Below are 168639 nucleotides of genomic sequence, written 5' to 3' on the forward strand. Positions count from 1 at the left end.
CTCCGGAGGCCAGCGTCAGGATTACCCCTACCGAGCAGAGGAAGACCACCAATGGGATCATCCAGCGCCTGCCGCCAGGCGATTGCCACATGCCCCGCACCAGATCGGCGATCGTGCCGCCCGCTTGCCCCACGATGATGAGTTGACGCCGCAGGCGCCCCTTCCGCCGGATCATGCGACTTTCTCCACCAACGGTTGCTGCTGCGCCCGCTGCCGGCGGACCAGCACATTGTCGGCGACCAGCAAGTCCATGCCGGTACGGCGGAAGGTCGAATAGCCCTCCGCCGCGCTGGTGACGATCGGGTCGCCGGCCAGGTTGAACGAAGTGTTGAGGAGGATCGGAATGCCCGTCCGCCGGCCATAAGCCGCCAGCAATGCATGAAGTCGTGGCGCCATCCTTGCTTCCAGCACCTGGACGCGGGCAGTGCCATCCACATGGGTGACGGCGCGCAGCCGGTTTCGCCATTCGGAGCGAACCGGAAATACTCCGGACATGAACCGGCCGAGCCGGCTGCCGCCTTGCGGGAGGGCGAAATACGTGTCGGCATGCTCAGTCGGCACGACTGGGGCGAAGGGACGGAATGCTTCGCGAAACTTGATGTCGCGGTTGAGGCGATCGCGCATGGCCTCATCACCCGGATCAGCCAAGATGCTGCGATGGCCCAGCGCCCGTGGCCCGAACTCGGCCGCGCCCTCCATCCAGCCGACGATCGCGCCATTGGCGATCGCCTCAACCACATTGTCGATCAGTTCCGCTTCATCGATGCGGGCGACAGGCAAGTCGTCCTCCGTCGCGATCTGCGTTAGATTGTCGGGCTCGACCGCCGGACCCCAGAAGGGGTGATCGGGACAGTCCCTGTGTGGGCGGCCGAAGAGAATGCGATCGGCATAGAGCGCCGCGCCCAATGCACAGCCCGCATCCCCCGGCGCGGACGGCACGAACAGCTGCTCGAACCCGGCCTCGGTCAAGATGCGCGCATTGGCAACGCCGTTCAGCGCCACCCCGCCACCCAGGCACAGGTCGGCAAGGCCGGTCTCCTTGCGCAGCGATATGGCGATATCGACCATCACCTCCTCCAGCGCCAACTGCGCGCTGGCCGCCACATCGGCATAATGCTGACCTTGAGGGGTGCCGAGATCAATCGGCTCGAAGCGATCGCGAGGCGGCCCGAACATCTCTATGAAAGCCCGCGAATAAGCGGAATCGACCGCCCGGTGATAATCGAAATAGCCAAGGTCCAGGGCGAACGCGCCATCGGATGTTCGCCGCAAGATGCGCCGCACTTCCTCCGCAAAGCGGGGCGCGCCATAGGCGGCAAGGCCCATGACCTTATACTCCCCTTCATTGACCTTGAAGCCCAGATAGGCGGTAAAGGCCGAATAGAAGAGGCCGAGCGAATGAGGAAAGCGCACCTCGCGCAACAGGTCGATTTGCGTGCCACCGTCAGTGCCCTTGCTCCCACGGCCGACGGTCAGCGTCGCCCACTCGCCTACGCCGTCCGCCGTCAAAATGGCCGCGCGCTCTGTCGGCGCGGCGAGAAAAGCGGCGGCTGCGTGCGACAAGTGATGGTCGGTGAAATGGATGCGGCGCGTATCGACGCCCAGTTGCGCTGCGATAACGCCACGCACCCATAATTTCTCGCCCAGCATATTGTTCATCGCCTTGGGAAAGGCGCGCCAGCTATGCGGGAAGCTGCGCAGCAGGGTCATCAGCACGCGGTCGAACTTAAGCGCCGGCCGCTCATAAAAGATGACGGCGTCCAGTTCCTCAGGTTCGAGGCCGGCATGATCGAGGCACCATTCGATCGCCTGCATCGGAAACTCTGCGTCATTCTTGCGGCGCGACAGCCGCTCCTCCTGCACCGCGGCGACCGGCAAGCCATCGATCACCAGCGCGGCAGCTGAATCATGATAGAAGGCGGAGAGACCCAGTATCTTCATCAATATTGCCCTCCGCCGTCATCCCGCCTCGTTGCACAAGCATGCCAGCCCACCGCCTCCTGCCGCCCGGTGCGCTTGGCGACCAAGGCGAAGGGCGGCAGCAGAAGGAAATAGAGCAGCGTCAGGATGAGGCGCGACATCATGGCGGCCACGATCAGCGCAAAGCGCATATAGGCCCGCCAGAGCCGTCGCATCCGCGCCCTCCACAGCGCCTGATCGGCACGCTGAGGCGCCAGGCGGGTAAGTTCCGCATGCGAATAGCGCATATGCCCTTCCTCATCATGCGCGATCTGCTGGATCACCGCCCGGGTTTCCGGGTCATCGTCCAGCACTGCGCCATAGCCGTTGAACACTCGCGCTGCCGCGCTTTCAGACAGGTGGATGAAAGCCAGCAGCGCGGCGGTGTCCTCCTTCTCAACCTCTAGTCGGTCGAACCCCCGCTCGCCCGGGGTAAGCCCGTCGCCCAACACGCGATCCGGCCCCGGATCGGCGAGCGTCCGCCGCAGCGCCAGGCCGCGCGTTCGGAACAACCGGGCATGGCGCTGCTCGTCCTTCGCATGGGCAAAGAAGCGGCGGCGGAGCGTCGGGTCTTTCGCCACCTCTGCAGCACGGAACAGATCGCGCGCACCCTGCGCCTCGACCTCGGCGAACTGCAGCAGCTTGCGCGCGCGGCGACGCGGGTCGGCCCATACCAGCCGGTCGATCGGCATGCGCCAGCTGTGGCCATTCAGCGCTTTCACCGCACGATGACCTTCCCGGTCATGCCGAATGCGCTGTGCATGAAGTGGGTGCAGCGCACCTTGTAGGTGCCGGGTGACGACGGAGCGATCAGTTGTACGTCGACGCTCTCACCGCCTCCCACCTCCACGCGGCCGCCCCTGATCTTCCCCGCGTCCTCCGGCTTGATCCGGGCCGCGGCGAAGAACGTCTTTGCGGCGAAATCATGTCCGCCCGACGAGCCGTTCACGAAATGAAGCCGATAGGGCGCGTCATGTTCCAGCAAGATCTCCGATGGCTCGAACTTAAAGCTCGACAGGCTGAGCGTCAGTGGACGCGCATTGCTCCACATGTCGCTTTGGGCCGTCACGGATGAGGAGAGGACGAGCGCGGTCAGCGCCGCCAGCGATCGCCTATGAGACATGGCCTGCCTCCGTTTTCCCGGTGGACGGAGATAAGTGGCGCTTGCCGTCGCCTTGGTTCACCGGGTCTCCAAAAAATCTTGAACCGGACGCCGACAGGCGCACACTCATGGAAGCGGGTGCGAAGGAGTCGCCCTTGGAGACGGTTCAACCGGCTGGTTGCGGTAAATCCGACCGAGCGCGTTCAAGCGCCGAGGATGACCTTGCCCTCGCCGCCCGCATCCGCCGACGCGACCTCAAGGCATTTGAGAGTCTCTACCGCTCCTATCAGCCGCGCCTCGCCCGCTTTCTCATGAACATTTTGCGTCGCCCGCAACTGGTGGAGGAAGTGTTAGACGACACGCTGATGGTGTTGTGGGACCGGCCGGACAGCTTTTCGGGCCGCAGCAAGCTGTCCACCTGGCTGTTCTCGATCGCCTGGCGCAAGGCGATGAAGGCGCTCCGCAAGCAGGACGATCCGATTGAGGATTTTTGCGAAGAAGCCCGGATCAGCGGCGATCGATCGCCCGAACAGTCAGCGGGTGACGAACGGGCACGGCAAGCTCTGCTCGATGCGCTCGCCAGCCTCTCGCCCGAACAGCGGGCGGTGGTGGACCTCACCTATTTCCATGAGATCGGCTATCGCGAAATCGCGCAGATCATGGATTGCCCTGTGGACACCGTAAAGACGCGCATGTTTCACGCCCGGCGGCACCTGCGGCGCGAGCTCGCCGGCGAATTCAGCGATTGGGTGTGAGGTGGGAATGGCTGACATCCTCTCCTTCCGCGACGATCCGCACCTGACCACAGAGATGTTGATGCCCTGGTATGCGGCTGGCCAACTGGAGCCAGAGGACCTGACGAGGGTCGAAAGCCACCTCGGCGAGTGCAGCCAATGCCGCGCCGCGCTTGATCGTGAGCATCACCTGAAGCGGGAAGTCATCCGATTGCCTCTTCAACCCGCACTCGGTTGGCAGAAATTGCAGCGCCGACTGGCTCCCAGCCACCGCACCCGCCAACGGGAGGCGCAGCCGTCTAAACGACTCTGGATCGGGACAAGTTGGCCCGTCGCGCTCGCCGCCTGTGCGGGAGTCCAAATGGCGATGCTCACATGCCTCCTTCTGCTGACACAGCCTCATCCCTCGGCCGACTATCGCACTCTCAGCGCTCCGACCACGCGCGTGGGCGGCGATATCCTGGTCCTGTTCCGTCCTCAAATCAGCGAAGTGGAGCTGCGGGCTATTCTTGTGCGCGCAAGCGCAAGATTGGTCGATGGGCCAACAGCGACCGGCGCCTATGTGCTGGATGTCGAGCCGGGACGGCGCGAAGCGGCGATGGCGGCACTGCGGGCGCAGCCAGGCGTCATGCTGGCCCAGCCGCTCGATGCTGATCCAAGGCGATGATCCGCGTCGCCATCCTCATTCTTGTCGCGCTCACCGCCCTGTCCAAACCAGGTGAAGCCCAGGAGGCGGGCAGCAGCGACCGCATTCTCGTCATGTTGCGCCTTCCCGCTCCGCATTTCCGTTCAGGCGGCAGCTATGGCGGCGGTTACAGCGCTCGGCTCAGCCGAAGCCAGATAATGCGCGAGGCACGGCGCATTGCCCGCGCCCATCATCTGACGCTTGTTTCCGACTGGCCGATGCCCCTCATTAATCTCAACTGCGTGGTGATGCGCCTCCCTCCTGGCGCGTCGGCAGAAGGCATGGCGGCGGAGATTTCACGCGACCGATTGGTCCAATGGTCGCAGCCGATGCACGATTATCAGACGCTTGGGGGCCAGGCGGGGCATGACGATCCGCTTTATCCTGCCCAGCCCGCAAGGCCCCTCTGGCGGCTGGACGCAGTGCATCGGATCGCGACCGGCCGGGGCGTTACGGTCGCCGTCATCGACAGTGGGATCGACGCGCGCCATCCCGATCTTGCCGGGCAGATCAGCGCCAACGTCAATTTCGTCGCGGGCCGCCCGCTCACCGCCGAACGCCACGGCACCGAAGTTGCTGGCATTATCGCTGCAAAGGCGGACAATGGGATCGGCATCGCCGGGATCGCCCCGGGCGCCCGTGTGGCCGGACTGCGCGCGTGCTGGCAAACGAATGTCCGGGATGCCGCCGCCGTCTGCGATAGCCTGAGCATCGCCAAGGCGCTTCATCATGCGATCGACCGGCGCGCGCCCATCATCAATATGAGCCTCGGCGGCCCGCCTGATCGCCTGTTGGCAATGCTGCTGGACACTGGAATGGCACGCGGCGCGTCGGTGGTCGCCGCCTATGACCCAGGCCGCGCAAATGGCGGCTTTCCCGCCTCGCACCCCGGCGTCATCGCGGTTTCCGGCAACCCGGAAACAGTCAAGCGCCACCCCGTCTATGTCGCACCGGCCCGAGACATTCCGGCGACGGAGCCCGGCGGCGGCTGGGCGCTGGTCGATGGCACATCCTATGCCGCCGCCCATGTGAGTGGCCTCATCGCCTTGATCAAGCAGGCGCGCCGCAATAGGCAGGGACGACCGACACTGGTCACGTCAGGAGGGGTCATCGATGCGCTCGCCACGGTGCAGGGCAGGACGGCAGGATGTGACGGTCCATGCCCTGCATCCCTTGCGACGAAAGGCCGCGATTGAGCGCAGGCGCGCCGCACTCCTCCTCTGGGCTCTCGTTGGCGTCATGCTGCCCGCGGCCCCGGCCGCCGCGCAACTGGGTGGAAGCGTCAGCCTGTTCAGCCAGGCCCGGCTTCGCGGCCAGCCGATCAGCGATCGCCGCCCCGTGGCCGAAATGGAACTGGTCCATGACAGCGCCAGCGGCTTTTATCTAGGCGGCTCCGCCGCTCTCGTCGCTGACCGCACAAATGGCCTCCAACCCTTCGCCTTTAAACAATATGCAGGCTTCGCTCACCGCCTGTCGCCCGGCGCGACGCTAGACTTGGGCGTGGTGCACAATGGCTATACCGAATATTCCAGGATCATCGGCGGCGGCAGCTATACCGAAGCCTATATCGGCATCATCGGCCGCAACCTGTCAGGCCGTGTCTTCATTTCGCCCGGCTATTTCCGCAAAGACCAGGCGACGCTCTATATGGAGGTTGATGGCCAACTCGATCTCGCCCGCAACTGGGTGATCGTCAGCCATTTGGGGCGGCTGACCTATCTGAACGATGATCGTCCGGCAGGGAGTCCGGGCGGCGTGACGGATTGGCGTCTCGGCCTGCGCCGACACATGGGCTCCATCGATCTGGAAGTCGCCTGGACCGGATATGCAGAAGACAAGCGACCTTATGGTCCCGGCCATGATAACGGCGGAGCGCTGGTCATCGGCCTCACCCTGGTCTTTTGAACCGCAGGAAGCGTCAGCGGCACCAAAGCGGCATGTGGGCCTCCTCTCCTGCCAAGTTGCGCGACGACGCGACATATTTCCGGATGAGCCATTGGATTAGCTGGACGGCGCGGCTGCTGACGGGCGCCGTCGCCCTGCTGCTGCTGCGCTTCGCCGCTGGCATGGACGAGGAGTGGACCGAGCGCCATCTGCTGCCGGACATCCTGGTTCCCAGCGATTGGCTCGTGCGGATCGTCCAGATTGAGCGCTTCCTTCTACTGACGATAGCCCTAGCCTTGCTGTTGAGCGTCATTTTCCGCCGCCGCGCGGCGCGACCCGGCAAGATTTGGCGATGGGTTGGGGTCGCCGCCGCCATTTTGCTGGCGCTTCCCGCGAGCGAACTGGCGATGCAATGGAGGTCGGGTCGCGCGGGCCTGGCCTGGACCCCGACGGACGAACCCTTGCGTCAAGCCGACCCCTTGATTGGCTGGACCACCATCCCCGCGCGCCGGATCATCGATCCTGAATTTGCCTCGCGTCCGCTCTATGTCATCGAGGCTCATGGTTACCGCGTGGAAACTGGACCGCTGGACATGGCCCTTCCTTCGATATTGTTCGCTGGGGAGTCGATCATGTTCGGCAAAGGGCTGAACTGGCGCGACACCATCGCGGGCCGGGTCCAGAAGCTCAGCGGCATTCAGAGCGCCAATCTCGCAGTCAACGCCTATTCCGCGGGACAGGTTTACCTTCACCTGAAACGGGAACTTCCAAAATTTCGCCGCCCGGTAGCAGTCATCATCCTCTACGCGCCCACTTTGCTGGTGCGCGATCTCGACAGAAATCGTCCCTGGATCGATCGCGCCGGGCGGTGGCACGCCGCAGAACGAACTTGGTATTTGAGCCGCCTCGGCCGTGTTCTGTTTCCCTACCGGACCCCCTCGGCCATCGAAGAGGCAGTTGCAACCGATCGCCGCCTTTTGCGGGCTGATGTGGCCATGGCGCGCGCGCGTGGCGCGCAGCCGCTGGTTCTGGTTCCGGTTTATCAGCCCGAACGGCCACGCGAGCGGGCGCTTCGGTCAGCGATTTTCGATGGCGGTCGCATCCCCCATGTTATCGTTCCGCTCGACCGCCAATGGCGTCTCTCTTCGGACCCTCATCCCGACGCGCGGGCTCATGCAGCAATGGCGCGAGCGGCGTGGATGCGCCTCAACGAACTTGGCCTGTTGAATGACATGGCTGCGGTTCCGGACAGTTCAAGCCTTTAAACGCCCATATATTCGCCGTCCCGGAAATGTTCGGATCATCTTCGAACTGTCATCTGGATGAAACCTGGTCGTCATAGAGATTCCCACAATGGAATCATATCAGTGGATGGCCATTGTCAATGCAACTTCTCCTTGTCGAAGATGACCAGGATCTCGCCACGCAACTGGATGAGCAACTGCGGCTGTTCGGTCATGACACGACCGTTGCGCCGGACGGACGAACCGCGACCGAGCTGGTGGCCGCGCAGCAGTTCGACGCGATAATCCTGGACCGGGTCCTGCCCGGCGTGGACGGCGTTACGGTGCTCCGGAGCATGCGCGATCATAATCTTCTGACCCCCGTCATCATGATGACGGCGCTCGGCCAGTGGCGGCAAAAGGTCGAAGGGCTGGAGAGCGGCGCGGATGATTATGTCGTGAAGCCCGTCGAACCCGCGGAACTTAACGCGCGCCTGCACGCCCTCATGCGAGCGCGGGGGTGGAGCGAGAGAGGCTCGGACGAAACGCTGCGGGCCGGCGACCTCGTGATCAGCCCGGCGCGGCACAGCGCCTCGCGTAATGGCAGGACGCTCAATCTGCAAAAGACCGAGTTCAAGCTGCTGACCGAACTGGCGCGCCACGCCGACAGCGTCATGACGCGCGCGATGCTGCTGGAGCGTGTGTGGAACTATGATTTCGAACCGGCCACCAATCTGGTCGATGCCTCTATCCGCAGGCTGCGGATCAAGCTCACCGAATTTGACGATCCCGATCCCATCGTGACGGTTCGCGGTACAGGCTATATGCTGAGGGCGTGAAATCGCTACGGTCCTTGCGGGCACTGACGCTCGCATTCTTGTTCTTCTTCTTGTGCGCGACGCTGGCGACGGCGTTCGGTATCTATTTCGCGACGCTCGGGACGATCGATCATCTGGTGGTCCAGCGGATCACCGGCACGAGCATGATGATCGCGCCGCCCGGCGAATCGCAGTCGCCGCGCCGCATCGGCATCCGGATCATGATGGCCTCGCGCGATCGCGACACGGGTGACCTCGGCTTCATCCTGCTGGAAAAGGGGCAGCAGATCGCCGGTAACTTACGCGTCAGCCGTCCTTTGCCGCTTGGGCTGTCCCGCGTCGATGTGGCGGACCGGGTCAAGGGCCTGTCGCATGGCAGGGTGCTGGTGCGCGACCTGGGGCGCGGTTTGCGGCTGGCGGTGATCGCGGAAACCGAGCCGTTCCACAATTATAATCAGGTTCGCAAGCGCATCTACTTCATCGGCTTTGGATCGATCATCGGCATAGCTCTGGCGGCGGCGACCACCTTCACGCTGATCATCCGGCGGCGGATCATCGACATGCGGCGCACGGTGGACGCGATCCTGGCGGGCGACATGACCCGGCGTGTGCCGGTTGACGGTTCGGACACCGCATTTGATCAGCAGGCGCAGGCGTTCAACCAGATGCTGACCCGCATTAACGAGTTGATGGAGGAAGTGCGCAACGTGATCAATGGCGTCGCGCACGAACTGCGCACGCCGCTGGCGCGCCTGCGCAACCAGCTGAACCTGATCAGCCATGATCCGGAGGCTGCGGGCGTGAGCGACCGGATAGAAGCGGCCCAGGTCGAGGCCGATCAACTGCTCACGCTCTTTTCTGCTTTGCTGCGCATCGCCGAAGTGGACAGCGGCGCGCGGCGGCAAAATTTCCGCCCAGTCCAACTGGCCCAGTTGGCGGAGCAATGCGTCGAGGCGCTGGAGCCGGTGATCGAGGAGACGCACGTGATCACGCGCGCGGCCTTGGCTCACATCACCCTGTCGGGCGACGAGCAATTGCTGTCGCAGATGATCCTCAACCTGCTGGAGAACGCTGTCCGGCATAGCCCGGCCGGAACCCGCATCGCCATCGGCCTTGTACGGTGCGAGGAGGGCCGAGCGATGCTGACCGTCGCCGATGATGGCCCCGGCATCGCGCCGGACGACCGCGCGCGGGCGCTGGAGCGCTTCGGCCGTCTCTCGGGCGGCGGCGATGCCAGGGGGCATGGCTTCGGCCTGCCGCTGGTGGCTTCGATCGTGCGCCTGCACGGGGGAACGATCGAGCTGGGCGACGCGCAGCCGGGCCTTAAGGTAACGGTGCATCTGCCCTGCTCATGAAAAATGGCGCGCCGCCGGAGCGACGCGCCATCTGTCCTATCAAGCCGGTATCAGAACTTGATGCTGGCTTCCACGCCGTAGGTGCGCGGCGCATTGAAGTTGCCATAGTCGCCCAGCACGTTGGCGATGCTGCCGGTCGTCACGTTGCTCGTCGGGGCGGCAGGCAGGCTGTTCGACGGATCGCGGCGGAACACATATTGCTCGTTGAACAGGTTACGGCCCCAGATGCTGAGCGTCAGGTTGCGGCCATAACCCACATCGACATCGGCCAGCGACACGCGACCGTTGAAGATCAGCGAGCTGTCATTCTTCGTGACGAACTGATCGAAGGCTTGGGTGGCCTGCGAATAGTTGCCGTCGAAGTGGAACTTCAGCTTCGTGTCGCCGCCGCCGATCGGCAGGGCATAGTCGATCGACCCGCTCGCGGCGTTGCGCGGCGTGAAGACGATGTAGAACTGCTGATAGACGCTGGTCGAACGGCCCGCCGTGTCGGTCGCAGTGATCAGCACCGGCGGGATCTTGGTATAGGTATAGGCATAGGACGCGTTCAGCGTCAGCCCGTCGATCGGCTCCACCGTCAGGTCGGCCTCGATACCCCGGATCTTGGTGGTGCCGGGCGCATTGATGGTGACGAGGTTGTTGAAGCTGCTCGTGCCGACGAACTGGATCGAGCTGATATCGACCTGGCTGTCCTTGCGGTCCATGATGTAGCCGGCCAGGTTGAAGCGGCCACGGCCCCAGAAGTCGGACTTCAGGCCGACTTCATAGGACTTCACGTCTTCCGGATCGAACGCCTGATAGTTGGACGTGCGCGAACTGGCGCCCCCAGCGCGGTAGCCGGTCGCATATTTGGCATAGACGTGCAGGTCGTTGCTGACGTCATAGGCCACCGTCGCCATCGGATTGAAGCGGTTCCACGTCGCATCCAGCGGCTTGTAGCCGACGCTCGCGGCGGGCGGCGTGAGGTCATAATTCACATTGCGCGAATAATGCAGCACGCCCTTCTTCTTGTCGTGCGTGTAACGGCCGCCCACGGTGATATGCAGAGCGTCGGTGGCGTTCCAGGTCAGCTGGCCATAGGCGGCGTAGCTCTTCGACCAGACTTCCGAAGCGCGGTCGATCGAGCAGCCGTTGACCGCCGAGCCGACGAAAGCCGGCGTGGATGCGGTGCAGAAGGGGATGGTGACATAGGTCGGCGTGCCGCCAACCAGGGCCACGCCCATTGAGCTGGGGGTCGCGGCATCGTCGCTGACATGCTCATTGAAGTAGAACAGGCCCGCGACATAGTCGATCGAACCGACTGTGCCGACCGCCTGGACTTCCTGGCTGAACTGGCGCTGGCGCAGGTCGGCCAGGCTGTACCGGCTGAAGGCGCAGGGAGCCGCGAGGGTGCAGGCGGCGGTCAGGTTGACCAGCGGCGGACGGTGCGCACCGCCCGAATTGTCCCACTGGGTTGCATCGACGCCGCGCCATGCGGTGATCGAACGCAGTTCCAGCTCGTCGGACAAATGCCACTTCAGCGAGTTGGTGAAGCCGTGCGTCTTATCGACGCTGACCTGCTGTGGCACGCCGATGTCGGCATCCTTCATGCGGCTATCGCCATTGACGACCACGCCGGGCAGCAGCGGCTTCACCGGACCCCCGGTCAGGTTAGTGTAAGCGGTGCCGGGCAGGGTGCAGGCAGGCTGCGACGCCTGGGTGCCGTTGGCGCAGCTGTTGGGATTGTAGTTCAGCAACTGGCTGTAGAAGGGCGTATTCTCATCCTTCGCGACGTCATAGGCGAAGTCGTTCGTGATGGTGTCCGTCGGCTGCCAGCGTACGGCAGCGCGCAGGCCCTTGCGGTTGTAGTAGTTCCAGCCCGCCTGGCCCGCGAGCGGGTTCTCGGTCGTGGCGTCCTGATGCTGGATCACGCCGTCCAGCTTGACGGAAAAGCCCGCCACCTTTGGAAGGTCGAGGTGGAAGTCGGCGGTGCGGCCGCCATAATTGCCGATGCCCGCTTCCACGCGACCGCCGAACTCGCCGGTTGGCGCCTTGCTGACGATGCTGAGCGCGCCGCCTTCAGTGTTGCGGCCGAACAGCGTGCCCTGCGGACCCTTGAGCACCTCGACTCGCTCGACGTCGAACAGCGCAGCGTTTAGGCCATGCTGGCGGCCCATATAGACGCCATCGACATAGATGCCGACGCCCTGCTCACGCGCGGGCTGGTTGGCGTCGAGCGGCACGATGCCGCGAATGCCGATGGTGAGGGCCGACTGGCGCGCTTCGAAGGTCGCGATGCGCAGTGACGGAACAGCGCCGTCGGCGAGGTCGTAGAGGCTCGACACGTGACGATCCTTGAGCGCCTCAGTGCTCATCACCGCCATGGAAATCGGCGTTTCCTGCAAATTGGTTTCGCGCTTGGTTGCAGTGACGACGATTGCGGCAAGGCCGGCATCGTCGGCCGCCGCGGCTTCGAGGGGAGCCTGTTCTTCGGCCGTGGTGCTGGCCAGGGCGGGAGCGGAAACGGAAGCCAGCAGCGCGGTGCAGAGCGAGGCACGCAGCAGCGAGGTGGAAGAGCGAATCATTTTGAAAACCCCTTAAGACCCATTGAGTGGATGCTTTTGCGGGGCTGGCCACTAGGCTGTGATGACAACAGTTTTATTACATTGAATGTAACATGATCAGTATATCAGCTGTCATTTTCGTTTCATGTTGGCAGAAACGAACATAAACTTGAAGAGATCGCAAATATCTCTAACATTATATCTACGAGTTAGCCAACATAATTAGTCGAAACAAAATGTCTTACATGTATCAATGGAGGTATTTATGAATTAAATCTCTACTAATTTTGATGAACTGCGTATAATATTCTATAAAAAATTCAAATCAACATTGTGGCGGCTCGCATTTGCCCCGCTCTAGCGCTGGACGCACGCGAAAAAATTCCGCCGCAAAGGAGATAATCGACTCCAACCAGGTTGCGGAGACGGGTCTTTGCAGAGCCTTATGGAGAGGGGAGGAATGCCAACTCTTCCCTTCTCTGGTCCGTCGTCAACGCCGTCAGCCTTTCGCCCGCACCACACAGCGAAAGCCGATGTGGCTCGTCGATGACTCGATCGCTTGTGCATGCCTGGCCGCAGGGCGGTAGCGCTGGCAATAATTAGGCGCGCAAAGATGCGATCCGCCCTTCAGCACCTTTCGCGGGATGGCGTTAGGGGCGTCCAGGCTCTCGTGTCGGGTCGGCCCACGCGGGTTGGCGGGCACGCAGCAGCTGCCGCGCGCCTTCGCCTCGACCCGCGGCTGGGCGTACCAGTCGCTTGTCCACTCCCACACATTGCCGATCATGTCGTACAGGCCAAGGCCGTTCGCGGGATAGCTGCGCACAGGCGAGGTTCTTTCCCACCCGTCGTCCAATGTGTTGGCAAAGGGAAAGGCGCCCTGCCAATAATTGGCGAGCATCCGTCCTTCTGGAGCCAGCTCCTCGCCCCAGGCATAATCCTGCGCCTGCAGTCCGCCGCGCGCCGCATATTCCCATTCGGCTTCGGTCGGCAGCGATTTGCCAGCCCATTTCGCATAAGCCCGCGCATCTTCGAAAGTGACATGGACGACGGGATGATCCTCCAGCCCGTCCAGACTGCTCCCCGGCCCGTGCGGGTGCCGCCAGTCCACGCCCAGGGCGAAGGTCCACCACTGGCTATGGTCGTTCAGGTCCACCGGCCCGGCCGTGCGCTGGAACAGCAACGATCCGGGCTGCGCCAGTTCGATCGGCATGCCGGGATAATCCTTGGGATCAGGCGCGATTTCGGCAACCGTCCTGTGGTTCGTCGCCTGGACGAAGCGGGCAAATTCACGATTGGTGACGGGCGTCTCGTCGATCCAGAAGCCATCGACCCGCACCCGCCGCACCGGCGCTTCTTCAGGATAGAAATTCTCCGATCCCATGGCGAATGCGCCGCCCTCCACCCACCGCATGCCGCTGGTGTCCGGCTGCACCGGCCGCGATGACCGTATCGCCCTGGGCTTGGAAAACTGACGCATGGATGCTCCACATATGTTCTGCGACCGCTCAAGATAATAGGCTCGCTCACATCATAAAGGCGTGAGTGGCCGCCGCTGTCCAGATATTATGGCTTGGCCATCCTAACCCTTCCGCTTGTTACGCGCGTGCTTCGGCCTTCGGCTCACCGTTGGCGCCATACGTCCGAAAACCCCTTGTTCCCCGCGTCGTCATGCTGATAGAGGGCGCTGATCGGGGTCCTGTTTCGCGCAACTCGACAGAGAGACTTATGTGCTCCCGCGAACATGAAAGCCGCAGCAGCCAATGGACATGCCTCAATCGCCTAAACCGCTCGACCGGATACAGGAAAACTGGCTCGCTGCGAAGGAACGACGGCTGCTGAACTGGCTCTGCGCCCGCATGCCTGCCTGGGTCACGCCGGACAAGCTGACGATCCTGGGCATGATCGGCGCGTTCATGATCTTCATCGGCTATGTGGGCAGCAATCTTGCCTATCCCTGGCTGATCCTCGCCATCGCCGGCTATGTCGTCCAATGGTTCGGCGACTCCATGGACGGCAGCCTGGCGCGGCACCGGCGGATCGAGCGTCCCTCGTACGGCTATTTCATCGACCATAGCTGTGACGGGCTCGCTACGCTGCTGATCCTGGCGGGCATCGGCCTTAGCCCCTTCGTCACCATGGACGTCGCCTTGATCGCGCTGGCGGGCTATCTGCTGCTGTCGATCCACGCCTTTCTGTCCGCCCGCGTGCTGGGCGAATTCAAGCTCTCCTATTTGTCGGCGGGGCCGACCGAACTCAGGATCATGCTGATCGCGCTGACCGTCATGATGATGGTGCTGGGGGCAGGGCCGGGGCTGTTCGGGCGCTGGTCGGGCTTCGACATTTTTGTCGGCACGGTCGGCTCCATCCTGATCCTGCTTTTCGTCGGCCAGACGCTCGTCACTGGGCGAAGGCTGGCCCAGATCGACGGCGAAGCCCTGGAGCGCAGATTCGGCTGAACCTCGCGCAGCTCATCCAGTTTCATTATCTAACGTTTAGTGATGCTCAAAAACGCGTTTTTTTTTTCTCGCTTTTGCATTCATCAATTCACTCCGCGCGCGCCGTCTGCTGCGGAGGAACGACAAAAGCCCGCACTCCAAAAAAGTGATAGGCCGACGAAATAGCGGTATATTTACCCGTCTTCGGATCGCGATACCCATCGGCCAATCGGTCGATGGCCAGCCTTATGCCGGGACAAGTCAGGCGCGACAGATTGGCCCCATTTTGCGTCATCTGCTCGATCGAGGAATAATAGCTGTCCAAAGTATAATAGCCATAGAAGCCGCCCTCGATGCCCCCGTCCTTGGTCAGCGTCGCCCGAATACGAGCCCCTCGGATATGGCGAGGCGCATCGATAATCTGTTCCTTGTAATTCAGCACCATGTCGAATGAATCGGTCGTCAGCACGCCATTCTCAATCCGCCCATGCGTCGTCGCCTTTAGGCGGGGATCCGGATCGGCAATAAAGGTCGCTCGCGCCAGCACGCCGCCTTTGCCATCCTTGTTAAGGGCGGTCGTCGCGGCAAAAACCGTCACCGTCACATCCGGATCATTGCTGGCGTCATCCACCCCTCGCAACTCGATCAGCGTAGGCGCCAGCGAAGAGATCAATGTCTTGCGCGCAATATCAGGATTGCTGCCTTCCCGGAACGGCCAGGAACATCCCGCTACGCGCCATAGCTGGTTGTCGATCCCCTTCTCACCATCGGGTCCCGTGAAATCTTCTTTGCTGACCTTTCCATCCAGGTTCATTCCCGCCGCGACGGGGCCGTCATAGGTCCGGAAATTCTTGGCCAGCACCGGAAAGTCATAAGGGTCAGAGCAGGCGCTATAGACCACATCCCGCTTGCTGAAGGCGGGGCGTCCCTTGCCTTTAGGGAAGCCGTTCAGTGCTCCGATGGCGAGCGCCTGTTCGGGCGTTATCGCCGCGGTCCGGTCAACGCCGGGCGGCAGTTTGACCTTCCCCGTCCGATCATCGCGCAATATCAGGCGGCGGAAACCGAAATGCTCGTTCATCAATTTCTCGAGCTCTTGGTTTTTCGCCGGGTCCGCATATTTTTGCTGCTGCGCGGCGGGAAGCAACTTGCGGAAACGTTCCAGCGCCCCTTCATCCTCGGCGCGGCAGATATCTCCCGTTCCACCATTGGCGAGGTAGATATTGCCCAGCACGAAAGCGCGGACACCCGGCTCGCCGCCAGTCGGCGCATCCGCCGCGGTCAACATGGTCGCCGCGCCAACCAGCGCTCCCGTCGCCAGCAGCCGGCGGCCTTTCCCCAAGAAAAGGGCTGAATGCGCAGTCATCATGCATCCTCCATCGGCCGATATACGGGCCTTCCATGTGCATCATGCCCGTCGCGCCTGAGTGCGACCACCTGAAATTCAATCACGCATAACGGCAGTTTTTCACATGCAGCATTGGAGGCGGCTGGTTCGCTTGTTCTTTGCGCGGCCTGGGCGCGGTGCTACTCGTTCCAAAATCGGGGAGCTACTGAAGTCAACATGCCATGCAGATGATGACCGGCATCAGGATGTTCGTACTGGCGATGCAGCATGGTAGTCTGGCCGCGGCCGCTCGGCAGATGGGAACATCGACCGCCTCGATTTCGCGGCAAATTGCCGCGCTCGAAACGCAGTTGAAGGTGCGGCTGTTTAACCGGGGCAAGCGGACGCTCACACCTACTGAGGCGGGAGAGATGCTGCTTCGTCGCGCGCGGCCGATGTTGGCGGAACTTGACGAGATGATCGACAGCGTTTCGCTGCTGGAGGCAAAGCCCCGCGGCCGGCTCCGCGTCAACATTCGGGCGCTCACCGCCTCACGCCTGCTGGTCCCGGCACTGCCACGTTTCCTGACCGCCAATCCCGAAGTGGAAATCGACCTGTTCGTGTCGAACGACGAGGACGCGGACCTGATCGCAGACAATATCGATGTGGACATACGCTATACCCGACCCGACAGTACCGATCTGGTCGCAAAGCTGCTTGCCCCAAGCCAACTGGTGCTGATCGCATCTGCGGATTATGTATCTTCAAGGCTGCTGCCGGAAAATGCCGAGGCGCTCGGCGCCTATGAGGTCATTCTCTACGAACCTGAAATGGGCGCGATGCCGTGGCAGTTCGTCGGGACTGGCGGCGAGGTCCAAAGCCATGAGCCGCAGGGAAGAATGCGCGTGAATGACGGCACCGTGTTGCGCAGCGCGATCCTGGCGGGCCTTGGTATCGGCATGATGCCCTTGCATGAGGTGGATGAGGAGCTTGCCGCTGGAACGCTGGTGCAATTGCTTCCCCATCACCAGATCCTGCACCCCCGCATCGGCGCTGAGGGGATTTTCGCCGTCTATCAGAAATCGGCATATCAGCCTGGGAAGTTGCGCAGCTTCCTGTCCTTCCTGCCCGAAGTCTTCGCAAAGGGGGCCACCTAGATGGCATCGGCCCCTCAACTGGACGTTACGCGAGCTGCAACGCTCCCTTACAAAGAACATAGCTTATACAATCCTGACACCTGTAGCAGAATAGCGCGATCGACAACATCATCCGCGCGACCGCGGTAGGGAAGCGTCACGACCAACTTTATCCAATGAGGAGCTTGAACAGATGCGCGCCGCCATATTCAAGGGAGTCGGAAAGCCGCTTTCCATCGAAAACGTGCCCGATCCGACGCCCGACGCCGATCAGGTGATCCTGGCGGTCGAGAATGCGGGCATTTGCGGCTCCGACCTTCATGTAACCGAACATGCCCACACCCCATCGGGGCTAATCCTGGGTCATGAATTTGCAGGCGTGATCGCCGCAGTCGGCTCCAATGTCGCCGGATGGAAGGCGGGCGATCGCGTAACGGCTCTTCCACTCAACGCCTGCAACAGCTGCGATGCCTGTGACAGCGGCCTGCCTGCGCTGTGCAGCGCCAACCTTTTCACCGGCTGCTACCTGAACGCGCCGGGGGCCTATGCGCAATATGTGGCTGCGCGCGGTAACATGCTTCAACGCCTCCCAGACGGTGTGAACTTCGAAGAAGGCGCGCTGGTCGAGCCTCTGGCCGTGGGACATCATATCGTCAGCATGGCGGACATGCCCAAGGGCGCGTCCGTGCTGATTCTGGGCGGAGGGCCCATAGGCGCAGCGGCGGCGCTGTTCGCACGCCATGCAGGTGCGCGTCATGTGGTGGTCAGCGAAATGTCCAAAAATCGGCGCACTCGCGCGGCCGAGTTGGGCGCAACCGCGACGATCGATCCCAATGCCGAGGACGTGCTTGAGGCCTATCGCAAGGCCACGGGTGAAGCGCGGCCGCGCTTCGTCTTCGAATGTGTGGGCATACCGGGCATGCTGCGTCAGGCAGTAGAACTAGTCGGCGTGCGCGGCTGCGTCGTGGTGGCTGGCGTGGTCATACAGGAAGATGTGATCGCGCCGATCGTGGCGCTTGGCAAGGAAGTCACGATCCGGTTCAGCCAAGCCTATACCGAGCAGGACTTTGCCGCGGTGATCGACGCAATCGCCCGGCGCGACATCAACCCAAGCCCGATGCATAGCGCCACGGTGACGCTAGACGAGCTGCCCGACGCGTTCGAGGCGCTGCGCAAGCCCACAACGCAGTGTAAGATACTCATCAAGCCGTGATCCGGCGTTCATGAGCACGGCGGGATTATTGCTCACCTCATCGCATTGAAGATTCGCGCCGGAACGATGCAATGGCTGCATCGTTCGACCGGCCCAGGCCTTCATGCCTGTAGGAGAGTAGAATGACACAGATCGCATCCGCTATTTTCGATAGTCATGCCGAGGCCGAACGTGCCGTATCCGAACTGCGGGCTGCCGGTATTGGCGACGATTCCCTCTCCATCATCGCCCAGCACGACGGGAAAACAACAACGCGCACGGGCGATGGCGAAATCACTGATGATGATCATCGCAATCTGCTGAGGGGAATTTTGGGAGGCGGCGCACTCGGCGCAGGTCTCGGCATCGCCGCGTTGGCCATTCCTGGGGTGGGGCCACTGGCGGCCGTAGGCGCCATCGCCGCGTCAGCGGTGCCGGAAGCCGCGGCAATCGGCGCAGCAATCGGCGCTGCCGGCGGCACGCTCAATGAAACGCTCAAGAAGCACGGCGTCGATGACGAGGATGCTGCCTATTATGATGAGCGCATCAGGAGCGGGAACGTGTTTGTGTCAGTCGATTCCAGCGATTCCACGGTAAATGCCGCCGAAGCGCGTGAAATCCTCTACCGGAACGGCGGTCACAGTTCATCACGTGCGAAGACGGCGGCGCAAATCTGACGCTGACTGGAACATCGGCCCGGCCCGATGGTTTATAGGCTGCCGGACGACTTTTTATTGCTCCCCGCAATCGTCCGGATCATCGAGGCCCGCCACCCTAAGGGGCGGGCCTTCATAAAATGAAGGTACGGACATGGATCAGCCATCTGTTGAGTTTTGCAAAGCCCAGGCGGCCACCCATCTCGCCCGTGCCAATAGCAGTGATTTGCCGAATGTCCGCGCGATATGCCTGACGGCCGCAAAGTCCTGGATGAGAGAGGCAGAAAGTGCGCGCAGGATCGTAGAGCGGCGTGCTCGCCGTGCATCTGCCGACGTGGGATAGACCGCCCGGCATTTGAGCGCAGGCAGGAATGATTACGCTTAACGGATAAAAACGCTTGGCCGTTCGCTTGAGTTAGTGAGCGGGTGGGGTGGAGGCACCTATAGACATAACTATAAGAGCGATATGGCGCGTTATCACTTTCACCTCCATGATCGGTCGGGCATGCTGTCCGACGAAGAAGGAGTGGCGCTCGACAGTCCAGCAGAGGCGCTTCGTCTCGCCCTAACAAATGCGCGCGGGTTGATTAGCGACGATGTTGCCAGCGGCGTGCTCGACCTCAATGGAGCAATCCAGGTCACCGATGAACAGGGTCGGACCCTGTTGATTTTGCCATTTGAAGAGGCTGTAATCCAGATAAAGGCGAAGCCGGTCCTCCGCGAATAGCCTACAAGCCGTTTAAAGGATTGCCGATGATCACGCTTCACCATTTGGTCTATTCCCGATCGACCCGAGTCCTGTGGGCACTTGAAGAACTCGGTATTCCCTATGAACTGGTCGTCTATCAGCGCACGCCTTCCTTCCGGGCGCCACCGGAACTGGCGACCGTGCATCCGCTGGGCAAAGCCCCGGTTATAGTTGATGACGGGCTCGTCGTCGCGGAATCGGGCGCTATCCTCACCTATTTGAACGATCAGCATGGCGGCGGCCGTCTCGCGCCGCCGATCGGCAGCAAGGCTCGGGTCATTCACGACGAATGGCTGCATTATGTCGAAGGGTCTGCAGCAATGCCGGTCATGCTCACCTTAATCGGCGGCATGGTGGGCGGCTTGCAGGAGAATTTGACTGCTTTCGTACAGCCCGAACTGGTGAAGACCATGGCGTACATCGCCGATGGCGTGGGTGAGGGACCCTGGCTGATGGGTGAAGACTTCACCATCGCTGACATTCAACTCGCCTATCTGGTCGAACTGGCCGCCGGGGCGGGATTAGCTGCCGATCATCCGGGTCTGAAAACCTATCTTTCCCGCCTGCAGGCCCGGCCGGCCTATGAAAAGGCTATATCTTTGGGCGGCCGGGTGGTTCCGTCACGACCGGGCTAAGGCGGGCGAAGGCTTGTCCCCGCTTGGTCTCACTTTGCTACCCTCAAGGTTCATGAGGCCGGGTTGACCATATTCGATGCGGGACCGGCGCTCGAGGAGTCCTTCTTCCAACATAAGGCGCCCACCATTGCGCGCGGGCTGATAGGCGCCACGCTGCTCATTAACGGAGTGGGCGGCCGTATCGTCGAAACGGAAGCTTATGACATAAGCGATCCTGCATCTCACAGTTTTGGCGGGCAGAAGCGCCGCAACGCCGTTATGTTCGGCCCGCCTGGCCACGCCTATATCTACCGGATCTACGGCCTACACTGGTGCCTGAACGCGGTGGCAGGGGAAGCTGGAAGTGCGGTCCTCATCCGCGCGTTGGAACCGTTAGAGGGTATCGGGCAGATGGTCGTTCGCAGGGGCATCAGCGATCCGCGCCTGCTATGTTCAGGACCCGGCCGATTATGTCAGGCTTTGGGGATCGATGGATCGCTTAACGGAGCGCCGCTCGGCGATGCTCCGTTCCAGCTATTCGCACCCGGCGGGGAGTCGCCGATCACTGAGGGCCGACGGATCGGCATCCGCGTTGGAGTGGACACGCCTTGGCGCTTCGGCCTCAGCAACTCGCCATTCCTTAGCCGCCCCTTTGCCGCGGAAGGGTTTGCGGCCGGCTAGATTAGCGGTCAGCCGCCATCTTTGCCCATCATTGTCCGTTGAGCAGGGGAAGGGAACTGCATTGCCAGAATGAGGCTCTCGGCGATCCTCTCAGCCTTCGTCTGCAGGCCGGCGGCGACCTCCGCCGGAAGCATGAGGCTTGTCGTCTCGCGCCAAAGCTCAAGCCAGCGGTCGAACTTGGCTCGGTTAATCTGCGCCGCATGCGGGAGGTGCCGCGCCACCGGGTTCCCCTTGTATCTGCCGGTTCCCAGCAACACCGATGACCAGAAGTCGGCGATACGCTCCAGATGCTCATCCCAGTCATACACGGCACTGTTGAAAATCGGTCCAAGCTGATCGTCTTGCCGTACACGGGCATAAAAGGCCCGCAACACTTCGGGCAGGGCTAATTCAAGGTCCTGATAAGACATTTGGCGCCTCTTAGCCCCTGTCTATCCTATCGCCCGATCGAGCACCATAATTGCGCGCTCCAGCGCTGTTTGGGAATTTGGCGGAGACTGTAGCAGCCATCTGCCATTCCGAGCTTCTAAGCCAGCTTCAGACCAGTCGGCGCTATTGTGCGCATGTGGCGTAAGGGCCACGCCTGCCTGGCCGACATCGATGCGCACGATCTTCGCGTCTTTTGCGCTGGCCCGCAAACGCGCTTGGGCCAGCAGCCATTCCGCTGGGTCGGGAAGAGTGCCGAAGCGGTCGAGCAATTCTTCTTCGAAAACATCGATTTCGGATGCCTCCATGAGACGGGCTAGGCGGATGTAAAGACTGAGGCGAATCGACGGGTCGGGTATCCACTCTTCCGGAAAATACCCTTCCGCACCGGCATGAATGTCCGGCATCCATCGCTCATCCTCCTCGCCACGGGCCTGGCGCATCGCGGCGCTCAGCATATGTTGGTAAAGGTCCACCCCGATCAGCTTCATATGCCCTGCCTGCGCGTCCCCAAGCAGATCGCCCGCGCCCCGCATGTCCAGATCCCGCGCGCTGATCTCGAAACCGGCGCCCAGTCGGTCGAAGGCAGTGAGCGCGCGCAGGCGCTTCATCGTCCGCTCGGCAATGGGACTTTCCTTGTCGGTCAACAATAGCACCTGTCCCCTGCGATTTCCGCGTCCGACACGCCCTCGCAGCTGGTGCAGCTGCGCCAGGCCGAAACGATCAGCGCGCCACACGATCATCGTGTTGGCGCGGGGCACATCCAGTCCTGCTTCGATGATGTTGGTGGCCAACAGGATATCACCCTTGCCGTCGGCAAAATCGACCATTGTCTCGTCGATCTCAGCGGCCGGCATCTTACCATGGGCCATCGCGATCGAAAGGTCCGGCACCAGCCTCGCTAATCTTTCGCCCAGCGAGGTCATATCCTCAATGCGCGGCACGACGACAAAGCTCTGCCCGCGACGACCATGTTCACGCATGAGGGCCGTACGGACGCGGCTGTCATCGAAGCTGCCCAGGCTGGTGCGGATCGGCTGACGCCGTGCCGGCGGGGTCGCTATGACGGATATCTGCTGAAGTCCTACCAAGGCGGACTGCAGTGTCCGGGGGATCGGGGTCGCGCTTAGAGCGAGCAGATGCACCTCAGCAGAGCCGCGCAGCCGCTTCTTGTCGGCGGCACCGAATTTTTGCTCCTCATCGATTACGACCAGCCCTAGCTTTGCATAGCTGACGCCCTTGCCCACGACTGCGCCGGTGCCAATAACGATATCGATGGAGCCATCGGCCAGTCCCGCTTTGACCGCCCGCTTTTCGGCTGGCGATGAAAGGCGGGAAAGGCTGGCGACCTTTATACCCATCGGCTTAAAGCGGGCGCTAAAACCTTCCAGATGCTGGCGGACCAGCACGGTCGTCGGTGCGGCAACGATGGTCTGATAACCGCTGAGCGCCGCAATGGCTGCAGCGCGCAAAGCCACCTCCGTCTTGCCATAGCCAACATCGCCGACGACAAGCCTGTCCATCGGCCGCCCGCTCGCCAGATCGTCGCGGACGGCCAAGATGGCCCGCGCCTGATCCGCCGTTTCATTGTAGGGAAAGCCGCCCACGAACCGCTCATAGGCGGCGTCATCCGGAACCATTTCGGGCGCGCTTGCCTCCGCGCGCACCTTGGCCATTTCGGCGAGTCCCCGAGCAGTTTGGGCGACTGCGGCCTCTATCTCCCCGCTGCGTTTCTTCCATGAGGAACTGTCGAGTTTGTCCAGCGCCACAGCGTCCGGGTCCGAACCATAGCGCCAGATCCGATTGGCGTCGGCGATGCGTATCAGCCGCCGTGTTCCGCCGCCGTAGCCGAGCGCAATCATTTCAGTTTCTGCGCCGTCCTCCCCTGGCGCCATTTCCAGGCCAAGAGCGATGCCGACGCCATGATCTTCATGAATGACGACATCGCCCAACTGGATCTGCGTCGCTGCATCGGTCCAGGAGGGTAGTACGCTCGCTGCGATATCCTCGACCAGCGCCCGGCTGCCAAGCAGGTCTGCGGCCGCGACGAACAGGTGGCGATCATCGGCAAAGCCGATATCGACGGGTAAGCGCATGATCGCGGCGCTGGAGAGGGGGAGCGCCGCGACGTCCTGCCAACGGGACAGTTCGACCAAGTCCTTCCCCAATTTTGCCTGCACCTTGCTGCGCAGGAAGCGCAGGTCGCGCTCACCACCTGCGAGGATGAAGATGCGTCCAGAGTCCAGGTGGGGCTGGGCGAAGCGGGCGAAGGCAGTTAGCGGAGACCGCTGCTCAGCAAAGCGAGGGATCTCGGTCGGCGGGTCCAGTGCCACCACCTCCCATCGTCCCAGCGCTTCTTCCCACTCCTCCTGAGGCGCGCGATCATCCCGGCCCTTAACCTCAGCCGCCAAGGCAAGGAAGCGCTGCCGCCGCTTTTCCGCCTTGGCCGAGTAGCTTATCTTTCCGGGCTGGAGATGAGCAAGGATCGTGACGGGGCGTTCCGCCAGAGGTTCCGCCGCTCGGCCGACGGCGATGCAATCCAGTTCCTCGATGGTTCGCTGGCTGATGGGGTCATAGGCGCGAAGGCTGGCCACCTTGCCGTCCACAAGCTCCACGCGGACCGGCGTTCCGGCGTCGGCTGGGAAGATGTCGGAAACCTCGCCTCGGATAGCCATCTCGCCCGGCTCATCCACTCGGTCGTCCGGAAAATATCCGATCTGGGTCAGGCGTTCTGCCAACTCGTTAAGGGTCAGCAGGTCGCCTATGCGAAGCGTGGGTGGGGAGACATCAAAGGCGTCCGGCGGCGGATAGGCGCGCCCAGCAGCTTCGCCGCTCATGATCAGCGCGACAGGAGATGATGCCGCGCGCCGCAACGCGTGCAGCGCGGCAACCCGCTGTCCTACATTGGCAGGGGAGGCTGGGGCGCTGTCGCCCGGCAATGTGTCGCTGGAAGGCAAGAATATCACCCGGCTGTCCGGCATCAAGGCAGATAATGTAGCGGCTAGCCGCTCAGCCTGCTGATCGTCATCAGCTAAATAGAGGAGATTTTCGCGCCCCATAAAATCTGCCAACCGGGTCGCAACCCAGGCGATAGTCATTCACCGACCTCCAATGCTGCGTCCCCAGGAGCAAACCCTTGTGCATCGGCGGAGTTTCTTCACCTTTTAATAAATGACCGCGTCGCCGGTTCAGTATCCCGATCGTTCCGTCATTACCGCTTCGATTACAGTCACCTTCGCGTCATCATTTATGTCTACCGACACAAGGACCGGCGAGTTGAGCGGAGCGTCTCCTCGCGCCTCCTCTTTCTGCATAGCAGGTGCGTCTCCTCCGCTCACAACCTCGCCGACGCTGTTTTCCGGTCCATCTGCGGCGATGAAGATGTCGCTTCGGTCAACGCCATGTTCCTGGACCAGCAGTTCGACGGCGCTATCCGCCTCGGCCCGGGTTGCGAACCGTCGTTCAATCGTCTGGCTCATGTCAGTCCTTTCTTATGCGGTGGTAGTGACCGGGGGTAATCAGTCCTCCTGAATCTCCGCGCCCAACGCATCCTCCTCGTCGCTGTCCAATTGAGCATCGATCGCTTCGGCGATCAGGTCCAACTGCTCATAACTTGCCGTCAGCTCAATCGCGCTGCCGTCCTCCGTTTCAAACGTCAGCAGATATTCATCCTCGGCATCGTCAATCTGAAATCTTGAAATCTTCGTCGGCATGGCAACCTCCTGGACATGTTCGGCTCGCGAACTTCGACACAGGAAGGGTTACCAGTCGGGATGGTTCCCAACCCTTGTTGTGCCAACGACCAGCCGGTCAGGGAAAAGGTCAGACTTGTTGAAACGGGTAGGGCGTCGGCCCCCGTTGATATTGACTGACGGCGAGCGATCGGGTGATCGGCGGCAATGCGCGGTCGGGGCAGGCCACACGGGGGCAGATGTGGCACGCCGGGCCGATCAGGTTCGGCTGATCTGGCAGCATGTCGGCAGCGGCCATGCGCGCAGCATGCTTTACGTGACATCCAAGTGCGATGGCCTGGACCGACTTGGCCTGAGGATCGAGCGAATGAGGAACTGCGCGCGTGAAGGTCATATAGCGCTCGCCGTCGGGCATCTCGACAATTTCCGCCACGCTTCGTTCGGGCATGTGAAAGGCGCGCCACGCGTTCCAGCGTGGGCATCCCCCGCCAAATTGAGCGAGCGGCATCCCCTCGCCCGCGAAGCGTTTCGAGATGGTCCCTGCAATATCGACCTTTAGCAGGAAGAACGGCACCCCCCGCTCGCCACTGCGCGCCAGTGTCGTCAGCCGGTGCGCCGTCTGCTCATAGGATGCGCCGAAGCGGCGTTGCAGCAGGTCCATGTCATAGCGGCCTTCCTCCGCCGCGCTAAGAAAGCGGCTGTAGGGCATGATCAGCGCAGCGGCGGCGTAGTTGGTCAGCATGGTCCGCAGCAAGGGCCGCGTCTCACTGTCGGGCGCGCCTCGCTCGATAATTTCGGCGATCGGTTTTTCCATCTCCATCATGCTGATCTGGAATCCTGCGGCGAACAGGCGGCCTGACGCGGGCAGCCGGTCGGAGATCATCAGCCGCCGCCTATGAAAGTCGTAGAAGCGCCGCCCGCCAGCCATGGCCTTGTCGTTCATGATGCGGGTGGACACAGCATGATCCCGCTCCAACCGCTGCCGCAGGGCAACGAAAAGTTCGGCGGGCTCGTCGGGCAGAGTGCCAGCGATTCCTTCCGCTGCGGCATCAAGGGCGGGGAAGTGGTTGTTATTCTCATGCACAAAGTCGCGCAGCCAATCGAGCGCGGTGCTGGTTCGGGAATGCCCGCCCGCCTGATTGATTGCCTCGGGCAACCGCCGCAAATCCGTTATCGCGCGATAGAGGCGCGTGATCGCTTCGGTAGCGCCGGGATAATTTTCCGCGATCTCATTCACCTCATCACGTGGGACGCCGATGTCGCGGAGGAGCGCATCGGTGAAGATTTCCATGAGCCCGCCCGCCGCGTCGGGCAGTGTTCCTGAGACGAATTCGCGAATGTCCAGGTCATAGGTCTGGGCGAAGCGCAGAAGCATCTGCGCGGAGAGAGGCCGCTGGTTCCGCTCCAGATGATTGAGATAGCTGGGACTGACGCCCAACTCCTCCGCCATTTGCGATTGGTTGAGGCCCAGCTCGCGGCGAAGCAGCCGCAGCTTAGGACCGAGATAGAGCTTCCGTTCTGTGGCTGCCTTCATGAAGCCATTCTGTCAAAAATTCACAAGATGTACAATGTAAATTGTGACTTCGCGGCTTTCATAGCCATTCCGCCTGATGCGCAGATGCGTCACTACCTCCCCATGGGCTTCAGGAAATTGAAGCAAGCGAAAGGAACCAAGGGACATGAACAGCGAACAACAGCGCGCTCGGGCGGTTTTCTCGACAGAGGATTTCTCCCTGCTTCGTGAAGCGGTCGCCCATTATCTGAACGAGGTCAGGGACCAGCCGGCATCGATTAAGTTCGCCCATCTCTATCACCGGTTGGGCCGCGTCGCGCCAAGCGGCCGAAGCTGATCGCGGTTTACTCCAGAGGAATTGACGAATGACATATCAGGGTGACGTCGCGGCTGCGGCGGAGATGATTAAGGGCAACGGCGCGTCATGGAGCGCGATCGACGCGAACGCTGTTACGCGCATGCGGTTGCAGAACCGCTTCCGGAGCGGTCTCGACATCGCGCGCCATACGGCCAGGATCATGCGGCAGGACATGGCCGCCTATGATGCCGATCCGAGAGCATATACACAGTCGCTCGGCTGCTGGCACGGCTTCATCGGCCAGCAGAAGATGATCAGCATCAAGAAGCATTTCGGATCGACTAAGGGTAAATATCTTTATCTTTCGGGATGGATGGTCGCCGCGCTCCGCAGTGAGTTCGGCCCATTGCCGGACCAGTCGATGCACGAAAAGACGAGCGTGCCCGCCCTCATCAGTGAGCTTTACACCTTCCTGAAACAGGCCGACGCCCGCGAACTGAGCCTCATGTTCCGCGATCTCGACCATGCGCGGGACAGTGGCAACGAGGTTGAAGCCCAGCGCCTGTCCCATGCGATCGACAATTATGAAACGCATGTCGTCCCGATCATCGCCGACATCGACGCGGGTTTCGGCAATGCGGAGGCGACCTACCTTTTGGCCAAGAAGATGATCGAGGCGGGCGCGTGCGCGCTGCAGATCGAGAATCAGGTTTCCGATGAGAAGCAATGCGGACATCAGGATGGCAAGGTCACGGTGCCGCACGAAGACTTTCTCGCGAAAATCCGCGCCTGCCGTTACGCCTTCCTGGAATTGGGGATCGAGGATGGCATCATCGTCGCCCGCACGGACTCGCTGGGCGCGGGGCTCACCAAGCAGATCGCCTATGTCCGGGAAAAGGGCGACCTGGGCGACCAGTATAACAGCTTCCTCGATTGCGAACCCATAGAGACGCTGAGCGAAGGGGATGTGCTGATCGTCCGCGACGGGCAGATGATGCGTCCCAAGCGGCTGCCGTCAAACCTGTACCAGTTCCGCGAAGGGACGGGCGCGGATCGTTGCGTGCTCGACTGCATCACATCGTTGCAGAACGGCGCGGACCTGCTGTGGATCGAAACTGAAAAGCCGCATATCGATCAGATCGCATCCATGGTTGATCGTATTCGGGAAGTCGTTCCCGACGCGAAGCTGGTTTACAATAATTCGCCGTCCTTCAACTGGACGCTCAACTTCCGTCAGCAGGTTTATGACCGCTGGTTGGCGGAGGGGAGGGGCCTGGAGTCCTATGATCGCGCGAAGCTGATGAGCGCGGAATATGACCTGACCGAACTGGCCTTAGAAGCTGACGAGAAGATCCGCACCTTTCAGAAAGACGCGTCGGCGCGGGCCGGCATCTTCCACCACCTCATCACCTTGCCGACCTATCACACCGCAGCGCTCAGCACGGACAATCTCGCCAGGGACTATTTCGGCGAGGCTGGCATGCTGGGCTATGTCGCCGGGGTGCAGCGCAAGGAGATCCGCGAGGGCATCGCCTGCGTGAAACATCAGAATATGTCGGGCTCCGATATCGGCGATGATCATAAGGAATATTTTGCCGGTGAGGCGGCGCTCAAGGCGGGCGGCGCTCACAACACCATGAACCAGTTCGCAGCCTGACAGCCAAGCCAGCCATTTCCCCTTGCCGCGTCACGAAACCGCGGGCACAGATTAAATCACCGCCGCTAGAGCGGATGACGGACGGAGCGGGGAGGGGAAATGACCGCGGAGAAGGAGGGCGCTGAACCTGGAGCGCATGCCCCCTATGTAGGGGGTGCGAGCGTGGTTGCGTTGGCGCTCGGTATTCCCGTGCTCATCTCCATGCTCGCTCTGGCGATCGCGCCGGGGGTCCTGCAGATGGCGCAGGAATTCGGTGCGCTCACCGCGCAACTGGTGCTGACTGTGCCTGCGATGGTGATGATCGTCGGTGCTGCGATTTCTGGCTATCTGTCCGAACGCTGGGGACGGCGCGCAGTCATCTCCGCCTGTCTGCTGGTTTATGCGATTGCAGGCGTTAGCGGCGGAATGGCCCCTAGCTTGACCCTGCTTGTCACCGCGCGTGTTGTCAGCGGTTTTGTGGGTGGTGTCCTGCTGACCTCCGTTTATGCCGTGATCGGCGAATATTTCGAGGGCGGCAGGCGGGAGTCGCTCCTTGGCTTCATGTCCACCGCCGCATCGATCGCTTCTCTGGGCCTCCTCGTGGTCATGGGTTATGTTGTCGAGCGCTTTGGCTGGCGCGCTCCGTTCATGCTCTACGGCGTCAGTCTGCTGCTCATCCCCTGCGCGCTCAGAGGGTTACATCGCGGACTTTCGGCCGCCAGCGTTTCGCTCAGTTGGCGGCCCGTGCTTCGCGGATGGACGTTCTACCTGCTCCTGACCGGCTATACGGTCGGCATGTATATGATGGTCATTCAGGGGCCTTTCCTGATGGCCGCCAAGGGCTTCACCGCGCCTTCCACCATAGGGCAGTTCATCGGCTTGTCGTCACTCGTCGGCGCGATATGCAGCGCTTTCTACGGGCTGATGCGGCGCTGGCTGGGTTTCAGGCAGATGTTCGTCCTGATCTCGCTCGCAATCGGCCTCGGCCTGCCGCTCGCCGCCTGGGCGGCCAGCGGAGGCTGGGTACTGCTTTCGATGATCGTCGTGGGAGTGGGCATCGGCATCATCGAACCGACAGTGGCCTCGGAGTTGCTGCTGCGGACGCCAGAACCGCTGCACGACCGCGCGATGGGTGTGAACGTCGCGGCCATGTTCCTGGGCCAGTTCCTCAATCCGCTGCTGCTAGCTCCGGTCCGGGAAGCTTATGGCATTGCCTTTGCCTTCACCGCAGTGGGTTTGGCCTATTTGCTGGCGGCTGGCCTGTTCGCCGCCAGCATAGGTCACCGCTGGACCGTCAAGCCGCAGGTTCCTTAGACGCCGAAGCCGCCCGAAACGGATATGTGCTGCCCCGTCACATAGGCAGCTTCGTTGGACGCGAAGAACACGCACGCATGCCCGATTTCCTCCGCCGTGCCCCAGCGCTTCAGGCAGAGCAGCCGATGCGTATTATCCACCCATCTTTGGTCGATCTGGCCGAGGCGGCTGAGTTCATGAAGCTGTCCTGCATCGATGACGCCGACCAACACTGAATTAGCGCGAATACCGTAGCGACCTTCTTCCTTGGCGATGCCCTTCACCAGCTGTTCGTTCGATGCCTTGACGGCGACGGACATGCCGTCGCGGGAGGGCCACCAATCATGCCCGGCCGATCCAAGTGTAACGAAACTGCCGCCGCCCTGATCGCGCATATGCGGCACGACCGTTTGGACGACCGTCAAAAAGCCGTGAACTTCGACGTCGAAAGCGTGTCGCCACTCTTCCATGGGGGTGGAGGTCAGATAGCGCTGATTGACCAGCGGTCCTGCAGCCCAGATAACGGTGTGAATACGGCCATGCTCGGCGATCGCCTCATCGACTACTGCTCGAATGTCATTCGCGTCGGTTACGTCAGCGCGGTGGATGCTGACATGGCGGCCATGTTCCTGCGCCGCCGAGGCCACCTCTTCCGCACGCTTCTGATTGCCGCGATAGACGATCGCGATATCGGAGCCCTGCTGCGCGAATATGCGGGAAATGCCGCTGCCGATACCGCCGCTGCCGCCGAACAGCAGCGTGCAGCCCTTTTCAAATGTAGCCAAGAAACTCTCCCTCTATCTTGCCTTGCCGCGCCATTCGGACGTCAGCTCTCCAATGTCGAACGGCCGCACCATCATCAGCACGCCACTCCATTCGCGGCCTTCCAGCCGTGCGGCTTGTTCCTGCTCGCCGATCATATGAATATCGTCGCGCAGCGCCTCGAACAAAGCATGCACCCTGGCCCGCCCGGCCTCGCTCAACGACACCATGTCTGACATATAGAGCGCCTCGGGCGATCCGAAATTTAGCGACATGAACAGCGGCTTCACCGTCCGTTCGAACGCCATCGACAAGGGGCCGCCCCGCCGCCAGCGTACCGCGCGCCGCATCTTTGACCGGATGCGGCCACGCGAAGGTGCTTCGATCAGACTTAGCCGCTTCAGCCGCTCCAGATGGCTTTCCAGCCGGTCTGCTGGCAGGCCGAACTCCTGCTCCAGATCCTGCCGCTGCGCGCCATGGAGAATGGCGAAGAAAACCAGCGCCAAGCCCCGGTCTGCGGCCAGAACCCGCTCCTGCGCTAGCGTGAAGCTTTCCTGCTGATCGTCGCCGCGGCCCACCAGATCGCGCATGTCGAGATCGGCGATTGCGCAAATCTCGTCCAGCCGGTCGAGCGTCAGCCCCTCGCCACGAAGCCACCGCCATATGGTCGGTTCCGCCACCTCCATCTGTGTGGCGAGACTAGCCACCCGGATCCCCCTTGCCTTCAATTCCCGCCGCAGTTGGAGCAGAATGGTAGCGATACCGGGACGGCGCGTCTTGGGCATTTTTCGTGAACCTGTCTTTGATTGATCGAGGTCGATCATATTACGATAGTTCATTTCAGAAGCCGATTGCACTGCTTTCAACAGACAGGCACTTTCCGCCCATAGATTGGCTGAGCGACGCAGCCATTTCAGGAGAGGCATATGGCGACCACCGCTGAATATAACCTGGGCGAATTCACCTTTCCGCGCGGCTGGCTGATGGTCGCGCGAGCCGCCGACGTGACCGGCGCGCCTACCGCCCTGCGCATGCTGGGACGCGAACTGGTCATCTATCGCGGCGAATCCGGCCGGATCGTTCTGCTCGACGCCTATTGCCCGCACATGCAGGCGCATCTGGCCGCCGAACAGACCTCCGACGCGGCGGCTCAACGGATCGAAGGGGATTCGATCCGCTGCCCCTATCATAGCTGGCGCTTCGGGCCCGACGGTAAGTGCGACCATATCCCTTATTTCGATGGCAACATCCCGCCTGCCGCCAAGGTGCGCTCCTATCCGGTGGAAGAGCGGTTCGGTTGCGTCTTCGCCTGGCACGATCCGGAGGAAGGCGCGCCCGACTATGGGTTGTCCGACTTGCCCGAATGGGACGACCCGCAGTGGATGCGTGGCGAGTATGACGACCTCGGCACGCTGAACGTCCATCCGCAGGAGATACTCGACAATCTGGTCGATACCCGGCACTTCGGCCCGATCCACGGCCAGAAACTGGCCTATTTCGATTCCGTGTTCGAAGGGCCGATCGGTAAGCAGATTTCAGGCGGCGGTCACGAAACGATGACGAGCGAAAGCGGGGTGTTGGACGTCGATGCCTTCTACACCGGCCCTGGCATCCTCATCGCCCGCTACTCAGGCGAGACCGACGCCGTCCAGATCATCTGCCATACGCCCAAGGAAGATGGCGTGACGCAGGTATGGCACAGCATCGTGACGCGAGCGCTAAACACGCCGCCGACCGCCGCCGACGCCGAACTTCGCTCGCAATATCATGCTGCGGGTTTGGCTGCCTTCTCGCAGGATTTCGCGATCTGGCGGACCAAGGGACCGGCCTTCAACATTCTGCGCCTGCCCACCGATGGGCCATTTCATCGCAGCCGCGCCTGGTATCGCCAATTCTATAATCCGCGCGACAAAGCCGCGGAGTTTCAGGCGCGCGCCAATGGAGTGCATCATACCAGCGGCATGGCTCCCGCACCCAATTTGCAAGCCGCCGAATAAGCGGACGGATAACGTAAGAAAGGAAGAGAATGAGCAGGGCATTTCCTGAAGGCGCTGTGGCCGTGTTTGGCGGCAGCGGTGGGATCGGCAAGGGGGTCGCGCTGGAATTCGCCAAGGCGGGCACGGACGTCGCGATCTTCTACCGTTCCAAGAAGGACAGCGCAGAAGCGGCGGCTGAAGAAGTCCGCAAGCTGGGCCGCAAGGCGAGCATCCATCAGGCGGACGCGCGCAGCTATGAGGAGCTTGAAGCCGGCTTCGCAAGCGCTGTGGAGGCGCATGGCCGCGTTCACAGCATCGTCTGGGGCGCTGGCCCCATCGTGGCGCAGGTCAACATCGCAGACTGGTCGCTGGAGCAGTTCCGCGCGTCGATGGAGATTGAGGCGTTCGGCTTCTATTATGCCGTGCGCATCGCCATCCCGCATTTCCGGGCAAAGGGCGGCGGCTCCTTCGTTCACCTGGGATCGGCGGGCCATGATTGGTGGCCGCACCTCGACGGCCTGTCGGTCGCGCCCAAGGCGTGCAATGAATCGCTGATCAAGGGCATTGCGAAGGAAGAGGGCGTTCACGAAATCCGCGCCAATTCCGTGCTGGTGGGCGTGATCGACGCCGGCCAGTTCAAGGTTGGCCAGCAGGAAGGCTATTTCGACGCCGAATGGGAACGCAACGTCAAGGCGATGCTGCCCATCAAGCGTTGGGGCTTGGCCGAGGATATCGGCAAGGCCGCGGTATTCCTGGCGTCGGACGACGCCAATTATGTGACGGGCCAGACCATCTCGGTCGCCGGAGGCTTCGGTGTCTGACATTGCAACCGGGGATGGCGCGCTTCATCCCCATTGCCTCTCGATGGACGAGGTGCGGGACCGCGCGGCGCTCCAGCACCTCGTCACCGCCTATGGCCATGGCATCGACCGGCGTGACTATGGCCTGCTGCAGTCGCTCTACCATGAAGACGCGATCGACGATCACAGTCCCTATTATTGCGGTCCGGCGACGGGGTACATCGATTGGCTGCCGCAGATGCTGGCGACTTGGGCCGCCACATCCCACGCCATGTTGAACATGCTGTTCCTGCTGGACGGCGACTGCGCGGAAGGCGTCATCACCGCCCGTGCGTGGCATTTGACGGCAGATGGAACGCGCGAGTTCATCGCCTGGGGCCGCTATGCCGATAGTTATGAAAGGCGTGGAGGCGTCTGGCGTTTCGCCCACCGATTCTTCATCCTTGATGCCACCGAGGAACGCGCTGCTGAGCCGCAGGACAGTTTCGGCACCGAAGGAGTGGAAACTGGCCGGGCGGGGGCGGACGATCCCCTCTATCGGCGTCTCCCTATGTTCAGCGCCGATCGCCGGGCGCGTGACGGCCGGACGGATTGACTGCGGCCGCTCACGCGTGCCGATCAGCTTTGTGGCAAATGGGTGCCGATGCCGCTCAGAAATATGCCCGTTACAAGCGTCGCATGTTCGGCCATCTCGCCATCGGTCATGGGGGCCCCACCGAACAGCAGCCGGCGTTGCCATTCGCCAAAGGCCATGGCGACGAATTGCTTGGCAAGGCTGTGGCTAACGGTGGGAGACACGCCTTCTTCTTCCAGCAGCGCTGCAACTGGGCTGACCTGATGCCGTTCGAATTGTAAGCGGGCGATCTTCCGCAGTTCGTCGAAGTCGCTTCCTTCCCGGTAGATCAACCGCGCGATACGCATACTGCGCGGGGAGAATAGCTGTCGCTGCATCTCAGCGGCGTAGGTGGCCAGTTGCGTGTGAAGGTCGCCTTTTAGATCGGGTAATTCCGGCCGTATCTGCGCACCGGATTGTTCAAGGCAGGCTTCGAAGAGCGAAAGCTTGTCGGGAAAATGATTATAGAGCGTGCGGCTCGACACCTGCGCCTTTTCCGCAATGTCGCGCAGCGAAGCAGCATGAAAGCCCGTCCGCGCAAATTCGTCAAGCGCGACGAGGATGAGGTTGTTACGCTTCTGTTCGGCCACCTCTGGGGTAGGGCGGCCCGCGCGCCTTTTGATGCTTGGTTTATCCATCATGCGTCTCGTTGCGCAGTGAAGGCGAAATGGCAAGAGCGGGCTCTCGCCGCCGGGTAAAGCGCGCCTGAACCTATCCGCGAGAATGCCCGACTTCGGCATGCGGGTTGCCTTCATCATCCATTCCGAAGGGCACGTGAATCTCTCATGGATTGCTGGCGCGCGATGCCGCGTCAGTGGTCCAGCCGCCGCCCAACGCTCTGAACAGGTCGATCTGCGCGAAGGCTACGGCGCGGTCGGCGGCGGCAAGATCGCTCTCCGCCGCAGCCAGCGTGCGCTGCGCGTCCAGCACCGTCAGAAAGTCGATCCTGCCTTCGCGTTGCCGGGCTAGGCTGATGCGCGCGGCGCGATCGGCGGACACGCGTGCGGCCTTGAGCGTGTCGCGGCGGTCGAGGGCGTGCGCATAGACCGACAGGGCGGTCTCGGTCTCCTCCAGCGCGCGGAGCACCGTTCCGTCGAAGGTCGCGAGCGCGGCGCTGGCGTCAGCCTTTGCAGCGGCAATGCGGGCGCGATTGGCCTCCTGATTGGGAAACGCCCAGTTTATAAGCGGCCCCAGCAACCAGCGGAACGGCCCGCCGCCCAATATGTCGCCCCCGCCGATCGCCGTCGTGCCGATGGAGCCGCCCAGCGTAATACGCGGATAGAGGTCCGCAGTCGCTACTCCAATCCGCGCAGTGTCGGCGGCGAGCCGCTGCTCGGCGGCGCGCACATCCGGACGGCGGGCGAGCAAGACCCGGCCATCGCCAACCGGAATGGGCTGCGTAAGGTCCGGCGTCACCTTCTGATCGCGAACGATCGCGGGCAGCTCCTGCGGCGTACGCCCTGTTAGCGTGGCGAGCCGGAACAGAGCTGCGTCACGATCCGCAATCAGGCTGGGAATGAGAGCGGCTTGGCTGTCGCGCAGCGCCGTGGTGCGGATTACGTCCAGGCGATCGGATCGGCCGACTTCGAAACGGGCATTGGTGATGCGAATGCTCTTGTCGAGCAAGGCCACGATCTGCTCCGCTACCGCGATACGCTCGGCTGAACTGGTGGCATCGACATAGGCGCGCGCCGTGTCGGCGACGACAGCCACGCGGACCGCATCTGCCTCGCCCGCCGCGGCGCTGAGGTCACCCTTGGCCGCTTCGATGCTGCGCTTCACCCGGCCGAACAGATCGACCTCATATGCGACGTTCAGCCCCGCATCCACGGTCCAATTCTCGCGGTCAGCGCCCGGAAGGGTCTGCGCAGCGGAGGCGCGGCCATAGGTTGGTTGCGCGCTGACGCTGTTCTGGGGCAGCCTGTCCGATCGAGCGCCCCGCAGCCCGGCGCGCGCTTTTTCCAGGCGCGCGACCGCCACGCGTATGTCGGTGTTGGCCTTCAATGCGTCCTGCACCAGCCCGTCGAGCACCGGGTCGTTATAGAGCCGCCACCAATTATCGTCAGGTTGCGCCGCGCTGACCGCCGGGTTGGCCGCGCCGATAAACGCGCCCGCAGCCGTGCTTGGGGTAGCCGGAGCCTTATAGTCCGTCCCTGTCGCGCAGGCGGTGAGCGCCGACGCGCCAAGCAGGAGGGGGAGGAGTGTCTTTGTCATCATCTCTATCCTATTCGGCGGGTTGCAGCGCGGCGGCGGCGTCGCCCTCCCTTTTGCGGGAAAAGCGATCGCCCAGCGCGCGGCAGACGACATAGAAGGTGGGGGTGAAGAGCAGGCCGAACGCCGTCACGCCGGTCATGCCGAAGAAGACGGCGGTGCCCAACGCCTGCCGCAGCTCCGCCCCTGCGCCGCTCGCGATCACCAGCGGCACCGCGCCCAGGATGAAGGCGAAGCTGGTCATCAGGATCGGCCGCAGGCGGGTCTGCGCCGCCTGAACCGCCGCCTCGACCGGCGACAGCCCCTGTTCTTCCTCCGCCTGCTTGGCGAATTCCACCACCAGAATGGCGTTCTTTGCCGCCAGCGCGATCAGCACGACCAGGCCGATTTGCGTGAGGATGTTGTTATCCATCCCCCGCAGGTTCACTCCCAGCATGGCCGCGAACAGGCACATCGGCACGATCAGGATGATCGACAGCGGCAGCGTCAGGCTTTCATATTGCGCCGCCAGCACCAGGAAGACGAAGAAGACGGCCATGCCGAACACGATGCCGGCGGTGTTGCCCGCCATCACCTGCTGATAGGCGACGCCCGTCCACTCCTTGCTATAGCCAGCGGGCAAACTCTCCCCGGCGAGCTTCTCCATGGTCGTCAGCGACTGGCCGGTGCTGTAGCCGGGAGCTGTGTTGCCATCGACTTCCACCGCCGGCAGCATGTTGTAGCGCACCACGCGATAGGGGCCGGTCTTGTCCTCAAAGGTCGATACCGACCCAATCGGCACCATCTGGCCGCTGTTCGACCGCGTTTTCAGGTTCGCAATGTCGGCGACGGTCCCGCGATGGTTCGCATCGGCCTGCGCCGTCACGCGATAGGTGCGCCCCAACAGGTTGAAGTCGTTGACGAAGGCCGAACCCAGATAGACCTGCATCGCTTCGAACACGCGCTCGGGCGGCACGCCGAGCAGGTCGGCCTTGCGGCGATCCACATCGGCATAGACGCGCGGGGTCGCATTATCGAACAGCGTATAGACCATCGAGAGGCCAGGAGTCTGGTTCGCCTTGCCGATGAAGTCCTGCGCAACCTTGTTCAGCTCAGTATAGCCGCGTTCCTCCCGATCCTGCACCAGCATGCGGAAGCCACCGGGCGGAACAAGCCCCGAAATGGTCGGCGGCGGCAGCAGCAGAATGCGCGCCTTTTCATAGCCCGCGACCGCCTTGTGCGCCTGCTCCATGATGCCCGCATAGGTGACGCCTTCTTTCTGCCGCTCCGCAAAGCTGTTGAAGGGGAAATAGATGGCGGCGCTGTTGGGCGCCTGCGTCTGCGATGGGCCGTGGAAGCCCGCGAACATCACTGCGCCGCGCAGCCCCTTGATGGGCAGCAGCTTTTGCGCGACCTCCTTCGTCACCTTGTCCGTGCGTTCGAGCGACGCGCCGGAAGGAAGCTGCACGACGGCCAGGAAATAGCCCTGGTCCTGCGACGGCACGAACCCGCCCGGCGTCACCCAGAACAAGGTGATGGTCGCGGCGATCAGCCCCGCATAGGTAAGCAGCATCTTCTTGGGCCGCAGGACCAGGAAACGCGTCAGCCGAGCATAGCCAGCACTCATCCGGTCGAAGCCACGATTGAACCCGGCGGCGGCCTGCGCGCCGATCCTGTGCCAACGCGGCGCGCCGTCCAGATCATGATCACCATGTTTGGGCTTAAGCAACAACGCCGCCGCAGCCGGAGACAGGGTGAGCGAGAGGATCAGCGAGATCACCGTCGCGGTCGAGATGGTGACGGCGAACTGCTGATAGAATGCGCCTGAAATGCCGGTGATGAACAGCGTCGGCACGAACACCGCGCACAGGACGAGGACGATCGCGACCAGCGCTGCCGACACTTCGTCCATCGACGTGCGGGCGGCCTCCAACGGCGCCATGCCATGTTCGATGTTCCGCTCGACATTTTCGACAACGACGATCGCGTCATCGACCACAATGCCGATCGCAAGCACCAGGCCGAACAGCGACAGATTGTTCAGCGAATATCCCAGCGCCGCCAATATCGCCGCCGTGCCGATCAATGACACGGGAATGGCGATGATCGGAATGACCGCCGCGCGCCAATTCTGCAGGAATATCAGAATGACCAGGACGACCAGCACCACCGCTTCGAACAGCGTGTGATAGACCGCGTCGATCGACTGGCTGATGAACTCCGTCGGATTGTAGATGACGCTATATTCCAGACCCTTGGGGAAGCTCTTGGACAGTTCGTCCATCTCAGCCTTGACCTTCTCCGCAGCGTCGAGCGCGTTGGAGCCGGGGCGCTGCATCACTGCGATCACGACGGTGGGCGTACCGGACAGATAGGTGTTGATGCCATAATCCTGCGCGCCCAGCTCGACGCGGGCGACGTCGCCGACGCGAACCTGGCGGCCATCCGCATCAGTGCGGATGACGACATCGGAAAATTGCTTGGGCTCGGTCAGGCGGCCCTGCATTTCGACGCCCAGTTGGAAGGCTTCACCCCGGTCATAGGGCGGCTGGCCCAGCGCGCCCGTGGACACCTGGACATTCTGCGAACGCAACGCGGACACGATTTCGCCAGCGGTCAGGTCCAGCGCGGCGGCGCGATCCGGATCGATCCAGATGCGCATCGCATAATCGCGTGACCCGAACAGCCGCACATCGCCCACGCCATCCAGCCGCGCCAGCCGGTCGCGAACCTGCGTCAGCGCATAGTTGGACAGGTAATTTCGGTCGAAGGTCCCATCGGGCGACTGAAGATTGACGACCATCAGGAAGTCGGGCGTCGTCTTGCGCGTGACCACGCCCAAACGCTGCACTTCTTCGGGCAGGCGGGGGATCGCGACCGCGACCCGGTTCTGGACCAGCACCTGCGCCTCGTCCAGATCGGTGCCGACCTTGAAGGTGACGGTGATCGTGACTTTGCCGTCGCCCGTCGATTGGCTGCTCTGATAGAGCATGTCATCGACGCCGTTGATCTCTTGCTCGATCGGCGCGGCGACCGTTGATGCGACGGTCTCGGCCGATGCGCCCGGATATTGCGCCGACACAGTGACCGTGGGTGGCACGATGTTGGGATATTGGGAAACGGGTAGACCGATAAAGGCCAGCGCGCCGACCACGGTTATGACCACCGCGATGACCGCGGCGAAGATCGGCCGGTCGATGAAGAAGCGGGATAGGCGCATCGGTCTGTTCCTCGATGGCGTGAAGAAGGGCGCCCGCAATGGAGCGCGGAATGGGTTATTTTCTAGCCCCACCCCTTCAGGGGAGGGGAAGGGGGTGGGGGCTCGCCGGATAGTCCGGCGCTGGGGGGAGGCCCCCACCCCAACCCCTCTCTCGGGAGGGAGGGGCTATTCCAACTAAAAGGTCGCCTGCGAAGCAGCCGGAACGCTGCTCTCACTAGCCGCCATCGGCGCAGGCGAAGCCTTGATCGCCACAGCCCGCGTCGCGACCTTCGCACCTGGCATCGCCGACTGAAGGTTCGTCACGACCACCCGGTCACTAGGCGACAAGCCCGCCCGGATAATCCGCAAGCCATCCACCACTGGACCCAACTCGACAGGCTTGGCGGAAACGCTGTCATTCTTGCCGACAATCAATACGGTCTTGCGCGCCTGATCGGACTGAACCGCTTCGTCGGGGATCAGAAGGGCATTCACCTTCCCGCCATTAGCGAGGCGCATGTTGCCAAACATGCCGGGGGTCAGGAACATGTCGGGATTGGCGAACAGCGCGCGGACGCGGATCGTGCCGGATCGCGGATCAAGGCCATTGTCGGTAAAGTCCAGACGCCCCTTCCAGCGATAATCGGCTTCATCCTGCAACCGCACCTCGACCGCACCCGCGCCGTCCTTGTCGCGCTGCGACTTAAGATACAGCGCTTCGGAGGCGTCGAAATTGAAATAGATTGGGTCCAGCTTGTTGATGGTCGTCAGCAGCGTCGCGCCAGCGCCTTCCGCTCCGGAAACCAGATTGCCGATGTCGATGCGCCGGTCGGATACGCGCCCTGAGATAGGCGCGCGAACGTGCGTGAACTCCACCTCCAAAGCCCGCTGACGCTCGCGCGCCTGCGCAGCCGCCAGCTCCGCTTGCGCGGCTTGCAAGCGGGAACGCAGGGCATCGACTTCGCTGGCCGAAACGGCTTCGTCGCCCGTCAGACGCTGAACCCGCTTATAGTCGTTCTGCGCCAGAAGCAGCGCGCTGCGAGCGCTCGCGCTGTTGGCGCGGGCTTCGGCCAGCGCGGCGAGGAAGGGGCGCTGATCGATGGTGAACAGCAACTGCCCCGCTTTCACATAATCTCCGTCCCGGAAATGGATCGCCGTAATCGCACCCGAAACGCGCGGCCGAATATCGACCGTCTGGCTGGGAGCGAAGCGGCCAACATAATCATCCCATTGCGTGACGGAGCGGCTCAGCGGGGTGGCGATACCAACCACCGCCAAGGTCGCGGGCGCGGCTTGCGCCTCCGGGCGATCGATCAATTTCCACCCGACGCCGCCCAGGACTACAAGCGCGATCGCTGCGATTGCGGCATGGCGCTTGCGGCCCCGCAGGAGGGGGGAAGATACCGCATTGTGGCTGTCGGCATCGATGGGCTTGTGCATGTTCATGCGAAACTCCTGACCTTCGGGCTGCCACGCATGGCGGCGATGGCGGCGAGCAGCCGTTCGAGATGGGCTTCGGTGAACCCGGCGGACCGAAAGGCGGATATACGGCGGGAATGGACGTCATAGCTGCGATGCCAGGCTTCGACCGCGATCTGGCGCAGTGCTTCCAACCGCTTGTCCGCCAGCCGCGGGTCCGGCTTTTGCCCGAAGATCAGGCGTTGCAACCGCGTCCAGCGGCCGGGCTCCCGCAGCGTCGCAAGGCTATCCTGCCGGGCGAGGTGCACGACCTGCCATTCGAGCGGAGAGAAGCTGATGTTTCCGGCCGTGACCGCCGGGCTGCGAAAGGTGCCCCCTACGCCGCCTTCGGCCAGAAATGTTTCCGAACGATAGACCATGATCTCGTCCCCTGTTTTTTTGAAGGCAGCGGAGCAGGGCGCGACGGGTCGCGCCGCAAAATCACTGACTTCGCGGATGATAAATGGCCGCCGTGCGTCCACGCGCGATTACGTCGCGGATTACCGGCGTTGTTTCATGATGAATAGGAACGGCCTTCCTCTCCGAACGGCCGTGCCTATGCCGTCACTGACGGCAGTCCCTGTCCTGCATTCGACCTCCTGACGAAGAGTCTGTCGAATTAACTACCATATGGTATATAATGAGATGCAGCGGATGGTCAAGAAGCTTTGTGTACCGATCGGTCTTTTTTATTAAGTCACTAAAATTGCAGCAATGTTACGCACTGGGCCACATTGTTAGAGCGGTATCGACAAGCTGGGTCAAGCGGTCTTCCGGAACCCCCGAGCCTGCCTGGACCGCCAAGCCCTGAAGCATTGTGGTCAGGTAAAGAGCAAGCGCCTTCGGCTCGACGTCCGCTGGCAGATCACCTTCCTTCTGCGCCCGTTCGAACCGTTCGATCAGCGCCCGGTCGGAGGACGCGCGCCGCGCCAGAATTTCGTTGCGGATACATTCGGCATGCGCCGTATTGGCGACCGAACTGATGACGCCCATGCACCCCTTGGGATCCGTGTTGCCGCACTGCATGGCCAATGCGCCCTTCAGCAGCCGTTCTGCGACTTGCTTGGCCGTTGGTGCTTCAAGCGCCGACTTCACATAACAGAGCTTATCCCGCTCATAGAGGTCGAGCGCCTTGCGGAAGAGCGATTCCTTGTTGCCGAAGCAAGCGTAGAGGCTAGGCTTTGTGATGCCCATCGCCTCGGTAAGCTCCGCGAGCGACGCACCTTCATAGCCGCGGCGCCAGAATATCTCCAGGGCGGCGGCGAGCGCCTTCTCCGGATCAAACTCGCGCGGGCGACCTCTGACAGGGGTGGATGCGGTTTCCATACCGATCAGTATATAGATGCCCCGGCGAATAGCTCAAGGGCTTCGTTGCACAGATAAGACCAAGGCCGTTGCGCCCTCGGCCCGCAGCTGCGAAGAGGCGCGCCCTGTCTGTTCTGCCAAATCCCTTTCAATTAGATGGATCATTCATGACTTCGCCTCCTCGCTCGATCGGCATCGATTTCGGCACCACAAATTCGGTCGTAGCGATCGGCGACGCTGGTGGGCAGGCGGCAATGGTGAACTTCGCCGCGCCAGAAGGACCTGCATCCATCTTTCGATCTGCGCTATGCTTTTGGGAGGATGGGAACGTTCCAGGCGGCATCGCGCGGGAGGCGGGCCCTTGGGCGATTGCGGAATTTCTCGAATACCCCCAAGGCAGCCGCTTCCTGCAATCCTTCAAGTCGGTCGCCGCCAGCCGCGCCTTCGAACATGCCACGATCTTCGAGAAGCGGCTGCGCTTTGAGGAACTCGGCGTAATTTTCCTTGAGCGCCTACGCGCTCATGCCGGCGAATGGCTGAACACGCTACCGCCTCATGTCATTGTCGGACGCCCGGTCCGCTATGCTGGGCAGCGTCCGGACAGCGTCCTCGCCCGGCAGCGTTACGACTTGATGTTCGCCGCGCTCGAGCGGGAAGTGCACTATGTTTATGAGCCACTCGGCGCCGCGTTCAGCTTTGCCGCGCGCTTGAATGAGCCCGCCACTTTACTCGTCGCTGATTTCGGCGGCGGCACCAGTGACTTTTCGGTCGTCCGGATTGGGGAGCCTGGCGCGGCGCGACGCTGCACCCCACTCGGGTCGGCTGGCATCGGCATCGCTGGCGACCGCTTCGACTACCGGATCATGGACAAGCTGGTGCTGCCGATGCTCGGCAAGGGCGGGACCTACGCCTCCATGGGCAAACAGTTTGAAATCCCCGCCGGATATTTCGCCGACTTCGGTGACTGGTCACGGCTGGCATTGATGCATAACCGCCGAACCCTTGCCGAACTGCAGAAGCTCCAGCGCGCGGCGCATGATCCGGCGGCAAGCGGCAGGATGATCGCGGTGGTAGAGAATGAACTGGGCTACCCCCTTTACGACGCGGTCGCGCGGCTGAAGCGTGTGCTTTCCACAAAAGAGGAGGCTCATTTCCATTTCGACAGCCCTGGCATGCGCGTAGAAGCAGATGTCAGCCGCGCCGAGTTCGAGCAGTGGATCGCGCCCGACCTGGCGCGGATCGGGACGACCATTGACGTTGCGCTTGCCAATGCAGGCGTGGGAGCCGACGTGATCGATCATGTTTTCCTGACTGGCGGATCATCATTGATCCCTGCTGTACGCCGCCTGTTCGAAGAGCGCTTCCCGGCTGGCCGCATTGCGAGCGGCGACGAACTGACATCCATCGCGCATGGGCTCGCATTGATCGGCCAGGAAGCCGACATTAGCCAATGGGCGGTGACGGGCGAGGTGGAAACGGAGCAGGCGTAAATCGCCGCCTCAGCGATCCTTGTCCATCATATCCATGAAATCCCGCGCCGCGTCCCGATCGGCAGGATCGTCAAAGGCGTCGAGGTCTGGCGCGGCGCCCAGCAGGAACAGAAGTGACCAAAGCGCGAACCGTCGGCCCCGGTCCTTTTCCAGCCCAAAGTCAACCCGCATCCTTTCTACACCCGCCGCGATGGCGGCGGGGGGAACGGCGTCCAGATCGGCAGAACCGAAATAGCGGTGAAGCTGATCATCAAAATCCATATGCGCCCAACCTTCCGATCTTTCTGGCCGCAGCCTGCCGTTATGACAGTATGGCTGCGATCCCCGCGCGCGCAATTTGAGCATCCTGGTCAGATTTGACGCCCGAGACGCCGACCGCACCGACGAAATCGCCCTCCACGATGATGGGCACGCCGCCCTCCAGCATCGCCTGAAGCGCGGGTGCGGACAGCATCGACACGCGGCCATTGAGTACGAGGTCCTCATAAACCTTGGACTCCCGGCGGCCAAGGATCGACGTCACCGCCTTTGCGGGCGCCATATGGGCGGTGCTGGCAGCCGCGCCATCCAGCCGGAGCAGGCCGAGCAGATGGGCTCCATCATCGACCACCGCGATGGTCACGGCCCAGCCATTGGCGAGCGCTTCGGCCTCTGCGGCGGCGAGAATGGCCTTCACGTCTTGTGCTTCCAGGCTGTGCTTAGTCTTCATCGATCGGTCCGTTCATAAGGAGGCGCCAAGCAGGATGCTGGCCGCGTTTAGCGAAAGCCGCGCTGTAGCATCCGACGCGCATCTTGCCAGCGTTATAGAGCTGCCGCTGACGGAGTTTCATTTAGGGAAGCTTCCATTGTGAGGATGGTGGGCTTGTCCACACCAAAAGACTGGACAACGATCTTCACCTCACCGGGCGTCGGTAGATCGGACGAGGGAATTTCGATCGATATGACATTGTCCTCCTGAGCTTGCCAGGGGGCAGTCAGGCTTCGGCCGCCGGGCAACTGAACGGAGATATTCCTGACGCAAGTGAGGGATGCGCCCTTTACCGCCAGCCTGTTTTTCTGACCTGCGATCAGGCGTTGCCCCGGCACCACCTGCCAGCTTTCATCTTCTGGAAACTGGACAGCGAATTCGGGCCCTTCGAACGCGTCGAAGCCCCAGAAGCCGTGCACGCGTGCCGCGACGGAACCCTTGAAATCCCTCGCATTGAACGATGAGGCGAAAATATAGCCGCCCTTGTCAGCGCGTGCCACCACTGGCACATCCACAGCGCGCCCGGCCTTGTTCGGCAACCGCAGCATTATGTCATATGCATAGTCGGTGGCGAATATCAAAGGTGCCCCATCGACGCCGAATACCGCGCCGGGGCGCGTCGCGCATATCGGCGCATCGCTGCTCTTGCGCAGCGGCGGCGGGACATTCTTCTCTATGGCAGGGAGCGCGGCGACGAGTACGGATTTGGGCTTGCGGAAGGATGGTGCGCTGTTCAGCAGTAATGAGACCGAACCGCCGTTCTGGATGCCCAAGGCAGGCAGATAATTGAACTCAGGATTGTTGAACGCGCCAAATATCCGGGCAAGGTCGCGCACCACCCCGATATAGGGACTGTAGAAGCCATATCCCCCTTCCCGGGTAGCGCTTAGTTGCAGCGCCAGATCGGTGGGCGCACCGATGATCGTTTCAGTGAGCGAATTGCTGTGAATGTCGCCCAGCACCAGACTGTCCCTGTTTTCCACCAAACAGGCGGCCTGAAATTCCACTACCTTCGCCAGACAATCCGGGTTGAGCTTCACCGCAAGACTGGAAGAGAGGACGGGTGCGACATTCCTTAGAAATTCCGGATGCGTATTTTCCTGAGAGCGGATGCCGCGGATGAAGGCGTTGAGTCTGCTTCTGTCGAGAGACGCCTTGTTGATGTCTTGAGTGACGCGAACAAATTCACCCGGCCTGCCACGGATCGCATCAGAGATGGTGCCAAGATCGCCTCCTGTGTCAGGCACCATGAACAGCACCAGTTGACGGGCATGGTCTGGCACCGTCAACTTCAATATTCGCTTCTTCTCCTTCTGCTGCCATGTCTCTGCATTCGCGATCCAGCTCTTTGGCGGGGGGTTGGTTACGCCCCGCAGAAAGGCTGAGATCAGCCGATAGCGGATGGACTGGTCAGCAGGCAAATTAGCCTCGATCTTCACGACGTCGCCCGTTGCAAGCGCAGGCACCTTCCCAATCGGCAGCGTACGTCCCGCGCGGCTGACACTGACGGAGAGTTCAGGGCCGGGCAGATCGAAAGCCGCAGGTTCGGCCGCCGGTGCGCTGGCCGCGGCGGAGCATGCCGCGATGGCGGAGAGGCAAAGGCGCGTCGAAGGAATCCAGCGGACTGTCATGCTTTCTCCCTGCGCGGTGAAACGGCTTCGTCAAGACAAGCCGCTATCTTTTTAGATTTGCTGCTCCGCAAGAGAGGCGAAGTGCACGCGACAGCCTCCGCGCCGTGAGCGGGCGCTTCAATCCGTGACCGCTTTTTTTGGTAAAGGCGTCAATGCTGAGAACAGCTTGTCTGCCACCCTTTCGACGTGTTCAGCAGCAATTTGCCGGCTCGAAGCGTCTGCATCATCCGTCCGCTGCTCGCTCGCGTGATTGCAAGCGGCGACGGCTAGGCCAGCCGCCAAGATCGTAAAGGTGGTTCGGGACATCGGGAGCCTTCTAGCAAGGTTTCCCGGCGCAACGCCTTGTTGATGCTTCGCGTTCCACTCCAGCCGCTATGGCCGTCCAATCATATCCGGTCGATGATCTCTCGTACGCGCGCCGCAAGCGTTCGCAGCGTGAAGGGTTTCACCAATAGATCAACGCCTACATCAAGCCGCCCATCGCGCATGATCGCATCACGCGGATAGCCGGAGGTATAAAGGATGCGGAGGTCCGGCTGACGCGCCCGCGCTACGGCGGCGAGTTCGCTGCCCGACATCTTCGGCATCACGACATCGGTCATGAGCAATCTGATCGGATGTTCCTGTTTATCGAGCAAGGCGAGCGCGTATTCCCCATTATGCGCCTCAATGACCCGATAACCCAACTCGCGCAGGGTAGCGACCGTGTAGGCGCGGACATCGTCATCATCCTCGACCACCAATATCGTCTCGGAAGCGGTGCCAAACGGCTCACTCTCGCGAACCATGCTAACGGGGGCCTCCGCGCTCCCGGCGCTGCGGGCGAGCAGCAAGGTAACGACTGTTCCGGCGCCGGGCGTTGAGTCAATCACCACCGTGCCGCCCGATTGTTTGGCAAAGCCATATACCATCGAAAGGCCAAGACCGGTGCCCTTGCCGACTTCCTTGGTCGTGAAGAAGGGGTCGAAAACTTTCGTCAGGGTCTCGGGGTCCATGCCGACGCCGCTATCGGTTACAGTGATTGCGACATAGTCACCCGGTGGCGGGTTATTTCCCCCGCTTTCAATAATGCTGATCTGACGGTTGCGGGCCGCGATGGTCAGCGACCCGCCCGACGGCATGGCGTCTCGACCATTAACGGCGAGGTTGAGGATGGCATTTTCCAACTGATGCGGATCGGCTTCGATGGTCCAGACATCATCGGGCGCGTCGATCGCGATCGCCACCGCTTCGGTGATGGTGCGGGTTAGTAGGTCTGACATGCCTGCCAGCAGCCGCGGCACCTCTATCGCGCGCGGATCGAGCGGCTGGCGGCGGGAAAAGGCCAGCAGCCTCTGGGTGAGGGCAGCCGCTCGGTCAGCGCCTCGCATGGCGTTGCCGAGCGCACGTCCGACGCGAGGATCGGCCGAATTGTCGAGCCGCCGCAGCGCGATGTCCACGCTACCGGTAATGATCGTCAGAAGATTGTTGAAATCATGTGCGATGCCGCCTGTGAGCTGCCCGACGGCTTCCATCTTCTGCGCTTGGCGAAGCGCATCTTCGGCCCGCAGCCGTTCTTCGATCTCCTGCGCCACGCGCTGCTCGAGTGTGTCGTTAAGCTCACGCAGTCTTGTTTCCTGAAGCTTTGCCTCCGTGACATCATAGATGACGCCGAGCAGGCGATAGCCGCTACCTTCGCCTTCGCGCATCACTTCGCCGCGCCGTGCGATCCAGCGTTCCGCGCCATCGTCGCTCCGCCGGATGCGGAAAACGCCGTCCAACCCTGCGGGCATGACGCCATCCTCAGGGATGAGCGGTGCTTCGCCTTCGCAGGGGACGGCGTTGATTGTTCTAACGGGCAGGCGGTCGGCGGGGTGGAGGCCGAGCAGGCGGCAGAACTCACTTGATACGGAGACGGTCGCAAAACCGTCCTGATATTCGAATGTGCCGACGCCGCCAGCGCTTTGCGCCACGCGTAGCCGTTCTTCGGTGCGTTTGCGGTCCGTGACATCGATCAGCAAGCCAGTGAAACGAAGGGGGTTATCCTGGTCGTCTAGGTGGCTCTGCCCCCGTCCATGCATCCAGAGCACCGCCCCACTCGGGGAGATGACCCGGAACTCCTTCGAGAAGAGTTCTGCGCCGGCCAGCAGGCCTGCGACCGCGATGCGGATTCGGGGGCGGTCTTCGGGATGGATAGCGCTGAAGAAAGCGGCCGTCGGCATCGGCTCCCCGGCCGCGCCTTCGCCGAAATCATATAGCTGCGCGAAGCGGCTATCGACAATCAATTGGTCCTGGACAATGTCCCAGTCCCAGGCGCCGCTTGCGCCGGCCGCCGCAAGGACGCCGCGTAGCTGCTCGGCTTGGGCAAGCGCACTCTGGTCAGCCATCCTCACCCACGATGCGCAAGATGAACTCGTCTAACAATTCCTTTAGAGTGGCGAGCGAAGGGATATCCATCAGCATGGCGATATAGCCGCGAATGTCGCGCTGCCGCACCGCGAAGTCGATGTAGAGGAACAGCACCAGCCCTTCCGCCTTCGCATTTTCGTCGATCTCGAACAGCATTGCGCCGTCGCCCCGCAGCACTTCCGGGATGGTCATCGACAGCGACCGCTTCAGCATGTTGGCCATTGTGGCAAGGCAGCTGTTGAGAATGATGTTACCGGTTTCGGCAAGCGCCTCACGCTCCATTTCTATCACTTCTTCGGCCGAAAGCTCGCCGCCCGTGACTGCGCGAACCAATTCCAGACTGTTCGTCTCGGGAAAGATAAGGAGGGCGCGCCCTGAAAATGGACCCGAGAAATCCTGCCGCACTGCGACCAGTTCCACCACTTCCCGCTCGCTGATCAGGCGTGCGGCGCGACGCTGGTTTACGACTTCGATCGACGGCACGGATAGCAGGACCTGGTCGCCAATCATCTTTCGCAACGACGAGGCGGCGCGGCTCACGCCGATATTGACGATCTCAGTCAGCGCGTCCCGTTCGAGTTCACTGAGTGCGACCTGATCCGGCATCATCCCTGACTTGACCTAAGCTTGAGCGCGGCGCCGGATAGGAAGCCGGCGAGGCCCTCGCTGGTCACGGGCTTGGGGATGAAGGCCGCGCCGACCTCACGGGCCTGCGCGATAATTTCGTCCTGGATGTTGGCGGTGATGATGGCGATCGGCATGTCGGGCCTCAAAGCGCGTATCTCGCGGGCAAGTTCCAGCCCGTCCTGTTCGCTCATGTTGAAATCGATGAGCGCGATGTCGAGCGGCTCCTTGCCCATCAATGCGAGCGCCTGCTCTCCGCTGCTGGCCTCCAACTTCTGCCACTCTGGCTGAAGTTCGGCTACAGCCTTCCCCGCGACAATTCGGGCCAATTTGCTGTCGTCCACGATCAAAATTGTAACGGGCATTCACGACTCCGAAAATCACGCGCTTTGAATCAGCTATAGGCACGATCTTTGGGTGCCGGAATAAATTTGTTACGGATTCATCAGGAGCCCCAGCACCACCTCCCGCAGGAAGTTGTCTTGTGGCACTCCTGACAGCGGGCGCCCTGCGGCATGGAGCAATTGCACCACTGCTAAATGCGCACGCACGAGGCTGCTGACATCGATCACGTGCGTAGGATGATCGAGCAGCGCCGCAAGCAACCGCTCGGCATCCTCCACGGTTGCGGCGCCGGTAAGGATGATCCGGTCCTGCCCAATGGTCACGCTCACGCCATCAGCTCCGGCAAATCCAGCACCAACAGAATGCGACCGTCCGTCATCATGGCAGTGCCCGCGATGGCGGGCAGCGCGGTGAGCAGGCCATCAGCTCGGCGCACGACGCCGTCGAACCGCTCGTCCAAGCTGTCCACACGAAGCGCGGTGCGGCAGGGACCAATATCGGTGATGAGCAGCCTGGCAATGCCGCCACTTGCCGGCTCAAATCCGAGCAAGGAGGCAAGATCGAGTACGGGCACCGTTTCCTCGCGCAGCACGCAAGCTTGCGCCTTCTGGCCCAGAGGATGGATCGCACTGGCGCTGATCCGGGCGGTCTCTACGATCTGGTCCAGCCGAATGCCCAATTGCTGGCCTCCTGCGCCAACCACCACGAGTGGGGTCGTTAAGGCATTCGCGGGGAGTCGCAGGGCAATGTGAGTGCCTTGGCCCACTTCGCTTTCGACTGCGATGGTTCCTGCCAGCTTTTCGACGGCAGCCTTCACAGCATCCATGCCAACCCCCCGGCCCGACAAGCTGGTCGCCCTTTCTGCGGTCGAAAAGCCAGGAAGGAAGATGAGCTGGAGTGCTTCTGCATCAGAGAGAGCAGCGGCCGCATCGCTATTCATCAATCTTTTCGCGATCGCTGTCTCACGCAAGGCTCGGGCATCGATACCGCGCCCGTCATCCGCGATCATGATCTTGATGCCATTCCCCTCCGGCCGGACCGACAGGTGGATTTTTCCCTCAGGCGGTTTGCCATGGGCGGTGCGCTCGCTGGCGGGCTCGATGCCATGATCGACGGCGTTGCGCACGATGTGGAGCAATGGTTCGAACAGTTGGTCCGCCACCTCCTTGTCAACGCGCGCTGTTTCTCCTTCTAAAATGAAGCGGACCGGTTTCCCCAGGTTTGCTGCAGCTTCGCGAGCGAGGCGTGGCAAGCGGCGCAGCACGGGTTCAAGCGAAACCTGCCGCACTCGCGCGACAGATCGCTGTACCTCTGCTGCAACGCGGCCGATCTCATCGTCTGCGGCGCTGAGTTCTGCGGCCAGCAATGGGTCTAGCGCGCGCAGGCGGTCGGCGATAGGCCGCAAGGTCCGGATCGCGACGGTGAGTTCGCCGATTTGGCTCGCCAGACGATCGAGCCTGGATGCCTCGACCCGCAGCATGGACGAAGGGTCCTTGGGCTGAGGGCCGACATCGGGCAACGGAGCTTCAAGCACGCTGCCCAAAGGTGCGACCGCAGCTTGATCGGGCATCAGTCGGAATGCCGCCCGCACCGCCGCCTCATCGCCGCCGCTGATACCCTCGATCACGCTGATGCAGCGGAACGGTTCGCATGACGCAATGGCGGGCCATTCACCTGCTGCGGGCAGCACCGCCAGCGCGAGCAGATCCGGAACAGCCGCGCTTATCGCCAGCGGGTCTTCGCCGCGGAAGAAGCAGTCTGCATCGGGCGTGTACCGGAACGCCGTCTGCGCCTGTTGAAGACCGACTGGCGAGAATTCCGGCCTCGAACGTAGAGCAACGAGCCAATCCGCCTCTTGCGTCACGAGCGCAGCCATCGGGTGAGGGCGTCCGTCCGCTTCCGTGCCGCCGGCCCCATCATCGGCGAGCAACATGGCGATCAGCCGGTCAGCCTGCGCCTCCGCCCCTTCGCTCAGCGAACCGGTCATTTGCATGGCGTCGATCCATCGATCAGTCTGGTCGATCACGGCCAGCACAGCGTCGAGCGCTCGTTCGTCGAGTAACGCGTCTCTCCTGCGCGCCGCTTCCAGCCGGGTCTCCGCGGCGTGGAGCATCTCTTCGGCCGGGGCCATCTCGAAAAGGGCCACTGATCCCTTTAGGGTATGGACTGAACGAAAGAGACTATCGAGCGCCGTCCTGTTCTGCGGGTCGCGGCTCAGCGCGACCAAGACTGAATGCGCGTCCGCAACCAGATCCCGACCTTCCAGGATAAATTGTTCGAGAAGCTCGTCCATCAGCGCCTCCGATAAACGATTGCCCGGTCCAGGCGAACCAGATCGAAGCGTTCATCGATCCGCGCCATGGACTCACTATGGCCCAGGAGCAGATAGCCGCCCGGGAAGAGCGCTTCGTGAAGATTTTGCGCAGCTTCGGCTCTGGAAGCCTCATCGAAATAGATAAGCAAGTTGCGGCACAGGATGATATCGAAGCCGCCTTGGCTGGCTACAGACGCGCAATCGTTCAGATTGACCTGCGTAAACAGGACTGACTCACGTAAGTCCTGGACGATCCGACGCCGGTGATTATGCTCCTGCTCAAAATAGGCGGACAGCATCTCTTCGGGCAAGCGGCCTAGCGACCGCGCGCTGTAATAGCCTTCTCGCGCCGCATCGAGCGCATGGGTATCGATGTCCGATCCGATGATCTCCACATTATAGGCATCGACCAGTGGCCATCGTTCCAGCAGCCAGAGCGCAATGGAATAAGCTTCCTCACCCGTCGAGCAGGGCAGGGACCAGATGCGGATGAGGTCACCGGGCTGTTTCTTCGCAGCGATCGCTGGCAAGATGTCGTCGGCGAGGGCGGCGAGCTGATGGTCCTCGCGCAGGAAATAGGTTTCATTGATGGTGACGGCGTTGATCAGCAACTGCCGCTCGTGCGGGTCATGTTCGAGCAGGTAGAGATAGCGCACAATGTCCGTCGTGGCGGTGCGCTTCATTCGCTCCGTGACGCGCCGTTCAAGATAATAGCGCTTCTTTTCGCCGAACTTCATTCCAGTCAGGCGATAGAGCAGCGTTGTAAACTGTTCGAGCGAAGAGCCGGCCAGCAGGCTTTCTGTTGCGCTCTCCATCATGGCGTCGCCCAGGCAATTAGCTGCGCGGCGATGCTGTCGAGCGGCAGGACTATGTCAGCCCCATCGGCGGCGACGAGCGCGCCCGGCATGCCCCATATGACGGAACTCTCCTCGTCCTGCGCGATAACATGACCGCCGTGTTGGCGCAGAGCCGCCATGGCTTTGGCGCCATCATGTCCCATGCCCGTCATCAGGACGCCGATCAGAGCCTCAGGCGGGAACAGCCCTCGCGCGCTTTCGACCATTCGATCTGCGCTCGGGTGCCACAGCCGTTCCGCCTGAACCGGAGCGGCGAGCACATGAGGCACGCCGCCACGCCGGGAAAAGACGAGATCCGCGTCACCCCGGCCGATATAGGCCGTGCCGGGCTGAAGAGGGGTAGGTTGCTGCACTTCCACCACCTGTATCTCGCATGCACGATCAAGGCGCCGGGCGAGTGGCCCTGTAAAGCTCGCGGGCATATGTTGGGCGATGATAATCGGCCATGGAAAATCCGCTGGCAGTGGGCCGAGCAGCGCATCGAGGGCAGGCGGCCCGCCGGTCGAGACGCCGACCAGTACTGCTTCGATTCCCGAAAGCGAGACTGTTGCAGGAAGGTGAGGCGCCCTCACGCGTGAAAGGCGTGGTTTGACTGGGGGAGGGGATCGGCGGGCGGAGCCGAGAGCCGTGGGAGCCGGGAGGCGTCCCGTCGCCGCCCGCTGGCGAACCCGATCGGCGAGGCGCGTGCTGCGCGGGATATGGGCGCTCGCCGCAGTACGGACCTTTTCGATAAGGTCTGCGGCGATCCCTTCAATCTCTAACGAAAGAGGGCCACGCGGCTTCGCGATGAAATCGACCGCGCCGAGCGCCAGCGCCTCCAGCGTCTCGTCGGCGCCTGCCTCCGTGAGGGAGGATAGCATGACAACCGGCGTCGGCCGCTCGATCATTATGCGGTCGAGGCAGGCGAGGCCGTCCATGCCCGGCATGTGGACGTCGAGCGTAATCACGTCGGGATGAATGTTTTCGATTTTCTTCAGCGCTTCGTCTGCATTGCGCGCAACTTCGACCGTGAAATCTCCAGCTTCGGCAAAAAGCTGGATCAACAAATGCCGCATCAACGGGCTATCATCGACGATCAATAGCCGGATCATGATGCGGCCATTAACTGCTGGGCGGTCACTTCGGCGAGCAGCTCCTGTTCCGCAGAGGATATCAGGGCAGCCGGGTTGATCACCAGCATCGGCGGCCCGCCATCCTTCCCGCCGTGCTGAAGCGCATCACAGAAGATACCGTCTGCCAGAACGTCGGGTAGTGGGGCTGGGGCGAGGGCGCTTGATTTGACCACGACGATCGCGCGCGCGTCATCGACGAGGAAGCCAAGCCGCTGCCCCCCCGCTTGCACCCGCAGTAACCGCTGGCGCACGCCACTGGCCGGGGAGCCGGTCATCCGCAACACCTGATCGATGATAGCCAACGGCTCGCCATGGACGGGAGCCACGCCCAGAAGCCAGGGCGGCACACCTGCGATCTTGGTCAGGCGGGCGGGCCGAGTCGCGACCTGTGCGATGGCGGCAACTGGAAAGGCGATGAGATGCTCGCCGATCCTTACCGGCAGCAGTGAGATGCTGTCCTCGTCCCGATCCGTTTTTGCGGGTGTCGAAGTCTGATGCCTTGCGCTACCGGCGAGGAGGCGCCTCGTTCGGGCTTCGCTTAACAAATGATCAGCGGCCAGGATCGACACCAGCTTGCCTCCGCCTTCGGGGCGACAAATCGCGCGTATCCGAGCTTCGCCATCGTTGCGGAGCACGGTGGCGGGTAGGTCATCGACGCGCGACGAGGACAGTTGCAATATGCTCTCCACACGGTCCACGAGAAGGCCGAGCCTGTGACTGCCCAGCGCGACCACTATGATATGGCTGGCGCGGTTCGTGGCCGCTCGGCCACTCACATCCGATCCGGGCAGACCCAGCAGGGCAGCAAGCGATAGCAACCCGAGGGTGATGTCCTCCCAAGCCATGGTCCCTATCACGGCAGGGTCAGCTCCAGGTAAGCGCGCGATGCTGCCGGGGACGCGCAGCACTTGCGCAATCTCTTCAACCGGAAGGGCGAAGCTCTGATCGCCGATTGCGAACCGCAGCAAGGCTATGCGGTCCTGCTGATCAGCCAGATCAGCATTCCGGGCGGTAGCCGCAACCAATGCGCGGCGGGCGGTCTCACGCACGGGGAAACTGCGTGCGACCAAATCGTCTATGGCGAGATCGTCAACTTCGTCCGCTGCTGCTTGATCCGGGCTCAGACGATCGACCGAATCGACTGCGAGCGCGATGCGTTGCGCGCCCGACAATATCAAAATACGACGGGGCCTATCCTGCGCTTCGCGCTTGTCGGAAGTTCGGGGGCAGAGGACCGCCAGCGTCTCTCCACGCACGTTTCCAAGGCCGAGCAGGCAGGGCGGCGCCAGCGGCACCGGTGTCAGCTGAGGCAGGCGTGCTATTTCGCGCACCCGGCTCGCGGGCAGTGCGTAGCGCCGCTCTCCAGCGCGGAATACTAGCCGCTGCTCGGCTCTCATTCGGCGGCTATGTCGCTGCGGATATTGAGCGCTTGAGCGAGCGAGGCGATATCCTCGACGGCGGCGGCGAGCATCTCCGTGCCCTGCGCCTGCTGCTGGGCGGCTACTCCGGCTTCACGAGCGGCTTCCGCTGCCAACTCGGCCGCTTGAGCGATCTGCTCGCACCCGCTCTTAACCTCACGCGCGGCCTGCTGGATCGCTTCTGCGCCCGCCAGGATTACGCCATTGTCGGCGCGGGTTGCGTCAACCTCGGCCGCCATTTGTGCAAAGCGGTCGAGCAGCCCCTGGTTACGCGCGGCCTCGACCTCACCTGCCGCCGCAATCTGATCAAGGTCGCGGCGGGCCGAATGGATGCTGTCCTGAATTGCGCGCACCACATCCTTCCCGTCCTCGGCATTGGCCGCAAGGCTGCGCGCGAGTTTGCGGATGTCGGCGGTCACTGTCGCAAAACCCTGGCCCGCCTCACCCGCGCGGGTGGCTTCGACAGCGCCGCTAACGCCTAGCATATTGGTCTGCAATGCTCCGAGGGCCAAGGCGTCGGCGATTTTTTCGGCACGGCGCGCCGTCTCTCCAAGGGCACTCAGCAGTTCGAGGACAGCGCGAGTTTCCTCGACCGCTTCACCTACGCCACTGATCAACTTCGTCAGGGTTGCGCTGCCGTCTGCTACTGAGGCCACAATCATATCGAGACGTTCGACCGCGCTCGCCGCACGTTCCTTCGCGATGGTAGCGCTGGTTTCGATCTGGCCCATGGCCGAACTGGCCTCCAGCGTGGCAGCGCTTTGCAGTTGCGCCCCGCGAGCAATCTGCTCGATTGCGATCTGGATCTGGCTGGATGCGCCCGACAGCTCCTGCACGGTGGCGGACAATTGTTCGGCGGCCGCAGCAACTTGCTCTACCGCGCGCTCGTCAGCGTCCCCCGCTCCCAGTGCTGCGCTCAATTCGGCCAGCGCTTCGGCCGTCTGCTGGCTCTGCTCGAGAGAGGCGGCCTGCTGCTCTATGGCTTGCTGCGCTTCCGCTGCCGCTGCCGACTGTTCCTCCGCAGCGGTTGCGACCTGTTCCGCGCCAAGCTCGGACTCAGTAGCAGCGGCCTCGGCCTGAACCGCGGCGGCCGCGATCTCATGCGTGCCGTCCACCACCGCTGCCAATGTGGTCCGCGCTTCGCCTAGCGCAGTGCTGATCCCGCCGCCATGCAGGGCCTCTTCGCTCGCTCGCGCACTGGCCGCCTGCATCCTGCTCGCGACCGTGCGGACGCCCTCCATGATCTCCGTGGCGAGTTTGCGAATGTCGGTGGCGCTCGCTTCCGAAGCTTCTGAAAGCTCGCGCACCTCGTCGGCGACGATGCCAAAGCCCCTGCCGCCGTCGCCCGCGCGCGTGGCTTCGATCGACGCGTTCAAAGCCAGCATCCCGGTCTGCTCGGCGAGATCTTCGACCATACCCCCGACGATGCTGATGCGCGTCGCAGCCGCTTCCAGCTGCTCGATCGCGGCAACGGAATTCAGCTGGCGGCGCGCGTTAAGCTCGATCGCAGCAACGGACGCATCGATTTGGGCAGAGGTTTCGGCAAAGGCCGCCTGGAGCCGCTCGGTCTGATTGCGCGATGCGGCTGCCCGATTGGTCGCTTCCCGGAAGTGGGAGCGCAGATGCCCGATGAGGCCCAGCGATTCCTGCGCCGCGCTGGCGGCTTCATCAGCACCGCTCGCCATCTGCTCGACGCTGCGCTGCAGTTCGGCCGCTGCGGAGGCGGATTCTCCTAACCCGCTCGACAGTTCCTGTGTCGCTTGGTCGATCCGCTCGACCGCCGTCAGCGGCTTGCGCTTGGAACGCACTGAACGCGCGGGAGCGCTGCCGATTGAGATGGTTTTGCCGGACTGCGGCTCATCCGCTTGTGGCGCTGCAACCTGCTTCCCGCGCGTGCGCTTTCCCAGCGCAGCCTTTTTCACCAGGGCCATGAGCGTATCTTTCTTTGTATCGCCGCAATTTGTCACCGGCATAGGCGAGCGGAGGGGCGGGCGCTACAGCGACGTGAACAGATAATCGCAGGAGTTTCCGAAATGCTTCCCGCTCGAACATATAGCATCACGATCAACCAGGATTGGCAGACGGTCTATGAGAAGATCTGGCAGCCCGAATATTTTCCCCGATGGGCGTCCGGGCTCGCGGAGTCCGGCCTGCGGCCTGACGGGGAAGGCTGGCTCGCGGACGGTCCGGAGGGGCCAATCCGCATCCGCTTTACGCCATATAACGCCTATGGCGTGATGGACCATTATGTGGATTTGGGCACAGGTGAGGAAGTTCATGTGCCGCTTAGGGTGGTGCGCAATGGCGAGGGCGCGGAAGTTATGCTGACGCTGTTTCGTCAGCCGGACATGGATGACGAGCGGTTTGCGGCTGATATCAAATGGGTCAACCGCGATTTGAGAAACTTAAAGAATGAAATAGAGAATTAGACGCGTTTGGCAGCCTAGCCGGATGCTTCGCGCCATTCCCCCTGGGCGATGCCGTCGAGGGTCCAGTCGCCGATGCGCCACCGGATCAGGCGCAGCGTGGGAAGGCCAACCGCCGCGGTCATGCGGCGCACTTGCCGGTTGCGGCCTTCGCGGATCGTCAGGCGGAGCCAGCAATCGGGCACGCTCTTGCGGAACCGGACCGGAGGATCGCGCGGCCAAAGGGCGGGATCGTCTATCCGTTCGACCTGTGCGGGCAAGGTCGGTCCGTCCTTCAGTCGGACGCCGCGCCGCAATCCCTCCAAGGCGGCCTCGTCGGGATCGCCTTCGACCTGAACGAGATAGGTTTTCGGGGTCTTGAAGCGGGGATCGGCGATCCGGGCCTGCATTCGGCCATCGTCGGTCAACAGCAACAAGCCCTCGCTGTCGAGGTCCAGCCGACCAGCCGGATAGACGCCAGGCCGGTCGATATAGGCAGCCAGGGTGGGACGGGGAGGTCCGGTACTTTCGTCCGAGAACTGGCACAGCACGCCATAGGGCTTGTTGAAGAGGATGAGCGTCATGGCCTCAATCCTCATCCTCGAAGGCGAGGCTGCCCTGATCGATCAGCGCCTTGATGAGCGTGACCGCCGCTTGCGAGGCGGCAAGCGCCGGATCAGTCCGCACGATGGGCGTGGCAGCCAGTTCTTCCGCGAGCGCTGCTGTTTCGCCATTACATTCGAAACAATGGCCATCGACGAAAAGCAGGATACCGGGGCCCTGCCGGATGAAGCCGAAGCGGCTGGCGGGATTGCGCCGCAACGGCGTGCCTAATGCGAGGAGGGCTTTCGCCTCCTGTTCCTCGACCGGCTCCTCTGGCCGCCAATCGGCGTCGGCATATTTGGGCAGGCTGTTATGTAGCCCGAACCAGCGGGCGAAGGCGTCGCGGTCCGACAGGGCTTGCATAACCATCGCATGCAGGCGGTCGAGAGCAGGGGCGCTGATCTCACCTGCATTGACCTGGATCGCAAGGCCCGGATCGGCATAGCGATCCTCTTCGGTCAGTCCGTCCGCCTGATGCTCGCTCCAGCCTTCAATCAGTTCGGCGACGGAAGGGGCGCGGAAGCCGATCGAATAGGTCATGCAGTCATCGCCGACAGCAATGCCGTCATGCGCATAGCAAGGCGGGACATAGAGCATGTCGCCGGGCTCCAATATCCATTCATCCGTCGCATCGAAATCGGCAATCAGCCGCAGATCCTCATGCGGAACCAAGGGCGTTTGGGAATTGCACCGCGGCCCCACCCGCCAGCGCCGCCGGCCGAGGCCCTGGATCAGGAACACGTCATATTGATCATAATGCGGCCCAACGCCGCCGCCGTCCGTCGCATAGCTGACCATCACATCGTCGATGCGCCAATTGGGTATGAAGCGGAAGGCGTCGATCAGTTCAGCGACCTGCGGAGCATGATGATCCACGGCCTGCACCAGCAGCGTCCAGGCACTGTCGCCCAGTTCGCCGAAGCGAGCCTCGGGCAGAGGGCCGCTTTCCATTTTCAGCCCGTCAGGCGTCTGCGTGATCAGGCGGGATTCGACACCCTCCTCGCATGCGAGGCCCGCCAGTTCGTCAGGCTCCAGCGGATTGCGCCACGCCCGCCAGGGATTGCGGATCAGCAGAGGGCGTTGCTGCCAATAATCGCGCAGGAACATATCGACGTCGAAACTGGCCATTTGCATCCGCTGCCCATGCGCTGCCGAGCGGGCGCTGTCAAAGCCGCTGATCCTGGTGCATCGAAAGACGAACAAAACGCTATTGCGAAGCTGTAGCAATATATCTAGGTGCAGGTCCATGGATCGTAAGGGGGATTTCTGATGAAAACTGACGGCATCATGAAGATCGGTGTTGCATTGGCGGCTTTGGCCGTGGCGCACCCCGTTCTCGCCAATGAGGCGGCCGCTCCTGAGGATGCGGACACGAGCAGCGACAGCATCGTGGTGACGGCGCGAGCAGGCACCAAGACCGAAACGCCGCCGATCCAGGTGCCGCAGCCGGTTACCGTCATCAGTGACCAGACTTTTCTGTCGCAAGGCGCGATCAGCATCAGCGACACCGTCCGCTATGCCGCGGGGGTGACGGCAAATGCCTATGGCCGCGACACGCGCGTGGACAGCTTTGTCATTCGCGGGATCAGTGCGCAGCAGTTCCGCGACGGCATGCGCGATATCTTCAGCTATTATGCCAGCATCACCGCCGACCCCTATAATTTCTCACAGGTGGAAATCGTGCGTGGCCCGGCATCGGTGCTGTTTGGTCAGGGCTCGATCGGCGGTCTGGTCAATCTCGTTTCCAAGACGCCGACCTTCCAGACGGGCGGCGAAGTTTCGGTCGTCTATGGCAGCTACGACCGGAAAGAAGCGATGGGCGACGTCAATGTCGCGCTGTCCGACACATTGGCGGTCCGTGCGGTGGGCCGGGTCCGCGACGCCGACACCTATGTCGATCATGTCCGCGATGACCGCGTCTTTTTCTCGCCGTCCATTCGCTGGCAGCCGACGCCGGATACGGACATCACGCTGCTTGGCCTTTATCAGAAGGACAAGAGCGGATCGACGTCGCAGTTCCTGCCCATCGTGGGAACTTTCCGTCCCAATCCCAACAATAGCGAAACGCTCGACCCCTATCTGTTCGTCGGCAAGCCGGGCTGGGACCGCTATGACGGCCGCATGCTTCAGGGTGGCGGATCGCTGACCCAGCGCTTTGGCGATAATGTTCAGTTGAACGTGAAGGCGCGCTACATCGATAGCGATCTCACCTATTTTACGCATTATACCGACAGTTACACCAATCCGACCAATCCTTATCTGGACGCTGCCGGGCGCACGATCACCCTGTTGAACGAGGGTTCCTATGCCCGCATGAATGTCTTTTCGACCGACAACAATCTGCTGTTCAAATTTAACACCGGATCGCAGATCGAACATAAGCTGCTGGTCGGCGTCGATTATAGCTGGAACGAAGTGCGCAAGCGCGGCGGTTATGGGTCGGACATCATCGATCTCTATGACATCGACTATGACGCACTGACCATCCCCGCACTTGACCAATATTCAACGCGGGAATCCCAGAAACAGCTTGGCCTCTATGTGCAGGATCAGATCCGCATGTGGGACCGTGTATCGGTCGTGCTTGGCGCGCGGCGCGACCGCGTGGCCACCGCCGGGTCGCAGGTAAAGGACAAGGCGACGACATTCCGCGCGGGCATCATCGGCGAGATCGGCGCGGGCTTTTCACCCTTCTTCAGCTATACCGAGAGCTTCCTGCCGATCGCCATGACAATCGATGGCGGCGGTCAGGCGAAGCCCCAGCGGGGCACGCAATATGAGGCGGGCCTCAAATGGCAGCCGGAGCCAAACACGCTGCTCACCGTCACCGCATTCCACATCAAGGAAATCAATCGCATCATCTACGGCGCTGGCACTTCGGTCACCCAGTCGGGGGAAATCACCAGCAAGGGCATCGAAGTCGAAGCCAGCCACAGATTGCCGGAAGATTTCGAATTGGGGGTCAACTATGGTTACAACAAGCTGGTTTCGCACGAAACGGCGACCTTTGATTATCTGCCACGCCATGCGGCCTCGCTTTGGACGACCAAGACCTTCGGCCTTGAGGATGGAGCGCAACTGCGGCTTGGCGCGGGAGTCAACTATACCGGGAAACGCAGTTCGGTCGGCTCGGCCTGGACCATAGTGACGCCCAGCTACACGCTGGTCGATGCGCTGGCGGAGATCAACTGGAAGGATTGGCGCTTTGCGATCAATGCGACCAACCTGTTGAACAAGCGCTATTTCGCGTCCTGCCTGTCGCGTGGCGACTGCTTCGTAGGCGCGCCGCGCAACGTCATGGGCACGGCGACTTTCCGGTTCTAGCAAGCGACGGGCCTGGCGCAGGGGGCATCCCCTTGCTCCATGCTGCCTCGGCTTTTCCATGGATGCCGGTTTTGATGATCTAAGCCGATCGGCCGCGCCTTGGCGTGTTAGCTTCCTACTATCTTCTTGACTCGATATGGAACTCATAAGTACCCATTTCTTCAAGAAGCAAGAGAGAGGACGATGAGGCTATGGCGCGCTTGGAAGGAAAAGTGGCAATCGTCACGGGTGCAGGTCGTCCGGATAATATCGGTGCAGCAGTATGTGACGCCTTTTTGCGCGAAGGTGCGCGCGCGGTCATCGCTACCGACCTGCGGGTAGAATCCACCGCCGCGCTGACGGGCGAAATGGAGGGTAAGCATGGCGCGGGCCGGTTCAAGCTGGTGGTGCAGGATGCGACGCTGGAGGCGGATTGGGCGGCGCTGGTGGAAACGGTTCTTGCCGAGTTCGGCGCGATTGATGTCCTGGTGAATAATGCGGGCATATCGATCCACGGCGGCATTGAAACCACTTCTCTGGAAGACCTGCGCAAGGTAATGGCCGTCAATCATGACAGCGGTTTCCTGGGCATGAAGCATTGCGCGCCCGCGCTTAGCGAGACCATCAAACGCTTTCCCGGCGGCGGTTCGGTGATCAATACCGTGTCGATGGCGTCCTACATGCCCAATGCGAACAATCTGGGATATCATGTGTCCAAATCGGCGCAGCGCATGCTGACGCTGTGCGGCGCGATCGAATTCGGACCCAAGCGGATTCGCGTGAATTCGGTGCATCCGGGCCAGACCACCACGCCGCTTTTGAAAGAAGCCTATGAGGAATATGCGCGCCTGGGACTCTATGAATCGGGCCAGGCCGGGATCCAAAATTTGGTCGATATGTGCCCGCTCGGCATCGAAAGCTTTCCTGAAGATACAGCGCACGCCTTTGTCTATCTCGCTTCGGACGAGTCCCGCTTCGTGACCGGGGCATCCATCTATCATGATGGGGGGCTTGGCCGCCGTTACTGAGATTTAAGGAGGGGCGGGTGGAGGCGTCTGCCCCCCGCCGCCTTTCATCCTGCGACTGGGGTGAGGCCCTGGGCTATGAGCCTGGCGATGCGCCGGGCCTTTTCATCCGCCTCTTCATCGGAAAGCGGCTGGGCGGTGCCGGCGGAGACGGCCATGACCATGTCCTGCGATAGGACCCACAGGAAGATGGACGCTATTTCGTTGCAATCGACCGGGCGGATCAGGCCCCTGGCCTGAAGTCGTTCGAGATAGGATCGCAGAGGCGCCTGCTGGCGGAGCCTGCGGGTTTCCTCCATCGCTTTCCTGAATTCGGGGAAGCGGAGCCCTTCGCGCATGCTGATTGCCGTGATCGCATGGGCGGCAGGCGTACGCGTGCTGCGCGTGATCATGCGCGCCCATTCATAAAGGCCCTCGGCCGGATCGTTTCGGTCCAGTAAGCTCAGATCCGCCGCCATGTTGCGATCCGCTATCTGGTCCAGGACCGCGCGCAACAGCCCAGGCTTTCCGCCATATTTGGCGTATATGGTCTTTTTGGACACTTTCGCCTGCCGCGCGATGATCTGAAGCGTTGCCCGCTCATAGCCCAGCTCAATCAGAGCCTGCTCGGCGACTTCCAGCAGAGCTTGGGCGCGATTTTCGACCTCTGCCGACTTGGGCCGCCCCGCCCTGCTTCGCCTGTCATGCCCATGCATCGCGCATGCTTGGCGGCATCGGCGATCAAGTGCAAGGGGAGAGGATAGCGGCGCTCGTGCTAAAATCGTCCCGCCTTGCCCCAGAAGGCGGGACGGGACGCTCCTACGGTCGCAGGCCGCCCCCGAATAACCGTGCGCGGGCCGCGTCCATGGATAAAACCGGCTAAGTCATTGAAAGTTCCCGATCATGGGGCTGCGTCCTGCCGCTATACGGGCTCGGCGCAGCGCTTAAGTTCATGGTATCGCCCAGCTCTCACACAGGTATCGCAGTCGTATATTTCGTCATGGAAAGGGCGAAATGAGACGCCGCATTGGCCACCGCCGCTTGTCCGAGCAATGTGTGCATCAGGAAGAGATTATAGTCCGCCACATCGGCGACGACTATCCGGAGCAGATAGTCCCACTCGCCCGACATGGAAAAACATTCGACGATTTCAGGACGGCTATCCACAAAGTCCTCAAATGCCTGCCTCGCGTCACGAGCGTGGCTGCGCATGCGGATGTTGCAAAGCACGTTCACGCCGCGATCGATCTTCTCCGGGTTCACCAAGCGTACCGAGCCCGTGAGGATGCCGGCGGCTTCCAGCGCCTTGATACGGCGCCAGCAGGAGGCCGTTGACGCGCCGACCCTGTCCGCCAGTTCCGCATGGCTGACCGTCGCGTCGCTTTGAAGGGCTGATAGGATCCTACGGTCAATGGCGTCGATCTGATGAGAGTTTTTCATGTTCATCGTCTCTATGATGAAAAACTATCAGATGATGCGGCATTTCGCTGAATATTGAAACCTCTTTTCGGTGGCTTCATGCGATAAGGTGGCCATGGCGCAGCCTGCTACCGAGCGTCCCGCGCAAGCCGCCGAGGACTGGACGATCCCTCAGGATTGGGAAGCCTACACGCCGCAAGACCATGCGATGTGGGACAGGCTGTTCGCGCGTCAGGCGGCGATGCTCCCCGAGCGGGCAGTCAAGGAGTTTATGGACGGCCTGGACGTCCTTCGCTTGTCGAAGTCCGGTATTCCAGACTTTGCCGAACTGTCCGATCGACTGATGAAATTGACGGGCTGGCAAGTCGTGGCGGTGCCGGGGCTGGTGCCTGACCGGATATTCTTCGAACATCTGGCCAATCGCCGCTTTGTCGCGGGCCGCTTTATCCGCACGCCTGAGCAACTGGATTATCTTCAGGAACCGGATGTGTTCCACGATGTGTTCGGCCATGTCCCGCTGCTCGCCCACCCCGCATTTGCCGATTATATGCAGGCTTATGGCGAGGGCGGGCTGCGTGCCGACGGACTTGGCGCGATCGATCGCCTGGCGCGTCTATATTGGTACACGGTCGAGTTCGGGTTGATCCGGCAGGGCCAGGATTTGAAGCTTTATGGGGCTGGCATCCTGTCTTCCTATGGCGAGTCCGTCTTCGCCCTGGATGACCCCTCGCCAAATCGCATCGGCTTCAATCTCAAGCGGCTGATGCGGACCCATTACCGGATCGACGACTATCAGCAGACGTATTTCGTGATCGACAGCTTCGATGACCTGCTTCGCCAGACCGTCGAGATGGATTTCGCGCCGCTTTATGAAGAGTTGCAGCGCGAGAGCGACTTGGGAACTGCGGAGATCATTCCGCAGGACATAATCTTCAACCGGGGCACGCAAGCGTATGCGCGGTCCAAAACGGGAGCATGACTGGCATGACAGCCAATCCGCTTGGCCTTAATGGCTTTGAATTTGTCGAATTTACGTCTCCAGAACCGGATGCGATGTCGCAGCAGTTCCAGCAACTGGGCTTTGTGCCGACGCACCGGCATCCGGTGAAGAACATCACCCGTTACAAGCAGGGCCGCATCAACCTGATGCTGAACCGCGACGATGCCGGCCGGGTCGCCGCCTTTCGTGGCGAACATGGTCCATCGGCCAGCGCGATGGCCTTTCGCGTCGCTGATCCAGAAGCGGCGATGCGGTGGGCGCTTGATCATGGCGCCAAGCCGACCGAGGAAGACGATACGGTCATTCAGGGGATTGGCGGGTCCTATCTCTATTTCGTTCAGGATGGCGGCGATCTCTATGCAGATTGGGCGGAGTTCCCGGGCTGGCGCGAAGCGGAGGCTGTGAACAATGTCGGGCTCGACCTGCTTGACCACCTCACCCATAATGTCGAACGCGGACATATGCGCGTATGGAGCCAATTCTACCGGACGCTCTTCAATTTCGAGGAGCAGAAATATTTCGATATCAAAGGGAAGGTGACCGGCCTTTTCAGCCAGGCTATGATCGCTCCGGATCGAGCTATCCGCATTCCGCTTAACGAAAGCCAGGATGAGAATAGCCAGATCGAGGAGTTCATCCGGCAATATCATGGCGAGGGTATCCAGCATCTGGCCCTTACCACGGCCAATATCTACGAGACGGTGGAAAAGCTGCGGGCGCGCGGCGTGCGGCTTCAGGACACGATCGATACTTATTATGAGCTGGTCGACAAACGGGTGCCCGGTCATGGCGAGGATCTGGAACGGCTGAAGAAAAATCGCATCCTGATCGATGGGAATGCGCAGGAAGAGGGCATATTGCTACAGATCTTCACGGAAAATATGTTCGGCCCGATTTTCTTCGAGATCATCCAGCGCAAGGGCAATGAAGGTTTCGGCAACGGCAATTTTCAGGCATTGTTCGAAAGCATAGAACTCGACCAGATAAGGCGGGGCGTTATCACCGTTGACGAGTGAGGCTGATATGAATGCTTCCACCACTGGCGGTTCCTTCGCTCCAGTCGTTGAGGCATCCGGGCGTGTCGAGCCGACGATGCCGGGTTTCGGGAACCTGCATTCCACCGAAGCGCTGCCGGGCGCGCTGCCGGTGGGCCGTAATTCCCCCCAGCGTGCGCCTTATGGCCTCTACGCAGAGCAGCTTTCGGGCACCGCTTTCACCGCGCCCCGGCATCAGAACCATCGCAGTTGGCTCTATCGGATGCGGCCGTCAGCGGGCCATCAGCCTTTCCGCCCTTATGCCACTCCTAGCCTGTTGCGCTCCGGGCCGTTCACTGAACGGACGCCGTCGCCTAATCGCCTTCGTTGGAATCCGCTTGAACTGCCTAAGGAGCCGACTGACTTCATCGACGGGCTCATCAGCCATGTCGGCAATGGAGACGTTGCGGCAGGCATCGGATGCGGCATTCACATGTTCGCGGCCAACAATTCGATGGGCGATCGCGCATTCTTCAATGCCGATGGCGAGATGGTGATCCTGCCGCAAGAGGGCCGGTTGCGCATTGTGACCGAGTTTGGGATTCTGCGTGCCGGGCCGCTGGAAATGATCCTCATCCCCCGAGGCGTGCGTTTTCGCGTCGAATTGCTCGACGCTGGGGCTCGGGGCTATGTCTGCGAAAATTATGGAGCGCCCTTTCGCCTGCCGGAACTGGGACCGATCGGATCCAATGGGCTGGCCAATGCCCGCGATTTCGAAGCCCCGGTCGCGGCCTATGAGGATATTGAGCGCTCCTATGAAATCGTCCAGAAATTCATGGGCGCGCTGTGGACCACTATGGCGGATCATAGTCCGTTCGACGTGGTCGCCTGGCACGGCAATCTCGCGCCCGTCCGTTATGATCTGCGCCGTTTCAACACGATGGGCACAGTCAGCTATGATCATCCCGATCCGTCGATCTTCACTGTCCTCACATCGCCCAGCGACACGCCGGGCACCGCCAATGTCGATTTCGTGATCTTCCCCCCGCGCTGGATGGTGGCGGAAGACACGTTCCGCCCGCCCTGGTTCCACCGCAACGTGATGAGTGAGTATATGGGCCTGATCCGCGGCGAATATGATGCGAAATCCGGCGGCTTCGTCCCCGGCGGCGCATCGCTGCACAATTGCATGTCGGCCCATGGCCCGGATGTGGAAAGCCATGGCAAGGCGGTGTCGGCGGCTCTGGCCCCCACCAAGATCGACGAGATGATGGCGTTCATGTTCGAAAGCCGCTTTCCCTTCGCGCCGACCGCCTGGGCGATGGAAACGCCGTTGCTTCAGGCCGATTATGACGCCTGCTGGGCGGGATTTCCCAAGGCGCAGCTGGAGCCTCGCTCATGAGTTGGTGGCGCACGGACGAGACGCATGATCCGGCGCGGACCAGCTGGGCGGAGAGTGCGCAAGGGCACGGGGATTTTCCGATCCAGAACCTTCCCTTCGGCATTTTTGCGCCGCGAGGTGAGGGGCCGAGGATCGGCGTCGCGATAGGGGACATGATCCTCGACCTGCGCGCCTGCACGACAGCTAATCTGCTGAGCGGGGATTGGCAGGAGATATGCAGCGAAGCAACGCTCAATCGGCTGCTCGCCCTGCCGTCCGAAAGGCGTCGCGCGTTGCGGCGGCGTGTTAGCGACCTGCTGTCGGACGAGGCGAACCGCGCAGCCGTGGAGCCTCTGCTTCGTCAAGCCGCTGATGCCGTCATGCATTTGCCCGCGCGGATCGGCGATTATACCGATTTCTACGTCGGCATTCATCATGCCAACAATGTCGGGCGGCAGTTCCGGCCCGATAACCCGTTGCTGCCCAATTATAAATATGTGCCGATAGGCTATCATGGCCGGGCTTCGTCGATCCGCCAGTCCGGCGTGCCGGTTCGCCGTCCCAGCGGTCAGCGAAAGCCGCACGACGCTGAGCATCCGATCTTCGGCCCTTCAGTTCGGCTCGACTATGAACTGGAACTTGGCGTGTGGATCGGGCCGGGCAATCGGCTCGGCGAAGCTATTCCCATCGGGGAAGCCAATGAGCATGTGGCAGGTTTCTGCCTGCTCAACGACTGGTCGGCGCGCGACTTTCAGGCGTGGGAATATCAGCCGCTCGGCCCCTTCCTCGCCAAGAATTTCCAATCGACCATATCGCCCTGGATCGTGACGGCCGAGGCCATGGCTCCCTTCCACCTTCCGCAGCCTGCAAGGCCCGCGGGGGATCCGCAGCCGCTGCCCTATCTCTTGTCCGAAGCGGACCTGCAGCATGGTGCGTTGGCATTGACGCTGGAGGTGTTTCTGCAGACGCAGCGCATGCGGGAGGAAGGCGAGGCTCCAGTGCGTCTCAGCACAGGGCCGGCGACCAACATGTATTGGACGGTCAATCAGATCGTGACCCACCATGCGTCGAACGGGTGCAATCTCAATCCCGGTGACTTGCTCGGCACCGGCACTATTTCGGCAGCGACGCGGGAGGGTTTCGGCAGTATGTTAGAGCTGGCCTCAGGGGGGCAGGACCCGTTCCAACTGTCCAATGGCGAAACACGCGCCTTCGTCGAGGATGGCGATGAGGTCATATTGCGTGCAACTGCGGACGCGCCGGGCTTTGTTTCCATTGGCCTTGGCGAGTGCCGGGCCGTGGTGTTGCCCGCATGACGGCCGCGCTGACGCTGCACGGCTATTGGCGATCGTCGGCCGCCTATCGGGTACGCATCGCGCTCAACCTGAAGGGCGTGGATTATGCGCAGGTCAGCCACGATCTGACGACCGGCGCGCAGCGTCAGGGTGACTATCTCGCCATCGCGCCCCATGGGCTGGTCCCGGCGCTGGAGACGGGCGGCACGATCCTGATCGAAAGCTCTGCGATCCTGGAATGGATAGAGGCGACATGGCCGACGCCGCCACTGCTGCCGGAAAGCGCCGATGAGGCCGCCATCGTACGGTCGATGGCGGCGCTGATTGGATGCGACATCCACCCGCTCAACAATTTGCGCGTGCTCAATCGGCTGAGGGCAGATTTCAACGCAAGCGAGGAGCAGGTGCGGGCCTGGATTCACCATTGGATCGAGGCAGGCTTTGGCCCGCTTGAGCAAATGGTCGCGCAGCATGGCGGCGGCTTTGCCTTTGGCGATGCGCCCACGATGGCGGATTGTTACACCGTGCCGCAACTCTACAACGCCCGCCGTTTTGGCGTCGATCTTTCACCTTATCCTCGCCTGATCGCAGCGGGTGAAGCAGCGACGAGCCTGCCTGCCGTCGAGGCCGCCCATCCGGAGCGTCAGCCCGACGCCGCCTGATCAGTCCGCCTGTCCGGATTGCTTGAAAACCTCCAGTTGGTCGGCGAAAGCACGTTGATAAGCGGGTCGCGCTTCGCCGCGAGCAATATAGGCGACGAGGTTGGGATAGCGCTCCAACAGCCCCGATCCGATCAGCCTGCGCAGGACCGTCACCATCAGCAGGTCACCGGCGCTGAACGCGCCATCCAGCCATTCAACGTCACCCAGTCGGATGGAAAGCTCGCCCAGTCGGTGGTCCACCCGCTCATCGAGCAACGGCATGCGGGCTTCATACCAGCTTTTGTCGCGCTCCAGATATTCGGGGATCTCTCGTTCCACGATCGGCTGCTCGACCGTATTGAGCGCGGCGAACATCCACGCGATCGCGCGGGCGCGGGCGTTCGGGTCTTCCGGCAGCAAACCGCCATGCCGCTCCGCGATGTGCAAGATGATCGCTCCGGATTCGAACAGGACCAGGTCGCCCTCTTCATAAGCCGGGATTTGCCCGAAGGGCTGCAGCGCCTTGTAGCCAGGCTCTTTCAGCGCTTCGAACGACAGCAACCGGACCTGATAAGGCTGACCCGCTTCCTCAAGCGCCCATCGCACCCGCATGTCCCGCGCCATTCCCTGACCGCCGTCGGGAGATCGTTCGAACGCGCTGATGGTGATGGTCATGGTCAAGCTCCGGCTAGTTTCACGACTGATCGCGAAAAAACTAGCCTTTCCGCCCAAAGATGTCGAACGAACGGATGCTTTTAGAAATGCGCGCCGCCTTTGTTCAGGCGGCGATCTTGTCCAGTTCGCTGATCAACCGCAGGAACTCCACCTCATTTTCGTCATGGGGGGTGCCGTCTTCATGGAAGATGTCGTGGAACCAGCGTTCCTTCAGCCCTTCGATGTTCGGATTTTCCCATTTGTCCCAGGGCAGGTGCGTCTGCGTCTTCCCCTTGACCAGACCCCAGCAGAAGGTGCCGACCTCATGCTCCTTGGCCACGGGCAGGATCGCCTGGAAGGTGCTGCCCGCCGGACGGGCCATATATTCGGTGCACATGAGCGGGCGGCCCATGGTTTTCAGCCATTTGACGCGCTGCGCGAAATCTTCGGCAATGCCGTAATTGTGGAAGGAGATGATGTCCGAATGACCCGTCTGCGCGCGCTGAATGGGGCTCAGCAGATCGGGCGCCGACCAGTCGCCCAGCCAAATCCCACTGGTGAGCGGCTGCATCGGCTTCATGTCCCGCGCCCAGCCGAATGCGTCCACCAGCAGCGGCACTACCAGGTCCGCTTTCGCCTGAAGCGCGACGGGATCGCACAGCGCGACCTCCGGGCCGTTATCAGGCTCGTTCCAGATGTCCCAAGCCAGTACGCGCGGGTCCTGACCGAAGCGGCCTACGACGCCCCGGACATAATCTTCCAGGCGATGATGCTCGTCCGCATTTTGAAGCGTGGGCATGCCGGGCGACTGCACCCAGCCGCTATTGTGCACGCCTTTCCGCGGTTCCGGCTGTGGTCCGAGGGCGGGCTCAGGGTGCCAGCAGGAATCGAACAGCACCAACATGGTGCGGATGCGATGCCGATCCGCGACGTTCAGGAACGCGTCGATCCGGTCGAGAAAGCCGTGGCTGTCCTCCAGCCACAGCAGATCGTGCAGATAGACACGAACCGAGTTCATGCCCACGGAAGCAGCCAGCGCCAGTTCCCGATCGATAGTCGGCAGGTCGAACGTACTCGCTTGCCACATCTCCAGCTGATTTATCGCGTTTGACGGCGTAAAATTACAGCCGACCAGCCAAGGCTGAGCCTTGAACCAAGCATGCGCCGCTTCCGGCGTCCAACGTCCCGTCATCATGTTCCCGCTCACGACCCCCGTCCGATTCGACGGCTCCTCTGGCGCGCCCCTACGAACCGGCACAGTTTAGAACAAGAGGCTTAACGGGGTCTGAGTAAGTGGAATTTTCGATCGATTACGCACGTATATCACGCCGCATTTTCTAAGCGCTCCGCCCGGAAATGCTGGGCGAAATGTTCCAGCGCCGTAAGGAGCGAGGGAAGCTGCGGGCCTCGGCAAGTGCCGAGCGCGACATTGGCCGGGCGAGGGGCTGCCCAGCCCATTGTCTGGTGGGGCACGGCCTGTACCTGTGCCGGGTCATGTTCACAGTATGAAGCGATACGTTTGGCGAAATCGGCCCAGGTCAGCGCGTCGCCATTGGCAAGATGCCAAATGCCGGTTTCGCCATCGATCAGCAGGTCGAGTGATGCCGTGACCAGATGCGGGACATAGGTTGGGGTGACGATGAGGTCGTCGGGCGCAAGCACGGCTTCTGCGCGCTCGAGTGACCGAACGACCGCTGTGGCGAAGTTGAAATCGTCATGGGGTGAGAAGAAAGCGGCGGTGCGGATGACGAGATGATCGCCTGCAAGCTGCGCGATGCCCGTTTCCATCGCCGCCTTGCTTCGGCCGTAGCTGTTGCAGGGGGCGACGGCGTCAGTTTCGACATAGGGGTAACCTTTGAACCCGTCGAAGACGAGGTCGCTGGAGAAGGACAGGGTTTGGATGCCGCGCCTGTCGCATGCCTGTGCCAGCGCGATTGCGCCATGCGCATTGGCGAGCAGGCAGGCGTCTTCTTCGGCTTCCGCTTCATCGACGCGCACCCAGCCTGCTGTATTCACGACCGCCCAAGGGCTAAGCTTGTCCAGCGCCGCTTCGATGCTGCTGCGATCGGTGATGTCCAGTTGCTGGCGGCTGGTCAATATGAAGGGGATGTTGCGCATCGAGCAGGCCCGCGCCATGGCCTGCCCCAGCGTCCCCGTCGCGCCGCAGATCAACAGCGGTCGTGCGCTGCCGGGATCGTGAGGCGGCCCAATATGCTCTGCAATGGGTGCAGGGCGGGCAACGGGAGGATGGGCCATCCGGCCCTGCCGCTGCCACCAGCCTTCACCTGTCGCCATGATCGGGCGCTCGTCGCTGGCCGCCAGCGCCTTCAAAAGCGGCACCATGGCGGTGGGCCGTGGCGCGCCGCTGCTGACATCCCAGACGCCGGGCTCATAAAGCCCCGGCCGGGTGAGGAGCGTGTTCCAGCCGCTGCTGCCTAGCAATGACCAGATGGTCACGGCCTCGACCGGCACGTTTTGATCGTTCAGGCGGCTGGCAATATCCCATGCCTGCGCCGTCCAGCGGAGCTGTTCTTCGCGGGTACAGCCATTATGGACCTCCGTAACAGCCAGCGGCAGGCGATAGCGTTCCCATGCTTCGCGTAGCGCGCCTTCCAAGCCTTGCGAAGCAGGCGACAATACACGGACAGCCTCTACATCGGCGTAAAGCTGTATCTCACTGCCGCCGTGCAGATGTTGCGGGTAACGCTGTAGCCTGTGGTCCAGGAACCTATCGCTGGTGAGATAGTGGTTGATGCCGATGACGGCGGGCGGGCAGGGGTCGTCCAATATGGCTTCAAGCCGCTGCTCCAGCCCGAAGCCCGCAATACGTGCCCAGAAAGGGTGGTCGCGGTTGACTTTCCTGCACAAGAGGTCCCATCCGGCCCAGCGGCGCATATTGTCGAACGTCGCCTGTTCCCGCAGGGCAGCGGTGGCATAGGTCCTTCCCAGATCGTCCGTCTGGATCAACCGTGCGGCGGGGTTGATCCGGCTCACGGCGCGCATCGACAGCCTTGTCGCGTCAATCTGGTTCAGTAGCGCCCGCCAGAAATCTCCTTCCGAACGGAGGTGCGGATACCAATGGCCGTAAAGCGCGGAAAAGCGTGCGGTGGTCAGCGGTTCGTTGACCGGCGTCCAATCGGTGATCCAGGGATAGCGTTCCGCCACATTCTGCGCGTGCTTGGCGAGGCCTGGCGCGAAGCTGTCATCCACCAGGTTGGTATAGTGCGGGCCGCTGCCATGGTGAATGAGGCCAGCGATGACGCGAATGCCGAGTTCGCGCAGCCGGGCGAGCCGCCGATCCGTCCATTCCCAATCGCATTGGTCGGGTTGTTCCGGACTGATCCGTTCCCACAATAAGGGATAGCGGATGGCGCGGATGCCCAACTCCGCAAAACGCTCGAGATCTTCGGGCCTGTTCTCATGGCCACTCAAGCGGATCTGATCGCCATAGCGTTCGTAAACGCGATTAACGGTGCATTCCACGCCACCCCAAAGCTGCTGCTGCCCGGCCATTCGGATCCCCCGTGCCTGTTTTATAAAGAGGAAGCGGTGATGATCGTGCCTCTGAGTAAGTTGAAACAGATGAAGGCTTCAAGTGGGTACACCAAAATAGCGTCGATGTGCCAACCTATATCAGCGCGGCTGCAGGAACATGGTTGGCCGCCCGGGGTTTGTGCATCATTCATCAAGCAGAAAGGTACGCGTCTATGGTCCCGCCCCATTCGTCATCTTGGCATGGAACAGGACCAGGTCCGAAAGCCGGCGCTCACACCTTAATTTGTTTTAGCCATCTGCGTTGGAATTTCGTCTTTCAACGTCCTCAACATTTGATGAGCCGCTTCGCAAAACAGTCGCCTGTACTTTTTTGGGAAGAGCCCTGCTATGTCGCTGAACTCGACGCGCCGGACCTGCAGGTCGAACATTGCTCGCAAACAGGCGTAACCGTCATTACGCCCCAACTGCCCGCCGCTCTGTCTAGAGAGCGTGAGAGCGAGGTACTGAAGCAACTGCTGGACCTTTATCTGGCGGGCGAACCGGGACCGTTCATTCGTTGGTATTACACGCCGATGATGCTGCCCTTTTCGGAGCATGTCCTGGCCGACTGCATCATCTATGACTGCATGGACGAGCTTGCCAATTTCAAAGGCGCGCCGCCCGAACTTCTTCCGCTGGAGCAGCGTCTGCTGTCGCAATCCGATCTGGTTTTCACTGGCGGGTACAGCCTTTATGAGGCCAAGCGGGACAAGCATCCTGCCGTCTTTCCCTTTCCGTCCAGTGTCGATGCGGGGCATTTTGCCCAGGCGCGCTTCGGTGCGGCGGCGAGCAAGGGCAACAGACGGCCGCGGCTTGGCTTTTATGGCGTGGTCGATGAGCGGATGGATGTGGACCTGCTCGCCGCATTGGCCGACGCGCGCCCGAACTGGGTGCTGGAGATCATTGGTCCGGTCGTGAAGATCAGTGAGGATGATCTGCCGCGGCGCGGGAACCTCCACTTTCTGGGCGGCAGGCCCTACGAAGATTTGCCCGCCTGTATCGCCGGTTGGGATGTGGCTTTGATGCCATTTGCCATCAATGACGCGACCCGGTTCATCAGTCCGACCAAGACGCCTGAATATCTGGCGGCGGGAAAGCCGGTGGTATCGACCCCGATCGTCGATGTCGTGCGCCATTATGGCGAGATCGAAGCGGTCAAGATTGCGCCCGCTGGCGACGCCTTTATCGCTGCCTGCGACGAGGCGCTCGCGCTTGCACAGGGTGGCGGGCAGTGGCTGAAGGAAGCCGATCAGCTCCTGGCGGGCATGTCCTGGGACAAGAGCTTTCATCAGATGGACCGGCTGATCAAGGATGCTCTGTCACGCAGCGCGCATGCGCATCCGATTGTTTCGCCGACTTCCTGGAACAGCAGCCGCTCCCACCATTATGATGTCATGATTGTAGGCGCGGGGTTTGCGGGTGCGGTGATGGCCGAGCGCCTTGCCGTTGACGGCGGGAAGAGGGTGCTGGTCGTCGATCGCCGCCCCCATGTCGGCGGCAATGCATATGATGAATATGACGCGAACGGTGTCCTTATCCACCGTTATGGGCCGCACATCTTCCATACCAACAGCGAGGAAATCTTCACCTATCTTTCGCGCTTCACCAAATGGCGTCCCTATGAGCATCGGGTTCTGGCGGCGGTGGACGACCTGCTGGTGCCGATGCCGATCAACCGCACGACGATCAATTTGCTCTATAAACTGAACCTCGAGACAGAAGAGCATGCGGCCGAGTTTTTAGCCGCGCAGGCCGAACCAGTTTCCGTCGTTCGCACATCGGAAGATGTGGTTATTTCGGCAATTGGCCGTGAACTTTATGAGAAGTTCTTCCAAGGCTATACGCGCAAGCAGTGGGGCCTCGACCCGTCCGAGCTGGATAAGGCCGTCACTTCGCGCGTGCCGACCCGGACCAATGTCGATGACCGCTATTTCACCGACAAGTTCCAGGCGATGCCGCTTGAGGGCTATACCCGGATGTTCGAACGGATGCTCGACCATCCCAATATCGATGTCCTGTTAGGTGTCGATTATTGCGAAGCGCGCGACGCTTACCCCCACGACCATCTGGTGTTTACGGGACCGATCGACGAATATTTCGGCTATCGCTTTGGCAAGTTGCCTTATCGGTCGTTGCAATTTGATCATGCGCAACTGGATATGGAGCAATTTCAGCCTGTTGCGGTGGTCAATTATCCTTCGCCCGATGTGCCCTACACCCGGATCACCGAGTATAAGCATTTGACCGGGCAGCAATCGTCCCGGACCAGCATTACATATGAATATCCGACGGCCGAGGGTGATCCCTATTACCCGATCCCGCGTGCGGAAAACCAGGCGCTTTTCAAACGCTACGAGGCGCTTGCAATAGTGCAGCCGGACGTGAGCTTCGTCGGGCGGCTGGCGACCTATCGCTATTATAATATGGACCAGGTCATCGGACAGGCCCTCGCCACCTACCGCAAGATGGCCCAGCGGCGTGCGCGTGAGCAGGTTCCAGCGCCAGCGCAGCTTGCAGCACGGCCCTCACCCGGCGTGGCATAACCGCTCCTCGCTGCTGTTGCCGAGGACGCGGGCGGAGCGTGATCCGATTTCTCTCTGATCGGATCACGCTCCGCTTTTAATGAGTGCTGGTGTCCGCTCGGCTCCTTCCAGTTACGGTCGCGATATTCGGTAGGAACAAAAGGGCATCATACCGCTTCTTATTCTATGAGATGGAATTGAGGCGGCCTGTTGATGTTGTCCTTCATCCCCCTGGAATATGAGCTTGATCTGGGCGGTTGGCGGTTTGCGCCGGCCCGGCAGGCCGCGTCCTCTCATCTGAAAAGGAGATCATGAAAATGACGACGGGACGAGGATGGACTTTGGCGGGCGCCTGCATGCTCGCACTCACCGCGTGCACCACCGCGACGCCCTATCAGCCTATCGCGGAGGGCCGGTCGGTAAATGGCGGCTATTATGATGAGCAGATCGAAGCGAACCGCTTCCGCGTGACCTTTGCCGGGAACAGCATGACTTCGCGCGACACGGTCGAGCGCTACCTGCTGTACCGGGCGGCCGAACTGACGCGCTCGCGCGGCTACGACTGGTTCGTCATGGCTGACCGGGGCACGGAACGGCACAGCAGGACTTATATCGATCGGCCTTTCGGTCCGGGCGCTTATGGTTATTGGGGTCCGTCCTGGCGCTATTATGGACGCGGCTTTGGCTGGCGCAGCTGGGATCCTTTCTGGGGCGATCCTTTCTGGGACCGCGACATCGACGTGCGCACCGTCGATCGTTACGAAGCATCGGCGGAGATCGTCATGGGCCGTGGGCCGAAACCCGCGAACGAAGTCCGGGCTTTCCGAGCGGATGAGGTCCTGACAAATCTCGGGCCGAATATAATGCGCCCGACCTGACGGGCTCCGCACATTGGGAAGGGCTGACGATCGATCAGCCCCACATGTAAATTTGAGTTTTAGCCATGGGTCTCAAGAAGGCCCATGGCTAAACTCTGTAATCGGTTGGGACCTGCGGTTGTGTGGCGGCGTCAGGGAGTGGCAAGGTGATTGTGCCGGCCCACGATGTGCAGCAATATGGGGACGGACCTAAATAAGGAGAGGCACCGGTGGTGATCCGGGTGGGTATAGTGGGCGCGAACCCTGACTATGGCTGGGGATCGGGCGTCCATCGCCGGGTGGTCGAGCGGCTATCGGGATTCGCTTTGCAAGGCGTCTGTACCACGCGGGAGGAAAGCGCGCGCGAGGCGGCCGAGCAGTTCGGCGCGCCGCTGTGGTTCACCGATCATGAGGCGCTGACGCAGCATCCGGATATCGACCTGGTGGCGATCTGCGTGAAAGCGCCGCATCATCATGCAATCGCCAAGGCAGCGTTGAGCGCGGGCAAGCATGTCTATTGCGAATGGCCGCTCGCCACGACGGTCGAGGAGGCGCAGGAACTGGCGGCGCTGGCGAAGGCTAAGGGGGTCAAGGCGATGATCGGGCTGCATCTGCGCGGGTCTCCTGTCATGCGGCAGGCGGCGCGGCTGGTGGCGGACGGTTATGTCGGCAAGTTATATGGCGTGACGCTGCATGCCCGCATCTTCGGTCCGATCATGCGCGCGATGGCGACGCGGGCGGGCGGGACGACGCTGCTATCCATCTATGGCGGGCACCTGATCGATGCGCTGGATCATCATTTCGGGCCGATCGAGGAGATGACGATGCGGAGTGCCATCCACCTGCCGCCGGTGGATGAGAGCGGCGCGGCGGTCGAGCGCGACGCCTATGACCATTTGCTGTTCCAGGGAAATTTGCGCGGCGGCGCGCTGTTCCAGGTCGATCTGGCGGGCGTGTCGATGAGCGGCATGGGGTGCAGCTGGCGGATAGACGGGAGCGATGGCGCGCTGCTGCTGTCCACGCGGGACCCCGGCCTGCCCGCGGTGGAATCGCTGCTGTTGCAGGGCGCCAGGGGCAGTGGGCCGTTCGAGCCGATCGCCGTCGCGCCCGAGCTGGAATGCGCCGCGATACCGGACGAGCCCGATCGCTACAGCGCCTATCCCGGCAGCTTTGCGTCGCGTGAGGCGCTGTCGTCGATCGGCAACCTCTATGCGCAATTGGCCGAAGCGATCCGCAGCGGCGGGCCGGTCGATCCCGACTTCCGCCGCGCCGCCGATATCCAGCAGCGGCTCGCCGATCTGGACGCGGCGATTGTCCATTCTCCATCCGCTCTTACCGCCGGAGTTACAGCATGAAAGCCGAAGCCGAAAGCCTCATACAAGATGTGAACAGCGACGAAGTCACCTCGGGCAGTCCGATCTTCTACCTTAATGGACGGCGCAAGGTGCGGACCGAAAGCAGTGTGCTGGTGAGTTCGTCGCCCTGGCTGAACGATGCGCGGGTGCGCGAGTGGATCGCGACCGAAAATCTGCGGAAGAACGGCCATGATTATCCGCTGCTTTATGGCCTGCCGACATTGATGCAGGCGGTCGATGAGGTGCGCGACATCGACCAGGCCGAGCGGCTCGTTGCCGAGGAGCGGCGGCGCAATCCAGCCTTCGACCGATGGATGAGCGAAGGATTTGTGTCGAGCTATTCGAAGGAAGATCTGCGCGCCTATCCGGAAGGATCGGTGGGCCGCAAGCTGTTCGAATATATGGACGAGTTCGACCTGTCGCCCGAACTCAATTCACGCATTCTCGACAATCCGGACTGGAAGCCTGCCAATGCGTTGGATTATTGGAACCTGCGCATGGGGCAAACCCATGATCTCTATCATATATTGGGCGAGATCGGATTTGGGTCGGTCGCCGAATATTTCATCACCGGCGTGGTGACGGGCAATGTGTTCCGGCATCTGGGAACGGAACTGGCAGGCGCGTTGATGACGACCAACACGCTGATCATGTTCCCGTGGATGACACGGACGATGCTGCATTATCCGGGCGCCTGGCCCGCGCTGTGGCGGAACCTGTCCTATGGATATGAAGTGGGCGAGCAGTCCGACATGCTGTTTGCCGCGAAGTTCGAAACGATCATGCACCTGACGCCTGCCCAAGCGCGTGAGGCGCTGGGATGGCGCGGGCATCGGGATGGCGTCGATAGCGTGGAGGCTTCGCTGATCTTTGGGGAGGGGCGAGAGATTATTCCCTGATAGGCGGTCGTTCGACGGTGGTTGTGGGTGGCTGAAGCATTTTCTTGCCACCGAGGAATCGGCGTCGGTCGTAGTCCGCTTGGCGATGGTCGTCGGGAGATGCTTCGTGATCTATCCTAGATGGCGAGCTGCTGTTCGATAAGAGTGAGCTGAGTCATTTCGTTGAGCCATAGCAGCGCTGTTACCCGCATATGATAGTGGCGAGAATCCGGCGACGGAACGGCGCGCGCGATCGCTTCGTTGATTCCGTTGTTCGGTCGAGATGATGAGGATGCGATGAAGAGCGATGGCGAGGGTGGTGGTGGGCCTGCGGAAACGCTTTCCCCTGCGTTGCCCACGAGCACTGAAGAGGCCGCCGAAGCACTGCTGAAACTATGCTGCGACGCTGATCTGAAACTGGCGACGGCGGAAAGCTGCACTGGCGGCCTGCTGGCTTCGCTGCTGACGGATGTGGAGGGGGCGAGCCATGCGTTCGAGCGGGGGTTTGTGGTTTATAGCGAGGATGCGAAATGCGATCTGCTGGGGATCGCGCGTGAGAAGATCGATGGATGCGGTGCGGTGAGCCGGGACGTGGCGATCGCGATGGCGGAAGGCGCGATCGCCAACTCCGAAGCGGATATCGCTCTTGCAGTGACGGGCTATGCCGGGTCCGCGCCGCCGGGGGACGAGCCGGGCCTGGTTCATTTCGGCTGCGCCCGGCGGGGTGGGGCGACCCGGCACCGGGAGGAGCATTTCGGCGATATTGGACGCGGGCCGATCCGGTTGGAAGCAATAGCCGTGGCGCTGGACATGATGCGGGAGGCGGTGGATGCGGGTTGAACGCTTTGAATCCATTGAGACGCATGGTCTGGTGCGGCTGGCGGCGGCGACGCCCGAGGCGAGCGTTGCCGATGTGGGCGCGAATGCAGAGGCGATCCTGCGGCTGGCGCGGGAGGCGGCGGCGAAGGGAGCGGACATCGTCCTTTTCCCGGAACTTTGCCTTTCGTCCTACGCCATCGATGATCTGCACCTGCAGGATGCGCTGCTGGATCGGGTCGAGGCGGAGATCGGGCGGCTGATCGAAGCCAGCGCGGACTTGCCAGTGCTGCTGGTGGGCGCCCCGGTGCGGCGGAGCGGGCGGCTTTATAATGCGGCGCTGGTGATCGAGGGCGGCAGGCTGCTGGGCGTGGTGCCCAAAAGCTACCTGCCCAATTATCGCGAATATTATGAGAAGCGCTGGTTTGCTCCTGGTGCGGGACTTACGGGCCTCGACATCGAACTGGCGGGGCATCATGCGCCGTTCGGACCGGACCTCATCTTTGCCGCGGGAAACCGGGCGGATTTCAGCTTTCATGTGGAGATTTGCGAGGATTATTGGGCTGCGCTGCCGCCATCAACCTTTGGTGCGCTGGCCGGAGCGCTGATCCTGTGCAACCTGTCGGCGTCGAACATCATCGTGGGCAAGGCGCGGGACCGGGATTTGCTGTCGGCCGCGCAGTCAATCCGCTGCATCGCCGCCTATGCTTATTCGGCGGCGGGCTATGGCGAAAGCACGACCGACATGGCCTGGGACGGGCAGGCCATGGTGCATGAGATGGGCGACCTGCTGGCGCAATCTGCTCGCTTTGGCGACGCGCCGGAGATCATCTATGCCGATATCGATGCCCAGCGGCTGCGGCTGGAGCGGATGCGCAACGGCACCTTCAACGATACGGCCGAGGCGATGGGCCATCCCGAGCAGCGCTTTCGCCGGGTGACGTTCGATGCGATGGGGGCGGGTGAGCGGGGGAGGCTGTATCGGCCGGTGCGGCGTTTCCCCTTCGTGCCCGCCGACCCTTTGCAGTTGGACGCGGATTGCTATGAGGCGTTCAATATCCAGGTGGAGGGGCTCGTCACCCGCTTCCGCGCCACATCGGGCAAGCATTTCGTCATCGGCGTGTCGGGCGGGCTGGATTCCACTCACGCGCTGATTGTCGCGGCCAAGGCTTGCGACCGGCTGGGCCTGCCGCGATCGGCGATCCTTGGTTATACCATGCCGGGATTTGCTACGGGCGAGCATACCAAGGCCAATGCCTGGCGGCTGATGAAGGCGCTGGGCGTGACCGGTGAGGAAATCGACATTCGCCCTGCCGCACGCCAGATGCTGGCGGACATGCACCATCCCTTTGCGAAGGGCGAGGCGCTCTATGACGTCACTTTCGAAAATGTGCAGGCGGGGTTGCGGACCGATTATCTGTTCAGGCTCGCGAACCGGCATGGTGGCTTTGTCGTCGGCACCGGAGACCTATCGGAACTGGCGCTTGGCTGGTGCACCTATGGCGTGGGCGACCATATGAGCCATTATGCGGTGAACAGCGGCGTGCCCAAGACGCTGATCCAATATCTCATCCGCTGGTGCATTGCGACGAACCAGTTCGATGCGGAAACGGACAGCATATTGCAGGCGATCGTGGACCAGGAGATTTCGCCCGAACTGGTGCCCGCCGATGCGTCGGGCGCGATGCAGAGCACGGAGAGCCGAGTCGGACCCTATGCGCTGAACGACTTTTTCCTGCATCATATCGTGCGGTGGGGACAGCCGCCGTCAAAGGTGGCGTTCCTGGCATGGCACGCCTGGCGAGACGTCGATGCGGGCGCATGGCCGCCGGGATATCCGGATGATGCAAAGCAGTCCTACGACCTGCCGACCATCCGCCACTGGCTGGACAATTTCCTTTATCGCTTCTTCACGATCAGCCAGTTCAAGCGATCCGCCTTGCCCAATGGCCCGAAGGTTTCGGCAGGTGGAGCATTGTCGCCAAGGGGAGATTGGCGCGCCCCATCGGACGGTAGGGCTACGCTGTGGCTGGACGAACTGGCGGAAAAGATGGGGCGGGCCGCCGAGAATTGAGCGGGTGCAAATGGATCGGCGGCATAGCTGGCAAATTTCCGTGATTATCGCCTGCAAATGTTTGACGAACCGGGACAATTCAGTTAAACAAATCCTAAGGCAGAGAAGCGCGCCGCAGCGAGCGATCTGACCGAAAGGGCAAACTGTCGGTGACGGCAGGACGCAAAGCTTCCGGTCTCTTTCAGGAGACAGCGGGGTTACCGAAGCAGGAATGTGATGCGATGAAAGCGCTTAGCCTCTTTTCTTCAGATATGGATGCAGGGCCACCTGGCCACGCAAGCGGCAGTCAGGCGTGAAGCCGTTGCCATGACTTTTGCCGCATGGCGGAGCGGGTCAGGTTGCGCCCTTCGCCGTGCCCGGACAAGTTGTCAGTCTCGGGCCTCCTCGCTGGCCCGTCAGTCTTAGCTCCCTCGGGTCGCACTATGGGAGAGAAGCACAGCGTCCCAAAGACCCATCTCCCCACCCGGGGCGCTGTGCTTCATTCATTCAGTTGGAGGTGGGCTTTCCGGATGAGGTCGTCCGGGATTAAGACGATCCTTTTAGCCTCGAATAATCCATTCGGCTGTCTGAAACGAATGTTGCGGGAGGCTTTGACAAGCCCGGACTTGGGATCTCCGTCTATAATTGCGACGCTATCACTATTCAATCGGCGGCCTATTTTGACCGCGGGAACTCATTGCCGCGAAAAGTTCATGTTCCAGGCACTCTACCGCCGCACGCACCTTGGGAAGCAGATGCCTTCGTTGCGGATAGACCGCCCATATGGGTTCGTCCGGCGCGCGGAAATCCTCCAGGATCAGCTTCACCATGCCATGTTGAAGATAAGGCAGAATATAGAAATCGGGCAGCTGACAAATGCCCAATCCTGATATGCAGGCGTCGATGACCGCCTGCCCGCTGTTGCAGCGAAATCGTCCCTTGGGGCGGTGCAGCATTTCGCGGCCGTCATCGGCGAACTGCCATAGCGGGCTGGTGCCGATGATGCATTCATGCGCCGCGAGGTCATCGACGCTGGCGGGTTCGCCCGCCCGTGCGAGATAGCTGGGCGCGGCGCAGGCGTAGAGGGTGCGGGACGCGACGCGGGTAGCGATGAGGCGCGCGTCCGATGGCTTTCCTGTCCGAATGGCTAAGTCATAGCCTTCGGATACCAGATCGACCAAGCGGTTGGTAAGATCGACCGTCAAGTTGAGCCCGGGGTGGCGCATGGCGAAACGGCGAAGGATGGGCGCAACGAAGCGTTCACCCATGGCGGTCGAGCAGGTAACCTTCAGCTCTCCATGCGGTTCGCCTTGTTCCCCGATCATCGCCATGGCTTCATCGCGTTCTTGCGCGATCTGCTCGCAACGCTCCAGAAAGATGCGTCCGGTGTCGGTCAGCCGGACGATCCGCGTGGTGCGATGAAAGAGCTGCGCCTGAACGCGCCGCTCCAGTGCCATGATCGATCGGCTGACATGGGTGGAGGACATGCCGATTATCTTGGCTGCGCGGGTAAAGGAGCCGGTTGAAGCGACCGCGATGAACTCGTCAATCCCGTCCCAGGAAGACATGATTAAACCTCATATGGGATAGTCTATGTACCACAAACCATATTATCGCGTAATTGATGGAGTGCTATAGCGGTTTGCATCATCTCGATGAGGATAAGGATAGCTGCATGAAGACCCGCGCCGCCGTCGCTTTCGAAGCGAAGAAGCCCCTGGAAATCGTCGCAGTCGATCTGGAAGGGCCGAAGGTTGGCGAGGTGCTGATCGAGATCATGGCGACGGGGATTTGCCATACCGACGCCTACACGTTGGACGGGTTCGACAGCGAAGGAATCTTTCCCTCGATCCTGGGCCATGAGGGCGCGGGGGTGGTGCGTGAGGTTGGGCCGGGGGTGACATCGGTCAAGCCGGGCGACCATGTGATCCCGCTCTACACGCCCGAATGCCGCCAGTGCAAAAGCTGCCTGTCGGGGAAGACCAATCTGTGCACGGCGATCCGCGCGACGCAGGGGCAGGGCCTGATGCCGGATGGCACCAGCCGGTTCAGCTACAAGGGGCAGATGATCTTCCACTATATGGGATGTTCGACCTTCTCCAACTTCACGGTATTGCCCGAGATCGCGGTGGCGAAGATCCGGGAAGACGCGCCCTTTGACAAAAGCTGCTATGTCGGATGCGGTGTGACGACCGGCGTGGGAGCGGTGATCAACACGGCGAAGGTGACGCCGGGCAGCAATGTCATCGTGTTCGGACTGGGCGGGATCGGCCTCAACGTCCTGCAGGCCGCGCGCATGGTCGGGGCGGACCGGATTGTCGGCGTCGATCTCAATGAAGGCAAGGCGGAGTGGGGCAAGCGGTTCGGCATGACTCATTTCTATAATCCGGCGGGCAAGAGCACGGCCGAAGTGGTGGCCGATCTGGTCGCGCTGACCGATGGCGGGGCCGATTATACCTTTGACTGCACCGGCAACACCGAAGTCATGCGCCAGGCGCTGGAAGCCTGCCATCGCGGGTGGGGCGTTTCGACGGTGATCGGCGTCGCGGAAGCGGGCAAGGAAATTTCGACCCGGCCGTTCCAGCTGGTCACCGGCCGGGTGTGGAAGGGCAGCGCCTTTGGCGGCGCGAAGGGGCGTACCGATGTGCCGAAGATCGTCGATTGGTATATGAACGGGAAGATAGAGATCGATCCGATGATCACCCATGTGCTGACGTTGGAGGAGATCAACAAGGGGTTCGACCTGATGCATGCGGGGGAAAGCATCCGCAGCGTCGTGGTCTTTTGAGGCGCGGCATGGAACAGGTCAGCGCCAACAGGGCCTTTAACGGCGTGCAAGGCGTCTATAAACATGCGTCGGCGGAGACCCGGACGGAGATGACTTTCTCCGTCTTCGTGCCTCCCCATGCGGATGGGGAGACTCTGCCGGTCGTCTCGTATCTGTCGGGCCTGACCTGCACCCATGCCAATGTTACCGAGAAGGGCGAATATCGGGGGGCTTGTGCGGAATTGGGGCTGATCTTCGTTGCGCCCGACACGTCGCCGCGCGGCGAGGGCGTGCCGGACGACCCGGCGGGCGCTTATGACTTCGGCCTGGGTGCGGGCTTCTATTTGGATGCGACGCAGCCGCCGTTCGACCGCCATTATCGCATGTGGTCCTATGTTACGGAGGAGCTGCCTGCGCTGATCGCGGACAATTTTCCGGCGGATATGAGCCGTCAGTCCATCATGGGACATTCGATGGGCGGCCATGGGGCGCTGACCGTCGCGCTGAGGAATCCCGGACGCTTCAAAGCCGTATCCGCCTTCGCCCCGATCGTCGCGCCGTCCAGCGTGCCGTGGGGTGAGAAGGCGCTGGCGGGATATTTGGGTGAGGATCGCGCAGCCTGGCGCGGGCATGACGCCGTTGCCTTGATCGAGGATGGTGCGCGCGTCCCGGCATTGCTTGTGGATCAGGGCGCGGCCGATCCGTTCCTAGAACAGCAGTTACGGCCGGAACTCCTGCAGGCGGCGTGCGAGGCGGCCGGGATGCCGCTGACGCTGAACATGCGGGACGGCTATGACCATAGCTATTATTTCATCTCGACGTTCATGGCCGATCATTTGAAGTGGCACGCGCAGCGGTTGCGCTGATTGAAAAACGCCGGCTGAATGCCCGGAAAGGCGGTGGTCCTGAAACGCGGACTTCTTTAGCTCTTGCGATAAACGGGACCAGCAAGGTCTCGACTATGGGAGTGAAGATTTTGCGGATGAAGGCGGCTGTTTCCTTTTCCTGCGTGACGCTGGCGGTTGGGCTGAGCGCCCCGGCGCCTGCGAAAACCGCCGACATGCGGATTGAACAGCGTGGTCGTTGGTTCGTCGATCAGAGCGGCCGCGTGATCACCTTCCATGGCGGCAATGTGACCTTACCCGAATTCGACAAGCCGCAGCAGCCGCGCTGGACGGCCGAAACTTCGGTGCGCATGGCCGAACAGGGCTTCAATGGAGTGCGGCTGGTGATCTTCTTCAGCCGGGTCATGCCGCAGCCGGGGCAGATCGACCAAAGCTATCTGAACCGTATCGCCAAGGCAGTCGCCGCATATAAGGCGGCGGGCATTCATACGCTAATCGATTTTCATCAGGATCAATATAGCGAGAAGGTCGGCGTGAGAGGTATGCCCGACTGGGCCGTCTTTTCCGACGGATATTCGCGCATGCCGGGCGTCGAATTCCCCATCGGCTATTTCAAGGACCCCGCAGTGCAGCGGTCCTTCGACAATTTCTGGAAGAACCATCCGGTGCCGGGCATGGGCAAGGGGGTTCAGGACCTCTATGTCGAGGGGCTCGCCGCGGTAGCCCGGCGGTTCCGCGATGAGCCCGCCGTAATGGGCATCGACATCTTCAACGAACCAGCGACCGGCAGCCGCTGTGCTGAACCCGATCCGGCGAAGGCGAACTGTCCGGAGCTGGAGCAGCAACTGTTGAAGCCATTCTATGAAAAGGCGGCGCAGGCCATCAGCCGTGCGGCCCCGCGCATGATCATCTTCGTCGAACCCTTCATGCTGCAAGGGGCGCTGGGTACGCCCATCAACACGCCTATCGCGGGCCCTTCGGGACGGCGGGCGCTATCCTTCCACAATTACGGACCGGTCAAAGCGACGCGGGACCGGGTCAATGACGGAGCGCTGGCGCATGTGATCCGCAGCGACGCGGCCATTATCAATACGGAATGGGGCTTTTCCAACGATCCTGCCGAAATCGTGGGGCAAGCCGCCGATTTCGATGCGCGGCATATTTCCTGGCTCGCCTGGACGCGCGGGTCATTCGAGGCGCTGGTCGATCCCAAGCTGCCGAATGTGGGCAACGGCAATCGCGTGGCGCTGTTGCGCGCCTATGCACGACCCTTCGCGGAGGCCACGGCCGGGACGCCCGTCATGATGAGCTTCGATCCGGATAAGGCCGTGCTCACCTATCGCTATAGGACGCAACTCGGGAACGGGCGGCGCGCGGCGGGAGGGGAAACGGAGATCCGTATCCCAGCGATCCACTATCCCAATGGCTATAAGGTGGCTGTCGTTGGCGGAAAAGTGCGTTCCGCCGCTGGAGCGCCCCTCTTGCGGGTCCGCAACGATGCGAACGCGCAGAATGTCATCGTCACCGTGTCGCGCGTCGGCGTGCTGCCGCCGCTGCCGCCGAGTGAGGGTGAGCCGGACCGCAAGGATGCCGGGCTGCGGACGTTGCCGCCCATCCCGGCAGGGCCGCTGACGCGCAGGTCGCTGATCGGCCACATCGTCGTGACCCCGGGCGGGCGCGCGCTGCTCGATCGGGAGGTGCCCGGCATGTTGCAGGGGCTTAGCCACGTATCCGGCTGGGAGAGGATGACTTTTGCCGATATTCAGCGCTTTGCGAGCGGCACGCTGACCGAGGAGAAGTTGCGGCAGATCGAGGCGGATCTGGCGACGTTGCACGTGACGCCCGGCCCGGTCCAGCAGGCGGGGCGCCTTAGCATCGATTCCATGACGAGTGACCTGATCGCCGATCCCAGAGCCCGTGCGATCCTCGACCGCGAGGCTCCGGGCCTGACCGCTTCCGGCAAGCAAGGGCTGTTCCCGCAAACGCGGCTGCGCAACCTTCAGCCCGAACTGCCGGGAATATTGACCCCGTCAGTCCTGGCACGCATCGAACAGGCCCTTGCCGCGCTGAAGTGAGGGCCGGAGGCGCTTATCGCCGCGCCTCCGACACGCGGAGCCGTTTGGGCTGTTTCAATTCGACGAACGAGCCCAATTCGCGGCGGAGCATGGTGATCATCCAGCTGCGGTGCCGGGTCAGATAGTCCGAAAAGCCTTCCGGCTTTGCAGGATCGAAGGCAGGCGCCTGCCAGTCGGAGGGCTGTTCTTCATAGACGGCTTCGACCCGGCCGCCGCCATCGACCGGCGCATCGACGTGGCTGCCGAAATAGCTGTTGCCCTTGAAGCGGATGGATTCTGCGGGATCAAAGCCGGCCTTGATCAGATAATCGGGGCCGCTGCGACCGATCTCGCTGCCATAGCGCGCCTTGCCAGCAACCTTGAAGACATTGTCCTTGAACCGGACCTTGCGCGCCCATCCGTCCCATTGGGTTGCTACCACCATCTGCACATCCATCGCCTTGCCGACATGGATGACATTTTTTTCAACCAGCGCATCGGACACATTGCCCGCAATCTGGAAGATGCGCGTCCCGTCATTGCGGCTGACATTGAAGCGAGCCGTCGTTCCGTGGTTGCCAATATTGCCCTTTTCATCCTGTTTGGGCGAGCAGATGAGCAGGAAGCCCCCGGCATTGTCGTGGCTGTAATTGTAAAGGAAGGTCGTGCGCCGGGAATTGAAGTCTGAATCGAACCCCTGGCCGTCATAGCGGGTACGGGTATAGGCGGCTTCGTTGAGCTGGATCAGGCTGTTGTCGGTGCTCCATTGCCAGATGCCCGCATTATAGCCAGGCGCGCGGCTACCCGCATAACGCACGATATTATGCTCGATGAGCGCCCCATTCGTGCCCCGGGGTACGATGCCGTCGCCGCCGACATCCTCCACATAATTGTCGCGGATGACGACCTTTTCGCTGGGGAACCAGTTGAGCGATGTCACCTGATCGCTGATCCCCGCGATGCCGGATCGATCGACGCGCCAGATGATGTTGCGCTCGATCGTAAGGTCGTGAAAGCGTGTGGGCACCCGTTGCCCTGCTGCGCGGAAGACGATGCCGCCATTATCCTTGCGTTCGTTGGTGCCGCGCACGTCGTGGATATACATGTCAGTGATGCGAATGCCGCGCGTCACGCCACGGTCCTCCGTCGACACAAGGACGCCGGTGCGTTGCGCGGGGGAGGGGGCGTTGTTCGTCACCTCCAGCCCGCTGATCGAGACATATTCCGCATTGATCACGCCGACGCCATGCGGGGAAATGCCTCCCGCATCGATGCGCGCTCGGGGGCCATCCCCGGCCGAAGCGACCATGATCGGCGCCTTCTCACTACCCGAACGCGTGATGGTGAGCGGTTCGCGCCAGACAGACCCTGCCGTCAGCACCACATTGTCGCCAGGCTGGAGCGGGAAGGATGAGATGCGCGACAGGGACCGCCATGGCTGCGCAGGCGATGTGCCGGTGAAGCTGTCATCGCCCTTGGTGGAGCTGATATAATAGGTCTCTGCTTGCGCTGCGGTAACGTACCCGGCGGACCAGAAGAGTGTGAGGAGAGAGGCAGTTCCGAGGGTTTTGAACAATGTCGCAGCGCTCCAACAACAATTCACATCGCTAAATTCTACCGGCAGCTGGCTGAATGCGAAGTGAAATGAATGGTTGCTGCGGGTAGAAAAAAGTCCCCGCCTCTGGACCAGAGGCGGGGCACGGGGAGAGGGGGCGTTGCCGCCCTGAAAGCTTTCAAAGTTGGCGTTCGAAGATGACCGTTCATCCTGAGTAGGGACTAAGCAAGGTCGAAGACCCTATCGAAGCATCAAGCGCGGTGCATGACCCTTCGATATGCCATTTCGACAAGCTCAATGGCTACTCAGGACGAACGGAGGTGGTTCTGATTTAACGCACCACGCTTCAGAATTTTGCGCCGACGGTGATGCCATAGGTGCGTGGCTCAGCATAATAGCCGCCGGCAAAGCCGAGTTGGCCATAGTCGATGCTGCGGACGAAATCCTTGGCGTTGGTGAGGTTCTTTACCCACAGGCGCACTTCGCCTTCGCCGGTGCCGAGCGGGATGCCGTCAATGCCGATCTGAGCGTCGATCAGGTCGATATCATCGCCCTTGATCTGTTCATTGAAGGGCGAGCCCACCGAGCTGCTGAAATTATATTTGCCATCCTCATGCGTATATCCGATGCGGCCCCGCAGCGTGGCGTTGCCCCAGTTCAGAGGGAATTGTGCATTGAGCGCCACATTGGCTGTCAGCGGCGAGGTGAAGCCAGGCGTCACGATTGGCGCGATGTTGACGGGCGGTGCACCGGGCGTGGGCGATTGGCCCGCCAGGAACTCCTTATAATTGATGTCGATATAGCCAAGGCTGCCGTCGAGTGAGAAGTTGTCGGTCAGGACGGCCTGGGTTTCGACTTCAAAACCGTTATAGACGACCTTGCCTGCATTGATGATCCGGGTGGCGAAGGTGCCGACCGGCGCATTGGTGACAGGGCCGAGCACAGCGAGATTATCATAGATATTATGATAGGCTGCGACGTTGAAGCGCAGGCGGCGGTTGAACAGCTCGCTCTTCAGCCCGATTTCGTAGGACGTCACCTTTTCCGGCTTGAAGCTGCCGAGTTGATTGGTGCCGGTGATCGCCGGGTCCTGCGAATTGAAGCCGCCCGAGCGATAGCCGGTGGCCGCGCGTGCATAGAGGTTGATGCCGTCCGCGACGTCATAGCCCGCCATCAGGTTCCAGGTGAACTTGCTGAACTTCGCGCGACCGGTTTCCGGTGCGAGCGGCGGCGCTGCGCCATTCTGGGTACGCAGCATCATCTTTTCGTCCCAAGTGTAGCGGCCGCCTGCGGTCAAGCGGATGCCGCTGTCCCGACCGCCGGGGTAGAAGGTCGCCTGACCATAAAGCGCAGTGCTTTCGGCCGAGGTCGTGTATTTGAGGCGCGCGCGCGTTTGCACCATCCGATAGCGGGCCGGGTTGGCGGCGGCGAAAGCCGGGCCGAGCGGTCCGAAATTGGCGAGGAAGATGCTGTTGGTGTCGAGGATGAAGCCGCTATTCTGGAAGCCATTCTCAGACCCCTTCTCCCAGAAATAAAAGCCGCCCACGACCCAATCGAGCGTGCTGGTGTCGCCGGAGATTTCGACTTCCTCACTAAACTGCTTGTGACGGCGGCTGTTGGCGACGTCGAACAGATCCTGCGTAACTGTGGGAACCGGGGAAGCGGCGATGAAGGGCCGTGCGGCCGCCGGGATCGTCGGTATGAATTGCAGCAGCGAGGCGGGCATGCCGTTGAACAGCGTGGCATTGGTGAAGGCCGGGCCGGAAAAGGCGCCGATCCCGTCCAGATCCGTCACATTGTCGCTGTTCCAGAAACGGTAGCCGGTGGTGGACTTCACCTTGAAGCCGCCGAAGTCGTTCTGCACCTGAAGATTATGGCCCCAGGTCTTATCGACGGCGCGGCTCAAGATGTTGTTGCACACTTCGTGGCGATAGGTGCGCGACGGCACGGCCAACGCGGCACATTCGGGATTGGCGAAGGTTGCGCCCGCCAGATATTGGGCGACCGGCGCCTGCTGGGTCACGACGACCTGCTGACCGTTGATGGTGATCGGCGGGCGGGGAGTGCCATCCGCGACGTTGGTCAGGATGAAGGGCAGCGGCGTGCCTTTGATCCGGGTCCAGTCGAAAATATATTGGATGCTGCCCGTGCCGCCCAGGTCAATGCGAGCCGCGGCGCGCAGCGCGTCCGACTTGCGCGCGCCCGGGTCGCGAGAATCGCGAGGCTGCAGGATATTGTCGATCACCCCGTCGCGCTCGCTATGGCTGTAGGAGAAGCTGGTCGAAATGCCTGCAAGCTCACCCGGATCGACGGAGATCTTGCCATTCCAGGCGTTGAAATTGCCATAGCCGGCCTCGGCCTTCAAACGGAAGGTCGAAGAAGGCGCACGCGAAATGAAATGCACCGCGCCGCCCGTGGTATTGCGGCCGAACAGCGTGCCCTGCGGACCGCGCAAGACCTCGACGCGCTCAATATCCATGACGTTAAGGCCCATGGCGCCGCCGCGGGCGATATAGATGCCATCGACATAAAGACCGTTCGCGGCATCGACGCCGAAGCTTTCACTGCCGCCGTTGGAAATGCCGCGCATCGAGAAGACAGCAGCGCTGTTGCTGGTGGTGCCCTGGGTGATCACGACATTGGGAGCGAGGCCACTGAGGTCGCGGCTATCCTTGACGCCCAGCTGCTCGATCTTTTCAGCGCTGATGGCGCTGATAGCAATCGGAACGTCCTGAAGATTCTGCGCCCGCTTCTGCGCGGTAACGACGATTTCGTCGAGGCCGGGTTCGGCAGTCGTCGAGACTTCCTGCGCCATTGCCTGACTTGCAATAGCGAGGCTGCTGACCCCCAGGATGAGATGCAGTGCCGCATATCCATATGTTTTTGCCATGATCTTCTCTCCCTTGATCTTATGAACGTGTTGATCCCTGCGCGCCGAAGATGTGACGGCGCGTCGATTGTAAGTTGTCGGTACGATGAGAATTGAGTGTCAGGACGGCATGTATAGTTGGGCCGCTTTCCCTCCATCTACCGGCAGAGCCGTGCCGGTTATGTAACTTGCCGCATCGGACAGCATGAAGACGATCGCCTGCGCCAGTTCTTCAGGCTGTCCGCCGCGCTGCATGGGGATGGCGGCTGTCGTCCGCTCCGCAGTGTCTGCCGACAATGCGGAGAACTGTTCCGTCGGTGCGGTTTGGACCTGGCCGGGGATGATTGCGTTGACCCGGATGCCGAGCGGTGCGCCCTCCATCGCAGCGGCAGCGGTGAAATGCACCAGCGCCGCCTTGGACGCGGAATAACTTGCCATGTTCACGGTCGCGCGGATGCCGCAGGTGGAGGCGATATTGACGATCGATCCTTTTCCCGCTGCCGCCATAACCTTCATCGCCGCCTTGGTGCTGACGAACGCTGCGTCGCAATTCACGGCGAAATCCTTGCGCCAATGGTCGAGGGTCAGCTTGGCTATCGGCGCATAATGGGTGGACATCGCATTGTTCACGAGCATGTCGAGACGGCCGAATTCCTCCGCCGTTCCTGCGATCATGGCGTCCAGCGCTGCGCTATCGGAGACGTCGAGCTGGACCGCATTTACCCGGCCGCCTTGCGCCATGATCCGTTCGCGTGCGTTATCGAGCAGCGCTTGCCGCCGTCCGCAGATGACCACTTGCGCGCCGCGCTTAGCCAACAGGGCGGCGGTGGCTAGGCCGATGCCGTCGCTGCCGCCCGTTATAATGGCGACGCGCCCTTCAAAATCCTCGCTCATTCGACGTCGAGTCCTCGCCAATGCTGAATCGCCCCATGCCTCGGGAGGCGGTGCGTTGCGACTCAAGATCATCCAAAATTCGGAATTTGTAAACTCATATATTCCGAATATCGTTGTTCCTCCGCCTCGTTGACACGGTTCCGGTTCCGGAAGCATCAGTTTAACGAAGCTGGACAACGCGACAGATTATACAGTAATTATACCGGGTTTTCCTGAGCATCAGGGTTGTCCCACGGCTCTACGGTATAAGCTCCGAGTGTGCGGAAAAAAATTATAGTTGAATTACGCGATTGGTGAAATACACTGGGGTGCAAGAACAAGCATGAGTCGAGGAAGCAGGATGTCGGGATCGAACAGGGGCCATGGCCCCGACCGTGAATCTCCCGTCGAACAACCCGCGGCGGCGCAGTGGTCCCAAGGATAGCATGAGCAAGATCGATCCTATTTTCGCGGCGGTCACCGCGCCGGGCACGCCCTTCGAAATCGGCGAGCAAGAAGGGCTGCGTTTCTTCGTGAACGCGCCTTCCGACCTCAACCAACTGATCGAAAGCGCCCGCCGTTTCGGTGAGCAGACCTGCATCGTCGATCGCGACGGCCCAGAAGGCGAGCGTCGGCTGAGCTATACCGAAGTCTTCGCATGGCGGGACAGGCTGGCCGCGCATTTGGAGATCGGTCGGGGCGACCGCGTCGCCATCTGCATGCGCAACCGGGCGGAATGGATGGTCGCCTTTCTGGCGGTGATGAAGCTTGGCGGGGTTGCGGTTTTGCTCAACAGCCGGGGTTCTGCGGCTGAACTGGCGGCGATGGTGGAGGAGGTTACCCCCGCCCTGGTGCTGGCCGACGCGGACCGCGCGGTTCTGCTGCGCGACGGCGGCTATGACGGCCGATTGCTGGACGTGACGCAGCCGCTGGAGGATCGTGGCGATGCGGCTGGCGACGGCCTGATCGCCAAGCCGGGCGATCCTTGCGCCATTCTCTTCACCTCAGGCACGACCGGAAGGGTCAAGGGCGCGGTGTTATCTCACCGGAGCCTGATCACCGGGCTTTTGGGCACGCAACTCACTGGCTCCATGGTGCTGCACAATATGGCGCGTGAATATGGCATGCCGGTGGAGACGCTGGCAGCGCAGGTGCCGCCCCAGGCCATTTTGCTCGTCTATCCGCTATTTCATATTTCAGGGTTGGGCTCTGGCTTCCTCGCGCCGCTGCTGTCGGGCGGCAAGATTGTGATCATGCGGCGTTGGGATGCGGAAGAGGCGGTGCGCGTCATCGAGCGCGAGGAGGTGACGCAGCTTTCTACCGTTCCCACCATGTTGTGGGACATGGTCAATCGTGCCCGGCTGGAGGACGCAGACCTAAGCTCGATCCGCAACATCGGTTCGGGCGGTCAGGCCCTGCCGCTCAATCTGCTGGAGGAGGTGCGGAAGCTGTGTCCGCATTCGATGCTCGGGACCGGCTATGGTATGACCGAAACATCGGGCGCGATCGCGCAGGCGGTGGGGGCAGACTTTTTGGCGGCGCGGACTTCGGCGGGGCGGGTTTTGCCGCTGGTCGATCTGCGGATCGAGCGGGAGGACGGGACCGTCTGCGGCCCCAATCAGACCGGCGAGATCATCGTGCGCAGCGCCATGATCATGAGCGGATACTGGAACCGGCCGGAGGATACGGCCAAGACCTTCACGGCAGACGGTTGGCTGCGCACGGGCGACATCGGTTATCAGGATGAGGATGGCTATATCTTCATCGTCGATCGGGCGAAAGACATGGTCATCTCCGGCGGCGAGAATATCTATTGCGCCGAGGTCGAGCGGGTGCTGAGCGAAATGCCGCAGATCACCGAATGCGCCACGTTCGGCGTTGCCGACGACCGACTGGGCGAGGCGCTGGTCGCCGTGGTGCAGGCCAAGGGACTGGACGAACGCAGCATCATCAATTGGGTGGGGGAGCGGCTGGCGCCTTACAAAGCGCCGGTTAGGGTCGCCTTTTCGAGCGAGCCGCTGCCGCGCAACCAATCTGAGAAAATCGACAAGATCGCGCTGCGCGCGCTGTGGCCGCAACTGGCTGCGAACAACTGAAACAGGAGAGTTTCGTCATGGGCATGCCCAAGGACATAAAGATCATCGACTGCATGCTGGGCATTCCGGAAGCCGAGGACCGTTCCGCCTGGTTCGATCCCTTCCGTCCGCTGATCAAGGACCAGCAGACGCTTCAGCAGTTTGCCATGCCGGCGCAATATATGTTCAAGGACATTCCGCAGACCGGCAAGACCGACGATTATGTGTCCTGGACCGTCGAGCAGATGGACCAATATGGCATCGACAAGGCCCTGGTCGGCTGGAACGACAATGCGACGTCCTATCGGGCCAAAGAGATGTACGGCGACCGCTTCTTCTTCGACCTGCCCTGCGATCCTAACAAGGGCATGGAGGAAGTGCGGCGGATCAAGCGCATCCATGCCGAAGTCGGCCTGTCCGCGATCAGTGTCTTTCCGGCGGGCACGCTGCCGCAGGTTGCGATCAATCACAAATATATGTTCCCGCTCTACACTTGTGCGGCGGAGCTGGGGCTTCCGGTGCTGCTTAACGCCGGGATTCCGGGGCCGCGTATCCCAATGGAGACGCAGAAGGTCGAGCATCTGGATGAAGTCTGCTGGTTCTTCCCAGAGCTGAAGGTCGTCATGCGGCATGGCGCGGAGCCGTGGGAAGCGCTGGCGGTCAAGCTGATGCTGAAATGGCCCAATCTTTATTATTCGACCAGCGCCTTTGCGCCCAAACATTATCCCAAGGCGATCATCGACTACGCTAATACGCGTGGTGCCGATAAGATCATCTATGCAGGCTATTTCCCCATGGGTCTCAGCCTGGAGCGTATCTTCAGCGATATGCAGAATGTGCCTTTCAAGGACGAAGTCTGGCCGAAATTCTTGCGTGAGAACGCGGTCAAGGTCTTCGGCCTCAACTAATCTGACGGAGCTTTTCATGTCCAACGCCCAAAGCAGCGCCGCCAACGATGCGCGCACGCCCCCCGTCGCCGTCTGGCAGATCCTCGAAAAGCTGAAAGGGCAGGAACTGCTCGACTGGCGGCTTGCCGAGGTGACGGATCGCGCCTCCGTGAAGGAGCGCAATCTCGACATCGGCATCCCCTTTGGGTGGTATCCGCTGCTGCTGTCCTCCGAACTCGCCGTTGGGGAGGTGAAGCCGCTGCGTTACTTCTCGAAGGATCTGGCGATCTGGCGCGGGGAGGACGGCAAGGTCCGCATGCTCGACGCCTATTGCAAGCATCTGGGCGCGCATATGGGCCATGGCGGCAAGGTGCATGGCAATCTGCTGGAATGTCCTTTCCACGCATGGCGCTATGATGGTGACGAGGCGGCGGTGAAGGATATTCCCTACGCCCGCGTCATTCCGCCGCAGGTAAAACGCAAATGCACCCGCAATTGGCACATCACCGAAACCAATCGGTGGATCTGGGCCTGGTATCATCCGGAGGATGTCGAGCCGCTGTTCGAGGTTGCGGTTCTGCCCGAGGCGAGTGATCCCGATTGGACCGATTATGAGGTCCATGAATGGAATGTTTGGGGGTCGCTTCAGAACATGGCGGAAAATGGCGTGGACGTTGCGCATTTCCGCTTCATCCACGGCACCGCGAATGTTCCCTTGGGCGAGCTACGTTGGGACGAATGGGGCCGCGGCGCCGATGTGAAGGCGAAGATGGGCACGCCCTGGGGCGAAGTCGATGGCTGCATCAGCTATGACACGATGGGACCGGGTCAGAGCTGGACGCGCTTTACCGGCATTTCGGAAACGCTGTTGGTCGCCTGTCTCGCTCCCGTTGAGCTGGACCATGTCCATGTCCGCTTCTGCTTTACCCAGCCAAAGGCGCAGGCCGAAGGCGAGCGTGCGGGCGTTGCACGCGCCATCATCCGCGACATTTGCAAGCAGTTCGATCAGGACAAGGTCGTATGGGACCGGCAGAAGTTCGAGCCCAATCCGATCATCTGCGATGGTGACGGCCCCATCCCGCAGTTCCGCAAATATTATGCGCGCTACTATGCGGATCAGGGCGTGACGGCAGAGGCATAGAACGGGTCACGATCAGTCAATCGCATCCGACACCCGCTCGGGCTGAGCCTGTCGAAGCCCCTTTTCTGGTCTGAAGAGGATACAGGCCCTTCGACAAGCTCAGCGCGGACGGGGGCGGGAGAGAGCCCTATTTGGCCATGGCGCTCAAGGCCTGCGCAGGAGTGGATATAAATGAACATGACACGTCGGGAAGGCATGGCGGCTGTCGGCGCGGCGGCGCTGTTGGGGGTGACGGGCGCGGGCAAAGCTGCGGCGCGACGCTCCAGCCTGCTCGACACGCATGACGCGATGGGCCTCGCGGAATTGGTCGCCAAGCGTGAGGTGTCGCCAAGCGAATTGCTGGACGCGGCGATTGGTCGGGCGGAAGCGCTCAATCCGCGCTTCAACTTCATGGCGCAGAAGCATTATGATTATGGCCGCGCGGCGATTGCTAAAGGGCTTCCACAGGGGCCGTTTAGCGGCGTGCCGTGGCTGCTGAAGGATCTCAACACCTATGTTGCGGGTCTGCCGACGGAAAATGGCAGCCGCTTCTACAAAGGATATCGGCCCCAGATCACGTCGGAGCTGGTCCGCCGGATCGAGAAGGCTGGCTTTGTCATCTTCGGCAAGACGACAGTGCCAGAACTGGGGCTCACCGGCACGACCGAGAACAAGCTGAACGGCGACACGCGCAATCCGTGGAATCCCAAGCATATCACGGGTGGGTCGTCGGGCGGAGCTGCGGCCGCAGTGGCGGCGGGCGTGTTGCCTGCGGCCCATGCGACCGATGGGGGCGGATCGATCCGCATTCCGGCGTCTTGCTGCGGCCTGTTTGGGCTGAAACCCAGCCGGGGCCGGGTGCCGATGGGGCCGCCACGCACGGAAGGCTGGGGTGGGCTGTCGGTGCACCACGCGGTGACCCGCAGCGTACGGGATTCTGCGGCTATTCTGGATGCGACGCAGGGGCCTGAGCCGGGTAGCCGCTATGCCGCCCCGACGCCTGCGGAGAACTTTCTATCGCAAATTGGCAAGGCACCCGGACGGCTGCGCATCGCGCTGATGCTGGATGCGCCATCGGGATCGCCGGTCGATCCCGAATGTGTCGAAGCGGCGCGGAAAGCCGCGCGGCTGTGCGAGCGCCTTGGCCATCATGTCGAGGAAGCCGCGCCTAAGCTGGACATTGCGGCGATGGGTGCGGCCAGTTTCGTGCTGATCGGCTCGTCCGTAGCGGCAGACATGCTGGACCGCGCCAAGGCGACGGGCATTGCAATCGGCCCCGAAGTGCTGGAGCCGATCACCCTTGGCTTTACTGCCTATGGGCAGAAGGCGACGGGTATGGACTTTGCGCGCGCCAACAATACGCTTCAGGCGGCAGCGATCAGCATGGCACAGTTCATGGCGAATTATGACGTCATATTGTCGCCGACCCTGGCAGCGCCGCCGCTGGAACTGGGCAAGATCAACCTGTCGCCTGATGTGGATTTTGCCGCTTGGGGTAAACGTGCAGCCAGCTTCTCGCCCTTCACGCAGATCGCGAACATGACCGGGCAGCCTGCCATGTCGGTGCCACTGGCTACAGCGAATAATGGCCTGCCCATCGGCGTGATGTTCATGGGTCGATATGGCGATGAGGCATTGTTGTTCCGGCTCGCCGGGCAGCTGGAAGCCGCCGCACCGTGGAAGAACAGGCGCCCGGCGCTTTAAACCGGATATTTCAGGAGATGAGGATGCGTGGACTGGCAGGCAAGGCCGGGATCGTTGCGGGCGGCGGACGCGGCATTGGGGCGGCGACGGCGCGACGGCTGGCCGCTGAAGGCGCTGGCGTCGTGATCGGCGATATTGCCGGGGACTGGGCGATGGATACCGCGCGCGCCATACGGGAGGAAGGCGGGCGAGCGATCGGCGTGCGCCTCGACGGCACCAAGGCCGTCTCGCAGGCCGCGATCGTCAATGCCGCGCTGGCCGAATTCGGGCGGCTCGATTTCTACCATAGCAATCTGGCTGGCGGCACAGAGGGTGATATCGATGTGCTGAATTGCAGCGAGGAGGTGCTCGACCGCTCCTTCGCCATCAATGCGAAAAGCCATTTCCTTGCCACGCAGGCGGCGCTTCCGGTGCTGATCGAGCGGGGCGGCGGCACGATGATCTATACGTCGTCCGGCGCGGCGATTTCCGGCAATCCGCTGCAGGTCGCCTATCCGATGACGAAAAATGCGCTGCATGCGCTGGTGCGCCATGTCGCGCGGAAATTCGGCAAGCAGGGTATCCGCGCCAACGGAATCTGCCCCGGTGTCGTTCTGACCGAAGCGGTCGCACAACATCTGACACAGGACTATGTGACATCCATGTTGAACAGCCTGCCGCACAAGCGGCTGGGTCAACCCGACGATATTGCGGGGGCGGTCGCATTTCTGGCTTCCGATGACGGCGAATGGGTCAATGGGCAGCTATGGCACGTCAATGGCGGCTCGCTGCTGCGTGACTGATACACGTCCTACTTCCAATCCATGGGTGGTGCTTGCCACGCTGCTGGCGATCTATATCGTCAACTATGCCGACCGTTATCTGATCACTGGCCTGATCGGTCCGATCAAGGCGCAGTTCGGGATCGGCGACGCCATGGTCGGCATGTTGATGGGGCCTGCCTTCGTGCTGCTCTATGTCATACTCGGCGTGCCCTTTGCGCGGCTGGCGGATCGAACGTCGCGCGTGCAGGTCATCGCGGCGGGTTGTGTCCTATGGAGCGGCGCGACGATTGCGACAGGGATGGCGAGCGGCCCGATCAGCCTGACGCTCGCGCGCGTTGCCGTGGGAGTGGGGGAGGCGGCGTTCGTCGCCCCCGCCTATTCGTTGCTCTCCGATTATTTCCGGCCTGAGCGGCGCGGTCTCGCCTTCGCGATATTGGGGCTGGCCGCCTATGTGGGGCAGATCGCAGGGCAAGCGGGCGGTCCAGCAATCGCGGCGCAGCATGATTGGCGCATGGCTTTCTACAGCATGGGCGCCATCGGGCTGCTTCTGGGCTTTGCCGCGCTGCTGCTCATCCGTGAGCCGCGACGGAGCGGGAGCGGCGAAGGGACGGTGGAGGCGCTGCCGCTTGGTCAATTGGCGCGATGCCTGGTGCGGAGCCCAGCTTATCTGTTCATGATGTTCGCCTTTGGCTTTGGCGTTCTGTCCGGTGTTGCCTTCGGCTATTGGGGTCCGGAGCTGTTCACGCGCGCCTATGGCATGGACCCGGTGGCGGTGAAATCGGCCTTCGCCATGAACTTTGGATTGTCCGGCCTGGTGGGAATGCTGCTGTTCGGGGCTTTGTCCGACCGGCTCGCGCGGCGCAGCATGATCTGGCCCTGTCGCCTGTCAGCCCTGGCGTTGGGCGCCGCCACTTGTGCGATCCTGATGGCGAGTTGGGCCGGTAGTTTCGGGACGGCGAGGCTGGCGGCGATACCTGCTGGCCTGCTGGGCGGCGGGTGGTCGGTCGGCTTCATGGCGACGCTGCAATATATGTTGCCGCCGCGTATCCGGGCAGCATCGACGGCGCTGTTCCTGGCGGTGACGACGTTGCTCGGCTTTTTCGTCGGACCTTGGGCCACCGGCGCATTGAGCGAGATGATGGGCCATGACGCCGCGGCGCTTCGCCTGGCGTTGACGCTGATTATTCCGTTCGGCTTCCTTTCGGCCTTGCTCGGCTGGGCCGCGGCCGGACGGGTGGAGCGCGATCGGGCTGCGTTGCACGACGCGCTTTCGATTCGACCTGCCGCCCCTTTGCTGGCAAGACCAGCGGCAGAAAAGGGTTGAGTGACGTGTATGAGTGAGACTTTCATGTTCGACGAGACGGATCGCAAGATCGTCGAACAGTTGCGGCAAAATGGGCGGGCTACCAATCAGCAGATCGCCGAATCCCTGAACCTGATTGCTTCCACCGTGTCCACCCGCATCCGGCGGATGGAAGATGCGGGGATGCTGCGCGTCGTCGCCGTGTCCGACTTCGCCGTGCACGGATATAACGTCGTCATTCACGTTGCGATCCAGGTCAGCGGGCGCCCGGCCTTGGACGTGGCGGAGGATCTGGCCGTTTTTTCTGAAGTCTTCGCTGCGCACCTGGTCACGGGCAGCTATGAAGTCAGCGTGGTTCTGACCTTGAGAGATATTGACGAGCTGCCATCGCTGATCACCGACAAATTGTCCAAAGTGGCGGGTATAAAATCGATGACGCCAGCTATCGGCTTAGACATAGTCCGCTATGGTCTGGACACAGCGCCGATAGAGAGCAGGAGGCTTGCATGAGAAAGCCGGATCTGGATGAGCTGGATCATCAGCTGATCGACATTTTGGCGCAGGATGCGCGCGTGTCGAACCGTAAGATCGCAAGCGAGCTTGGCGTCAACGAAGGGACGGTCAGGGGCCGGATCAAGCGGCTGCAGCAGGAAAGGCTGATCGCCTTCACTGCGCTAACCGGGCTGAAACTGGAAAAGGCGACCAATCTTGCTTTCATCGCGGTGCAGGCTGACGTCGCGCATGTCCGCCAGATCGCCCGCGACATTGCGCATATCCCGCTGGTGAAGGCGGTGATGATTACGCTGGGGCCGTTCAACATCATGGCCACCTGCCTCTATGACGATCTCGATGATCTGCACGGATTGGCCTCGGGGCAAATATTGTCCATGCCCGGCGTCAATCATGTCGAAACGTCACTGGCGGTCAAAACGGTGAAATTCACCAACAGGGTCGTTCGGATCACAGAAGCTGCCACCGGACTAGCGTAAGTGGCTACGGCTAAATTCGGAATTTATTAAATCATAAATTCCGCAAACCGATGCTTGAAATCTATTTTTCCCTGATATAGCACAAAAGCAGGATGGCGCGTGGATGAAGTCGCGTCGCATGAGCAGGGAGGGATGCGCCGGATCCGCGGTGCCCATCGGCCTTGTTCGGCTATAGGCTGGAACAGGCGCCCTGACGGGATATTTGAAGGCGGCCAAAATGGAATTCGCATTTACCGACGAACAACAGATGATTGCGGAGACGGCGCGGGCCTTCTTCGTTGAAAACGCCACAAGTGAACGCACGCGCAAGGCGATGGCCGACGACGGCATCGACCGTGTGTTGTGGAGCGACTTTTGTCAGGAACTGGGCCTGTCCGGCATCGGCCTTCCGGAAAGTGCGGGGGGTGCGGGCCTGGGAATGGTGGAGCTGGCGATCATCGCGGAAGCTGCGGGGGCTCAAGTCGCCGCTTTTCCGATGCTGGGCAGTTTGGTGCAGGCGGGACAGGCGATCGCGGCAGGCGGAACCGATGCTCAACGGGCCGAGTGGCTGCCGCAAATCATCTCCGGCGAGGTGATAAGCGGCTATTTCCATGACGCCGCCATGCAATCGCAGGCGGATAGGCTGACTGGCGGATCGCGCTTCGTCACCCATGGGGTCGGCGCTGACGTCTTCGTCGTCACCGATACGAAACAGGTCTGGATCGTCCGCGCCGATGCGCCGGGCGTCAGCATCGATACCCAAACGAGCATGGATCAAACGCGTCCCTTTGCCCATGTGCAGCTGGACGATGCGCCGGGCGAGCGGCTTCCCGACGCGGCTGCCGCGCTGGCCGCTGCTCATCGCGCAGCCTTCATCGCGGTGGCGGCGGAGGCATTGGGCGGTGCGCAGGCATGCCTGGACCGCACCGTCGCCTATTCGAAGGAGCGCATCCAGTTTGGCCGCCCTATTGGCTCCTTCCAAGCCTATAAGCACCGGCTCGCAGATATGATGGTGGAGATCGAGCAGGCGCGCTCTGCCGTCTATTGGGCCGCCTGTGCGGTCGATGAAGGCTCGGAGGAGGCCTCTATGGCTGTCCACGCTGCAAAGTCCTTCGCTACCGATACCTTCTTCCGTTGCGCTGGGGACATGATCCAGCTGCATGGCGGCATCGGCTTTACGTGGGAGCATGACGCGCATCTCTTCTTCAAGCGCGCCCGCTCGCTTCAGACGATGCTGGGCAGCGGCAGCTGGCACCGCGAAAAAATCGCCACGATGATCCTGGGAGAAGCAGCATGAAACTTGGATTTTCCCTGGAAGAGGAACTGTTTCGCCAGGAATGCGCCGATTGGCTGAATGGCCAGATGGCGGGCGAATTCCGCGACATCAAGGGCGTTACCAAACTGACGGGAAGCCCCGAGCGGCGCAAGGAGTGGGAGCAGCAGCTTGCCGCCCATCGCTGGTCCTGCATCGGTTGGCCGAAGGAATGGGGCGGCCGCGACGCCACCTTGGCTCAGCAGGTGATATTCGCTGAGGAATATGCCCGCGCGGGAGTGCCGGGGCGGGTCAATCATATCGGTATCGAGCTTGCCGGGCCGACCATTTTGACCTTCGGCACGCAGGAGCAGAAGCAGCGTTTCCTGCCCGGCATCGCGGCGGGTAAGACGATTTTCTGCCAGGGCTTTTCCGAACCCAATGCCGGATCCGATCTCGCCAGCGTCCGCACCAAGGCGCGGCTGGAGGGTGATGAATGGGTGGTCAATGGGCAGAAGATTTGGACCAGCCTAGCCCATATTTCCGACTGGATTTTCGTTGTCACCCGTAGCGAGGAAGGGTCGCAGGGGCCCAAGGGTTTGACCTTCCTCATGATGCCCATCAATCAGCCGGGTATCGAGATCAGGGGCATCCGCCAGATCAATGGCGATGCGGAGTTCAACGAAACCTTCTTTACCGATGCGCGCTGCCCGGCGGACAGCCTGATCGGGGCGGCGGGGGATGGCTGGCGCATTGCCATGGGCTTGCTGGCATTCGAACGCGGCGTATCGACGCTGGGCCAGCAGATGGGCTTCCGCAATGAACTGGACGAGATCATCGCCGCGGCCAAGGCCAATGGGGCGGCCAACGATCCGCTGATCCGTCAGCGGCTCGCCAAGGCGGAGGTCGGGTTGCATCTAATGCGTTATGGCGCGCTGCGGATGCTCTCGCAGACCGATCATTCGAAGATCGACGGAGCGGCGCTTACCTATAAGATCCAATGGGCGAGCTGGCGACGCAATCTGGGCGAATTGGCGATGGACGTGCTGGGGCAGAGTGGCGAAATCAGCGACCATGCGGACTATGAATGGGATAGCTTGCCCAATCTGTTCCTCTTCTCGCGTTCCGACACCATCTACGGCGGCACCAACCAGATTCAACGCAACCTGATCGCGGAGCGCGGGCTCGGACTGCCGCGCGAGCCGCGCGGGACAGCCTGAGTGGACCAGGAGGATGATGCCTTCGAGCGGCTCAAGAACCTGCCGCCGCGCGGGCATCATGCGCTGCTGGGCATCTATACGATCGACAATGGGCCCGATTGGGCTGAGCTTGCCTGTCCGTTCGCGCCCGGCTTCCTGATGGACGCAGAGGCGGGACTGGTATCGTCCGGTCCCATCATCTCGCTGGTCGATGCCGCAGCGGGCGCGGCGATCATCGCGCGGACGCGGCAGTGGCGAGGCATGGCGACGCTGGACCTGCATATCGATTATCTGCGGCCCGCCCGGGCGGGCCACACCATCCATGCCCGGGCGCGCTGCCACCATATCACGCGCAAGGTCGCCTTCACCCGCTGCGATGTCCACGATGGCGATCCGGCCAGCCCGATCGCTGCCGCCACCGCCAGCTTTTTCTTCACGGAAGAGCTATGATCGCGCGCACGCCCTATGCGCAGATGCTCGGCATCCGGAGCGTGGCTACGGACGATGGCGCTGTGACGCTGATGATGCCGGCCACGCCTTCGCTCGAAGGCCGCACCGGCTTTCTCTATGGCGGCGTCATCGCCAGTCTGTTGGAGCTGGCCTGCCTGGAGGCTGTCGCACAAGAGCGCCGGGAGCCCTGGCCCAAGCCGATCAACATGTCCTTCGACTTCCTGCGGGGCGGGCTGATGATCGACAGCTATGCGCAGGCGCGGCTCGTGCGTGTGGGTCGCAGGGTCGTGAATGCGGATGCAATATGCTGGCAGGGGGATCGCGACAAGCCGATCGCCACCGGGAGGATGCACCTGCTGCTGGATTGAAGAACGGGAGGGGAGGAGGATGAAGCTGTTGGACGGCCGCGTGGCCATCATCACCGGGGCGAGCCGTGGCATTGGCGCTGCCATCGCCCGCCGCTTCGCCGCCGAGGGAGCAAAGGTCGCGATCGTCGCGCGCACCCTGGAGCCGGGCAGGGGCGAGCTGACCGGCTCGCTCGCCGAAACGGCAGCGCAAATCAGGGCCGCTGGCGGCGAGTGCCTGCCGATCCAGGCCAATCTGGCTGATCCCATTAATCGGGCGCGGATCGTGCCTGCTGCGGTGGAGCATTTCGGCAGGCTCGACATCCTTGTCAACAATGCCGCCTGGTCGCGCTTCGTAGCGATCTGGGAGGCACAGCCAAAGCATTTCCACCTTGCCTTTCAGATGAACCTGCATGCGCCGCAGGAACTGTCCCGGCAGGCGCTGCCGCATCTCCGTGCGCAGGGAGAGGGATGGATCCTCAATATTTCCAGCGCCACGGCGGACCTGCCGCCACCGGCGCCTTACGATGAGGATGATCGCTATATCCGCTTCAATCGGGATGGCCATGCGACGCTGTATGGTACGACCAAGGCGGCGCTCGACCGCCTGACCGCTGGCTGGGCAGTGGAGCTGTCGCAAGAGAATATCGCGGTGAATTCCCTCGCGCCCGTCGGCGCGGTTGCCAGCGAAGGCGCGCTGGCGGTCGGTGGATGGGACGAGCGCGACCATATCGAGCCGGTGGATGCAATGGCGGAAGCGGCGCTTCAACTCTGCCACCGGCCGGCGAGCGAACTCAGCGGCAATGTCGTGCGCAGCCTGCCGTTGCTGGACCGGTTGCATGTGCCTGTGCGGACGCTGGACGGGCGATAGTCGCAAAGACAGCTGCGGCGCGGGATCAGTCCGGCCTCTCAAATGTTTGCTCCCCGACAGAGAAGGGAGTGAACATGCCAGCACAGGAAAGCGGCCGGGGCAGGACGGCGCAAAGCCCGCGGGAGATGCCGCGCAAGGCTTGGCGCGACATCCTGCTCCGCACCTGGAATGAAAGCAGCACCGACAATGTCGGGCTGATTTCAGCCGGTGTGGCCTTTTACGGCTTTCTGGCCTTCGTTCCGACCTTGGCGGCGCTGGTGCTGTGCTATGGCCTGTTTGCCGATCCTTCGACCATTGCCGACCATCTCCGATCGTTGTTCAGGCTGCTGCCAGAAGAAGCCGCGCGTCTGATCGGCGAGCAACTATTGTCAGTGACCAATAGCGGTGCGGGCAAGAAGGGCTTCGGCCTGGTCGCCTCGCTCGCTTTGTCCATCTATGGTGCGATGAACGGGGCGAGCGCGATCGTGACGGCGGTGAACATCGCCTATGATGAGGAAGAGAGCCGCAGCTTCATCAAGCTGACGGGGCTCGCCTGTCTGATAACGATCGGCTTGTTGATTGCAGGCGTGGTCGCCATTTTCGCGATCGCGGCGCTGGCATTTCTGGAACAGCTGCTGCCCGGTGCACCTGACATCATTATAGTGGCGATCCGCGTCGGGTTCTGGCTGTTCGCTGCGCTTGCCGCGAGCATGATACTGAGCATGATCTACCGCTATGCGCCCGACCGGCATCATGCGCAGTGGCGTTGGCTGACGCCCGGATCGGTGGTGGCGACGATCGGGTGGCTGGCGGTCAGCCTGGGCTTTGGCATTTATGCATCGAACTTCGGTAATTATGGCGCGACCTATGGTGCGCTTAGCGCCGTGGTCGTGACGCTGATGTGGCTTTATCTGTCCGCTTATATCCTGATCCTGGGAGCCGAGCTGAACAGCGAGATCGAACATCAGACGGCTGAGGATACGACGGTCGGCCATCCCAAACCGATGGGCGAGCGCGAAGCCTATGTCGCAGATACGGTTGGGAAAGTGCCCTGAGCGCCAATGATTGCACGCTTTCAGGCAACTTTTTCGCTCCTCACGACTTAGCCTGATCATCAACTGCCAAGCGTTTAGCAAGGGAGACTTTCATGGCGCGGACTCGTGAACAGCGTGGCGAGCAGGAAACCAAAGCGGCGGTCGCCAAGGTGAAGAAGACGGGAAAGCCCACTGGCGGCGCGCGCGGGGGTATCACCGCGCCTGTGACGCCCTCTCCCGAGCTGGCCGACATCATCGGCGACAAGAAGATCCCGCGCAGCGAAGTGGTCAAGAAGATCTGGGCCTATATCAAGGCCAATGACCTTCAAAATCCCAAGGATAAGCGTGAGATACTGGCCGACGACAAGCTGGAGAAAATCTTCGGCGGCAAGAAGGCCAGCATGTTCGAGATGAACAAGCATCTGGCCAAGCATCTGCAGGCCTGACGCGATCAGGACGCTTCAAACGTCAGATCCGAGTTCAACTCGCTGTAACGGACAAACAGAAAAGGCCTCCTTCCCGGTTGAGGGGAGGAGGCCTTTGAACAAGCTGGTCCTCAAAGAGCGACCAGCCTATGATCAGGCGCGCATCAGCGAACCGCCGTTCACGTCAATGATCGAGCCGCTGATCCAGCGGCCGTCATCGGAAAGCAGCAGCGCCACCACTGCGGCATGATCTTCGGACTCGCCCAGCCGGGTGTGGGGCGTCTTTGCCATATAGTAGTTCGCCCATTTTTCCGCTTCAGGGCCGTTGGCTTCCATCTGCTTCTTCATTTCCCCGGTAACGGTAAAGCCCGGTGCAAGAACGTTGGCCGTCAGCCCTTCCTTGCCCCAGCGCGACGCAACGTGACGCATCAGGGCGTTCACCCCCGCCTTTGTCATCGCATAGGAGGGGCGGGTAGGCTCAGCGCCATGGGCGGCTCCGGAACTGGTATAAACGATCGCCGATTCCTTGTTCTTCAGCAGATGCGGCAGAACGGCGCGCGTGCACAGCAGGTGCCCGCGCAGGTTGACCGCGACCGTGCGGTCGAACACGGCGAGGTCCAGAGCGAGAGCGTCGGAATCCTCCATGATCACGCGCAGATCGGCAGCGTTGATATGCGCGCCGTCCAGACCGCCAAGCTGCTCTACGGCCGCCTGAACGGCGTCATTGACCGACTTCTCGTCCGAAATATCGACATGCACGGCAAAGGCTCCGTTGCCTGCCGCCTGTGCAGCCGCTTCTGCACCGGCCAGATTGATGTCGGCGGCGCAGACCCGCGCGCCTTCTTCGGCCAGGCGCTTGACTGTCGCCGCGCCAATGCCGGTGGCGCTGCCGAAAACGATGATGCGGCGGTCCTTCAGTCTGCTGTTCATTACACTTCTCCGATAATTCTTTACTGTGTGATCAGGCCCGGCCGAATTGCGCTATCAGCAACCATGTGCCGCCTGCGACCAGCAGGAAGATCACTAGCGCCATCCACGCAGGCGCGAAACGCAAAACCGGCTGTTCGCCAGTCCATCGCCGCGATCCGCTGATCATCGGGCCGATAAGGTTATCGCGGCGATGGATCAGGTAAAAGAGGATCGCCACGACATGCAGCGCCGTCAGCGTCAGGATGATGTTGAAGACGAACGCGTGCCATTCCGCCGCGACCCGTCCGGTGTCAAAATCCACCAGATAGGCGAAGGGGCCGGATTCCATGCCGTCGATATCGACCGAGAAGAAGCCGAGGCCGACTTGCGTCGCCAGCAGCGCAATCATCGCCAAAACGCTCCAGCCGCCAACCGGATTATGGCCAGGCGCCGGAGCCGCCCCCCGGTTGAACATATGACCGCGCACGTAGCGGAACAGCGTTACGGGCCCGCCCACGAAATGGGAAAAGCGGGCGGTGCTGCTGCCCGCAACGCCCCAGATGAGGCGGAAGAGCAACAGCGTGAAGATGCTGTATCCTGCGAGCCGATGCCAATCAAGCATCCGTTCTTCCGCCGTCCACCAGGCGAGCCCCAACAGGGGCACCAATGTCCAGTGGAACAGACGGGTTGGCAGGTCCCAGATGCGCAGGCGCGCAGGCGCGCCGCTCATGTCCGCCTCGGCCATCAAAGCTCCGCGCGGAAACGGTCGTGACAGCTTTTGCAGGTGCCGCCCAGCGTGTTGCGCGCTGCGCTGAGGCCGGCGGCATTACCGCTCGCGGCAGCCGCATCCAGCGCCCGGGCGGCGGTGATCATGTCGCCCTGAAGCTTCACGAAGGCGGCATTGTCCTTCCAGATTTCAGGCTTGGCGCGGGTCTTAAGGCCGGCCTCCGGGCCGCTGCCCTTGGGGAAATATTTGGGCAGCAGTGCGGCGCGTGCGGCGATGTCGCGCGCCAGCGGCTTGACGCTGTTCATGTCGGGCGCGCCCGACTTCAACTCGTCATTGATGCTTTTGAATGCTCCGCCGATCTCCTTGTAGCTCGCCTGGCGGGCCTTGATCGCGTTGGTGACTGCAGGCGCCGCAGCATAGGCGGCGTAGCTGGCCAGCATGCCAAACGCCAGGAAAGCTGCGGAATAGGATCGCTTCATCTTTTGCCTCATTGTTGCTGTCATCGTCAGGCGAGTATTTCGCTCACCGGCCGTTTGGTGTTCATGGCGTCTAGCCCCCAGGAATCCACAGGCATTCCCATCACTTGCTGAAGGGTCAGGCCGACGCGGCTGATCGTCTCTCCACCGCCTTGGATATGCAAGCCGGATTTCACCTTTCCTCCGGCCTTGCCCGCAAGCATGACAGGGATGCCCAGGACGTCATGGTTTTTCGCATAGGATACGTCCGAATGCGCGAAGACCAGCATATTGTCGAGCAGGGTGCCATCGCCTTCCTTGACGGCGGCCAGTGCGGAAACGAAGTCCGCCCAGGCTTCCATGTTGCGGGTGGCGAAGAAATCGACCGTTGGCTGATAGCCGATGGAGCGGTCGATCAGTTCCTCATGCGTGCTTTGATGATAGCCGGTGGTCTGACCTGCTTGCCGCAAGTCGGAGGCGGCGGTGGAAAACGTCATGTTGAATACGCGCGTCTGGTTGCAGGCGAGCGCCATCGCCAACATTTCCGCCATCAAGCGATGATTATTCTTCCGCCGATCGACATCGGTAATGTCGCCCGACACGGCGGGCGCTTCTTGCGGCACGACGCAAGCTTCGGCCGGCGGTGGCTTCTGCAATTGCAGCGCCAGCTTTCCTTCCATCTCGCGGACCGAGGTGAAATATTGATCGAGCCGGGCCTTGTCGGAAGCACCGAGACGCTTTTGCAGCGCCTGGCGCTGCTCCGTCACGCCTGACAATACGCTGCGGCGTACCATGATGCGGGGGTCGGGCGTGAAATCCGCCTTGTTGGGATCGTTGAAATCCTGTCCGAAAATCTTGCGGTAGAATTCGACAGCGTTGGGGGTCGCGGAGTTCATGCTGCGCCCATCACGGAAGGAATAGCTGGTCCGCGCATCGCCGTCTGCGGACAGTTCGAGTGAGCGGAAGAAGGAACCGTTGCCGATGGCCTCGGCGATCAGGACATCCAAAGTAGGTGCGCGGATGCCGAGCCAATCGTCGGTCGGCGCACCGGTCCGCACGGCAGTGTTGCCCGACAGGTGGGGCAGATTGCCCTTTCCATCCAGCAGCACATCGAAGCCCGTCAGCACGCTGATATGCTGCTTCACCTTGGCGATCGGCGCCAATTGCGGCGGCAGGTCATAATCCGCGCCGACGGTCTTGGGCTGCCAGCGATCCGGGATCATGCCGCATCCCCAGAACCAGGTGCCGAACCGCACCGGAAGCCTGCCTCCGCCCATGGTCGCGGCGAAGGCCGTCCCACTATCATTCAGGAAAGCATCGAGCAGCGGCAAGCCCAAGGTGACCGCCCCGCCGCCCAACACGCCCCGCAGCAGAAATCCGCGCCTAGTCGTTCCATCAACCATCAACCAGCCTCCTTGGTTCTGCGGACAATCCCCGCGCGGCGATCAGGCACGAGGCGCGGCATGGCAAAGAGCGCCGGATCAAGCGCGATTGTGCGCATCAGAGCAGTGAAACGATAGCCCGCCGTCGTGAAATCCTGGTTCAGCCGCGCGATATCGGCACCGTCGGCCTCAGTCGGATTGCGTCCAAGGGCATAGCGCCAGGCAGACTGAACCAGGCATGTGCTGACGCGCGGGTTGTTGCGGAACAAGCCGCCGAGCGCCGCCGCGCCATCAAACGCTTGTTTTTCGAAATTGCCGGTGACGTCGATCGGCTCATCATGCTCCACCTTGCGGAACTGGCCCGCGCCGTCGAACTGCTCCAGGCCAAGACCAAGCGGATCGGTTTTACGGTGGCAACTCGCGCATTCCTCATCGTCAAGATGTGCCTGAAGCCGGGCGCGGGTGGTCTTTAGCGTCGGGTTATCGACATTCTGCACCACCGCGAAGTTTACATTGGCGGGCGGGGCAGGGATTTTCTCGCACAGGAATATCTCTCGCAGCGCCACGCCCCGCAGTGTCGGCGATGTGCGGCCCGGATGCGAATGCTGCGATAACAGGCTGGCATGGGTGAGAAGCCCGCCCCGGGGGTCCCCCTGCGGAAATTCATGGATGTACCAGTTAGCCGTTGACACCGGTATATCGTAGATCGGTCCGAGCGACTTATTCATAGCGATGGCGCGCGTGGTGAAGAGATCCCGATAATCGCCCTTCCGCTCGACCAAGAGCCAATTGATCGTGCGGAGCGTCTGTTCGCGCAGCGCGGTCGCTACCGTCGGTGAGAAGGCGGGGTAAATCAGCGAGTCCTTCGCCAATTCATCCATTCCGTCCAAGCGAAGATAGTCGGTGAAGAAGGCGCGAACACCCTGCTCGAAGCGGGGCGAGCCGATCATGCGATCCACCGCTTTCGCGAGGCCAGCCTGCGTATCCAGCGCGCCGCTCGCCGCATCGTTTAGCAGCGCCTGATCGGGGGTCGTGTTCCAGAGGAGGAAAGAGAGGCGACTGGCCTTCGACCAGGCATCGATGCTCCGCTTGGAGGCGGCAGGCCGATCGACGCGAAACAGGAATTCGGGGCTGGTCAGCATACCCGACAGCGTCGCGGCCAGACCGGCGTGGAAGCTGCCGAGCGTGCTGGCGGCGGAAACCGTCTCATTTGTCAGCGCGGTGACTTCCGCTGCAGCCATTGGCCGCCTAAAGAGCTGCGGCCCCACATGTTCGATGAAGCGGCGGGCGCAGGCAGCGCCATCCTTGTCGGCGGCGGACGGTTCGCATCCGACCAGCTTGGCGCGATGCTGTTCATCCGTCACCTGAGCCGCAATATTCCGTGCCAACCCTTCATATTGTTCCAGACCGGCTGCCGTGACGGAGACGGCGCTGGTGCCGACCGCTTGCAGCCCATCGATGCGCAGATCGGGTTCGAACCGGCCGACAACCTTGATGTCTGGTCCGAAAATGTCCGCGATGACGCTGCGATACTGGCTTTCGGTCAATCGCCGAAGCTGGCTGGCCGGGGTACTGCTGTGCGCTTCGTCAGCCCGCGCTCCGTTGAACGCGATGCTCAGGCCCAGCGTCAGGCAAGCGCCTGCTAGCGTGAGTGAGGAAAGGGCGCGCAACTTCATTTTCGCACGCCTGACCAGGGCACGGCCGCGCCGTTGTGGACTATGGAACAGCCCTCGGCGTCCTCTCTCACCTTCATATATCCTCTCGCTTAACTTTATTCTTCCAGATGGCGCTTCTCCTGATCGTCGGCCACCCCAATTTCAATCAAGGGGCGCGGCTTTTTCGGGCAGCGGCTTTTGGAAAGTCGGATAATTGTGAGATTTATCTCCGCCTCCATATCCGCTAAAGTGATCGAAAATTAGGGGAAGAGATGGTGCGCTCCACAGAGCCCAGACACAGTGAATGGCATCTGGCCGAAAGCGTCGCCGAACGTGTTCTGGCGATCTATGCCGATGTCTTCGGATCCACCGCCCCATTGTTCCGCCATGTAGGGCGAACGGAAGATGAGGGGCTGTCACTGTCCAACCTGCCCGTCACGGATCTCGCACGCATTACCAGCAGGGCCACCAATGAGCTGGCGGGGAGGGATGCGTTGCTGGCGGGGCATCAGACCTTGCGCCCCTGCGACTGGCGGGTGGTTCTATACAGCCTGACCGGGGCGCGAACCTTGCGCGAAGCGATCATGCGCTGTTGCGAGTGTTTCGAGGCGATAGACTGGCGGTGCGGCAAGATGACGCTGCGCACGCATGGCGACGGCGCACAGTTGCAGCTCCAAGCGATCCGGTCGGGCGGATCGACGCCTGCGCGCTGTCTGATTGACCTGTTTGGAATGATGGAGATACATGGCCTGCTGGGTTGGCTGATCGATCTGCGCATTCCTGTTCGCCACGCTTGTCTGAGCCACTCGGCTGATGTTTTTGGCGCCCTCGACCTGCCCGAATTGCCCTTTCCGGTGCGGCTGAACGAAGGATGGAGCGGCTTTGATTTCAGCGCTGCCTTACTCGACTATCCGGTCGTCCGGACCGGCGATGAGCTTGATCGGCGGCCGGTGAACAATCTGCTGTTCGTGTCCGGCGTTCGGGAAGCGGATCGGCAGCCTGCCGAAATGCGAGTCCGGAGCATCGCGATGGCGGCGCTGCGAAATGCTGGCCGTTTGCCCGCTTTTGGCGAGATCGTCAGCAGCCTGGGCGGGAGCGAAGCCACGCTGCGCCGCCAACTTGCGCGGGAGGGCACAAGCTATCGGCAGGTACGCGAAAGCTGCCGCCGTGAGCTGGCCCTGCATCTGCTGCGTAGGAGCGATATGTCGATCGAGGAGATCGCCGTCCGGTTGGATTATTGCGACTCCGATGCCTTCCGCCAGGCGTTCCGGACATGGACCGGCGACTCTCCCACGGCCTACCGTCAGGGAAGCGCCGCCATCGTGCGGGAGCCGGAAATGGAGGCGTAATCGCTTGCAGCTTGTGAGCGTCGCGCGCTGCTAGCTGCGAGGGCTGCCGCCGACGCGTTTCTGGGCGTCGATGCCGTCGACCAACATCTGAAGCGATCGCTCCCAATTTTCTGGGTCAACAATTGCCGCGAAGCTGTCCAGGTTGGCGACCAACAGCGGCAGTTCGGCAGGCGGGCGGCTGTTCACCGTGTCACGCACGCTCACGGAATAATCCGCGGCATAGGATCGCGCATGGGACGCAAGCACCGCCGATCCCATGACCAGCGTATCGACCGCCTTCAGGATGCTAAGCGCTTCTCCGGCCGCAAAGCCGTGTTTCGTCATGGTTTCCAGCCAGCTTTCGACGCTGTCGATCTTGATGGCGGGGCTGAGCTTTCCGTTCATCACCAAGGGCAATAATTGAGCGTCGCTGTGGAAGAGGTCATAGGCGGCGCGGGCATAGGCGAGGGCATAGTCGCGCCAGTCCTGGCCAACATCCTCGGGGAATGGCTGCGTGCTGATCGCGTGGCGCGCGGCGAGACTGATCAGTTCCTCGCGGCCCTTCACATAATTATAGAGAACTGCGACACGCACGCCCAGTCGCTCCGCCAGCGCAGACATGGTTAAATCCTCCAAGCCAAGGGCAATCGCCGCCTCGACCAGCTGACTGGTCGTTAGCCGTCGCGGGCGGCCTGCACGCTTGGCAGGGAAGGCGGGTGGCTGGGTCAATCTGGCTTTCCTAGCTTCGTTGAAGATGCGGCCTCACTGGCGCGGCCGTGGCCTTCCATGCTGATCCGCAACGGTCTGCGCAAGGGCGGAGCTGGAGGATGGTGAATGTCGGCGTAAAAGCAGAACCCTGCCCTCGCGGACGCGAGGACAGGGTTCCGTTTTAGCAGTTCCGGCTTTCTCCCCAGAGGGGTCAGTCGGAAAGCTGTTACCAGTTGAAGGTCAAGGTCGCGCCAATTTCGCGCGGGTTCGTCACGTTGACCGTGCTGTAACCCGACTGGAAGGAGCCAGCCACGACAGCGTTGGTCTGCACTTCGCCCAGCGAGATATTCGTGATGCGCTTTTGATTGAGCACATTCTTCGCGAAGGCGCTGAGTTCCCATTTGTCGTCGTTCGAACGGACTCCGACGAACAGGTTGACCAGCTCACGATGCTTGAAGCGATACTGCGACTGCCACCAGTAATAGCTCGGCGTGTAGGTTAGCAGCGCGCTGACGAAAGGCGTGACAGTATCCATCGGGAAGCGGACTTCCGTGTTGGCATTCAAGCTGAAATCAGGCGTGTTGGCCAGCTTGTCGCTGCTCGTGCAATAGCTGACATTGCCAGGTCCGGTGACATTTTGTGGACCAGTGGTGTTCGGAGTTCCAGTACCCGCGTAGTCGTTGCACGGCAGGCTGGCATTGTCCCAGCGAGCCTTTGTGTAGGCTGCGCTGACGTTCAGATCCCAATTGGGCGTGGGCCGTGCATTGATAGAAGCTTCGATACCCTTGATCGTGGCATCGCCATTATAATTGAAGTCAAAAGTGCCATTGGGCTGGCCCGGGTTGCTTGGCGATTCCCAGTAGATGCTGTTGAAGCGGCTGAGGAAACCATCGAGCTTTTGATAGTAAGCTGCGACGGAATAGTTCAGCTTGCGATCGAACAGCGACCCCTTCAGACCAACTTCAACCGAGTCGGTCTTTTCCGGCTGCGTCTGGATGAGGTCGGCGCTCACAACGGCCGGCCCGGCAACCTTCGAACTGCCTTGGCGGAATGAATGTCCATAGGCCGCATAGACATTCAGGTCAGGCGTCACTTCATAATTGATCGTCGCACCGCCGGTGATCGGCGTGTTCTTGGTGCGCTGAAGCGCTGCGGGGATGATTTCAACGTCAGGCGTATTGAAGAAGCCCACGAGTTGCTGCTGTGTTGTTTGCACCTTCTTCAGGATCGAATAGCGAAGGCCGCCCTGAACAGTCAGCGGGCCAGTCTTGTAGCGGAGATTCCCAGCAAACGACCAGACCTGAGAGTTCACTGGCACCGTCACCAACGCTCGGAGCGGCAATTGATTGGGGAAGGTGAAGGGTGCGATGCTGTTCGGGGGCGAACAGCCCGCCAGTGCGCAGGGTGGATTAACCTGCGCAGTAGGCGCGACATTATAAAGGAACAGGCTGCTATCCTGGTCCACGAACGTCGTACCCGTCTGCTTCGAATGGAATGCGCTCACACCCCAGCCAAGCCCTTCATCATTGTTCGAACTCAGTCGCAGTTCGGCCGTATCGACCTTGTACGGTGTGGTCACGTTCGACGTCTGAATATAGCCCGGAATGGCATTCGCGGAATCCAGGTCACGGGAGATCTTCAACTTGCTGTATTGATGGGCACCGACAAAGGACAGCGTCGCCGGACCAAGATCATAGTCGAACTGCAGGTTGACGAGATGAGTTTCATTCTGGTTGCGGAAGATGCCTTCCTGCACGGAACCCCGGTCTGAGACGCTGAGCGGCGGACCTGACCTGACCGTGGTGTCTGGTGTGAAAGGACGGCCGCCGAACGCTGCGGGAAGAAGGACGATCGGGGTGCCGAAAAGAGTCTCGTACTGGCCAAGAGGCGTATTTCCACTTCCGACCACCTGCTGGAACACGCGGTTGTCCGCATGCAGATACTGATAGGTCAGGTAAGCGGTGAAGTCGGTGCTTGGCTTCCAGCCCAGAGTGATGCGTCCGCTCTCCGTACGGCTGCGTGAATATTGGTCGGTATTGACGTTCCGCACTTGGTTCACGCGGTTGCCATCGACCACACCGGCGACGCGGATCGCGAGCGTGTCATTGAAGGCGAGGGAAGCGCCGCCCTGGACGTTGTAGGCGTGCCGGTCGGTGCCGGTGGCCTGCAAATAGCCTTCAGGGCCGTCGAAGTTCGGCTTGCGCGTGGCGATGGTAATCGAGCCAGCGGGAGCCGACAGGCCGCGCAACAGACCCTGGGGACCGCGCAGAACTTCGATCTGCTGGATGTCGTAGATCGCAGTGAAGATCGTCTGCGCATCCGTAGGGATTTCATTATAATAGGTCTGAACTGCAGGCCCGGTGCCCTGATCAGGATCGAAGGTGATGCCGCGCAGGGTGGTCGTATTGTTGCGGCCGGTCGTGTTGGTCAGCTGAAGACCCGGCGCAAGCTGGGAGACGTCCTTGACGTCGAAAATCTTGAACTTTTCGAGCTGTTCACCCGTAGCGACGTTCACGGACATCGGAACGTCCTGCAACCGTTCTTCGCGGCGGGTGGCCGTGACGATGATGTCGGCGTTGGGATTTTCTGCACCCGCCTGGGCGAAAGCCACGCCCGGTACGGCAAAGGCAGAGACACTGGCGCACAGGAGCGCCGTGCGCTTAACGCGCTTCATTCGCATCGATAATCCTCCCCAAGAGGTATGTTTCAGTTAAAACGGCTCTCGTGATCTTGGGCCGTTTGCGTGCACTATATCGGAGTCACCAACGCAGGCAACAATTTTTCTGAACGATCGCGTGCGAAATGACTCTGTAACCGGACGTTCCGTAACGCATCTTGCGAATGGCGCCCGCAGACCGGAATAATGCTCGGGAAAAACCGAAGCTCTAGAGGTCGGCAGGGCTTGTGATGCCGCCGCAAAATAAGGCGGTCAGCCGCCGCGCATGACGGTTGAGCTGCACCGCATCGACACTGTCATCTGCTTCGCCCTGAAAGAAGCGGCGATGTGATTCCGACAGGATCAGGCTGGTCAGAGATTCCGCTGCAAATCCCACATCCTGATCGGGCAAGATCCCTTGATCCACCAGCGACTGCAAATAGGCGGCAAGAGGATCGAGATAGCGCCGCACCACCACTTGCTCGATCTGCGGCCGCGCTTCCTCAAAGAATGATGAGTTCAGCATCAACAGGCGCCGCATCGCTGTCGCATAAGGCTCGCACACTTCAGCGAGGCATTGTTCGACGAAGGAAAGGAGGCTTTCCTGCCAGCGAGCGCGTGGCGGCACGGCCAAGGGTTGAAGCGCGTAGCCGAGCATTTGCCGCACGACCGCGGCGAAGAGGGCGGGCTTGTTCGGATAATGGGCGTACACCGTCTTCCGCGACAGGCCGGAAGCCGTGATGATCGTGTTCATCGTCAGGCTGGGCCCATGTTCAACCAGCATGCGCATGGTGGTTTCGACCAGCCGATGCTCGATTTCCGCACTTTCCTCGCGGCGGGGGCGACCTGGGCGGCGAGCGGGCGGGTTGTCAGTCATGGGCGGCGTCCCTGGCAAAAAATCGATGGTTCGAAAATAAACAATCTTGTTTCTTTTATTCACTCCGCTATCGGAGAGGTCAACCGTCATGATCGGAGTTCGTCGCTTGCCGCCTTTGGGCCTGCGCTCCTCTTTGCTTCTGCTTTGCGCCGCGCTTTGCGGCTGCGCCCCATCGATTGAACTGGCGCGGCCGAAGCTTGCCCTGCCTGAACGGTTTGAGGCGGCTCCTGCCACTGGGGCAGCGTCGGAACCGCTGGACAGATGGTGGGACCGCTTCGCCGACCCGCAGCTTTCCGCGTTGGTGGACGAGGCGTTGGCCTATAATACGGATGCGCGGTCCGCCTATTTCCGCCTGCGGGAGGCGCGTGCCATCCGGGATCAGTCGCTGTCCCAACGCCTGCCCACAGGGGCGGTGAGCGGTTCGGCCAAGGTGCAGGATGGCAGTCAGCTGTCGGGCACCGATGTCTTCGGTTCGACAGCAAGGAGCGATAGTCAGTCGCTGAGCTTCAGCCCGAGCTGGGAACTCGACCTGTTCGGGCGGCTGGCCGCGATTGGGGAAGGCGCGCGGGCAAGCTATGTGGCGGCCGCCTATGACTATCATGCTGCGCGTCTCAGTCTGGCTGCCGATGTCGCCAGCGCCTTGTTCGACGCACGCGGGCTCGCGGTGCAGCGTGACGATGCTCAGGAGGTGCTGCGGATCGCGCGGGATTTGGCGCGGGCGTCCGAACTCGGCCGCGATCATGGTCTGGTCGCAGCGGGGGAGACGGCGCGGCTGGAAGGCGATGTCGCGTCCGCGCAGGCAGAACTGACGCGCGTTGAAACCGCATTGCGCAATGCAAAGCGATCGCTGCTGGTGCTGGTGGGGCGGCCCGATGCGCGGACCGAAAGCCTGCCCATCGAAGCGCGGCTCGATACGCCGCCGCCGGTCCCGCCGATCTTGCCCGCAACGCTGCTGACCCGCCGACCGGATGTGCTCGCGGCGGAAGCGCGGCTGGCGGCAGCGGCGAGCGCCGTGCAGGTTGACCGGCTGGCGCTCTTTCCGCGCTTCACCCTTCAGGGGACCGGCAGCATCAGCCGTACCTCGGGCGCGCTGGGAGGCGTGTCGAGCCTCTGGTCGCTGGGCGCGGGGCTAAGCCTGCCGATACTGGATCGAACGCGCCTGATGGCGCAACTGCGTGCGACGCAGGCTCAGGGGGAGCAAGCGGTCATCAGTTATGAGGCAGCGGTGCAGGCGGCCTTTCGCGACGCCGACATAGCGCTCGCTCTCGTCGCCGCCGACCGAACGCGGCTCACCGATCTGGCGCGGGCGGAAGAGCGGGCGCGCTTCGCCTTCAGTACGGGACGCAAGGGCTATCAGGCCGGGCTGACCGACCTTACAACGCTGCTGCAGTCCGAACAGACCTGGCGTGCGGCGCGCCGGGCGCTCACCACGGCGCGGACGCGGGCGCTCAACAATATCGTTGCCGCGTGCCGGACATTGGGCGGGGGTTGGAGCCCTGATGATCCGGCGACCGCCCCTGACCAGCCCGCAATCATTCTGCCGATCCAGTCCAAGGAAATGCCGTGACCATCAAGCTGCGTCCCATTGCCCTGGCGCTACCCTTCACGCTGCTGCTTGCCGCATGCGGCCGCGGCGAGGACGGCGCGAAGGAACCGCCGCCCCCCACCGTGACCGTCGCTCGGATCGAGCAGCGCGCACTGGAAGGCGGGCTTAGCGCTTCGGGCCGGCTGATCCCGCGGGAGGAAGTGGCGGTCGCGCCGGAACTGTCGGGCTACCGTATCGCTCGAGTGCTGGTGGAAGAAGACGCCAGGGTCGGCGCGGGGCAGGTGCTTGCCGTATTGGACGACACGCTGCTGCGCTCCCAGATAGATCAGGCGCGCGCGCAGCTCAGCCAGCAGCAGGTGGCTTATGAAAAGGCGCGGATGGAGGCAGGCCGCGTGGCCGGGCTCGACAATCAGGGCGTGCTTTCGCAGGAGGCAATCGATCAGCGACGGATAGCGGCCCGTTCGGCGCAGGCGGCGGTCGGCGTGGCAAAGGCGCAGCTTGACGATCTGCTGACGCGGCAGCGGCGGCTGATCGTGCGTTCGCCTGTCGCAGGACGCGTGCTTCAGCGTTCCGCACGGCCGGGCGAACCCTCCGCATCGGGCACGGTGCTGTTCACCATCGCACGCGACGATCTTGTAGAACTGGATGCCGAAGTAGCCGAAGCGGCGATGGGCACTCTGGCCATCGGCGACCCTGCTGTCGTCACGCTAGCGTCGGGCGCGAAGATCAACGGCAGGGTGCGCCTGCTGGGCGCGCGCGTCGATAACCAGACCGGCCTGTCGAGGGCCCGCATTGCCCTGCCCGTCAGTCCCGATCTGCGGCCGGGTGGCTTTGCCCAAGCCAGTTTCGTCAAGGAAAGCACGGCTGTCCTGGCGGCCCCTGAAAAGGCGGTGCATTATGATGCGGACGGCGCGTACATGCTGCTGCTGGACAAGGGCGACCGCGTTCATCGCGTGTCGGTGCGCACGGGACGGCGTGCAGCGGGCATGGTCGAAATATTGAGCGGCGCGAAGCCGGGCGGCCGAGCGGTCCTGGGCGGCGGCGCGTTCCTGCTGGAAGGCGACCGGGTGCGGACTGCGCCCGGCGGAAGAACCTAAGCCATGCGCATTTCCGCCTGGGCCATCCGCAATCCGATTCCGGTCGTATCGCTGTTCATCCTGCTGACGATTGCGGGGATCGTCGCCTATGTCGGACTGCCCATCAAGCAGTTCCCCAATGTCAACTTCCCTGTCGTGAGCGTTACCGTCACGCAAAATGGCGCTGCGCCCAGCGAAGTTGAAAATCAGATTACCCGCCCCATAGAGAACGCCCTTAGCGGCGTGGCCGGGGTCAAGCATATCAGCTCGACCGCCGTACTCGGCTCATCAACCACGACGGTCGAATTCGAGCTCCACAGCGACATGCAGAAGGCTACGGATGACGTCCGCACTGCCGTGGAGCGGGCGCGCGTCGAACTGCCTACCGGTATCGATCCGCCGCTGGTGCAGAGGCTGGACATCGATAACGCGCCGATCCTGACCTATGCGGTCAGCGCGCCGGGTATGGGCGACACCGAATTGTCGCGCTTCATCGACAAGGTCGTCACCCGAGCCTTGCAAGCCCAGGCGGGGGTGGCGCAGGTCCGGCGGATTGGCGGCGCGGAGCGCGAGATCAATGTGGTGTTGGATGCGCAGCGCATGGCGGCGTTCGGCGTGACCGCGCCGCAGGTCAACAATGCGCTTGCGGCCTTCAATAGCGATGATCCGGGCGGCCGCGCGGACGTCGGCGCAGTCGAACAAACGATCCGCGTGCTGGGATCGTCCATTACGATAGACCGGCTGCGGGCGCTCTCCATCCCTGTCCAGGGCCGCTATGTGCGCCTGTCCGATATTGCCGAGATTGGCGACGGCGCGGCCGAGCAGCGCAGCTTCGCGCGTCTCGACGGCAGGCCGGTGACCGCGATCCAGGTCAGCAAGACGCGCGATGCGAGTGACATCAGCGTGGAAGATCGGGTGGTCAAGGCGATCGATCAGCTTCAGGCGGATCATCGGGGCGTCATCTTCACCAAGCTGGTTTCCACCGTTGATTCCACACGCCGCAGCTTCTCTTCGACCCAGCATGTGCTAATCGAGGGCATCTTCCTCGCCGTCCTCGTGGTCTATCTCTTCCTGCGTAACTGGCGGGCCACGATCATCGCTGCCGTAGCCATGCCGCTGTCGCTCATCCCGACTTTCGTGATGATGTCGGCCATGGGCTTCAGCCTCAACAGCATCACGCTGCTGGCGCTGACGCTGGTGATCGGCATCCTGGTCGATGACGCCATCGTGGAAGTCGAAAATATCGAAAAGCGCATCGAGGCAGGGGAAAGCCCCTATCGCGCCGCGCTGATCGGGGCCGACGCCATCGGCCTCGCGGTCATTGCCACTACTGCGACGATCATCGCCGTGTTCGCGCCGGTTTCGCTGATACCGGGCCAGGCAGGGCAGTTTTTCCGAGAGTTCGGCCTGACCGTCGCAGTCGCGGTGCTTTTCTCCCTAGTGGTCGCGCGCTTGCTCACGCCTCTGATGGCCGCCTATTTCCTGGTGCCGTTGAAGGATAGGACGCATCGGGAAAAGCAGCCGGTCAATCCGATCTACGGCCGCATATTGGATTGGGCGCTGGCGCATCGGTGGATGACCATGGCGATCGGCGCAGGCATTTTCCTGTTGTCGCTGCTGCTCGCCAGCCTCACGCCAGTGGGTTTCCAGCCGGTCGGCAATCCCGGCTATCTCTATGTGGCGGTGCAGGGGCCTCCTGGCGCCACGCGCGAGGACATGGCCCGTGCTGTGAACACAGCCACGAAGATGCTGCTGGCCGAACCCGCCGTCGAGCGCGTCTTTGCGCAGGTCGGCTCGACCGCAGGAGGCTTTGGCGACGGCGATGATCTGAGGTCGGGGACCTTGACGGTCGTGCTGAAGGAGCATCGCGACGTCACCACGGACCAGTTCCGCCAGATCATAAGGCCCAAGCTGCGCGATGTGCCCGATATTCGCCTGTCGAACCAGGGTTCGTTCGGCAGTGCGGGTGTCAGCATCGTGCTGGCGGGAGAGGATGGGCAGGCGCTGGAGCGCACGCAGATCGAATTGTTGCGCCAGATGCGCGGCGTGCGCTCGATTTCGGATCCGCGCCCTGCGCCTCCGCCTGCCGGTCCGGAGTTGATCGTGACGCCCCGGTCAGAGGAGGCCGCGCGCCTCAACGTGGATAGCCGCACCCTGGCGCAGGTCCTGCGCGTCGCAACCATCGGTGACATAGACGCCAGCGTCGCAAAATATTCCGATGGCGACGAACGCGTGCCGATACGCGTGCGCCTGCCAGAAGGATCGCGTCAGGATTTGGATACGATCGCCAACCTGCGGGTCCCGACGCTTGATGGCCAGACGACGCCGCTGTCGGCTGTCGCGGATATCCGGTTCAAGGCCGGACCCGGAAAGATCGTGCGGTATGACCGCGAACGCCGAGTGTCGGTGGAAGCTGACCTCATCGCCGGGAGGACATTAGGACAGGCGCTTGAAGAAGTCGCAGCGCTGCCGGTGATGCGCAATCTTCCCAAAGGCGTGCAGCAAGCGCGTGAAGGCGACTCCGAGGCAATGGCTGAACTGTTTGGCGGTTTTCTGCTCGCGATCGTGGCAGGTATCGGCCTAACATTCTCCGTCCTGGTTCTGTTGTTCAAGGGCTTCTTCAAGCCAGTGGTGATTCTTGCCGCGCTTCCGCTGTCGCTGCTTGGCGCATTCACCGCGCTGGTCCTCTTTGGCAAGACGCTGGACCTTCCCGCCATGATCGGCTTGCTGATGCTGCTCGGGCTGTGCGCCAAGAACTCGATCCTGCTCGTCGAGTTTGCGATCGAGGAAGAGCGTGCAGGAACGCCGATGACGCATGCGCTGCGCAATGCGTGCCGTGAGCGTGCAAGGCCGATCGTGATGACGACTGTTGCGATGGCGGCGGGCATGCTGCCTACGGCGCTCGGGATAGGGGAGGGCGCTGAGTTCCGTCAGCCCATGGCGCTCGCGGTGATCGGCGGTTTGATCACGTCCACCGCCTTGTCACTCATCTTCGTCCCGGTGATATATGAAATTGTGGAGAGCATCGAACGTTGGATCGCGCCGCGCGCCGCCCGATTCGTGACGCCGCGTCAGCCGGGCGACGATGATCCGTTCCCTACATGATGAGGCGACATTAGCGTTTACTCACTTATCGCTTGACCAATCGAACATAGACGTTCAATTGGGGACTGCCTTCCAGGCACTCTCCTACACCTACTAGGCCGGCTATATGCCGGCCTTTTCTTTGCCTGCTACGCTTGGCCGTGGTTCGGAGGGGGCAGAGTATCTGTTCGGCCTGAGGGCGAGTGGGGCCGAAATCCTGAGCGCCATTCAAACGAGGCTGCATGCACGAAGATATTGGGCAGTGGCAAAGCGCAGGCGCGTGCGCCTGAAATGCACAAATGTTTGGGGCAAAAAGAAAGGGCGCTTGAGCGCCCTTCCTCTGTGCGACCCGGGTCGTAAAATCAGGGCAGCTTCGCCAGATCTGCGTCGATCGCAGCAAGGCGGGCGTCCGTGACTTCTTCGCTGGCATATTGCTGAATCGCCTTCAGCGTCATGCCGCGAGCCATTTCGACCTGATCATTGGTCGTCATGCCGGGGATATGCTTTTCGACGATCGCCTTGGCGGCAGGGTTGTCGAGCAGCGTGCCCAGATCGGTGTCAGCGGTGTTCAGCTTGCCCTTGACGGCAGCAGCTGCGGGTGCCGACGCGGCGGTCTGCGCAAGAGCAGGCGTCGCAATGGCGAGGGCTGCCGTAGCAAGAATCAAAAGACGCATGAATCAGGATCCTCCATTTTCGAGACCATCTATATCGCACGATATCGTTCTAAATTCAAGTCACCAACTTGCGCGTGCGGCCATAAAAAGATCGACTGTGTCGCGGGCGGCCTTCAATATATCCTCTTCGGCGACCGGCCCGCAGCTGCTTTCCTGAACTTCCCATCCCGAAATTGTCGATACGAACAGGCGGGCAATGACATCAGGATTGCGCACCGGTATCCCATCGCGCCTTGCCGCCTCCTGAATATCGCGACTGATAAGCTGGACGATGTAGACATAGCCGGCTTCATAAAGTGCCTTGGCCAGTTCCGGGAACCGGTCCCGATAAGCGAGCGTCAGGCGCTTGAAAGCCTGAACGTCGGCCTGCAGAAATGATCGTGCGATGGTGCGCGCGTGATGGTACAGCCGCTCGCCGATATCGTCCGTGAGGAGATAATCTTCCTGCGACGACACGGCCGACCATTTATCGACGCGATCCTGGATCACCTTAGTGAACAAGGCCTCCTTCGATGGATAGCGTGCGTAAAGCGTTCCTTTGGAAACGCCCGTCGCCGTCGCGATATTCTCCATCGCTACAGTGTCATAGCCCGACTCTAAAAACATGCGGCTGGCGGTTGCGAGAATTGCCTCATCGATGGCGGCAACCTGTTTCGCGTCCGGTCGACCTCTTTTGGGCTTAAATGCTTTTTCGATCTTCGTGGCAGTCATAATCACATCTCTGACTCAGGCGGTCCTTATTAGCAATCCCGGTTCGAAAAAAAATCGAACGCAACCGATCGAATATTGACGCCATGCCGATGCGAGTCTATGAAAGGTAAACTATCAAGATCTGAACTATGTCCATGGCCGGAGAGGGCTTTAATCATGAAAAAATCGACGTCGCTCCTGTGCCTTGCTGCGATGGGCTCGATGCTGACGCCCATTTCCGGACAGGCGAAGACATCGGCGGATACACCTGAACGTCGCGCTGCTGAAACGCTCGCGAAAATGACGCCGGAAGAGAAGTTCACTCTGCTCCATGGGCCCATGCCATCGATTCTGCCGCCCGCCAAAAGGCCCCAGGGTGTGACGATCGGCGCTGGCTTCATCGAGGGCGTCGAGCGCCTCGGCGTGCCCCGGTTGATCGAGAGCGACGCGAGCCTGGGCGTTTCGAACCTCATGGAAATGCGCAAGGGCGATGTCGCTACCGCTCTGCCTTCGGGGCTCTCCCTGGCGTCGAGCTGGGACCCAGAAATCGCCCGTTCAGGCGGGGTGATGATTGGGTCGGAGGCGCGAGCCAAGGGCTTCAACGTCATGCTAGTGGGCGGCGTCAATCTCGTGCGCGATCCCCGCGCGGGCCGGAATTTCGAATATCTGGGCGAAGACCCGCTGCTCGGTGGCGTGCTGGTGGGCGGCCAGATTGCTGGCGTCCAGTCCAACAACATCATCGGCACGATCAAGCATTTCGCCCTCAACAATCAGGAAACCGGCCGCAATGTCGGCTCGGTGGAAATGGACGAGACGCCTATGCGGGAAAGCGACCTGCTCGCCTTTCAAATCGGTATCGAACGCGGCAATCCCGGTTCGGTAATGTGCGCCTATAATCGTGTTGGCGGCACCTACGCTTGCGAGAACGCGTTTCTCCTGAACGATGTGCTGCGTCGCGATTGGGGCTTCAAGGGCTTCGTGATGTCCGACTGGGGCGCGGTCCATTCGACCGAGGCGATCCTGGCCGGGCTGGACCAGCAGTCGGGCGAGCAGCTCGACGGCAAGCGCTATTTCTCCGATCTGCTCGTCAAGGCGCTGCAGGAAGGCAAGGTTCCGCAGTCTGCCGTCGATAAGGCTGCGGGGCGCGTGCTCTATGCCATCTATGCGCATGGCCTGGCCGATAATCCGCTCAAGCCGGGCCAGCCGATCAACTATGACGCCAATGCCGAGGTCGCGCAGCGCGCAGCCGAGCAGGGCATTGTCCTGCTGCGCAACGAGGGCGGCATCCTGCCCTTGGCCGCATCGGCGAAGAAGATATTGGTCGTTGGCGGCAATGCCGATGTCGGCGTGCCCGGCGGCGGCGGATCGAGCCAGGTCAACCCTGTGGGTGGCCTCAAACGCGTTGGCAAGGGTGCGGAAAGCGGTCCGGCTGCCGGGTTCGCCAAGCGCGGCTACGGCGGCACCGCGCCGCTCGACGCCTTGCGCGCCGAATTGCCTGGAGCGCAGATCAGCTATCTGGACGGCAAGGATGCAGCGGCCGCCGCATCTGCTGCCAAGGCTGCGGACGTCGTAATCGTCTTCGCGGAAAAATTTGCCACCGAAGCGGTAGATCAGCCCGATCTCTCGCTGGGCGAAGGGCAGGATGCGCTGATCGACGCGGTCGCTGGCGCAAATGCCAAGACCGTGGTGGTTCTGGAAACCGGCAATGCCGTGCTGATGCCCTGGCGGGACAAGGTGCCCGCCATCCTGTCGGCTTGGTATGGCGGCCAGCGTGGCGGGACGGCCATCGCCCGCATCCTGACTGGCAAGGTCAATCCGTCGGGCCATCTGCCGGTCACTTTCCCGGCATCGGTCGACCATTTGCCAAATCCGGTGCTGCCTGGTTCGGACGCTCCTCCGGCGGACAAGGAAACGCGTGCGGTTTACGGCATTCAGGCTGGTACGAAGCCGTTCGACATCCGCTATCCGGAAGGATCGGATGTTGGCTATCGCTGGTTCGACAAAAAGGGTTTGAAGCCGCTCTATCCCTTCGGCCATGGCCTCAGCTACACGCAGTTCCGCTATGACGGGCTGAAGACGACCGGCGGCAAGGCGCTGACCGTGCGTTTCACCGTCACCAACAGCGGCCAGCGCGCGGGTGCCGATGTGCCTCAGGTCTATGTCACGCGGCCCGGCAAGGCCAAGCGGCTTGTCGGCTGGGCCAAGCCTGACCTGAAGCCGGGCGAGAGCACAGAGGTTACGGTGACGGCGGATATGCGCGTGCTGGCTGACTTCGACGCCAAGGCGCAGCGTTGGGTGCTGCCTGCCGAGGAAGTGAAGGTCGAAGTCGGCACGTCTGCGGCCGATCCGGTCCTGACCGGCACCGCCAAGCTGAACCGCGCCGTCCGGAAGCCCTGAGCCATGACGACCAAGCGGATGATGAAGTGCTGCCTGCTGGCGGCAACGGCTTTGCTCGCCCTGGCCGATACGCCAGCCCTGGCGGGGCCTCTGGAGGAGGGGTTTCGCGTCCCTCCGATAGAGGCCCGTCCGCGCTTTCGCTGGTGGTGGCCGGGCGACGCAGTAACGGATGAAGAGCTGCGCCGCGAGGTCAAGCTCATGGCGGACACGGGCTTTGCTGGCGCGGAGATCCAGTCATTTTCGCCGAATTTCATCACGCTGACCCCTGACGAGAAGGAGCGGGTGAACCAATATGCCGAGCCCTCCTTCTTCGCCCACGTCCGCACGGCGGGGGAGGCGGCGAAGTCGGCGGGGCTGACGCTCGATTATACGCTTGGCTCTTCGTGGCCCTCGGGCGGCGGATTTGCCATTCCGCCGGAACTGGCTTTCACCGAATTGACCATGGCCCGTTCGGAGGTGAAGGGCGGGCAGGTTGGCCCGATCAAGCTGACCATCCCCAAGCGCACGCGGCGGCTCGGCGCGCTCAACTTTCTCGACGCCCGCGTCAAGGACCCGAAAGTCGCCGACTGGGGCAAGCGTCTTGATGCGCGGGCGCGCACCGTCGCCGTGGTGGCGGTTAAGGGCGGAGCGCCCATGCTCAATCCGGCTGCGGCGGGGGCGATGGGCATGACGCTGACGCCGTGGCGCGACGTCATCACGCCCGGCACGCTCGATCCGTCGAGCAGCATCGTCCTGACCGACAAGCTGCGGGATGATGGGACATTGGATTGGACGCCGCCGCCGGGCGATTGGCAGTTATTCCTGTTCCGCCAATATGCGTCGGATGTGGGCGTCCTCGGCGCAGCGGGGCAGGGGCCGCAGCTGATCCTGGATCACATGAATCCCAAAGCCTTCGCCGCACATGTGGCGCGGGTCGGTGATCCGCTTGGTAACAACCCGCCGGGCCTGCGATCGACCTTTGTCGACAGCCTGGAATTGATGCAGGACATCCAATGGGGTCCTGAATTGCTGAAGGAATTCAAGAAAAGGCGCGGATATGATCTGACGCCCTATCTGCCCTTCGTCTTGCAGCCGGGCTGGATGCAGGCGTGGAACGAGCATTGGTCCCCGCCCTATTTCGACTCATCGAGCGGCGATTTTGCCGAACGGGTGCGTACCGACTACCGCCGCACCGTGTCGGACATGATGATTGAGGGGTTCATTCAGCCGTTCGTCGCATGGAATCACAGCCATGGCCTGAAAGCCAAATTCCAGGCCCATGGCGGCCCGTTCGACGTCATTCGCGGCTATGGCCTTGCTGACATTCCCGAGACCGAAGACCTGCCCGGCGAGGGCGATCCGTTATTCACGCGCCTCGCCCGGTCGGCAGCGCATCTTTATGGCAAGCCGATCGTGTCCGCGGAAAGCCTAGCCTGGGCAAATCGGCCGTTCGACGTGACGCCGGACGAAATGCGGCGGCGGGTCGATGCTCTGATCGTGGGCGGCGTCAACTCGATGATCCTACATGGCTATAATTACCGCTTCCATGCCGAGGATTGGCCGGGCTGGCACGCATTTCAACCCAGCCCGTTCGCAGCGGGCTTTTCCAGCATGCTGAACGAGACCAATCCGGTCTGGTCAGCCATGAAGCCGCTGGGCACCTATATCGGTCGGCTCCAGTCTGTGATGCAGGCAGGACAGGCGGTGGTGCCTGTCGCCTATTTCTACGGCCGCTACGGCTATTATGAAGGCATCGAAGACCAGGGCGCAGGCAGGCTGGCGGCCGAGAAGGCGTTTCTAGCCGCGGGCTATGATTATGACCGGATCAATCCGGACTCCATCGCCCATGCCCGTGTGGAGGGTCGGCAACTCATCGCCCAAGGCGGTCAGCGTTATCCGGTGCTCGTCCTGCCCCCGATAGACGGCATCCGCGCCGATACGGCCGAAGCCATCGCCGGTTTCGCTAAGGCCGGGCTGCCGGTCTTCTTCATCGATCACGCCCCCACGCGCGATGAAGGATTGGCGCAGGCCCGCAGTCGCGACGCCCGGGTGAAAAAGGCCGTGGCCGCCGCGATGAAGGCGGGGGCGAAAGTCGTTCCAGCAGCCGCAATCCCTGACAGCCTGCGAACAGCGTCGATCCCTGCCAATCTGCACTTCAGCGGCGATGCGACCGGCCTGGTCTTTGTCCAGCGGCGGATCGATGGCCGCACCGTCACCTTCGTCCACAACAGGGGCGAAGCTGCGCGCGCGGTCACGATGACGCTGCCAGGCGTCGGCGGCATCACGCGCTGGGATGCTATGGATGGCAGTATGACGCCTGTTTCAGCCAAGGCCGTCCAGCAGCAGACAGCGGTGCCGCTTATGCTCGCAGCTGGTGAAAGCGCATTGCTGGTGCTTGACCCCAAAACGCAGGCCGCCACTATCCCGTCACCCGTTCCCGTCGGCAGCGTAACGCTGCCCGCCGATGGGTGGCAGCTTCGCGTGGAGGGCCATGCGGAGCGAAATCCCTATGCCCATGATTTCGGCTCCGTGACGCTGAAGGATTGGCTGCAGGTTCCGGAACTGACGCAGTTCGCAGGCACTGGCACTTATCGGCGATCGATCACTGTCGATGCGGGCTGGCTGACGAAGGGCACGAAGCTTGTACTCGATCTCGGGCAGGTGCGTGACATCGCGACCGTAACGATCAATGGCCTGAGCCTTCCCACCATGTTCAGCGCCCCGTTCCGTGTCGATGTGACCGGCCTGTTGCGCGCGGGGAAGAACGACCTCAGCGTAGCAGTCGCCAATGTGCCGCAAAATGGGGTGATCAATCCCAAGAACCCGGCGTACAAGAAGTTCAAGCCGGTGCCAGCTGGATGGACGGGGCCCGTCCGATTGGAGGCCAGCCGATGATCCTCCGCCGCGCCGCGACGGCGCTCGCCTCCGTCCTCCTCCTGGCCGCAGCACCTGCTACGACGGCTCCCGACGATCTGAGTTTGGTCAATCCTGAGTTGCGGCCCATGGCGCGCGTCATATTGCAGGCGCAGCGCAAGGGGAACAGCTTCACCCCCCCTAAGCTGGGCGCGCTGCCCGCCGGCGTCGAGGAACGGCAGGCGCCGGGTTCGCGCGGGCATCCCGCCGTTCCGGTCTATGTGGTCAATGCCGGGACCGCAGCCGGATCGCCGCGCGGCGCGATCTACTACGTCCATGGGGGTGGCTTTATCGGCGGCGACGCCCGGGAAAATCTGTCTTCGCTCAAGAGCATGGCGGCGCGACTGAACTGTGTGGTTGTGTCCGTCCAATATCGCCTTGCGCCAGCCACCCGCTTTCCCGGTCCGCTGGAGGATGCTTATGCGGGGCTGAAATGGCTGCATGGCAATGCAGCGTCGCTGGGTGTCGATCCGGCACGCATAGTTGTGCTGGGCGAAAGTGCCGGAGGCGGTCTGGCCGCGATGTTGACGATCGCGGCGCGAGATCGGGGCGAGGTGCCGGTAGCCTATCAGGCGCTGGTATATCCGATGCTCGACGATCGCACGGGTTCGTCCCGCCCGGTTCCGCCTCATATCGGCCAACTGATTTGGACCGCAAAATCCAATCGCCAAGGCTGGCAGGCGCTGCTGGGGCGTGAACCCGGTGCAGCCAGTCAACCAGCAGGGTCGGTTCCGGCACGCGTCGCCAACCTTAAGGGGCTGCCGCCCACCTTTATCGAAGTGGGCTCCATCGATCTCTTCGCGGAGGAGGATATCGAATTTGCCCGCCGCCTGGTCAATGCAGGCGTGCCGACCGAGTTGCTGGTCGTTCCCGGCGCTTTCCACGGATTTCAGTTCATCGCGCCGCGTGCTGCAGTCTCGCAACAATTCACCGCGGCGCTGGACGCCGCGCTGGCTCGCGCTCTTTCGCCGGAGAAGAAATAATGACCCTGCGTGCGCTGATGGCTGGATCGCTGATGATTGCCGCCGCGCCTGCTGCGATGGCTCAATCCGGCACGAGTCAGGGCTGGATCAGCCATGCGGAGGCTGGACCTGCCGTCCCCCCGATCGTGCTGCATTTCCGCCGCACTATCACCTTGTCTGTGAAGCCGCGCAGCTATCCGGTGCGCGTAACAGCCGACAACCGCTTCATCCTGTTCGTGAACGGTAAGCGCGTCGCCGCAGGACCGTCGATCGGCGATATCAGTCATTGGCGGGAAGAGAGCATCGACCTTGCCCCCTATATGAAGGCCGGCGCAAACGTCATTGCGGCCACTGTATGGAACGGGGTGCAGCCGCTGAAACTGCCCGCCAGCGCGACGCCGGAGCAAATATCCGCCGCGCAGGGCGCTGCCCTGTTCACCAACACGGCACCCCTTTTCCAGCAGAGCGTCGCGACCGGATTTCGCCTGATCGGCGAAGGCGAGGCGGCGGCGGCATCGACCGATCAGCCTGGCTGGCGCGTCAAGCGCGATCAGGGCCGGGGCTTCGGCAATGGCTGGCGGCAGGTCAAACGCTGGTATTATGTCGCGGGCAATCCTGAGACGATCGATGCCGCCAAAGCGGATTTCGACGCCGCCGGGCCGCAGGAAAAGGGGCAGGGCTGGCAGGATGCCGTGGCTGCGCCAGACGCGGCGAAGCGGACGCTGGTTCCCGATCGATTGCCGCAGCAGCTTTATGCGCCCGCCGCCTTTGGCAAGGTCGTGCGCACCGACTTGCCCGCCGCCAGAGCCTTTCCCGCGCGGCCAGTTACCATCGCGCCGAACAGCAAGATCACCTTGCTCCTGCAGCGCGACGCGATGCTGTCCGCCTATCCGCAAATCGACGTTTCGGGCGGCAAGGGTGCGGCGATCAAGCTGCTTTGGGCCGAAGCGCTTTACGATGCAGATGGCCGCAAAGGCGACCGCGACCTGATCGAGGATCGCAAGCCGATCGGCATATGGGATAGCTTCATCGCTGACGGCGCGAAGCGCAGTTTCGCACCCCTGTGGTGGCGGACCTGGCGCTATGCCGAAATCACGGTCGAAACCAAGGACCAGCCGTTGGTGCTGGAGGGGCTGCGCGCCTTTGAAACCGGCTATCCCTTCAAACAGGTCGGTCAGTTCAAGAGCGACGATCCGCAACTCACGCAGATTTTCAACGTAGGCTGGCGCACCGCGCGGATCGACGCCCATGAAACCTACATGGACACGGCCTTTTGGGAACAGTTGCAATATGCTGGCGACACGCGCCTGCAGATGCTGATTTCCTATGCCGTTTCCGGCGATCCCCGGCTGGCCGAGCAGGCGATCGATGCCTATGCAGCGTCCAATGTCGATGGCGGGCTGATCGAAAGCGCCTGGCCGACGCGGGGCAAGAATGTGATCGCGCCGTTTGCGCTGCTGTGGGTCGGAATGTTGGACGATTGGCGGCTGCGGCAGCCCGATCCCGCGCCGATCGTTCGTAATATCGGGCGGATGCGCCAGATGCTCGATTGGTTCGAAACCTATAAGCGGCCCAGCGGATTGCTCGGCAAGAACCCTCAGTGGAATTTCATCGATTGGGTTGGGCAGGCTGCGACCGATCGCTCCATCTTCCCTTCCTATGGCAAAGCTGATGAAAGCTGTCTGATGAGCGTCAGCTGGCTGGGCGCTCTGCAGCAGGGTGCCGCGATCGAGGACGCCTTTGGTGACAAGGGCGTAGGGCAGCGCTACGCCGAACGGGCGGCGGCATTGAAAGCCGCCATTCGCAAGCATTGCTGGGTTCCCTCGCGTGGGCTCTACGCCGACAATCCCGATGGTGATCGCTTCAGCCAGCATATGAACGCCCTCGCGATCCTTTACGATGTGGCGGACCGCGACGAAGCAGGTGCCATCATCGACCGGATCAACGTGCCGGGGAAGGGCATCGACGCGCCGGAAGGGGTCACAGCTGTCAGCTATTATTTCGCCTGGTATCTCGCCCAGGCACTGGTGCATGCTGGCAAGGCCGACCAATATCTGGGCCTGCTGAAGACATGGCGCGATTTGCTGGGGGTCCACTATACGACCTGGCCAGAGGAACGCGACGATGCGGGGCAGGGCGGCAAGGGGCAATCAACCCGCTCCGACAGTCATGCGTGGAGCGCCCATCCGACTGCCGACCTGCTGGGCATCGTCGCGGGCATCGGGCCGGATGCGCCTGGCTATGCGCGGGTGAAGGTGGAGCCTGCGCTGGGATCGCTCAAGATCCTGTCGGCGACCGCCGCGACACCGCAGGGGCCGGTCAGCGTCCGCTATCGTCTGTCGGGCGGCACGCTGAACGCGGAGATCACCCGGCCTGCCAATTTGCCGGGTGACTTCGTGTGGAAGGGAAAGCGCTATTCGCTCACCCGCGTGACCACGAAATTGAAGGTCCCGGCGCGCTAGGCCGGGACCATTCAACGCGACGGGGCGGCCTTCGGGCCGAACCCGTTGAGGTCGATCCAGCGGAATAGCCCATCAGTCCAGCCTTCCGTCGTCGTGTCCTTCTTGCCAAGGCCGAAGCCATGGCCGCTGCGTTGATAGGCGTGAAACTCGATCGGGCGGCGGGCGGCGATCCAGCTTTCGATCAGTCCATAGCCTGCGCGACCTGACAAGGGATCGTCCGTCGCCATCGCAACGAAGGCCGGGGGCGCATCAGCGGGCACCGCGACCTTTTCCATAGGCGGATAGAGCATGACGGAGAAGGCTGGGCGGTCGGCGGGCGCCGCGTCCAGCGTGACGCGGATCGTGGTGCGCGCGCCTGCGGAAAATCCGATCATGCCGACCTTCGCCGGATCGACATGCCATTGCGCCGCCCGCGACCTTACTAGCTTCAACGCCGCGATGCCGTCGGCCACTGCATAGGGCGGCGTGACGATGCGCAGGCCCTCACCAGGCTTGCCGATCCAGCCTGTCATCCGGCTCTGCATAACCTTGCCAAAGGAAGGCCAATCGCGTGGCGTAGGCTCAAGCCGGTATTTAAGGACGAAGGCAGCGATGCCATGATCTGCGAGCAGGCGCGCAACCTTCATCCCCTCATGATCCCAGGCGAGCGTCACGAAGGCTCCGCCGGGTGCAATGACCATGGCGGTACCAGTCGCTTTTGCAGGATCAGGCAGAACGGGCACCAGGCTTGCTTCACTGGTGTTGCGCACGCTCATGTTGCCGGGCGTTCCGAACCAGATTTCCGGTCCGTTGGCGCTCGGAACGACTCCGGTGCCGAGGCTGATCCCCTGCCGCATCTCCGCTGGCGGGGGCAATTGCGCCGCCGCCGCCGTGACACCCAGCGTCCACGCGGCCGCCATATTAAGCAGCTTGGTCTTCATCCGGCCTCTCCCCTGATTTTCGAGCGGTGGTTCAGCCCGCCGCCTCACTCCATACCTGCGCAAAAAATGGATTGCGCGCGGCTTCCGCATCATAGGTTGCTGGGTCGAGCATGGTCGTGGGGCACCAATGCCCCCCCTTCAGATACAAGCGCGGCGTCATGCTGAACCGATGACCCGCCGCCGACTGCCACTCCACCGGCACATCCGGCCCTTCGAAAGCGTCGGCCAGGCACTTGCCCCCGCGATATTCCGCCGCAGCCTTCAGATCCTCGATCCGCCAATCCTCGGGCGCCCGCGTCTCATCATAGCCATGATCAAGCAGGCTCGGTTCGCGTGCGGGCTGCGTATATTGGAAATCGTCCCAGTTGCGCGGGAGAGCTTCCCACGCGGCGCGCGATCCGAAATAGGCGCGAATCTTGGCTTCATCATTGGTCGCGAACCAGTGCAGCGATCCTTCGGGCGCGTTGGCGAGCTTTTCGATCTGCTTCGATATGACGCCCGGCAACAGCTTTGGAATAGCGCGCGCGATCCACGGCATGTGCTTTGGCGCTTCGCGGAAATAATCGTCCAGCGACTGTTCGCGGAAGGGCACCAGCGCTTCCAGCCGATCGGAATCCGCATACCATTGACCATGGAAGTTGCGCGTCGCGAACCAGTGCGGCTTTAGCACTTTGCGATAGTTGGGCATGGTCTTTTCCATGAACTCATGGTTGACCACCCGCGACGAAGCGCCGCCGCCGATATTGTAGAAGCCCCGCCAGAAAGCGTCCGGCACATCGTCACTGCACACCGCGGCCATCAGGCGGCCGCTGTCGTTGGCGGTGGACCATTCGAATACGCCGTTCAGCGGATTGTGGAACATGATCGGATCGAAGATCTTCCACATGTCATAATGCGCCATGCCGCTCTGTCGCAGAGAGGCCCAGTGAGTGATCCCGCTCTGCGCGACGATCGCCTCCGCCTGGGTCTTGGTAACGGCATAATGATCATAGGCGCTGATCTTGATCGGATCACCCGTTCGGCCCCACTGCACCGGCGCGTTGCGGCTGCCGGTCTCTGCGATGGTGCCGATGTAGATGAGCCGCGTCTGCTTGGGATCGCCGACCGCGTGGATGGCATCCACGATATTCTGCGCGCCGCCGACATTCACCCGTGTCACGACGTCGGCGGGCAGGCGATCAGCCAGCGGAGACACGAGCGCGCCGACATGCAGCACGATATCCGCACCGCTGACGCCCTTGCGAATGGACGCGGCATCGGTCAGATCGCCCCAGACGATATCCGCCAATTCCCGCCGCTGGACATCCTTGACTACCGGATGCGCGTTTTCCTCCGGCCGCACCAATATACGCAGGCGTAGCGTATCGCTCCTCGCGGCAATCCGCTTGATCGCCTCGCGGCCCATATTGCCGGTCGCGCCGGTCAGAAAAATCGTCTTGCGGCTGTCGGTCATAAATCTCCTCTCCTAGAACCGCGCTCAATCGCACGTGCACGTGCTAATAACAAGGGGCTCAGAGCATTGCAGGAGTTCCACTACGCGCAGGACCAACATATCGTCAGGAGTGCGCAAAATAGATGGCAAGCGCTCATTTTCAACTGTTGCCAATAAAGCACGCACTCGTACGAAAATTTTCGATCAGCCGAGTCTCCGGATTGCGACGCCTTAGCAGCGCGGCTAGCGGCCGTCCCATTCGTGGGATGCACATCCCCTATTTATGGAAAGGACGTCATGAAAAAGGCGAATGGAATTGCTGCGTTGTTGTGTGGCGCAGCGCTGATTGTACCGGCAGCAGCTTGGGCGCAGGACAGCGCCGGCACTGAAGGTGGTGAATCGAACGAAATCATCGTCACCGCGACCCGCGAAGCCCGCTCGCTCCAGTCCGTGCCGATGACCGTCAACGTCGCGACCGGAGAGCAGCTCCAGAAGTTCAACATCTTCGACGCGAAGGACGTGCAGCAGCTCGCGCCGGGCCTGGAGCTGAGCAACACCAGCGGCCGTAACAACACCACCACGCTGCGTGGCGTGACCTTCGATCCGGACCAGGGCACCAGCCCGGCCGTTCAGGTCTATTACAACGAAATTCCGACCGACGCGCAGACCGTCTATACCGCGCTGTACGACATCCAGCAGATCGAAGTCCTGCGCGGCCCGCAGGGCCTGCTGCGTGGTCTCTCGGCTCCGGCCGGTTCGATCACGATCGCCACGCGCCGCCCGAACTTCGACGAGATCGAAGGCTATGCGCAGGCGACCGCTACCACGCGTGATGGCTACAACATCCAGGCTGGCGTTTCGCTGCCGTTCAACGACACGCTGGCGATCCGCGTCGCGGGCCTGGTCGATGGCAACCGCCTGAACAACGTCCGCAACATCACCAATGGCGAGCGTTCGCGCAGCCGTACCGAAAGCGCGCGCGTTACGCTGGGTTGGCAGCCGAGCAGCGATTTCACTGCCTATCTGACCTATCAGTATCTGTTTGCGGACAATTTCCAGAACCAGCAGGTGGTTGGCACAGGCGCAGTCGCGGACGGCTTCAACCGTTCGGGCCCGGCGCTTGAGGCGGATGACTATGCCGCCGTTTCGGATGGCCGCTTCCGCAATCGGAATGAAAGCCACATCGTCAATCTGGCCTTCGACTATGATCTTGGCCCGGCGACGCTGTCCTTCGTGGGCGCTCACCAGTTCAGCCGGCTGACGGCCGAGCGTGACCTGGACGCGGGCAACGCAATCCCCGATTATGTGTACGCTTCGACTGTCCGGTCGCCTTATAAGGTGGACTCGGCTGAAGTCCGCCTTGCCTCCAACAACAAGGAAGGCTTTGGCTGGGGCGTAGGTGCATTCTACACCAAGCAGACGGGCACTGTTGTCACCAATCAGCGCGCGGATCAGTTCTTCGCTCCCGTTCCGATTGTGTTTGGCGCCTATTTGCCGGTCAACACGGATGTATTCACCCCCGTGGACACTCAGACCTGGTCGTTCAACGGCAATCTGCGGTATCGTTCGAACGGCTTCTCGATCGAAGGCGGCCTGCGTTACTCCATCATCAAGAATGTCCAGACGACCGACATCTTCGTATCGTCGCCGGGCAATGCAGCGTTCGGCGTTCCACCCTTCACGCTCCCCGTGCAGGAAGGCGTTCCTGCCGATCTGCAGCGGTTCACGAACAAGCCGCTGACCGGCGGCGTCACGGTCTCCTACGAGTTCAACCCGCGCCTCAACGCCTATTTCGCCTATGGGCATTCCTACCGCGCCGGCAGCACGGGCGTCGCTGTTCCGCTGGGCGTCAGCCGGGACCTGATCCGTACCAAGCCTGAAAAGACCGACTCTTTCGAAGTGGGCCTGAAGGGCAAGTTGTTCGACAACCGCGCGAACTTCACTGTTTCGGCCTTCTACCAGACGCTGGAAAATTACCTCAGCCGCTTCACCGGCATCTATTATGAGTCGGCTGCGGCCAACCCCCCGACGGGCGGGTTCGACTTCAACTATAATGGCGATGCCAAGATCAAGGGCGTGGAAGCGTCGATCGATGGCCGTATCACGGACAATTGGGATCTAGGCGTCAGCGCATCCTATGTCCGGGCGCGCTATGACAACGCCCTTGTGCCTTGCAACGACTATGCGGGTACGGGTTCGCCCAACCAGAACGCCCCCTCACCGGCGGTCACCGGCCCGGGCAATGTCAGCTACTGCGTGACCAATGGCCGCCTGGCGCAGACGCCGGACTTCAACCTGACCGCGAACACGGAAATCCGTTTCTCGGTCGGCGAAGTCACCCCGTTTGTAAGGGCGCTGCTCAACTATCGCCCCGGCTTCTATGCTGACCGGGTCGATTATGACTATCGCTCGCGCACGCTGCTGAATCTCTTCGCCGGGTTCCGGACCGAAGGCGACCGCTTTGAACTCACCGCCTTCGCAAAGAATGTGCTGAATCAGAAGCGGATCACCAACATCAGCCTGGGTACCACGCAGTTCAATACGGCTGTTCCGGGTCTCACCTACAATTCGGGCTACCAGACGGTGAACGTCACCAACCCGCGCGAATTCGGCCTGACCGGAACTTTCCGGTTCTGATCTTGAACTTGTCGTTCGGATAATATCAGAGGGGGCCAGCGGAACACTCCGTTGGCCCCTTTTTTATCATCAGTAAGGAGCAGGATAATATGACGTCACATTTCGGTTTCACCAAGCTCGTCGTGCAGGATCTCGAAGCCATGGGCACCTTCTACAAGGATGTGGCCGGGCTGGTTGAGATGGCGCGGGTTCAGGATACCGTCGGCAGCCGCAAGATCGACGAAATTCTGTTCAACGCGACCGGCGAGGGCGGTGCGACCTTCGTTCTGTTCAAGTTCCTAGATCGCGCAGCCCCGGCACAGGAAGAAGTAATCCTCGGCTTCCAGACCGACGACATCGTCACGTTCGTCGAACGTACCAAAGCTGCCGGCGGAGCCGTGGTGGAGCCGATCGAAGTCAAGGAAGCTCATGGCGTCAAGGTGGCCTTCGTCACCGACCCCGAGGGCCATCTGATCGAAGTGGTGGAACTGCTCGCCAAGTGATGCAAAGGGCGGCCCGGCATTAGAGTGCCGGGCCGCCCTTATCCATCAGTCCAGCCGTCGTTTCAAATTTGCAGTGAATCGACATCACGCGGACTGCCCGACCCCTGATCGGCACGGGATGCGTCGCCTCCGGCCGACTGGCTCTGCTGACCCTGCTGGATCTTGTCATCCGCGCGGTCGATCAGATCATCCTTCTTCTCGCGCAAAGTCTCAGTCAGCTCCTCTTTCTGCTCATTGGCGATCGTTCGCGCCTTTTCGCCGAGGGAGCCGAGCTTTTCCTGCTCCAGGCGACTGATCGGCAGGGCCGATCCCAAGGCCGCGCCAACGGCCACCGCAATCAGGCCGCCGACCAGCGGGTTGCTCTCATAAAGATTTTGCGCCTTGTCGAATGCCTGCGTCGCGCCACGCGCCGTCGCCTTGCCTGCCTGGCTCGAGCTTTCCGCCCATGCGCGGCGCTTGGCCCTGAAACCTTCGGTCAGGTCGTCCAGCCGCTGACGAAAACTGTGTTCGTCCTCGTCCGCGCGCCGTTCCAGCATCAGATAATTGGCGCGGGCCTGATCGCGGCGCCGTTGATAGGCGGCTGCATCCTCCCCGTCGCGCATTTCCACCGCCGACATATGGTTCACATAATCGCGGTGATACAGGTCGATATCTTCGTCGGGCTGCTCGCTTCCCCTTTTGGGGAGCGAAGGGAAGGTGGAATCCTTGTCGCTGATCAGCCAGATCGTTCCCGCCGCAATCAGGCCGAGCGCGATAGGATTACGCCGCGCGCCGTCCAGCAGCATCCGGGCATCGACATTATTCTCGTCCGCCTTGTCCAGCAAAGCATCGAAAATCTTCCTGGGTGTGAGCTGGTCGCCAATCTTGTCGATGGTGCGGCTCATATCTTCCTGGGTGCGGCGAATGTCCCGCTCGATCGCGTCGGGATCCCTTTCAATGGTGTCGGTCATCTTCTCTGCTCCGGATGAAGGTCGCCGCGAAGGGCAGCGGGTGTTCTTTCAAGGCTGTGTTGAGTGCGTTCGGGCGCGATATCGACTGCGCGCATCTTCGCCGCACCGCCTCTATACATCACATAGGCTATGATCAGGGTGACGACACCGACGATCAGAGTGGCCAGGCCCAGGTGATTGATCGCGTCCGCCAGCAAATAGGCCAAAGCCATCAACAGCACCCCCAGCCCAGCTATGCCGACGACGGCCGCTCCGGCCATCGCGCCGATGGCCGCCTTCAAATCATTGCCGGTTTCGCGAACTTCCGCCTTTATCAGGGCAAGTTGCTGTTCTGCCAGATGCGAGCCCTGGCTGGTCAAGTCGCGCAGCAGGGAAACGATATTTTCGTCTCCCGCTGTCGGCCGGTCGCCGTCTATCGGCGTGCCGGGAGAGGTGCGGTTCATCGTGTCAGTCATGACACGCCACCGAAACCGGATGTAGCGGGGGACCATTGGTTCGATGCAGGTTGGAAATTCCCTCCGCTGACAGGCGTGGAAGCGGTAGCAGGCATGTTCGAAGGTTCAGCGCGGAAGATGCGGCTTGCGGCAAATCCTGCCGCCGCGCAGGTGGCCAGGAAAGTGGTGGGGTTGTTGCGCGCTATCTGGCGGATATCCTCCACCAGCTCGCGGCTATCCTTTTGCTCGACAGCGTCAGCCAACTGCTGAATTTGGGCCGCGCCCTGCTCGAACAGGGATTTCAGCCAAGCGGGACTTTTCCCGCCGCCAAGGTCCTGCGCCGCACGATCCAGCGCGGACGCGACCGAACGGGCCTGCTCGACGGCAGGTCCTTTTCGCTGCTCGGCCTCGCTATGAAGACGTTCTGTCGCGGATGAAGTCAGTTTTTGGGCGTCGTCGCGCAATTCATTGCGCAGATCGCCTGATTGTTCTGAAGGCGGCTGCATATATAATCCTTCCCGTCCAATTTTACAGTCTGAACAGCAAGGACAGTGAAGAGTTCCAGGTAGCACATCGCTTTGCGGCGAATTGCTAACCTAAGCTTTAATGCAAATTAGTGTCTTTGATGGAAATTGGTTCGGATGGCGACAGAAACTGTCCGCGACTTTATTGTAAGTGCTTCACTTTGGCCGCTACTTTCATTCCGGCAACGCAATCCGGCTATCGCAAAAGAAATCAGGCGCATTGATGAGTTTTGCCCCTGCGAAGCGAGGAGCGTCCTCATGCGTCGCCAGCCAAACCACGGTTCGCGCGGTTTCTTCCGGCTCGCGCGCTTGCGTGCCAAGACCGACATCCGATGCAGCGTCACCCCATGCGGCGCGTAGCGTGTCGGTCATGGTGAAGCCCGGTTCGATCAGGAAGGCGCTGATGCCGTCGGCGCTATGTTCGAAATTGATATAGTCCGGGATACGGTTGAAGGCTGCTTTCGGCGCAGTGTAGAACAGACCATTGTTGCCCTTCGTCGGCTCTACGGACGACAGGGTGGACATGAAGATCATGCGGCCGCCGCCTTGCTGGATCATGGCTTTGAGCACCAGACGGCTGAGGTGAAATTGATTGACGAAATTTCCCATCGTCGCCCGCTCGGCATCCGCCAGATCGACGTCGAGGATTTTCTGCATGACGGAAGGGCCCTGGTAGATCCCGTTATTGACGAGCAGGTCTATCCGTCCGAAACGCTCCAACCCCGCCTTGACCGCAGCATCGATCGACGCGCGATCGCCAAGATCAAGCCGCAGTCCGTAAGCGGTGCCGTCGGTGGCTTCTATCTCGGCAACCGTCTCTTCAACGCTGCCGGGCACCGCGACGCCGCCCATGCCGTCATGACGGCCGGTATTCGCGGCCATCGTCCGTCCAGTCACGATCACTGAAAAGCCTGCACGGCCGAGCGCCAATGCGATGACCTTGCCGATGCCGCGCGTGGCGCCCGTGACCAAAGCCGTCTTTCTCATCATCCGCTCCTACCCGTCTTTTTTTTGCTGCAGAGGCTGTGCCATCGTGATTATGATAATACAATAGAGTGTGCAATTAATGCCGCGGGCAAAGCGGTGAGGAGAGTGAGATGGCAGAAGGCAGACTGGCCGGCAGGGCGGCGATGATTACCGGCGCAGGCGACGGCATTGGCGAGGGTATGGCCCGCCGGTTCGCAGCGGAAGGCGCCGCCGTTCTGGTCGCGGATATCGACGAGGAGAAGGGCGAAGCCGTGGCGCGCGCTCTTCGGGAGATGGGCACGCGCGCCGCTTTCCGGCGCTGTGACGTAACGGATCGCGCGATGATCACCGGCGTTGTCGCGGCCTGTGTCGAGGAGTTCGGCTCGATCGATATCCTGGTCAACAACGCCTACCGCGGTGCGGGCATGAGCCGTATCGAAACCAAGAGCGACGAATTGTTCGCCGCCAGTTTGAACATCAATCTCTATGCGGTGAAATGGTCGATGGAGGCCGCCTTCCCCCATATGCGTCAGCGCGGGTGGGGCAGGGTGATCAATATCGGCTCGCTGAATGGCGTGAACGCCCATATGGGCAGCGCCGAATATAATGTCGGCAAGGAGGCCCTGCGCGCTTACACCCGCAGCGCGGCGCGCGAATGGGCGCCTTATGGCATCTGCGCCAACATCATTTGTCCCGCAGCCGTTTCCGCCAGTTACCGCAAGTTCCAGGCGATGCAGCCTGAAGTCGCGAAGGCAAGTGCCGCCGTTAATCCCATGGGCCGCATGGGCGATCCGGAGAAAGACATTGGCGGCGTCGCCCTGTTTCTGGCGAGCGAAGATGCGCGCTATCTGACGGGAAACACGCTGTTCGTGGACGGCGGCGCGCACATCAATGGCGTGGTCTGGATACCGGATTACGGCCCCGAAGAGTGAAGCTATAACCTCCCCTTATATCCATGAGGAGAGGATAGGGGCGCGCCGTTCCGCCTTCGCTTATGCATGCAGGTAAATAGTCGCCTGGAAGGAGAGCGCCCCTTGAAACGTCACCCCCTGTTGGCAGCCTTTGCCTTTCTGTCTTCCTCCACGCTGCTCGCGCCTGCCGCACGGTCCGCACCTGTCGAGGACAAAGCGGCGATCAGTGCCGTTCTCGACAAGAATATCGCCGGGCTGGAGGCGCTTTATCGCGATCTCCATCAGCATCCCGAGCTGGGTTTCCAGGAACAGCGCACCGCGAAGATCCTCGCAACCAAGATGCGCGCGCTGGGCTTCGACGTCACGGAAAAGGTCGGCGGCACCGGCATCGTCGCCATCTACCGCAATGGGGCGGGACCAGTAACGCTGGTGCGCACCGACATGGACGCGCTGCCGATGGAGGAGAAGACCGGGCTGCCCTTCGCCAGCAAGGCGCAGGCGGTGCTGGACGGCAAGCAGAGCTTCGTCGCCCATAGCTGCGGCCACGACACGCACATGGCCTGGTGGGTCGGCACCGCGCAGGTCCTGCTGTCGATGAAGGACCGCTGGAAAGGCACCCTCGTCTTCATCGCGCAACCGGCCGAGGAAGTGCTGGGCGGCGCGAGCGCGATGCTGAAGGACGGGCTGCTGACCCGTTTTCCCAAGCCCGACTATGCCCTGGCGGCCCATGTGGGCGGCGGCATGCCAACGGGCAGCCTCGTGCTGAAAGAAGGGACTATCCTGTCCGCTTCCGACGCGCTGGAGATTGTTTTCCACGGCAAGGGCGCGCACGGTTCGGCTCCCAGTTCGTCGATCGACCCCGTCGTCATGGGCGCGCATTTCGTCAGCGATGTGCAAAGCGTCGTCAGCCGTCAGAAGGAGGCGGCGACCTTCGGCGTGATCACGGTTGGCGCGTTCCAGGCGGGCAGCGTGGGCAACATCATTCCCGATGAGGCGCGCCTGCGGCTGAGCCTTCGCTCCTTCACGCCACAAGTGCGCGGCCTGCTCATGAACGGCGTTGAAAAGACGGCGCAGGCGGTCTCGATGATGGCTGGTGCGCCAGCCCCGACGATCACGCGTATCAACGGTTCGGCGGCGACCTATAATGATCCCGCCCTGCTTACGCGGCTCACGCCCGCCCTCAAAAGCGCGTTTGGCCAGGGCGTGGTCGCCATTCCGGCCAGCGCTCCTGGTTTTTCAGGAAGCGAGGATTTCTCCGAACTGGCCGCCCAGGGCATCCCGTCTGCCTATCTGATGATTGGCGGGGACACGCCTGAAAAGCTGGCAGAATATAAAGCCAAAGGGGTGTCGCCGCCGACCAATCACTCACCACTATTCGCACCCGCTGCCGCCCGCGCGATCCGCAGCGGCGCGACGGCGCTTGCGTTGTCGGTCCTCACCCTCAACGGCTCGCAAAAGCAGCAGTAAGGGAGCTTGAAGAGGCGGCCGTCATCGCCCAATTAAGGGCTACTCCTCGCCCCCAGGGCATCCCTAACCAAGAGTAGCCATGACCGCCGCCAATCCCCTGCTTGCCGACCGCGACCTTCCCGACTTCGCCGCCATCCAGGCGGCTCATGTGGTGCCCGCGATAGAGGAGGCGATCGAGCAGCATCACGCCGCGATTGCGGAAATTACCGCGTCTCAAGCCGATGATTTCGACAGCGTCATCCTGGCAGCGGAGCGCGCCGATTTCCTGCTGTCGCGCACCTGGTCGCCGATCGGCCATCTCGCCTCGGTCGCGGACACGCCGGAACTGCGAGAGGCGCATGCCGCCGCTCAGGCGCTGATGACCGCCTACCTCATGGAAGCTGGCCAAAACCGCGCCCATCATGATGCCGTCGCGCGGGTCGCCGCCCGCCCGGACTTCGCGGATCTGCCCCCGGCTCGCAGACGCGCGGTCGAACTGGCCATGCGCGGTTTCCGCCTGGCCGGCGTCGCGTTGGAAGGCGCAGCGCGCCAGCGTTTCCTCGACATCGGCGTGGCGCTCAGCGACCTAAGCACCCGTTTCGGCAATGCCGTCCTCGACGCCACCGAAGCCTGGAGCGAGCATATCACGGACGAAGCCGCCTTGGCGGGTGTGCCCGGCAGCGACAAGGCGATCCTCGCCGCCTATGCGCAGGAAAAGGGCTTGCCGGGTTGGCTCGTCACCCTGCGTCAGCCCAGCGTGCTCGCCATTCTGCTCCATGCAAAGGACCGGGCCCTGCGCGAACGGGTCTATCGTGCCCATAATACCCGCGCGTCGGACCAGGCAGACGATCCCAGCCATGACAATAGCGAGCGGATCGACGCCATCATGGCCCTGCGCCACGAAGCCGCGCAGATCCTGGGCTTTGCCGATGCAGCCGCCCATTCGCTGGAAACCAAGATGGCTGCGGACGCCGACGAAGCGCTCGCCTTCCTGGCCGACCTTGCGCAGCGCGCGCGGCCGATCGGTGAAAAGGAACTGGAAGAAGCCCGCGCCTTCGCAGCCGAGCATCTAGATCTGCATGACATCCTGCCATGGGACCTGTCCTATGTCGCCGAAGCCATGCGCCGCACGCTCCACGGCGTCGATCAGGAAGCGCTAAAGGCGTATTTCCCCCTCCCCCGCGTACTTGCCGGGACGCAAGGGTTGATCGAGCGGCTGTTCGGCGTCCGCCTGACGCCTCGCGCCGATGTATCCACATGGCACCCCGACGTCCTCTTCTACGATGTGCTGGACGGGCAGGGCGAACTGGTCGCAGGCGTCTATCTTGACCTGTTCGCGCGCGCCGGAAAGCGGGGTGGGGCATGGATGGATGTCTGCCGGTCGCGCTTCCTGGACGCTGACCGTTTTCACCGCCCGGTCGCCTACCTGACCACCAACTTCGCGCCGCCCGCAGGCGACCGTCCCTCGCTCGTCACCCATAATGATGTGGTGACGTTGTTCCACGAATTCGGCCATGTGCTGCATCATCTGTTGAGCGAGGTCGATCTGCCGTCGGTCGGAGGCATTTCGGGCGTGGAGTGGGATGCGGTGGAACTGCCCAGCCAGTTTATGGAGAATTTCGCCTGGGAAAAGGACACGCTGATCGGCTTGTCCGGCCATGTGGATAGCGGTGAGCCCTTGCCGGAGGAACTGTTCGACCGGCTCCTCGCCGCGCGTCAGTTCCAGGCTGGCTTAGCCCTGCTGCGCCAGATCGAATTTGCGACCTTCGACCTGCTGCTCCACCGCGATTATGATCCGGCGCAGGGCGCGCGGGTGACGCAGATGCTGGACCAGGTGCGCGCGGCCGTGGCGGTCGTCCACCCACCCGAATGGAACCGCTTCGCCCATGCCTTCAGCCATATCTTCGCTGGCGGCTATGCAGCGGGCTATTATTCCTATCTCTGGGCCGAACTGCTGTCGGCCGACGCATTCGAAATTTTCTCTCACGCCGATGTTCCGGGTGGAGGCGCAAGCGCCTTCCGCCGCGAAATATTGGCGGCGGGGGCGAGCCGTCCGGCCGCGGAGAATTTCCAGGCATTTGCGGGGCGTCCGCCACAGGTCGATGCGTTGCTGCGCTCGCGCGGTCTCGCAGCCTGAAAGCAGAACGGAGCCGGTGTCAGGCCGGCTCCTTGACCCGCTGCACGATGCTGCTCGCAAGTTTGGGCGCGACTTCGGCGAGATGATCGAAATGCGCCTGAAAATGCGCCATGCCCTGGCTCATGGAGCGGATTTCCGCTTCCAACCCTTGCAAGCCCGCCTCGGGCAGCAGCACTTCGACAATGTCCCAACCTGACCAGCCCTCCCGGCTCGTCATCCTCAGCATCTGGCCCCGGCGGCTCGCGACTGCGGAGGTGATGCGAGAAGTGGCCGCGCCGGGCGTCATGATCGTGACATGCGCGATCGGCTCCAACAGATAGGGTGAGGCGGCAGCGAGCGCATCGGCCATCGCGATCCGCCCGGCGGTGCGGAAAGCAAGTTCGGAACTATCGACGCTGTGGAAAGACCCATCGATCAATGTCGCCGCGACATCGACGACCGGAAAGCCCAGCGGCCCCTTGGCGAGGGCATCATACATGCCCTTTTCGACGGCCGGTATCCACTGCTTCGGGATCGCGCCGCCGGTAATCCGCTCTTCGAACCGGACGCCTTCGCCCCGGTCGAGTGGCCGCACTTCCATCACCACATCGCCAAACTGGCCATGGCCGCCCGATTGCTTTTTATGCCGCCCGCGCTGCGTAACGGTCTTTCGGATCGACTCCTTGTACGCGATGGTGGGGGTCTGAACCAACACGGCGACGCCATAACGGCGTTTCAGTCGCCCGAGCGCGACATTGAGATGCTCGTCACTCACGCCATGGAGCAGCGTCTCGCGGGATGCTTCGTCCTGCGCCCAATGCAGCGCATGATCTTCCTCGGCCATCCTGTTGAGCGCGGTGGAAAGGCGCACTTCATCCTTATGATCCTTCGCGGCGATCGCCAGCGCGCAATTGGTCTGGGGCCGATCCGCTGTCAGGCCCGCGCCGCCCGGTTTGCAGCCGATGCCAAGCAGATCGCCCGCCTGGGCGCTGTCCACCTTCGCAATGCCCACGATCGCGCCCGGTTCGGCGGAGGCGATCTTGCTGGTCGTAGAGCCCTGAATCGCGAATATGCCGCCAGCGCGCATTGATTGGCCCGCAGCGTCCTGCAACTCCGCGCCGTCGGCCATCTGCCTGCCGAACAGCCGCGCGATCGCCAGCCTTCCAACCGTCGCAGCATGCGAAACTTTCAGTATCTGGGCCCCAGCGCCTTCGATGCCCAATCGCTCCGCCGTCTGTCCGGCTGTGGGTGTATCGTGACGCAGCATCTTCAACAGCCGCCTGATGCCAAAGCCGTTGGCGGCCGACCCGAACAGCACCGGGACGATCAGGCCGCTCGCCGTTTCCTGTGCCAGATCGGCGAAGATGGTCTGAAGGCTCGGCTGCTCATCAGACAGAAGCTGTTCCAGCAGGGCATCGTCATGATCGGCCAGTTGCTCCAGCATATGGAAGCGCGCGGCGCTCTCATCATCCTTCATGTCCTCGGCAAGGGCGATCTGCTGCGATGGCTTGCCTGCTTCATAATGATAGGCGCGTTCCAGCGCGAGATCGACAAAGCCATCGACGCGCTCTCCGGACCTGATGGGTATCTGCCGCGCCACCAGAGCGGCGCTGCTCATCGGTGCCAGGGCGGCCAACAGCTCCTGGATGCTACCGCGGGCCTGCTCGATCTTGTTGACGAAGAGCGCGTGGGGCACGCCCGCCTGCTCCAGTTTCCGCAAGGCGGGTTCCGCCAGTGGCGCGCGCGCCGGATCGGGATCAATGACGACGATCGCAAGATCAACGGCGTTAAGGGCTATCTCCGCGTCCCCAGCGAAACTCGGCGACCCCGGGACGTCGATCAGGGTGAATCGATCACCCATCCATTCGAAGTGCGACAGGTTCAATTCGGTCGAGCTGCCACGTTCCCGCGCTTCGGGACTCGCATCGCCAACGCTGCTGCCGGCCTCTACCGATCCTTGGCGGGGGATCGCGCCCGTCGTGAACAATATTGCTTCCGCGAGTGTGGTTTTTCCCGCTCCGGCGGGGCCGATCAGCGCAATGGAGCGCGATTCAGTGCCGCTCATCCTTGCTCTCCTCATCCATCTTTCTTGGCGAAGACGGTTGTCTGCGGGAGCGATGTTCTGCCTATCTCGTGTCGAACGCAAGAGGGGGCTGCGGTCAAACTGCCCCTTGCCCCCACGGGCGAAAGGATGGGCTATTCCGGAGTAGGCGGGCGGTGCCCCTTCTGATCCAGCGCGGCCAAAATCTGCACCGACAGATCCTGTATCGAAAAGGGCTTGGGCAGCAGGCGGATGCCTTCCTTTGCGGCTGACGCCGCTGCCGCGCTGTACCCTGTCATCAGCATCGTCGGCAGAGCAGGCCAATTATGCCCGACGCGGCGGACGAGGTCGATGCCGCTCACATCACCCGGCATGATCATATCAGACAGCACCAGCGAAAAGTCCCTTTCGCGATCCAATCGCCGCAAGGCCGCATCTCCGTTTTCGGCCCGCTCGGTCTCATAGCCTAGCTCCTCCAGCATGCCGCCCACCGTATGGGCAACCGTGTCGTCATCTTCGACCAGCAATATCCGATGCTTGCCCGGAGCAACCTTAGCCTCCGCATCTTCAATATGTTGTGCCGCATTCTTCGTGGATCGTGGCAGCATCAGGGTGATGGTCGTTCCCTTGCCCTCGATGCTATCGACCCGAACATCGCCTCCGGAGGCGCGCACAAAACCATAGACCTGGCTCAGCCCCAGACCCGTACCCTGGCCGACCCCCTTGGTGGTGTAGAAGGGCTCAAATATCTTGGCGACGTCATCGGCGGGTATGCCGCTGCCCTGGTCAGTCAGGGCGAGGTGAACGCAATCCCCACGCTCGCCCTGGCCGGGCGCATTGGCGCCCTCAATCACGATGACGCCGCCCTTCGCCATCGCGTCGCGGGCGTTGAGGGCGATATTGAGGATGGCGACCTCAAGCTCGGAAGCGTCCACTTCGACCAGCCAGAGATCGCTCGGCAGATGCATGGCGACGCGGATGCTTTCGCCCAGCGACCGCTCCAGCAGCGCGTCCATCCCGCTCACCCGCTGCCGCAGGTCGATGACTTCCGGCTTCAGCGGCGAGCGACGGGCAAAGGCGAGCAACTGCTTGGTCAGCTTAGAGCCCCGATCCACCGCCTGGCGGATGCCTGCCTTCAATTTTTCCAGCTTTACCGGGTCATTCGTGCGCTCCATCAGGTCTAACCCGCCGGAAGCAACCATCAATAAATTATTGAAATCATGGGCAACCCCGCCCGTAAGCTGGCCCATCGCCTCCATCTTCTGCGACTGACGAAGCGCTTCCTGCGCCCGCATTCTGCTCGTTATTTCATTCTGCAACTCCTGATGAGCCTTGCGCAGCGAAGCATAGGACGCCGCGAGCACGACGATCAGCAGAGAGGCAAGCACCACGATCACGGCCAGGCCAAGATAGCGGGTCACCCGCCGCGACCAGCTGTCCACTGTCGATTGCAGATAGACCGAGCCCAGCCGCGTGCTGCCCTGCGCCACGGGCGCAGTAACGATCAGCGCGTTGCCCACGATCCTGGGTTCACCCATCGCAATGCGCGACGGCAGGCGGGCAGGGGGCCGCGCAAAGCCGGTGACCAGGCTGCCGTCAGGACGCAAAGCCGCCGCGGCAATGATCTGCGGATCTGCGCGAAGGGCGTTCAGATATTCCTGCAAGGCGACATCATCGTCAAAGGCAAGGGGCGCTGCGATGCCGCTCGCCAATATCTGCGCCTGCACCGCGCTTTGCCGCGCCTTCTCCAGTTGCCCGACCCGTTCCAACTGAAAGGCCACCGCAACGCTCGCGGCCAGCAAAAGCAGCGCGATCAGCACCGCCGCCAGCGGTGTCGCCATCTGCGCGACAATGCCAAAAGCGCGCGGCCGATCAGCTGATTTCGCTTGAGGGGCGTCTGTCATTTTCGATCCACCGCAATGGCGAGTCCGAGCAATTTGGAACTGATCTTCAGATGGGAGGCACGCGCCGCACTGTCATCGATCTGAAAGCGCACGCGACCGCTCTGCACGACGAACTGGATCATCGCCCCCGGCGGCCCGCCGTCCCGGTCGGCAACGGTCAACACCGGCTGCCCGGTGATGGGAGCAAAGGGTGCATAATCCTTGTCGGCCGAACGACCCGCAAAGAGCATGTGACAACCCGCCATGCCGCTCTCCAGCTTCACCCGCCTTACCCTGACCGGACGGTTCGCCATCTTCTGCCCACGTATCACATCGTCCAGCACATTGCCGAACGGGTCCTCACCTGAAATGCAGATGGTGAAGCTCCGGTCACTACCCGGAAAAGCGGAAGGCGGCCATTCCACGAACGGCGCGAACTTGAAGAGGAAGCTCGCCTTCACCGCCTGCTCCAACGTCGCCGATGCGGTGGCCGTCCAGCCAGTTTCGGTTCCGGTCAAAGCGATCAGCGACAGGCAAAGCTGCGCCCTTCTTCGCCATCGGCCCTTTCGGCGCAGAGGACGGAAGTTCACATCGTCCATTTGAGCGCCACGAACACGCTGCGCCTTATAGGCGCCGCCTGGGACAGCGGCAGTTCCTGATGGCGGGCGTGCAGCAGGTTGAAACCGGACACAGATAGTTCCGCGCGCTCGCTGAACTGCCAGCCCAACCGTGCGCCCAGCTCAACATAGCCGGGAACATGCGGGTCGGGCAGGGCGCTGACATAGCGCAGGTCCGCGTCCACATTGATCTCCCGGCCGATGTCCATCGACGACCGCAGCGAGGCGCGGTGGCGCGGGTCATTACCGGCCTGCGACAGGCCGAGGAGCGGCACCGCTCCATCCTTGAACCGCAACTTGTGGATGAGCAGGCTGTAGCCCGGCTTGACCCGCCACCAATCCGCGATGCGGATATCCGCCCAAGCATCCAGGCCATAACTGTCCCCCTTCATACCATTGCCCCATCGCAATGGCAGGAAACCGCCCGGCGCGGGATCGACCGTGCGCAGATCATCATACACATTGTAGAAGCCTGACACGGACAGGGAAGCGCTGGGCGACAGCAGCAAGCGGGTTCCAAGTTCAAAAGCCGTCAGTTTTTCGGACCGGAAGCTCGATAGGGCGGTCAAGAACACGGTCTGCCCAATCGATTCCACCACATCCTCATCGAAAGGCGTGGGCGAGCGAACGGCGCGGGACACTGCGCTCCATAGCAGCGTCGCGTCATCAGGCTTCCACGACAGTCGCACGCTCGGCAGCATGGTCAGGCCGGTATAGGTCCGCCCTTCCAGCTTGATCCCGGCCGTTGCCGTGAGGCGCGGCGTGAGGGCGATACTGTCCTGGGCGAAGATATTGGCGAGGTAGAGCCGGCGGCGGTTGGGAACGAACAGCAGACCTGGAATATTTTCAATCTCATAACTGCTGATCCGCGCCCCGCCGCCCAACACCAAGGCATGCGCGCCGGTCTGAAAACCATATTGCGCCTCGACATCGTAGGTATCGAGCGCAAACCGCCCGCCATCATGATCTATCTCACGCGCATTATGGTCATAATAGGCCTGTAGCTGGATCGCGCCGCCCGACGGCATTTCGCGCCGCCAGCGGGCGAGCAGGTCATAGCCGTAAAAGGCTTCGGACGGGTTCAAGCCGCGGGACAGCGACCCATAATGGGCGTCCCCCTGCAGCATGACCGAGTCCTGCGCCGAGGCGTCCCAGTCCATGCGGAAGCCCAGTTGGGTACGGCGGCTGCCGTCGTCGCTGTCGTCGGAACTTTCGAAATTCTCGTGCCGCTTCGCGAAGATCCGGTAGTTGATCCCGTCGCCCGCTTGCCCACCATAGCGAAGCCCCAGGTCATAGGTCCTGTTGCCGCCGACGACCGTCGCATACAGCCCTTGGGAAGCTCCCGCGTCGCGCGTGATGATGTTGATGACGCCGTTCACGGCATTGGAGCCCCAAAGCGTCGCGCCGGGGCCGGAAATGACTTCGATCCGCTCCACATCTTCCGGCAATATGTCCGGCATGTCCCAATATACGCCGGAATAAAGCGGCGAATAAACGCTGCGGCCGTCGATAAGGACCAGCAGCTTGTTGGAAAAATTCTGCGCCTGTTCATTGCCGCTAAGGCCGCGGGCAGCGACGATTATGTCATTCGGGCCGCCCCGCATCACCTGCAGATTGGGCGCGAGCCGCAATATGCCCGGCAGGGTCAGCGTACCTGACCGGACAATATCATCATGGGTGATGACATAGATGGACGCCGGGGCGTCGGCCAGGGCGGCGTTGGAGCGTGTAACCGACGTGACGTCCAACCGCGATAGTGCGGCGAGCGGCATGTCGCGCAATTCCTCGATACTTTGAGCCCGAGCTGCGCCCGATTGCACGCCCAGCAGCCCTGCTATCGCCCAGGTAATCCTGAACACAGCCGATCCTGACCGCATCTATCCCCCTGCAATTACCCCGATTTATAGCATCGTTACGAAATTGCATCGAATTAGTTCCGGGACGTTCGCGATTGAAGCCGGTAGGCGATTGAAGATCAAGCAGATTCGGCAAGATTTCGCCTGCCGGTAGCTCAATCGTCCGTTTCGGCGACGCCGTTGCGGTTGTCATCGTCGCCCGACTTCGTGCCGCCGAGATGGCCTGTGCCATGATAACCGATCTCGGTCTGTCCACCATGGCCCATAACGCTGCCAGGATCATTGGCGCTTTTTCTGTGCCCATGCGGATAGGGCGCACCCGCGCTCTCGCCGCCAGGGCTACTCGCGCTCATGTTAAGGTCGCTTACCCCGTCACCATGGGACTGTCCTGCGCCGCCGCTTACCTGCGCTAGGCTGTCGGCCTTATCCCCGATTTCGTCATTTGGGCTCTGATCAAGCCCCTGCGCCTCGACAAAGGCGGTGCCGGAGACTTCCTCCACTTCCGGCCCGACGCCTGGAACATGACGACGCCGCTCTTGCGACGCAGCAGGTTCATCAGCCGCCCGCTCGCCCCGCCAGCCTTGCTCAGGTGGCGCAGCGTCGTCCTTGATCGGTGAGCCTTGCCCTTGGAGAAATGGGTTGCGATCATTCATGACGTTGTCCTCATTCAGGCCGTTGGCCGGTCGAAGTGAGCAACGCGTCAAAAAAGCCGGCGATCCGCTTGCTTCGCTCACCTGGGTTAGCGCGCAGGGGTCTTTTATGTCGCTATGATGCCGCCTCAGCGACGACGAAGGTCATCATCCCATGGAAGACGGAGAGCAGCGGCGCCGGATAAATGCCAAGCGATGGCTGTGGCTTATCGTTGCCGCGTGCGTCGCGGTCGCTGCCCTGGTCACCTATACCAGCCTTCGCGCGCCCGATCCTGACTCGCGCACTTCCGAAGTGCCGCTACAGACCACCGCCGATGCTCAGGCGGCAAGGGAGGGGAGCCGGAACGAATCGCAGCTTCGGTGATTGCATGAAGTGCGATCCTCTTCGGGACCGATCATATCTTTCAGGAGCTTGATCGATGTCGCTAACCGGCCTTACAGCTATCATCATCCTGATCGCCGCGGCGCTGCTCGGCCTAGTGCTGTTCGCCAGCCATCGCGGACGGATCAACAAGGGCGCAGCCTTGTTCGCAGCGCTGATTATCGTGGCGGCGGCGTCGGTGACGCTGTTATATCCCTCCTTCCTGACGACCACGCATTCGGATAGGCCGCTGCCCTGAAACATGCCATGACCATCGCATGATCGTTCCGGAGCATCCCTCCAACGCTGCGGGAGTCGCCGTCCATTATGATGAGCTGGACCCGGCCTATCGCCGTATCTGGGGCGACCATGTCCATCATGGCTATTGGCGTGAGGGACATGAAACCCCGGAACAGGCGGCGGCGGCGTTGGTCAAGCTCGTCGAGCAGAAGCTGGCGCTGCAGCCGGGACTCAGGCTTTGCGACATAGGTTGCGGCTATGGGGCGACGGCGGCCGATCTTTTGACGCGCCACGAAGTCTCTATCGTCGGCCTGACATTGTCACCAGCCCAGCACCGGATCGCGACGGATCGATCGCCTGACTTTTCTTGTCTTCTCCGGGATTGGCTCGACAATGGTCTACCATCCGCGTCTTTCGACCGTGCCTATGCGATCGAAAGCTCGGAGCATATGGTGGACAAGGCGCGTTTCTTCACCGAAGCCCGGCGCATTTTACGGCCCGGCGGGCGATTGGTTGTCTGCGCGTGGCTTGAAGGGGAGGGAGCGCGCCCGTGGGAGGTGCGCCACCTCCTCCTGCCGATCTGCCGAGAGGGCCGCTTGCCCAGCATGGGGAGCCGCATCGATTATGAACGGTTGGCATCGGACGCAGGCTTCCGGCTGACGGGCTATCAGGACATTAGCCGGGAGGTCCGGCGCACCTGGTCAATCTGTCTCGCGCGCCTAGCAAAGAGCATGATCAGCGACAGCAGCATCCGGCGCCTCGCGCTCAGTCACGCTACGCAGAGCCGGGATTTCATGCTCAGCCTGCCGCGCCTCATACTGGCACTGCGAACCGGCGCTATGCGATATGGCATATTTCAGTGGGAAACGGTCTAGCCGCCCCTTGTCCAACGCCGGGATTCGCAGATGAACAGCACGCATCCTGTGACCTTGAGTGATCCATCCGGGTTCTTTGTCAGCGTCGATCGATAGCTTTTCCCGCTTTTGGGATCATAGGCCCGGCCGCCCTTCCAGACCGATCCCGATCGGCTGAAGTTCCACAACGTAGGAAGACCCGCCAGCGGCCTGTTTCTTAAGCGCGGGTCGGGATTGTGGCTATCGGTCTTGGGAACGGTCGGGCTGGTGTCGAGCACTTTCACGATGCGCCCGCAAATATGCGTTCCGCACGGCTCAATCCGGACCAACCCTTTGCCATCATCCGTCAGCCACAAACCCGTAATGTCGCCAGAACTACCCGTTGCGGATGCCAGCATAAGCAAGGAAGACGCCAGGATTGTCATCGCCAATATCCTCTTCTGCCGTAAGGTGAGGCAAAAAGGACGACACATCAACCACGCCGCTGATGATAAGATAGGGCGTGGGAGAAGGATGCATATGACAAAGCTTGCGGTACGATCGCGCCAGGAAGAGCAGATGGATGCGCCCGATCTAGATCCCGCCATCTATGAGCGGGTTCTGCACGATCTGGCCCGCGTCAATCAGTGGACCTTCACCGCCTGGCCCAGCATCGCATTTCTCAACCGCGCTATCGGCTCGGGCAAGCATTTCCGCTTACTCGACGTCGGATTTGGCGATGGAGACATTTTGCGCGCCATCGCCCGGTGGGCGCGTAGGCGGGGTATCGAGGCCGAACTGATCGGTGTCGATCTCAACGAGAAAAGCCTGCAGGCAGCGCGGCGCGCAACGCCGCCCGATCTCCCGATCGAGTATCGCGCAGGCGATTATCTGGACCAGCCCGAGGCGTTCGATTTCATCATCTCCAGCCAAGTGACGCATCATATGACGGATGCGCAGCTAATGACCTTCCTTCGCCATATGGAAGCGCATGCACGGCGCGGTTGGCTGATCTGCGACCTGCACCGGCATGGCTTTGCCCATTGGGGCTTTCCCATCCTGGCGCGACTGCTGCGAGTCCACAGGATCGTGCGGGAGGATGGGCAGCTTTCGATCGCCCGTTCCTTTAGGCTGGCTGATTGGCGCGATCTTCTGGCGGAAGCGGGCATATCCCTGGAGCAGGTCCGGATCGTACGCCGCTTCGCCTTCCGCCTGTGCGTGGAGCGCGTGCGGGAACGGCCGCTCAACCTTTCCTGACGCGGGTGAGGGCGGCCGCGCCCGTTCCCAATCTTGGCGCGAGATGCAGCAGCGTCATCAAAGCGCTTCGGGTCAGCGGAGCGGCGGCTCCCTGCCGCAGGGTCTCGGCAACGTCCACCGGCCTGCTGCATTCCCTCCGCCATTTGCACTGCCAGGCAGGCGCAGCTTCCGGCCCGCTAGCGAGCAGCGCCTTGGCGGCGCTGGTCCCGCTGGTAAGCGCGATTGCAATACCGTCGCCAGCCAGCGAAGCTATGACGGCGCTTTGGTCACCGATGCGGAAAATGCCGTGATGGCTGGCCTGCGCGCGCCAGCCATAGGGCACGCCCGCTATGGCATCGAAATGGGCGGGGGGCGTGGAGCTAAGCCGTTCCGCGAGCAGTGGCGCCTCTCGCTTCAATTGCTCCAGTAAGGCGGGGACATTCCCGGCGGCAGCGAGCCGAGCGCGGCTGACCGATAGGCACAGATTGATCGATCCATCTTCCTGCAACAGCAACCCTGCATAGCCATCATTGAACAGGTGCAGTTCCACCCTGTGGGCAAGCGCATCGTGCAGGGCGGAGGAGGCGGGGAGGGTAGTGCGCAGCCCGACGGATGAAACAGAAAAGTCGCGCGCCATCCCGCGCAATTCATGTTTACCGACGCCCAGGAACAGCGCCTCTGCCGTCAGCGTCTCGCCATCGTCAAACCGCACGTTGCGGGTAAGCGGATCGACCGCTCGCGCCGTCCGTCCGCGGCTGACCACCGCGCCAGCGGTAGCAGCCGCTTCGATCAGCGCGCTGTCCAGAGTGCGGCGCGAAACGCCAGCAGCGATGCCCGGCAGGACAGCTTCGACGCAGCGACTGGAACTCACCAGCCTGAACCCTGTGATGCGGTGCGCGCCCAAGGACCAGGGATCGATCCCCAGCTCCTCCAGAGCCGCAATCGCGTCCCAGCCGAGAAACCCGCCGCAGACGCCATTTTGCGGCGTGGATTGCCGCTCCACCAGATGTGGCGTCATCCCAGCGCGCGCGAGGGTAATGGCTGCGGCCGATCCTGCCGGGCCTCCTCCGATGATTAGTGTGGAGATATTGGCGGATTGAGCCATCAACCGGCTCGGCAGAAGCGGAAGCCCTCGGCAGCGACGCCCGGCCCGAATGCAAGCGCCACACCCTGGCCCTGCCTATCCTGATCCAGCAGATCGGCCAGGATGAACATCAGCGTAGCGGACGACATATTGCCGTAGCGCGCGAGTACGCCGCGCGAGAAGGCCAGCGCATTGTCCCTCAACTCCAAGCCATGCTCGACCGCATCCAGGATAGATCGTCCGCCCGCATGCACCGCCCAATTGCTAATCATGGCGGGTTCCATGGATCCGCAGACGCGTTCGCGAACGCTCTCATCTCGCAGCGCCGTCTGGATGCGACCAGGGACTTCGCCCGACAGGTGCATGATGAATCCGGTATCGCCAATCTCCCAGCGGATGAGGTCAGCCGACTCCGCCAGATTGATCGCGAAGAGCGTTTCCATCGCGAACCCGCAATTCTCCGCACTGACCAAGGCCGCAGCGGCGCCGTCGCCGAATTGCAGCATCATCAAAAGCCGCTCCAGCTGCTGTTCCGCCTGAAGGTGAAGCGATGACAGTTCGACCGTGACCACCAGCACCCGGGCATCCGGTTCCGACCGCACGATGTGGCGTGCCGTCCGTAGCGCCGCGACGGCGGCATAGCAGCCCATAAAGCCCACCAGGGTCCGCTCGACGCCAGCCAGGTCAAGCGCTTCGGCGATGATCTGGTCGATGCCGGGGGCAACGAATCCGGTGCAGCTGGCCACCACCAAATGGGTGATCCCGTCGATGTTGGTATTCACCTTCAGCGCCTCGATGGCGCTCAACGCCAATGCGGGAGCATAGCAACGATAAAGCCGCATCCGCTGGGACGTCGATGGCATAGCTTCGGCATAAAAGCCTCCGGCATCGACGGGCGATCCGCCCTCCACAGAGGGCAGGACCGACCAACGGTGATCGATTCCGCTCCTTTCGGCCATCCGTGTGAACAGACCGCGCGCGCGCTCATCCTCCAATTGTTCGCTGGCCCAGCGGATGAAGGGAAGATGCACGTCCTGTCCGGGCGTGGCGCAGCCGATGGCGTTGATGCAGGCACGTCTCTCGCTCATCGCATTCCACTTTGTTGCTCGGGCTCAAACGCCGCGATGACGGCGATGATCCGGCAGGGGACAGCATTCCCCCTGTGTAGCGCGATTGCGATTGCTACCAAATGAATTCAGCGGGCCAGCTGGGGCACTTCTCTTAAAGTCTGACCGTTACCGGGACCATTTCCTCCCACAGCAGTTCCAGCCTGCGCTTCGTGAAGCGCCACCCATCCTCTTCCCGCCGCCATTCATCATGATAGCGGATCGTCCAGCGCAACAGTTGGTCTTTGTCATTCAGAAGGTGATCGGCGGTGCAATAGGTCTCGCCGCTTGCACCGTCGCCCTCAATCATCACCGTTTGGTTATGGACACGGTGGAAGGTGGCGCGGAACATTGCCCCCAATGCGTCGATCGATTGCAGGGTGGCTTCCCGGCCCTCGGTCACAAAGCCAGGTCCTTCGATCCGGCAATCGGACGCCAGAACCGAAACCCACAACTCCTTATCCTTCTGGTCGGCGCCCCGCGCATAGACATCCGCGGTACGCCGCAGCGCCGCTTCGTCGATCAGCCTCGTCAGTGAATCGCTCATAGGTTCATCCCATTGCCTGTCACGATTGGCATGTTGGTCCAGGTTCCGTTGATGTCGCGGATCCAGCCCGCTGCTGCGAGCGAGCCCCCGTCCACATTGATGGAGGTGCCCGTGACCCAGGACGCAAGCGGGCTCGCAAGATAAAGGGCCGCGCCCGCGCAATCGTCGGGCCGCCCGAAGCGCCCCAGCGGCACCCATTGTTCGACATGCGGCTGATTTTCCGGTGGCACCATGTAAGCCACCGGCGTCTGCGGCGTATCGGTGGTCTCCGGCGCGATATCGTTGACCCTGATGCGAAGCGGAGCCAGTTCTAGCGCGAGACTTTTCGTGAAACCTGTGATGCCCCATTTCGCTGCCGCGTAGACCGAACAGTTAGGGATACCACGATAAGCCTCGATAGAGGTAATGTTGATGATCGAACTACCGGGTGCCGCCGCCTTGATCAGCGGCAGCAGGTTGCTGGTCACATTCATCAAGCTGATCAGGTTCAGGCCGACAATGTCCTGCATCTCGCTCAGCGTAAGGTTGGAAAATGGCTTGGCATGAAGGAAATGCCCGACATTGTTCACAAGGATGTCGAGCTTACCACCCGCCTCTTCGCTGATGCGGCGGGCGAGGGCCTCCACCTGCTGCGGTTTGGTGACGTCGCACTGAATGGCCATGCCTGCAGTAAAATCACCGCAGCGTTCCGCATCGATCTCGGCGATAAAAACCCGCGCACCCTGCTTTGCGAAAGCTTCGGCGCAGGCCCGGCCGATACCCGCTCCGCCGCCCGTCACCAGCACCGTTTTGCCTGTGAAATCCAGCATCATCCTGTCCTCAAATTATCATCGTCCGTTGATTAGCCAGCGCCCAGCAGATCCGGGTTGCGCCGCAGTTCCTGCCCGCCATCCACGGCAAAGGATTGGCCGGTGACCCAGGAAGAACCCGGGCCAGCCAGATAGGCGACGGCTGCCGCGATATCCTCCGGTTCGCCCACGCGCTTTAGCGGGGTCTGTTCCAGGAAGCGGCCAATCACAGCAGGGTCGGCGAACATGTCCGCCGTCGCTTCGCTTCGCGTCAGCCCCGGCCGAACCGCGTTCACGCGGATTCCGAGCGCCCCCAGTTCGTCCGCTACGGTACGGATCAGCCCCTCCAGCCCCGCCTTGCTGGCGCAATAGGTCGCCAAGGCAGGAAAGGGCAGCGTCGCGGCGGTCGAGGATATGCAAATGATGGACCCGCCCGCCTTCATCAAAGGTGCTCCCAGCCGCATAGCGATGAAGGCGGTTGTAATGTTGAGGTCGAGATCGCGCCGAAGATCCGCCACGCTGGCGGATAGAAAGGGCGCGAAGCCACTTCCGCCGACCGTCGGCACCAATATGTCGAGCCGGCCGGCAAGCGCATGGGCCTGTTCCAACGCCCTGCCGACATCCTCTTCACTACCAGCATCTCCAGGGCAGATGGCAATCTCTGCATCCGGAACTGCATCCGCGATCTGGCTCCGCGAAGCCCGAAGCGCCTCCTCGCGTCGGCCCATGATGACGACGCGCGAGCCATCAGCGGCCAGCGCCCGCGCGCAGGCCGTGCCGATGCCGCCGCTGCCTCCGGTTACAAGAGCGGTCTTGCCTGCCAGCGGAGCGGTACTCATTGGGCCGACCTGAATTGAGCAACAACCTCCGTCACCGCCCGCGCGATATCATTTCGGCGATAGCCAAGGTCCGCCATCGTCTTCGCGTCGGGCTCATAGCTGACCATGTTGCCACGCCCGGTAAAGATCGCTGCATCCGGCAACATCGGATGTTCCTGATCGAGCGACGGCACATCCACCTGATTGCCAGCAGCGCGGAAGAAGAGCTTGAAATAGTCGGCGAAACTCAAATTCTCGTCGCCGACGAGGTAAGCCTTGCCATTTTCGCCCCGCTCAAGTGCCGCCTGGATGGCTTCAGAGAGCGACTGGGTGGAAATGAAGTTAGTGCCGCCAGCGGGGCCGTAGGGCGGAATACCCAATTTCCCCTCGGCATAGCGGGTATAGGCTTCGAACATGGGCAGGTTCATGCCCGGCACGGTGCCCACAACGAATGGTGCATCGAGACTGACGACATGGAAGCTGTCGTCGGCCAGGGCGGTGATGCCATCCGTCGCTAGCTTGCGCGACCGGATATAAACATTCTTCTCCATCAGCTCCGGCGCGATATGCGGATAGAAGCTGCCGACATGGATGAAGTGCCGAACGCCCGCCTGCTTGGCCAGCGCGGCGAACTGAGGCACTGCTTCGCCATTGGAGCGCAGCACATGCGCATCATAATCGGCACCCTTCGGGACATGACGAATGTCGTTGCCTGCGGCGAAGACGATCGCGTCGAACCCGGCCAAATCCTCGGCCTTAAAGCTGCCTGCGATATAGTCGCCCGGCAAAAAGGGCAGCCGGGCGAGGGGGGTGCTGTCCTGCGGGGCGTTGCGCCCGGACACGGTCACGTCATGTCCGTGTGACGCCAGGTAAAGAGCCGCATGGCCGCCGATCATGCCGGTGCCACCGACAACAAGAATCTTCATGTTAGCTTCCTCTCCATCCGGGGCGCAGCGCGCCTCTCGATGAATCATGGCTATCCGTTTCAGTTTCCATTTGCAACAAGGCACCGATTGTATATCAGGTAACCCATGGATACCAACGTGAACCCCCAGACGGCCCTCGAAATATTAGAGCTGGTTGGCAATAAATGGACGATGCTGGTCACCTACCGGCTCGGCGATGGCGCGATGCGCTTTTCCGATCTGAAACGCTGCGCAACGCCGATCAGTTCGAAAATGCTGACGCAGACTCTGCGGGAGTTGGAACGGTTCGGGATGGTCTCCCGCGAGGTATTGCCCACCATGCCGCCCAGCGTCGAATATCAGCTGACGGAACTCGGGCGGAGTTTTCTAGGCGCGGTGAGCATGATCTGCGGCTGGATAGGCGACAATCACGTCGCGCTGGAACAGGCCAGGCAACAGCAGTCGATCGCGGCGTAGGTCGGCCTTTACGCGCGGGTTAGGTCTGAGAGGACAGCGCCAAATCCGCGTGAACTGCGTTCGCCAAACCCAGCGCAAAATCGAAGACGGACAGATTATTGATCAGACCGGTCACACGAAGACTCTGTGCAGGAACGACGAAGCCAACCGTCCCCGCGGCGCCCAACCAACCGAACAAACCTTTGAACCCGCCATGGTTGGCGATACATCCTCCCGCGCCGAAGCCTGTCACTCCTGGTATGCCGACATAATCGCGCATGCTGACGCCATCAGGCAGGAGGTTGGATGTCCCAAGCGCGACGGCGACAGCAGGAAGAACCTCCTTACCCCGGTATATCCCTCCATTCGCCAGCATGGTCAAAAATCGATCATAATCCTGCGCCGATGACACCAAACCTCCCCCGCCAGAGGGGAATGCGGGCTTCTCCAAGAAGATGGAAGTTAGCCCCGCATCAACCGGGGTCAAAGCTGCGCCTTTGCCGCTATAACTTGTCACAAGACGAGCCTTCTCGCCGCTTGGCACGTGGAAGGATGTGCTGGTCATTCCCAGCGGCGCGAATAACCGGCGCTCCAAAAACTCCTCGAAAGGGAGATCCGATGCCAACTCAATGATGCGGCCGAGTAAATCCAACCCAACCGAGTAGCTCCACGCCGTGCCCGGATCGGCGAGAAGAGGCGCGGTCGCCAACCGCTCGGCAAATTCCTTTAGGCTTGTGACGGCGCCATCGGCGCGCTCAGCGCGGTTGCGTAGGTTTTGGCCCAGGCCCAGCCTTTGATATTCAGCGTTGAGCGGTCCCTTCACCGCAGGTCCGCCGCCCAGGCCCGCCGTGTGGGTGAGGAGGTGACGGATCGTCATGATGGAGGTGGCGGGACGGCTCTCGATACCTTGGCTGGGGTTTGTCAGCACCCGCATCTTTCCAAAGGCAGGGATGAAGTCAGCGACCGATTGGTCAAGCTTCATCCGACCCTCGGCAATCAGCAACATTGCCGCCATCCCGGTAATCGGTTTGGTCATGGAATAGATGCGAAATAGCGTATTCTGGTCAACCGAGCGCTGGCTATCCATCGCAATTGTGCCGTCATTTACATAAAAGGGCCGCTCTGCTCCCCGGCCGATCGCAACGCTCACCCCCGGACAAGCCTTTTCCGCTATCAAGCGGTCTGCCAACGCTCGGACAGTGGGAGAGCGGTCGCGCTTCGAGGTGCGCGCATAGCCTGGCGCAGCGCTGGCGAGTCCGAGCCAGATGGCTCCCCGCAACAGATCGCGCCGCCGAACCATCTCCGCCGCCCCATATGACATGGCTATCCTCCCCGCCGCTTCTTTTATGTGATGGTCTATTTATTTGTGCGAGGGGTCAATATTGGACTGCCAGCGATTATCGCCTTCCACGCTTCCAAAGCGCCCCCGCCGCCAGGGCGACAAGCGCCCAAAATATTGTCGTGCCTAGGAAGGACGGCAGCCGGAACTGATCTTCTCCGGTCAGCATGCCGATCAGGCTGGCTGACCCAACCACAGAAATGCCCGGATAGTCGATCAGGTAGGGAAGAGGCCAGCCTGCCGCAGCCACGGCGCAGCCCTGTTCGCAGCCCATGATCTCCGCATAAAGTGCCTGCGCCTGTCCGGCATATGCTGACGAGGCGATGGCGAGAGCCAGTCCCGAAAACAGCGCGACTGATATCCGGCGAATTCTCATTAGGCGCCTGCCTTAGCTCCGTTCCTTGGGAATCAGAGCAAAATCGACCTGGATGGCGACTGCGCTCGCCGTCTCGCCAGGCATCAGCCTAGCCATCGATCCATTCGCCGCCGACTGCTCGACGACTGGCGGCGGGGCCACCGGCACTGCTCCTGGAAGGTAGCGGTTCCCCTGCGTGCCTCCCGCGTCACGAATGGAAATCACGCGCGCGACCGTCATTCCGGCCGCATCGGCATATGTCTGCGCCCGGCTGCGCGCCGCCTTATAGGCCGCCGCATAGGCGGAGTTCGCCGCGCCCTCGGGATCGGACAGGCGCAAGTCCGGCCCGCTCATAATATTGGCTCCCGCGCCCGTCACGGCATCCACCGCCGCAGCTGCCCGATCAACATCGCGCACGGTGACATTGATGATGTTGCCAGCCTGATATTGTCCTTTGCGATCGCCCCAATCGACCCGTTGAACGGTCAGCGAACGGGTCTGGATATCCTTGTCCGCGATCCCAGCTTGATTGAGAGCGGCAACAATCTTCGCGATCATCTGGCGGTTTGCCGCGTTGGCGCTGGGTGCATCCTTGCTCCATGTGTTGATGCCCGCCTGGAACTGCGCCTGGTCTGGCTTTGTGTCTTCCTGACCGGTTGCGCTGACGGAGAGCAGCGTTTCTTCATGCCTCATGCCGCGGGGGTCGTAATCCGCTTCTCCGCATGCGGACAGCAGAAGGGTTCCCAGCGCAAGATACATCCTGGTCATAGTTGGCATCTCCGGTGATGACTTTCCGCGCGAGACAATGCCGTTCGGGAAATGAAGGAATGCTGACCGACCAAATTACGGAAGTTTCTGGCTCGCGGGCGCTTGTAACGGCACATCGCCTTTTGGCGTTTATCGGATGACATGATCATGTAATCTACCTTTGAACGGCTGAAGCGAGACGTAGATCATCATCAATCAGCGGGGAGGTCGGCTTGGCAGAGTGGGTTCATCGCTACGCGCGGGTGAATGGGCTGGACATGCATTATGTCGAGCAAGGAGAAGGTCCGCTCGTCATATTGGCTCATGGTTTCCCGCAGACATGGTTCAGCTGGCATCGTCAAATTCCCGCCATTGCGGCAGCTGGCTACCGGGTCGTGACATTTGACCAACGGGGAATGGGGCAGACCAGTGCTCCCGTTGATCCTGCCGCATATGATGTGCCGCATACGGTCGGCGACCTCGTCGGCTTGCTCGATCATTTAGGGGAGCAGACAGCGATCTTCGCAGGCTTGGATTTCGGCCTTTTCGCCATATACGACATGGCCTACCATCATCCCGAACGGATGACCGCGATAATCGGCCTGGAAAATCCGGCCTGGCCGCATGATCCCCAGCGTTCCCCGCTGGCGGAGGCGGCGGATCTGGGCGCGCGTCACTTCTACCATCTCCATTATTTCACTGCGCAGCCGGGCGTTGCCGATGCGGCGCTCAATGCCGCGCCCCGTGCGTTCTTGTCGAAGGTCTTTTATGCCCTGTCCGGCGATTATCATTATATCAACGTGTGGAAACATCCACCGGAAACAGCTTATCTCGAAGCACTTCCAGAGCCGCCGCCGCTACCTTGGGCATGGTTGTCGGAGTTAGAACTGGAATATTTCGTCAACGACTATGCGCGCTCAGGCTTCACCGGCGGTCTCAATTGGTATCGAGCAATGGATTTACGCTGGCAACAGCGCCGCCGCTTTGAAGGCGTACCGAACCCCGTCCCATTCTATTTCATCGGCAGCGAGAACGACACCGACCTTGAGGCTTTTCATGGTGAGGACCCGCTAGCAAAACTTCATCAGCAATATAGCGACCTTCGCGCGGTCGAAATCATACCCCATGCCGGTCACATGGTCCAGATGGAACGGGCGGCTGAGGTGACGCAGTTGATGCTGCGTTTTCTCTATGAGCTGAAGACCCCATCCAGCTAGCCGATTGCGAGCTTCGCCTGTCGTGGTACAGCAAGTTTCAAATATGCAGGTGGGACAGAGGAATGGAAGTTTTGAAAAGGATCCTTTTGGCGGTTTTCGCCCTGACCTTCGCCAACAGCGTCGAAGCGCGGGTGCCCTTGGATTGCCCGCTGCGAGACGCGCCCTATTCAACCAACTCCCCCCTGATCGACATTCTCCTCAGCCCGGCTGCGAAGGCCGTAGTGGACCGCCATGCTCCCGGTCTTCTCAGGGGCCTGCCGCCCCAGATGTTCGGTCCCGTCGCGCCCAGCTTCTCCGCGATCATGACATTGCGTGGCGTTGCCGGCTTTGCGGGCAAGGCGCCGGAGAGCGTAGCCTCCCTCGACGCGCCGCTTGCAGCCGTGCCTGTGACCGAGGCGGACAAGGTCGCACGTTGCGCGCGCTATGATAATGATCGGCCCAAATTCGTCATGCCCGCTGGCCGTCCGCGCATCCTGCTCTTCGAGAAGATGACCGGCTTTCGTGACGGCCCCTCGGTCGATGCAGCCCATGCCGCCATGCTTGCAATGGCGCAGAAAAAGGGCTGGGCCATGGTCGCAACCGACAAGGGCGGAGCGATGAACCCGGCGACGCTGGCCAAGTTCGATCTGGTTATCTGGAACAATGTGAGTGGCGACGTCCTGACATTGACGCAGAGGGACGCATTCCGGAAATATCTGGAGAAGGGCGGGGGCTTCATTGGCATCCACGGGTCGGCGGGTGATCCTTTCACCTTCTGGGACTGGTATGTCGATACGCTGATCGGCGCGCGCTTTGCCGGCCACCCGATGGCGCCGCAGTTTCAGGACGCTCGCATAATGGTCGAACCCGAGGGCGCGGCGCTGACAAGCGGATTGCCATCGGACTGGGTGATGAAAGACGAATGGTATTCCTTCACCACCAATCCGCGCAAAAGCGGTTCTACGATCATCGCAACGCTAGATGAGACCAGCTATAATCCAGTGGGCATGCGAGGCCAGCAACTTCGCATGGGCGATCATCCGATTGTCTGGTCACGCTGTGTTGGACGCGGGCGCGTCTTCTATTCCGCGATCGGACACCGACCGGAAGTCTATTCGGATTCCCGCCACTTGATGCTGTTGGAAAATGCCGTGTCCTGGACCACTGAAGGCGGCAAGCAAGATTGTTCTGCGAACCCTTATCCCTGAGCGAGACGAGCAGCCGGGTTGCAGGGTTCGCGCGGCCCGCTCGATGCCGTGGCAGGGGATGTAGGAAACCCAGCTTAGCCAGCACAAAGCTGTGCTTCCAGCCTACCAATCGGTGGTTTCGATTTGAGGCGCGACATCCTTCCAGAACTGGCAGAGCGAGTTCCCGTCCACCGCCGTGCTCGTTGCCCTTTCCGTCTTCCTCCGTCAGTGCGAGTCCCCGGAGTCAAAGCCAGTTGCCACACCGAACAGCGAAAGGGGACGTGACTCCGGATTAGCAACTCCTGCACGCCGCTAACCCTCGCAGTATTTTTTCAGCAGCAGCGCGTCCCGCTCGTCGCGCCGCCATTCCAATCTTCTTCGGCGCGGCTTTCGATGGCGCGTTGGCCGCCGCCGAACGGATTGGACTTGGGCGGCCGATCGGAGGTGGTCAAGGCGATCAGAGTCTAAATGGCATCGGGTCCTCCCATTGGCCGAGAAATCTCTGGACGTTCGGGTGGAGCGCCCAGAAAAAACTCCGACAGCATCAGTATGGAGCCGTCTTGGATCCCCGCACGTTGCCAGGAAGATCGCCCGGGTTTCCACCATCCAAACGCGATTGGAGGACGTTCACATGCAAAGCACCACCAATTTTCCTCGCAGAGCCGGCCTCACCCTTCTCCTGGCGATAGCTCTTGCGGCGTGCGGCAAGATAAAGCCCAACGCCGAGCCAGAGGCGGACAGAGAGCGAGTGGAGGCAAAACGTCAAAAGGCGGCTTGTACTTCGCCTGGAGCGTATAACCGGCTGAAGGATCTTCTTTTTGACCAGGTAATCGAACAATACAAAGGCCATAAGGCTAACCTCGACACGTTGGCAGATTATTCGTCGGCCAGGATGGAAGATCCCGTAGTCGAGGGCTCGGACCCGTTGCTTGACATCACCCGGTGCAAAGGCCGCTTCATTCTGGATATTCCACCGGGCGCAGAACGCGCGTTCGCCGGAGACCGTCGGTTACAAGCGGATGTGCGCTATACAGCGCAGGCAGCCGCTGACGGCAGCGGTTTTGTGTATCAGCTGTCGCAAGCTGAGCCTCTTGTTACCAGGCTTGCGGGGTTCAATCTGGACAGCGGCGGCTACCGGCCCCCGCCGGCGATTGACGAGCAGTCCGGACTGGGGAATGAAACAGTTGCTGAGGGGCGGTTAGCCGAGCAAAATTCAAAACTCGCCCTTGCCCAGCTACCCGCGTCCGCTCGCAATCAGAATAATGTCCACCGGGTCCAACCAGATCGCGTCGAAGCCCGAAAAGCTGTGCTTCCACCGGAAAATGAACAGCTGCGGTCCCGACCTGCCGATGAAGCGGGGGAGACCGCCGTCCGGGCATTTTATAATGCTCTCAGCGCAGGTGACGGCGCTGCCGCATCCGCGCGGGTTATTGCGGAAAAGCGGCGCACAGGAGCCTTCTCGCCGCAGGCCATCTCCCGTTTCTATGGAGCCTTGCCCGACCCTATACGATTAACCAAAATCGTGCCGCTTGGTCGGGGGGCATACCGAGTTCGTTACCGTTACTCAGCGGGTCGCTCACATTGCGACGGGAGCGCTTTGGTCAGTCTTACCGATTCAGGTTTCATCCGTTCAATCAAAGCGCTCAACGGCTGTTAGTCGCTGCATTGCCGCACCCTTGCTAGAGCGGAATCTGATCACTCTGGCTCATATCCTGTAGCGGTGAAGTAATTTGCGCATTCTTCGGGGGTGAAGCGTGGCAAAGCGTCGCGGATTGCATCCCATAGCTAGTGTGACGTGACCCCCGCCTTTCATCCAGCGGCGACCAGAGACCGACCGGTGTTGTCGCGCAGGAGCGCGGTTGAAGCAATGGGCGGGTTTAAACCCGC

Annotated in this window: 149 protein-coding genes, 1 pseudogene and 1 riboswitch (1 of these 151 cut by a window edge); of the genes and pseudogenes, 75 read left to right on the plus strand and 75 right to left on the minus strand. The window is 61.8% G+C overall.

Features of this window, described 5'->3' with window-relative positions; all coding sequences use genetic code 11:
* The 4 genes in view from ACFO3E_RS11935 to ACFO3E_RS11950 are tightly spaced (each overlapping or abutting the next) and all read right to left on the minus strand, a layout consistent with a single transcriptional unit that may run on beyond the window.
* On the minus strand, positions 1–175 hold the 5' portion of the coding sequence (locus ACFO3E_RS11935) for a DUF5989 family protein (RefSeq protein WP_066531310.1). The gene continues 38 nt to the left of window position 1, outside the view; 175 of the gene's 213 nt are visible here — the first part of the coding sequence; the start codon lies at positions 173–175; its stop codon lies beyond the left edge, outside the window.
* Complete coding sequence (locus tag ACFO3E_RS11940; protein WP_066531314.1) at positions 172–1941, minus strand: carbamoyltransferase family protein; 1770 nt, start codon at positions 1939–1941, stop codon at positions 172–174. Before ACFO3E_RS11940 ends, ACFO3E_RS11935 begins: the two co-directional genes overlap by 4 nt.
* Positions 1941–2681 (minus strand): ferritin-like domain-containing protein, encoded by a 741-nt coding sequence (locus ACFO3E_RS11945; RefSeq protein ID WP_197486369.1) that lies wholly within the window; start codon positions 2679–2681, stop codon positions 1941–1943. The genes ACFO3E_RS11940 and ACFO3E_RS11945 overlap by 1 nt, the downstream gene beginning before the upstream one ends.
* Positions 2678–3082, minus strand: coding sequence for a cupredoxin domain-containing protein (locus ACFO3E_RS11950; RefSeq protein WP_380804946.1), 405 nt, complete (start codon positions 3080–3082; stop codon positions 2678–2680). The genes ACFO3E_RS11945 and ACFO3E_RS11950 overlap by 4 nt, the downstream gene beginning before the upstream one ends.
* Positions 3083–3216: 134 nt before the next feature.
* On the opposite strand from ACFO3E_RS11950, the gene ACFO3E_RS11955 reads away from it, so the two are divergent.
* From ACFO3E_RS11955 to ACFO3E_RS11985, 7 genes are all read left to right on the plus strand, one after another.
* Positions 3217–3816 carry an RNA polymerase sigma factor gene (locus ACFO3E_RS11955; protein ID WP_066531806.1) on the plus strand — a complete coding sequence of 200 codons (600 nt, stop codon included), beginning with the start codon at positions 3217–3219 and terminating at the stop codon, positions 3814–3816.
* A gap of 7 nt (positions 3817–3823) precedes the next feature.
* Positions 3824–4462: a zf-HC2 domain-containing protein gene (locus ACFO3E_RS11960; protein WP_380804948.1), complete on the plus strand. Its 639-nt coding sequence runs from the start codon at positions 3824–3826 to the stop codon at positions 4460–4462.
* On the plus strand, positions 4459–5676 hold the full coding sequence (locus tag ACFO3E_RS11965; RefSeq protein ID WP_380804951.1) for a S8 family peptidase: 1218 nt from the start codon (positions 4459–4461) through the stop codon (positions 5674–5676). Before ACFO3E_RS11960 ends, ACFO3E_RS11965 begins: the two co-directional genes overlap by 4 nt.
* A 43-nt stretch (positions 5677–5719) precedes the next feature.
* Positions 5720–6385, plus strand: a complete 666-nt coding sequence (locus ACFO3E_RS11970) for a TorF family putative porin (RefSeq protein WP_380804953.1) — start codon at positions 5720–5722, stop codon at positions 6383–6385.
* 83 nt (positions 6386–6468) lie between these two features.
* Positions 6469–7629 carry a hypothetical protein gene (locus tag ACFO3E_RS11975; protein WP_380804956.1) on the plus strand — a complete coding sequence of 387 codons (1161 nt, stop codon included), beginning with the start codon at positions 6469–6471 and terminating at the stop codon, positions 7627–7629.
* Between the two features lie 119 nt (positions 7630–7748).
* The gene (locus ACFO3E_RS11980) at positions 7749–8426 is read left to right on the plus strand and encodes a response regulator transcription factor (RefSeq protein ID WP_066531324.1); all 678 of its coding nucleotides are present in this window, start codon (positions 7749–7751) and stop codon (positions 8424–8426) included.
* Positions 8423–9760, plus strand: coding sequence for a sensor histidine kinase (locus ACFO3E_RS11985; RefSeq protein WP_380804960.1), 1338 nt, complete (start codon positions 8423–8425; stop codon positions 9758–9760). The genes ACFO3E_RS11980 and ACFO3E_RS11985 overlap by 4 nt, the downstream gene beginning before the upstream one ends.
* A 50-nt stretch (positions 9761–9810) precedes the next feature.
* Here the strand turns inward: ACFO3E_RS11985 and ACFO3E_RS11990 are convergent, their stop codons facing one another.
* Both ACFO3E_RS11990 and ACFO3E_RS11995 read right to left on the minus strand, forming a co-directional pair.
* The gene (locus ACFO3E_RS11990) at positions 9811–12324 is read right to left on the minus strand and encodes a TonB-dependent receptor (RefSeq protein ID WP_380804962.1); all 2514 of its coding nucleotides are present in this window, start codon (positions 12322–12324) and stop codon (positions 9811–9813) included.
* A 478-nt stretch (positions 12325–12802) separates the two neighbouring features.
* The gene (locus tag ACFO3E_RS11995) at positions 12803–13714 is read right to left on the minus strand and encodes a formylglycine-generating enzyme family protein (RefSeq protein ID WP_066531808.1); all 912 of its coding nucleotides are present in this window, start codon (positions 13712–13714) and stop codon (positions 12803–12805) included.
* Between the two features lie 355 nt (positions 13715–14069).
* Between ACFO3E_RS11995 and ACFO3E_RS12000 the strand changes: the two genes are divergently transcribed.
* Positions 14070–14759 (plus strand): CDP-alcohol phosphatidyltransferase family protein, encoded by a 690-nt coding sequence (locus ACFO3E_RS12000; RefSeq protein ID WP_380804964.1) that lies wholly within the window; start codon positions 14070–14072, stop codon positions 14757–14759.
* Between the two features lie 88 nt (positions 14760–14847).
* On the opposite strand, the gene ACFO3E_RS12005 is transcribed toward ACFO3E_RS12000, so the two are convergent.
* The gene (locus tag ACFO3E_RS12005) at positions 14848–16104 is read right to left on the minus strand and encodes a hypothetical protein (protein ID WP_380804966.1); all 1257 of its coding nucleotides are present in this window, start codon (positions 16102–16104) and stop codon (positions 14848–14850) included.
* 200 nt (positions 16105–16304) lie between these two features.
* Between ACFO3E_RS12005 and ACFO3E_RS12010 the strand changes: the two genes are divergently transcribed.
* The 6 genes from ACFO3E_RS12010 (at position 16305) to ACFO3E_RS12035 (ending at position 21089) form a co-directional block, all read left to right on the plus strand.
* Positions 16305–17219, plus strand: coding sequence for a LysR family transcriptional regulator (locus ACFO3E_RS12010; protein ID WP_066531329.1), 915 nt, complete (start codon positions 16305–16307; stop codon positions 17217–17219).
* Between the two features lie 172 nt (positions 17220–17391).
* Positions 17392–18411 carry a zinc-dependent alcohol dehydrogenase gene (locus tag ACFO3E_RS12015; protein ID WP_380804969.1) on the plus strand — a complete coding sequence of 340 codons (1020 nt, stop codon included), beginning with the start codon at positions 17392–17394 and terminating at the stop codon, positions 18409–18411.
* A gap of 122 nt (positions 18412–18533) precedes the next feature.
* The gene (locus ACFO3E_RS12020) at positions 18534–19067 is read left to right on the plus strand and encodes a hypothetical protein (RefSeq protein ID WP_380804972.1); all 534 of its coding nucleotides are present in this window, start codon (positions 18534–18536) and stop codon (positions 19065–19067) included.
* A 445-nt stretch (positions 19068–19512) separates the two neighbouring features.
* Positions 19513–19773, plus strand: a complete 261-nt coding sequence (locus ACFO3E_RS12025; protein WP_380804973.1) for a DUF6894 family protein — start codon at positions 19513–19515, stop codon at positions 19771–19773.
* Between the two features lie 26 nt (positions 19774–19799).
* Positions 19800–20429, plus strand: coding sequence for a glutathione S-transferase family protein (locus ACFO3E_RS12030; RefSeq protein WP_380804976.1), 630 nt, complete (start codon positions 19800–19802; stop codon positions 20427–20429).
* A 63-nt stretch (positions 20430–20492) separates the two neighbouring features.
* Positions 20493–21089 carry a DNA-3-methyladenine glycosylase gene (locus ACFO3E_RS12035; RefSeq protein ID WP_380804978.1) on the plus strand — a complete coding sequence of 199 codons (597 nt, stop codon included), beginning with the start codon at positions 20493–20495 and terminating at the stop codon, positions 21087–21089.
* Positions 21090–21097: 8 nt separating this feature from the next.
* Here ACFO3E_RS12035 and ACFO3E_RS12040 read toward each other — a convergent pair whose 3' ends face one another.
* From ACFO3E_RS12040 to ACFO3E_RS12060, 5 genes are all read right to left on the minus strand, one after another.
* Positions 21098–21499 carry a group III truncated hemoglobin gene (locus tag ACFO3E_RS12040; RefSeq protein WP_380804981.1) on the minus strand — a complete coding sequence of 134 codons (402 nt, stop codon included), beginning with the start codon at positions 21497–21499 and terminating at the stop codon, positions 21098–21100.
* A 21-nt stretch (positions 21500–21520) separates the two neighbouring features.
* Complete coding sequence (locus ACFO3E_RS12045) at positions 21521–24613, minus strand: helicase-related protein (protein WP_380804983.1); 3093 nt, start codon at positions 24611–24613, stop codon at positions 21521–21523.
* A 90-nt stretch (positions 24614–24703) separates the two neighbouring features.
* Positions 24704–24994 carry a hypothetical protein gene (locus tag ACFO3E_RS12050; protein ID WP_066531339.1) on the minus strand — a complete coding sequence of 97 codons (291 nt, stop codon included), beginning with the start codon at positions 24992–24994 and terminating at the stop codon, positions 24704–24706.
* A 39-nt stretch (positions 24995–25033) separates the two neighbouring features.
* Entirely contained in the window at positions 25034–25228 is a 195-nt protein-coding gene (locus tag ACFO3E_RS12055; protein ID WP_066531341.1) for a hypothetical protein, read from the minus strand.
* Positions 25229–25337: 109 nt separating this feature from the next.
* Positions 25338–26741: a helix-turn-helix domain-containing protein gene (locus ACFO3E_RS12060; protein ID WP_066531343.1), complete on the minus strand. Its 1404-nt coding sequence runs from the start codon at positions 26739–26741 to the stop codon at positions 25338–25340.
* Between the two features lie 145 nt (positions 26742–26886).
* On the opposite strand from ACFO3E_RS12060, the gene ACFO3E_RS12065 reads away from it, so the two are divergent.
* The 3 genes from ACFO3E_RS12065 (at position 26887) to ACFO3E_RS12075 (ending at position 29968) form a co-directional block, all read left to right on the plus strand.
* A complete protein-coding gene (locus ACFO3E_RS12065; protein WP_197486372.1) occupies positions 26887–27057 on the plus strand; it encodes a hypothetical protein in 171 nt (56 codons plus the stop codon).
* A gap of 28 nt (positions 27058–27085) precedes the next feature.
* Positions 27086–28675 carry an isocitrate lyase gene (locus ACFO3E_RS12070; protein ID WP_380804987.1) on the plus strand — a complete coding sequence of 530 codons (1590 nt, stop codon included), beginning with the start codon at positions 27086–27088 and terminating at the stop codon, positions 28673–28675.
* 99 nt (positions 28676–28774) lie between these two features.
* Positions 28775–29968 carry an MFS transporter gene (locus ACFO3E_RS12075; RefSeq protein ID WP_380804989.1) on the plus strand — a complete coding sequence of 398 codons (1194 nt, stop codon included), beginning with the start codon at positions 28775–28777 and terminating at the stop codon, positions 29966–29968.
* On the opposite strand, the gene ACFO3E_RS12080 is transcribed toward ACFO3E_RS12075, so the two are convergent.
* Together ACFO3E_RS12080 and ACFO3E_RS12085 are read right to left on the minus strand one after the other, a co-directional pair.
* Complete coding sequence (locus tag ACFO3E_RS12080) at positions 29965–30732, minus strand: SDR family NAD(P)-dependent oxidoreductase (RefSeq protein WP_066531348.1); 768 nt, start codon at positions 30730–30732, stop codon at positions 29965–29967. The genes ACFO3E_RS12075 and ACFO3E_RS12080 overlap by 4 nt on opposite strands.
* A 12-nt stretch (positions 30733–30744) precedes the next feature.
* Entirely contained in the window at positions 30745–31494 is a 750-nt protein-coding gene (locus ACFO3E_RS12085; RefSeq protein WP_197486373.1) for a helix-turn-helix domain-containing protein, read from the minus strand.
* Positions 31495–31635: 141 nt separating this feature from the next.
* Here ACFO3E_RS12085 and ACFO3E_RS12090 point away from each other — a divergent pair, with 141 nt between their 5' ends.
* The 3 genes from ACFO3E_RS12090 to ACFO3E_RS12100 are packed head-to-tail and all read left to right on the plus strand — an operon-like array spanning position 31636 to position 34080.
* Positions 31636–32706 carry a Rieske 2Fe-2S domain-containing protein gene (locus tag ACFO3E_RS12090; protein WP_380804992.1) on the plus strand — a complete coding sequence of 357 codons (1071 nt, stop codon included), beginning with the start codon at positions 31636–31638 and terminating at the stop codon, positions 32704–32706.
* 29 nt (positions 32707–32735) lie between these two features.
* Positions 32736–33506 carry an SDR family NAD(P)-dependent oxidoreductase gene (locus ACFO3E_RS12095; protein WP_066531357.1) on the plus strand — a complete coding sequence of 257 codons (771 nt, stop codon included), beginning with the start codon at positions 32736–32738 and terminating at the stop codon, positions 33504–33506.
* Positions 33499–34080 carry a nuclear transport factor 2 family protein gene (locus ACFO3E_RS12100; RefSeq protein WP_380804995.1) on the plus strand — a complete coding sequence of 194 codons (582 nt, stop codon included), beginning with the start codon at positions 33499–33501 and terminating at the stop codon, positions 34078–34080. The genes ACFO3E_RS12095 and ACFO3E_RS12100 overlap by 8 nt, the downstream gene beginning before the upstream one ends.
* Before the next feature lie 23 nt (positions 34081–34103).
* Here ACFO3E_RS12100 and ACFO3E_RS12105 read toward each other — a convergent pair whose 3' ends face one another.
* The 6 genes from ACFO3E_RS12105 to ACFO3E_RS12130 form a co-directional block, all read right to left on the minus strand.
* On the minus strand, positions 34104–34739 hold the full coding sequence (locus tag ACFO3E_RS12105; protein WP_380804997.1) for a TetR/AcrR family transcriptional regulator: 636 nt from the start codon (positions 34737–34739) through the stop codon (positions 34104–34106).
* A 142-nt stretch (positions 34740–34881) separates the two neighbouring features.
* A complete protein-coding gene (locus ACFO3E_RS12110; RefSeq protein ID WP_380805155.1) occupies positions 34882–36312 on the minus strand; it encodes an efflux transporter outer membrane subunit in 1431 nt (476 codons plus the stop codon).
* A 10-nt stretch (positions 36313–36322) separates the two neighbouring features.
* On the minus strand, positions 36323–39508 hold the full coding sequence (locus tag ACFO3E_RS12115; RefSeq protein WP_380805000.1) for an efflux RND transporter permease subunit: 3186 nt from the start codon (positions 39506–39508) through the stop codon (positions 36323–36325).
* A gap of 174 nt (positions 39509–39682) precedes the next feature.
* Positions 39683–40933, minus strand: a complete 1251-nt coding sequence (locus ACFO3E_RS12120; RefSeq protein WP_380805002.1) for an efflux RND transporter periplasmic adaptor subunit — start codon at positions 40931–40933, stop codon at positions 39683–39685.
* Entirely contained in the window at positions 40930–41325 is a 396-nt protein-coding gene (locus tag ACFO3E_RS12125; protein WP_380805004.1) for a hypothetical protein, read from the minus strand. The genes ACFO3E_RS12120 and ACFO3E_RS12125 overlap by 4 nt, the downstream gene beginning before the upstream one ends.
* A 337-nt stretch (positions 41326–41662) precedes the next feature.
* On the minus strand, positions 41663–42271 hold the full coding sequence (locus ACFO3E_RS12130) for a TetR/AcrR family transcriptional regulator (protein ID WP_066531367.1): 609 nt from the start codon (positions 42269–42271) through the stop codon (positions 41663–41665).
* 146 nt (positions 42272–42417) lie between these two features.
* On the opposite strand from ACFO3E_RS12130, the gene ACFO3E_RS12135 reads away from it, so the two are divergent.
* The gene (locus ACFO3E_RS12135) at positions 42418–43740 is read left to right on the plus strand and encodes an Hsp70 family protein (RefSeq protein WP_380805006.1); all 1323 of its coding nucleotides are present in this window, start codon (positions 42418–42420) and stop codon (positions 43738–43740) included.
* Between the two features lie 9 nt (positions 43741–43749).
* Here the strand turns inward: ACFO3E_RS12135 and ACFO3E_RS12140 are convergent, their stop codons facing one another.
* The 12 genes from ACFO3E_RS12140 to ACFO3E_RS12195 all read right to left on the minus strand — a co-directional run bounded on the left by ACFO3E_RS12140 (position 43750) and on the right by ACFO3E_RS12195 (position 57108).
* A complete protein-coding gene (locus ACFO3E_RS12140) occupies positions 43750–44001 on the minus strand; it encodes a hypothetical protein (RefSeq protein WP_066531370.1) in 252 nt (83 codons plus the stop codon).
* A 40-nt stretch (positions 44002–44041) separates the two neighbouring features.
* Positions 44042–44449 (minus strand): GlcG/HbpS family heme-binding protein, encoded by a 408-nt coding sequence (locus tag ACFO3E_RS12145; protein WP_066531371.1) that lies wholly within the window; start codon positions 44447–44449, stop codon positions 44042–44044.
* Positions 44450–44541: 92 nt separating this feature from the next.
* Positions 44542–46119, minus strand: a complete 1578-nt coding sequence (locus ACFO3E_RS12150) for a hypothetical protein (protein ID WP_380805009.1) — start codon at positions 46117–46119, stop codon at positions 44542–44544.
* Positions 46120–46505: 386 nt separating this feature from the next.
* Positions 46506–48485, minus strand: a complete 1980-nt coding sequence (locus ACFO3E_RS12155; protein WP_066531374.1) for a hybrid sensor histidine kinase/response regulator — start codon at positions 48483–48485, stop codon at positions 46506–46508.
* Positions 48478–49116, minus strand: coding sequence for a chemotaxis protein CheC (locus ACFO3E_RS12160; protein ID WP_066531376.1), 639 nt, complete (start codon positions 49114–49116; stop codon positions 48478–48480). Before ACFO3E_RS12160 ends, ACFO3E_RS12155 begins: the two co-directional genes overlap by 8 nt.
* Positions 49113–49496, minus strand: a complete 384-nt coding sequence (locus ACFO3E_RS12165; RefSeq protein ID WP_066531378.1) for a response regulator — start codon at positions 49494–49496, stop codon at positions 49113–49115. The genes ACFO3E_RS12160 and ACFO3E_RS12165 overlap by 4 nt, the downstream gene beginning before the upstream one ends.
* Before the next feature lie 69 nt (positions 49497–49565).
* Positions 49566–49805 (minus strand): hypothetical protein, encoded by a 240-nt coding sequence (locus ACFO3E_RS12170; RefSeq protein ID WP_380805012.1) that lies wholly within the window; start codon positions 49803–49805, stop codon positions 49566–49568.
* Positions 49802–51769, minus strand: coding sequence for a chemotaxis protein CheA (locus tag ACFO3E_RS12175; protein ID WP_066531381.1), 1968 nt, complete (start codon positions 51767–51769; stop codon positions 49802–49804). Before ACFO3E_RS12175 ends, ACFO3E_RS12170 begins: the two co-directional genes overlap by 4 nt.
* The gene (locus ACFO3E_RS12180; RefSeq protein ID WP_066531382.1) at positions 51769–52608 is read right to left on the minus strand and encodes a CheR family methyltransferase; all 840 of its coding nucleotides are present in this window, start codon (positions 52606–52608) and stop codon (positions 51769–51771) included. The genes ACFO3E_RS12175 and ACFO3E_RS12180 overlap by 1 nt, the downstream gene beginning before the upstream one ends.
* Positions 52605–53738, minus strand: coding sequence for a chemotaxis-specific protein-glutamate methyltransferase CheB (gene cheB / locus ACFO3E_RS12185; protein WP_066531384.1), 1134 nt, complete (start codon positions 53736–53738; stop codon positions 52605–52607). The genes ACFO3E_RS12180 and cheB overlap by 4 nt, the downstream gene beginning before the upstream one ends.
* Complete coding sequence (locus tag ACFO3E_RS12190) at positions 53735–55156, minus strand: chemotaxis protein CheW (protein ID WP_066531389.1); 1422 nt, start codon at positions 55154–55156, stop codon at positions 53735–53737. The genes cheB and ACFO3E_RS12190 overlap by 4 nt, the downstream gene beginning before the upstream one ends.
* A complete protein-coding gene (locus ACFO3E_RS12195) occupies positions 55153–57108 on the minus strand; it encodes a methyl-accepting chemotaxis protein (RefSeq protein ID WP_066531812.1) in 1956 nt (651 codons plus the stop codon). Before ACFO3E_RS12195 ends, ACFO3E_RS12190 begins: the two co-directional genes overlap by 4 nt.
* Positions 57109–57210: 102 nt before the next feature.
* Here ACFO3E_RS12195 and ACFO3E_RS12200 point away from each other — a divergent pair, with 102 nt between their 5' ends.
* On the plus strand, positions 57211–57606 hold the full coding sequence (locus ACFO3E_RS12200) for a polyketide cyclase (RefSeq protein WP_066531390.1): 396 nt from the start codon (positions 57211–57213) through the stop codon (positions 57604–57606).
* Between the two features lie 14 nt (positions 57607–57620).
* Here the strand turns inward: ACFO3E_RS12200 and ACFO3E_RS12205 are convergent, their stop codons facing one another.
* Together ACFO3E_RS12205 and ACFO3E_RS12210 are read right to left on the minus strand one after the other, a co-directional pair.
* Positions 57621–58166: an rRNA large subunit pseudouridine synthase E gene (locus ACFO3E_RS12205; protein WP_066531391.1), complete on the minus strand. Its 546-nt coding sequence runs from the start codon at positions 58164–58166 to the stop codon at positions 57621–57623.
* Positions 58167–58170: 4 nt separating this feature from the next.
* Positions 58171–59319: a cupin domain-containing protein gene (locus ACFO3E_RS12210; protein WP_066531813.1), complete on the minus strand. Its 1149-nt coding sequence runs from the start codon at positions 59317–59319 to the stop codon at positions 58171–58173.
* Positions 59320–59472: 153 nt separating this feature from the next.
* Between ACFO3E_RS12210 and ACFO3E_RS12215 the strand changes: the two genes are divergently transcribed.
* Both ACFO3E_RS12215 and ACFO3E_RS12220 read left to right on the plus strand, forming a co-directional pair.
* Entirely contained in the window at positions 59473–61509 is a 2037-nt protein-coding gene (locus tag ACFO3E_RS12215) for a TonB-dependent siderophore receptor (protein ID WP_066531815.1), read from the plus strand.
* Positions 61510–61700: 191 nt separating this feature from the next.
* Positions 61701–62516, plus strand: coding sequence for an SDR family NAD(P)-dependent oxidoreductase (locus ACFO3E_RS12220; RefSeq protein ID WP_066531392.1), 816 nt, complete (start codon positions 61701–61703; stop codon positions 62514–62516).
* Positions 62517–62560: 44 nt separating this feature from the next.
* Here ACFO3E_RS12220 and ACFO3E_RS12225 read toward each other — a convergent pair whose 3' ends face one another.
* Positions 62561–63208 carry a TetR/AcrR family transcriptional regulator gene (locus tag ACFO3E_RS12225; protein ID WP_380805017.1) on the minus strand — a complete coding sequence of 216 codons (648 nt, stop codon included), beginning with the start codon at positions 63206–63208 and terminating at the stop codon, positions 62561–62563.
* A gap of 253 nt (positions 63209–63461) precedes the next feature.
* Positions 63462–63932, minus strand: coding sequence for an Lrp/AsnC family transcriptional regulator (locus ACFO3E_RS12230; protein ID WP_066531817.1), 471 nt, complete (start codon positions 63930–63932; stop codon positions 63462–63464).
* Positions 63933–64026: 94 nt separating this feature from the next.
* On the opposite strand from ACFO3E_RS12230, the gene phhA reads away from it, so the two are divergent.
* From phhA to maiA, 5 genes are all read left to right on the plus strand, one after another.
* Complete coding sequence (gene phhA / locus ACFO3E_RS12235; protein WP_066531396.1) at positions 64027–64890, plus strand: phenylalanine 4-monooxygenase; 864 nt, start codon at positions 64027–64029, stop codon at positions 64888–64890.
* Positions 64887–65927 carry a 4-hydroxyphenylpyruvate dioxygenase gene (gene hppD, locus ACFO3E_RS12240; protein WP_380805021.1) on the plus strand — a complete coding sequence of 347 codons (1041 nt, stop codon included), beginning with the start codon at positions 64887–64889 and terminating at the stop codon, positions 65925–65927. The genes phhA and hppD overlap by 4 nt, the downstream gene beginning before the upstream one ends.
* Before the next feature lie 76 nt (positions 65928–66003).
* Positions 66004–67287: a homogentisate 1,2-dioxygenase gene (hmgA, locus tag ACFO3E_RS12245; RefSeq protein ID WP_066531819.1), complete on the plus strand. Its 1284-nt coding sequence runs from the start codon at positions 66004–66006 to the stop codon at positions 67285–67287.
* Positions 67284–68582 carry a fumarylacetoacetase gene (fahA, locus tag ACFO3E_RS12250; protein ID WP_066531403.1) on the plus strand — a complete coding sequence of 433 codons (1299 nt, stop codon included), beginning with the start codon at positions 67284–67286 and terminating at the stop codon, positions 68580–68582. Before hmgA ends, fahA begins: the two co-directional genes overlap by 4 nt.
* On the plus strand, positions 68579–69223 hold the full coding sequence (gene maiA / locus ACFO3E_RS12255) for a maleylacetoacetate isomerase (RefSeq protein WP_066531405.1): 645 nt from the start codon (positions 68579–68581) through the stop codon (positions 69221–69223). Before fahA ends, maiA begins: the two co-directional genes overlap by 4 nt.
* Here maiA and ACFO3E_RS12260 read toward each other — a convergent pair whose 3' ends face one another.
* The 3 genes from ACFO3E_RS12260 to ACFO3E_RS12270 form a co-directional block, all read right to left on the minus strand.
* The gene (locus tag ACFO3E_RS12260; protein WP_066531408.1) at positions 69224–69877 is read right to left on the minus strand and encodes a glutathione S-transferase family protein; all 654 of its coding nucleotides are present in this window, start codon (positions 69875–69877) and stop codon (positions 69224–69226) included.
* Between the two features lie 103 nt (positions 69878–69980).
* Positions 69981–71063, minus strand: a complete 1083-nt coding sequence (locus ACFO3E_RS12265; protein ID WP_380805025.1) for a cellulase family glycosylhydrolase — start codon at positions 71061–71063, stop codon at positions 69981–69983.
* A 116-nt stretch (positions 71064–71179) separates the two neighbouring features.
* Positions 71180–73369 (minus strand): sugar nucleotide-binding protein, encoded by a 2190-nt coding sequence (locus ACFO3E_RS12270; protein ID WP_380805028.1) that lies wholly within the window; start codon positions 73367–73369, stop codon positions 71180–71182.
* Between the two features lie 317 nt (positions 73370–73686).
* On the opposite strand from ACFO3E_RS12270, the gene glf reads away from it, so the two are divergent.
* The 6 genes from glf to ACFO3E_RS12300 all read left to right on the plus strand — a co-directional run bounded on the left by glf (position 73687) and on the right by ACFO3E_RS12300 (position 81892).
* Positions 73687–75933 carry a UDP-galactopyranose mutase gene (gene glf, locus ACFO3E_RS12275; protein WP_380805030.1) on the plus strand — a complete coding sequence of 749 codons (2247 nt, stop codon included), beginning with the start codon at positions 73687–73689 and terminating at the stop codon, positions 75931–75933.
* A 296-nt stretch (positions 75934–76229) separates the two neighbouring features.
* On the plus strand, positions 76230–76790 hold the full coding sequence (locus tag ACFO3E_RS12280) for a CC0125/CC1285 family lipoprotein (RefSeq protein WP_156518695.1): 561 nt from the start codon (positions 76230–76232) through the stop codon (positions 76788–76790).
* A 209-nt stretch (positions 76791–76999) separates the two neighbouring features.
* Positions 77000–78124 carry a Gfo/Idh/MocA family protein gene (locus tag ACFO3E_RS12285; protein WP_066531415.1) on the plus strand — a complete coding sequence of 375 codons (1125 nt, stop codon included), beginning with the start codon at positions 77000–77002 and terminating at the stop codon, positions 78122–78124.
* Entirely contained in the window at positions 78121–79023 is a 903-nt protein-coding gene (locus ACFO3E_RS12290) for a hypothetical protein (protein WP_380805033.1), read from the plus strand. The genes ACFO3E_RS12285 and ACFO3E_RS12290 overlap by 4 nt, the downstream gene beginning before the upstream one ends.
* Positions 79024–79299: 276 nt before the next feature.
* On the plus strand, positions 79300–79842 hold the full coding sequence (locus ACFO3E_RS12295; RefSeq protein WP_380805035.1) for a CinA family protein: 543 nt from the start codon (positions 79300–79302) through the stop codon (positions 79840–79842).
* On the plus strand, positions 79832–81892 hold the full coding sequence (locus tag ACFO3E_RS12300; RefSeq protein ID WP_066531417.1) for an NAD(+) synthase: 2061 nt from the start codon (positions 79832–79834) through the stop codon (positions 81890–81892). Before ACFO3E_RS12295 ends, ACFO3E_RS12300 begins: the two co-directional genes overlap by 11 nt.
* A 127-nt stretch (positions 81893–82019) precedes the next feature.
* Positions 82020–82097, plus strand: a riboswitch (cyclic di-GMP riboswitch).
* A gap of 433 nt (positions 82098–82530) precedes the next feature.
* Here ACFO3E_RS12300 and ACFO3E_RS12305 read toward each other — a convergent pair.
* Positions 82531–83439, minus strand: coding sequence for a LysR family transcriptional regulator (locus tag ACFO3E_RS12305; protein WP_066531419.1), 909 nt, complete (start codon positions 83437–83439; stop codon positions 82531–82533).
* A 107-nt stretch (positions 83440–83546) separates the two neighbouring features.
* Between ACFO3E_RS12305 and ACFO3E_RS12310 the strand changes: the two genes are divergently transcribed.
* From ACFO3E_RS12310 to ACFO3E_RS12320, 3 genes are all read left to right on the plus strand, one after another.
* Positions 83547–84659 carry an S-(hydroxymethyl)glutathione dehydrogenase/class III alcohol dehydrogenase gene (locus ACFO3E_RS12310; protein ID WP_380805038.1) on the plus strand — a complete coding sequence of 371 codons (1113 nt, stop codon included), beginning with the start codon at positions 83547–83549 and terminating at the stop codon, positions 84657–84659.
* Positions 84660–84667: 8 nt separating this feature from the next.
* The gene (fghA, locus tag ACFO3E_RS12315; protein ID WP_380805040.1) at positions 84668–85504 is read left to right on the plus strand and encodes an S-formylglutathione hydrolase; all 837 of its coding nucleotides are present in this window, start codon (positions 84668–84670) and stop codon (positions 85502–85504) included.
* Between the two features lie 95 nt (positions 85505–85599).
* Entirely contained in the window at positions 85600–87558 is a 1959-nt protein-coding gene (locus ACFO3E_RS12320; protein WP_380805043.1) for a cellulase family glycosylhydrolase, read from the plus strand.
* A 13-nt stretch (positions 87559–87571) separates the two neighbouring features.
* Here the strand turns inward: ACFO3E_RS12320 and ACFO3E_RS12325 are convergent, their stop codons facing one another.
* The 3 genes from ACFO3E_RS12325 to ACFO3E_RS12335 form a co-directional block, all read right to left on the minus strand.
* The gene (locus ACFO3E_RS12325) at positions 87572–89113 is read right to left on the minus strand and encodes a right-handed parallel beta-helix repeat-containing protein (protein ID WP_066531428.1); all 1542 of its coding nucleotides are present in this window, start codon (positions 89111–89113) and stop codon (positions 87572–87574) included.
* A gap of 325 nt (positions 89114–89438) precedes the next feature.
* A complete protein-coding gene (locus ACFO3E_RS12330) occupies positions 89439–91982 on the minus strand; it encodes a TonB-dependent receptor (RefSeq protein WP_380805045.1) in 2544 nt (847 codons plus the stop codon).
* Between the two features lie 99 nt (positions 91983–92081).
* A complete protein-coding gene (locus ACFO3E_RS12335; protein WP_380805048.1) occupies positions 92082–92855 on the minus strand; it encodes an SDR family NAD(P)-dependent oxidoreductase in 774 nt (257 codons plus the stop codon).
* Positions 92856–93280: 425 nt separating this feature from the next.
* Between ACFO3E_RS12335 and ACFO3E_RS12340 the strand changes: the two genes are divergently transcribed.
* The 15 genes from ACFO3E_RS12340 (at position 93281) to ACFO3E_RS12410 (ending at position 107230) form a co-directional block, all read left to right on the plus strand.
* A complete protein-coding gene (locus ACFO3E_RS12340; RefSeq protein ID WP_380805050.1) occupies positions 93281–94930 on the plus strand; it encodes a class I adenylate-forming enzyme family protein in 1650 nt (549 codons plus the stop codon).
* A gap of 17 nt (positions 94931–94947) precedes the next feature.
* Complete coding sequence (locus tag ACFO3E_RS12345; RefSeq protein ID WP_066531838.1) at positions 94948–95817, plus strand: amidohydrolase family protein; 870 nt, start codon at positions 94948–94950, stop codon at positions 95815–95817.
* 16 nt (positions 95818–95833) lie between these two features.
* Complete coding sequence (locus ACFO3E_RS12350) at positions 95834–96937, plus strand: Rieske 2Fe-2S domain-containing protein (RefSeq protein WP_066531433.1); 1104 nt, start codon at positions 95834–95836, stop codon at positions 96935–96937.
* A 171-nt stretch (positions 96938–97108) separates the two neighbouring features.
* Positions 97109–98620, plus strand: a complete 1512-nt coding sequence (locus tag ACFO3E_RS12355) for an amidase (RefSeq protein ID WP_380805052.1) — start codon at positions 97109–97111, stop codon at positions 98618–98620.
* A gap of 23 nt (positions 98621–98643) precedes the next feature.
* Positions 98644–99402 carry an SDR family NAD(P)-dependent oxidoreductase gene (locus ACFO3E_RS12360; RefSeq protein ID WP_380805055.1) on the plus strand — a complete coding sequence of 253 codons (759 nt, stop codon included), beginning with the start codon at positions 98644–98646 and terminating at the stop codon, positions 99400–99402.
* Positions 99395–100708: a spinster family MFS transporter gene (locus ACFO3E_RS12365; RefSeq protein WP_380805057.1), complete on the plus strand. Its 1314-nt coding sequence runs from the start codon at positions 99395–99397 to the stop codon at positions 100706–100708. The genes ACFO3E_RS12360 and ACFO3E_RS12365 overlap by 8 nt, the downstream gene beginning before the upstream one ends.
* A gap of 24 nt (positions 100709–100732) precedes the next feature.
* Positions 100733–101197: an Lrp/AsnC family transcriptional regulator gene (locus tag ACFO3E_RS12370; protein ID WP_380805059.1), complete on the plus strand. Its 465-nt coding sequence runs from the start codon at positions 100733–100735 to the stop codon at positions 101195–101197.
* Positions 101194–101676, plus strand: a complete 483-nt coding sequence (locus tag ACFO3E_RS12375) for an Lrp/AsnC family transcriptional regulator (protein ID WP_380805062.1) — start codon at positions 101194–101196, stop codon at positions 101674–101676. The genes ACFO3E_RS12370 and ACFO3E_RS12375 overlap by 4 nt, the downstream gene beginning before the upstream one ends.
* 217 nt (positions 101677–101893) lie before the next feature.
* A complete protein-coding gene (locus tag ACFO3E_RS12380; protein WP_380805064.1) occupies positions 101894–102952 on the plus strand; it encodes an acyl-CoA dehydrogenase family protein in 1059 nt (352 codons plus the stop codon).
* Positions 102949–104127 (plus strand): acyl-CoA dehydrogenase family protein, encoded by a 1179-nt coding sequence (locus ACFO3E_RS12385; protein WP_066531450.1) that lies wholly within the window; start codon positions 102949–102951, stop codon positions 104125–104127. The genes ACFO3E_RS12380 and ACFO3E_RS12385 overlap by 4 nt, the downstream gene beginning before the upstream one ends.
* Positions 104128–104556, plus strand: a complete 429-nt coding sequence (locus ACFO3E_RS12390) for a PaaI family thioesterase (protein WP_380805066.1) — start codon at positions 104128–104130, stop codon at positions 104554–104556.
* Positions 104553–104924: a PaaI family thioesterase gene (locus ACFO3E_RS12395; protein ID WP_066531455.1), complete on the plus strand. Its 372-nt coding sequence runs from the start codon at positions 104553–104555 to the stop codon at positions 104922–104924. Before ACFO3E_RS12390 ends, ACFO3E_RS12395 begins: the two co-directional genes overlap by 4 nt.
* Positions 104925–104943: 19 nt before the next feature.
* Positions 104944–105771 carry an SDR family NAD(P)-dependent oxidoreductase gene (locus ACFO3E_RS12400; RefSeq protein ID WP_380805069.1) on the plus strand — a complete coding sequence of 276 codons (828 nt, stop codon included), beginning with the start codon at positions 104944–104946 and terminating at the stop codon, positions 105769–105771.
* Between the two features lie 74 nt (positions 105772–105845).
* Entirely contained in the window at positions 105846–106805 is a 960-nt protein-coding gene (locus tag ACFO3E_RS12405; protein ID WP_066531457.1) for a YihY/virulence factor BrkB family protein, read from the plus strand.
* 92 nt (positions 106806–106897) lie between these two features.
* Positions 106898–107230 carry an SWIB/MDM2 domain-containing protein gene (locus ACFO3E_RS12410; RefSeq protein WP_082919786.1) on the plus strand — a complete coding sequence of 111 codons (333 nt, stop codon included), beginning with the start codon at positions 106898–106900 and terminating at the stop codon, positions 107228–107230.
* Between the two features lie 132 nt (positions 107231–107362).
* Here ACFO3E_RS12410 and ACFO3E_RS12415 read toward each other — a convergent pair whose 3' ends face one another.
* From ACFO3E_RS12415 to ACFO3E_RS12435, 5 genes are read right to left on the minus strand one after another with little or no spacing between them, the layout of a single operon-like run.
* A complete protein-coding gene (locus ACFO3E_RS12415; protein ID WP_066531459.1) occupies positions 107363–108139 on the minus strand; it encodes an SDR family NAD(P)-dependent oxidoreductase in 777 nt (258 codons plus the stop codon).
* 31 nt (positions 108140–108170) lie between these two features.
* Entirely contained in the window at positions 108171–108863 is a 693-nt protein-coding gene (locus tag ACFO3E_RS12420) for a cytochrome b/b6 domain-containing protein (RefSeq protein WP_066531461.1), read from the minus strand.
* Entirely contained in the window at positions 108863–109324 is a 462-nt protein-coding gene (locus ACFO3E_RS12425; protein ID WP_197486377.1) for a c-type cytochrome, read from the minus strand. Before ACFO3E_RS12425 ends, ACFO3E_RS12420 begins: the two co-directional genes overlap by 1 nt.
* A 26-nt stretch (positions 109325–109350) precedes the next feature.
* A complete protein-coding gene (locus ACFO3E_RS12430) occupies positions 109351–110703 on the minus strand; it encodes a DUF1552 domain-containing protein (protein WP_380805073.1) in 1353 nt (450 codons plus the stop codon).
* Positions 110703–112358, minus strand: a complete 1656-nt coding sequence (locus tag ACFO3E_RS12435; RefSeq protein ID WP_066531468.1) for a DUF1592 domain-containing protein — start codon at positions 112356–112358, stop codon at positions 110703–110705. Before ACFO3E_RS12435 ends, ACFO3E_RS12430 begins: the two co-directional genes overlap by 1 nt.
* A gap of 251 nt (positions 112359–112609) precedes the next feature.
* Here ACFO3E_RS12435 and ACFO3E_RS12440 point away from each other — a divergent pair, with 251 nt between their 5' ends.
* Positions 112610–113686, plus strand: coding sequence for a helix-turn-helix domain-containing protein (locus ACFO3E_RS12440; RefSeq protein WP_066531470.1), 1077 nt, complete (start codon positions 112610–112612; stop codon positions 113684–113686).
* A 30-nt stretch (positions 113687–113716) separates the two neighbouring features.
* Here the strand turns inward: ACFO3E_RS12440 and ACFO3E_RS12445 are convergent, their stop codons facing one another.
* The 3 genes from ACFO3E_RS12445 to ACFO3E_RS12455 all read right to left on the minus strand — a co-directional run bounded on the left by ACFO3E_RS12445 (position 113717) and on the right by ACFO3E_RS12455 (position 117906).
* Positions 113717–114394 carry a TetR/AcrR family transcriptional regulator C-terminal domain-containing protein gene (locus tag ACFO3E_RS12445; RefSeq protein ID WP_066531471.1) on the minus strand — a complete coding sequence of 226 codons (678 nt, stop codon included), beginning with the start codon at positions 114392–114394 and terminating at the stop codon, positions 113717–113719.
* A gap of 205 nt (positions 114395–114599) precedes the next feature.
* Positions 114600–117047, minus strand: a complete 2448-nt coding sequence (locus tag ACFO3E_RS12450) for a TonB-dependent receptor (protein WP_380805077.1) — start codon at positions 117045–117047, stop codon at positions 114600–114602.
* A gap of 211 nt (positions 117048–117258) precedes the next feature.
* Positions 117259–117906: a TetR/AcrR family transcriptional regulator gene (locus ACFO3E_RS12455; protein ID WP_197486378.1), complete on the minus strand. Its 648-nt coding sequence runs from the start codon at positions 117904–117906 to the stop codon at positions 117259–117261.
* Between the two features lie 88 nt (positions 117907–117994).
* Between ACFO3E_RS12455 and ACFO3E_RS12460 the strand changes: the two genes are divergently transcribed.
* The 3 genes from ACFO3E_RS12460 to ACFO3E_RS12470 are packed head-to-tail and all read left to right on the plus strand — an operon-like array spanning position 117995 to position 123633.
* Entirely contained in the window at positions 117995–119473 is a 1479-nt protein-coding gene (locus tag ACFO3E_RS12460) for an efflux transporter outer membrane subunit (protein ID WP_066531474.1), read from the plus strand.
* The gene (locus tag ACFO3E_RS12465; protein WP_156518701.1) at positions 119470–120549 is read left to right on the plus strand and encodes an efflux RND transporter periplasmic adaptor subunit; all 1080 of its coding nucleotides are present in this window, start codon (positions 119470–119472) and stop codon (positions 120547–120549) included. Before ACFO3E_RS12460 ends, ACFO3E_RS12465 begins: the two co-directional genes overlap by 4 nt.
* Before the next feature lie 3 nt (positions 120550–120552).
* Complete coding sequence (locus tag ACFO3E_RS12470) at positions 120553–123633, plus strand: efflux RND transporter permease subunit (RefSeq protein WP_066531475.1); 3081 nt, start codon at positions 120553–120555, stop codon at positions 123631–123633.
* 341 nt (positions 123634–123974) lie between these two features.
* Here ACFO3E_RS12470 and ACFO3E_RS12475 read toward each other — a convergent pair whose 3' ends face one another.
* Positions 123975–124286, minus strand: a complete 312-nt coding sequence (locus ACFO3E_RS12475) for a hypothetical protein (RefSeq protein WP_066531477.1) — start codon at positions 124284–124286, stop codon at positions 123975–123977.
* A gap of 60 nt (positions 124287–124346) precedes the next feature.
* Positions 124347–124997, minus strand: a complete 651-nt coding sequence (locus ACFO3E_RS12480) for a TetR/AcrR family transcriptional regulator (RefSeq protein ID WP_380805080.1) — start codon at positions 124995–124997, stop codon at positions 124347–124349.
* A gap of 156 nt (positions 124998–125153) precedes the next feature.
* Between ACFO3E_RS12480 and ACFO3E_RS12485 the strand changes: the two genes are divergently transcribed.
* From ACFO3E_RS12485 to ACFO3E_RS12500, 4 genes are read left to right on the plus strand one after another with little or no spacing between them, the layout of a single operon-like run.
* Complete coding sequence (locus ACFO3E_RS12485) at positions 125154–127373, plus strand: glycoside hydrolase family 3 C-terminal domain-containing protein (protein ID WP_066531483.1); 2220 nt, start codon at positions 125154–125156, stop codon at positions 127371–127373.
* A gap of 3 nt (positions 127374–127376) precedes the next feature.
* Complete coding sequence (locus ACFO3E_RS12490; protein WP_082919788.1) at positions 127377–130247, plus strand: glycosyl hydrolase; 2871 nt, start codon at positions 127377–127379, stop codon at positions 130245–130247.
* Positions 130244–131248, plus strand: coding sequence for an alpha/beta hydrolase (locus tag ACFO3E_RS12495; protein ID WP_066531846.1), 1005 nt, complete (start codon positions 130244–130246; stop codon positions 131246–131248). The genes ACFO3E_RS12490 and ACFO3E_RS12495 overlap by 4 nt, the downstream gene beginning before the upstream one ends.
* Entirely contained in the window at positions 131248–133689 is a 2442-nt protein-coding gene (locus tag ACFO3E_RS12500; protein ID WP_380805082.1) for an alpha-L-rhamnosidase-related protein, read from the plus strand. The genes ACFO3E_RS12495 and ACFO3E_RS12500 overlap by 1 nt, the downstream gene beginning before the upstream one ends.
* 11 nt (positions 133690–133700) lie before the next feature.
* Here the strand turns inward: ACFO3E_RS12500 and ACFO3E_RS12505 are convergent, their stop codons facing one another.
* Both ACFO3E_RS12505 and ACFO3E_RS12510 read right to left on the minus strand, forming a co-directional pair.
* On the minus strand, positions 133701–134609 hold the full coding sequence (locus tag ACFO3E_RS12505) for an alpha/beta hydrolase (RefSeq protein WP_066531488.1): 909 nt from the start codon (positions 134607–134609) through the stop codon (positions 133701–133703).
* A gap of 31 nt (positions 134610–134640) precedes the next feature.
* Positions 134641–136062, minus strand: a complete 1422-nt coding sequence (locus ACFO3E_RS12510; RefSeq protein ID WP_066531490.1) for an NAD-dependent epimerase/dehydratase family protein — start codon at positions 136060–136062, stop codon at positions 134641–134643.
* Positions 136063–136338: 276 nt separating this feature from the next.
* On the opposite strand from ACFO3E_RS12510, the gene ACFO3E_RS12515 reads away from it, so the two are divergent.
* On the plus strand, positions 136339–138678 hold the full coding sequence (locus tag ACFO3E_RS12515; RefSeq protein WP_066531493.1) for a TonB-dependent receptor: 2340 nt from the start codon (positions 136339–136341) through the stop codon (positions 138676–138678).
* 89 nt (positions 138679–138767) lie between these two features.
* Positions 138768–139160 carry a VOC family protein gene (locus ACFO3E_RS12520; protein ID WP_066531494.1) on the plus strand — a complete coding sequence of 131 codons (393 nt, stop codon included), beginning with the start codon at positions 138768–138770 and terminating at the stop codon, positions 139158–139160.
* Positions 139161–139222: 62 nt separating this feature from the next.
* Here ACFO3E_RS12520 and ACFO3E_RS12525 read toward each other — a convergent pair whose 3' ends face one another.
* The 4 genes from ACFO3E_RS12525 to ACFO3E_RS12540 all read right to left on the minus strand — a co-directional run bounded on the left by ACFO3E_RS12525 (position 139223) and on the right by ACFO3E_RS12540 (position 142058).
* Positions 139223–140110, minus strand: coding sequence for a DUF3618 domain-containing protein (locus ACFO3E_RS12525; protein ID WP_380805085.1), 888 nt, complete (start codon positions 140108–140110; stop codon positions 139223–139225).
* Positions 140107–140565, minus strand: a complete 459-nt coding sequence (locus ACFO3E_RS12530) for a phage holin family protein (RefSeq protein ID WP_197486379.1) — start codon at positions 140563–140565, stop codon at positions 140107–140109. Before ACFO3E_RS12530 ends, ACFO3E_RS12525 begins: the two co-directional genes overlap by 4 nt.
* The gene (locus ACFO3E_RS12535) at positions 140562–141050 is read right to left on the minus strand and encodes a hypothetical protein (RefSeq protein ID WP_066531497.1); all 489 of its coding nucleotides are present in this window, start codon (positions 141048–141050) and stop codon (positions 140562–140564) included. The genes ACFO3E_RS12530 and ACFO3E_RS12535 overlap by 4 nt, the downstream gene beginning before the upstream one ends.
* 192 nt (positions 141051–141242) lie before the next feature.
* Positions 141243–142058 carry an SDR family NAD(P)-dependent oxidoreductase gene (locus ACFO3E_RS12540; protein WP_380805088.1) on the minus strand — a complete coding sequence of 272 codons (816 nt, stop codon included), beginning with the start codon at positions 142056–142058 and terminating at the stop codon, positions 141243–141245.
* Between the two features lie 107 nt (positions 142059–142165).
* Between ACFO3E_RS12540 and ACFO3E_RS12545 the strand changes: the two genes are divergently transcribed.
* The 3 genes from ACFO3E_RS12545 to ACFO3E_RS12555 all read left to right on the plus strand — a co-directional run bounded on the left by ACFO3E_RS12545 (position 142166) and on the right by ACFO3E_RS12555 (position 146528).
* Complete coding sequence (locus tag ACFO3E_RS12545) at positions 142166–142966, plus strand: SDR family NAD(P)-dependent oxidoreductase (protein WP_380805091.1); 801 nt, start codon at positions 142166–142168, stop codon at positions 142964–142966.
* A gap of 102 nt (positions 142967–143068) precedes the next feature.
* Positions 143069–144412, plus strand: a complete 1344-nt coding sequence (locus ACFO3E_RS12550) for an amidohydrolase (RefSeq protein WP_380805093.1) — start codon at positions 143069–143071, stop codon at positions 144410–144412.
* 79 nt (positions 144413–144491) lie between these two features.
* Positions 144492–146528 carry a M3 family metallopeptidase gene (locus ACFO3E_RS12555; protein ID WP_380805096.1) on the plus strand — a complete coding sequence of 679 codons (2037 nt, stop codon included), beginning with the start codon at positions 144492–144494 and terminating at the stop codon, positions 146526–146528.
* A gap of 19 nt (positions 146529–146547) precedes the next feature.
* On the opposite strand, the gene ACFO3E_RS12560 is transcribed toward ACFO3E_RS12555, so the two are convergent.
* The 5 genes from ACFO3E_RS12560 to ACFO3E_RS12580 all read right to left on the minus strand — a co-directional run bounded on the left by ACFO3E_RS12560 (position 146548) and on the right by ACFO3E_RS12580 (position 153557).
* The gene (locus ACFO3E_RS12560) at positions 146548–148572 is read right to left on the minus strand and encodes an elongation factor G (RefSeq protein WP_380805099.1); all 2025 of its coding nucleotides are present in this window, start codon (positions 148570–148572) and stop codon (positions 146548–146550) included.
* Positions 148573–148703: 131 nt separating this feature from the next.
* Entirely contained in the window at positions 148704–150389 is a 1686-nt protein-coding gene (locus ACFO3E_RS12565) for an ATP-binding protein (protein WP_380805102.1), read from the minus strand.
* Positions 150390–150448: 59 nt separating this feature from the next.
* Entirely contained in the window at positions 150449–151030 is a 582-nt protein-coding gene (locus tag ACFO3E_RS12570) for a TOL_0243 family YfiR-like periplasmic protein (RefSeq protein ID WP_066531520.1), read from the minus strand.
* Positions 151018–152907: a TOL_0244 family TonB-dependent receptor gene (locus tag ACFO3E_RS12575; protein ID WP_380805105.1), complete on the minus strand. Its 1890-nt coding sequence runs from the start codon at positions 152905–152907 to the stop codon at positions 151018–151020. Before ACFO3E_RS12575 ends, ACFO3E_RS12570 begins: the two co-directional genes overlap by 13 nt.
* A 152-nt stretch (positions 152908–153059) precedes the next feature.
* Positions 153060–153557, minus strand: a complete 498-nt coding sequence (locus tag ACFO3E_RS12580) for a hypothetical protein (RefSeq protein WP_380805107.1) — start codon at positions 153555–153557, stop codon at positions 153060–153062.
* A 151-nt stretch (positions 153558–153708) separates the two neighbouring features.
* Here ACFO3E_RS12580 and ACFO3E_RS12585 point away from each other — a divergent pair, with 151 nt between their 5' ends.
* From ACFO3E_RS12585 to ACFO3E_RS12595, 3 genes are read left to right on the plus strand one after another with little or no spacing between them, the layout of a single operon-like run.
* Positions 153709–153918, plus strand: coding sequence for a hypothetical protein (locus tag ACFO3E_RS12585; RefSeq protein ID WP_066529448.1), 210 nt, complete (start codon positions 153709–153711; stop codon positions 153916–153918).
* Positions 153919–153973: 55 nt separating this feature from the next.
* A complete protein-coding gene (locus ACFO3E_RS12590; protein WP_380805110.1) occupies positions 153974–154174 on the plus strand; it encodes a hypothetical protein in 201 nt (66 codons plus the stop codon).
* 19 nt (positions 154175–154193) lie between these two features.
* The gene (locus ACFO3E_RS12595; RefSeq protein ID WP_380805113.1) at positions 154194–155030 is read left to right on the plus strand and encodes a class I SAM-dependent methyltransferase; all 837 of its coding nucleotides are present in this window, start codon (positions 154194–154196) and stop codon (positions 155028–155030) included.
* Here the strand turns inward: ACFO3E_RS12595 and ACFO3E_RS12600 are convergent.
* Entirely contained in the window at positions 155027–155407 is a 381-nt protein-coding gene (locus ACFO3E_RS12600) for a DUF2147 domain-containing protein (protein WP_380805115.1), read from the minus strand. The genes ACFO3E_RS12595 and ACFO3E_RS12600 overlap by 4 nt on opposite strands.
* Positions 155385–155528, minus strand: a complete 144-nt coding sequence (locus ACFO3E_RS12605) for a hypothetical protein (protein ID WP_380805117.1) — start codon at positions 155526–155528, stop codon at positions 155385–155387. Before ACFO3E_RS12605 ends, ACFO3E_RS12600 begins: the two co-directional genes overlap by 23 nt.
* Between ACFO3E_RS12605 and ACFO3E_RS12610 the strand changes: the two genes are divergently transcribed.
* Positions 155529–156245 (plus strand): methyltransferase domain-containing protein, encoded by a 717-nt coding sequence (locus ACFO3E_RS12610; RefSeq protein ID WP_380805119.1) that lies wholly within the window; start codon positions 155529–155531, stop codon positions 156243–156245.
* On the opposite strand, the gene ACFO3E_RS12615 is transcribed toward ACFO3E_RS12610, so the two are convergent.
* The 6 genes from ACFO3E_RS12615 to ACFO3E_RS12640 form a co-directional block, all read right to left on the minus strand.
* On the minus strand, positions 156232–157329 hold the full coding sequence (locus tag ACFO3E_RS12615; protein WP_380805120.1) for an NAD(P)/FAD-dependent oxidoreductase: 1098 nt from the start codon (positions 157327–157329) through the stop codon (positions 156232–156234). The genes ACFO3E_RS12610 and ACFO3E_RS12615 overlap by 14 nt on opposite strands.
* Positions 157329–158396 carry a type III polyketide synthase gene (locus ACFO3E_RS12620; protein WP_066529465.1) on the minus strand — a complete coding sequence of 356 codons (1068 nt, stop codon included), beginning with the start codon at positions 158394–158396 and terminating at the stop codon, positions 157329–157331. Before ACFO3E_RS12620 ends, ACFO3E_RS12615 begins: the two co-directional genes overlap by 1 nt.
* A gap of 133 nt (positions 158397–158529) precedes the next feature.
* Positions 158530–158961: a nuclear transport factor 2 family protein gene (locus tag ACFO3E_RS12625; RefSeq protein WP_380805122.1), complete on the minus strand. Its 432-nt coding sequence runs from the start codon at positions 158959–158961 to the stop codon at positions 158530–158532.
* Positions 158958–159773 (minus strand): SDR family NAD(P)-dependent oxidoreductase, encoded by an 816-nt coding sequence (locus ACFO3E_RS12630; RefSeq protein WP_380805124.1) that lies wholly within the window; start codon positions 159771–159773, stop codon positions 158958–158960. Before ACFO3E_RS12630 ends, ACFO3E_RS12625 begins: the two co-directional genes overlap by 4 nt.
* A gap of 29 nt (positions 159774–159802) precedes the next feature.
* Positions 159803–160588 (minus strand): SDR family NAD(P)-dependent oxidoreductase, encoded by a 786-nt coding sequence (locus ACFO3E_RS12635; protein ID WP_380805127.1) that lies wholly within the window; start codon positions 160586–160588, stop codon positions 159803–159805.
* Entirely contained in the window at positions 160585–161493 is a 909-nt protein-coding gene (locus ACFO3E_RS12640) for an NAD-dependent epimerase/dehydratase family protein (protein WP_066531526.1), read from the minus strand. The genes ACFO3E_RS12635 and ACFO3E_RS12640 overlap by 4 nt, the downstream gene beginning before the upstream one ends.
* A 105-nt stretch (positions 161494–161598) precedes the next feature.
* Here ACFO3E_RS12640 and ACFO3E_RS12645 point away from each other — a divergent pair, with 105 nt between their 5' ends.
* On the plus strand, positions 161599–161949 hold the full coding sequence (locus ACFO3E_RS12645; protein WP_380805130.1) for a winged helix-turn-helix transcriptional regulator: 351 nt from the start codon (positions 161599–161601) through the stop codon (positions 161947–161949).
* 19 nt (positions 161950–161968) lie between these two features.
* On the opposite strand, the gene ACFO3E_RS12650 is transcribed toward ACFO3E_RS12645, so the two are convergent.
* The 3 genes from ACFO3E_RS12650 to ACFO3E_RS12660 all read right to left on the minus strand — a co-directional run bounded on the left by ACFO3E_RS12650 (position 161969) and on the right by ACFO3E_RS12660 (position 164390).
* Positions 161969–163249, minus strand: a complete 1281-nt coding sequence (locus ACFO3E_RS12650; RefSeq protein WP_066529481.1) for a serine hydrolase domain-containing protein — start codon at positions 163247–163249, stop codon at positions 161969–161971.
* Positions 163250–163325: 76 nt separating this feature from the next.
* A complete protein-coding gene (locus tag ACFO3E_RS12655; protein WP_380805132.1) occupies positions 163326–163643 on the minus strand; it encodes a hypothetical protein in 318 nt (105 codons plus the stop codon).
* 12 nt (positions 163644–163655) lie between these two features.
* Positions 163656–164390 (minus strand): SIMPL domain-containing protein, encoded by a 735-nt coding sequence (locus tag ACFO3E_RS12660; protein WP_066529486.1) that lies wholly within the window; start codon positions 164388–164390, stop codon positions 163656–163658.
* A 212-nt stretch (positions 164391–164602) separates the two neighbouring features.
* Between ACFO3E_RS12660 and ACFO3E_RS12665 the strand changes: the two genes are divergently transcribed.
* The 4 genes and pseudogenes from ACFO3E_RS12665 (at position 164603) to ACFO3E_RS12680 (ending at position 168409) form a co-directional block, all read left to right on the plus strand.
* A complete protein-coding gene (locus tag ACFO3E_RS12665; protein WP_066529488.1) occupies positions 164603–165586 on the plus strand; it encodes an alpha/beta fold hydrolase in 984 nt (327 codons plus the stop codon).
* 62 nt (positions 165587–165648) lie between these two features.
* The gene (locus ACFO3E_RS12670; RefSeq protein WP_380805135.1) at positions 165649–166773 is read left to right on the plus strand and encodes a ThuA domain-containing protein; all 1125 of its coding nucleotides are present in this window, start codon (positions 165649–165651) and stop codon (positions 166771–166773) included.
* A gap of 145 nt (positions 166774–166918) precedes the next feature.
* Positions 166919–167068, plus strand: a pseudogene (locus ACFO3E_RS12675) (DUF6766 family protein); the annotation flags it as partial.
* A 315-nt stretch (positions 167069–167383) separates the two neighbouring features.
* The gene (locus ACFO3E_RS12680; protein ID WP_380805136.1) at positions 167384–168409 is read left to right on the plus strand and encodes a hypothetical protein; all 1026 of its coding nucleotides are present in this window, start codon (positions 167384–167386) and stop codon (positions 168407–168409) included.
* Positions 168410–168639 lie beyond the last annotated feature (230 nt).

The sequence above is a fragment of the Sphingobium tyrosinilyticum genome (genome assembly GCF_042654265.1).
Lineage (GTDB): Bacteria > Pseudomonadota > Alphaproteobacteria > Sphingomonadales > Sphingomonadaceae > Sphingobium > Sphingobium tyrosinilyticum.

What these genes read in the sequence shown, in the direction of transcription:
- maiA (WP_066531405.1), top strand. Translation starts at nt 68,579, where the DNA reads ATGACGGCCGCGCTGACGCTGCACGGCTATTGGCGATCGTCGGCCGCC.
- ACFO3E_RS12600 (WP_380805115.1), bottom strand. Translation starts at nt 155,407, where the DNA reads ATGCTGGCATCCGCAACGGGTAGTTCTGGCGACATTACGGGTTTGTGG.
- ACFO3E_RS12670 (WP_380805135.1), top strand. Translation starts at nt 165,649, where the DNA reads ATGGAAGTTTTGAAAAGGATCCTTTTGGCGGTTTTCGCCCTGACCTTC.
- ACFO3E_RS12180 (WP_066531382.1), bottom strand. Translation starts at nt 52,608, where the DNA reads ATGATGGAGAGCGCAACAGAAAGCCTGCTGGCCGGCTCTTCGCTCGAA.
- ACFO3E_RS12140 (WP_066531370.1), bottom strand. Translation starts at nt 44,001, where the DNA reads ATGGATTTTGATGATCAGCTTCACCGCTATTTCGGTTCTGCCGATCTG.
- ACFO3E_RS12680 (WP_380805136.1), top strand. Translation starts at nt 167,384, where the DNA reads ATGCAAAGCACCACCAATTTTCCTCGCAGAGCCGGCCTCACCCTTCTC.
- ACFO3E_RS12595 (WP_380805113.1), top strand. Translation starts at nt 154,194, where the DNA reads ATGATCGTTCCGGAGCATCCCTCCAACGCTGCGGGAGTCGCCGTCCAT.
- fahA (WP_066531403.1), top strand. Translation starts at nt 67,284, where the DNA reads ATGAGTTGGTGGCGCACGGACGAGACGCATGATCCGGCGCGGACCAGC.
- ACFO3E_RS12215 (WP_066531815.1), top strand. Translation starts at nt 59,473, where the DNA reads ATGAAGATCGGTGTTGCATTGGCGGCTTTGGCCGTGGCGCACCCCGTT.
- ACFO3E_RS12560 (WP_380805099.1), bottom strand. Translation starts at nt 148,572, where the DNA reads ATGAGCGGCACTGAATCGCGCTCCATTGCGCTGATCGGCCCCGCCGGA.
- ACFO3E_RS11940 (WP_066531314.1), bottom strand. Translation starts at nt 1,941, where the DNA reads ATGAAGATACTGGGTCTCTCCGCCTTCTATCATGATTCAGCTGCCGCG.
- ACFO3E_RS12525 (WP_380805085.1), bottom strand. Translation starts at nt 140,110, where the DNA reads ATGACCGACACCATTGAAAGGGATCCCGACGCGATCGAGCGGGACATT.
- ACFO3E_RS12505 (WP_066531488.1), bottom strand. Translation starts at nt 134,609, where the DNA reads ATGAAGACCAAGCTGCTTAATATGGCGGCCGCGTGGACGCTGGGTGTC.
- ACFO3E_RS12650 (WP_066529481.1), bottom strand. Translation starts at nt 163,249, where the DNA reads ATGTCATATGGGGCGGCGGAGATGGTTCGGCGGCGCGATCTGTTGCGG.
- ACFO3E_RS12490 (WP_082919788.1), top strand. Translation starts at nt 127,377, where the DNA reads ATGACGACCAAGCGGATGATGAAGTGCTGCCTGCTGGCGGCAACGGCT.
- ACFO3E_RS12190 (WP_066531389.1), bottom strand. Translation starts at nt 55,156, where the DNA reads ATGAGAGCCGAGCAGCGGCTAGTATTCCGCGCTGGAGAGCGGCGCTAC.
- ACFO3E_RS12020 (WP_380804972.1), top strand. Translation starts at nt 18,534, where the DNA reads ATGACACAGATCGCATCCGCTATTTTCGATAGTCATGCCGAGGCCGAA.
- ACFO3E_RS12225 (WP_380805017.1), bottom strand. Translation starts at nt 63,208, where the DNA reads ATGCATGGGCATGACAGGCGAAGCAGGGCGGGGCGGCCCAAGTCGGCA.
- ACFO3E_RS12410 (WP_082919786.1), top strand. Translation starts at nt 106,898, where the DNA reads ATGGCGCGGACTCGTGAACAGCGTGGCGAGCAGGAAACCAAAGCGGCG.
- ACFO3E_RS12585 (WP_066529448.1), top strand. Translation starts at nt 153,709, where the DNA reads ATGGAAGACGGAGAGCAGCGGCGCCGGATAAATGCCAAGCGATGGCTG.
- hppD (WP_380805021.1), top strand. Translation starts at nt 64,887, where the DNA reads ATGACTGGCATGACAGCCAATCCGCTTGGCCTTAATGGCTTTGAATTT.
- ACFO3E_RS12645 (WP_380805130.1), top strand. Translation starts at nt 161,599, where the DNA reads ATGGATACCAACGTGAACCCCCAGACGGCCCTCGAAATATTAGAGCTG.
- ACFO3E_RS12130 (WP_066531367.1), bottom strand. Translation starts at nt 42,271, where the DNA reads ATGGAAACCGCATCCACCCCTGTCAGAGGTCGCCCGCGCGAGTTTGAT.
- ACFO3E_RS12485 (WP_066531483.1), top strand. Translation starts at nt 125,154, where the DNA reads ATGAAAAAATCGACGTCGCTCCTGTGCCTTGCTGCGATGGGCTCGATG.
- ACFO3E_RS12615 (WP_380805120.1), bottom strand. Translation starts at nt 157,329, where the DNA reads ATGGCTCAATCCGCCAATATCTCCACACTAATCATCGGAGGAGGCCCG.
- ACFO3E_RS12520 (WP_066531494.1), top strand. Translation starts at nt 138,768, where the DNA reads ATGACGTCACATTTCGGTTTCACCAAGCTCGTCGTGCAGGATCTCGAA.
- ACFO3E_RS11980 (WP_066531324.1), top strand. Translation starts at nt 7,749, where the DNA reads ATGCAACTTCTCCTTGTCGAAGATGACCAGGATCTCGCCACGCAACTG.
- ACFO3E_RS12010 (WP_066531329.1), top strand. Translation starts at nt 16,305, where the DNA reads ATGCAGATGATGACCGGCATCAGGATGTTCGTACTGGCGATGCAGCAT.
- ACFO3E_RS12355 (WP_380805052.1), top strand. Translation starts at nt 97,109, where the DNA reads ATGAACATGACACGTCGGGAAGGCATGGCGGCTGTCGGCGCGGCGGCG.
- ACFO3E_RS12120 (WP_380805002.1), bottom strand. Translation starts at nt 40,933, where the DNA reads ATGAACATGCACAAGCCCATCGATGCCGACAGCCACAATGCGGTATCT.
- ACFO3E_RS12515 (WP_066531493.1), top strand. Translation starts at nt 136,339, where the DNA reads ATGAAAAAGGCGAATGGAATTGCTGCGTTGTTGTGTGGCGCAGCGCTG.
- ACFO3E_RS12630 (WP_380805124.1), bottom strand. Translation starts at nt 159,773, where the DNA reads ATGATGCTGGATTTCACAGGCAAAACGGTGCTGGTGACGGGCGGCGGA.
- fghA (WP_380805040.1), top strand. Translation starts at nt 84,668, where the DNA reads ATGGAACAGGTCAGCGCCAACAGGGCCTTTAACGGCGTGCAAGGCGTC.
- ACFO3E_RS12565 (WP_380805102.1), bottom strand. Translation starts at nt 150,389, where the DNA reads ATGGCGACACCGCTGGCGGCGGTGCTGATCGCGCTGCTTTTGCTGGCC.
- ACFO3E_RS12370 (WP_380805059.1), top strand. Translation starts at nt 100,733, where the DNA reads ATGTTCGACGAGACGGATCGCAAGATCGTCGAACAGTTGCGGCAAAAT.
- ACFO3E_RS12425 (WP_197486377.1), bottom strand. Translation starts at nt 109,324, where the DNA reads ATGAAGCGATCCTATTCCGCAGCTTTCCTGGCGTTTGGCATGCTGGCC.
- ACFO3E_RS12025 (WP_380804973.1), top strand. Translation starts at nt 19,513, where the DNA reads ATGGCGCGTTATCACTTTCACCTCCATGATCGGTCGGGCATGCTGTCC.
- ACFO3E_RS12230 (WP_066531817.1), bottom strand. Translation starts at nt 63,932, where the DNA reads ATGAAAAACTCTCATCAGATCGACGCCATTGACCGTAGGATCCTATCA.
- ACFO3E_RS12280 (WP_156518695.1), top strand. Translation starts at nt 76,230, where the DNA reads ATGACGACGGGACGAGGATGGACTTTGGCGGGCGCCTGCATGCTCGCA.
- ACFO3E_RS12205 (WP_066531391.1), bottom strand. Translation starts at nt 58,166, where the DNA reads ATGACGCTCATCCTCTTCAACAAGCCCTATGGCGTGCTGTGCCAGTTC.
- ACFO3E_RS12535 (WP_066531497.1), bottom strand. Translation starts at nt 141,050, where the DNA reads ATGCAGCCGCCTTCAGAACAATCAGGCGATCTGCGCAATGAATTGCGC.
- ACFO3E_RS12000 (WP_380804964.1), top strand. Translation starts at nt 14,070, where the DNA reads ATGCCTCAATCGCCTAAACCGCTCGACCGGATACAGGAAAACTGGCTC.
- ACFO3E_RS11950 (WP_380804946.1), bottom strand. Translation starts at nt 3,082, where the DNA reads ATGTCTCATAGGCGATCGCTGGCGGCGCTGACCGCGCTCGTCCTCTCC.
- ACFO3E_RS12375 (WP_380805062.1), top strand. Translation starts at nt 101,194, where the DNA reads ATGAGAAAGCCGGATCTGGATGAGCTGGATCATCAGCTGATCGACATT.
- ACFO3E_RS12380 (WP_380805064.1), top strand. Translation starts at nt 101,894, where the DNA reads ATGGAATTCGCATTTACCGACGAACAACAGATGATTGCGGAGACGGCG.
- ACFO3E_RS12290 (WP_380805033.1), top strand. Translation starts at nt 78,121, where the DNA reads ATGAAAGCCGAAGCCGAAAGCCTCATACAAGATGTGAACAGCGACGAA.
- ACFO3E_RS12350 (WP_066531433.1), top strand. Translation starts at nt 95,834, where the DNA reads ATGTCCAACGCCCAAAGCAGCGCCGCCAACGATGCGCGCACGCCCCCC.
- ACFO3E_RS12030 (WP_380804976.1), top strand. Translation starts at nt 19,800, where the DNA reads ATGATCACGCTTCACCATTTGGTCTATTCCCGATCGACCCGAGTCCTG.
- ACFO3E_RS12005 (WP_380804966.1), bottom strand. Translation starts at nt 16,104, where the DNA reads ATGATGACTGCGCATTCAGCCCTTTTCTTGGGGAAAGGCCGCCGGCTG.
- ACFO3E_RS12420 (WP_066531461.1), bottom strand. Translation starts at nt 108,863, where the DNA reads ATGGCCGAGGCGGACATGAGCGGCGCGCCTGCGCGCCTGCGCATCTGG.
- ACFO3E_RS12270 (WP_380805028.1), bottom strand. Translation starts at nt 73,369, where the DNA reads ATGGCCGGGCAGCAGCAGCTTTGGGGTGGCGTGGAATGCACCGTTAAT.
- ACFO3E_RS12555 (WP_380805096.1), top strand. Translation starts at nt 144,492, where the DNA reads ATGACCGCCGCCAATCCCCTGCTTGCCGACCGCGACCTTCCCGACTTC.
- ACFO3E_RS12435 (WP_066531468.1), bottom strand. Translation starts at nt 112,358, where the DNA reads ATGAAGTTGCGCGCCCTTTCCTCACTCACGCTAGCAGGCGCTTGCCTG.
- ACFO3E_RS11990 (WP_380804962.1), bottom strand. Translation starts at nt 12,324, where the DNA reads ATGATTCGCTCTTCCACCTCGCTGCTGCGTGCCTCGCTCTGCACCGCG.
- ACFO3E_RS12415 (WP_066531459.1), bottom strand. Translation starts at nt 108,139, where the DNA reads ATGAACAGCAGACTGAAGGACCGCCGCATCATCGTTTTCGGCAGCGCC.
- ACFO3E_RS12620 (WP_066529465.1), bottom strand. Translation starts at nt 158,396, where the DNA reads ATGAGCGAGAGACGTGCCTGCATCAACGCCATCGGCTGCGCCACGCCC.
- ACFO3E_RS11970 (WP_380804953.1), top strand. Translation starts at nt 5,720, where the DNA reads ATGCTGCCCGCGGCCCCGGCCGCCGCGCAACTGGGTGGAAGCGTCAGC.
- ACFO3E_RS12150 (WP_380805009.1), bottom strand. Translation starts at nt 46,119, where the DNA reads ATGACAGTCCGCTGGATTCCTTCGACGCGCCTTTGCCTCTCCGCCATC.
- ACFO3E_RS12480 (WP_380805080.1), bottom strand. Translation starts at nt 124,997, where the DNA reads ATGACTGCCACGAAGATCGAAAAAGCATTTAAGCCCAAAAGAGGTCGA.
- ACFO3E_RS12545 (WP_380805091.1), top strand. Translation starts at nt 142,166, where the DNA reads ATGGCAGAAGGCAGACTGGCCGGCAGGGCGGCGATGATTACCGGCGCA.
- glf (WP_380805030.1), top strand. Translation starts at nt 73,687, where the DNA reads ATGAGCCGCTTCGCAAAACAGTCGCCTGTACTTTTTTGGGAAGAGCCC.
- ACFO3E_RS12085 (WP_197486373.1), bottom strand. Translation starts at nt 31,494, where the DNA reads ATGCCCAAGACGCGCCGTCCCGGTATCGCTACCATTCTGCTCCAACTG.
- ACFO3E_RS12320 (WP_380805043.1), top strand. Translation starts at nt 85,600, where the DNA reads ATGGGAGTGAAGATTTTGCGGATGAAGGCGGCTGTTTCCTTTTCCTGC.
- ACFO3E_RS11975 (WP_380804956.1), top strand. Translation starts at nt 6,469, where the DNA reads ATGAGCCATTGGATTAGCTGGACGGCGCGGCTGCTGACGGGCGCCGTC.
- ACFO3E_RS12300 (WP_066531417.1), top strand. Translation starts at nt 79,832, where the DNA reads ATGCGGGTTGAACGCTTTGAATCCATTGAGACGCATGGTCTGGTGCGG.
- phhA (WP_066531396.1), top strand. Translation starts at nt 64,027, where the DNA reads ATGGCGCAGCCTGCTACCGAGCGTCCCGCGCAAGCCGCCGAGGACTGG.
- ACFO3E_RS12310 (WP_380805038.1), top strand. Translation starts at nt 83,547, where the DNA reads ATGAAGACCCGCGCCGCCGTCGCTTTCGAAGCGAAGAAGCCCCTGGAA.
- ACFO3E_RS12455 (WP_197486378.1), bottom strand. Translation starts at nt 117,906, where the DNA reads ATGACTGACAACCCGCCCGCTCGCCGCCCAGGTCGCCCCCGCCGCGAG.
- ACFO3E_RS12070 (WP_380804987.1), top strand. Translation starts at nt 27,086, where the DNA reads ATGACATATCAGGGTGACGTCGCGGCTGCGGCGGAGATGATTAAGGGC.
- ACFO3E_RS12540 (WP_380805088.1), bottom strand. Translation starts at nt 142,058, where the DNA reads ATGATGAGAAAGACGGCTTTGGTCACGGGCGCCACGCGCGGCATCGGC.
- ACFO3E_RS12345 (WP_066531838.1), top strand. Translation starts at nt 94,948, where the DNA reads ATGGGCATGCCCAAGGACATAAAGATCATCGACTGCATGCTGGGCATT.
- ACFO3E_RS12015 (WP_380804969.1), top strand. Translation starts at nt 17,392, where the DNA reads ATGCGCGCCGCCATATTCAAGGGAGTCGGAAAGCCGCTTTCCATCGAA.
- ACFO3E_RS12050 (WP_066531339.1), bottom strand. Translation starts at nt 24,994, where the DNA reads ATGAGCCAGACGATTGAACGACGGTTCGCAACCCGGGCCGAGGCGGAT.
- ACFO3E_RS12110 (WP_380805155.1), bottom strand. Translation starts at nt 36,312, where the DNA reads ATGACAAAGACACTCCTCCCCCTCCTGCTTGGCGCGTCGGCGCTCACC.
- ACFO3E_RS12430 (WP_380805073.1), bottom strand. Translation starts at nt 110,703, where the DNA reads ATGGTTGATGGAACGACTAGGCGCGGATTTCTGCTGCGGGGCGTGTTG.
- ACFO3E_RS12640 (WP_066531526.1), bottom strand. Translation starts at nt 161,493, where the DNA reads ATGAAGATTCTTGTTGTCGGTGGCACCGGCATGATCGGCGGCCATGCG.
- ACFO3E_RS12405 (WP_066531457.1), top strand. Translation starts at nt 105,846, where the DNA reads ATGCCAGCACAGGAAAGCGGCCGGGGCAGGACGGCGCAAAGCCCGCGG.
- ACFO3E_RS12570 (WP_066531520.1), bottom strand. Translation starts at nt 151,030, where the DNA reads ATGGACGATGTGAACTTCCGTCCTCTGCGCCGAAAGGGCCGATGGCGA.
- ACFO3E_RS12660 (WP_066529486.1), bottom strand. Translation starts at nt 164,390, where the DNA reads ATGACCAGGATGTATCTTGCGCTGGGAACCCTTCTGCTGTCCGCATGC.
- ACFO3E_RS12210 (WP_066531813.1), bottom strand. Translation starts at nt 59,319, where the DNA reads ATGCAAATGGCCAGTTTCGACGTCGATATGTTCCTGCGCGATTATTGG.
- ACFO3E_RS12065 (WP_197486372.1), top strand. Translation starts at nt 26,887, where the DNA reads ATGAACAGCGAACAACAGCGCGCTCGGGCGGTTTTCTCGACAGAGGAT.
- ACFO3E_RS12400 (WP_380805069.1), top strand. Translation starts at nt 104,944, where the DNA reads ATGAAGCTGTTGGACGGCCGCGTGGCCATCATCACCGGGGCGAGCCGT.
- ACFO3E_RS12385 (WP_066531450.1), top strand. Translation starts at nt 102,949, where the DNA reads ATGAAACTTGGATTTTCCCTGGAAGAGGAACTGTTTCGCCAGGAATGC.
- ACFO3E_RS11965 (WP_380804951.1), top strand. Translation starts at nt 4,459, where the DNA reads ATGATCCGCGTCGCCATCCTCATTCTTGTCGCGCTCACCGCCCTGTCC.
- ACFO3E_RS12175 (WP_066531381.1), bottom strand. Translation starts at nt 51,769, where the DNA reads ATGGACGAGCTTCTCGAACAATTTATCCTGGAAGGTCGGGATCTGGTT.
- ACFO3E_RS12115 (WP_380805000.1), bottom strand. Translation starts at nt 39,508, where the DNA reads ATGCGCCTATCCCGCTTCTTCATCGACCGGCCGATCTTCGCCGCGGTC.
- ACFO3E_RS12470 (WP_066531475.1), top strand. Translation starts at nt 120,553, where the DNA reads ATGCGCATTTCCGCCTGGGCCATCCGCAATCCGATTCCGGTCGTATCG.
- ACFO3E_RS12335 (WP_380805048.1), bottom strand. Translation starts at nt 92,855, where the DNA reads ATGAGCGAGGATTTTGAAGGGCGCGTCGCCATTATAACGGGCGGCAGC.
- ACFO3E_RS12220 (WP_066531392.1), top strand. Translation starts at nt 61,701, where the DNA reads ATGGCGCGCTTGGAAGGAAAAGTGGCAATCGTCACGGGTGCAGGTCGT.
- ACFO3E_RS12295 (WP_380805035.1), top strand. Translation starts at nt 79,300, where the DNA reads ATGAAGAGCGATGGCGAGGGTGGTGGTGGGCCTGCGGAAACGCTTTCC.
- ACFO3E_RS12095 (WP_066531357.1), top strand. Translation starts at nt 32,736, where the DNA reads ATGAGCAGGGCATTTCCTGAAGGCGCTGTGGCCGTGTTTGGCGGCAGC.
- ACFO3E_RS12605 (WP_380805117.1), bottom strand. Translation starts at nt 155,528, where the DNA reads ATGCATCCTTCTCCCACGCCCTATCTTATCATCAGCGGCGTGGTTGAT.
- ACFO3E_RS12165 (WP_066531378.1), bottom strand. Translation starts at nt 49,496, where the DNA reads ATGCCCGTTACAATTTTGATCGTGGACGACAGCAAATTGGCCCGAATT.
- ACFO3E_RS12500 (WP_380805082.1), top strand. Translation starts at nt 131,248, where the DNA reads ATGACCCTGCGTGCGCTGATGGCTGGATCGCTGATGATTGCCGCCGCG.
- ACFO3E_RS12450 (WP_380805077.1), bottom strand. Translation starts at nt 117,047, where the DNA reads ATGAAGCGCGTTAAGCGCACGGCGCTCCTGTGCGCCAGTGTCTCTGCC.
- ACFO3E_RS12055 (WP_066531341.1), bottom strand. Translation starts at nt 25,228, where the DNA reads ATGCCGACGAAGATTTCAAGATTTCAGATTGACGATGCCGAGGATGAA.
- ACFO3E_RS12155 (WP_066531374.1), bottom strand. Translation starts at nt 48,485, where the DNA reads ATGGCTGACCAGAGTGCGCTTGCCCAAGCCGAGCAGCTACGCGGCGTC.
- ACFO3E_RS12330 (WP_380805045.1), bottom strand. Translation starts at nt 91,982, where the DNA reads ATGGCAAAAACATATGGATATGCGGCACTGCATCTCATCCTGGGGGTC.
- ACFO3E_RS12590 (WP_380805110.1), top strand. Translation starts at nt 153,974, where the DNA reads ATGTCGCTAACCGGCCTTACAGCTATCATCATCCTGATCGCCGCGGCG.
- ACFO3E_RS12260 (WP_066531408.1), bottom strand. Translation starts at nt 69,877, where the DNA reads ATGACCATCACCATCAGCGCGTTCGAACGATCTCCCGACGGCGGTCAG.
- ACFO3E_RS12040 (WP_380804981.1), bottom strand. Translation starts at nt 21,499, where the DNA reads ATGTCTTATCAGGACCTTGAATTAGCCCTGCCCGAAGTGTTGCGGGCC.
- ACFO3E_RS12060 (WP_066531343.1), bottom strand. Translation starts at nt 26,741, where the DNA reads ATGAAGGCAGCCACAGAACGGAAGCTCTATCTCGGTCCTAAGCTGCGG.
- ACFO3E_RS12045 (WP_380804983.1), bottom strand. Translation starts at nt 24,613, where the DNA reads ATGACTATCGCCTGGGTTGCGACCCGGTTGGCAGATTTTATGGGGCGC.
- ACFO3E_RS12125 (WP_380805004.1), bottom strand. Translation starts at nt 41,325, where the DNA reads ATGGTCTATCGTTCGGAAACATTTCTGGCCGAAGGCGGCGTAGGGGGC.
- ACFO3E_RS11960 (WP_380804948.1), top strand. Translation starts at nt 3,824, where the DNA reads ATGGCTGACATCCTCTCCTTCCGCGACGATCCGCACCTGACCACAGAG.
- ACFO3E_RS12495 (WP_066531846.1), top strand. Translation starts at nt 130,244, where the DNA reads ATGATCCTCCGCCGCGCCGCGACGGCGCTCGCCTCCGTCCTCCTCCTG.
- ACFO3E_RS11995 (WP_066531808.1), bottom strand. Translation starts at nt 13,714, where the DNA reads ATGCGGTGGGTGGAGGGCGGCGCATTCGCCATGGGATCGGAGAATTTC.
- ACFO3E_RS12625 (WP_380805122.1), bottom strand. Translation starts at nt 158,961, where the DNA reads ATGAGCGATTCACTGACGAGGCTGATCGACGAAGCGGCGCTGCGGCGT.
- ACFO3E_RS12395 (WP_066531455.1), top strand. Translation starts at nt 104,553, where the DNA reads ATGATCGCGCGCACGCCCTATGCGCAGATGCTCGGCATCCGGAGCGTG.
- ACFO3E_RS12090 (WP_380804992.1), top strand. Translation starts at nt 31,636, where the DNA reads ATGGCGACCACCGCTGAATATAACCTGGGCGAATTCACCTTTCCGCGC.
- ACFO3E_RS12305 (WP_066531419.1), bottom strand. Translation starts at nt 83,439, where the DNA reads ATGTCTTCCTGGGACGGGATTGACGAGTTCATCGCGGTCGCTTCAACC.
- ACFO3E_RS12145 (WP_066531371.1), bottom strand. Translation starts at nt 44,449, where the DNA reads ATGAAGACTAAGCACAGCCTGGAAGCACAAGACGTGAAGGCCATTCTC.
- ACFO3E_RS12075 (WP_380804989.1), top strand. Translation starts at nt 28,775, where the DNA reads ATGACCGCGGAGAAGGAGGGCGCTGAACCTGGAGCGCATGCCCCCTAT.
- ACFO3E_RS12530 (WP_197486379.1), bottom strand. Translation starts at nt 140,565, where the DNA reads ATGACTGACACGATGAACCGCACCTCTCCCGGCACGCCGATAGACGGC.
- ACFO3E_RS12135 (WP_380805006.1), top strand. Translation starts at nt 42,418, where the DNA reads ATGACTTCGCCTCCTCGCTCGATCGGCATCGATTTCGGCACCACAAAT.
- ACFO3E_RS12655 (WP_380805132.1), bottom strand. Translation starts at nt 163,643, where the DNA reads ATGAGAATTCGCCGGATATCAGTCGCGCTGTTTTCGGGACTGGCTCTC.
- ACFO3E_RS12105 (WP_380804997.1), bottom strand. Translation starts at nt 34,739, where the DNA reads ATGATGGATAAACCAAGCATCAAAAGGCGCGCGGGCCGCCCTACCCCA.
- ACFO3E_RS12460 (WP_066531474.1), top strand. Translation starts at nt 117,995, where the DNA reads ATGATCGGAGTTCGTCGCTTGCCGCCTTTGGGCCTGCGCTCCTCTTTG.
- ACFO3E_RS12340 (WP_380805050.1), top strand. Translation starts at nt 93,281, where the DNA reads ATGAGCAAGATCGATCCTATTTTCGCGGCGGTCACCGCGCCGGGCACG.
- ACFO3E_RS12360 (WP_380805055.1), top strand. Translation starts at nt 98,644, where the DNA reads ATGCGTGGACTGGCAGGCAAGGCCGGGATCGTTGCGGGCGGCGGACGC.
- hmgA (WP_066531819.1), top strand. Translation starts at nt 66,004, where the DNA reads ATGCCGGGTTTCGGGAACCTGCATTCCACCGAAGCGCTGCCGGGCGCG.
- cheB (WP_066531384.1), bottom strand. Translation starts at nt 53,738, where the DNA reads ATGATCCGGCTATTGATCGTCGATGATAGCCCGTTGATGCGGCATTTG.
- ACFO3E_RS12610 (WP_380805119.1), top strand. Translation starts at nt 155,529, where the DNA reads ATGACAAAGCTTGCGGTACGATCGCGCCAGGAAGAGCAGATGGATGCG.
- ACFO3E_RS12440 (WP_066531470.1), top strand. Translation starts at nt 112,610, where the DNA reads ATGGTGCGCTCCACAGAGCCCAGACACAGTGAATGGCATCTGGCCGAA.
- ACFO3E_RS12510 (WP_066531490.1), bottom strand. Translation starts at nt 136,062, where the DNA reads ATGACCGACAGCCGCAAGACGATTTTTCTGACCGGCGCGACCGGCAAT.
- ACFO3E_RS12160 (WP_066531376.1), bottom strand. Translation starts at nt 49,116, where the DNA reads ATGATGCCGGATCAGGTCGCACTCAGTGAACTCGAACGGGACGCGCTG.
- ACFO3E_RS12195 (WP_066531812.1), bottom strand. Translation starts at nt 57,108, where the DNA reads ATGGCCCTGGTGAAAAAGGCTGCGCTGGGAAAGCGCACGCGCGGGAAG.
- ACFO3E_RS12580 (WP_380805107.1), bottom strand. Translation starts at nt 153,557, where the DNA reads ATGAATGATCGCAACCCATTTCTCCAAGGGCAAGGCTCACCGATCAAG.
- ACFO3E_RS12635 (WP_380805127.1), bottom strand. Translation starts at nt 160,588, where the DNA reads ATGAGTACCGCTCCGCTGGCAGGCAAGACCGCTCTTGTAACCGGAGGC.
- ACFO3E_RS12200 (WP_066531390.1), top strand. Translation starts at nt 57,211, where the DNA reads ATGCTTCCCGCTCGAACATATAGCATCACGATCAACCAGGATTGGCAG.
- ACFO3E_RS12475 (WP_066531477.1), bottom strand. Translation starts at nt 124,286, where the DNA reads ATGCGTCTTTTGATTCTTGCTACGGCAGCCCTCGCCATTGCGACGCCT.